The 228395-nt window shown below is 69.8% G+C and carries 209 protein-coding genes, 4 tRNA genes and 7 pseudogenes (2 of these 220 cut by a window edge); 99 read left to right on the top strand and 121 right to left on the bottom strand.

Annotated elements, in window-relative coordinates; all coding sequences use genetic code 11:
• The 9 genes from FIV43_RS04720 to uvrA form a co-directional block, all read right to left on the bottom strand.
• Window positions 1-944, bottom strand: partial view of a phosphoglycerate kinase gene (locus FIV43_RS04720; RefSeq protein WP_141013203.1) — the 5' portion only. The gene continues 262 nt to the left of window position 1, outside the view; only the first 944 of its 1206 coding nucleotides appear in the window; the start codon lies at window positions 942-944; its stop codon lies beyond the left edge, outside the window.
• An 88-nt stretch (window positions 945-1032) separates the two neighbouring features.
• Window positions 1033-2031: a type I glyceraldehyde-3-phosphate dehydrogenase gene (gene gap, locus FIV43_RS04715; RefSeq protein WP_141013202.1), complete on the bottom strand. Its 999-nt coding sequence runs from the start codon at window positions 2029-2031 to the stop codon at window positions 1033-1035.
• Between the two features lie 146 nt (window positions 2032-2177).
• Window positions 2178-3164, bottom strand: a complete 987-nt coding sequence (gene whiA / locus FIV43_RS04710) for a DNA-binding protein WhiA (RefSeq protein ID WP_141013201.1) — start codon at window positions 3162-3164, stop codon at window positions 2178-2180.
• Between the two features lie 95 nt (window positions 3165-3259).
• Window positions 3260-4261 (bottom strand): gluconeogenesis factor YvcK family protein, encoded by a 1002-nt coding sequence (locus tag FIV43_RS04705; RefSeq protein ID WP_141013200.1) that lies wholly within the window; start codon window positions 4259-4261, stop codon window positions 3260-3262.
• Window positions 4261-5088 (bottom strand): RNase adapter RapZ, encoded by an 828-nt coding sequence (gene rapZ, locus FIV43_RS04700; RefSeq protein ID WP_141015741.1) that lies wholly within the window; start codon window positions 5086-5088, stop codon window positions 4261-4263. The genes FIV43_RS04705 and rapZ overlap by 1 nt, the downstream gene beginning before the upstream one ends.
• A gap of 59 nt (window positions 5089-5147) precedes the next feature.
• Entirely contained in the window at window positions 5148-7169 is a 2022-nt protein-coding gene (uvrC, locus tag FIV43_RS04695) for an excinuclease ABC subunit UvrC (RefSeq protein WP_141013199.1), read from the bottom strand.
• 49 nt (window positions 7170-7218) lie between these two features.
• Complete coding sequence (locus tag FIV43_RS04690; RefSeq protein WP_141013198.1) at window positions 7219-7623, bottom strand: Rieske (2Fe-2S) protein; 405 nt, start codon at window positions 7621-7623, stop codon at window positions 7219-7221.
• Window positions 7620-8093, bottom strand: coding sequence for a Rieske (2Fe-2S) protein (locus tag FIV43_RS04685; RefSeq protein ID WP_141013197.1), 474 nt, complete (start codon window positions 8091-8093; stop codon window positions 7620-7622). The genes FIV43_RS04690 and FIV43_RS04685 overlap by 4 nt, the downstream gene beginning before the upstream one ends.
• A gap of 104 nt (window positions 8094-8197) precedes the next feature.
• Entirely contained in the window at window positions 8198-11206 is a 3009-nt protein-coding gene (gene uvrA, locus FIV43_RS04680) for an excinuclease ABC subunit UvrA (protein ID WP_141013196.1), read from the bottom strand.
• Window positions 11207-11431: 225 nt separating this feature from the next.
• Between uvrA and FIV43_RS04675 the strand changes: the two genes are divergently transcribed.
• Window positions 11432-12109 (top strand): MBL fold metallo-hydrolase, encoded by a 678-nt coding sequence (locus FIV43_RS04675; protein ID WP_141013195.1) that lies wholly within the window; start codon window positions 11432-11434, stop codon window positions 12107-12109.
• Window positions 12110-12131: 22 nt separating this feature from the next.
• Here FIV43_RS04675 and FIV43_RS04670 read toward each other — a convergent pair whose 3' ends face one another.
• The 3 genes from FIV43_RS04670 to FIV43_RS04660 all read right to left on the bottom strand — a co-directional run bounded on the left by FIV43_RS04670 (window position 12132) and on the right by FIV43_RS04660 (window position 14769).
• On the bottom strand, window positions 12132-13229 hold the full coding sequence (locus tag FIV43_RS04670) for a ferredoxin--NADP reductase (protein ID WP_141013194.1): 1098 nt from the start codon (window positions 13227-13229) through the stop codon (window positions 12132-12134).
• Window positions 13230-13318: 89 nt separating this feature from the next.
• A complete protein-coding gene (locus tag FIV43_RS04665; RefSeq protein ID WP_141013193.1) occupies window positions 13319-13621 on the bottom strand; it encodes a hypothetical protein in 303 nt (100 codons plus the stop codon).
• Window positions 13621-14769: a Rieske 2Fe-2S domain-containing protein gene (locus FIV43_RS04660; RefSeq protein WP_141013192.1), complete on the bottom strand. Its 1149-nt coding sequence runs from the start codon at window positions 14767-14769 to the stop codon at window positions 13621-13623. The genes FIV43_RS04665 and FIV43_RS04660 overlap by 1 nt, the downstream gene beginning before the upstream one ends.
• 60 nt (window positions 14770-14829) lie before the next feature.
• Here FIV43_RS04660 and FIV43_RS04655 point away from each other — a divergent pair, with 60 nt between their 5' ends.
• A complete protein-coding gene (locus tag FIV43_RS04655) occupies window positions 14830-16026 on the top strand; it encodes an acyl-CoA dehydrogenase family protein (protein WP_141013191.1) in 1197 nt (398 codons plus the stop codon).
• Between the two features lie 27 nt (window positions 16027-16053).
• Complete coding sequence (locus FIV43_RS04650) at window positions 16054-17106, top strand: acyl-CoA dehydrogenase family protein (protein ID WP_141013190.1); 1053 nt, start codon at window positions 16054-16056, stop codon at window positions 17104-17106.
• 68 nt (window positions 17107-17174) lie between these two features.
• On the opposite strand, the gene FIV43_RS04645 is transcribed toward FIV43_RS04650, so the two are convergent.
• Both FIV43_RS04645 and FIV43_RS04640 read right to left on the bottom strand, forming a co-directional pair.
• Entirely contained in the window at window positions 17175-18281 is a 1107-nt protein-coding gene (locus tag FIV43_RS04645; RefSeq protein ID WP_141013189.1) for an NAD(P)H-dependent flavin oxidoreductase, read from the bottom strand.
• 115 nt (window positions 18282-18396) lie between these two features.
• Window positions 18397-19926, bottom strand: coding sequence for an acyl-CoA synthetase (locus FIV43_RS04640; protein WP_231123690.1), 1530 nt, complete (start codon window positions 19924-19926; stop codon window positions 18397-18399).
• 46 nt (window positions 19927-19972) lie between these two features.
• Here FIV43_RS04640 and FIV43_RS23085 point away from each other — a divergent pair.
• A pseudogene (locus FIV43_RS23085) lies at window positions 19973-20359 on the top strand (enoyl-CoA hydratase-related protein); the annotation flags it as partial.
• Window positions 20360-20456: 97 nt separating this feature from the next.
• Window positions 20457-20771, top strand: coding sequence for an enoyl-CoA hydratase-related protein (locus tag FIV43_RS23080; protein ID WP_269204059.1), 315 nt, complete (start codon window positions 20457-20459; stop codon window positions 20769-20771).
• A 105-nt stretch (window positions 20772-20876) separates the two neighbouring features.
• On the opposite strand, the gene FIV43_RS21960 is transcribed toward FIV43_RS23080, so the two are convergent.
• The 6 genes from FIV43_RS21960 to FIV43_RS04610 form a co-directional block, all read right to left on the bottom strand.
• Entirely contained in the window at window positions 20877-21272 is a 396-nt protein-coding gene (locus FIV43_RS21960) for an AMP-binding enzyme (protein ID WP_331251044.1), read from the bottom strand.
• Window positions 21215-22357, bottom strand: coding sequence for an AMP-binding protein (locus FIV43_RS04630; protein WP_331251067.1), 1143 nt, complete (start codon window positions 22355-22357; stop codon window positions 21215-21217). The genes FIV43_RS21960 and FIV43_RS04630 overlap by 58 nt, the downstream gene beginning before the upstream one ends.
• Window positions 22358-22591: 234 nt before the next feature.
• A complete protein-coding gene (locus FIV43_RS04625) occupies window positions 22592-22981 on the bottom strand; it encodes a hypothetical protein (RefSeq protein ID WP_141013188.1) in 390 nt (129 codons plus the stop codon).
• Between the two features lie 71 nt (window positions 22982-23052).
• Window positions 23053-24558 (bottom strand): long-chain-fatty-acid--CoA ligase, encoded by a 1506-nt coding sequence (locus FIV43_RS04620; RefSeq protein WP_141013187.1) that lies wholly within the window; start codon window positions 24556-24558, stop codon window positions 23053-23055.
• A 90-nt stretch (window positions 24559-24648) separates the two neighbouring features.
• Window positions 24649-25380: a PucR family transcriptional regulator gene (locus tag FIV43_RS04615; RefSeq protein WP_141013186.1), complete on the bottom strand. Its 732-nt coding sequence runs from the start codon at window positions 25378-25380 to the stop codon at window positions 24649-24651.
• 77 nt (window positions 25381-25457) lie between these two features.
• On the bottom strand, window positions 25458-25901 hold the full coding sequence (locus FIV43_RS04610) for a hypothetical protein (RefSeq protein ID WP_141013185.1): 444 nt from the start codon (window positions 25899-25901) through the stop codon (window positions 25458-25460).
• A 191-nt stretch (window positions 25902-26092) separates the two neighbouring features.
• On the opposite strand from FIV43_RS04610, the gene FIV43_RS04605 reads away from it, so the two are divergent.
• Both FIV43_RS04605 and FIV43_RS04600 read left to right on the top strand, forming a co-directional pair.
• Window positions 26093-27676 carry a GMC family oxidoreductase gene (locus FIV43_RS04605; protein WP_141013184.1) on the top strand — a complete coding sequence of 528 codons (1584 nt, stop codon included), beginning with the start codon at window positions 26093-26095 and terminating at the stop codon, window positions 27674-27676.
• A complete protein-coding gene (locus FIV43_RS04600) occupies window positions 27673-29400 on the top strand; it encodes an aldehyde dehydrogenase family protein (RefSeq protein WP_141013183.1) in 1728 nt (575 codons plus the stop codon). The genes FIV43_RS04605 and FIV43_RS04600 overlap by 4 nt, the downstream gene beginning before the upstream one ends.
• A 64-nt stretch (window positions 29401-29464) precedes the next feature.
• Here FIV43_RS04600 and FIV43_RS04595 read toward each other — a convergent pair whose 3' ends face one another.
• The gene (locus FIV43_RS04595; protein WP_141013182.1) at window positions 29465-30508 is read right to left on the bottom strand and encodes an LLM class F420-dependent oxidoreductase; all 1044 of its coding nucleotides are present in this window, start codon (window positions 30506-30508) and stop codon (window positions 29465-29467) included.
• A 67-nt stretch (window positions 30509-30575) separates the two neighbouring features.
• On the opposite strand from FIV43_RS04595, the gene FIV43_RS04590 reads away from it, so the two are divergent.
• The 4 genes from FIV43_RS04590 to map all read left to right on the top strand — a co-directional run bounded on the left by FIV43_RS04590 (window position 30576) and on the right by map (window position 34672).
• The gene (locus tag FIV43_RS04590) at window positions 30576-31550 is read left to right on the top strand and encodes a Zn-ribbon domain-containing OB-fold protein (protein WP_141013181.1); all 975 of its coding nucleotides are present in this window, start codon (window positions 30576-30578) and stop codon (window positions 31548-31550) included.
• Window positions 31551-31571: 21 nt separating this feature from the next.
• Window positions 31572-32648, top strand: a complete 1077-nt coding sequence (locus tag FIV43_RS04585; RefSeq protein WP_141013180.1) for a thiolase domain-containing protein — start codon at window positions 31572-31574, stop codon at window positions 32646-32648.
• A complete protein-coding gene (locus FIV43_RS04580; RefSeq protein WP_141013179.1) occupies window positions 32648-33823 on the top strand; it encodes a thiolase domain-containing protein in 1176 nt (391 codons plus the stop codon). The genes FIV43_RS04585 and FIV43_RS04580 overlap by 1 nt, the downstream gene beginning before the upstream one ends.
• 81 nt (window positions 33824-33904) lie before the next feature.
• Entirely contained in the window at window positions 33905-34672 is a 768-nt protein-coding gene (map, locus tag FIV43_RS04575) for a type I methionyl aminopeptidase (RefSeq protein WP_141013178.1), read from the top strand.
• 31 nt (window positions 34673-34703) lie between these two features.
• Here the strand turns inward: map and FIV43_RS04570 are convergent, their stop codons facing one another.
• Window positions 34704-35942, bottom strand: a complete 1239-nt coding sequence (locus tag FIV43_RS04570) for an MFS transporter (RefSeq protein WP_196780979.1) — start codon at window positions 35940-35942, stop codon at window positions 34704-34706.
• A gap of 132 nt (window positions 35943-36074) precedes the next feature.
• Window positions 36075-37310 (bottom strand): cytochrome P450, encoded by a 1236-nt coding sequence (locus FIV43_RS04565; protein ID WP_141013177.1) that lies wholly within the window; start codon window positions 37308-37310, stop codon window positions 36075-36077.
• A gap of 166 nt (window positions 37311-37476) precedes the next feature.
• Between FIV43_RS04565 and FIV43_RS04560 the strand changes: the two genes are divergently transcribed.
• Window positions 37477-38640, top strand: coding sequence for a steroid 3-ketoacyl-CoA thiolase (locus FIV43_RS04560; protein WP_141013176.1), 1164 nt, complete (start codon window positions 37477-37479; stop codon window positions 38638-38640).
• A gap of 81 nt (window positions 38641-38721) precedes the next feature.
• Here FIV43_RS04560 and FIV43_RS04555 read toward each other — a convergent pair whose 3' ends face one another.
• The 3 genes from FIV43_RS04555 to FIV43_RS04545 all read right to left on the bottom strand — a co-directional run bounded on the left by FIV43_RS04555 (window position 38722) and on the right by FIV43_RS04545 (window position 41982).
• Window positions 38722-40200, bottom strand: a complete 1479-nt coding sequence (locus FIV43_RS04555; RefSeq protein ID WP_141013175.1) for an MFS transporter — start codon at window positions 40198-40200, stop codon at window positions 38722-38724.
• Window positions 40201-40327: 127 nt separating this feature from the next.
• Complete coding sequence (locus FIV43_RS04550; protein ID WP_141013174.1) at window positions 40328-41209, bottom strand: SDR family oxidoreductase; 882 nt, start codon at window positions 41207-41209, stop codon at window positions 40328-40330.
• Window positions 41206-41982 carry an SDR family oxidoreductase gene (locus FIV43_RS04545; RefSeq protein WP_141013173.1) on the bottom strand — a complete coding sequence of 259 codons (777 nt, stop codon included), beginning with the start codon at window positions 41980-41982 and terminating at the stop codon, window positions 41206-41208. Before FIV43_RS04545 ends, FIV43_RS04550 begins: the two co-directional genes overlap by 4 nt.
• Window positions 41983-42023: 41 nt before the next feature.
• On the opposite strand from FIV43_RS04545, the gene FIV43_RS04540 reads away from it, so the two are divergent.
• From FIV43_RS04540 to FIV43_RS04520, 5 genes are all read left to right on the top strand, one after another.
• A complete protein-coding gene (locus tag FIV43_RS04540; RefSeq protein ID WP_141013172.1) occupies window positions 42024-42800 on the top strand; it encodes an enoyl-CoA hydratase family protein in 777 nt (258 codons plus the stop codon).
• Window positions 42797-43693 carry a CoA transferase subunit A gene (locus tag FIV43_RS04535; protein WP_231123689.1) on the top strand — a complete coding sequence of 299 codons (897 nt, stop codon included), beginning with the start codon at window positions 42797-42799 and terminating at the stop codon, window positions 43691-43693. Before FIV43_RS04540 ends, FIV43_RS04535 begins: the two co-directional genes overlap by 4 nt.
• The gene (locus FIV43_RS04530) at window positions 43690-44463 is read left to right on the top strand and encodes a CoA-transferase subunit beta (protein WP_141013171.1); all 774 of its coding nucleotides are present in this window, start codon (window positions 43690-43692) and stop codon (window positions 44461-44463) included. The genes FIV43_RS04535 and FIV43_RS04530 overlap by 4 nt, the downstream gene beginning before the upstream one ends.
• Window positions 44460-45533 carry an NAD(P)H-dependent flavin oxidoreductase gene (locus FIV43_RS04525; RefSeq protein ID WP_141013170.1) on the top strand — a complete coding sequence of 358 codons (1074 nt, stop codon included), beginning with the start codon at window positions 44460-44462 and terminating at the stop codon, window positions 45531-45533. Before FIV43_RS04530 ends, FIV43_RS04525 begins: the two co-directional genes overlap by 4 nt.
• A 116-nt stretch (window positions 45534-45649) precedes the next feature.
• Entirely contained in the window at window positions 45650-46042 is a 393-nt protein-coding gene (locus tag FIV43_RS04520) for a hypothetical protein (protein ID WP_141013169.1), read from the top strand.
• Window positions 46043-46048: 6 nt separating this feature from the next.
• Here FIV43_RS04520 and FIV43_RS21365 read toward each other — a convergent pair whose 3' ends face one another.
• On the bottom strand, window positions 46049-47338 hold the full coding sequence (locus tag FIV43_RS21365) for a hypothetical protein (protein ID WP_196780978.1): 1290 nt from the start codon (window positions 47336-47338) through the stop codon (window positions 46049-46051).
• Between the two features lie 146 nt (window positions 47339-47484).
• On the opposite strand from FIV43_RS21365, the gene FIV43_RS04510 reads away from it, so the two are divergent.
• Both FIV43_RS04510 and FIV43_RS04505 read left to right on the top strand, forming a co-directional pair.
• On the top strand, window positions 47485-49368 hold the full coding sequence (locus FIV43_RS04510; protein ID WP_141013168.1) for a sensor histidine kinase: 1884 nt from the start codon (window positions 47485-47487) through the stop codon (window positions 49366-49368).
• Window positions 49365-50021 (top strand): response regulator, encoded by a 657-nt coding sequence (locus FIV43_RS04505; protein ID WP_141013167.1) that lies wholly within the window; start codon window positions 49365-49367, stop codon window positions 50019-50021. Before FIV43_RS04510 ends, FIV43_RS04505 begins: the two co-directional genes overlap by 4 nt.
• Window positions 50022-50098: 77 nt before the next feature.
• Here the strand turns inward: FIV43_RS04505 and FIV43_RS04500 are convergent, their stop codons facing one another.
• The 4 genes from FIV43_RS04500 to FIV43_RS04485 all read right to left on the bottom strand — a co-directional run bounded on the left by FIV43_RS04500 (window position 50099) and on the right by FIV43_RS04485 (window position 51725).
• Window positions 50099-51259, bottom strand: coding sequence for a hypothetical protein (locus FIV43_RS04500; RefSeq protein ID WP_141013166.1), 1161 nt, complete (start codon window positions 51257-51259; stop codon window positions 50099-50101).
• A gap of 147 nt (window positions 51260-51406) precedes the next feature.
• Window positions 51407-51481 (bottom strand) — tRNA-Val (locus tag FIV43_RS04495).
• Between the two features lie 19 nt (window positions 51482-51500).
• Window positions 51501-51574 (bottom strand) — tRNA-Cys (locus tag FIV43_RS04490).
• 78 nt (window positions 51575-51652) lie between these two features.
• Window positions 51653-51725 (bottom strand) — tRNA-Gly (locus FIV43_RS04485).
• Between the two features lie 291 nt (window positions 51726-52016).
• Here FIV43_RS04485 and FIV43_RS04480 point away from each other — a divergent pair.
• Window positions 52017-52679, top strand: a complete 663-nt coding sequence (locus FIV43_RS04480; RefSeq protein ID WP_141013165.1) for an HNH endonuclease family protein — start codon at window positions 52017-52019, stop codon at window positions 52677-52679.
• An 8-nt stretch (window positions 52680-52687) separates the two neighbouring features.
• Here the strand turns inward: FIV43_RS04480 and FIV43_RS23430 are convergent, their stop codons facing one another.
• A complete protein-coding gene (locus FIV43_RS23430) occupies window positions 52688-52924 on the bottom strand; it encodes a hypothetical protein (protein WP_231124003.1) in 237 nt (78 codons plus the stop codon).
• Here FIV43_RS23430 and FIV43_RS04475 point away from each other — a divergent pair.
• From FIV43_RS04475 to FIV43_RS04460, 4 genes and pseudogenes are all read left to right on the top strand, one after another.
• Window positions 52823-53682, top strand: a pseudogene (locus FIV43_RS04475) (aminotransferase class IV). The gene FIV43_RS23430 and the pseudogene FIV43_RS04475 overlap by 102 nt on opposite strands.
• Window positions 53662-53733 (top strand) — tRNA-Val (locus tag FIV43_RS04470). The pseudogene FIV43_RS04475 and the gene FIV43_RS04470 overlap by 21 nt, the downstream one beginning before the upstream one ends.
• 231 nt (window positions 53734-53964) lie before the next feature.
• Entirely contained in the window at window positions 53965-54279 is a 315-nt protein-coding gene (locus FIV43_RS04465; RefSeq protein WP_141013164.1) for a hypothetical protein, read from the top strand.
• Window positions 54280-54704: 425 nt separating this feature from the next.
• Window positions 54705-54971 carry a hypothetical protein gene (locus tag FIV43_RS04460; RefSeq protein WP_141013163.1) on the top strand — a complete coding sequence of 89 codons (267 nt, stop codon included), beginning with the start codon at window positions 54705-54707 and terminating at the stop codon, window positions 54969-54971.
• Between the two features lie 83 nt (window positions 54972-55054).
• On the opposite strand, the gene FIV43_RS04455 is transcribed toward FIV43_RS04460, so the two are convergent.
• The 10 genes from FIV43_RS04455 to cwsA all read right to left on the bottom strand — a co-directional run bounded on the left by FIV43_RS04455 (window position 55055) and on the right by cwsA (window position 62758).
• A complete protein-coding gene (locus FIV43_RS04455) occupies window positions 55055-55879 on the bottom strand; it encodes a hypothetical protein (RefSeq protein WP_141013162.1) in 825 nt (274 codons plus the stop codon).
• Window positions 55876-56109, bottom strand: a complete 234-nt coding sequence (locus FIV43_RS04450; RefSeq protein ID WP_141013161.1) for a hypothetical protein — start codon at window positions 56107-56109, stop codon at window positions 55876-55878. Before FIV43_RS04450 ends, FIV43_RS04455 begins: the two co-directional genes overlap by 4 nt.
• 67 nt (window positions 56110-56176) lie before the next feature.
• Window positions 56177-56458: a hypothetical protein gene (locus FIV43_RS04445; RefSeq protein ID WP_141013160.1), complete on the bottom strand. Its 282-nt coding sequence runs from the start codon at window positions 56456-56458 to the stop codon at window positions 56177-56179.
• 34 nt (window positions 56459-56492) lie between these two features.
• A complete protein-coding gene (locus FIV43_RS04440; RefSeq protein WP_141013159.1) occupies window positions 56493-58202 on the bottom strand; it encodes a tyrosine-type recombinase/integrase in 1710 nt (569 codons plus the stop codon).
• The gene (locus FIV43_RS04435; RefSeq protein ID WP_141013158.1) at window positions 58199-58402 is read right to left on the bottom strand and encodes a hypothetical protein; all 204 of its coding nucleotides are present in this window, start codon (window positions 58400-58402) and stop codon (window positions 58199-58201) included. The genes FIV43_RS04440 and FIV43_RS04435 overlap by 4 nt, the downstream gene beginning before the upstream one ends.
• Before the next feature lie 223 nt (window positions 58403-58625).
• Window positions 58626-58826, bottom strand: a complete 201-nt coding sequence (locus FIV43_RS04430) for a hypothetical protein (RefSeq protein ID WP_141013157.1) — start codon at window positions 58824-58826, stop codon at window positions 58626-58628.
• A 186-nt stretch (window positions 58827-59012) separates the two neighbouring features.
• A complete protein-coding gene (locus tag FIV43_RS04425) occupies window positions 59013-59825 on the bottom strand; it encodes a hypothetical protein (RefSeq protein WP_141013156.1) in 813 nt (270 codons plus the stop codon).
• Between the two features lie 154 nt (window positions 59826-59979).
• A complete protein-coding gene (locus FIV43_RS04420) occupies window positions 59980-60207 on the bottom strand; it encodes a helix-turn-helix domain-containing protein (RefSeq protein WP_141013155.1) in 228 nt (75 codons plus the stop codon).
• A gap of 690 nt (window positions 60208-60897) precedes the next feature.
• On the bottom strand, window positions 60898-62007 hold the full coding sequence (locus FIV43_RS04415; RefSeq protein WP_141013154.1) for a tyrosine-type recombinase/integrase: 1110 nt from the start codon (window positions 62005-62007) through the stop codon (window positions 60898-60900).
• Window positions 62008-62251: 244 nt separating this feature from the next.
• Entirely contained in the window at window positions 62252-62758 is a 507-nt protein-coding gene (cwsA, locus tag FIV43_RS04410) for a cell wall synthesis protein CwsA (protein ID WP_181407683.1), read from the bottom strand.
• A 130-nt stretch (window positions 62759-62888) separates the two neighbouring features.
• Here cwsA and trxA point away from each other — a divergent pair, with 130 nt between their 5' ends.
• Window positions 62889-63245 carry a thioredoxin gene (gene trxA / locus FIV43_RS04405; RefSeq protein WP_141013152.1) on the top strand — a complete coding sequence of 119 codons (357 nt, stop codon included), beginning with the start codon at window positions 62889-62891 and terminating at the stop codon, window positions 63243-63245.
• Window positions 63246-63271: 26 nt separating this feature from the next.
• Here trxA and FIV43_RS04400 read toward each other — a convergent pair whose 3' ends face one another.
• From FIV43_RS04400 to FIV43_RS04390, 3 genes are read right to left on the bottom strand one after another with little or no spacing between them, the layout of a single operon-like run.
• A complete protein-coding gene (locus FIV43_RS04400) occupies window positions 63272-64387 on the bottom strand; it encodes a potassium channel family protein (RefSeq protein WP_231123688.1) in 1116 nt (371 codons plus the stop codon).
• Window positions 64388-64397: 10 nt separating this feature from the next.
• On the bottom strand, window positions 64398-65408 hold the full coding sequence (locus tag FIV43_RS04395; RefSeq protein WP_231123687.1) for a YihY/virulence factor BrkB family protein: 1011 nt from the start codon (window positions 65406-65408) through the stop codon (window positions 64398-64400).
• Between the two features lie 26 nt (window positions 65409-65434).
• Entirely contained in the window at window positions 65435-66913 is a 1479-nt protein-coding gene (locus FIV43_RS04390; RefSeq protein ID WP_141013151.1) for a glycine hydroxymethyltransferase, read from the bottom strand.
• 371 nt (window positions 66914-67284) lie between these two features.
• Between FIV43_RS04390 and FIV43_RS04385 the strand changes: the two genes are divergently transcribed.
• From FIV43_RS04385 to FIV43_RS04375, 4 genes are read left to right on the top strand one after another with little or no spacing between them, the layout of a single operon-like run.
• Window positions 67285-69006, top strand: a complete 1722-nt coding sequence (locus FIV43_RS04385; RefSeq protein WP_141013150.1) for a nitrite/sulfite reductase — start codon at window positions 67285-67287, stop codon at window positions 69004-69006.
• 10 nt (window positions 69007-69016) lie between these two features.
• Window positions 69017-69190: a hypothetical protein gene (locus tag FIV43_RS20845; RefSeq protein WP_181407682.1), complete on the top strand. Its 174-nt coding sequence runs from the start codon at window positions 69017-69019 to the stop codon at window positions 69188-69190.
• Window positions 69190-69936, top strand: coding sequence for a phosphoadenylyl-sulfate reductase (locus FIV43_RS04380; protein ID WP_141013149.1), 747 nt, complete (start codon window positions 69190-69192; stop codon window positions 69934-69936). The genes FIV43_RS20845 and FIV43_RS04380 overlap by 1 nt, the downstream gene beginning before the upstream one ends.
• 22 nt (window positions 69937-69958) lie before the next feature.
• The gene (locus FIV43_RS04375; protein ID WP_141013148.1) at window positions 69959-70702 is read left to right on the top strand and encodes a sirohydrochlorin chelatase; all 744 of its coding nucleotides are present in this window, start codon (window positions 69959-69961) and stop codon (window positions 70700-70702) included.
• 52 nt (window positions 70703-70754) lie between these two features.
• On the opposite strand, the gene FIV43_RS04370 is transcribed toward FIV43_RS04375, so the two are convergent.
• A complete protein-coding gene (locus FIV43_RS04370; protein WP_141013147.1) occupies window positions 70755-71189 on the bottom strand; it encodes a DUF3037 domain-containing protein in 435 nt (144 codons plus the stop codon).
• Window positions 71186-71953: a HipA family kinase gene (locus FIV43_RS04365; protein ID WP_141013146.1), complete on the bottom strand. Its 768-nt coding sequence runs from the start codon at window positions 71951-71953 to the stop codon at window positions 71186-71188. Before FIV43_RS04365 ends, FIV43_RS04370 begins: the two co-directional genes overlap by 4 nt.
• 158 nt (window positions 71954-72111) lie before the next feature.
• Between FIV43_RS04365 and FIV43_RS04360 the strand changes: the two genes are divergently transcribed.
• Window positions 72112-72816 (top strand): hypothetical protein, encoded by a 705-nt coding sequence (locus FIV43_RS04360; RefSeq protein WP_141013145.1) that lies wholly within the window; start codon window positions 72112-72114, stop codon window positions 72814-72816.
• A 50-nt stretch (window positions 72817-72866) separates the two neighbouring features.
• Here the strand turns inward: FIV43_RS04360 and FIV43_RS04355 are convergent, their stop codons facing one another.
• The 13 genes and pseudogenes from FIV43_RS04355 to hutH form a co-directional block, all read right to left on the bottom strand.
• A complete protein-coding gene (locus FIV43_RS04355; RefSeq protein ID WP_196780977.1) occupies window positions 72867-73721 on the bottom strand; it encodes a polyphosphate kinase 2 family protein in 855 nt (284 codons plus the stop codon).
• A gap of 5 nt (window positions 73722-73726) precedes the next feature.
• Window positions 73727-74308 carry a GNAT family N-acetyltransferase gene (locus tag FIV43_RS04350; RefSeq protein ID WP_141013143.1) on the bottom strand — a complete coding sequence of 194 codons (582 nt, stop codon included), beginning with the start codon at window positions 74306-74308 and terminating at the stop codon, window positions 73727-73729.
• 4 nt (window positions 74309-74312) lie between these two features.
• The gene (locus FIV43_RS04345) at window positions 74313-74819 is read right to left on the bottom strand and encodes a phosphoribosyltransferase (RefSeq protein WP_141013142.1); all 507 of its coding nucleotides are present in this window, start codon (window positions 74817-74819) and stop codon (window positions 74313-74315) included.
• Entirely contained in the window at window positions 74809-75312 is a 504-nt protein-coding gene (locus FIV43_RS04340; RefSeq protein ID WP_231123686.1) for a regulatory protein RecX, read from the bottom strand. Before FIV43_RS04340 ends, FIV43_RS04345 begins: the two co-directional genes overlap by 11 nt.
• A gap of 71 nt (window positions 75313-75383) precedes the next feature.
• Window positions 75384-76427, bottom strand: coding sequence for a recombinase RecA (gene recA, locus FIV43_RS04335; protein WP_141013140.1), 1044 nt, complete (start codon window positions 76425-76427; stop codon window positions 75384-75386).
• A gap of 267 nt (window positions 76428-76694) precedes the next feature.
• Window positions 76695-78008: an MFS transporter gene (locus FIV43_RS04330; protein WP_231123685.1), complete on the bottom strand. Its 1314-nt coding sequence runs from the start codon at window positions 78006-78008 to the stop codon at window positions 76695-76697.
• 7 nt (window positions 78009-78015) lie between these two features.
• Window positions 78016-78210 carry a DUF3046 domain-containing protein gene (locus FIV43_RS04325; protein WP_141013139.1) on the bottom strand — a complete coding sequence of 65 codons (195 nt, stop codon included), beginning with the start codon at window positions 78208-78210 and terminating at the stop codon, window positions 78016-78018.
• Between the two features lie 21 nt (window positions 78211-78231).
• Window positions 78232-78780 (bottom strand): DinB family protein, encoded by a 549-nt coding sequence (locus FIV43_RS04320; RefSeq protein ID WP_141013138.1) that lies wholly within the window; start codon window positions 78778-78780, stop codon window positions 78232-78234.
• 128 nt (window positions 78781-78908) lie between these two features.
• A complete protein-coding gene (hutI, locus tag FIV43_RS04315; RefSeq protein ID WP_141013137.1) occupies window positions 78909-80093 on the bottom strand; it encodes an imidazolonepropionase in 1185 nt (394 codons plus the stop codon).
• The gene (locus FIV43_RS04310; RefSeq protein ID WP_196780976.1) at window positions 80090-81421 is read right to left on the bottom strand and encodes a formimidoylglutamate deiminase; all 1332 of its coding nucleotides are present in this window, start codon (window positions 81419-81421) and stop codon (window positions 80090-80092) included. The genes hutI and FIV43_RS04310 overlap by 4 nt, the downstream gene beginning before the upstream one ends.
• Window positions 81418-82644: an allantoate amidohydrolase gene (locus tag FIV43_RS04305; RefSeq protein WP_141013136.1), complete on the bottom strand. Its 1227-nt coding sequence runs from the start codon at window positions 82642-82644 to the stop codon at window positions 81418-81420. Before FIV43_RS04305 ends, FIV43_RS04310 begins: the two co-directional genes overlap by 4 nt.
• Window positions 82641-84311, bottom strand: coding sequence for a urocanate hydratase (hutU, locus tag FIV43_RS04300; protein WP_141013135.1), 1671 nt, complete (start codon window positions 84309-84311; stop codon window positions 82641-82643). The genes FIV43_RS04305 and hutU overlap by 4 nt, the downstream gene beginning before the upstream one ends.
• A pseudogene (gene hutH / locus FIV43_RS04295) lies at window positions 84308-85848 on the bottom strand (histidine ammonia-lyase). The gene hutU and the pseudogene hutH overlap by 4 nt, the downstream one beginning before the upstream one ends.
• A 104-nt stretch (window positions 85849-85952) precedes the next feature.
• Here hutH and FIV43_RS04290 point away from each other — a divergent pair.
• Complete coding sequence (locus tag FIV43_RS04290; protein ID WP_141013134.1) at window positions 85953-86732, top strand: IclR family transcriptional regulator; 780 nt, start codon at window positions 85953-85955, stop codon at window positions 86730-86732.
• Window positions 86733-86762: 30 nt separating this feature from the next.
• On the opposite strand, the gene FIV43_RS04285 is transcribed toward FIV43_RS04290, so the two are convergent.
• From FIV43_RS04285 to FIV43_RS04265, 5 genes are read right to left on the bottom strand one after another with little or no spacing between them, the layout of a single operon-like run.
• Entirely contained in the window at window positions 86763-87362 is a 600-nt protein-coding gene (locus tag FIV43_RS04285) for a DM13 domain-containing protein (protein WP_196780975.1), read from the bottom strand.
• Window positions 87363-87420: 58 nt separating this feature from the next.
• Complete coding sequence (locus tag FIV43_RS04280; RefSeq protein ID WP_231123684.1) at window positions 87421-88224, bottom strand: ABC transporter permease; 804 nt, start codon at window positions 88222-88224, stop codon at window positions 87421-87423.
• Window positions 88221-89027, bottom strand: a complete 807-nt coding sequence (locus FIV43_RS04275; protein WP_141013133.1) for an ABC transporter permease — start codon at window positions 89025-89027, stop codon at window positions 88221-88223. Before FIV43_RS04275 ends, FIV43_RS04280 begins: the two co-directional genes overlap by 4 nt.
• Window positions 89027-90016, bottom strand: coding sequence for an ABC transporter ATP-binding protein (locus FIV43_RS04270; protein ID WP_456237753.1), 990 nt, complete (start codon window positions 90014-90016; stop codon window positions 89027-89029). The genes FIV43_RS04275 and FIV43_RS04270 overlap by 1 nt, the downstream gene beginning before the upstream one ends.
• Window positions 90017-90025: 9 nt before the next feature.
• Entirely contained in the window at window positions 90026-91588 is a 1563-nt protein-coding gene (locus FIV43_RS04265; RefSeq protein WP_181407681.1) for an HsdM family class I SAM-dependent methyltransferase, read from the bottom strand.
• Window positions 91589-91659: 71 nt separating this feature from the next.
• Between FIV43_RS04265 and FIV43_RS23425 the strand changes: the two genes are divergently transcribed.
• The 9 genes and pseudogenes from FIV43_RS23425 (at window position 91660) to htpX (ending at window position 102687) form a co-directional block, all read left to right on the top strand.
• On the top strand, window positions 91660-93627 hold the full coding sequence (locus FIV43_RS23425; protein WP_141013131.1) for a nicotinate phosphoribosyltransferase: 1968 nt from the start codon (window positions 91660-91662) through the stop codon (window positions 93625-93627).
• Window positions 93624-94325 carry an NUDIX hydrolase gene (locus FIV43_RS04255; RefSeq protein ID WP_141013130.1) on the top strand — a complete coding sequence of 234 codons (702 nt, stop codon included), beginning with the start codon at window positions 93624-93626 and terminating at the stop codon, window positions 94323-94325. Before FIV43_RS23425 ends, FIV43_RS04255 begins: the two co-directional genes overlap by 4 nt.
• Window positions 94326-94403: 78 nt before the next feature.
• The gene (locus tag FIV43_RS04250) at window positions 94404-94796 is read left to right on the top strand and encodes an ArsR/SmtB family transcription factor (RefSeq protein ID WP_141013129.1); all 393 of its coding nucleotides are present in this window, start codon (window positions 94404-94406) and stop codon (window positions 94794-94796) included.
• Window positions 94793-95317 carry an SRPBCC family protein gene (locus tag FIV43_RS20830; protein WP_181407680.1) on the top strand — a complete coding sequence of 175 codons (525 nt, stop codon included), beginning with the start codon at window positions 94793-94795 and terminating at the stop codon, window positions 95315-95317. The genes FIV43_RS04250 and FIV43_RS20830 overlap by 4 nt, the downstream gene beginning before the upstream one ends.
• Window positions 95314-95877, top strand: a complete 564-nt coding sequence (locus FIV43_RS20825; protein ID WP_181407679.1) for a TIGR03086 family metal-binding protein — start codon at window positions 95314-95316, stop codon at window positions 95875-95877. Before FIV43_RS20830 ends, FIV43_RS20825 begins: the two co-directional genes overlap by 4 nt.
• Before the next feature lie 62 nt (window positions 95878-95939).
• Window positions 95940-96272 carry a TfoX/Sxy family protein gene (locus FIV43_RS04240; protein WP_141013128.1) on the top strand — a complete coding sequence of 111 codons (333 nt, stop codon included), beginning with the start codon at window positions 95940-95942 and terminating at the stop codon, window positions 96270-96272.
• A gap of 32 nt (window positions 96273-96304) precedes the next feature.
• Window positions 96305-100506 (top strand): annotated as a pseudogene (locus FIV43_RS04235) (ATP-dependent helicase); the annotation flags it as partial.
• 427 nt (window positions 100507-100933) lie between these two features.
• Window positions 100934-101761 carry a DNA-formamidopyrimidine glycosylase family protein gene (locus tag FIV43_RS04230; RefSeq protein WP_141013127.1) on the top strand — a complete coding sequence of 276 codons (828 nt, stop codon included), beginning with the start codon at window positions 100934-100936 and terminating at the stop codon, window positions 101759-101761.
• Between the two features lie 56 nt (window positions 101762-101817).
• Entirely contained in the window at window positions 101818-102687 is an 870-nt protein-coding gene (htpX, locus tag FIV43_RS04225; RefSeq protein ID WP_141013126.1) for a zinc metalloprotease HtpX, read from the top strand.
• 29 nt (window positions 102688-102716) lie between these two features.
• On the opposite strand, the gene FIV43_RS04220 is transcribed toward htpX, so the two are convergent.
• The 16 genes from FIV43_RS04220 to gcvT all read right to left on the bottom strand — a co-directional run bounded on the left by FIV43_RS04220 (window position 102717) and on the right by gcvT (window position 122925).
• Complete coding sequence (locus FIV43_RS04220) at window positions 102717-103025, bottom strand: helix-turn-helix domain-containing protein (protein WP_141013125.1); 309 nt, start codon at window positions 103023-103025, stop codon at window positions 102717-102719.
• A 221-nt stretch (window positions 103026-103246) separates the two neighbouring features.
• On the bottom strand, window positions 103247-106360 hold the full coding sequence (locus tag FIV43_RS04215) for an ExeM/NucH family extracellular endonuclease (RefSeq protein WP_141013124.1): 3114 nt from the start codon (window positions 106358-106360) through the stop codon (window positions 103247-103249).
• A gap of 131 nt (window positions 106361-106491) precedes the next feature.
• Window positions 106492-106965 (bottom strand): Ig-like domain repeat protein, encoded by a 474-nt coding sequence (locus FIV43_RS04210; RefSeq protein WP_141013123.1) that lies wholly within the window; start codon window positions 106963-106965, stop codon window positions 106492-106494.
• Window positions 106950-108770, bottom strand: coding sequence for a bifunctional metallophosphatase/5'-nucleotidase (locus tag FIV43_RS04205; protein ID WP_196780974.1), 1821 nt, complete (start codon window positions 108768-108770; stop codon window positions 106950-106952). The genes FIV43_RS04210 and FIV43_RS04205 overlap by 16 nt, the downstream gene beginning before the upstream one ends.
• Before the next feature lie 246 nt (window positions 108771-109016).
• Complete coding sequence (gene pgsA / locus FIV43_RS04200; RefSeq protein ID WP_141013121.1) at window positions 109017-109643, bottom strand: CDP-diacylglycerol--glycerol-3-phosphate 3-phosphatidyltransferase; 627 nt, start codon at window positions 109641-109643, stop codon at window positions 109017-109019.
• On the bottom strand, window positions 109640-111046 hold the full coding sequence (rimO, locus tag FIV43_RS04195; RefSeq protein WP_196781062.1) for a 30S ribosomal protein S12 methylthiotransferase RimO: 1407 nt from the start codon (window positions 111044-111046) through the stop codon (window positions 109640-109642). Before rimO ends, pgsA begins: the two co-directional genes overlap by 4 nt.
• Window positions 111047-111129: 83 nt before the next feature.
• Window positions 111130-112869, bottom strand: a complete 1740-nt coding sequence (locus tag FIV43_RS04190; protein ID WP_231123923.1) for a helix-turn-helix domain-containing protein — start codon at window positions 112867-112869, stop codon at window positions 111130-111132.
• A gap of 5 nt (window positions 112870-112874) precedes the next feature.
• Window positions 112875-115484: a DNA translocase FtsK gene (locus FIV43_RS04185; RefSeq protein ID WP_181407678.1), complete on the bottom strand. Its 2610-nt coding sequence runs from the start codon at window positions 115482-115484 to the stop codon at window positions 112875-112877.
• Window positions 115485-115684: 200 nt separating this feature from the next.
• Window positions 115685-117370: a ribonuclease J gene (locus tag FIV43_RS04180; protein WP_141013118.1), complete on the bottom strand. Its 1686-nt coding sequence runs from the start codon at window positions 117368-117370 to the stop codon at window positions 115685-115687.
• Entirely contained in the window at window positions 117367-118302 is a 936-nt protein-coding gene (gene dapA, locus FIV43_RS04175; RefSeq protein WP_141013117.1) for a 4-hydroxy-tetrahydrodipicolinate synthase, read from the bottom strand. The genes FIV43_RS04180 and dapA overlap by 4 nt, the downstream gene beginning before the upstream one ends.
• Before the next feature lie 71 nt (window positions 118303-118373).
• Window positions 118374-119312, bottom strand: coding sequence for an LLM class F420-dependent oxidoreductase (locus FIV43_RS04170; RefSeq protein WP_141013116.1), 939 nt, complete (start codon window positions 119310-119312; stop codon window positions 118374-118376).
• A 26-nt stretch (window positions 119313-119338) separates the two neighbouring features.
• Window positions 119339-119860, bottom strand: coding sequence for a dihydrofolate reductase (locus FIV43_RS04165; protein WP_141013115.1), 522 nt, complete (start codon window positions 119858-119860; stop codon window positions 119339-119341).
• Window positions 119857-120666 carry a thymidylate synthase gene (locus FIV43_RS04160; protein ID WP_141013114.1) on the bottom strand — a complete coding sequence of 270 codons (810 nt, stop codon included), beginning with the start codon at window positions 120664-120666 and terminating at the stop codon, window positions 119857-119859. The genes FIV43_RS04165 and FIV43_RS04160 overlap by 4 nt, the downstream gene beginning before the upstream one ends.
• Before the next feature lie 42 nt (window positions 120667-120708).
• Window positions 120709-121542, bottom strand: a complete 834-nt coding sequence (locus FIV43_RS04155) for a PhzF family phenazine biosynthesis protein (RefSeq protein ID WP_141013113.1) — start codon at window positions 121540-121542, stop codon at window positions 120709-120711.
• Window positions 121543-121558: 16 nt separating this feature from the next.
• Complete coding sequence (locus tag FIV43_RS04150; RefSeq protein WP_141013112.1) at window positions 121559-121831, bottom strand: hypothetical protein; 273 nt, start codon at window positions 121829-121831, stop codon at window positions 121559-121561.
• Window positions 121828-122925 (bottom strand): glycine cleavage system aminomethyltransferase GcvT, encoded by a 1098-nt coding sequence (gene gcvT, locus FIV43_RS04145; protein WP_141013111.1) that lies wholly within the window; start codon window positions 122923-122925, stop codon window positions 121828-121830. Before gcvT ends, FIV43_RS04150 begins: the two co-directional genes overlap by 4 nt.
• Between gcvT and FIV43_RS04140 the strand changes: the two are divergent.
• Window positions 122812-124526 (top strand): annotated as a pseudogene (locus FIV43_RS04140) (leucyl aminopeptidase). The gene gcvT and the pseudogene FIV43_RS04140 overlap by 114 nt on opposite strands.
• Here the strand turns inward: FIV43_RS04140 and FIV43_RS04135 are convergent.
• A complete protein-coding gene (locus tag FIV43_RS04135) occupies window positions 124504-124875 on the bottom strand; it encodes a hypothetical protein (RefSeq protein ID WP_141013110.1) in 372 nt (123 codons plus the stop codon). The pseudogene FIV43_RS04140 and the gene FIV43_RS04135 sit on opposite strands and share 23 nt — an antisense overlap.
• 118 nt (window positions 124876-124993) lie before the next feature.
• Between FIV43_RS04135 and lpdA the strand changes: the two genes are divergently transcribed.
• From lpdA to FIV43_RS04120, 3 genes and pseudogenes are all read left to right on the top strand, one after another.
• The gene (lpdA, locus tag FIV43_RS04130) at window positions 124994-126379 is read left to right on the top strand and encodes a dihydrolipoyl dehydrogenase (protein ID WP_141013109.1); all 1386 of its coding nucleotides are present in this window, start codon (window positions 124994-124996) and stop codon (window positions 126377-126379) included.
• A gap of 89 nt (window positions 126380-126468) precedes the next feature.
• Window positions 126469-128276: pseudogene (gene sucB / locus FIV43_RS04125) on the top strand (2-oxoglutarate dehydrogenase, E2 component, dihydrolipoamide succinyltransferase).
• A gap of 38 nt (window positions 128277-128314) precedes the next feature.
• Window positions 128315-129247, top strand: a complete 933-nt coding sequence (locus tag FIV43_RS04120; RefSeq protein ID WP_141013108.1) for a TIGR01777 family oxidoreductase — start codon at window positions 128315-128317, stop codon at window positions 129245-129247.
• On the opposite strand, the gene FIV43_RS04115 is transcribed toward FIV43_RS04120, so the two are convergent.
• A complete protein-coding gene (locus FIV43_RS04115) occupies window positions 129160-129798 on the bottom strand; it encodes a hypothetical protein (RefSeq protein ID WP_141013107.1) in 639 nt (212 codons plus the stop codon). The two genes, FIV43_RS04120 and FIV43_RS04115, sit on opposite strands and share 88 nt — an antisense overlap.
• A gap of 85 nt (window positions 129799-129883) precedes the next feature.
• On the opposite strand from FIV43_RS04115, the gene lipB reads away from it, so the two are divergent.
• The 5 genes from lipB (at window position 129884) to FIV43_RS04090 (ending at window position 134421) form a co-directional block, all read left to right on the top strand.
• On the top strand, window positions 129884-130600 hold the full coding sequence (lipB, locus tag FIV43_RS04110; RefSeq protein ID WP_231123683.1) for a lipoyl(octanoyl) transferase LipB: 717 nt from the start codon (window positions 129884-129886) through the stop codon (window positions 130598-130600).
• Between the two features lie 126 nt (window positions 130601-130726).
• Window positions 130727-131641 (top strand): ABC transporter ATP-binding protein, encoded by a 915-nt coding sequence (locus FIV43_RS04105; RefSeq protein WP_196780973.1) that lies wholly within the window; start codon window positions 130727-130729, stop codon window positions 131639-131641.
• Window positions 131638-132624: an ABC transporter permease subunit gene (locus tag FIV43_RS04100; RefSeq protein WP_141013104.1), complete on the top strand. Its 987-nt coding sequence runs from the start codon at window positions 131638-131640 to the stop codon at window positions 132622-132624. Before FIV43_RS04105 ends, FIV43_RS04100 begins: the two co-directional genes overlap by 4 nt.
• Before the next feature lie 67 nt (window positions 132625-132691).
• Complete coding sequence (gene lipA, locus FIV43_RS04095) at window positions 132692-133633, top strand: lipoyl synthase (RefSeq protein WP_141013103.1); 942 nt, start codon at window positions 132692-132694, stop codon at window positions 133631-133633.
• Window positions 133634-133740: 107 nt separating this feature from the next.
• Entirely contained in the window at window positions 133741-134421 is a 681-nt protein-coding gene (locus tag FIV43_RS04090) for a DUF4191 domain-containing protein (protein ID WP_231123682.1), read from the top strand.
• A gap of 27 nt (window positions 134422-134448) precedes the next feature.
• Here FIV43_RS04090 and FIV43_RS04085 read toward each other — a convergent pair whose 3' ends face one another.
• Together FIV43_RS04085 and FIV43_RS04080 are read right to left on the bottom strand one after the other, a co-directional pair.
• Window positions 134449-135768, bottom strand: coding sequence for an HNH endonuclease signature motif containing protein (locus FIV43_RS04085; RefSeq protein WP_141013101.1), 1320 nt, complete (start codon window positions 135766-135768; stop codon window positions 134449-134451).
• 50 nt (window positions 135769-135818) lie between these two features.
• Window positions 135819-136232, bottom strand: coding sequence for an RDD family protein (locus FIV43_RS04080; protein ID WP_141013100.1), 414 nt, complete (start codon window positions 136230-136232; stop codon window positions 135819-135821).
• A 246-nt stretch (window positions 136233-136478) separates the two neighbouring features.
• On the opposite strand from FIV43_RS04080, the gene glnA reads away from it, so the two are divergent.
• Together glnA and FIV43_RS04070 are read left to right on the top strand one after the other, a co-directional pair.
• Window positions 136479-137900 carry a type I glutamate--ammonia ligase gene (gene glnA / locus FIV43_RS04075; protein WP_141013099.1) on the top strand — a complete coding sequence of 474 codons (1422 nt, stop codon included), beginning with the start codon at window positions 136479-136481 and terminating at the stop codon, window positions 137898-137900.
• Window positions 137901-138069: 169 nt separating this feature from the next.
• Complete coding sequence (locus FIV43_RS04070; RefSeq protein ID WP_141013098.1) at window positions 138070-139074, top strand: DUF4192 domain-containing protein; 1005 nt, start codon at window positions 138070-138072, stop codon at window positions 139072-139074.
• Window positions 139075-139217: 143 nt separating this feature from the next.
• On the opposite strand, the gene FIV43_RS04065 is transcribed toward FIV43_RS04070, so the two are convergent.
• The 13 genes and pseudogenes from FIV43_RS04065 to FIV43_RS04005 form a co-directional block, all read right to left on the bottom strand.
• Window positions 139218-139988: a nuclease-related domain-containing protein gene (locus FIV43_RS04065; protein ID WP_231123681.1), complete on the bottom strand. Its 771-nt coding sequence runs from the start codon at window positions 139986-139988 to the stop codon at window positions 139218-139220.
• A gap of 187 nt (window positions 139989-140175) precedes the next feature.
• Window positions 140176-140535: a hypothetical protein gene (locus FIV43_RS04060; protein ID WP_141013096.1), complete on the bottom strand. Its 360-nt coding sequence runs from the start codon at window positions 140533-140535 to the stop codon at window positions 140176-140178.
• A 59-nt stretch (window positions 140536-140594) separates the two neighbouring features.
• Complete coding sequence (locus FIV43_RS04055) at window positions 140595-141104, bottom strand: hypothetical protein (RefSeq protein WP_141013095.1); 510 nt, start codon at window positions 141102-141104, stop codon at window positions 140595-140597.
• A gap of 228 nt (window positions 141105-141332) precedes the next feature.
• Window positions 141333-141692 carry a hypothetical protein gene (locus FIV43_RS04050; RefSeq protein WP_141013094.1) on the bottom strand — a complete coding sequence of 120 codons (360 nt, stop codon included), beginning with the start codon at window positions 141690-141692 and terminating at the stop codon, window positions 141333-141335.
• A gap of 177 nt (window positions 141693-141869) precedes the next feature.
• Window positions 141870-143150: a Shedu immune nuclease family protein gene (locus FIV43_RS04045; RefSeq protein ID WP_141013093.1), complete on the bottom strand. Its 1281-nt coding sequence runs from the start codon at window positions 143148-143150 to the stop codon at window positions 141870-141872.
• Window positions 143150-145297 (bottom strand): BREX system Lon protease-like protein BrxL, encoded by a 2148-nt coding sequence (gene brxL, locus FIV43_RS04040; protein WP_141013092.1) that lies wholly within the window; start codon window positions 145295-145297, stop codon window positions 143150-143152. The genes FIV43_RS04045 and brxL overlap by 1 nt, the downstream gene beginning before the upstream one ends.
• Window positions 145298-145309: 12 nt before the next feature.
• Window positions 145310-147802 (bottom strand): BREX-1 system phosphatase PglZ type A, encoded by a 2493-nt coding sequence (pglZ, locus tag FIV43_RS04035; protein WP_141013091.1) that lies wholly within the window; start codon window positions 147800-147802, stop codon window positions 145310-145312.
• On the bottom strand, window positions 147795-149096 hold the full coding sequence (locus FIV43_RS04030; RefSeq protein WP_141013090.1) for a BREX-1 system adenine-specific DNA-methyltransferase PglX: 1302 nt from the start codon (window positions 149094-149096) through the stop codon (window positions 147795-147797). The genes pglZ and FIV43_RS04030 overlap by 8 nt, the downstream gene beginning before the upstream one ends.
• 272 nt (window positions 149097-149368) lie before the next feature.
• Complete coding sequence (gene pglX, locus FIV43_RS04025) at window positions 149369-151258, bottom strand: BREX-1 system adenine-specific DNA-methyltransferase PglX (RefSeq protein ID WP_141013089.1); 1890 nt, start codon at window positions 151256-151258, stop codon at window positions 149369-149371.
• Window positions 151258-154727 (bottom strand): annotated as a pseudogene (gene brxC, locus FIV43_RS04020) (BREX system P-loop protein BrxC). Before brxC ends, pglX begins: the two are co-directional and overlap by 1 nt.
• Window positions 154728-154731: 4 nt before the next feature.
• A complete protein-coding gene (locus tag FIV43_RS04015; protein WP_231123680.1) occupies window positions 154732-155346 on the bottom strand; it encodes a DUF1788 domain-containing protein in 615 nt (204 codons plus the stop codon).
• The gene (locus FIV43_RS04010; RefSeq protein WP_141013088.1) at window positions 155343-155948 is read right to left on the bottom strand and encodes a DUF1819 family protein; all 606 of its coding nucleotides are present in this window, start codon (window positions 155946-155948) and stop codon (window positions 155343-155345) included. Before FIV43_RS04010 ends, FIV43_RS04015 begins: the two co-directional genes overlap by 4 nt.
• A 76-nt stretch (window positions 155949-156024) precedes the next feature.
• Window positions 156025-156225: a helix-turn-helix domain-containing protein gene (locus tag FIV43_RS04005; RefSeq protein WP_141013087.1), complete on the bottom strand. Its 201-nt coding sequence runs from the start codon at window positions 156223-156225 to the stop codon at window positions 156025-156027.
• A gap of 115 nt (window positions 156226-156340) precedes the next feature.
• Between FIV43_RS04005 and FIV43_RS04000 the strand changes: the two genes are divergently transcribed.
• Window positions 156341-157642, top strand: coding sequence for a DUF6884 domain-containing protein (locus tag FIV43_RS04000; protein ID WP_196780972.1), 1302 nt, complete (start codon window positions 156341-156343; stop codon window positions 157640-157642).
• On the opposite strand, the gene FIV43_RS03995 is transcribed toward FIV43_RS04000, so the two are convergent.
• From FIV43_RS03995 to mobF, 3 genes are all read right to left on the bottom strand, one after another.
• Window positions 157554-157904, bottom strand: coding sequence for a sulfate permease (locus FIV43_RS03995; protein ID WP_181407677.1), 351 nt, complete (start codon window positions 157902-157904; stop codon window positions 157554-157556). The two genes, FIV43_RS04000 and FIV43_RS03995, sit on opposite strands and share 89 nt — an antisense overlap.
• A gap of 111 nt (window positions 157905-158015) precedes the next feature.
• Complete coding sequence (locus FIV43_RS03990) at window positions 158016-160418, bottom strand: ATP-dependent DNA helicase (protein ID WP_196780971.1); 2403 nt, start codon at window positions 160416-160418, stop codon at window positions 158016-158018.
• A complete protein-coding gene (mobF, locus tag FIV43_RS21360) occupies window positions 160346-161539 on the bottom strand; it encodes a MobF family relaxase (protein WP_196780970.1) in 1194 nt (397 codons plus the stop codon). The genes FIV43_RS03990 and mobF overlap by 73 nt, the downstream gene beginning before the upstream one ends.
• A 366-nt stretch (window positions 161540-161905) precedes the next feature.
• Here mobF and FIV43_RS21945 point away from each other — a divergent pair, with 366 nt between their 5' ends.
• The 20 genes from FIV43_RS21945 (at window position 161906) to FIV43_RS03885 (ending at window position 179282) form a co-directional block, all read left to right on the top strand.
• A complete protein-coding gene (locus FIV43_RS21945; RefSeq protein ID WP_231123679.1) occupies window positions 161906-163474 on the top strand; it encodes a hypothetical protein in 1569 nt (522 codons plus the stop codon).
• A 121-nt stretch (window positions 163475-163595) separates the two neighbouring features.
• Entirely contained in the window at window positions 163596-164165 is a 570-nt protein-coding gene (locus FIV43_RS03975) for an SAF domain-containing protein (RefSeq protein WP_141013086.1), read from the top strand.
• A complete protein-coding gene (locus tag FIV43_RS03970) occupies window positions 164165-164932 on the top strand; it encodes a hypothetical protein (RefSeq protein ID WP_141013085.1) in 768 nt (255 codons plus the stop codon). The genes FIV43_RS03975 and FIV43_RS03970 overlap by 1 nt, the downstream gene beginning before the upstream one ends.
• 71 nt (window positions 164933-165003) lie before the next feature.
• Window positions 165004-166413, top strand: a complete 1410-nt coding sequence (locus tag FIV43_RS03965; RefSeq protein ID WP_231123678.1) for a CpaF family protein — start codon at window positions 165004-165006, stop codon at window positions 166411-166413.
• Window positions 166410-167270 (top strand): type II secretion system F family protein, encoded by an 861-nt coding sequence (locus tag FIV43_RS03960; RefSeq protein WP_141013083.1) that lies wholly within the window; start codon window positions 166410-166412, stop codon window positions 167268-167270. Before FIV43_RS03965 ends, FIV43_RS03960 begins: the two co-directional genes overlap by 4 nt.
• 538 nt (window positions 167271-167808) lie before the next feature.
• Window positions 167809-168171: a type II secretion system F family protein gene (locus tag FIV43_RS21940; protein ID WP_231123677.1), complete on the top strand. Its 363-nt coding sequence runs from the start codon at window positions 167809-167811 to the stop codon at window positions 168169-168171.
• 49 nt (window positions 168172-168220) lie between these two features.
• Window positions 168221-168421 (top strand): hypothetical protein, encoded by a 201-nt coding sequence (locus tag FIV43_RS03950; protein WP_141013082.1) that lies wholly within the window; start codon window positions 168221-168223, stop codon window positions 168419-168421.
• A gap of 7 nt (window positions 168422-168428) precedes the next feature.
• A complete protein-coding gene (locus FIV43_RS03945) occupies window positions 168429-168809 on the top strand; it encodes a TadE family protein (RefSeq protein WP_141013081.1) in 381 nt (126 codons plus the stop codon).
• Complete coding sequence (locus FIV43_RS03940; protein WP_231123676.1) at window positions 168806-169195, top strand: TadE/TadG family type IV pilus assembly protein; 390 nt, start codon at window positions 168806-168808, stop codon at window positions 169193-169195. Before FIV43_RS03945 ends, FIV43_RS03940 begins: the two co-directional genes overlap by 4 nt.
• Before the next feature lie 28 nt (window positions 169196-169223).
• The gene (locus tag FIV43_RS03935; RefSeq protein ID WP_231123675.1) at window positions 169224-169664 is read left to right on the top strand and encodes a pilus assembly protein TadG-related protein; all 441 of its coding nucleotides are present in this window, start codon (window positions 169224-169226) and stop codon (window positions 169662-169664) included.
• Window positions 169661-171775: a LysM peptidoglycan-binding domain-containing protein gene (locus FIV43_RS03930; RefSeq protein ID WP_141013080.1), complete on the top strand. Its 2115-nt coding sequence runs from the start codon at window positions 169661-169663 to the stop codon at window positions 171773-171775. Before FIV43_RS03935 ends, FIV43_RS03930 begins: the two co-directional genes overlap by 4 nt.
• Before the next feature lie 1036 nt (window positions 171776-172811).
• On the top strand, window positions 172812-173807 hold the full coding sequence (locus tag FIV43_RS03925) for a DUF4365 domain-containing protein (protein WP_141013079.1): 996 nt from the start codon (window positions 172812-172814) through the stop codon (window positions 173805-173807).
• A gap of 232 nt (window positions 173808-174039) precedes the next feature.
• Window positions 174040-174582, top strand: a complete 543-nt coding sequence (locus FIV43_RS23685) for a bifunctional DNA primase/polymerase (protein WP_181407676.1) — start codon at window positions 174040-174042, stop codon at window positions 174580-174582.
• Window positions 174471-174956 (top strand): hypothetical protein, encoded by a 486-nt coding sequence (locus FIV43_RS03915; protein ID WP_181407821.1) that lies wholly within the window; start codon window positions 174471-174473, stop codon window positions 174954-174956. The genes FIV43_RS23685 and FIV43_RS03915 overlap by 112 nt, the downstream gene beginning before the upstream one ends.
• Window positions 174953-175327: a hypothetical protein gene (locus FIV43_RS03910; RefSeq protein ID WP_141013076.1), complete on the top strand. Its 375-nt coding sequence runs from the start codon at window positions 174953-174955 to the stop codon at window positions 175325-175327. The genes FIV43_RS03915 and FIV43_RS03910 overlap by 4 nt, the downstream gene beginning before the upstream one ends.
• Window positions 175324-176175 (top strand): hypothetical protein, encoded by an 852-nt coding sequence (locus FIV43_RS03905; RefSeq protein ID WP_141013075.1) that lies wholly within the window; start codon window positions 175324-175326, stop codon window positions 176173-176175. Before FIV43_RS03910 ends, FIV43_RS03905 begins: the two co-directional genes overlap by 4 nt.
• A gap of 10 nt (window positions 176176-176185) precedes the next feature.
• Window positions 176186-177160: a ParB N-terminal domain-containing protein gene (locus tag FIV43_RS03900; protein WP_181407675.1), complete on the top strand. Its 975-nt coding sequence runs from the start codon at window positions 176186-176188 to the stop codon at window positions 177158-177160.
• 28 nt (window positions 177161-177188) lie between these two features.
• Window positions 177189-177872 (top strand): hypothetical protein, encoded by a 684-nt coding sequence (locus FIV43_RS03895; protein ID WP_141013073.1) that lies wholly within the window; start codon window positions 177189-177191, stop codon window positions 177870-177872.
• A 2-nt stretch (window positions 177873-177874) separates the two neighbouring features.
• Entirely contained in the window at window positions 177875-178981 is a 1107-nt protein-coding gene (locus tag FIV43_RS03890; RefSeq protein ID WP_141013072.1) for a C40 family peptidase, read from the top strand.
• A gap of 16 nt (window positions 178982-178997) precedes the next feature.
• Window positions 178998-179282, top strand: a complete 285-nt coding sequence (locus FIV43_RS03885) for a DUF6112 family protein (RefSeq protein WP_141013071.1) — start codon at window positions 178998-179000, stop codon at window positions 179280-179282.
• Window positions 179283-179584: 302 nt separating this feature from the next.
• Here the strand turns inward: FIV43_RS03885 and FIV43_RS03880 are convergent, their stop codons facing one another.
• Genes FIV43_RS03880 through FIV43_RS03865 form a run of 4 tightly spaced genes read right to left on the bottom strand, consistent with a single transcriptional unit; the run spans window position 179585 to window position 181704 of the window.
• Window positions 179585-180274 (bottom strand): DUF4230 domain-containing protein, encoded by a 690-nt coding sequence (locus tag FIV43_RS03880; protein ID WP_141013070.1) that lies wholly within the window; start codon window positions 180272-180274, stop codon window positions 179585-179587.
• Entirely contained in the window at window positions 180274-180474 is a 201-nt protein-coding gene (locus tag FIV43_RS03875; protein WP_141013069.1) for a Sec23/Sec24 zinc finger-containing protein, read from the bottom strand. The genes FIV43_RS03880 and FIV43_RS03875 overlap by 1 nt, the downstream gene beginning before the upstream one ends.
• Window positions 180471-180800, bottom strand: a complete 330-nt coding sequence (locus tag FIV43_RS03870) for a hypothetical protein (RefSeq protein ID WP_141013068.1) — start codon at window positions 180798-180800, stop codon at window positions 180471-180473. Before FIV43_RS03870 ends, FIV43_RS03875 begins: the two co-directional genes overlap by 4 nt.
• 58 nt (window positions 180801-180858) lie before the next feature.
• Window positions 180859-181704 carry an NYN domain-containing protein gene (locus FIV43_RS03865; protein WP_141013067.1) on the bottom strand — a complete coding sequence of 282 codons (846 nt, stop codon included), beginning with the start codon at window positions 181702-181704 and terminating at the stop codon, window positions 180859-180861.
• A 202-nt stretch (window positions 181705-181906) separates the two neighbouring features.
• Between FIV43_RS03865 and FIV43_RS03860 the strand changes: the two genes are divergently transcribed.
• The 5 genes from FIV43_RS03860 to FIV43_RS03840 all read left to right on the top strand — a co-directional run bounded on the left by FIV43_RS03860 (window position 181907) and on the right by FIV43_RS03840 (window position 191395).
• A complete protein-coding gene (locus FIV43_RS03860; RefSeq protein WP_141013066.1) occupies window positions 181907-187345 on the top strand; it encodes a hypothetical protein in 5439 nt (1812 codons plus the stop codon).
• An 81-nt stretch (window positions 187346-187426) separates the two neighbouring features.
• Window positions 187427-187744: a DUF6112 family protein gene (locus FIV43_RS03855; RefSeq protein ID WP_231123674.1), complete on the top strand. Its 318-nt coding sequence runs from the start codon at window positions 187427-187429 to the stop codon at window positions 187742-187744.
• A 153-nt stretch (window positions 187745-187897) separates the two neighbouring features.
• The gene (locus FIV43_RS03850) at window positions 187898-189109 is read left to right on the top strand and encodes a conjugal transfer protein TrbL (RefSeq protein WP_181407674.1); all 1212 of its coding nucleotides are present in this window, start codon (window positions 187898-187900) and stop codon (window positions 189107-189109) included.
• A 3-nt stretch (window positions 189110-189112) separates the two neighbouring features.
• Window positions 189113-190576, top strand: a complete 1464-nt coding sequence (locus FIV43_RS03845) for an SCO6880 family protein (RefSeq protein ID WP_141013065.1) — start codon at window positions 189113-189115, stop codon at window positions 190574-190576.
• A gap of 63 nt (window positions 190577-190639) precedes the next feature.
• Complete coding sequence (locus tag FIV43_RS03840) at window positions 190640-191395, top strand: hypothetical protein (RefSeq protein WP_141013064.1); 756 nt, start codon at window positions 190640-190642, stop codon at window positions 191393-191395.
• Window positions 191396-191417: 22 nt separating this feature from the next.
• Here FIV43_RS03840 and FIV43_RS03835 read toward each other — a convergent pair whose 3' ends face one another.
• Genes FIV43_RS03835 through FIV43_RS03825 form a run of 4 tightly spaced genes read right to left on the bottom strand, consistent with a single transcriptional unit; the run spans window position 191418 to window position 196164 of the window.
• The gene (locus FIV43_RS03835) at window positions 191418-192419 is read right to left on the bottom strand and encodes a DUF3800 domain-containing protein (protein WP_231123673.1); all 1002 of its coding nucleotides are present in this window, start codon (window positions 192417-192419) and stop codon (window positions 191418-191420) included.
• Entirely contained in the window at window positions 192395-192778 is a 384-nt protein-coding gene (locus FIV43_RS21935; RefSeq protein ID WP_231123672.1) for a hypothetical protein, read from the bottom strand. Before FIV43_RS21935 ends, FIV43_RS03835 begins: the two co-directional genes overlap by 25 nt.
• A gap of 20 nt (window positions 192779-192798) precedes the next feature.
• Window positions 192799-193290 (bottom strand): hypothetical protein, encoded by a 492-nt coding sequence (locus FIV43_RS03830; protein ID WP_141013062.1) that lies wholly within the window; start codon window positions 193288-193290, stop codon window positions 192799-192801.
• Between the two features lie 42 nt (window positions 193291-193332).
• Window positions 193333-196164 carry a UvrD-helicase domain-containing protein gene (locus FIV43_RS03825; RefSeq protein WP_141013061.1) on the bottom strand — a complete coding sequence of 944 codons (2832 nt, stop codon included), beginning with the start codon at window positions 196162-196164 and terminating at the stop codon, window positions 193333-193335.
• Window positions 196165-196208: 44 nt separating this feature from the next.
• On the opposite strand from FIV43_RS03825, the gene FIV43_RS03820 reads away from it, so the two are divergent.
• Together FIV43_RS03820 and FIV43_RS03815 are read left to right on the top strand one after the other, a co-directional pair.
• A complete protein-coding gene (locus FIV43_RS03820) occupies window positions 196209-196610 on the top strand; it encodes a hypothetical protein (RefSeq protein ID WP_141013060.1) in 402 nt (133 codons plus the stop codon).
• Window positions 196607-198094: an ATP-binding protein gene (locus tag FIV43_RS03815; protein ID WP_141013059.1), complete on the top strand. Its 1488-nt coding sequence runs from the start codon at window positions 196607-196609 to the stop codon at window positions 198092-198094. The genes FIV43_RS03820 and FIV43_RS03815 overlap by 4 nt, the downstream gene beginning before the upstream one ends.
• Before the next feature lie 6 nt (window positions 198095-198100).
• Here the strand turns inward: FIV43_RS03815 and FIV43_RS03810 are convergent, their stop codons facing one another.
• Complete coding sequence (locus FIV43_RS03810; protein WP_141013058.1) at window positions 198101-198586, bottom strand: hypothetical protein; 486 nt, start codon at window positions 198584-198586, stop codon at window positions 198101-198103.
• A gap of 29 nt (window positions 198587-198615) precedes the next feature.
• Between FIV43_RS03810 and FIV43_RS03805 the strand changes: the two genes are divergently transcribed.
• From FIV43_RS03805 to FIV43_RS03790, 4 genes are all read left to right on the top strand, one after another.
• The gene (locus FIV43_RS03805; protein ID WP_196780969.1) at window positions 198616-199737 is read left to right on the top strand and encodes an ArdC-like ssDNA-binding domain-containing protein; all 1122 of its coding nucleotides are present in this window, start codon (window positions 198616-198618) and stop codon (window positions 199735-199737) included.
• A complete protein-coding gene (locus tag FIV43_RS03800) occupies window positions 199734-200252 on the top strand; it encodes a hypothetical protein (protein WP_141013057.1) in 519 nt (172 codons plus the stop codon). Before FIV43_RS03805 ends, FIV43_RS03800 begins: the two co-directional genes overlap by 4 nt.
• 32 nt (window positions 200253-200284) lie before the next feature.
• Window positions 200285-202012, top strand: coding sequence for a TraM recognition domain-containing protein (locus tag FIV43_RS03795; RefSeq protein WP_141013056.1), 1728 nt, complete (start codon window positions 200285-200287; stop codon window positions 202010-202012).
• Window positions 202013-202086: 74 nt separating this feature from the next.
• Window positions 202087-202983 carry a class I SAM-dependent methyltransferase gene (locus FIV43_RS03790; RefSeq protein ID WP_141013055.1) on the top strand — a complete coding sequence of 299 codons (897 nt, stop codon included), beginning with the start codon at window positions 202087-202089 and terminating at the stop codon, window positions 202981-202983.
• Here the strand turns inward: FIV43_RS03790 and FIV43_RS03785 are convergent.
• Genes FIV43_RS03785 through FIV43_RS03775 form a run of 3 tightly spaced genes read right to left on the bottom strand, consistent with a single transcriptional unit; the run spans window position 202935 to window position 207036 of the window.
• Complete coding sequence (locus FIV43_RS03785) at window positions 202935-205274, bottom strand: DUF262 domain-containing protein (protein ID WP_141013054.1); 2340 nt, start codon at window positions 205272-205274, stop codon at window positions 202935-202937. The two genes, FIV43_RS03790 and FIV43_RS03785, sit on opposite strands and share 49 nt — an antisense overlap.
• Window positions 205271-206146 carry an HNH endonuclease family protein gene (locus FIV43_RS03780; protein ID WP_141013053.1) on the bottom strand — a complete coding sequence of 292 codons (876 nt, stop codon included), beginning with the start codon at window positions 206144-206146 and terminating at the stop codon, window positions 205271-205273. Before FIV43_RS03780 ends, FIV43_RS03785 begins: the two co-directional genes overlap by 4 nt.
• On the bottom strand, window positions 206122-207036 hold the full coding sequence (locus FIV43_RS03775; protein ID WP_141013052.1) for a DUF262 domain-containing protein: 915 nt from the start codon (window positions 207034-207036) through the stop codon (window positions 206122-206124). Before FIV43_RS03775 ends, FIV43_RS03780 begins: the two co-directional genes overlap by 25 nt.
• Before the next feature lie 170 nt (window positions 207037-207206).
• Between FIV43_RS03775 and FIV43_RS03770 the strand changes: the two genes are divergently transcribed.
• From FIV43_RS03770 to FIV43_RS03735, 8 genes are all read left to right on the top strand, one after another.
• Window positions 207207-207638: a single-stranded DNA-binding protein gene (locus FIV43_RS03770; RefSeq protein ID WP_141013051.1), complete on the top strand. Its 432-nt coding sequence runs from the start codon at window positions 207207-207209 to the stop codon at window positions 207636-207638.
• 13 nt (window positions 207639-207651) lie between these two features.
• Window positions 207652-208233 carry a hypothetical protein gene (locus tag FIV43_RS03765; protein ID WP_141013050.1) on the top strand — a complete coding sequence of 194 codons (582 nt, stop codon included), beginning with the start codon at window positions 207652-207654 and terminating at the stop codon, window positions 208231-208233.
• A gap of 123 nt (window positions 208234-208356) precedes the next feature.
• Window positions 208357-208653: a hypothetical protein gene (locus FIV43_RS03760; RefSeq protein ID WP_141013049.1), complete on the top strand. Its 297-nt coding sequence runs from the start codon at window positions 208357-208359 to the stop codon at window positions 208651-208653.
• Complete coding sequence (locus FIV43_RS03755; protein WP_141013048.1) at window positions 208653-209972, top strand: hypothetical protein; 1320 nt, start codon at window positions 208653-208655, stop codon at window positions 209970-209972. Before FIV43_RS03760 ends, FIV43_RS03755 begins: the two co-directional genes overlap by 1 nt.
• 52 nt (window positions 209973-210024) lie before the next feature.
• Window positions 210025-210213 (top strand): helix-turn-helix transcriptional regulator, encoded by a 189-nt coding sequence (locus FIV43_RS03750; RefSeq protein ID WP_141013047.1) that lies wholly within the window; start codon window positions 210025-210027, stop codon window positions 210211-210213.
• A gap of 130 nt (window positions 210214-210343) precedes the next feature.
• The gene (locus FIV43_RS03745; protein WP_231123671.1) at window positions 210344-211363 is read left to right on the top strand and encodes a tyrosine-type recombinase/integrase; all 1020 of its coding nucleotides are present in this window, start codon (window positions 210344-210346) and stop codon (window positions 211361-211363) included.
• A 154-nt stretch (window positions 211364-211517) separates the two neighbouring features.
• Window positions 211518-211799 carry a type II toxin-antitoxin system RelE/ParE family toxin gene (locus tag FIV43_RS03740; protein ID WP_141013045.1) on the top strand — a complete coding sequence of 94 codons (282 nt, stop codon included), beginning with the start codon at window positions 211518-211520 and terminating at the stop codon, window positions 211797-211799.
• A gap of 20 nt (window positions 211800-211819) precedes the next feature.
• Entirely contained in the window at window positions 211820-212125 is a 306-nt protein-coding gene (locus FIV43_RS03735) for a HigA family addiction module antitoxin (RefSeq protein WP_141013044.1), read from the top strand.
• A gap of 229 nt (window positions 212126-212354) precedes the next feature.
• Here the strand turns inward: FIV43_RS03735 and FIV43_RS03730 are convergent, their stop codons facing one another.
• Window positions 212355-214775 carry a PEP/pyruvate-binding domain-containing protein gene (locus FIV43_RS03730; RefSeq protein WP_141013043.1) on the bottom strand — a complete coding sequence of 807 codons (2421 nt, stop codon included), beginning with the start codon at window positions 214773-214775 and terminating at the stop codon, window positions 212355-212357.
• 195 nt (window positions 214776-214970) lie between these two features.
• Here FIV43_RS03730 and FIV43_RS03725 point away from each other — a divergent pair, with 195 nt between their 5' ends.
• Window positions 214971-215708: a DsbA family protein gene (locus FIV43_RS03725; RefSeq protein WP_141013042.1), complete on the top strand. Its 738-nt coding sequence runs from the start codon at window positions 214971-214973 to the stop codon at window positions 215706-215708.
• A gap of 22 nt (window positions 215709-215730) precedes the next feature.
• On the top strand, window positions 215731-216201 hold the full coding sequence (locus FIV43_RS03720; RefSeq protein ID WP_141013041.1) for an SRPBCC family protein: 471 nt from the start codon (window positions 215731-215733) through the stop codon (window positions 216199-216201).
• On the opposite strand, the gene FIV43_RS03715 is transcribed toward FIV43_RS03720, so the two are convergent.
• Complete coding sequence (locus FIV43_RS03715) at window positions 216179-217648, bottom strand: dihydrolipoyl dehydrogenase family protein (RefSeq protein WP_231123670.1); 1470 nt, start codon at window positions 217646-217648, stop codon at window positions 216179-216181. The genes FIV43_RS03720 and FIV43_RS03715 overlap by 23 nt on opposite strands.
• 48 nt (window positions 217649-217696) lie before the next feature.
• Between FIV43_RS03715 and FIV43_RS03710 the strand changes: the two genes are divergently transcribed.
• Together FIV43_RS03710 and FIV43_RS03705 are read left to right on the top strand one after the other, a co-directional pair.
• Window positions 217697-218311 carry a class I SAM-dependent methyltransferase gene (locus tag FIV43_RS03710; protein WP_141015723.1) on the top strand — a complete coding sequence of 205 codons (615 nt, stop codon included), beginning with the start codon at window positions 217697-217699 and terminating at the stop codon, window positions 218309-218311.
• On the top strand, window positions 218308-219033 hold the full coding sequence (locus tag FIV43_RS03705) for a prenyltransferase (protein ID WP_196780967.1): 726 nt from the start codon (window positions 218308-218310) through the stop codon (window positions 219031-219033). The genes FIV43_RS03710 and FIV43_RS03705 overlap by 4 nt, the downstream gene beginning before the upstream one ends.
• 208 nt (window positions 219034-219241) lie before the next feature.
• Here the strand turns inward: FIV43_RS03705 and FIV43_RS03700 are convergent, their stop codons facing one another.
• The 3 genes from FIV43_RS03700 to FIV43_RS03690 form a co-directional block, all read right to left on the bottom strand.
• On the bottom strand, window positions 219242-220684 hold the full coding sequence (locus FIV43_RS03700; protein ID WP_141013040.1) for a phytoene desaturase family protein: 1443 nt from the start codon (window positions 220682-220684) through the stop codon (window positions 219242-219244).
• Between the two features lie 100 nt (window positions 220685-220784).
• Complete coding sequence (locus tag FIV43_RS03695; protein WP_141013039.1) at window positions 220785-221621, bottom strand: SDR family NAD(P)-dependent oxidoreductase; 837 nt, start codon at window positions 221619-221621, stop codon at window positions 220785-220787.
• 85 nt (window positions 221622-221706) lie between these two features.
• On the bottom strand, window positions 221707-222381 hold the full coding sequence (locus FIV43_RS03690; protein ID WP_196780966.1) for an SDR family oxidoreductase: 675 nt from the start codon (window positions 222379-222381) through the stop codon (window positions 221707-221709).
• A 294-nt stretch (window positions 222382-222675) separates the two neighbouring features.
• Here FIV43_RS03690 and FIV43_RS23070 point away from each other — a divergent pair, with 294 nt between their 5' ends.
• Genes FIV43_RS23070 through FIV43_RS03675 form a run of 3 tightly spaced genes read left to right on the top strand, consistent with a single transcriptional unit; the run spans window position 222676 to window position 224782 of the window.
• Window positions 222676-222933: a nuclear transport factor 2 family protein gene (locus FIV43_RS23070; RefSeq protein WP_141013038.1), complete on the top strand. Its 258-nt coding sequence runs from the start codon at window positions 222676-222678 to the stop codon at window positions 222931-222933.
• On the top strand, window positions 222879-223151 hold the full coding sequence (locus tag FIV43_RS23065) for a nuclear transport factor 2 family protein (protein ID WP_141013037.1): 273 nt from the start codon (window positions 222879-222881) through the stop codon (window positions 223149-223151). The genes FIV43_RS23070 and FIV43_RS23065 overlap by 55 nt, the downstream gene beginning before the upstream one ends.
• Entirely contained in the window at window positions 223148-224782 is a 1635-nt protein-coding gene (locus tag FIV43_RS03675; protein ID WP_141013036.1) for an AMP-binding protein, read from the top strand. The genes FIV43_RS23065 and FIV43_RS03675 overlap by 4 nt, the downstream gene beginning before the upstream one ends.
• Window positions 224783-224871: 89 nt before the next feature.
• Here FIV43_RS03675 and FIV43_RS03670 read toward each other — a convergent pair whose 3' ends face one another.
• Complete coding sequence (locus tag FIV43_RS03670) at window positions 224872-225135, bottom strand: ferredoxin (protein WP_141013035.1); 264 nt, start codon at window positions 225133-225135, stop codon at window positions 224872-224874.
• A complete protein-coding gene (locus FIV43_RS03665) occupies window positions 225135-226250 on the bottom strand; it encodes a Rieske 2Fe-2S domain-containing protein (protein WP_141013034.1) in 1116 nt (371 codons plus the stop codon). The genes FIV43_RS03670 and FIV43_RS03665 overlap by 1 nt, the downstream gene beginning before the upstream one ends.
• A gap of 231 nt (window positions 226251-226481) precedes the next feature.
• On the opposite strand from FIV43_RS03665, the gene FIV43_RS03660 reads away from it, so the two are divergent.
• The gene (locus tag FIV43_RS03660; RefSeq protein ID WP_141013033.1) at window positions 226482-227228 is read left to right on the top strand and encodes an SDR family oxidoreductase; all 747 of its coding nucleotides are present in this window, start codon (window positions 226482-226484) and stop codon (window positions 227226-227228) included.
• A gap of 103 nt (window positions 227229-227331) precedes the next feature.
• Here FIV43_RS03660 and FIV43_RS03655 read toward each other — a convergent pair whose 3' ends face one another.
• Window positions 227332-228395, bottom strand: partial view of a PEP-utilizing enzyme gene (locus FIV43_RS03655; protein WP_141013032.1) — the end only. Its footprint extends 1351 nt past the window's final position; 1064 of the gene's 2415 nt are visible here — the last part of the coding sequence; its start codon lies beyond the right edge, outside the window — the gene reads right to left on this strand; its stop codon occupies window positions 227332-227334.

The following is a 228395-nucleotide window of genomic DNA, read 5'->3' as shown; positions in this document are numbered from 1 at the left end:
GAGAGGGCTGCCGCGAACGTCGCTCCGGACGCCGGCCCGATGTCCAGCCCGAGCGTGGTCTCGGGGATCGCGTCGGCGGCCACCACCCGGGCGGAGGCCTCGTCGCCGAACGAGTCGGCGACCACGATGTCACTGGGCAGCACGATCTCGACGCTCGAGGCCGCCGCCCGCGCCAGGTAGTCGCGACAGGTGGGGATCTGGTCCTCCTCGAGCAGGCTGCTGCCCACGCCGTGGCCCTGCGCGGCGAGGAACGTGAAGACCATCCCGCCGCCGATCAGCAGCTTGTCGGCCTTCTCCAGGAGGTTGTCGATCACGCCGAGCTTGTCGGAGACCTTCGAGCCGCCGAGCACCACCACATAGGGGCGTTCGGGGTCCACGGTCAGCCGCCGCAGCACGTCGACCTCGGCCGCCACCAGGCCGCCCATCGCGTGCGGGAGCCGCTGGGCGACGTCGTACACGCTCGCCTGCTTGCGGTGCACCACACCGAACCCGTCGGAGACGAAGGCGTCGGCGAGGGCGGCGAGCCGGTCCGCGAACTCGCCACGCTCGGCGTCGTCCTTGCTGGTCTCGCCGGGGTTGAACCGCACGTTCTCCAGTACGGCGACAGCCCCGTCCTCGAGCCCGGCGACGGTCTCCGTCGCGCTGGTCCCGACGGTGTCGCCGGCGAACGCCACCGGGGCCCCGAGCAGCTCACCCAGGCGGGCGGCGACGGGCTCCAGCGAGAACTCCGCGTCGGGCGCGCCCTTCGGACGCCCCAGGTGGGCGGTGACCACCACCCTCGCCCCCGCCTCGGCGAGCGCCCTGATGGTCGGCACGCTGGCCCGGATCCGGCCGTCGTCGGTGATCACCTTCGCGCCTGCGTCGCCCTCGAGCGGGACGTTGAGGTCGGAACGGACGAGAACGCGCTTGCCACTGACCTCGCCGAGGCCTGGATACTCCGCCATGGTGTGCGTGCTTCCTTCGCTGGGATGTGTGCTCGGGTGTGGGGTCGGGCGCCGGTCGGCGCCCGACCCCGTCACGGGTCGCAGCCTCTCAGAGGGAGGAGCCGACGTGCACCACCAGGTCCGCCAGGCGGTTGGAGTATCCCCACTCGTTGTCGTACCAGCCGGCCACCTTGACCTGGTTGCCGATCACCTTCGTCAGCGGTGCGTCGAAGATGCACGACGCCGGGTCGGTGACGATGTCGGAGGAGACGATCGGGTCGGTGGAGTAGCGCAGGATGCGGCCGTCGGCGGCCGCCTTCACCGCCTCGTTGACCTCCTCGACGCTGGTCTCGCGCGACGCCTCGAAGGAGAGGTCGGTGAGGGACCCGGTCGGCGTCGGCACGCGCAGTGCGTAGCCGTCGAGCTTGCCCTTGAGCTCGGGCAGTACCAGTCCGATCGCCTTCGCCGCACCGGTCGAGGTGGGCACGATGTTGAGGGCGGCGGCACGGGCGCGGCGCAGGTCCTTGTGGATGTTGTCCTGCAGGTTCTGGTCCGCCGTGTAGGCGTGCACCGTGGTCATCAGGCCCTTGACGATCCCGACGCTGTCGTTGAGCGCCTTCGCCATCGGCGCCAGGCAGTTGGTGGTGCACGACGCGTTGGAGATGACGGTGTGCGCCGCCGGGTCGTAGAGGTCGTCGTTGACGCCCATCACGACGGTCAGGTCGGGGTTGGTCGCGGGCGCGGAGACGATGACCTTCCTGGCGCCGGCCCCGTCGACGTGGGCACGGGCCTTCGCGGCGTCGGTGAAGAAGCCGGTCGACTCGATCACGACGTCGGCGCCCACCTCGCCCCACTTCAGGGCGGCCGGGTCGCGTTCGGCGAACGCATGGATCTTGTTGCCGCCGACGACGATCGCGTCCTCGGTGGCCGACACGTCGGTGTCGAGCCGGCCGAGGATGGTGTCGTAGGTCAGCAGGTGCGCGAGCGTCGCGTTGTCGGTCAGGTCGTTGACCGCGACGATCTCGATGTCGAGACCGCTGGCGCGGACTGCGCGGAAGAAGTTCCGGCCGATCCGGCCGAATCCGTTGATGCCTACTCGTACGGTCACAGGTGGGCTCCTCCGAGTTGAACAGGGTGATCTGGGTAACTCGACCCTAGCGTCCCCGGCCCTCGCCCCGGCGCTGGCGGCAGGAACGTCTCAGATCGTTCCAAAAACTCATGACCTGCGAGAACATCAGGTAACGGGCGCCCCGGTCAGGCGTCGCCGGCCAGCATCTCCGGGGTCAGGGACGCCTCGGTGTCCGGGATGCCCAGCTCCTCGGCCCGCTTGTCCGCCATCGCGAGCAGCCGGCGGATCCGGCCGGCGATGGCGTCCTTGGTGAGCACCGGCTCGTGGAGCTGCCCGAGCTCCTCCAGGGATGCCTGCTTATGCTCCAGCCGGAGGGAGCCGGCCATCTTCAGGTGGTCGGGGACCTCGTCGCCGAGGATCTCCATGGCGCGCTCGACGCGGGCACCCGCGGTCACCGCGGCCCGGGCCGATCGACGGAGGTTGGCGTCGTCGAAGTTCGCGAGACGGTTGGCGGTGGCACGCACCTCACGTCGCATCCGACGCTCCTCCCAGGCCATCAGCGTCTCGTGGGCGCCGAGCCGGGTGAGCAGCTGACCGATCGCGTCGCCGTCGCGGATCACCACCCGGTCCACGCCCCGTACCTCACGGGCCTTGGCCTGGATGCCCAAGCGGCGCGCGACGCCGACCAGCGCCAGCGCCGCCTCCGAGCCGGGGCAGGTGATCTCCATCGCCGAGGAACGACCGGGCTCGGTCAGCGAGCCGTGTGCCAGGAACGCGCCGCGCCACGCGGCCACCGCGTCGCAGGCGCCGCCGGAGACGACGGCCGGCGGCAGTCCGCGCACCGGTCGGCCGCGCTGGTCGAGCAGTCCGGTCTGCCGGGCGAGCGCCTCACCGTCCTTCACCACGCGGACGATGTAACGGCTCCCCTTCCGGATCCCGTTGCCCTGCACCATGACCACGTCGGAGCTCTGCCCGTAGATCTCGGCCACGTCCTTGCGCAGGCGCCGCGCGGCCGCACCGGTGTCCAGCTCGGCCTCCACGACGATCCGCCCGCCGACGATGTGCAGCCCCCCGGCGAACCGAAGGGTGGAGGCGACCTCCGACTTGCGGCAACACGCTTTGGTGACTCCGATCCCTGCGAGCTCCGCCTTCACCTGCGCCGTCATCGCCATGGGTCCGATCCTGCCACGGGAGTCAACGACCGCGGGCCCGGATGCCGCACAGAGACCGCCCGTCATGACCGGGGTCACCACGCGCGGGGCGGCGCTCAGTCGCCGCCGGGTGCGGAGCCCAGGATCCCCGCGTAGGCGGCCGCCAGCCGTTCCGGGTCGTGGCGCGGAGACCCGTCGTCCACGGCGACGTCCGCAACCACGAGGTGCGCCCCCAGGGTCCGCACCGCCTCCTCCAGGTCGGCGCGGTGCGCGGGTGAGTCCTCCATCGTGCTGCGGTCGGCCAGGACCGTGTGGATCGTCAGCTCGGGAGCGTGCTGCGCGAGGACCGCGAGGTGGTCGCTCGGCCCGAAGCCGCCGGTCTCGCCGATCTGCTCGGCGAGGTTGAGCACCACCACCACGCGGGCGTCGGTCTCGACCAGCGCCCGCGCCAGGTCCCGCACCTTCAGGTGCGGGAGCACGGAGGTGAACCAGGAGCCCGGACCCAGCACCACCCAGTCCGCGCCGCTGATGGCCTCGACCACCGCGGGCGGCACCTCGGGGTCCGGAGGGACCAGGGAGATCGACTCGATCACGCCCCCGGTCGTGGCCACCTCGACCTGCCCGCGCACCACCACCCGGGCCGACGGGTCGTCGGCCGCGACGCCGCTGACCTCGGCGGCGATGTCCATCGGGGTCACCGCCATCGGCAGCACCCTGCCCTTGGCGCCCAGCAGCCGTCCGACCCAGTCCAGTGCGTCGACGTGGTCCCCCAGCAGCTCCCAGAGCCCGACGATCAACAGGTTGCCGACGACGTGTCCGCGCATCTCCCCCTCGCCGGCGAACCGGTGCTGGAGGACCTTCGCCCAGGTGTCGCCCCACTCGTCGTCCCCGCACAGCGCGGCCAGGGCCATCCGCAGGTCGCCGGGCGGGAGCACCCCGAACTCGCCCCGGAGGCGACCGGAGGAGCCTCCGTTGTCCGCCACCGTCACCACCGCCGTGAGGTCGTCGACCGTGAGGTCGTCGACCAGCATCCGCAGGGCGCTCAGGCTGGCGTGCAGCCCGTGGCCGCCGCCCAGGGCCACCACCGACTGGGCCCGGTCGAGACCGCCGGTGCCCATCACTCGCGTCCGAGATCGCGGTGCACGGTGCGGACGGCGTAGCCCTGCTCCGCCAGACGCCGCGCGATCTCCTCGGTCATCGCCACGCTGCGGTGCTTCCCGCCGGTGCACCCGACCGCCACCCGCATGAACCGCTTCCCCTCGCGGAGGTAGCCGGCGGCGACCGTGGTGAGCACCGGCAGGTAGGCGTCGAGGAACTCCTCGGCGCCGGGCCGCGCCAGCACGTAGTCGGCGACGTCCTGGTCCTTGCCGGTGTGGCTGCGCAGGTCCGGGACCCAGTGCGGGTTGGGCAGGAAGCGCATGTCCGCGACGTAGTCGGCGTCCACCGGGATCCCGTACTTGAAGCCGAAGCTGATCACCATCACCCGCAGACGGGTGGCCTCGGCGGAGCCGAATCCCTCGGCGATCCGGTCGGTCAACTGGTGCACGTTCAGGTTGGAGGTGTCGATCACCAGGTCCGCGTCCGCGCGCACCTCGGCCATCACCACCCGTTCGCGCTGCAGCCCGTCGAGGAGCCGCCCACCCTCCTGGAGCGGGTGCGGGCGTCGTACCGCCTCCTGTCGGCGGACCAGCACCTCGTCGGTCGCGTCGAGGAAGACCAGGGACGCGTCACGCCCGGTGAATCCGTGGGCGAGCGTGCTCTTCAGGCCGTGGAAGAAGGAGCCGGACCGGACGTCCACGACGACCGCGATCGGCTGCAACGGGCCGAGGCTCTCGTCGACCAGGCGCACCACCTCGGGGACGAGGCTCGGCGGCAGGTTGTCCACGACGTAGTAGCCGAGGTCCTCCAGCTCCTTGGCGGCCGTGCTGCGCCCGGCGCCGGTCATCCCGGTCACCACGACCAGCTGGCCACGCCTGACGTCCTCGTCCCGCACCGTCGATCCGGTCACCGGCCACCTCGCTCCCCCGCGGTCCCGTCCTCGGGACCGTCGCCGACTTCGTCCACTGCGACACCAGTCTTGCGCGCCGCGGGTGCGTCCCCGACGGCGCCCTTGATCGCGGCGGCCGTGCGCGGGCCGATCCCGGGCACCTCCGCGACCTCCTCCACCGTGGCGGCCCGCAGCTTGCGCAGCGAGCCGAAGTGCCGGATCAGCGTCTTGCGCCGCACCTCGCCCAGCCCCGGTACGTCGTCCAGGAGGCTCTCCACCATCGACTTCGACCGGCGCGAGCGGTGGTGGGTGATCGCGAAGCGGTGGGCCTCGTCGCGCACCCGTTGCAGCAGGTAGAGCCCTTCGGAGGTGCGCGGCAGGATCACCGGGTCCTCCTCGCCGGGCAGCCAGACCTCCTCCAGCCGCTTCGCCAGCCCGCAGATCGGGATGTCGTCGATGCCGAGCTCGTCGAGCGCCCGCTGGGCGGCGGCCACCTGCGGAGCGCCACCGTCGACCACGACCAGTCCGGGGGCGTAGGCGAACTTGCGCGGCCGCCCGGTGTCGGGGTCGACCAGCATCGGTCCGCTCTCCGCGTCGCCGGGACCACCGGGACGCAGCTCGCTGCGGGCCTGCTCGTCGAGCAGGCGCCGGAACCGCCGAGTGATCACCTCGTGCATCGCCGCGACGTCGTCGGAACCCTCCTGGTCACGGATCACGAACCGTCGGTACTCGCCCTTGCGGGCCAGGCCGTCCTCGAAGACCACCATCGACGCCACGATCTCGCTGCCCTGGATGTGGGAGACGTCGTAGCACTCGATCCGCAGCGGCGCCTCCTCCAGCTCCAGTGCCTCGGCGATCTCGGCGAGCGCTCGGTTGCGGGTGGTCAGGTCGCTGGCGCGCTTGGTCTTGTGCAGAGCCAGCGCCTCGGCGGCGTTGCGCGCCACGGTCTCCTGCAGCGTGCGCTTGTCACCGCGCTGCGGGACCCGGATGTCCACCCGGCTGCCGCGCAGGTCGCCCAGCAGCGCCTCGAAGGTGGCCGCGTCGGCCGGCATCTGCGGCACCAGGATCTCCCGCGGTACGACGTCGCGCGCCTCCTCGCGCGCCACGCCGGCGTAGAGCTGGAGCAGGAAGTCCTCCACCAGCTCCGCGGTGCCCCCGTCGTCGGTGCGGTCGGCCACCCAACCGCGCTGGCCGCGGATCCGGCCGCCGCGGACGTGGAAGATCTGCACCGCCACCTCGAGCGGGTCCTCGGCGAGGGCGATCACGTCGGCGTCCGCGCCGTCGCCGAGCACCACTGCCTGCTTCTCCAGCGCCTTCTCCATGGCGCCGAGGTCGTCCCGCAGCCGCGCTGCCTTCTCGAAGTCGAGCGCGTCGGAGGCGGCGTACATCTCCGTCTCGATGCGGCGGGTGAACTGCTTGGTCCGACCGGCCATGAAGTCGCAGAAGTCGTCGACGATCGCCCGGTGCTCGTCGGCGGAGACCTGGCCGACGCAGGGGGCGGAGCACTTGTCGATGTAGCCGAGCAGGCAGGGCCGTCCGATCTGCGCCGACCGCTTGAAGACCCCGTTGGTGCACGAGCGCATCGGGAACACGCGGAGCAGGATGTCGACCGTCTCCCGGATCGCCCAGGCGTGGCTGTAGGGGCCGAAGTAGCGGGTGCCCTTGCGCTTGGCGCCGCGGCCCACCATCACCCGCGGGAACTCGTCGCCGACGGTCACCGCCAGCCACGGGTAGGACTTGTCGTCGCGGTACTTCACGTTGAACCGCGGGTCGTACTCCTTGATCCAGGAGTACTCCAACTGGAGGGCCTCGACCTCGGTCTTGACCACGGTCCATTCCACTGAGCTCGCCGTGGTGACCATGGAGGCCGTGCGCGGGTGCAGGTTGCCGAGGTCCTGGAAGTACGAGGAGAGCCGGGACCGCAGGTTCTTCGCCTTGCCGACGTAGATCACCCGGCGGTTCCGGTCCCGGAAGCGGTAGACGCCCGGCTGGGTCGGGATGGAGCCCGGTTCGGGCCGGTAGGTCAGCGGGGACGGCACGGCTTCACCCTACGGTCGGGCACCGACCCGGCTGGTGGGCCGGTGAGGCTCAAGCGGAGAGGATCCGGTCGCCGTCGACCTCGATGGCGACCTCGGCCAGCGCCTGGGTCGCCGGACCGCCGGTGACCTCGCCGGACGTCGCCGAGTAGGCGCTGCCGTGGTGGCTGCACCGGATCGTGTCGCCGTCGACGGACGTCACGGTGAGCCCCTGGTGGGTGCAGACCGCGGTGAACGCCTTGAACTCGCCGTCGGTGGGCTGGGTGAGCACCACCTTCTCCTCGGTGAGCACCACGCCGCCACCGACCGGGACCTCGTCCGTGGTGGCCAGCTCGGTGCCGGCCTCGACCTCCGGAGCCTCGGACTCCCCGCCACCGCAACCGGCCAGCGCGACGGCCACACCGAGGGCGCCCAGACCCTGGAAGACGATCCGGCGGGAGGCACGCACGTCCTTCACGAACGGACCACCTGACCGTCGACGACCTCGATCCCCACCTCGGCCAACGCCGACGGCGCCGGGCCGGAGGTCACCGCGCCGTCCGCGACCGCGAAGTGGCTGCCGTGGCAGGGGCAGACGATCTCTCCGTCCTCCACCGAGGTCACCAGGCACTGCGAGTGCGTGCACACCGCGGTGAACGCCTTGAACTCGCCGTCGGTGGGCTGGGTGACCACGATCTCCTCGGCGGAGACGACCACGCCCCCGCCGACCGGCACGTCGTCGACGGCGACCAGCCCGGACGCAGCGCCTCCGGAGGACCCGCCTTCCGCGGCGCCCGACGTCGGGGTGTTGCCGCCGTCCGGCGACGCGCTGACGGTGGTGGGTGCGTCCGGGTCGGCGCTCTCACCGCCGCAGGCCGCGAGCAGCGGCGCTCCGATGCCGGCGGCGGCCGCGCCCCCGAGTGCGTGTCGGCGGTTCAGGGTTGCCATGTCCACCAGGGTACGGATCGTTGCTGTGACCCGCCTGAGGACCTGTGCCGGGCGGCGCGGTTCCCCGGGTCGGCCGGGTCAGTCGGATCTGCCGGGCGGCCGGGTCAGGAGCTGGCTCCGGACCTGCGAGTCGTCGTCCGCCTTGCCGCGCTCTTCTTGGCGGGAGCCTTCGCAGCCGCCTTCTTCGCAGCCGCCTTCTTCGCACCCGGCCCACGCGCCGGCGCCGGCTCCGCCGCCGGTGCTCGCACCGCCTTCGACTGGACCGCCTCGCGCCCGTCCAACAGCGGGGCCAGGAACTGTCCGGTGAAGCTCTCCGGCACGCCGACGACGTCCTCGGGCGTGCCCTCGGCGACCACGGTGCCGCCGCGGGATCCGCCCTGGGGTCCCATGTCGACGATCCAGTCGGCGGTCTTGATCACGTCCAGGTTGTGCTCGATGACCAGCACGGAGTTGCCCTTGTCGACCAGGCTGGACAGCACGCCGAGGAGCTTGCGGATGTCCTCGAAGTGCAGACCGGTGGTCGGCTCGTCGAGCACGTAGACGGTACGCCCGGTCGAGCGCTTCTGGAGCTCGGCGGCGAGCTTCACCCGCTGTGCCTCTCCGCCGGAGAGCGTCGTCGCGGGCTGGCCGAGCCGCACGTACCCCAGCCCGACCTCCATCAGCGTGGTCATGTGCCGGGCGATGGCCGGCACCGCGGCGAAGAAGTCCACCGCCTCCTCGATCGGCATGTCGAGGACCTCGGCGATGGTCTTGCCCTTGTAGTGGACCTCCAGCGTCTCGCGGTTGTAGCGGGCGCCGTGGCAGACCTCGCACGGCACGTAGACGTCCGGCAGGAAGTTCATCTCGATCTTGATCGTGCCGTCACCGGAGCAGGCCTCGCAGCGCCCACCCTTGACGTTGAACGAGAACCGACCCTGCTGGTAGCCCCGCACCTTGGCCTCGGGGGTCTGCGCGAACAGCTTGCGCACGTGGTCGAAGACGCCGGTGTAGGTGGCCGGGTTGGAGCGAGGGGTCCGGCCGATCGGCGACTGGTCCACGTGGATCACCTTGTCCACGTGCTCGAGACCGGTGATCTTCTGGTGCCTGCCCGGGATGGTGCGGGCGTTGTAGATCTGCTTGGCCAGCGAGGTGTAGAGGATGTCGTTGACCAGCGTCGACTTGCCGGAGCCGGACACACCGGTGACCGCGACGAACATCCCCAGCGGGAACGAGACGTCGATGTTCTGCAGGTTGTGCTCGCGGGCGCCGTGCACCCGGAGCTCACGTCCGATCGTCCGCGGACGACGGATCGGCGGCACCGCGATCTCCCGGCGACCCGAGAGATACTGCCCGGTCATCGAGTCGGGGTGCGTGTAGAGATCCGCGACCGTGCCGGAGTGCACCACCTGACCGCCGTGCTCTCCGGCGCCGGGGCCGATGTCGACCACCCAGTCGGCGACCTTGATCGTGTCCTCGTCGTGCTCGACCACGATCAGCGTGTTGCCGAGGTCCTTGAGGCGGACCAGGGTCTCGATGAGCTTCTGGTTGTCCCGCTGGTGCAGGCCGATGGACGGCTCGTCCAGGACGTAGAGGACACCGACCAGGCCGGCCCCGATCTGGGTGGCCAGCCGGATCCGCTGGGCCTCGCCACCGGAGAGCGAGCCGGAGGGGCGGTCGAGCGAGAGGTAGTCGAGGCCGACGTCGAGGAGGAAGTTGAGCCGCTCCTGGATCTCCTTGAGCACCCGCTCGCCGATCTGGCGCTCGCGAGCGGAGAGATCGAGATCGTTGAGGTAGTCGGCCGCCTCGTTGATCGGCAGGGCGCAGACCTCGGCGATGTTCTTGCCGCCGTGGTCCCGGCTGCCGAGGGTCACCGCCATGGAGACCGGCTTGAGCCGGCTGCCGGCGCAGACGGGACACGGCACCTCGCGCATGAACCCCTCGAAGCGCTCCCGGCTGGTGTCGCTCTCGGCCTCACGGTGGCGCCGCTCCACGTAGGTCCGGACGCCCTCGAACTGGGCGTAGTAGGAGCGCTCCCGTCCGTAGCGGTTGCGGGTCACCACGTGGACCTTCGTCGGGTGGCCCTCCAGGATCGCCTTGCGCGCCCTGGCGGACAGGTCGGACCACGGGGTGTCGACGTCGAAGCCGAGCTCCTCGCCCAGCGCGATCAGCAGCTTGCCGAAGTAGTCGGCCACGTGCGCGTGGCTCCACGGCTGCAGTGCGCCCTCGGCCAGGGTCGCCGTCTCGTCGGGCACGACGAGCTCGGGGTCGACCTCCATCCGGGTGCCGAGTCCGGTGCAGGACGGACAGGCGCCGAAGGGAGAGTTGAAGGAGAACGAGCGCGGCTCGAGGTCGTCGGTCTCGATCGGGTGCTCGTTGGGGCACGCCATCTTCTCCGAGAACTTGAGCTCCTGGCCGGAGTCGACCAGGTCGAAGACGACCAGGCCGCCGGCCAGACCGAGCGCGGTCTCGACGGAGTCGGTGAGCCGGCGCTTGGCCGACTCCTTCACCGCGAGCCGGTCGACCACGACCTCGATCGTGTGCTTGAGCTTCTTGTCCAGGGTCGGTGGGTTGTCGAGGCCGTGCGTCTCGCCGTCCACCCGGGCCCGGGAGAACCCCTGGGTCTGCAACTGCCGGAACAGGTCGACGTACTCACCCTTGCGCCCGCGCACCACGGGAGCCAGCACCTGGAACCGGGTGCCCTCCTCGAGCGTCAGCATCCGGTCGACGATCTGCTGCGGGGTCTGCTGCTCGATCGGTGCGCCGCAGGTCGGGCAGTGCGGCCGGCCGGCGCGTGCGTAGAGCAGCCGCAGGTAGTCGTAGACCTCGGTGATGGTGCCGACGGTCGAGCGGGGGTTCTTGCTGGTCGACTTCTGGTCGATCGAGACCGCCGGGGAGAGACCCTCGATGAAGTCGACGTCGGGCTTGTCCATCTGCCCGAGGAACTGCCGCGCGTACGCCGAGAGCGACTCGACGTACCTGCGCTGGCCCTCGGCGAAGATGGTGTCGAACGCGAGGCTCGACTTCCCCGAGCCGGAGAGCCCGGTGAAGACGATCAGGGAGTCCCGCGGCAGGTCGATCGAGACGTCCTTGAGGTTGTGCTCGCGCGCGCCGCGGATGATCAACTGGTCGGTCACTACCGGTCCTCGGTCCTTTGCTCCGGTGGTCGAGCCTTCTCGCTCGGGTTCGAACAAGTGTTTGCCAGGGTACGGCGCGCGGACAACCCGCCACGCCGCCGACACCTTCTCACTCACCACCGACAACTACGGTTTCGCCGCCTGACTTCCCGCCACGTCCCCGTCGGCTCCCCTCCGTCGCCCCGCCCGTGGAAACACGCGTGGCGCAGTGGCAGGATCGTCCCCGTGAGCTATGTCGGAGATGTCACGGTCGGCGGGTCCCCCCAGGTGCGCGAGCTCGATGCGCTCACCATCACCAAGGTCGCGGTCGACGAGAAGATGTCCAACAACGCCTATCTGCTGCGGTGCCGGGAGACCGGTGCCCAGGCCCTGATCGACGCGGCGGACTCCCCCGAGACGCTGCTACCGCTGATCGGGGACGACGGGCTCGCCGCGGTGGTCACCACCCACCAGCACTGGGACCACCACCGCGCCCTCCCCGCGGTGGTCGAGGCCACCGGCGCGGCGGTGGTCGCCGGCGAGCCCGACGCCGACGCCATCACCGAGCAGACCGGGGTGCCGGTCACCGTCCGGGTGCGCGACGGCGACACCGTCGCGGTGGGCGCGGCCACGCTGCAGGTGATCCGGGTCACCGGCCACACCCCGGGCTCGATCGTCCTCGGGTACGACGACACCGCATCCGGCGGCACCTGGCACCTCTTCACCGGCGACTCCCTGTTCCCCGGCGGCGTCGGCAACACGTTCGGGGACGCGGCCGCGTTCCGGACGCTCGTCGACGACGTCGAGTCCAAGATCTTCGGCCGGTTCGGCGACGACACCTGGTTCTACCCAGGTCACGGCGACGACTCCCGGCTCGGCGACGAGCGGCCGCACCTCCCGGAGTGGCGCGAACGCGGCTGGTGACCGCGCCACCGGCACCGGCGGGTCAGCTGTAGCTGACCTTCACGGTGTCCGTGGTGGGGTGGGCCTGGCAACCGAGCCGGATGCCGTCCTCGAGGTCCTCGTCGTCGAGGACGTCGTTGTGGGTCATCTTCACGTCGCCCTCGATCAGGCGGATGGCGCACGCCGAGCACTCCCCCTCCCGGCACGAGTAGGGCGCCTTGACGCCCTTGCCCTCCAGGAAGTCGAGCATGGTCTGCTTCGGGTCCCAGTCGTCGTAGGCGAAGGTGTCGCCGTCGAGCTCGACCTCGAGCTTGACCGGCCCCGCGGCGAGGTCGGAGAAGACGTCCGCGGCGGCGCCGTCGTCGTCGGACTCGGCCGCCGCGATCTCCTCCTCGGCACGCTGCAACTCCTCGACGTCACCGAAGGGGTTGCCGCCGAGCGAGACGAACTTCTCCTGGTGCCGGCGGTCCCGCGGGAACTCCAGCTCCTTGAGCACGCCGGTCACCATCTTCATGAACGGCGCGGGGCCGCAGACGAAGGCGTCCGCGGCGAGGTGCTGGCCGGCGAAGGCCCTCATCTGCTCCGCGGTGGGGAGGCCCTGCACCGACTCCAGCCAGTGGATGACCTGCAGGCGCTCGGGGTTCTCGGCGGAGAGACGGGCCAGCTCGTCGGCGAAGATCACCGAGCGCTCGTCGCGGTTGGCGTAGAACACGACGATCCGGCCGGTGCCCTCGTCGAGCGCCGTCCGCACGATCGACATGATCGGCGTCACCCCGGAGCCGCCGGCGAAGAGCAGGAGCTCACGGTCCAGCGACGCCGGGCTGAAGATGCCCGACGGCGGCAGCACCCGCAGGGTGTCGCCGGTCTTGAGGTTGTCGCAGAGCCAGTTGGACGCGTAGCCCTCGGCGGTGCGCTTGACGGTGACGGTCAGCGGTCCCCCGTCGTGCGGGCTGCTGGAGAGCGAGTAGCAGCGGGCGGCGATGCCGGTCTGGTCACTCGGGATCGCGACAGTGAGGAACTGGCCCGGCTTGTAGTCGAACTTCTCCGCGGCGTCGGCCGGCTGGGCGAAGCTGATCGACCGCGCGTCCGCGGTCTCGTCGACGATGTCGACGACGTCCAGCACGAAGGACTCGATGTCCACGTTGTGTTCCTCTGCTTGCGGGTCGAAGGGTTGGTACGGCGGAGCGCGCCGCGGACGGCCTCCGCGGAGCCCGAGCGCGCCCGAGCGGCTCAGTAGCCGTCGTGGGCGCCGATCTCGACGTCTCCTGCGCGCACGGCGGCGTCGATGCTAGCCAGCATCCGGGGGCAGGGCCGGAAGCTGTCCCGACCATCGGAACTGCGCGCCCGGTGCGCCAGCTCGGGGCAGGCCTCCACCGCTGCGGCGGTCCACTGGATCGAGGTGTGGTGGTCGCTGTTCTTCTTGACGCCGACGGTCGCGAGGCAGTCCAGGCAGGAGACCTGGACCAGCCGCGCCGAGGTGTAGAGCCGCTGGTCCTCGACGGTGTCCTCGCTGGTCGGGACGAACGAGGCCATCAGTGCCCCGCCGGGACCCCGGCGGCCGCGTCCTGCTCGGCCTTCTTCGCCAGGTTGTCGGCGACCTCGGCCTGCCAGTACTCGTTGGCCTTGGTGGTGTCGACCTCGAACTCGAAGCGGTCGGTCATCTCCGGGTCGATGTCGTCGACGTCGACGTAGAACTGCTCGTACCAGCGGCGCAGCTGGTAGACCGGTCCGTCCTCCTCGCAGAGCAGCGGATTCTGCACGGGCACCTTGTTCTTCCAGATGTGCACGTCCTGGAGGAAGCCGCTGCCGAACATGTCGGCGTACTTCTTGGCGATGAAGTCGGCCGTCGCGTCGTCCATCCCCTCCGGCTTCTTCACGGTGATGCCGTAGTGCAGCGTGAACGAGTCCGGGCCGGTGGGCACGTGGCAGTTGATCAGCACGACCTCGGTGTTGAAGCCCTTGTAGTCGGTGTCCAGCCAGTTGATCATGTACGCCGGCCCGTAGTACCGCGCCTCGGACCGGAGGAACAGGTCGGAGTCGCCGTAGCCGCCGTCGGCCTTGTCGGGCCGGCCCTTCGACTCCATGAACTGGGTCGCCTCGGTGCCTTCGAAGACGTTGCGGAAGCTGGTCGGGAAGGCGAAGTGCACGTAGTAGAAGTGCGCCATGTCGACCACGTTGTCGATCAGCTCCCGGCAGTGGGAGCCGATGATCTCCTCGGTGTTCCACACCCAGTCGGTGTACTCACCCTCGGCCACGCCGGGCAGCTGCGGCGGGAGGATCTCCCGGTCGGCCTTGGAGCCCTGGACGTCGTGCCAGACCAGCAGCTGGTCGTTGACCACCGCGGTCTCGTAGCGCTGGGTGCGGGCACGCAGCGGGACCCGGCGCGCGTACGGGATCTCCTTGCACTTGCCGTCGCCTCCCCACCGCCAGTCGTGGAACGGGCAGGCGATCTCGTCGCCCTTGACCTCACCCTGGGTCAGGTCGCCACCCATGTGCCGGCAGTAGCCGTCGAGCACGTTGAGCTCGCCCTTGCTGTCCTGCCACACCACGAGCTTGGTGCCGAAGCCCTGGATCGCGTGCGGCTTGCCGTCGGCGAACGCCGATGCCAGCCCGAGGCAGTGCCAACCACGTGCGAACCGCTCGGGCGCGGTCCCCTGGTCCAACATCCGGGTGTCGCTCATGTAGAACACGTTATAGTTTTGCTCGCACGGAGACAAGCCACGGCTCAGGAGATCACTGACATGCACCTCGCACTGGAACCTCAGCAGATCGCGCTGCGGGAGGAGCTCCGCGCCTACTTCGCCGATCTGGTGACTCCCGAGATCCGAGCCGGGCTGGCCTCGGCCACCGGCGAGTTCGGTGAGGCCGGGGTCTACAAGAAGGTGATCGCCCAGATCGGCGCGGACGGTTGGCTCGGCATCGGGTGGCCCAAGGAGTACGGCGGTCAGGCCCGCTCGATGGTGGAGCAGCTGATCTTCACCGACGCCGCGGCGATCGCCGGGGTGCCGATCCCCTACCTTACCCTGAACACGGTCGGGCCCACGATCATGCGGTTCGGCAGCGACGAGCAGAAGGACCACTTCCTGCCGAAGATCCTCGCCGGCCAGCTGCACTTCTCGATCGGCTACTCCGAGCCCGGGTCCGGCACCGACCTCGCCTCGCTGAGGACCAGGGCGACCCTGGACGAGAGCGCCGGCGAGTGGGTGATCGACGGACAGAAGATGTGGACGTCGCTGATCCAGTACGCCGACTGGATCTGGATGGCCTGCCGGACCGAGCCCGAGGCACCCCGGCACAAGGGGCTGTCGATGATCCTGGTGCCGGCCGACGCCGAGGGGTTCTCCTACACGCCCGTGCACACCGTCGCCGGCGTGCACACCTCGGCGACGTACTACTCCGACGTGCGGGTGCCGGCCGACAACCTCGTCGGCGAGCGCGGTGGCGGCTGGGCCCTGATGACCAACCAGCTCAACCACGAGCGCGTCGCGCTGACCTCCGCCGCGCCGTTGCAGCACTCCCTCACCCTGGTCAAGGAGTGGGCCGCGCAGACCCGCAACCCCGACGGCGGTCGGGTGATCGACACCGAGTGGGTGCAGATCGCCCTGGGCCGCGCGCACGCCCGGATCGAAGCGCTCACCCTGGTCAACTGGAAGCTGGCCGCCGACGCCGACCACGGCGTCGCGCTGTCACCCGCCGAGGCGTCCGCCACCAAGATCTACGGCTCGGAGCTGGCGACCGAGGTCTACCGCAGCCTGATGGAGATCGTGGGTCCGCACGCGGGCGTGACCGCCGACTCCCCCGGCGCCGTCCTCGCCGGCCGTCTCGAGAGGTTCCACCGGTCGTCGCTGGTGATGACCTTCGGCGGCGGCACCAACGAGATCCAGCGCGACATCATCGGCTATGTGGGCCTGGGCCTGCCCGCCGCGAAGCGCGCCTGACCACCCACGTCACGACGGAGAAACCCGATGGACTTCCTCTTCACCCCCGAGCAGGACGAGGCCGCCGACCTGGCCGCCCGGATCCTGGCCGACCGGACCACCAACGACCGCCTGAAGCAGGTGGAGGCCGCGGGCGACCGGTTCGACCGGGCGCTCTGGGCCGATCTCAGCGACGCCGGTCTGCTCTCGCTGCACGTCCCCGAGCGACAGGGCGGCGCCGGGCTGGGCCTGATCGAGCTCGCCCGCGTCCTCGTCGAGGTCGGCAGGCGGGTCGCCCCCGTGCCGCTGGCCGTGCACGGCGCCTGCACCGCCCTGCTCGCCGGCACGGAGATCGAGCTCGGAGACCGGATCTTCACCGCGGCGGTCGCCGAGGAGCGCTCACACCTGCCCGGTACGCCGACGGTGCGGGCCGAGGCCGACGGTGCGCTGACCGGGGTGAAGACCCTGGTCCGGGCCGGGATGGTGGCCGAGGCGTTCCTGGTGACCGCGACCGGTCCGGACGGGCTCGGCGTGCACCTGGTGGACGCGGACGCGGACGGAGTGGAGCGCGTCGCGCAGAGGACCAGCGACGGCGACGTCGCCGCGCTGGTGACGTTCCGCGGGGCTCCCGCCCAGCGGGTCGGGGACGAGGCTGCGGCGGAACGGCTCGCCGAGCTCCTGATCACCTGCGCCGCCGCGGAGCAGCTCGGGGTCACCGAGGGCGCGCTCCGGCTCACCGCGGAGTACGCGAAGACCCGGGAGCAGTTCGGACGACCGATCGGCACCTTCCAGGCGGTCTCCCAGCGGCTGGCCGACGGCTTCATCGACGTCCTGGCCCAGCGGCTGACCCTGTGGCAGGCGGTGTGGCGCCTCGCGGAGGGCCTCCCCGCCGCCCAGGAGGCCGCCACCGCGAAGCTGTGGGCCGCCGACGCCGGGCACCGCTTGGCGCACACCACGGTGCATGTCCACGGCGGCGTCGGCATCGACCTCGACGGCGAGGCGCACCGCTACTTCACCGCCGGCAAGCGGTTCGAGTTCCTCTTCGGCGGCGCCACCGAGCAGGCCCTGGCCATCGGGCGCGGCTTCGCCGCCGCCGGCTGAGCGAGTACGACGAAGGCGCCGGCCACGTGGCCGGCGCCTTCGTCGTGCGGGGTCTCGGCGTACGCCGGTCAGAGACCCGCGATCGCGCTGAGGTTCTTCACGGTCGCCTCGAACTCCGCGACCAGGTCTCCCATCACCTCGGCGACTGGACGGACCTCGTTCATCCGGCCCACGATCTGTCCCACCGGCATCGAGATCACGTCCGGGTCGCCCGAGGCGTTGATCCGGTTGTGGGCGTCCGCGACGAGCAGGTTCTGCAGCGGCATCGGGAGCGGGGCCGGCGCACCCTCCTCCTCCCACGCCTGGGTCCACTTGGTCTTGAGCAACCGGGCCGGCTTGCCGGTGTAGACGCGGGTGCGGACGGTGTCGGAGGAGGTCGCCCGCAGGAACGCCGTCTCCCAGCCCTTGTTGGAGGCGAGGTTGCGGTACTCCTCGGTGCCGAGCCAGATCGACCCGGTCCACACTCCCTGGGCTCCCAGACCCAACGACGCGGCGATCTGCCGACCGGACCCGATCCCCCCGGCGCCGAGGACCGGCACGTGGGGGCCGACCGCGTCGACGATGTCGGGAGTGAGCACCATGCTGGCGATCTCCCCGGTGTGCCCACCGGCCTCGTAGCCCTGAGCGATGATGATGTCGACGCCGTTCGCCACGTGGCTCTGCGCGTGCTTGGGCGCACCGGCCAGGGCGGCCACCTTGAGGCCGGCGGCCTGGCACTCGGCGATCACGTCGTTCGGGGGCGTGCCCAGGGCGTTCGCGATCAGGACGGGCCGGTGCTGAAGGGCGACGTCCACGTGCGAGCGCGCCATCGAGTGCAGCCAGCCGAGCACTCCCTCGCGCCCCTCGCCCTCGGGCAGTGGCGGCACTCCGAGCTTGAGGAGGGTCTCGTCGACGAACCTCTTGTGGTCCTCGGGGATGTGGCTGGACAGGTCGGTGGAGGTGCCCTCGGTGGGGATCTTCATCGGCATCACCACGTCGACGCCGTACGGCTTGCCGTCGGTGTTCTCGTCCATCCAGTCGAGGGTCCGGTCGAGCTCGTCGGCGTCGTTGAATCGGACGCAGCCCAGGACCCCGAGTCCGCCGGCACGGGAGACCGCGGCGGCGACGTGCTCGGAGGGGGTGAACGCGAAGATCGGGTACTCGATGCCGAAGGCATCGCACAGGGGGGTGCGCATCAGGCGGAAGCTCCTGCTCCGTTCGAGAGGGTGGTGTGCGAGGCCAGGGCGAGCTCCTTGGCCTTGGGGTACTGCGCCTTGCCGGTGGCGTTGCGCGGGATCTGCTCGACCAGCGTCAGCGCGCGGGGCAGCTTGTAGCCCGACAGGTGGGAGCGCAGGAAGGTCCGCAGCCCCTCGAGTTCGACGGTGGCCCCTCGCGCGGCTGGATCACGGCGGCGACGGCCTGGCCGAACTTGTCGTCCGGGATGCCGACGACGAGTACGTCGTACACGTCGGGGTGGGCCTTGATCGCCATCTCGACCTCCTCGGGGTAGACCTTCTCCCCGCCGGTGTTGACGCAGTTGGACCCGCGGCCGAGCAGGGTGATCCGGTTCCCCTCCTCGATCCGGGCGAAGTCGCCGGGGATGGAGTAGCGCTCGCCGTCGATCGTGACGAAGGTCTTGGCGGACTTCTCGGGGTCCTTGTAGTAGCCGACCGGGACGAAGCCGGCCTTGGCGGTGCGTCCCACCTTGCCGACGTCGGCGACCGGGTCGAGGACCTTGTTGTCGTCGTCGATGACCACCGTGCCGTGCGATATCGAGACGACCGGGCCGTCGGTGGACAGCGCGCTGGCGTCCTGCAGGCCGGTCCCCTGGAAGCCGGTCTCGGACGAGCCGATCGAGTCGGTGAAGACGGCGTTCGGGAACGCCTTCATCCAGCGCTCCTTGACCGCCTTGGAGAAGATCGCGGCGCTGGAGGCGATCGCGAACAGGGTCTGCCCGTCGAAGCCGCCCTCCTCGTAGGCCTCGATCAGCGGGCGGGCCATCGCGTCACCGGTCATGAAGAGCATCTGCACGCCCTCGCGGTCCACGATCTCCCAGGTGCGCACGGGGTCGAACTTCGGCTCGAGGATCGTGTTCTGCCCCGCGAAGAGGTGCATCAGCAGGCTGGCCTGGGCGCCGCCGTGCATCAACGGGCTCAGCGGCAGGGTGACCAGGCCGGCGCCCTCGGCGGCGGCGCGGGACTGGGAGAACTCCTCCTGGAGCTCACCGGACATGAAGTCGACACCGCCGCCCAGGACGCGCCAGAAGTCCTCGTGGCGCCACATCACGCCCTTGGGGAAGCCGGTGGTGCCGCCGGTGTAGATGATGTGGATGTCGTCGGGGCTGCGCTCGCCGAAGTCGCGGGCGTCGCTGCGTCCCTCCATCGCGTCGTCGAGCAGGATTCCGCCGAAGCGGGAGACGTCGCTGGCGTCCCCGGGCTCGAGCGGGTCGGGCACCACGACGATCGTCTGCAGCCTGTCGTGCCGAGGGGCGACCTCGGCGACGAGGTCGGCGTAGACCCGGTCCATGACCAGGCCCTTCAGGTCGGCGTTGTCGAACAGGTAGTCCAGCTCGCCGGTGACGTAGCGGTAGTTCACGTTGATCGCCACGGCCCGCACCTTGAGCACGGCGAGCAGCGCGACCACGTGCTCGATGCTGTTCTTGGCGTAGAGCCCGACGTGGTCGCCCGCACCGATCCCCCGGTCCTGGAGGAAGTGGGCGAGCCTGTTCGAGGCCGACTCGAGGTCGGCGAAGGTGACGACGCGATCTCCGACCTGCACGGCAGGCTTGTCGGGCACGGCGTCGACGGCGTGTTCGAAAAGATCAGCGATGTTGAGGGCCACGAGGCGACACTAGAACACGTTTCACTTTCTCGCTAGTGTTCTTCGTATGAGCACCGCTGACGCCACCCCCGACTGCCTTGTCGAGCAGGACGGCCACAAGCTGATCGTGACGATGAACCGGCCCGAGCGACGCAACGCCCTGTCCGGCCCGATGATGCGGATCATGGAGGACGCCTGGGACCGGGTGAACCAGGATCCGGAGATCCGCGTGTGCATCCTCACCGGCGCCGGCGGCTTCTTCTGCGCCGGGATGGATCTCAAGACCGCGAACGAGAAGCCGCCGTCGGAGAGCTTCGAGGACGGCAGCTATGACCCGACCGTGATCAAGGGCCTGCTCAAGGGCTTCCGGCTGACCAAGCCGCTGATCGCGGCGGTCGAGGGGCCCGCGATCGCCGGCGGCACCGAGATCCTGCAGGGCACCGACATCCGCGTCGCCGGGGAGTCGGCGAAGTTCGGCGTCGCCGAGGCCCGGTGGAGCCTCTACCCGATGGGGGCTCGGCGGTGCGCCTCCCCGGCAGATCCCCTACACCGTGGCGGCGGAGCTGCTGCTGACCGGCCGCACGCTGCTCGCCCCGGAGGCCAAGGAACTGGGCCTGATCGGGCACGTCGTCCCCGACGGGCAGGCCCTCGCCAAGGCCCACGAGCTGGCCGACATGATCGCTGCGAACGGCCCGCTCGCGGTCCAGGCGATCCTTCGGACCATGCGCGACTCCGAGGGCAAGCACGAGGAGGAGTGCTGGGCGGACGACGCGAAGGTCGGCGCCGCGGTCTTCTCCTCCGCCGACGCCAAGGAGGGCCCCCGGGCGTTCCTGGAGAAGCGGGCACCCCAGTTCCAGGGGCGTTGAGCCTGGCTTCAGGTTGAGTCCGGGCGGCGCGCGTACGTCGCGCGCCGCCCGGATCCGAGCGGACCCGAGCGGACACAGGCGACCGGGCGCTCGGGCCACGCCTGCTCAGCCGACGCTGCGCTCCCCGGTCCAGTACTGCGCGCGCAGTGCCTTCTTGTCCGGCTTCCCGAGAGCGGTGAGCGGGAGGGCGTCGGCGACCTCGATCCGCTTGGGCACCTGGACGGAGCCCTTCTTCTCCTTGACGGCCTGCTTGATCTCCTCGGCCATCGTGGCGATCGACGCCTCGTCGCGGGCGACCCCGTCGCGCAGGACGACGACCGCGGTCACCAGCTCTCCGAACTTGTCGTCCGGGGTGCCGATGACGCCGACCTGGGCGACGGCCGGGTGGCCCGCGACCACGTCCTCGACCTCCCGCGGGAAGACGTTGAAGCCACCGGTGACGATCATGTCCTTGGTCCGGTCCACGATGTACCAGAAGCCGTCCTCGTCCTCGCGAGCCACGTCGCCGGTGTGCATCCATCCGTCCCGGAACGTGCTCGCCGTCTCGTCGGGAGCTGCCAGTACCCCCCGGCCAGCAGCGGCCCGGCGACGCAGATCTCGCCGGGCTCGCCGGGCTCGACCGGCCGGCCGTCCTCGCCGAGCAGCGCGGTGCGGAGGAAGGCCGCGGGCCGGCCACAGGAGCTGAGGCGGTGCTCGACGGGGCGGCCGTCGGCATCGACGTGGTCGGACGTCGGGAAGTAGGCGATCGCCATCGGCGCCTCGGACTGACCGTAGTACTGCGCGAAGATCGGCCCGAACCGCTCGATGGCCTCCTTGAGGCGCACCGGATTGATCGCCGACGCCCCGTAGTAGACCGTCTCCAGGGAGGAGAGGTCACGCGTGCGCGAGTCCGGGTGGTCCATCAGCGCGTAGAGCATCGACGGCACCAGCATCAGCGAGGTGATCCGCTCCTCCTCGACCACGCGGAGGACCTCGGCGGGATCGAAGCGAGCGGTGACGAACAGCGTGCCTCCCTTGATCACGACGGGCACGAAGAACGCCGCACCGGCATGGGACAGCGGGGTGCACATCAGGAACCGGGGCGCCTCGGGCCACTCCCACTCGGCCAGCTGGATGTGGGTCATCGTGTTCATCGCACGCGCGGTGCCGACCACCCCCTTGGGCCGCCCCGTCGTGCCTCCGGTGTAGGTGATCGACACGATGTGGTCGGGTGGCAGCACGCGGGCGGCGAGCGCCTGCGGCCGGTAGGTGGCGGCGGCCGCCACCAGGTCCGTGCCGCAGGCGGCGAGGGCGTCGGGGACCGGGCCGATGGTCAGCACCTGCTTCAACCCGGGACACTTGTCCAGGAGCTCCACGGCCCGGTCGGTGAAGTACGGGTCGACGATCAGGGCCGTGATGCCCGCATCGTTGATCACGTAGGCGTGGTCGTCGGCCGAGCCGAGCGGGTGCAGCGCGGTGCGCTGGAAGCCCTGGGTCTGGCCGGCACCGAGGATGAAGAGCACCTCGGGTCGGTTGGGCGCCAGCAGCGCGGTGGCGACTCCGGTGCCGGCCCCGAGCGCCTCGAAAGCCTGGACGTACTGGCTGATCCGCTCCCCACCTGACCGCCGGTGAGCGTCACGTCGCCGAGGTGGATCACGGGGCGGTCGCGGTGGCGCTTGAGCGCTGCCACCATCAGGTGGCCGTTGTGGGTGCCGGTGTACAGGGTGTCCATGCCCGGCAGACTAGAACGTGTTCTATTTGTCGGCAAGCGTCCGGGCGCACCCGATCGGCGCCGCACTGCTCGGTCCGGGGGCGCGTCGCGCCGTGACACCGGCGAGCTCTCAGCTGACCCGCCGGTCCTCGGTCGGCACGGCGAGCGGACGGACGCCGCCGAGGCGCTTGCGGTAGCGCACGTGGTCCGCCCGCTCCTCGAGCACCTGCCAGAGCGTGCGGTGAGCCGTCCAGGGCAACGGCTCGCTGCCGACGTACCACCGCTCGCCGAAGCTGATCCAGACCGGCGTCCACGCCGCGGCACAGTCCCATGCTCCGCGGTGTGCCTCGATCAGTCGGCGGCGGATCTGGAAGGCCTGTCGCGGGCCGTCGAGCGCGATCGGAGCGGTGGAGACCGGCCACACCCGCAGGTCCAGCTCCATCAGTGCGAGCTCGAGGTCGGGCAGCACCGCGGGATCGACCAGCACGGTGGCCACGTTCTCGTGCGGAGCCCGCCTCATGCGCCCGACCGTACCTGCCGGCACGGACACCGGCGAGGGTCTCGCCGGTGTCCGTGGAGAGCACGGTCGGCTCAGCCCTGGGAGGCGACCTCCGGGACGGCGATCTCCCGCTTCAGGATCTTGTTGGTCGCACCCTTGGGAAGCTCGTCGACGATCCAGACGTGGCGGGGGTACTTGTATGGCGCCACCCGATCGCGCACGAAGGCCCGGAGCTCGTCCACCGTCGCGGCGTCCGGGCCGACGAGAGCGATGGCCGCCCCGACCTCCTCGCCGAGATCGGGGTGGGCGATGCCGATCACCGCGGCCTCGCGGACCGCCGGGTGCTCGTAGAGCACCTCCTCGATCTCGCGGGGATAGACGTTGTAGCCGCCGCGGATCACCAGCTCCTTCAGACGGTCGACGACGAAGTAGAACCCCTCGTCGTCGCGGCGGGCCAGGTCGCCGGTCCGGAACCAGCCGTCGGCGCTGATCGCCTCGGCGGTCTCCTCGGGCATCCGCCAGTAGCCCTTCATGACGTTGTGCCCCCGGATCAGGATCTCGCCGATCTCGCCGGGCCCGACCTCGGCACCGTCGGCGCCCACCAGGCGCATCTCGACGCCGGGGATGGGCAGGCCGATCGAGCCCGGCTTGCGGTGCTCGCGCCGGTTGAAGGACGCCATCGGAGAGGTCTCGGAGAGCCCGTACCCCTCCAGCAGGGTGCACCCGAACTCGCGCTCGAACGCGTGCAGGATCTCGACCGGCAACGACGCGCCTCCGGAGACGCAGACACGGAGCGAGGAGGTGTCGGTGGAGGCCGCGCTCGGGTCGTGGAGGAGCGCGCCGTACATCGTCGGAACTCCGAGGAACATCGTGGCGCGGTGCTCGGCCATCGCCGCGAGCACCTGCGCCGGGTCGAAGCGACCGATGAGGACGAGCTCGGCTCCGCGAGCGATGGCGGAGTTCAGGGCGCACACCTGCCCGAACGCATGGAAGAGCGGCAGCGCACCGATCGCGACGTCGGCGTCGGTCATCTCGAACATCCCGGTGCCGATCTCCACGTTGCGACCGATGTTGCCGTGCGTGAGCTGGGCGCCCTTGGGCCGGCCGGTGGTCCCGGACGTGTAGAGGATCACGGCGGTGTCCGTGGCATCCCGGTCGGCGGCGGTCTCGTCTCCGGCGGCCTCGCTCAGGCCTGCCTCGAACTCACCGGGCACCACCGGGTGCAGCACCGTGCCCAGGCGCTCGGCCACCGGCGCGACGACGTCGCGGAGGTCGGCCAGCGCGTAGACCACGGACACCTCGGGGTCGCGCAGGTAGTGCTCGATCTCGCGCTCACGCAGCAGCGGGTTCATCGGCACCACCACCGCGCCGGCGCGCAGGACGCCGTAGTAGAGGACGGCGAACGCCGCGACGTTCGGCAACATGATCGCCACCCGGTCACCGGGCCCGACGCCCTGGCCGCGGAGGTCCGCGGCGACCCTGCCGGTGAGCTCGTCGAGCTCGGCGTAGGACAGTGATCCGGTGCTCGACCGGAGTGCGACCTTGGCGGGGTGGGCGGCGGCCGAGGCTGCGAGGAGACCGTAGAGATTCGCGTTCATGTGACGAAGGTCGCAGTCGCCGGCCGGGCCGCGCTCATGCGCTGGACCAAAACGTCGGCCCGGGTTCGGACTGCACGACAAAACACGGCATCAGGCCTGCGTGGAGGACTCCTCGGGCAGCCCGTGCAGGACGACGTGACGCAGGGCGAGCTCGAGGAGGGCCACCCGCTCGGCGAGCGGGTGGCCCAGGAGCTCCTCGGCCCGCGCCAGGCGGTAGCGGATGGTGTTCTTGTGCACGAACATCCGCTCCGCCGTGGCCTCCACGTTCAGGCCACCCTCCAGGTGGGCCAGCACCGTCTCCCGCACCAGGGCGACGTTGCGGTCGGGTGAGGCGAGGTCGCCGAGCTCCCGCCCGACCATCCGGTGCACCAGCTCCGGCGCATCGGCGACCAGGCAGAGGAGCTCGACGTCGGGGTAGGACAGCAGAGCGGGTGATCGACGTGCCGCGAGGCCCAACCGCTCCACCGCGCGGGCCTCCAGATGACTGGACCGGAAGCCCGCCAGTCCGCGGGCCGGCATCCCGACGGCCAGATGGGCGCCCGCCTCCGCCAGGACGGTGGCGACGTCCTCGATCCGTCCGGGATCCGGCCTGCGTGCGGTGGCTGCCCAGAGCCAGAGCTCGCGACTTCCCGCGACCAGGGTGAGCGGTGGCGGAGCGTCGAGCGCGCGGGCGAACGCTGCCGTCAGGTCACTCAGGGCGCTGCTCGTCGTCGTCGGGTCGTCGTTGTCGTCGAGCCACAGCACCGCGGCCGTCTGCCAGTGGGCGACCTGGTGCCCCAGGTCCCGCGAGATCCGGTCGATGTCTCCGCCGGCGCCGCCCAACAGCGTGCTGACCAGCTCCGAACGCTGCTGGACCGCGCCGGCGACCAGGCGCTGGCGTTCGTCGCCGTAGGTGTCGATCAGCGCCTCGACCGAGTCGTTGAGCCACTGCTCGCCCCGGCTCCAGAGGTAGGTGAGCAGCTCGTCGGGGCCGGGTCCTGCGGGCCGAGCGCCGCGGTGACCTCGGCGAAGTAGTCGAAGAGGACCTTGTGGGCCGAGCGGTACACCTTGAGCAGGACGCTCAGCTCCAACCCGCGGCGGGCCAGCGAACGGGCGAGATCGGCGGCCTGCGGCAGCGGGGTGAAGCTGTGCGCGGAGGTGAGGTTGGCGGCGAACACCCGCCACTGGGCACGGGTGCTGGCGTGCAGGTCGGCGACCAGCATCGGGTCCTGGGCGAGCTCGGGCATCTGCCCGGCGATGTGCTCGTCGATCCGGCGGGGCACCTCGTCGGAGATCGGCGGCACCACGGCCTCCTCGGCGTACCGCTCCAGCCACACCCGCATGGAAGCCACGCTCGCCGTCACCGCCGCATCCCTTCGCCCCACGCCCGCCTCCGGTTGGTCAGGCACACAATGGCGGAGCCCAGGTTTGGCTGCAACGCCAAGCGCCCGCGAGTCCCGCGTTGACACCGTACGAGGACCGACGTGACGACCGCCACAGTGGCGGCGGCCGCGCGATGACGACGCAAGGGTGAGACAAGGGTGAGGCGAGGGTGATGACTGACATGGCGACGTACGACTACATCGTGGTGGGCTCGGGGTCCGCGGGCTCCGTGGTGGCCGGCCGGCTCTCGGAGAACCCCGACAACAGGGTGCTCCTCATCGAGGCCGGCCCGCGCAAGACGGGGATGGAGGTGAAGGTGCCCGCCGCCTTCGCCAAGCAGTTCAAGACCGACCTGGACTGGGCCGTGATGACGGAGCCGGAGCCCGGCCTCGACGATCGCGTCCTCTACCACCCGCGCGCCCGCTACCTCGGCGGGTGCAGCGGCATGAACGCGATGATGTACGTCCGCGGCAGCCGTCACGACTACGACGACTGGGCCAAGGGCGGCGCGGTCGGCTGGTCGTACGACGAGGTGCTGCCGCTCTTCAAGGTCTCCGAGCGCAACTCGCGTGGCGCCAGCCAGTACCACGGCGCCGTCGGCCCGCTCTACATCGAGGACCAGCGCGATCGGAACCCGCTCTCGGACCGGATCGTCGCGGGCATGGTCGAGACCGGCATGCCCCGCAACGACGACTGCAACGGCGCCGACCAGCTCGGCGCGGGCAACCACCAGTCGACGCTGCGCCGGGGTCAGCGGTGGACGACCGCCGACGGCTACGTGCGGCCCGCGCTCAAGCGTGCCAACTTCACCCTGCTCTCCGACGCCCAGGTGCACCGGGTCTCGGTCGAGGGCGGCCGGGCCGTCGGCGTCGAGGTGGAGGTCGAGGGGAGGCTGCGGACGATCCGCGCCGACCGCGAGGTGATCCTGTCCGCCGGCGCCTTCAACACTCCGCAGCTGCTGATGCTCTCGGGGATCGGTCCGGCCGACCACCTCGCCGAGCACGGCATCGCCACGCTGCTGGACAACCCGAACGTCGGCGCCCACCTGATGGACCACCCGTTCTACACCGCGAACTTCGAGACCAGCGCGAAGGGCACGCTGGCCGAGGCGGAGTCCCCGATCCAGCTCGTGAAGTACCTCGCCGCGCGCAAGGGACTGCTGACCTCGCCGATCGCGGAGGTCACCGGCTTCCTCCGCACCCGACCCGACGAGGAGACGCCCGACATCCAGCTGGTCGGCGGGCCCGCGTACTTCTGGGACAACGGCTTCTCCACCCACGACAAGGCCGCCTACGTGATCGCCGCATCGCTGATCGGCTCGAAGAGCCGTGGGTCGGTCCGGCTGCGCAGCGCGGACCCGAAGGCCCAGGTCGCGGCGCGGTTCAACTACATGTCCGACCCGGCCGAGATGGACTCGATGGTCGCCGCGATCGAGCGGATCCGGGCGGTCGCCGACTCCGCTGCGCTCAAGCCGCTCACCACCCGCCACCTGCACCCGCCGGCCAGCGTCCGGACGCGGGCCGAGCTCGAGGCGGACATCCGGCGCAACATCGTGCACACCTACCACCCCTCGTGCACGGCCCGGATGGGCTCGGAGGCCGACGGCGTGGTCGACCACGAGCTGCGCGTCCACGGTGTGAGCGGGCTGCGCGTCGCGGACGCCTCGGTGTTCCCGACCGTCACGCACGGCAACACGCACGCGCCCAGCGTGCTGGTCGGCGAGAAGGCCGCCGCCATGATCGCTGCGGCCCGATGAGCACCGAGGCGGACGCCGCCACCAGCGCGGCGCTGGCGGCCGACCTGATCGTCGAACGACTCACCGCCGGTGAGACGAGGTGGGCGCGCACCCCGCTGGCCGAGCGGGCAGCGCTGCTGACCCGGTTCGTCGCGCTCGTCGACGAGTGTGCCGAGGACTGGGTCCGGATCGCGTGCGAGATCAAGGGCCTGCCCGCGGACTCACCGCTCGTCGGCGAGGAGTGGATGAGCGGCCCGTGGGCGACCGCGAGCTACGTGCAGGCCCTGCACCGCACCCTCACCGTCATGGCCGAGGGCGGCGACCCGCTCGCCGGGTTCGACGTACGCCGCATCGCCGGTGATCGGATCGCCGTCGACGTCCTGCCGTCCAACCCCTTCGAGTGGCTCCTGCTCAACGGCTTCACCGCGCAGGTCTGGATGCGCCCCGGCGTCGGGGAGGACGAGCTCGTGGCCGGCCAGGGTCTCGGTCAGCGCACCCCCGACGACACCGCGGGCGTGGCGGCCGTCCTGGGGGCGGGCAACATCACCTCGATCGTGCCCAGCGACCTCCTCTACGTGCTGTACGCCGACAACCGTGTCGCCGCGGTCAAGCTCAACCCGATCTCGGACCCGCTGGCCGAGGTGTACCGACGGATCTTCGCGCCGTTCATCGAGATCGGGGCCATCGAGATCGTCACCGGCGGCCTCGAGCTCGGCGCCGCACTGATCGAGCATCCGGACGTCGCGGCGGTGCACATGACCGGCAGTGAGGCCACCCACGATGCGATCGTCTGGGGTACCGGTGAGACCGCCCGCGCCAACCGCGCGGCCGGCACGCCCGCGCTGACCAAGCCGATCACCAGCGAGCTGGGCGGCGCGGCGCCGGTCGTCGTGGTGCCCGGGAAGTGGTCGAAGCGGGACCTGCGGTTCCAGGCCCAGCACATCGCGACCCAGCGGCTGCACAACGGCGGCAGCAACTGCATCGCGGCACAGGTGGTGGTGCTCAGCGCGGACTGGGAGCAGAAGGACGACTTCCTCCGCGAGCTCACGGAGGCCCTGGCTGCGGCTCCTGCGCGGCTGCCGTGGTATCCGGGAACCGTGGCGCGGGCCGACGATGCCCGCCGGGCGCACCCGCGGGCGGTCCCGGTCGGCGGCACCGCCGAGCGCACCCTGATCACCGGCCTGGACCCGGCGGATCCGACGGAGCCCGCCTTCCGCTCCGAGTTCTTCGGGCCGGTGCTCGGCGTCACCGAGATACCCGGCCGCGGGTCGGACTTCCTGGCGCGCGCGGTCGACTTCTGCAACGACCGGCTGCGCGGCACCCTGGGCGCCAACATCGTCCTTCACCCCCGTACCCGCCGGGCGTTGGGCGAGGGCTTCGAGGACCAGGTCGCCCGGCTGCGCTACGGCACGATCGGGATCAACGTGTGGACCGGGGTGGGCTACCTCACCGCGAACGCCACCTGGGGCGCCTTCCCGGGGCACCCGCTCGACGACATCCAGAGCGGTCGCGGCATCGTGCACAACGCGCTCCTGCTCGACGGCGTGGAGCGCACCGTCGTCCGAGGTCCCTTCCGGCCCTCGCCACGCTCGATCGTGCACGGCGAGTGGAGCCTGGCACCCAAACCACCGTGGTTCGTGGACAACCGCACCGCGACCACCACCGGTCGGCGCCTGACCCGGTTCGCCGCTCACCCCCGGTGGCGCGGCCTGCCGGCGATCTTCGCCTCCGCCCTGCGCGGCTGACCTGCGCGGTTCTTCGGGGAGCCCGGGTGTGCCGGGTGGGCGCGCCGCCCACCCGGCACGCGGCTCACCCCAGCGCCTCGGCCACCGACCGGACGTCGTCGGCGGTCCGGGCGCTCAACAGCAGCGTGGTCACGCCGGTCTCCTCCCACTGCGCGACCCGCTCCCGCACCTCGCCCGGGGTGCCGATGATGTGCAGGTCGTCGACGAGCTCGTCGGGGATCAGCGCGGTGGCCTCGTCCTTGCGGCCGGCCAGGTAGAGCTCCTGCACCTTCTCGGCGAGGTCGCCGTAGCCCATCCGCGCGAAGACCTGGGTGTGGAAGTTCTGCTCCTTGGCTCCCATCCCGCCCATGTAGAGAGAGGCGAAGGGCTTCATCGCGTCCAGCGCCTGCTGCTTCTGCTCGGCGTTCTCCACGATCTGCAGGTGGCAGGTGGCCGCGATCTCGAAGTCCTCACGGGTACGTCGTGCACCCGGGCGAGCGAAGCCCTCGTCGAGCCAGGGCTGGTACATCCCAGCGGACCGGGGCGTGTAGAAGATCGGTATCCAGCCGTCGGCGATCTCCGCGGTCTGAGCCACGTTCTTGGGTCCCTCCGCGCCGAGCCAGATCGGCAGGTCGGCGCGCAGCGGGTGCACGATCGGCTTGAGCGGCTTGCCGAGACCGACCGAGCGCGGGCCGGCGTAGGGCAGCGGATAGTGCTCGCCGTCGTTGGTGACCGGTGTCTCGCGGGCGAGCACCTGCCGGATGATCGAGACCGCCTCGCGGGTGCGCGCCAGCGGCTTGGAGAAGGGCTGGCCGTACCAGCCCTCGACCACCTGGGGACCGCTCACCCCCATCCCGAGGATCATCCGGCCGCCGGTGAGGTGGTCGAGCGTCAGTGCGTGCATCGCGATGGAGGTCGGGGTCCGACCCGACATCTGGACGATCGAGGTGCCCAGCCGCAGGGTCGAGGTCTCGCGGCCCCACCAGGCCAACGGGGTGAACGCGTCACTCCCCCAGGCCTCCGCGGTGAACAGCGCGTCCCACCCGGCCTCCTCCGCGGCGCGCACCAACTCCGCGACGCCGGTCGGCGGCTGCGCGCCCCAGTACCCCAGTTGCAGTCCGAGCTTCATCCGGTCTCCTTCGATCCCTGCTGCTGAATGCTTGTCGAGAATAGTAGAACGTGTTTCACTTTCGGGCATGAGTCGCACACTCTCGGCGCCGGTGACGGTCGCCTTCGACTACACCCGATCCGTCGGCCCGGTGCTCGGACGATTCCTCACCGGCCTGCGCGACGCAACGTTCGTGGGTGCTCGCACCAGCGACGGCCGCGTCGTCGTACCGCCTCCGGAGTTCGACCCGGTCTCCCACCGGCCGACCACCGACTTCGTCGACCTGCCCGACACCGGAACGGTCTCCTCGTGGACCTGGGTGAGCGAGCCGGTCGCCGGGCAGCCCTTCGACCGGCCGTTCGCCTTCGCCCTGGTCACCCTGGACGGGGCGGACGCGCCGATCCTGCACGCGGTCGACGTCAGCGCGCCCGATCAGATCACCACCGGGATGCGGGTGCGCGCCCGTTGGGCGGCCGAGCGCACCGGACTGATCACCGACGTCGTCTTCGAGCCGGCCGACGCCGCCGGGACAGCCGCCGGGACAGACGCCGAGCCAGGCGCCGCCGCGGCATCCTCCGCCGACCCGGTCAGCGGCATCGTCACGCCGGTCAGCCTCGACTACACCTACGCCGCCTCCCCCGAGGAGTCCGCCTTCTTCCGCGGCCTGGCGCAGGGACGGATCGTCGGCCAGCGGTGCCCGAGCTGCCAGAAGGTGTACGTGCCACCGCGTCCGGCCTGCCCCACCGACGGCGTGCCGACCGTCGAGGAGGTCGAGCTCTCCGACACCGGCACCGTCACCACGTTCTGCATCGTCAACGTGCCGTTCATGGGTCAGAAGATCAAGCCGCCCTACGTCTCCGCCTACATCCTGCTCGACGGCGCCGACATCGCCCTGCAGCACCTGATCCTCGACATCCCCGTCGACGAGGTGCGGATGGGACTGCGGGTCAAGGCCGCCTGGAAGCCCCGCGAGGAGTGGGGCACCACCATCGAGAACATCAGCCACTTCGCGCCGACCGGTGACCCGGACGCGGACTACGACACCTACAAGCACCACCTCTGAGCGGACCGGAAAGGTACTGACATGCGTGACGTCGCCGTCGTCGGGTTCGCCCAGCGACAGTTGCAGGACTACGACGGGTCCCCGCAGTGCGCGGAGATGCTCGTCCCCCTCTTCGCCGACTGCTACGAGCAGACCGGCTGGACCAAGAAGGACATCGGGTTCTGGTGCTCCGGCTCCTCGGACTACCTGGCCGGGCGGTCCTTCTCGTTCGTGAGCGCCATCGACGCCATCGGCGTGCTGCCGCCGGTGAACGAGTCCCACGTGGAGATGGACGCGGCCTGGGCGCTCTACGAGGCCTGGCTGAAGATCCAGACCGGCGAGGTCGACACCGCACTGGTGTTCGGCTTCGGCAAGGCGTCGGCGGGCGTGCTGCGCCGCACCCTGGCGCTGCAGCTGGATCCCTACACGATGACCCCGTTGTGGCCCGACACCGTCTCCATCGCCGCGCTGCAGGCGCGCCTCGGCCTGGACGCCGGGTTGTGGGACGAGGCCGCGATGGCCGAGGTGGTGAACCGCTCGCTGACCGACGCGGAGAAGAACGAGTTCGCGGTGCGCTCGGGCGGCTCCTCGGTGGAAGAGCTGCTCAAGCGACCGATGTTCGCCGACCCGCTGCGCAAGCACGACGCCGCGCCGGTGACCGACGGTGCGGCGGCGATCGTCCTCGCAGCCGGGGACCGGGCACGGGAGGTGCGCGACCGACCCGCCTGGATCACCGGCTTGTCCCACTTCACCGACGGGCTTCACCTGGGCACCCGTGACCTGACCCGCTCGGCCTCCGCCGGGCGCGCGGGTGCCGCGGCGGGCGCGTCCGCCGGCGGGCTCACCGACGTCGAGGTGGCCGAGCTGCACGCGCCGTTCAGCCACCAGGAGCTGATCCTGCGTGCCGAGCTCGGCCTCGGCACCGACGCCAGGATCAACCCCTCGGGAGGCGCACTGGGCGGCAACCCGATGTTCACCGGCGGAGGCATCCGGATCGGCGAGGCCGCTCGCCGGATCTGGGACGGCTCCGCCGACAAGACGCTCGGCCACGCGACCAGCGGTCCGGCCCTGCAGCAGAACCTGGTGTGCGTGATGTCGTCGGAAGGGGCGAGCAACTGATGGGCGCTGGATCGAACTCGAAGCGGCCTGCCGCGGTGATCGGCGTGGGCCAGACCCACCACCGCGCGAAGCGTGAGGACGTCTCGATGGCCGGGCTGTGCCGCGAGGCGATGGACCGGGCGCTGGCCGACGCCCAGATGACCCTGGACGAGGTCGACGCCATCGTGGTCGGCAAGGCACCGGACCTCTTCGAAGGGGTGATGATGCCCGAGCTGTACCTCGCCGAGGCCCTCGGCGCCGCCGGCAAGCCGCTGCTGCGGGTGCACACGGCCGGCTCGGTCGGTGGGTCCACCGCGATCGTGGCCAGCTCGCTGGTGCAGTCCGGCGTGCACAAGAAGGTGCTCACCGTCTCCTTCGAGAAGCAGTCGGAGTCGAACGCGATGTGGGCTCTGTCGGTGCCCGTGCCGTTCGTGATGCCGGTCCACGCCGGTGCCGGTGGCTACTTCGCGCCGCACGTGCGCTCCTACATCCGGCGCTCCGGGGCGCCGACGCACATCGGCGCGATCGTGGCCGCCAAGGACCGCACGAACGCGCTGAACAACCCCTACGCCCACCTGCGGGAGAAGAAGACCGTCGACGACGTCCTCGCCTCGCAGATGCTCTGGGACCCGATCCGCTACGAGGAGACCTGCCCGTCCTCCGACGGGGCCTGCGCGCTGGTGATCGCCGACGAGGACGTCGCCAGGTCCTCGCCCAACCCGGCCTGGATCCACGGCACGGTGATGCGCTCGGAGCCGACCACCGCCGCCGAGCGCGACCAGGTCAATCCCCAGGCCGGGCGCGACGCCGCCGCGGCCCTGTGGAAGCAGGCCGGGATCACCAACCCGATCGAGGAGATCGACGCTGCCGAGGTCTACGTGCCGTTCTCCTGGTTCGAGCCGATGTGGCTGGAGAACCTCGGCTTCGCCGGGGAGGGCGAGGGGTGGAAGCTGACCGAGTCGGGCGAGACCGCGATGGGCGGCCGGATCCCGTTCAACGCCTCCGGCGGCGTCCTCTCCTCCAACCCTATCGGCGCCTCGGGGATGCTGCGCTTCGGCGAGGCGGCGCTCCAGGTCCGCGGCGCGGCCGGGGACCACCAGGTCGACGGCGCCCGCCGCGCCCTCGGCCACGCGTACGGCGGCGGCTCGCAGTTCTTCGCGATGTGGGTCGTCGGGGCCGACAAGCCCAGCAACTGAGCGCAGGTGGTCGCCCCACCCCTCATCCGCGGCGCCGTCGCCGACTCCCACGAGTCGACGGCGGCGCCGTAGGCTGACCCCGTGATCGAACTGCGCACCCCGACCCAGATCGAGCAGATGCGTCCCGCCGGCCGCTTCGTCGCCTCCGTCATCACCGCACTTGCGGAGAAGGCGGCCGTCGGGGTGAACCTGCTCGAGCTCGACGAGCTCGCGCACCGGATGATCAAGGACGCGGGCGCCGAGTCCTGCTACATCGACTACCACCCGTCGTTCGGCGCCAGCCCGTTCGGCAAGGTGCTGTGCACCTCGGTCAACGACGCCGTGCTGCACGGCCTGCCGCACGACTACACGCTCGCCGACGGCGACCTGCTCTCGGTCGACTTCGCGGCCTCGATCGACGGCTGGGTCTCCGACTCCGCGCTGTCGGTCATCGTCGGGACGCCCGACCCCAAGGACCAGTGGTTGATCGACACCGCCCAGCAGGCGCTGGACGCGGGCATCGCCCAGGCCCGCGGCGGCAACCGCCTCGGGGACATCTCGGCCGCCATCGGCGACGTGGCACGGGGAGCCGACCTCGCCGTCAACCTGCAGTTCGGCGGCCACGGCGTGGGTCGCACCATGCACGGCGAGCCCCACGTGCCCAACGACGGTCGCGCCGGGCGCGGCCTGAAGCTGAAGCCCGGCCTGGTCATCGCGATCGAGCCGTGGTTCCTGCACACCACCGACGAGATCGTCTTCGACCCGGACGGCTGGACGATCCGCTCCGCCGACGGCTCCCGCGGCGCCCACGTCGAGCACACCATCGCGATCACCGACGGCGACCCGATCGTGCTCACCGCGCGGGGCTGACGCCCCGGACTCCCCCGGCTCCTCCGGGCCCTCAGCCGCGCGGGCGCGGTGAGCCGACCCCGGCCCAGGCCAACAGGGCGAGGGCGGCGACCTGCGTGGCGGCGACGACGCCGACCAGTGCCGTGAGGTGATCGGTGACCAGGGCACCGGCGACCAGCCCGCCCAGCACCGCGCCGACTCCCTGGGCGGCGGCGAAGACGCCGTACCCGGTGGCGCGGTGGTGCGTCGGCACCACGGCGGCGACCTGGGCCTTCACGGTCGAGTCGAGCAGCCCGGTGGCGACGCCCCACACCGCGACGCCGAGCAGCACCGGCGCGAGGGTGCCACCGAACGCCAGCGGCGGGACCATCGCCACCAGCACCGGTACGACGTACAGCACCGCCGCTCCGACCCGGTCGAACACGGCGCCGGTGACCAGCGCCGCCACCGCACCGGTGGCCATCGCCAGCGCGTAGACCAGCGGCGCGGCGGCGGCCGGGACGAGGTCGTCCTCGACGAACCGGTAGGAGATGATGCCGAACGTCATCAGGCCGCCCGTCGCGAGTGCGCACGCCGCGGAGAGTCGGTGGAAGCGCGCGGGCAGGTCGAGCCCGAGCCGGGCGGCCCACCCGGTCGCCGGGGCGCCGGTGATCTCATCGGCGGGGGCCCGCACCGTCGGCGCGGCCAGTGACGGGACCCGGCTGCCGAGCAGCGCCAACAACGCGAGTGCGACCACGCCCGGCACCAGCAGCACCGCGAACGAGGGCCAGAGCGCCCCGGTCAGTGCCGCGACCCCGGCGACCACCAGGGGCCCGGCGAAGGCGCCCACCTGGTCCAGGGCCTTGTGGATGCCGAACGCCCTGCCCAGGCCACCGTTCCCCGCGACTCCCGCGAGCAGGGCGGACTTGGCCGGGCTCCGGATCGCCTTGCCCGACCGCTCGAGCAGGATCAGTAGCGCGGCGAAGGCCAGTCCTGCGGCCCCGAGCGCCGGCGCGACCGCGAGCAGTGGCACGCAGACAGCGGTCAGGCCGTAGCCCAGCACCACCAGTCGCCACGGCCGGCCACTGCGGTCGGCCCAGGCGCCGGTGCCGAGCCGGAGCAGCAGCGCCACCGCCTCGCCGGCGCCGGTGATCAACCCGACGGCGAGTGCGGAGGCGCCGAGCGAGCCCAGGTAGGGCCCCGCCACCGACCGCATGCCCTCGTAGACCATGTCGGCCGAGAGGCTGACCAGTCCGAAGGTGACGATCGCGCGGCGCGGCGTCCAGGTCGCGACATCGGTCTTCGTGGTCACGTCAGGCGATCCTGCCAGCACGCGACGGCCGCCGCCGTCCCGATCGGTCGCCGGGCGGCGGCAGATCCCCGCCACGGACGAAGGGCCCGGCCCCCTCCCCGGGACCGGGCCCTCGCACGCCGGGACCTCAGGTCACTTGTAGGTGACCTGCATCTCCTTGATGGCGTTGAGCCAGCCCGAGCGGAGGCGCCGAGGCTCCCCGGCCAGGCTGATGTCGGGTGCGACGTCGGCGATCGCGTTGAAGATCAGGTTGATCTGCAGGCGGGCGAGGTTCGCGCCGATGCAGTAGTGCGCGCCGTGCCCGCCGAACGCCACGTGCGGGTTGGGGTCGCGCAGGATGTCGAACGTGAACGGGTCCTCGAAGACCTCCTCGTCGAAGTTCGCCGAGGCGTAGAACAGGCCGACCCGGTCCCCCTTCTTGATCGGGTGCCCGTCGAGCTCGGTGTCCTGCTTCGCGGTGCGCTGGAAGACGGTGACCGGCGTGGCCCACCGGACGATCTCGTCGACGGCCGTGTCCGGCCGCTCGGTGCGCCACAGCTCCCACTGGTCGGGGTTCTGCAGGAACGCGTGCATGCCGTGCGTGGTCGCGTTGCGGGTGGTCTCGTTGCCCGCCACCGTCAGCAGGATGACGAAGAAGCCGAACTCGTCGTTGGTGAGCGCACCGTGGTCGTCGTCCTGGCCGACGCTGATCAGCTTGGTGACGATGTCGTCCTGCGGGTTGGCACGCCGCTCGTTCGCGAGCTGGTCGAAGTAGCCCAGGATCTCCATCGACGCCAGCGCCGGGTCGGCGTCGATCTCCGGGTCGTCGTAGCCCATCATCTGGTTCGACCACTCGAAGAGCTTCTTGCGGTCGTCCTGGGGCACACCGAGGAAGTCCGCGATCGCCTGCAACGGCAGCTCCGCGGCGATGTCCTCGACGAAGTCACCGGAGCCCTTCGCGACCGCCGCCTCGACTATCTCGCGAGCCTTCGCCTCCAGGCTCTCCTTGAGCTTGGCGATCGCTCGCGGCGTGAACCCACGCGAGACGATGCCGCGCATCTTGGTGTGGCTGGGCGGGTCGTGGTGGATCAGCATCGCCCGCTGCAGCTCGACCTGGTCGCGGGTCATGTCCGGGGCGAACCGGATGATGACCCCGTTCTCGGCGGTCGACCAGTTGTCGTTGTCCTTGGAGACCTCGCGCACCTCCTGGTGCCGCGTGCAGGCCCAGTAGCCCTGGTCCAGGAAGCCGGCCCGGGCCTCCGGGACCTGCTCGACCCAGTGGATCGGCTCGGTACGACGCAGCGCCTTGAACTCGTCATGTGGCAGTGCCACGGCGTTGATGTCGGGATCGGTCGGGTCCCAGCCCTCCGGAAGCACCAGCTCGGTCACGCGCAGAAACCTTTCGTCACGGGCCGTCGTCGACCCTGTGGCAGGCGCCACATGGAACACGTTCTGCACGGAGACTACAGACAATCGGCAAAACAAGAAAGGGTTTCGTCGTCGAGTCACCGGGACGAACCAGAACGCGTTCTATTTTCGGTGCTACGTTGCCGACATGGGCACTCCAGTCATCGTCGAAGCAGTCCGTACCCCCCTCGGCAAGCGCAGGGGCCACCTGGCCGGCGTGCACCCGGCGAACCTGGTCGGATTCGTCCAGGCCGAGGTGCTGCGCCGGGCCGGCATCGACTCCGACCTGGTGGAGCAGGTCATCGGCGGCATCGTGACCCAGGCCGGCGAGCAGTCCAACGACACCATCCGCCGCGCCTGGCTGCATGCCGGGCTCGCCCAGCACACCGGCGGCACCACCCTGGACGCCCAGTGCGGCTCGGGCCAGCAGGCCACGCACCTGGTCAACGACCTGGTCGCGGCCGGCACCATCGAGGTCGGCGTGTCCTGCGGTGTCGAGGCGATGTCCCGCATCCCCCTGGGCGCCAACGTGCCGGCCGGGACGGGCGACCCACGGCCCGAGGACTGGACGATCGACATGCCCAACCAGTTCGAGGCCGCCGACCGGATCGCGAACAACCGCGGCCTCTCCCGCTCCGACCTGGAGGAGTTCGGCGCGGCATCCCAGGCGAAGGCGAAGGTCGCCGTCACCGAAGGCCGGTTCAAGCGTGAGATCGCGCCGTTCGAGGCTCCCGTCCTCGACGAGGAGGGGAAGCCCACCGGCGAGACCCGTGTCGTCGACACCGACCAGGGGCTGCGGGACACCACGCTCGACGGGCTGGCCAACCTCCGCCCCGTCCTCGAGGGCGGTCTGCACACGGCCGGCACGTCCTCGCAGATCTCCGACGGGGCCGCGGCCCTGCTGGTGATGGACGAGGAGAGGGCCAAGGCGCTGGGCCTGAAGCCCCGAGCCCGGATCCGCAGCCACTGCCTCGTGGGCTCGGACCCCTACTACCACCTCGACGGCCCGATCGACGCCACCCAGCGGATCCTCGACCGCACCGGGATGGCGATCAGCGACTTCGACATCTTCGAGGTCAACGAGGCCTTCGCCTCCGTCGTACTGTCCTGGGCCGGTCAGCACAACGTCGACCTGGACAAGGTCAACGTCAACGGCGGCGCGATCGCGCTCGGCCATCCGGTCGGCGCGACCGGCGTCCGACTGATCACCACCGCCCTGCACGAGCTCGAGCGCCGGGACGCCTCCACCGCCCTGATCTCGATGTGCGCCGGCGGCGCGATGGCGACCGGCACGGTCCTCGAACGGATCTGACCAGCGACGCTGACGGTAGGGGCCGACGGCATGCGCTGAGGGCCTCCCGGCGCGCCGGGAGGCCGCTGGTCGGGCCCGCCGTCAGCTCTCCCGCCGCGCGGCACGCCAGGACAGCACGGCGGCGGCGAGCGCCAGCGCCAGCAGCGCGGCCGACAGTCCCAGCGCGGCCCGCAGAGCCGTCCCGGGCTCGCTCTCGTCGAGCGCGAGGTGGTAGGCCGTCATCACCAGCGCCGCACCCACGGCGGCGCCGATCCGCTGCCCGGTCTGCAACGCGGCACCGGCCGCGCCGCCCATCCGGGTGGGGACCTCCGCCAGCGCGAGCGTCATGTTCGGCGAGACCACCGCGCCACCGCCCAGGCCCGCGAGCAGCAGGGACGCGCCGGCCAGCACCCACCCGCCGGCGCTGTCGGCGCGCGCCGCGGTCACCGAGAGGCACCCGATGCCCACCATCATCGTGACCAGCGCCAGCACCGTCATCAGTCGCCCCACCCGGTCCACGAACCGCCCGGCCAGAGGTGACGCGACCGCGGACCCGACGGCGAACGGGGTGAGCACCAGTCCGGTCTGCAGCGCGGAGAGGCCACGCCCGTCCTGCAGGTACACGCTCATCACGAGGAAGACACCGGTGAACCCGGTGAAGTACAGCGTCCCGACCGCGATCCCGCTGGCGTAGCCGGGCACTCGCCGCAGCAGGCCGACGTCGAGCAGCGGAGCTCCTCCGCGGCGCACCACACGTCGCTCCCACCACACGAACGCCGCGGCCGCCGCCGGGACCGCGGCCAGCAGCACGAGCGCACCCCGCTGGCCGGCCTCCAGTCGCACCACGGGCAGCAGCACCAGCAGGACCGTGATGCCGAGCAGGACGGCACCCCACAGGTCGAGCCGGGTGTCCACCTCGGCCTCCCGCTCCCGGCCCGGCACCAGCCGTGCGATCGGCACCAGCAGGACCAGCCCGATCGGCACGTTGACCAGGAAGATCCATCGCCATCCGTCGGCGGCGCCGAAGGCGGCGATGAGCACACCACCGAGCACGGGTCCGATCGCGGAGGAGACCGAGACCGTCAGTCCGAACAGCCCGAACGCGATCCCGCGCTCACGACCGCGGAACAGCGTCTGGATCAGCCCGGAGCTCTGCGGGGTCAGCAACCCGGCGGCGCATCCCTGGGCGAGCCGCGCGGCGACGACCGTCTCCACCGTCGGGGCGGAACCGGCGACGGCACTGGCCGCGACGAAGCCGACGAGTCCCACCACCATCAGCCGGCGCCGCCCGTACGCGTCACCCAGGCGACCGCCCGTCACCAGGGTCAGGCCGAAGGCGAGGGCGTAGCCCGACACCACCCACTGGATCTCGCCGGCCCCGGCGTCCAGCCCGGATCGCATCGACGGGATCGCGACGTTCACGATGGTGACGTCGAGCAGCACCATGAAGCCCACGGCCAGGGTGACGCCGAGGATCCGCCACCGCCGGGGGTCGGGAGCCCCCGGTCCGGTCGCGGCTGCTCCTGGCGCTCCCGCTGCACCCTCGGTCGGGGCGGCGTCGACGTGCGCCTGTTCCGACATCGCCCCACGCTCCTGTCCGTCTCGACGGTGGCCGAGGAGGGCACACCGGGGACGCCACCAGGCTAGGGCGTGTCTCCCAAGGGGGCGGGGCCCACCGGTCCGCCGAAGCACCGGCGGACCGGTGGGGTCACGCTCCGTACACGGGCTCCGGTGCGGGCGACCGGTCGAGCAGGTCGCGCAGCGCCGGGCCGACCTCGTCGGCCGCCCAGCGCTGACCGCGGTCGTTGCTGGCGGCGTGGCGCCACCCCGACTCGACGGTCAGCTGGGAGCCGTCGATCTCGATCACGCGCCCGGTGATGTCGCCGGCCTCCTCCGAGGCGAGCCAGGCGACGATCGGCGAGTTGTCCTCCGGCAGTGCCATGCCCGAGGTGTCGAAGGCACCCTCGGTCATCCGGGTCCTGGCGACCGGCGCGATCGCGTTCACGGTGACGCCGTACCGGCCCATCTCCTGGGCGGCGACGAGCGTGAGACCCGCGATGCCGGCCTTGGCCGCCGAGTAGGTCGCCTGCCCCACGGAGCCCTGCAGGCCCGCGCCGGAGGAGGTGTTGATCACCCGGGCGGCACGCTGACGCCCCGCCTTCGCCTCGGCACGCCAGTAGGCGCCGGCGTGCCGCAGCGGGGCGAAGTGACCCTTGAGGTGCACCCGGATCACCGAGTCCCACTCCTCCTCGGAGGTGTTGACCAGCATCCGGTCACGCACGAACCCGGCGTTGTTCACCAGGATGTCGAGGCCACCGAAGGCCTCGACGGCCAGCTGCACCATCGCCTCGGCGGCCTCGAAGTCCGCCACGTCGGCGCCGTTCACGACGGCCTCGCCGCCCATGTCACCGATCTCGGCGACCACGTCGTGCGCGGGGGTGTCCTGGGAGTCCTCCCCGGCCAGGGTCACGCCGTAGTCGTTGACGACGACCTTCGCGCCGTGCCGTGCCAGCTCCAGCGCGTGGGCACGACCGATGCCGCGTCCGGCACCGGTGACGATGGCGACGCGTCCTTCCAGCAACCTGCTCACTTGGTCTCCTCCGTTGTTGCGTTCTGGGCGATGTACAAGAAGATCGGCTGTTCGCCCCCGCCGTGGCAGGCGATGTGGGCACCGGAGACGTAGGAGGCCAGGTCGCTGCCGAGGAAGGCGGCCACCTGCCCGATCTCGCGCACCTGGGCCATCCGGCGCAGCGGGATCGTGGCCTCGATGGCGGCCACGGTCTCGTCGCCGCCGTAGTGGTCGGCGGTGTCCGCGGTGCGCACCAGGCCGACGTTGATCACGTTGACGCGGACCCGGGGACCCCACTCCTGGGCGAGCGACGTGGTCAGCGAGTCGACCCCGGCCTTCGCGGCGCCGTAGGCGGCCGTGCCCGGTGACGGTCGCAGGGCGGAGACCGAGGAGATGTTCACGATCGATCCTCCGCCGTCCTGGGTCTGCATCACCCGGTTGGCGGCCTGGCTGACCAGCAGCGTCGCGTCGAGGTTGAGGGCCACGATCTTGTCGTGGAAGCGGGGCGAGGCGTCGGCCGCCATCGCGTACGGCGCTCCCCCGGCGTTGTTGACCACCAGGTCGAGTCGTCCGTGGTCGGCGACGATCCCGTCGACGAGGGCGGCGACGGAGTCGGGCTCGCGGACGTCGCAGATCCGGTGGCCGGCGCCGGCCGGCGGCTCGGCCGGCGAGCGCCCGCAGGTGACCACCGTGGCGCCCGCCTCGAGCAGCACCTCGGTGACACCGCGGCCGATCCCGCGCGCACCGCCGGTGACGAGGGCGATCCGGCCGCTGAGGTCGATGGAGAGAGACATGCCGATACCCTACCAAGCAAATGCTTGGTAGGCTCCGCCGCATGACAATCAGCAGTGAACTGCGTGAGGACGGCATCCGCGTCATCACGATGAGCGCTCCCCCGGTCAACGCACTCACGGTCCAGGGCTGGTACGACGTCGCCGCCGCCCTCGACGAGGCGGGTGCCGACCTCGACACGAAGGTCGTGATCCTCCGCGCCGAGGGGAAGGGCTTCAACGCCGGCGTCGACATCAAGGAGATGCAGAACACCACCGGCTTCGACGCCCTACTGGGCGCCAACAAGGGTTGCTACGTGGCCTTCAAGGCGGTCTACGAGTGCGCGGTCCCGGTGATCGCGGCGGTCAACGGGTTCTGCGTGGGCGGTGGCGTGGGCCTGGTCGGCAATGCCGACGTGGTGGTCGCCAGCGACGACGCGTTCTTCGGCGTGCCCGAGGTCAACCAGGGAGCCCTGGGCGCGGCCACCCACATGGCGCGGCTGGTGCCGCAGCACATGATGCGCACCCTCTACTTCACCGCCCGCACGATCCCCGCCAAGGACCTGGTGCAGTTCGGCTCGGTGCTCGAGGTCGTCCCCCGCGACGAGCTGCTCGAGTCCGCGCTGCGGGTGGCTCGCGACATCGCGGCCAAGGACACCCGGGTGATCCGTGCGGCCAAGGAGGCGCTGAACGGGATCGACCCGGTCAACGTCAACAAGTCCTACCGCTGGGAGCAGGGCTTCACCTTCGAGCTGAACCTGATGGGCGTCAGCGACGAGCTGCGCGATGACTTCGCGGGCACCGACAAGAGCGAGACGAAGAGCAAGGAGAACGCGAAGTGAGCCGTCGACCACGGGACAAGACGATGTCGATCGACGAGGTGATCGGCAGCCTGGAGTCCGGGATGACCATCGGCATCGGGGGCTGGGGACCCCGGCGCAAGCCGATGGCCCTGGTCCGGGCGCTGTACAACTCCGACCTCACCGACCTGACCGTCGTCAGCTGGGGCGGCGCCGACGTCGGCCTCCTCGCGCGGGCCGGCAAGATCCGCAGGCTGGTCTACGCCTTCGTCTCCCTCGACTCGGTCCCGCTCGAGCCGAACTTCCAGCGGGCGCGCCAGGAGAAGTCCATCCCCGAGGTCGTCGAGCTCGACGAGGGGATGTTCCAGACCGGGCTGAAGGCTGCCGCCGAGCGGCTGCCGTTCCTGCCGATGCGGGCCGGGCTCGGCTCCGACGTGCTGGTCAACAACCCGTGGATCGAGACGGTCACCAGCCCGTACGCCGACGCCGACGGTGCCCACGAGGAACTCGTCGCGGTGCCGGCGCTGCGCCTGGACGCCGCCCTGGTCCACCTCAACCGCGCCGACGTGCACGGCAACGCCAGCTACCTCGGGCCCGACCCCTACTTCGACGACCTGTTCGCGATGGCGGCCGACCGGACCTACCTGAGTGTCGAGCAGATCACCGACACCGCCGGACTCACCGTCGACACCCCGGTCCAGCGCCTGCTGCTGAACCGGATGATGGTCACCGGCGTCGTGGAGACCCCGAACGGCGCGCACTTCACCAACTGCGTGCCCGACTACGAGCGCGACGAGCGGTTCCAGAAGGCCTACGCGAAGGCGGCCGGCGGCGATGACGCCGACTGGCAGGCGTTCCACGACCGGTTCCTGGCCGGTGACGAAGCGGCGTACCAGGACGCGGTGAAGGCGTTCAACGAGGAGGCGGACAAGTGAGCGACTACACCCGGGCCGACGTGTGCGCGGCCGCGATCGCAGACGCGTTCGCCGAGGACGGGGAGATCTTCGGCAGCCCGATGGGCCTGCTGCCGATGCTCGGCGTCCGCCTCGCCAAGCTGACCTCCAACCCCGACCTGGTGATCTCCGACGGGGAGTCGCTGTTCCTGGCCGGCGTGCCGCCGCTCTTCGCCAAGGCCGACGTCGTCGAGGGCTGGATCCCGTTCCGGAGGGTCTTCGACGTGGTCGCCTACGGCAAGCGACACGTGATGATGGGCGCCACCCAGGTCGACCGCCACGGCAACCAGAACATCTCGGCGATCGGCGACTTCGCCCAGCCGAAGCGGCAGCTGCTCGGCTCACGCGGCGCACCGGGCAACACGGTGAACAACCGGACCTCCTACTGGGTGCCGCGCCACTCCTCGCGGGTCTTCGTGGAGAGCGTCGACATCGTCTCCGGTGTCGGTCCGGCCCGGGCCGCGGCGGCCGGACCCGGTGCCGCCAAGTACAACGACATCCACCGGATCGTCTCCAACCTCGGCGTCTTCGACATGACCGGCGCCGAGCACACCATGCGGCTGCGCAGCGTGCACCCGGGTGTCACCGTGGACGAGGTCGTCGCCGCCACCGGGTTCGAGCTGGACATCCCGGCGCAGGTCGACACCACCCGGGAGCCCACCTTCGAGGAGCTCACCATCATCCGCGAGATGCTGGACCCCAAGGGGCTGCGGTTCCGCGAGGTGCCCGAGCCGGAGGAGGCGACGGCATGACGGTCGCCCCGCAGGCGCTGCGCACCCCGTTCACCGACCTGGTCGGGGTGCCCCACCCGATCGTCCAGACCGGGATGGGCTGGGTGTCCGGCCCGCGTCTGGTCTCCGGTACGGCGAACGCGGGCGGCCTCGGCATCCTGGCCTCGGCGACGATGACCTTCGCCGAGCTGGAGAAGGCGATCATCGAGGTCAAGAGCCGCACCGACGCACCGTTCGGGGTCAACATGCGTGCCGACGCCGCGGACGCCGCCGACCGCTGCCGGCTGTTGATCGACCATGACGTCAAGGTCGCCTCGTTCGCGCTGGCCCCCAAGCCAGAGCTGATCGCGACGCTGAAGGAGCACGACATCGTCGTGATGCCGTCGATCGGAGCGGCGAAGCACGCCAAGAAGGTGGCCTCCTGGGGCGCCGACGCGGTGATGGTGCAGGGCGGCGAGGGCGGCGGCCACACCGGACCGGTGCCGACCACCCTGCTGCTCCCGACGGTGCTGGACGCCGTCGACATCCCCGTGGTCGCGGCCGGCGGGTTCTTCGACGGACGCGGACTCGCGGCCGCGCTCTCCTACGGGGCTGCCGGCATCGGGATGGGCACCCGCTTCCTGCTGACCCGGGACAGCGCGGTGCCGGACGCGGTGAAGCAGCTCTACCTCGAGCGGGGCCTGACCGACACCGTGGTCACCGCGAAGGTGGACGGGATGCCGCACCGCATGCTCCGCACCGAGCTGGTCGAGGAACTGGAGGAGACCAGCGCGGTACGGCGGATGGGCCCCACCGCCAAGCGCACCCTCGCCTTCAAGCGGGAGTCCGGGATGTCCTGGGGCCAGCTGCTCAAGGACGGCCGGGAGATGCGCAAGCAGCAGGGGCGCACGCTGGGTCAGATGGCCCTGGCCGCCAACACCCCGATGATGCTCAAGGCGGGCCTGGTCGAGGGCGACACCTCGGCCGGCGTGCTGGCCAGCGGTCAGGTGGTCGGCGTGATCGACGACCTGCCCACCTGCGAGGAGCTGATCGGGCGGATCGTCGCCGACGCGGCGCAGGAGCTCCGACGCGCGTCGTCGTACGCGCTCTGAGGGTGGTGGCACGGGTCGCGGCGCTGGCGAGGGGCGCCGCGCCCTGTGCTCGATGCCACCCTCGACCGGGGTGGCATCGATGCCCGTCCCGGTCCTTGCGGGCGTAGCCTGGGCTCGTGACTGAGCGGTCGACCGGCAGCACCCCGCAGGCTCCACAGACCCCACCGACGTCGGCGCCCCGCCGTCGTCACCTGATGGACCCGAACGCCCCGCGCAAGAGGACCGACCCCGAGGACCTCGCCCGCTTGGAGAAGGTGCAGCGGCGCGTCCTCGCGGTGCTCGCGCTGACCACGGTGCTCCACCTCTCCGTCGGACTGATCATCGCCGCCGACCACGTCGACCCGGACCGTCTCGACGCCCAGCTCGGACTGATCGCGATCGGCACCGCCTTCGGCGTCGGCGGCATCGCCGCCACCCTCGCGCTGCTGCGCCGCCCGATGCTCTCCTGGTGGCTGGTCCTCGGGCTGCTGCCCGGCGTCGCCGGCGTCTGGTGGGTCTGCCTCTCCTGACCTCCGTCACCTGACCCGCACCGCGCGCGAGGTCGCCGCCTGGCTGCGGTAGCCGCTGCGGAGCGCGGTCACCCGGATGCTGATCCGGTCACCACGGTCACTGCGACGCAGCCGGTACGAACCCTTCGTCGCGCCCCGGATCGGCCGTCCGTTGCGCTGCCACTGATACCGGGTCGTGGCCGGCGAAGGCGCCCAGCGCCCAGGAGTGGCGTGGAGGACCCGGCCCACTCTTCCCACGCCGCGCAAGCGAGGGCGGTCGAGGAGGCGGAAGGCGCGCGGGTCGGCGACGTAGTCGGCCGGCGACCAGTCCGGCGAGGAGCCCCCCGGAAGAGCGAGGCGCGGCTGGATGGTGGTGCAGTCCCGCGGGTCCTCCTTGAGCCACACCCCGTCCGGCTCCTCCCAGGCCAGCGCGGCTGCACCGGGCGCCCAGGTCGGACCGGCCAGCCCGTCGAGGGTGGAGGTCATACAGTGAAGGACCGGCAGCGGCGGCGACCCCACCGACGCGCTTGCGCCGACCGAGTACCAGACGATGTGGGTGTCCGCCCCGTAGCCGCGGACGGCAGCGAGCATGCGGCCGTCCGGCGAGACCTCGGCATCCCCGAGATCGGTGGAGCGCTCCGGGCCGACGACGTCCTCGTCATCGAACCAGTGGAACTCGGGCGCCGCACCGACGGGGTCGAGCATCATCTGGGAGCCGTAGCCACCGTGCACCATCACCCTCCGGTTCCCCACCCACGAGGGCTGGGAGTGCAGGTTGGAACCATGCACGGTCGGTCCGGTCGGACGGGTGGCGGTGGTGATCCCGGTGACGCCCCGGAACCCACAGCCGGCGGTGGGATCGCAGTCGTGCCCGGCGTAGGTGTAGGCGACCTTCGAGCCGTCCGGCGAGACTGCGGCGTAGACGAGGAAGTCGTCCTGCAGGTGCCCGAGCGTGTCCGGCACCCCGGGCGGCCTGAAGGAGCCGAGCCGCTCACCACTTTGTCGCATCCGCACCAGGCGACCCGCGTGGATCGCCACGATGACGCCGTCGTCGTCCATCGACGGTGAGAGGTACGACGACCGCGGGGTGCCGTCATCGGACACCGCCCGCTGCCCCGTGCCGTCGCCGCGGGCGACCCAGACATCGCCTCCCTTCAGGTAGACGATCGTGCCCGCAGCTCCTCCGCTGACCTCCACCGCATCGGTGTCACCGGTGTCACCGGTGTCACCGGTGTCACCGGTGGCGGCCGTCAGCGGTGCGGCGGCGAGGACCGTTGCGAGCGCGATCGTCGCGAGCATGCGGAGTCGGGGCTGCATGCTTTCAGCGTCCCGTGACGTGCCTGGAGGGTGCGTCATCCTCGGGACCGACCCCCTCGTTCTGCCGGAGGACGGCATCGGCCGAATGAGGGAACAGTCGCCCGAAAAGCGCCGCGTGCCTCTCGGCGCGGCTCTACGCTGACCGCGTGAGCGAGAGCCGAGCGCTGCGGAGCCGGTGGCACGCCGCTGCCGCTGCCGCTGCCGCCGCGTGGTCGGCGACGTTCCTGCTCGGCCAGTGGCCCGCCGTCGCGCTCATCCCCTGCGGATTCGCAGCGGGGTGCTGGCTCCTGGGTCGCCACCCCGCCGGCGGTGCCCTGGTGGTGTGCGGGACGCAGGCGGCCGGCCTGCTCGCCGGTGTCGACCGCGACAACGCCTCCGGCCTGCTGCCCGCGCTGCTCGCTCTGGTGGTGGTCGGACAGCGCGTCCCGCTACGCGTCGCCGCTCCGCTGGTCGCGCTGTTCAACGGCATCATCCTCGCCACCGGTCTGTCACCGGTGCGCACCGCGGTCGGCGTGGCACTCTTCACGAGCACCTTTCTGGTGGCACGCCACCTCGGCGCTCGGCGACGCCGCGTCGACCTGGTGCGTCGTCGCGCACTGGCGTTGGAGCAGCAGGACGTCGGCGGGTTGTCAGCTCGAGTGCTGGCGTCCGAGCGGCGCCGCCTGATGGCCCGCAGCGCAACGGTGGTCGGCTACGCCGTCGAGGAGATGACCGACCGCATCCATTGCGGGCTGGCGACGCTCGATGCCGGATCGCTCGAGCAGGCGCGCCTCCGAGGCGAGGGCGCGGTACGCGAGCTGCGCGATCTGCTCACCCTCCTCCGGGCGCCGGTCGCTCCGGACGCGGAGCCGGGCCCCGAACGCCGGACCTCACGGGTCCCGTGGACCTGGGACCTCGCTCTCACCAGCGGGGCCTGCCTCCTCGGGCTGGTGGAGCTCACCCTGTCCGACGACGTCCACCTACGTCCGGCTTCCGCCGCACTCGGCGCGCTCGTGTGCGCCACCCTCGTCCTGCGCCGCTTCTCGGCGTCCCTGGCGGTCGCTGCGCTGACGATCGTCCTGATGACGGCGGCCCTCACCCACACCCCGATGGTGCAGGGCGTCGCCGAGATGGGCGCCCTCACGGTGACCGCCTGGATCGCGGTCCGGGCGGGAGTCCGCGAGACACTGCTCCTCCTCGCGCTCGCCGCGGCGGCCGTGGCGGCAGCGGGACAGCGATCGTTGGAGCATGCCGTGGTCGCGGCGGCGCTGGTGTTCCTGGTCGTGCTCGCGAGACTGGTGTGGCGTCAGCTCGTTCGCGACCACGAGCGGGAGGTCGGCCGCGTCCGCGCCTGGGAGGCCCAGCTCCACACGATGATGGCCCCACTCGTCGTCGAGGAACGCGCGCGTCTGGTGCGCGAGCTGCACGACGTCGCGAGCCACTCGCTCGGGGTGATGCTGCTCCAGCTGGGCGCCGCTGAGTCCACGCGGCAGCACGCTCCGGCGACCGCCCGAGCCGCGCTCGAGGCGGCCCTGGCCGTCGGCATCGATGCCCGCAGGGAGCTCGACGCGCTGATGGGGAGGTTGGAGCGCCGGCACCCCGGGCCCTTCGCCACGGAGGTCGCACAGCTGGTGGCCCGGGTGCAGGCGGGAGGCCTCGTCATCCGGGTCCACCGGCTCGACGACCTCGCTCCGAGCGACGCGGCGGACACGGCCTATCGCGTGATCCAGGAGGGCCTGACCAACGTCGTCAAGCACGCCCCCGACACGATCGCCGATCTGAGCGTCGAGCGCCGGGACGGCTCCGTGTCGATCGAGATCCGCAGCGGTGTCGCCACGCGCTCCCCCTCCGGGCCGGGGTCCCGGCTCGGCATCGCCGGACTGCGGGAACGGGTGGCGCGCCTCGGCGGCCACCTCGAGGCACGACCGGTCGCAACGGGCTTCCTCCTCGCGGCGCGGTGGCCGGTGGCGCGGACGAACGCATCGGAAGGCTCGGGTCGCCCTGCGCCGACGACGGGCGGCGACCGCCCGATCCCGGAGCCCGTCCGATGATCCGCGTCGTCCTCGCCGACGACCAGCACCTCATCCGCAGTGGCCTGCGGACGATCCTCGCCGTCGAGGGCGACATCGACGTGGTCGCCGAGGCCGAGAACGGACGTCAGGCCGCCGCCAGTGCACGTGCGGCACAGGCGGACGTCGTACTGATGGATGTCGAGATGCCGGGTACTGACGGCATCGAGGGCGTCCGGCTCACCCGCGCCGCGCGTCCGACAGCGAAGGTGGTCATGCTGACGATGTTCGACCTCGATGAGCATGTCTTCGGGGCCTTGCGAGCGGGCGCGAGCGGCTTCCTCCTCAAGACCGCGACGCCCCAGGAGATCATCCAGGCCGTGCGCTGCGTGCACGGCGGTGGCCAGCTGTTCGGACCGACGGTGACGCACCGCCTGATCGACACCTACCTGCGTCGCGCTCCGGCCACACCCGGCACGCCCGAGGCGCTGTCCACACTCACGGCGAGGGAGCTCGAGGTGTTCGGACATCTGGCCCGCGGGGCGAGCAACGCCGAGATCGCCGAGATGCTGTACCTCTCCGAGACGACCGTCAAGACCCATGTCGCGCGGATCCTGGCCAAGCTCGGGCTGCCGGACCGTGTCCATGCCGTCGTCCTCGCCTACGAGTGCGGGTGGGTCGTGCCGGGTGCCTGATCTCGTGCGATGGCTCGATCAGGCACCCGGCATCCCCCCACCCCACGACGCGGCCCGTCCCCCTTGTTCGCCGACGCTCACCGGACGCGTCGCGAAGCGGAGACCGCGGTGGCCTTCGGATGACCCGCCCTGGTGACGCTGACCTTCACGCTGAGGCGGTCTCCCCGGTCGGCCGGGCGCACGCGGTAGCCGCGCGACCGCGCCGAGCGGATCGGTCGACCGTCCCGCAGCCACTGGTAGCGGACGGAGGTGGGTGTCGGCGCCCACCTGCCCGGCGTGGCGCGCAGCATCCTGCCGGGACGCGCGGCGCCCTCCACACGCGGGCGGACGAGCATCCGCAACCCCGTCGACACGACCCACGTGTGCACGCTGGGCGTCCGATCGGCGTTGCCGTGGCGGTCGAGCGCGCGCACCGCGAAGGTGTACCGACCGTCCGCGAGCGCCTCGTACTTCTGGGGAGAGCGGCAGAGGGTCCAGACTGCGACCCGACCGGGGCCGACGAGCCGACACTCGTGCGTCGTGCCGCCGGCGAAGGAGAACGACGCCGCTCGGCCGTCGAGGTCTCCGACCGACATCGTGGTGTCGGGAGGTGTGGCGTCCAGCAGCCAGGTGTACGACGCGGGCGTGCGGTCGTACTCCCCCGCCAGGTCGACGGCGCGTACCTCGAACTGGTGCGTCCCGTCGGGAAGGTCAGCGAGGCGCACCGGGGTGGTGCAGGGCGCCCAGTCACCGAGCAGTCGGCCCGAATGACGCCGCCGGCACTCGAACGTGCCGCCCTCGCTCGAGGCGAACCCGAAGGTCGCCGTGCGCGCCGTCGTCGGCGCGACGATGTCGGAGAGGCTCGTCTCCGGCCAGACCGTGTCGACCCCGATGTTGAACCGTCGCGCCGCCGGCGTCGGATCCGCCGTACCGTCCCCGGCGCGCGCCCGGACCCTGAACTCGTAGACCCGGGGGGTGAGCTCGTCGTACTGGCGGGGGCTGACGCAAGCCGACCAAGCGCTCGCCTCCCCCGGCCCGGTCAGGCTGCACTCGAAGGTGGCACCGACCGATCCCGGCGCATCGAAGTTGAAGGTGGCCAGATGAGCCGTGTGGGACCAGGTGTAGGTGATCAGCCGGGTCTCCGGCGCCTCCGCGCCGCTGGCAGGCCGAGGCTGCACCAGCATCGGCAGGAGCGCCACCGAGCACCCGAGTGCCACCGCGACGGCGGTGCCGCGACGAGATCGCCACTTCAGCTCCATCCGAACTCCTCCATGACCCGTGTGGGGCGGAGTCAACCGCGTCGGAGGTCCGGATACATCGGCCGTGCGGAGTATCGGCCTCCTCCGTGAGGAGGGCGGGCGGAAATGCAATCCGCCCTCACCGGTTCGGGTGAGGGGCGGATCCGCTGGTGGGCGATACTGGGTTTGAACCAGTGACCTCTTCCGTGTCAAGGAAGCGCGCTACCGCTGCGCCAATCGCCCAAGTCTTGAGTTGTGGTGGTGGAGGTGGGTACGGGATTTGAACCCGTGTAGACGGATTTGCAGTCCGTTGCCTCGCCTCTCGGCCAACCCACCGTGCGAGCGTCAGGCCCTGGTCCCATCGTGCGATGGGACCAGGCTGACCGCTGGCCAGCCAGTGGTCTGACCTCTCCGAGCGGACGACGAGGCTCGAACTCGCGACCTCAACCTTGGCAAGGTTGCGCTCTACCAACTGAGCTACGTCCGCCTGACACTTCCCGGCCCCGTTTCCGGCGCCGTTCCCGTGCGAGAAAGAACATTAGCGGATCGCTCGGAGGGGGCCAAAACCGGGGTCCCTCCAGGGTGTCGCGGCCGTGCCCGGGCCCCGTCGACCGGGTGGTCGACCGGGTGGTCGGCGGTTGTGACGACTCGGTGAACAGTGCCGAACTCCCCGATGTGGGGCTCGCGCACGAGGCACCGGAGGCCGTAGGAAGGAGACAGCCACGCCGGGCATCCGGTCCGGCACCGACCAGCAGGAGCTCTCATGCTTCGTTCTCGGATGCTGTTCTCCACCACCCGCCTCCTGGCCGTCCTGTCGCTGCTCGCTGCCGGGCTGCTCGGCGTACCGGCTGCTCCGGCACAGGCCGCGACCTTCTCCGGCACCCTCGCCCAGGCCGTCGCCCAGATACCCACCGCGAGCGAGTCCAACAGCGGCTACGACCGCGACCTCTTCCCGCACTGGGTCGACGCCAACGGCGACTGCCAGAACACCCGCGCGGAGGTGCTGATCAGCGAGCGCGAGACCGACACCCCGCTGACCTACACCAGCGCGAGCAAGTGCACCGTGAAGAGCGGACGCTGGTACTCCTACTACGACGGCGTCTCCTGGACCGCAGCCTCCGACGTCGACATCGACCACATGGTCCCGCTCGCCGAGGCATGGGGCTCGGGTGCACGCTCCTGGACCACCGCGCGGCGCCAGGCCTACGCCAACGACCTCGGCGACCACCGCACGCTGGTCGGCGTCACCGACAACGTGAACCAGTCCAAGAGCGACCAGGACCCGGCCCAGTGGCTGCCCACCCGGTCGAGGTGCCGCTACGTGGCGGAGTGGGTCGCGGTGAAGGTCCGGTGGGGGCTGAGCGCCGACGCGAGCGAGAAAAGCGTGCTCAACAGCTATGCCGGCTCCTGCTCGAACACCGTCACGGTCACCATCTACTGATGCCTCGGTCAGCGCGCGGCCGTTGGCCCTAGGCTGACCGCGTGCGCGCCTGGATCAACGGAGACCTGCTGGCCGACCCGACGGCGGCCGCCGTGCCCCTCACCGACCACGGCTTCACCGTCGGCGACGGCGTCTTCGAGGCGGTGAAGGTGGTGCAGGACCGGCCGTTCGCCCTCGACCGGCACCTGGAGCGGCTGCAGCGGTCGGCGACCGGACTCGGGTTGCCCGCGGTCGACCTCGACCACGTCCGCGAGGGAGTGGCAGCAGTGCTCGACGGCCACCCCTGCCCCTGGGGCGCCTGCGGATCACCGTCACCGGAGGGAACGCGCCGCTGGGCTCGGGCCGGGGCGACGAGGCCTGCACGGTCGCCGTCGTGGCGGCGCCGATGGCTCCGATGCCGCCCACCACCGCGATCGTCACCGCACCCTGGCCACGCAACGAGCGCGGGGCGCTCGCCGGCCTCAAGACGACGTCGTACGCCGAGAACGTGATGGCGCTCGCCCGGGCCGCCGAGCGCGGCGCCAGCGAGTCGGTCTTCGCCAATCTCGCCGGCCACCTGTGCGAGGGCACCGGGACGAACGTCTTCTACGTCGTCGACGGCGAGCTGCGCACCCCGACCCTGGCCAGTGGATGCCTGGCCGGTGTCACCCGTGCCCTCGTCCTGGAGTGGTACGGCGGCCGCGAGGTCGATGAGCCCATCGAGGTCGCCCGCGGCGCCGACGAGGTCTTCCTGGTCTCCACCACGCGTGACGTCCAGGCCGTCGCGACGTGGGACGACCGCGAGCTGCCCGCCCCGGACCGGTCACCCGCGAGGCGGCCGAACGCTGGCGCGCGCGGGAGCCCGAGCTGCTCGGGCTCGACCGTTGAGCGCCGGCCAACGGCCCGGCTCGGCCCTCGCCCCACCCCGCACCGGTCCCGATGTGAACCCTGCTCGCGGTATGCGTTAGAGTCGCCTCCGCGCGGTCGACGACCGCGCGCTGTCGGGCGATTGGCGCAGTGGTAGCGCGCTTCGTTCACACCGAAGAGGTCACTGGTTCGAACCCAGTATCGCCCACCGACATAAGCGCAGGTCAGAGGCCGGATTCCCACCACGGAGTCCGGCCTCGTGCCCTGTACGTGCCCGATTCGCCCCGGCGCGTGCCCACTGATTGGGCACGCGGGGGCACGACGGCTCGACTGATTCACACGGTCTCCCGACCACGCTCGGACCGCAAGAGCCAGCCGGATCGGCCGGCCCCGCCGGTTGGGTGGAGCGCGGTCGGACCGCCGTGGTAGACCGTGGCCCATGGCGTCACCGGTCACCTCGATCAACGTTCGGCGCGATCGGCTCGAGGCGACGATCCGCGCCGACCTCATCGCGACGGGGCAAGCGCGCAGCACCCAAGGCGCAGACGTCGCTGCATGGCGGCGCGCTGCTCGGCGTGCTGCACGCTCTCTCGGCCGCCCCGTGCAGACCGTCCTGGTCGAGGACGGCGCAGCTGCAGCGGCGATGCTGCGGGACTGGCCGGCGTCGCCAGCCGAGCGGGCGCAGCACCAGGCCGCGATGCGCCGCGTGGTTGACCGCGCAGCCGCTGCGCAGCCGACGCACGATCCTGCCTGACGTCGACCAGGTCGCGCCGGCGGTGCAGCTCGACGCGCTGCAGCCGACGCGGCCCGCACGCCGCGGTGCAGCTCGACGCGGGCCCGCACGCCGCGGTGCAGCTCGACGCGGCCCCGCACGCCGCGGTGCGCCTCGACGTCGACCAGGCCGCCGCGGTGCAGCTCGAGGCGGCCCGCACGCCGCGGTGCAGCTCGAGGGGCGGTGAGTCGTCGGGGTGCGTCCCGCGTTGTCGTAGACGTTGGCGACGTCGCGTAGACATTGCCTACGGCCGTTATTCCGAACATCTGTTCGATTCCGTCCGGTTTCGGGGTTGGGGCCCGCGTCGGGAAGAAAAGGCAGGTCGGGGGCTGCCGCGACCCCGCGGCGGATCAGAAACCGGGGGCGTGTTGATGCGTTTCGCGGTGGAGGTCGGCGACGATGGCGCGGTGACGCGCGCGATGGGCGGGGACGTGGAGCCGGTGCTGCGGCTCGAGGACGGCGACCAGGTCGCCGCGATTCGGGCCGCGATCTTCCGGTCGGCGCGGGTGGCAGGCGTGGGCCCTGTGCGGGCCGACCTGGTCGCAGAGCATGCGGCTGCGCACCTGGTCGGGCAGCTCGCAGCGCGCGGGCTGGTACTGCGGGTGGAGTGGACGTCACCAGCAGCGCGTGACGCGGTGGTCAGGTCACGGCGTGCGTGGGACGTCGAGGGGTGAGGCGGGCGGGCAGACGCCTGAGCCACCGCGGGCCTGCCCGCCCTCGGTGCGGGACCACCACGGCCGCACCGGTCAGTGGGTGGTCAGGAGCGTAGGCCGGTGCGCTCGTGGATCCAGGTGCGGGCGAGGTCGAGACGTGCGCGGCCCTCGACCTCCTCGGCGGCGAGCCCCTCGACGGCGAGAGCCTCGAGGCGGCGGGCCTCGTGGGTGAGGACCCGGCTGCACGGCGCGCAGCACCGCGGGACGCGCAGCCCGTCCAGGTCGTGGCTGGCGGTGGTCGGGTCGAAGCGGCCGCAGACCTCGCACGTGTGCTGCGCCTCGAACCGGGCCTGCGCCTCGACCTCGCGCTGCGCCTGGTCCCGCCGGGTGCGGGCGTCAGCGAGGTTGACCGCGTGGCAGTAGAGCGCCACGTCGGCAGCGGAGTACTGCACGTCGGTGATCGCGGTGGTGCCCATCCCCCACTTGCGGATCATCACTCCGAGCTTCTTCGCGGGGTCCGCGTCGGGATCGTATTCGCGGCGCCGGCCGCGGGGAGTCGCGTACAAGGGCGAGGCGGTCCCGATGAAGTCGGGCATGCGGAGCCCGATCCGCTCGTCGGACATGTTGCCGAGCTGGGCGGTCTCCTCGGCGGCGAGCTGGTCGAACTCGCGGACCGCGATCCTGGTCGCGCACCACTTCTTGAAGTCGAAGCTGGTCGACCTCTCCAGGTCCTGGTCAGGGTCGACTCGGTAGTGCTCGCGTAGGTCACCGGGGACGTGGAACGGCGAGGCGGGGTCGTCGTAACCGGCGGGCAGGTCGGGGTTCGGTACTGGCGTCGTCGGGTCGGCGGCGGTCGTGGTGGTCGTGGTGGTCGTGTTGCCGGTGGCGTGCTTCTTGCTGGTGGCTCTGCTGGTGCCGAACATGCTCACTGTCGGGGTCCTCTCGGCTGGTCGGTGGCAGGGGTGGCCGCGGGTGGCGCGGGGTGGGTGCGGCTGGCGTCGGGGCGCGGGGGTGTTGCCGGTTGGCTGGTGGATGGTCGTCCGCGCTGAGCGCGCAGGCATGCCGACGTGGTGGTGGCGTAGCGGCGGACGGCGACGTAGGTCGCGGTGGCGATGGTCAGGGCGACCAGCGCAACGACCAGGGCGGCGTAGGCGACCATGTCCGGCGGCTCCTCGATTGTGTGGTGGCGCGGGCGGCGCGGCGGGATGGTCGGCGCCGGCCGGTGACTACCAGAGCTCGACGTCGGGTTCCGTGGGGCGGGCGGGTTCGCCAGCCCTGAGCCGGTCCGCGACCGCGGTGGACCAGGCTCGGTGCGCGGTCTGCTTGGCGATTCCGAGCCCATCGGCCAGCACGGTCCACGGCACGCCGTGGCTGCGGTGCCAGGCCAGCGTTTCAACGAACCGACGTTTGATGCTCGCCTCGACGCGACTGCGGTGCTCGACCAGGCCGCGCATGTCGGCGATTGCCTGGTCGTACCTGGTCGAAGGCATGGCGACCAGTGTGCCCACGGATGTGGACAGCGGCAGCGTTGTGCTGACGTTCTCATCCTGAGTCAGGCTCCTCCCGCGCAGCCGCTCTGCGCCTGGTCGAGGTCGGGCGCCTGGTCGACGTCGGGCGCCTGGTCGAGGTCGGGCGCCTGGTCGACGTCGGGCGCCTGGTCGACGTCGGGCGCCTGGTCGAGGTCGGGCGCCTGGTCGACGTCGGGCGCCTGGTCGAGGTCGGGCGCCTGGTCGAGGCGCTGCGGATCGGTGACCGGGGTGGGTGTGGGGTGGTGATGCCTGGGACGGGTGGCACGGCGCGGACGGCGGCCTCGAGCTGTGGGGTGGGGACCGCGACGTAGCGTGCGGTGACGGCGGGCGAGGCGTGGCCCAGCAGCTCCTGCACGGATCGGATGTCGTAGGCCGATGCGTAGGCCTGAGAGGCGAACCGGTGGCGCAGCTTGTGCAGCGATACGCCAGGGGGCAGCAGTCTGCTGACCGTGCGACCGATGTGCTCGGTGGTGAGGTGGCCGGCGCCGTCCTCGGTCGGGAACAGCCAGCCGCCGCGGATCCCGGTGTGGTCGAGGTAGGCGGCGAGCTCGTCCAGCAGGGCGGCGTGGGCGGGGACCAGGCGCTCGCGGCCGCCCTTGCCGACGATGTGCCACCCGGTCGGGGTGAGGTCCTCGACGCGGAGCGCGGCGATCTCGGCGCGGCGCAGCCCCTCGTAGGCGGCGAGCAGCAGGATCATGCGTTGCTTGGGCGAGGCGCGGTTCACTGCGTCGCGGATCGCGGTCTCGGTCGCGGGCCGTGGCACGCCGGAGGGCACCCGTACCGGGGGCAGGTCGGCGGCGGGATCGTCGGGCAGGTGGCCGGCCTGGTGTGCCCAGCCCAGCACAGCGCGCATGCTGGCGCGTACGGATCGGCGGGTGGCCGGTGCCAGGTGCTCGCGGGCCTGCCACTCGAGCAGGTCGTCCGGCTCGACGTCGAGGGGCGCTAGTCCGGTGGCGTGGGCCAGGTGCTCGCAGTGGTGGCGGCGCTGGCGGATGGTGCCGGGTCGCAGTCCTCGAGCGCGGGCCGCGACCTCGTAGCCGTCCAGCAGTTGCGCCCACGCCGCGGCCGCGGTGTGGCCGGCGACCTCGACCCGCGGCGCACCAGCGGCCGCCCACGCCTCGAGCACCTGGACCGGCAGTGCACCCGTGGCCGCGACGGACACGCCGCTGCGGCGCGCCCAGAGCCTGGCCGGGTGCTCGGCCGCGGACGCCGCGGTGCGGGCGTCCACGGGCACACCCGGCCTGTCCACGGGCCCGTCCTGCTCGACCGGACCACCCTCGGCGTTCTCGACACCGTGCGGTGAAGGCAGGTCGGGCACTGCGGCGGTGGGCAGCAGTTGGGAGGCGTAGACGCCTGCGGTTGGGTCGACCTCGACCAGGCCCGTGCGGGCTGCCCAGCCGAGCACGGCGGCGACCGATGCCCGGTGTGCCTTGCGGGTGCGGTATGACCACCCCGGGCGTGCCAGCCAGGCGCGGACCTCGTCCGCGGTCACCTCGCCAGGCGCCCGGTCGACCTGGCGGGCCAGGTCGCGGCAGTGCGAGACGTGCATGCCGACCGTGGACGCCTTGAGCCCGTCCCGTCCGGCCGCACCGCGGTAGGCCTCGAGCAACCGATCCCACGCCAGCACCTCCCCCGGCAGACCGGCCGCGACGGCGGCGCCCGCGACGGTGGGCGTGGTCGGGTGCTGCACGTCGACCAGGCGCAGCAGCGGCTGCGGGGTCACCGGTCGCCCTCCCCCGTGCCGTGGCGTGCAGCCAGGTGCTGGCGGCGCTCGCGGTTGAGCTGCACCTGATGCGTCGCCGCGCCTACGTACTCGTGCCCGCCGTACGGGTTGCGGCGGCAAGCGTCCTCGGTCTGACCGCAGACCGTGCAGTGGGTCGTGGCCTTCCACGCTGCGGGGTGCTCGCCGTAGTCCTCAGTCACCGCGCCGCCTCCCCGATCGGGAACGGCGGGCCCGGCTCGACGTCGTCGGGGTGGACCCGCTCGACGTGACCGTCCGGGAACCGACACCGCACCCCAGCACGAGCCACCGACACAATCCGCACCCGCTGACCGAACACGATCCCGACCCGCGCACCAGCGAACCGCGCACGCCAGGCCGATGCCGGCGCGTCGCCACCAGGACCGGCCTGGGCGCCTGCGGCCGTCACGAGGTGCCCCGTCGCAGCAGCGTGGGCACCCGCTCGAGGTACAGCGCGACCGTGCAGTGCTCGGCACACTGTCCGCAGTGATGCGCCAGCACACCGCGGGCCGCGGCCACGACGCCGCGCCGCGGCCGCCCGCACCAGCACCGCTCCTCGACCAGCGCCGCACCCAAGCGCCGCGACGACGGACGTCGGCGCCTCACCGCGTCGCTCGCTTCCGGCGGTCCGGTGGCGGCACCACACGCAGATGCCGCGGCCGAGGCGCGGCAGTCAAGCCAGCCGCGGACAGCGCTGCCGAGATGATCTGGTCGACCTCGGCCACCGCGTCGGGATCACCACGCACCTCGACCCGCACCGTCCGGCCTCCGGGCCGGTTCCCTGATCGGTTGTCAGCCACTGGACCCGCCTCTCACCACGCCGCCGAGGCCGGCTCTCGCTCTGGTGGCCGGCAGTTCCCAGTCTGTCGTTCTCGCCGAAGCGCTGAGGCCGACCGGCCGATAGGCGTGTCGATCGTCCGGGTGAACCTTGGAGCCTGCGAGACGGCAGCGGCGTTCGTCCGTCTGCCCGCACACCTCGCAGCGCGCCGATGGGTCGGGCGGCTCGGCGGCTCGTTCGGGAGGTTGGCAGTCGCGTAGGTCACGTAGGCGCTCGACTGCGAGGCCAGGCGTCGCGGACTCGGGCCAGCCGAGGTCGGCCAGGTGCTCGCGCAGATCGGGCACGGTCCAGCCCGCGGCCTCGAGCTCGGAGAGCACTTCGACCACTTTGGCAGTAGGCCTTGGTCGCACCCTTCTTGGCAGCGCGGAGAGGGCGGCTACCAGCGCGCAGTCGGCGGCAGCCCTGGATCTCTCGGCCGCTGTGGCGGTCGCTTGCGAGTGCGAGCCGGTACTACTACTGCTCTCCCTTACGAGGTTCTCCTTTTGGTGGTCACCCGTGACCACCCTCCCCTGGTCACCCGTGACCACCCTCCCCTGGTCAGCCGTGACCACCCCCTCGGTGTCACAGGTAAGGCTCTCGCGCCGCACCTCGTCCTGGTCGCGTAAACGCCAGACGTTCCCGGCCGAGGGCGCCTCGCCCTCCTTGGCCAACCGGGTCGACCCCGGGCCGGTGTAGACCTGATGAGCCTTCTCGATCCAGCCTTCGTCCTCGAGCCACTTCGCAGCCCGCTTGGCGGTGCTGATGGAGGTCTTCAAGTCGGCGGCCACTTGGCGCCACGTGCGAAACCACTCGTCGCGTCCGACGCTCTGACGCGCCACGAGAGCGTAGAGAGCTATCGCGACGCGCGGCGCCTCCCCGCTCGCCGGATTAGCTTGTCGGGGACCTTTCCGAACCACTGCGGCTCGGCGGTTACGACCGCCCTCACCGACCGGCCGCGCTGCTCGGGATCACCTCGGCCATGGCTTCCACTTCGTTCATGTCGACGCGGACGTGCTTGGCGCCGACGCGGTAGCCGGTGAGTCGGCCGTCAGCGATCCACTGGCGGACCGTGCGCGGGGTGACGTCGAAGTACTCGGCGGCGACCGTCAGGTTGCGGAGTCGCTTCTGCGGGGTCGCGGCGGTGGTGGGGCGCTGGTTCTTCGTTGCCATTGGGCAGCCTCCGTATGACCGGCCTGCCGGGGCCGATCGGCTGCACAAGGCTTGGGCGAGGTTCCCTAGTGCGTCCTCGGGCGAGGTGCATGGTTCGCGCTGACCGTGCCCGTTGAGGGCTGCAGCGTGAACCAATCGCCATGCGGTTGTGTGTGGGAACTGTAGACCACAGCAAACGACACCACCATGCCTCCCACGCTCGTCAGTCGGTGACGCTTCCGCTGGGCGGGGATGGGTCGTCGTGCAGCGACCGGTGCCGCGACCCCTCGCCTGCCTCGGCCTCCTCGAGCCAAGCGCGCCAGAGCCATGCGTCGGTTCTCCTGACCTCGACCCCGCACCCGATCGGGCCGCGGCTCGCGGTGCCCGCTCGCCCTGTGCAGGTGAACGACAGTGCGCGGACCAGCGCCAGGCGGGCGCGGAGCAGCGACTGCGTGCCGCGGTCGGGTGGGTCGTTGTCTGGCCAGGTGACGCCTAGACATGTCGCGGCGAGGTCACGAACCATGACGTCCTCGGGGACGTCTCTGAACCGGGGATCCTCGACCGCTCGCCATTCCCTCACCGTGCCGGTGCCGGCCGCGGCGATGTCGAGGACGTCGGCGCCGACTACGCGCCTGGCGGGGCCGGCGCCGGGACCACGGGTAACGCGGGCGAGGTTGCGACCGCAGCGTGGGCAGGTGAGCCAGAGGGTTCTCACTGTGGTGGGGTGCCCTGGGCGAGGCGGGATAGGGCTTCGGCGATCGCGGCGTCGCGGCCCTGGGCGGCGTGCTGGTAGCGCAGCGCAGCGCCGGGGGTGGAGTGGCCAAGCCTGCCCATGAGCTCGGCGAGGGTGGCGCCTGTCGAGGCGGCGAGGACCGCGCCGGTGTGGCGGAGGTCGTGGAATCGGAGGTCTGGGCGTCCGGCTTGTGCGCGTGCCGGGTAGTAGACGCGGTAGAGGCTCGCGGGGGCGAGGTGGCCACCTGACCGGGCGGGGAACAGTAGGCCGTCGCGGCCGGGTGCCGCGTGCTGCAGCAGGTGCTCGCGGACCAGCGGCAGCAGGTGTGGCGGGATGGACACGTCGCGGATGCCTGCGTCGGACTTCGGGGTGGTCACCAGGGTCTCCCCGTCCGCGCGCACGACGCCGCGGCGGATGCGCAGTACGCCCTTGCGGGTGTCGACGTCACCGCGGCGCAGTTCGGTGAGCTCACCGAACCGCAGGCCGCACCAGGCGGCGAGGAGCACCAGGAGCTGGTAGCGCTGCGGCATCGCGGTGACGATGTGCTCGAGCTCGCCCAGAGTGGCGGGCTCGACCTTGTGCACGCGCTTGGCGTTGCCCGCGCCGCGGATGTGGCACGGGTTGCGGCCGATGAGGTCGTCGCGCTCGGCCTGGCCAAGGATGGTGCGCAGCAGGCCGTAGGCGTGGGAGCGGAGGGTGGGGCGGTCCGTCGCGGTCACGGCGTGCCAGGCGCGCACGCTGTCCGGGGTGATCGTCTTGAGCGTCGTCGCGGCGAACGTCGGGAGGATCTGCTGGTCGAGGAGCTTGCGGTAGTGGGCGCGGGTGCGGGCCTTGAGCGTGCGGCCGGCGAGCCAGGCGTCTGCGTACTCGCCGAACGTCAGATCGGGTGCGGTCTGCTTGCTGGGCACCCAGACGTCACGCACGATGTCGGCCCGCACGGTGGCCAGCCAGGTCTCAGCGTCGCGGAGCGTGTCGAACGTGACCGGCGCCTTGCGGCGGATGCCGTCAGGGCCGGTGTAGCGCGCCTGGTAACGACCGGACGGCAGCTTCCTCGTGGTGCCGAACTTGGTCTTGCCGGTGCTGGCCATGCGGTCTCCGATCGGGTCGGGCACGCCCTTCGTGCCCTCAACGTGCCCAATCATAGGGCACGATGCTTCCGGATGCTTCCGGATGCTTCACTCGCCGGAACGGGTTATATGCGCAGGTCACGCCGGGTTTTTGCTGGCCAGCGGCCAGATCGGCCGACCAGTTGAAATCTGGTTCGAACCCAGTATCGCCCACCGACACGAAGGCCCCGGTCCTAGGACCGGGGCCTTCGTCGTTCGTGCGGAGTCAGGCTCCGGGCGGTTCGTTGGTGTCCCTCGGCTCCGGCGGCGGGACCGGGGCCGGGGCCGGGGCGGACTTCTTGCGGGTGGAGAGTGCGTAGGCCAGCGCCCCGCCCGCGGCGAGGGCGGCGAAGGCGAGCAGCACCTTGCGGCCCTTGCGGCTCTTCCTCGGCAGGTGGTCGGAGATGGTGTCCGGGAGCCGGTCCACGACGTCGTCGGGGATCCGTTCGGCCAGCCGCACAGCGGCCTCGTTGCTCTTCGCGGCCACCAGCCCGGCCAGCTGGGCGCCGCGCTCGGCGGCGACCTCGGCCATCACGGCACCGCGCTCCGCGGCGAGCCCCGCGAACTCGCCCCCGCGCTCGGCCGCGACCTCGGCGAAGTCAGCGCTGCGCTGCGCGGCGATGTCGGCGAGCGCGGCGCCGCGCTCGGCCGCGACCAGTGCGGCGGCCTCGACCTTCGGCGACGCGGTGTCGACCAGGTTCTTGATCTCGTCCTGTACGTCCGTCCGGGACATGAGGAGCCTCCTGAGGGAAGGGGGTTCGGTTGTCTCCACCCAACCACCACGGCCCAACCCACCGCACCCCCCGCACGGGTGGGCCGGGGCCCCGACGGGAATATCCCGCTCCCCGGTACGTTGCACCACCATGGCCACGACCGATCTGACCGCCGCCAACTTCGAGTCCACGGTCCTCGACAACGACATCGTCTTCGTCGACTTCTGGGCGTCGTGGTGCGGCCCCTGCCGCAACTTCGCCCCGATCTACCAGGCCGCCGCCGAGCAGCACGGCGACCTCGTCTTCGGCTCCGTCAACACCGAGGACGAACAGCAGCTCGCCGCCGCCGCGAAGGTGACCTCGATCCCCACGCTGATGGCGTTCAAGCAGGGAGCACTGGTCTTCTCCCAGGCCGGCGCATTGCCGGCGCCCGCGTTGGAGCAGGTCATCTCAGCGGTCCGCGAGTTCGACGTCGACGCCGCGAAGGCGGCGGCCAGCGAGGACTGAGCCCCGGCCGACCCAGCCCCGGCCGGTCAGTCCGGCTCGGAGGCCGAGTCCTCGTTGTGGGTGCCGGGCCGCGGTGCCCACGGCAGCTCCTTGGCCGGTCGTACGACGACCAGCCGGTCACCGCGCGCCAGCAGGGTGACCACCGGGTCGAAGTAGCGGTACACCTTCTCGTCCCGGACCACGGCGATCACCTGGTCCGGAAGTGACTGGGGCGGCCGGCCGACCTCGGAGACCAGCAGGTCCCGCTCCGCGACCTCGAGGCCCTCGCCGTAGGTGAGCAGGTCCTCCATCACCGAGCCGAGCTTCGGGGAGAGGGTGGACAGACCGAGCAGGCGTCCCACGGCGTCGGAGGACGTGATCACCGAGTCCGCACCCGACTGACGCATCAGGGGCGCGTTCTCGTGCTCACTGACGGAGGCGACGATCCAGGCGTCGGGGTTGAGCTGGCGCACGGTCAGCGCGGCCAGCACGTTGGTCGCGTCGTTGCCGGTGGTGATCACGATCTGGTCGGCATCGCGCACCCGGGCCTGGCGGAGCACCTCCCGCCGGGTGGCGTCGCCGGTCACCACCGCCAGCTGCTGCGCGTTCGCCTCGGACAGGGCCGCGGGGCTGGGGTCGACCACGACCACGTGGTCCCGGTCGAGGCCGTTGTTGACCAACGTGTCGATCGCGCTGCGGCCCTTGGTGCCGTAGCCGATCACCACGACGTGGTGGTCCATCTTCTTCCTCCAACGAGCGACTCGGAACTGCTCTCGTCCACGCTGGGCGAGCACCTCGAGCGTGGTACCGATCAAGAGGACCAGGAACGCGATCCTGGCCGGGGTGATCACGAACGCGTTGATCAGTCGCGCACCGTCGCTGACCGGCGCGATGTCGCCGTACCCGGTCGTGCTGAGGGTGACCGTCGTGTAGTAGAGCGCGTCGATCAGGCTGACGGTGCCGAACGGGTTCGCCTCGGTGGCATCGCCGGCGTCCCGATACCCCTCCCGGTCGAAGTAGACCAACAGCACCGTGCCGACCAGGATCGCCATCGCCGCCAGGAGTCGCCGGCCCAGCTCCCACCACGGGGATCGCACCGTCTCCGGCAGCGCGACCTTCCCCAGGGCGGCGCTGCCCTCGATCGGCTGGTGGACGTCCCTCACGGCGGCGAATCTAGTCCACGTCCGCCGCGGGGCGTCGGAGGAGGCGGTTCATCAGCTCGCGGCGCGCCCGCGTGGTGGTCTGCTGCGGGTAGACATGGTCGAAGGCGGCGTTGACCGCCGCGCCGATCAGCACGGCGAGGGCGACGACGTAGAGCCACAGCAGGACGGCGATCGGCGCGGCGAGCGGACCGTAGATCGAGCGGGAGTCGGCGGCGGTCACGGTCAGCACCCAGCGGAGCACGTAGGAGCCGATGATCCAGGCCACCAGCGAGAAGCAGGCGCCGGGCAGGTTGAAGCTCCAGTTGGTCCGGACCGGGACCGAGACGTGGTAGAGCGTGGCGAGGAAGCAGATGCAGACCACGATCACCGTGGGCCAGTAGAAGTGCATCAGGAACTCGGCCCGGTTGGGCAGCCACCGCCGCACCAGCTCGGGTCCGGCGATCAGCAGCGGGATCGAGACCGCCCCGGTGACCAGGGCCAGGATGTAGAGCACGAACGAGAGCGCCCGGGTCCGGACGATCCCCCGGTGGCCGCCCAGGCCGTGCATGATCGTGATGGTGTCGACGAAGACGTTGAGCGCACGCGACCCGGACCACAGCGCCAGCACGAAGCCGAGGGAGATGACGTCGAACCGGCCGCCGTCGAGGACCTCGTTCATGGTCGGCGTGATCACCCGGTTGACCGCACTCTCGGTCAGGAACGTCGAGGTCAGGTCGGTCACGGCCTGCTGCACGTCGGCGACCTGCGCCGCGGTGAACTGGTCGGAGACGTAGCCGACGGCGCCGGCGAGCGCGAAGATCAGCGGCGGCACCGAGAGCACGGCGAAGAAGGCGGCTTCGGCGGCCAGCCCGGTCACCCGGTAGCGCAGGCAGGCGCCGGCGGCGGTGACCACGATCCGCCACAGCTCGTGCAGGCGGCGGCGCCACCAGGGGCCGGTGGCCGGGTCCGCGCGCTCCGGAGACGACGACGCGACCACGGGGGGCTCCCCCGCGGTCGCGTCCTGCCGGTCGTCGTCCGGCACGCGCCCTGCGTCCGTCGGCCGCCCGCTCAGACCAGCTCGAGACCCGGGTAGAGCGGGTGCTTGTCCAGCATCTCGGCCGAGGCGGCGCGGGTCCGGTCCGCGACCCCGTCGGCCAGCTGGTACGACGCCTTGGACGGCGCCCCCGCCTTGGTGGTGCCCGGCGTGGTGGCCTTGAGCACCTCGACGATCAGCTCGGCGACCCGGTCGAACTCGTCGTGGCCGAAGCCGCGGGTGGTCAGCGCCGGCGTGCCGAGGCGGATGCCCGAGGTGTACCAGGCGCCGTTCGGGTCGGCCGGCACCGAGTTGCGGTTGGTGACCACGCCGGCGTCGAGCAGCGCCGACTCGGCCTGGCGACCGGTCAGCCCGAACGCGGAGACGTCGAGCAGCACCAGGTGGTTGTCGGTGCCGCCGGTGACCAGGTCCGCACCGCGGGAGAGGAACCCGTCGGCCAGGCTCTTGGCGTTGTCCGCGATCTGCTGTGCATAGCCGCTGAAGGAGGGCTGGCGCGCCTCGGCGAGCGCGACCGCCTTGGCGGCCATCACGTGCGAGAGCGGGCCGCCCAGCACCATCGGGCAGCCGCGGTCCACCGACGAGGCGTACTCCTCCTGCGCCAGCACCAGGCCGCCACGCGGGCCGCGCAGCGACTTGTGCGTGGTGGTGGTGACCACGTGGGCGTGGGGAACCGGGTCCTCCTCGCCGGTGAACACCTTGCCCGCGACCAGGCCGGCGAAGTGGGCCATGTCGACCATCAGGGTGGCGCCGACCTCGTCGGCGATCTCGCGCATCTTGGCGAAGTTCACCCGTCGCGGGTAGGCCGAGTAGCCCGCAACGAGCACCAGCGGCCTGAACTCCTTCGCCTTGGCGCGGACGGCGTCGTAGTCGAGCAACCCGGTCTCCGGGTCGGTGCCGTACTGCTGCTGGTGGAACATCTTGCCGCTGATGTTCGGACGGAACCCGTGGGTCAGGTGGCCCCCGGCGTCGAGGCTCATCCCGAGCAGCCGCTGGTTGCCCAGCTCCTGGCGCAGCGACTCCCAGTCCGCCTCGCTGAGCTCGTTCACGTTCTTCGCGCCGAACTTCTCCAGCCACGGACCCTCGACGCGGTGCGCCAGGATCGACCAGAAGGCGACCAGGTTGGCGTCGATGCCGGAGTGCGGCTGCGCGTAGGCGTACTCGGCACCGAAGAGCTCGCGGGCATGCTCGGCCGCCAGCGCCTCCACGGTGTCGACGTTCTGGCAGCCGGCGTAGAACCGGTGCCCGACGGTGCCCTCGGCGTACTTGTCGGAGAACCAGGTGCCCATGGTGAGCAGCACGGCCGGAGAGGCGTAGTTCTCCGAGGCGATCAGCTTCAGCGACGCGCGCTGGTCCGCGAGCTCCTGCCGGGTCGCCTCGGCGACGCGCGGCTCGACGCCGGCGATCACCTCCAGCGCCTGCTGGTAGGCGCTGGAGACCAGGCCCGCCTGCGCGGCGGGGGAATCAGACGGGGTCGCGGCGGCGTTCTCGCTCATGACAGACAGCGTAGTGGCGGCGAGTCCCATCGCCGTCCTTCACGATCCGAGCACCGTCCGACGCAGTGTGACCTCGGTCGCACCGCCCCCCGGGCCCACGCCGCGAAAGGCATTCGCATGTCTCACATCATGACACGAGGGTCCACAACATGAGATTCGACGTTGTGGCGACCCCGTCCGCAGGCTGAGACTTCTTGACATGGTCTCCGCTGCAACCCATGCGTTCCTCGTGGTACGTCGCCACGTGGACCTCGGGCGCACCCGCAGCATGATGTGTTGGCCCCGCTGATCCCCACCGCAGACCACTTCCACCCTCTGCGCGCCGTGGCACCGATGCGCGCACCAAGTCAGCGAAGGACCAGAACTCCCGCATGTCCGATCTGCGCTTCCAGGCCAAGAAGGCCCAGCTCACCGAGATCCCCCGCCCGCGTCGGGCCGAAGGCCAGTGGGCCCTGGGCTACACCGAGCCGCTGAACAAGAACGAGCAGTCCAAGAAGGACGACGACCCGCTCAACGTCCGCGACCGGATCCTCTACACCTACTCCAAGCGCGGGTTCGACTCGATCGACCCGGCCGACCTGCGCGGCCGCTTCCGCTGGATGGGCCTCTACACCCAGCGCAAGCCCGGCATCGACGGCGGCAAGACCGCGGCGCTGGACGAGGAGGAGCTCGACGACCGCTACTTCATGCTGCGGGTGCGCTCCGACGGCAAGCTGCTCTCGCCGGCCGCCGTCCGGGCCCTCGGCTCGATCGGCGTCGACTTCGCCCGCGACACCGCCGACGTCACCGACCGCGAGAACATCCAGTACCACTGGATCGAGATCGAGAACGTGCCCGCCATCTGGGAACGTCTCGACGAGGTCGGCCTGCACTCGATGGAGGCGTGCGGCGACTCGCCGCGCCCCTTCCTCGGCTCGCCGGTCGCCGGCGTCGCCGCGGACGAGATCATCGACGGCACCTCGGCCCTGGCCGAGATCGAGCGGCGCTACCTGAACAACCCGGAGTTCTCGAACTTCCCGCGGAAGTTCAAGACCGCCCTCACCGGACACCCGAGCATGGACGTCTCCCCCGAGACCAACGACGTCTCCTTCGTCGGCACCGTGCACCCCGAGCACGGCCCCGGCTTCGACGTCTGGGTCGGCGGCGGACTCTCCACCAACCCGATGCTCGCGCAGAAGCTCGGTGTGTGGGTCCCGCTGGACGCCGTGCCGGACGTGTGGGCCGGCGTCGCCGGAATCTTCCGCGACTACGGCTACCGACGGCTCCGCTCCCGCGCCCGGCTGAAGTTCCTGGTGGCCGACTGGGGCGTCGAGAAGTTCCGCGAGGTGTTGGAGAACGAGTACCTCGGCCGCCAGCTGGTCAGCCTCGACTCCCCCGCCGCCCCGGTCGGGTACCGCGACCACATCGGCGTCCACGAGCAGAAGGACGGCGACCGCTACATCGGCATCGCCCCCACCGCCGGCCGGGTGAGCGGCACCCTGCTGGTGCAGCTCGCCGACCTGATGGAGCAGTACGGCGTCACCGGGGCCCGCCTGACGCCGTACCAGAAGATCGTGCTGATCGGTGTCGCGCCGGAGACGGTCGAGGAGCTGCTCGACCGGCTCGACACGATCGGTCTCTCCGGGCGTCCCTCCGGATGGCGCCGCAACACGATGGCCTGCACCGGCATCGAGTTCTGCAAGCTCGCGATCGTCGACACCAAGGAGCGCGCCCGCAAGCTCGTCGACGAGCTGGAGCGGCGGTTCCCGGCGCTGGACACGCCGATCTCGATCAACGTCAACGGCTGCCCGAACGCCTGCGCCCGGACCCAGGTGGCCGACATCGGCCTCAAGGGCCAGCTGGTGATGGACGACGACGGCAACCAGGTCGAGGGGTTCCAGGTGCACCTCGGCGGCGCGACCGGGCTGCACGCCGCCTTCGGCCGCAAGCTGCGCGCCCACAAGATCACCAGCGCCGGGCTGGACGACTACGTCACCAACGTGGTCACCAACTTCCTGGCCGACCGCTCCGACGGCGAGACCTTCGCCGCCTGGGCCGCCCGCGCGGACGACGACCTGCTGCGCGGCGACAAGACCGTGGAGACGGTCGGATGAGGGGCCCGGCATGACCGCCGAGGGCAGCAACGCCCGGGCCGTCCCCTTCCACTGCCCGTTCTGCGGCGAGACCGACCTCTTCCCGGCCGAGAAGGGCTGGGAGTGCCGCGCGTGCCTGCGCGCTTTCACCGTGACCATGCTCGGCATGGTCCGACCCGACCGACCAGTGACGGGAGGTGCCTGATGACCGCACCGACCACCGCCCGTGCGCGCAGCGCACGTGGCACCGAGACCGCCGGACGCTCCCCGGAGGAGTTGCGTGAGCTCGTCTCCCACTGGGGTGCCGAGCTCGAGCTGGCCCCCGCAGAGGTGATCATCGAGTGGGCCGCCGCCACCTTCGGCGAGCGTTTCTGCGTGACCTCCTCGATGGGCGACGCCCTCTTGGCGCACCTCGCCGCGAAGGTGGTGCCCGGGATCGACGTCGTCTTCCTCGACACCGGCTACCACTTCGTCGAGACCATCGGCACCCGCGATGCCGTCGAGGCGACGATGGACGTCAACCTGATCACCCTCACCCCCGAGCAGACCGTGGCCGAGCAGGACGCGGAGTACGGCAAGGACCTGTTCCGGACGAACCCGGACCTGTGCTGCCAACTGCGGAAGGTCAAGCCGCTGGCAGCGTCGCTGGCCGGCTACGACGCATGGGCGACCGGGCTTCGCCGCGCCGAGACGCACAACCGTGTGATCGCGCCGGTGATCGGCTGGGACGCCAAGAAGGGCAAGGTCAAGGTCTCCCCGATCGCGCGATGGAGCGACGAGCAGGTCGAGCGCTACATCGCCGACAACGGAGTCCTGGTCAACCCCTTGGTCTACGACGGCTACCCGTCGATCGGTTGCGCGCCGTGCACCCGCCGTGTCGCCCCCGGGGACGATCCCCGCAGCGGACGGTGGGCCGGCACCAACAAGACCGAATGCGGCATTCACTCATGATTCACGAGAGGAGGAGCGTCCGATGACCGCTCCCGCCCTGGTGGCCCTCGCCCACGGCAGCCGCGACTCCCGTTCCGCTGCCACCATCTCCGCTCTCGTCGACGAGGCCAAGGCCCAGCGCCCCGACCTGCGCATCGAGAAGGCCTTCCTGGAGCTCTCCAAGCCCGGCTTCCAGACCGTCGTCGACAAGCTGGTCCGGGCCGGGTACGACGAGATCGTGGTCGTCCCGCTGCTGCTCGTCGAGGCGTTCCACGCGCGCGTCGACATCCCCGAGATGGTCGCGGAGGCGACCGCCCGTCACCCCGGCCTCAAGATCCGCACCACCGGTGTGCTCGGCCTGGAGTCGTGCTTCCTCGAGGTGCTCGACCAGCGGTTGCGGGCCGCCCTCTCGGAGAACCGGGTCCGCGAGCTGGACGCGCTGGTGCTGGCCGCGGCCGGCTCCTCCGACCCGCTCGCCAACCAGGCCGTCGCCCGCCTGGCCCGGGTGTGGGGCGCCCACCACAAGCTGCCGGTCTCGGCGGCCTACGCGACCAGCGCTCCCCCGGCCACGGGCGAGGCGGTGCGTGCCTTCCGCGCCGAGGGTCGCCGCCACATCGCCGTCGCGTCGCTGTTCCTGGCCCCGGGCACCCTGGTCGACCGCGCCGCCGAGCTGGCGGTCGAGGCCGGCGCCGTGGCGGTCTCCGAACCGCTCGGTGCGCACCCCGAGGTCGCCCGGATCCTGCTGGCCCGCTACGCGGTCGGCGCGGTCGAGCTCGTCCCGGTCTGATCCCCGGCCCGATCCCTGGTAGCCATCGCTCCCCGCGCGACTCGGGCGCCGGTCAGTCGACCAGGCGCTCGAGCAGGTGGGCCAGCGTCCCGGCCGGGTCGTCGGTGACCCCGCCGTGCACCGGCCCCGGCTGGAGCACGGTGCTGCGCGGAGCCTTCAGCAGACCGAACCGGGTCCCCGGCGTGTCCACCGCCTCACGCGTCCCGTACGCGGTGGCCCGCAGCGCCGCCGCGTAGGACGCGTGCGCCTCGCCGCGGCAGACCGCCTCCACCGCGGCCAGCGCACTGCGCAACCCGACCACGTCGAACCCCGGCGCGAGCGCCTCCACCCGCGCCGGGTCGACCCGGGACGCCGAGGCGAGGTAGTCGGCCTCGGGGCAGTACAGCACCACGCCGACGTTGAGGAACTCCTCGCGCTCGACGCGTGGCACGCAGCGCAGCACGACGTACTGGTAGGGCAGGCGGGTCGCGGGCGTCGTACCACTCACGCGGCACCGCCGGGGAGCCACTCGCGCGCGCCGTCGACCCGGGCGGCGAGGAACGCCACGTAGCGCTCCCGCACCGCTGCAGGGGTCTCCGCCTCCGGGACCGGCTCCAGGAACTCGTCGGGCACCTCGGCGAGGACCTCGGTCAGCACCGCCGGCTCGAGGAGACCGGCCAGTGCGGCGTCCTGCTCGCGCGCTTGCGCGGCGAACCGGGCGAAGACGTGCTCGGTGACGTCGTAGGGCTGCCGGGCGAACCGGGCGGGGTCGCCGGGGCCACCGGGCCAGGAGTAGTGGAAGTAGAGGGAGGCGCCGTGGTCGATGGCATAGAGCACGCCGCGCCAGACCAGCAGGTTCGGGTTGCGCCAGCTCCGGTCGACGTTGGCGGTCATCGCGTCGAGCCACAGCACCCGCCCCGCCAGCGAGGGGTCCGGCTCGACGCTGGAGTCGAACCCGAACGATCCCGGGAGGAAGTCGATGCCCAGGTTGATGCCGGCACTCGCGTTGAGCAGGTCCTGCACCTCCTCGTCGGCCTCGTAGCGCGCCAGTGACGGGTCCAGGTCGAGCAGCACCTGGTCCGGTGTGGGGATCTCCAGGCGCCGGGCGAGAGCGGCGACGACCAGCTCGGCGACCAGCACCTTCAGCCCCTGACCGGCACCCCGGAACTTGCAGACGTAGGTGCCCAGATCCTCGGCCTCGACGATGCCGGGCAGGCTGCCGCCCTCGCGGAGCGGAGTCACGTAGCGGGTGACGGCGACGGTGGGGACCACGGCGCACACTCTAGGCGTGCGACCTCCCGCGCCCGCCGGGTGGGACGCCCGCGGAGAGCCGGGCGTTACCCGATAGTTTACGCGCGGCGGAGCTCGGGCCCGACCACCCGGCTCCGCGATCGCGGCGCCTGACATCACGGGAAAGAAAGACCAACTCCATGCGTATGCGCCGACTCCTCGGCACCGCCCTCGCGGCGGCCGTCGCCACCGTCTCGCTGGGTGCCGTCAGCACCGCTCCGGCCTCCGCCGCCACCGGCTCCACCAAGATCGTGGGCTTCAGCTCGAAGAGCTGGCTCTACGGCTCCTCCTACAAGTCGCAGCCCGGACCTGCCGCCGCCGGTGACACGATCTACTTCTCGATCGACGTCGTCAGCACCACCCCGGGCGTCGACGACCCGTACTACGGCACGGTCAAGGTCGAGCGCAAGCTCGCCGGCCAGAGCACCTGGACCACCGTCGCCACGTCGACCTACTCCGGCCTCTCGGGCTCGACCAAGGCCGTGAAGAACGCGAGCTACCGCGCCGTGTACAGCGGCGGATCGAGCAGCTCGACCACCTGGACCGGGTCCTCGGCCACCAAGGCCGTCGCGGTCCAGCGCAAGATCAGCTACAAGGACGTCGGCGGCAACAAGGTCGTCCTGGCTGGCAAGGTCGCCCCGAAGTACAGCGGCAAGGTCACCATCCTGAAGAAGCAGGGGCGCTCCTACAAGCCTTGGCGGACCGTCCGCACCAACCGCAAGAGCGCCTTCCGGGTCGGTCTGCCGGCCCCGCGCAACGGGAAGTACTACTGGCAGATCAAGATCGCTGCCGGCGGCGGCTTCGCGACCAGCCAGTCCGAGAAGTTCTACACCTACTCCTACTGAGTCGGTGCGGCCCGAGCCTTCCACGGGTCGTCCGTGACGGGCCCGGCCGCTCACCCCTCGGTGAGCAGTCGGGTCCGTTCGCTCTCCACGTCGAAGTCCGCCTCCGGCCAGGTGAGGCCCATGCCCTGGAGCGCTCCGAGGAGCAGCTCGGCGACGGCGAGGTTCCGGTACCACTTGCGGTCGGCCGGGATCACGTGCCACGGAGCGTGGTCGGTGTTGGTGCGCTCGATCGCGATCTCGTACGCGCGCCGGTAGTCCGGCCACACCTCACGCTCGTCGATGTCGCCGGGGTTGAACTTCCAGTGCTTGTCGGGACGGTCCAAGCGCTCCAGCAAGCGCTGCTTCTGCTCGTCCCGACTGATGTGGAGCATGCACTTGACGATGGTCACCCCGCCGGCCGCCAGCATCTCCTCCCAGTCGTTGATCGCCGCGTAGCGCCGCTCGATCTCGGCAGCGGGCGCGAGTCGCCGCACCCGGCCGATCAGCACGTCCTCGTAGTGCGAGCGGTCGAAGACACCGATCTCCCCGGGGACGGGCAGCGCCCGGTCGACGCGCCACAGGAAGTCGTGGGCACGCTCCTCCTCGGTGGGCGCCTTGAACGAGGTGATCCGCACGCCTTGGGGATCGACCAGGCCGACGGTCGCGCGCAGGGTGCCGCCCTTGCCGGAGGTGTCCATCCCCTGCAGCACCAGCAGCAGCCGGCATGCACCACCCGTGCGCCCGTTCGCGAAGAGCTGCTCCTGCAGGTCGGCGAGCTCCGGGCCGAGCGCTTCCAGCGCGGACCGGCCCTCGGCCTTCCCGCCGTCGAAGGCGGGAGTGGTGTGCGTGGCGAGCGCGGTCAGGTCGACCGGACCCTGTGGCACCCGGAGCGCTGCGGCGAAGGCCGAGACGGTGTCGCTCGTCATGGGCGTCATCCAACCACCTCCGGCGCGCGCAGGTGCCCGACCAAGGTCACCGTGCCCCCGTCCGGGCGGGGCTGGTCGAACCACAGGCCCTCGACGAAGCCGACCCCCCGCAGCAGTCGCCGCGACGCTCGGTTGCGGTGATCGACGGCCGCGAAGTAGGCCGGGGCGTCGGGATGGTGCCAACGGGCCAGCCGGAACCACTCGGTGAGCATCAGCGCGCCGATGCCCCGGCCGCGCCAAGCCGGCTCGCCGATCCCGTAGTCGACGGCCACCGCGTCCGGCGGCGGCTGGTGCGCGCCGCCGTCGGGATGGTCGCGGATCCGGTAGTCCTGGACGAAACCGACCGAGCGGCCGTTCGCCTCCACCACCCACATCCTGATCGGACTGATCGGCTCGAGCCGCGGGCCGTACTCGGCCTCCACGTGCGCCAGGCTCAACGGCTCCCCCGACGGTCCGGGGAACCATCGGGCGACCTCGGCATCGAGCAACCAGCGCAGCAGGTGGGCGAGGTCACCGCGCTCCATCGGCCGCAGCAGCACCGTCGGCGTGCCCTCCGACGGCGCCGTCAGGTCGGTGCCGGCGGCCATGCGATCAGTGCGCGGCGCCGCCGCGCCGGTCGACCAGCGGCGGCGTCGCGGACCACGGGAAGTCGATCCACCGCTCGGTGCGTCGCCAGACGTACTCGGGCCGGATCACCGACCACGGCTTCTCGTAGATGACGGCGGTGCGCGCCTGCGCCACGTGGTCGGCGCAGAAGTCCCGCACCACCTCGAGCGTCTTGCCGGTGTCCGCGACGTCGTCGGCGATCAGCACGTTGAGGCCGGTCAGGTCGATCGCCGCCGGGGTCGGCGGGAGCATCATCGGCACGTCGAGGCGCTGGTCGACGCCGGTGTAGAACTCCACGTTCACCGCGGAGAGGTTCTTCACGTCAAGCGCGTAGCCCAGCCCCATCGCGAGGCCCAGACCGCCGCGCGCGATCGCGAGCACGATGTCGGGCTCGTAGCCGTCGTCGACGATCTGGTGGGCCAGGTCGCGCACCGCGGTGCCGAAGAGGTCGTAGGTCAGGATCTCGCGATCCGTGCCGCTCTCAGGAGTCACTCTGCCATTCTGAGGCACCGAGCTCCTGACGCACCACGGTGTAGACGATCCCGGCGGAGTAACCCTTGCGGGCGAGCATGCCGGTCAGCCGGCGTGCCGCCACCGTCTCGTCCACGTTGCGCAGCGAGCGCAGCTTCTTGCGGACCAGGAGGCGGGCGGACTCCTCCTCGTCGCCGGGGTCGACCTCGTCGAGGACCGTCTGCATCGTCTCGTTGTCGATGCCCTTGCGGCGCAACTCCTGGGCCAGGGCGGGTCGGGCCAGGCCCCGGGTCCGTCGGCGGCTGTCCACCCAGGAGCGAGCGAAGGCCTCGTCGTCGATCAGGCCGACCTCGGTGAACCGGTCGAGCAACGGCTCCGCCACGTCGTCGGGGACGTTGCGCCGGGCCAGTCGAGCGGCGAGCTCGTGACGGCTGCGCGCCTGCCCGGTCAACTGGTCGAGCAGGATCTTGCGCGCGACCGCCTCGTGGTCCGGCTCCGGGTCCTGCTCGGGCACGGGAGGCTGGTCGGACGCCGGGGCCCCCGGCGAGCCTAGGCCGCCGGAAGCACGCCGTCGCTGCGCCGACATCAGAAGCTGTCGACGCCGATCGGGTCGTCGGTGAGGTCGTCCTCGACGCTCGGCGTCACCCCGAGCTTCTCCAGGATCTTCTTCTCCAGCTCGTTGGCGAGGTCCGGGTTGTCCTTGAGGAACTTGCGGGCGTTCTCCTTGCCCTGACCGAGTTGGTCGCCCTCGTAGGTGTACCAAGCACCGGCCTTGCGAACCAGGCCGGCCTCCACGCCGACGTCGATCAGGCCGCCCTCGCGGCTGATGCCCTGGCCGTACATGATGTCGAACTCGGCCTGCTTGAACGGCGGCGCGACCTTGTTCTTGACGACCTTGACCCGGGTGCGGTTGCCGACCATGTCGGTCCCGTCCTTGAGGGTCTCGATCCGGCGCACGTCGAGCCGCACGGAGGAGTAGAACTTCAACGCCCGGCCACCGGTCGTGGTCTCCGGCGAACCGAACATGACGCCGATCTTCTCGCGCAGCTGGTTGATGAAGATCGCGGTGGTCTTGGACTGGCTGAGCGCACCGGTCATCTTGCGCAGCGCCTGGCTCATCAGGCGGGCCTGCAGGCCGACGTGGCTGTCACCCATCTCACCCTCGATCTCGGCCCGGGGCACCAGGGCGGCGACCGAGTCGATGACGATCAGGTCGAGCGCGCCCGAGCGGATCAGCATGTCCGCGATCTCCAGGGCCTGCTCGCCGGAGTCCGGCTGGGAGACCAGCAGGGCGTCGGTGTCGACGCCCAGCGCCTTCGCGTATTCCGGGTCGAGGGCGTGCTCGGCGTCGATGAACGCGACGATGCCGCCGGCCCGCTGGGCGTTGGCCACCGCGTGCAGCGCGACGGTCGTCTTACCGGAGGACTCCGGGCCGTAGATCTCGACCACACGGCCGCGGGGCAGGCCGCCGAGGCCGAGGGCGACGTCGAGCGCGATCGCGCCCGTGGGGATCACATCGAGCGGGGCACGGGCGTCGTCACCCAGCCGCATCACGGAGCCCTTGCCGTGAGCCTTCTCGATGTTGAGCAGCGCGGTGTCGAGCGCCTTCAGCCGGTCGTCAGCGGCCATGTCGGATCTCCTTGTGCTGGGGTGCTGCGTGGACGTGGAAGTCTTGGTGCGGTTCTTGCGGGTCATCTCGCGTTGGACGCTAGTCCTGTCCTCCGACAGATCGTGGTGACCGCCATGGACCTGTGGAGGGCACCGGCGCAAGCGCGTGTTGTCCCCAGGAAGCACGCTCGACTCGGCGCATCGCGGTAACGGTGTTTCGTTGTCGTCCCAACGATAGACGAACACCTGTTCGAAGCATGCACCTGGCGCGGCGTGTCGGATCCACGCTCACGCGAGGTCGAGGGACCGGGCCGACGTCGTACCGGCGCGGAGACCGGCGGCCACCACGCCGCCGGCGAGGACCAGGGCGAGGAGCGCGAGGGTCGGGTATCCGGCCAGGTCGACGACCAGACCGGCCAGCGCACCGGCGCCGGCCGCGGTCACCCCCATCACCAGGTCCGAGGTGCCCTGGACCGCCGTGCGCGCGTGCAGCGGCGCGTGCTCGGCGACCAGCGTGGACGCGGCGACCATCGCCAGCGACCAGCCCACGCCGAGCAGGAAGAGCCCGGCGGTGATCTGCCACGACATCCCGGCCGGTGCGGACGCACAGAGCAGCAGGGCGAGGATCAGGGTGCCACCGCCGCCGGCCAGCACGGGCTCGCGTCCGACCCGGTCGGCGAGCATGCCGACCAACGGCGAGAACGCGAACATGCCCAGCACGTGCACGCTGATCACCACACCGATCACCTCCAGGCCGGCGTGCCCGTGGTCCATGTGCAGCGGTGTCATCACCATCACCGCGATCATCGTGGCGTGCGCGAGGGCCAGGCCCGCGATCGCGTGGCCGAGCACCGGGCGGTCCGCGACCGCCGCCCGGGCACGCGTCCAGGAGGACCCGCCCGCGGGCGGCGCGGGGTCGTGGGCGGGGTCGTGGGCGGGGTCGTGCGCGGGATCCGCGGCGCGCTGCTGCGCGATCCGCAGCGGGTCGGGGCGCAGCGCGACCGAGACCACGATCGCCGCCACGGCCATCCCGATGGCGGCGATCAGGAAGGGACCGACCAGCTCGGGCAGATCGAGGGCGCGGGCGAACGCGCCGGCCGGTCCGGACAGGTTCGGGCCCGCGACGGCCCCCACGGTGGTCGCCCAGACCACGATCGAGAGGGAGCGCGCGCGATCGTGGTCACCGGCGAGATCGGTGGCCGCGTAGCGGGCGGCGTTGTTGGCCGACGTGGCCGCCCCCAGCAGCCCGGCACCCGCGATCAGCAGCAGCATGGAACCGACGGCGCCGGAGAGCACCGCCAACCCCGCTCCGGCCGCGCCGAGCAGGTAGCCGGTGGTGAGGCCGGTACGTCGTCCGCGCCGGTGCATCAGGCCGGCCAGGAGGAACGAGATCACGGCGGCGCCGAGGACCTGTGCGGTCTGGGCCAGGCCGGAGAGCGCCTCGGACCCGGAGAGGTCGCGGGCCAGCAGCGAGGCGGTGGCGACGCCGATGGTGATCCCGACCGCACCGACCGCTTGGGTGAGCACCAGCACCCGGACGGTACGACGCTGGATCCGCTCGATCTCCGCGTCGGGTGCCGCGGGTGCGGTGTGCCCGGTCACCGGGTCCTCATCGCTCGCTGGCCGGCAGGTCGAGGACCTCGTGCACGGCGCGCCACACCTGCTGGGGCGGCACGCCGGCGTCCAGCGCCTCCCGCACCGTGCGGTGGCCGAGCGACCCGATCACGAACTGCTCCGCCCAACTGCCCGCGTAGGCACCACCCAGGTGGTGGTCGAGACGCTCCCAGAGCTCCGTGTGCCGCACCTGCCCATCATCCCCGACGCGTCACGGCCGTGAGCACCGGGCGACGTCCCACCGGTGGTGCACCACGTCGTGCAGGTGGTAGGCGGCCAACGTGCCCAGGGTGAACCTGCTTCCGTTGCTCCGCACGCCCACCCGGGTCCACGCGTCGGCGGGCACCGCGTCGTAGGCGGCGGACACGTCGGCGGAGGCCGCCTGGAGTCCGGCGAGCACCGTCGCGGGCTCCTGGGCGTGGTAGCGCTCGGCGACCGCGGTCGCGTCCTGGTCCCAGTCGGCGAAGACCGCGCCGTCCTCGTCGAGGATCCGGCGGACCCGGCCGGCGAAGACGCGGTGGACGTCACGCACGTGGCAGCCGTACTCCGACGGCGACCAGGTGGTCGCGGCCGGTCGCCTGCGCGCGGTCGGCGCGGCGAGGGCGTGCCGCCAGTGGGGCAGCTCGGCCCGCAGCAGCCCGGCGACGTCGGTCGGCTCGATCCGGGAGGCGTCGAAGCCGCACTCGGGGCAGGCTCGCTCCAGGACCCAGGTCCAGTCCTTGGTGTCCGGGGTGATCACGGGGACGGCGTCGTCGTTCATCGCCGACCATCCTCGACCGCGACGGCGACCGAGCGTGAGGCCGAGGACGGACAGCGGTGCGCGATCCCCTGCCAACCCCTGCCATCCCCTGCCAAGCGCCCGCCATCCGCGGGCCCGGGGCTGCCGGCTCAGCCCGCGGACGCGACCGGACGTCCGCCGCGCCAGGTACGGGCCACCAGCGGCACTCCCGGGCGGTAGGCGAGGTGCACGTGGCTGGGGGCGTCCAGCAGCACCAGGTCGGCCGGGGCCCCCGGCACCACCCTGCCGAGGTCGGGCCGGTCGAGGGCGTCCGCGCCGCCGGCGGTCGCGGCACGGACCGCCTCCTCGGCGGTGAGCCCCAGGTCCCGCACCGCGACGGCGATGCAGAACGGCAGCGAGCTGGTGAAGCTCGACCCCGGGTTGCAGTCGCTGGCCAGGGCGACCCGCACGCCGGCATCGACCAGCCGCCGGGCGTCGGGGTAGGGCTGGCGGGTGGAGAAGTCCACACCGGGCAGCAGGGTCGCCACGGTGCCGGAGTCGGCGAGCGCGGTGACGTCGGCGTCGGTGAGGTGGGTGCAGTGGTCCACCGCGACCAGCCCGAGCTCGCAGGCCAGCGCGACGCCCGGCCCCGGTCCCAGCTGGTTGGCGTGCAGCCGGCCGCGCAGGCCGACCGCGGCGCCCGCCGCCAGCACGGCCCGGGCCTGGTCCGCGTCGAACGCGCCGGTCTCGCAGAACGCGTCGATCCAGCGCGCGTGCGGCCCTGCGGCCTCCAGCATCGGGCCGGTGACCAGGTCCAGGTAGGCGGCCGGGTCGTGCTCCAGCTCGGCCGGGACGACATGGGCGCCGAGGAACGTGGTCTCCTCGGTGACCTCCCGGGCCAGGCGCAGCGCCCGTGCCTCGTCGGTCACCGTCAGTCCGTAGCCGGACTTCACCTCGACCGTCGTCGTGCCCTGCCGTGCCATCTCCGCGACCAGGCGGTGCAGGTTGGCGCGCAGCTGGTCGTCGGTCGCGGCGCGGGTGGCGGCGACCGTCGAGCGGATGCCGCCGGCCGCATACCGCTCCCCCGCCATCCGGGCGCGGAACTCATCGGTGCGGTCGCCGGCGAACACCAGGTGGCTGTGGCTGTCCACGAACCCCGGGAGCACCGCGCGACCGGCGGCGTCGATCCGCTCGTCCGCCGCGGGCGCCCGGTCCGCGCTGCCGACCCAGACGATCGTGCCCGCCTCCCACACCACGGCGGCGTCCCGCTGCAGCGCGAGCGGGTCGCCCGGCGTCGTACGGGTGGGGTCGTTGGTGGTCAGCTCACCGATGCCGGTCAGCAGCGTCGCCGTCACGGTGCCTCCCCGTGGGTGGACAGGTCCTCCAGGACCTCGGCGAGCCGGCGACCCAGGTCGGCACGGTGGGCGTGGGCGACTCCGGGGTCGCCGCTGTCGTCGCCGAGCAGCACGCGACCCCGCGCCATCACCCGGACCACGTCGGCAGCGGTGGCGGCGAAGACGGCGGCGTGCTCGTCGGCACCGGCGCCGGCGGTGCGCGGGCTGCGCAGGTCGATCGTGACCAGGTCCGCGGGTGCACCGGCCGCGATCCGGCCGCCACCCAGCCCCAGCAGGTCCGCGGCGTGGAACCGACCGCGGACCAGCGACGCCAGCCGCTCGTCGGTCTCCACGGCACGGATCTCCTCGAACGCGTCGATCACGGCGTGGCTGTCGCTGCCGATACTCAGGCGAACCCCGGCGTCGGCGAGGCGGCGCGCCGGTCCGATCCCGTCACCGAGGTCGCGCTCGGTGGTCGGGCAGAGGCTCACCTCGGTGTCGCTCTCCGCCAGCAGTGCCACGTCCGCGGAGGTGAGATGGGTGGCGTGCACCGCAGTCGTGCGCGGCCCGAGCGCGCCGGTCCGGGCGAGCAGCTCGACCGGGGTCAGACCGTGCGCGGCGCGGCAGGCCCGGTTCTCCGCGGGCTGCTCGCTGACGTGTGCGTGCAGTGGTCGCCCCGTGCAGGCAGCGACGACGGTGCCCAGCTGCTCGCGGGGCACCGCGCGGACGGAGTGGATCGCGCCGCCGACCCGGTCCCCCTCGATCCGCCCCATCCGGGCCGCCCAGGCCTCGGCGTCGCCGTCGCTGAACCGGCGCTGGGCGGGAGTGAGCGGGCGGTCGATCCCACCGGCCAGGTAGCAGGCGTCCACCAGGGTGAGCTCGATACCGGCCTCGGCGGCGGCGGCGATCAGTGCGTGGCCCATCGCGTTCGGGTCGTCGTACGGGGTGCCGTCGGGCTGGTGGTGCAGGTAGTGGAACTCGGTCACCGCGGTGTAGCCCGCAGCCAGCATCTCGGCGTAGACCGCGACCGCGAGCCGGTGGTAGCCGTCGGGGTCGAGCCGGGCGGCGACGTCGTACATCTGCTCGCGCCAGGTCCAGAAGGTGCCGGGGCCGCGTTGGGCACGACCGCGCAGTGCCCGGTGGAAGGCGTGGCTGTGGGTGTTGCGGAAACCGGGCAGGGTGAGACCGGGGATCGCGGTGGTTGTCCCCTCGGCGCGCGGGTCCGCCGGCCCCGACCCGTCGGGGGTGACGGAGGCGATCAGGCCGTCCTCGACCACCACCCGCACGTCGGTGTGCACGGCGCCGTCGACCCACGCCCGCTCCAACAGGTACGACGCCGCGCCGGTCACTGCAGCAGCCCCGCCAACGTGTCGGCCAGTGCCTCCACCCCCGCCAGGCAGTCGGCCATCGGCGCGAACTCCTCGGGAGCGTGCGAGACACCGGTGGGGTTGCGGACGAACAGCATCGCGGACGGGATGCCCGCGGCCTGCAGGATGCCGGCGTCGTGGCCGGCCTGGGTGGGCAGCACCGGGATCCGTCGGGCGGTGCCGGGGTCCTCGCCGGCGACCAGCCCCACGACGCGCCGGGCCAGCGGCTCGTCGAAGGCGACCGCGTCGCTGACCGACTCGGCGGTGACCTCGACCCGGGTGCCGTCCCGGTCCGCCCGCGCCCGGGCCTGGGTCTCGATCGCGGCGACCATCGCCGCCAGCTCATCGGCGGAGTCCGCCCGAGCGTCCAGCCAGGCGCGGACCCGCCCGGGCACCGCGTTGGTGCCGTTCGGGGCCACCTCCACTCGTCCGAACGTGGCGCGCTGACCGGCCAGCCGCGCCTGCTTGTTGGCCGCGAGGGCGGTCATCGCATAGGTCAGCATCGGGTCGGCGCGGTCCTCCATCCGGGTGGTGCCGGCGTGGTCGGCGCGACCCTGCAGGTCGAACCGCCATCGCCCGTGCGGCCAGATCCCGGCGGCGACGCCGATCGGGGCGTCGTGGTCGACCAGGGCCCTGCCCTGCTCGACGTGCAGCTCGAGGTAGCAGCCGATCCCGGCGAGCCACGGCTCCGCCGGACCGCCGGGCAGCAGGTCGCCGAGCCGGACGCCGTCCCGGTCGGTGAGGTCCCGGACGTCGGTCCAGGCCGCGGCGCCGGCGGCAAGGCGCGACCCGAGGCACGCCCGGCCGAAGCGGGAGCCCTCCTCCTCCGCGAACGCGGCGATCGCCAGCGGACGCCGCGCACGGATTCCCCGCTCGCGGAGCAGGTCGACGGCACAGAAGGCGGAGGCGACGCCGAGCGGTCCGTCGTAGGCACCACCGTCGAGGACCGAGTCCAGGTGACTGCCGGTGAGCACGGCGGGCCGCGCCGGGTCCGCGTCGGCCGGCCGCCACCAGGCGACCAGGTTGCCGAAGGGGTCCTCGTCCAGCACCAGGCCGCGGTCGCGCGCCTGCTCGGCGAACCACCCCCGCAGCTCGGTCTCGGCGGCGGTCCAGGGCTGCCGGAAGTAGCCGCCGCTGCGCGCCGACCGGCCGACGGGGGCGAGCTCCGCCCACATCCGCTCGAAGTCGGGGCCGCCGGAGCTCATCGCGGCACCACCACGCCGCGCTCCTCGGCGACCGCGGCGGCCCGCGGGTAGCCGGCGTCGACGTGACGGATGACGCCCATCGCCGGGTCGTTGGTCAGCACGCGCCCGATCTTCTCAGCCGCCAGCGGGGTGCCGTCGGCGACGACCACCTGACCGGCGTGCAGCGAGCGACCGATCCCGACACCGCCGCCGTGGTGCAGGGAGACCCAGGTGGCCCCCGACGCGGTGTTCACCAGGGCGTTGAGCAGCGGCCAGTCCGCGATGGCGTCCGAGCCGTCGGCCATCGCCTCGGTCTCCCGGTAGGGCGAGGCCACCGAACCGCAGTCCAGGTGGTCGCGCCCGATCACCACCGGCGCACGGAGCTCGCCGGAGGCCACCATCTCGTTGAAGCGCAGCCCGGCCCGGTGCCGCTCGCCGTAGCCCAACCAGCAGATCCGGGCCGGCAGCCCCTGGTACTCCACCCGCTCGGCGGCCATGTCCAGCCACCGGTGCAGCCGCGCGTACGACGGATCGGCCTCCGCCGGGAACAGCTCACGCACCGCGCGGTCGGTCGCCGCGATGTCGGCCGGGTCGCCGGAGAGGGCCGCCCAGCGGAACGGCCCCTTCCCCTCGCAGAAGAGCGGCCGGATGTAGGCCGGCACGAACCCCGGGAAGTCGAAGGCGCGGTCGAAGCCGCCCTTGCGGGCCTCGTCGCGGATCGAGTTGCCGTAGTCGAAGACCTCCGCGCCCCGGTCGGCGAACCCGACCATCGCCCGCACGTGCGCGGCCATCGAGTCCCGGGCCAGCCGGGTGAACCCGTCCGGGTCGGCCTCGCGGCGCGCCCGCCACTCCTCGAACGGCACCCCGGCCGGCAGGTAGGCGAGCGGGTCGTGCGCCGAGGTCTGGTCGGTCACCACGTCGATCGGAGCGCCACGATCCAGCAGCGCCGGGACCAGCTCGGCAGCGTTGCCGAGCACCCCGATGGAGAGTCCGCGGCGCTCGTCCCGGGCGGCGACGGCCAGCTCGAGGGCATGGTCGAGCGACTCGGCCCGGACGTCGAGGTAGCGGGTCTGCAGCCGGCGCTCGATCCGCTGCGGGTCGCACTCGATGCAGATCGCGACGCCGTCGTTCATGGTCACGGCCAGCGGCTGCGCACCGCCCATCCCGCCCAGCCCGGCGGTCAGCGTGATGGTGCCCGCCAGTGTCCCGCCGAAGCACTTGTCGGCGACCGCGGCGAAGGTCAGGTGGGTGCCCTGGAGGATCCCCTGGGTGCCGATGTAGATCCACGAGCCCGCGGTCATCTGGCCGTACATGGTGAGCCCGAGGTCCTCGAGCCGACGGAACTCCTCCCAGTTCGCCCAGTCCCCGACCAGGTTGGAGTTGGCGATCAGCACCCGCGGGGCCCAGACGTGGGTGCGCAGCACGCCGACCGGCTTGCCGCTCTGCACCAGCAGGGTCTCGTCGTCGTGCAGGTCGGTCAGGGCGCGCACGATCGCGTCGTAGGCCTCCCACGACCTCGCTGCGCGCCCGGTGCCGCCGTAGACGACGAGCTCCGCGGGGTCCTCGGCCACGTCCGGGTCGAGGTTGTTCATCAGCATCCGCAGCGCGGCCTCGGTCTGCCAGCTCCGCGCGGTCAGCGTGGTGCCGGTGGCGGCGTGGATGGGGAGTCGGGGGTTCGTGGTGGTCACCGGAGGTCTCCGATCGCCGAGGCGGCCGCGGCGAGCACGGCGCCGCTGCTGACGAGGTCGACGCAGGTCTCGATGTCGGGGGCCAGGTGCCGGTCCGGCCCCGGCCCGGCGACGCCGCGCGAGCGCAGCAGGGCGACGACCGCCCCGGTGCCTGCGGCCGGCTCCAGCGGCGCCCGGAGGTCGAGGGCCCGGGCCGCGGTGAGCACCTCGATCGCCACCACCCGGGTCAGCCCGTCCACCGCCCGCCGAAGCTTGCGCGCCGCCGACCAGCCCATCGAGACGTGGTCCTCCTGCATCGCGCTGGAGGGGATCGAGTCGACGCTGGCCGGGACGGCGAGCCGCTTCAGCTCCGAGACCACCGCCGCCTGGGTGTACTGGGCGATCATCAGCCCGGAGTCGACCCCCGGGTCGTCAGCGAGGAACGGCGGCAGCCCGTGGCTGCGGGACCGGTCCAGGAACCGGTCGGTACGACGCTCGCTGATCGAGGCGACGTCGGCGACCGCGATCGCCAGGAAGTCGAGCACGTAGGCGACCGGAGCGCCGTGGAAGTTGCCGTTGGACTCGACCCGGCCGTCCACCACGACCGGATTGTCCACCGCACTGGCCAGCTCGCGTTCGGCCACCGCGGCAGCATGGTCCAGGGTGTCCCGCGCGGCGCCGTGGACCTGCGGCGAGCAGCGCAGCGAGTAGGCGTCCTGGACCCGGTTGCAGTCCGGGCCGCGGTGCGAGGCGACGACCCCGGAGTCGGCCAGCAGCGCGACCAGGTTGGCCGCGCTGGCCGCCTGCCCGGGGTGCGGCCGCAGCGCCTGCAGGTCGGCGGCGAAGACCCGGTCGGTGCCGAGCTGCCCCTCCACGCTCATCGCCGCGGCGACGTCCGCGGTGCGCAACAGCCGGTCCAGGTCGGCCAGGGCGAGCACCAGCATGCCGAGCATGCCGTCGGTGCCGTTGATCAGCGCCAGGCCCTCCTTGGCCGCCAGCACGACCGGCTCCAGCCCGACCGCGGCCAGGGCGTCGGCGGCGGGCACCCGCGCTCCCGCGGCGTCGCGCACCTCCCCCTCGCCGATCAGCGCCAGCGCGCAGTGGGCCAGCGGGGCGAGGTCCCCGAGCAGCCGAGCGAGCCGTACTCGTGGACCACCGGGGTGATGCCGTGGCTCAGCAGCGCCGCCAACAGCTCTGCGGTCTCGCGGCGGACACCGGTGTGTCCGGTGGCCAGGGTGGAGAGCCGCAGCAGCATCAGGCCGCGGACCACCTCGCGCTCGACCTCCGGGCCCGAGCCCGCCGCATGGGATCGGACCAGCGAGCGCTGCAACCGCGCACGCAGGTCCTCGGCGATGTGGCGGGTGGCCAGCGCGCCGAAGCCGGTGGAGATGCCGTAGGCGGGCGTCTCCCCCGCGGCGAGCTCCTCGACGACGGTGCGCGCACCGTCGATGGCGAGCAGGGCTTCGTCGGTGAGCCGGACGGGTGCGCCGTCGCGGGCGACGGCGAACAGGTCGGTACGGCTCACCGGGCCGGTGCCGACGGCGATGGGGGCGGTCATGGCTCCATCCAATGCCCGAACCCTCCCTGCGACCAGGGCCCATGAGACCCTGCTGTCTCGGATACGAGACACTTCGCCGGGGGCGGCGCGGACGGGAGGCGGGGATGACACCGGTGCCGGAGCGGTCCCAGGTGCCGGCGGCCACCCGGGCGCTGCGCGTGCTCCGCTTCCTGGCGGCGCAGCCGGGACCGGTCCCGGTCGAGCGCATCGCCCGCGCGACCGGACTGCCCCGGTCCTCGACGTACCACCTGCTGGCGGCGATGGTCGACGAGGGCTTTGTCGTGCACCTCCCCGACGAGCGCCGGTACGGCGTCGGCGTGGCCGCGTTCGAGGTCGGCTCCGGCTACGTGCGCCAGGAGCCGCTGCAGCGGATCGCCCGGCGTCCGCTGGCGATGCTGGTCGATGCCGTCGGGCAGTCGGCCCACCTCGCGGTGCTGCACGGCCGCGACGTGCTCTACGTGATCGAGGAGCGCGCACCCGGCCGGCCGCCGCTGGTCACCGACGTCGGGGTGCGGATGCCCTCGCACCTGACCGCCAGCGGCCGCGCCATCCTCGCGGCGCTGCCCGCCGCGCAGGTCCGGGCGCTCTACCCCGACCGAGCGGCGTTCACCGACCGGCACGGGCGGGGACCGGACGGACCGACCGCCCTGCGTCGCGTCCTCGTGGAGACCCGGACCCGCGGGCACGCCGAGGAGTCCGGCGAGGTCACGCCCGGCTTCGCCTCGGTGGCCGTGGCGGTGCGCGACCACAACGACCACCCGGTCGCCGCGATCGCGGTCACCTGGCGCGAGGCCGACGACCCCACCCCGGCCGAGGTCGCGAGCACGGTGGTCGCCGTGCGCCGCACCGCCGAGGCGGTCGGCGCCCGCGTCTCGGGGCGCTGAGCGGCGCGGGCGCGCTCAGGGCGACCCCGATCAGGCGATCGCGGCAGTGCCGAAGGCGACGTTGAACCGGTCGCACCAGATCACGACCGACGTCATCGCCGACAGGTCCGCGTCGTCCGGGATCGGATAGCGCTGGTCACCGCGGTTTCCCTTGAGCTCGCCGAGCCGCGCGTAGGCGCCGTCGTCGTAGATGCCCCACGAGTCCGAGCAGCCGGCGCAGTCGCCCCCGCTGGGGCGGTCGGTGACCCACACGTGCAGGTCCGGGCCGTTGGAGGTGTCCAGGCCCTCCAGCCAGAGCTGACGGTCGCCGTCGGCGCTGCGCACGATCCGCGCCCGGCCGGTGGTGCCGTGCTCGGCGTCGATGAAGTCGCCGGATGCGAGCTCGGTCCAGGCAGGCGCGGACCGCGTCGGCTCCGGGCTCTGCGCCTGCTCGGCGGCGTCGGTCGCGCCGTCGGACTCCCCGTCCCCGGCCAGACCGCTGTCGTCGGTGGCGACCACGTCGTCGGGCAGGTCCTCCTCCACCGTCTCGTCGACCACCAGCAGCCAGGGCTGGAAGAGCGCGAGCGCGACAGCGACGGCCACCACGACCACCGCCCCGGCACCGATCCCGATCACCCGTCGTCGCCCCACCGGACCTCCTCCGTCCTGCACATCCCGTCCCGCGCGTCGCCCGGCCGGCGTCCGCCGCTCAGGTGAGCAGCAGCGCGTCCAGCCGGCGCCGCACCAGCCACAACCCTGCCAGACCCATCGCGACCAGATACACCACCGAGACCGCCGAGGCCCAGGAGACCTCGCCGGTGGTGAGCTCGCGACAGAGCACCACGCCGCGGTAGAGCGGGGTGCACTCGACCAGCCAGCGCACCGGCTCCGGATAGGTGTCGATCGGGAAGAAGGTGGCCGAGAAGAGGAACAACGGGAGCTGGATCAAGGTGATCTTGTCGAAGTCCTGGAACGACTTCATCCAGGTCGTGGCGGCCATGCAGACCGCGCTGAAGGCGAAGCCCAGCAGCAGCACGGCCGGCAGCGCCAGCAGCGCCCACCAGGACTCGATCAGACCCATCGCGAGCATCACCAGCAGGAAGCCGGTGGCGTAGATCCCGCCCCGCAACTGCCCCCAGGCGATCTCCCCACGGGCGACGTCGGACGTGGTCATCGGTGTGGCGAGGATCTGGTCGTAGAGCTTGTTGAGCCGGAGCTTGAAGTAGACGTTGAACGTGGAGTCCATCAGTGCCCCGTTGAAGGCGGAGACCGCGAGCATCCCGGGGGCGACGAAGGTCGCGTAGTCGATCTCCCTCCCACCGAAGGAGAACGAGTCGACCAGGGCACCGACGCCGATGCCGATGGAGAGGAGGTAGAAGAACGGCTCGAGGAAGCCGGTCAAGAAGAGCGGCCAGGCGCGCCGGTAGGACATGTAGTTGCGCAGCAGCAGGAGACGAACGGCCTGCCAGGGACGCAGCGGCGGTGCCGCGGAGGCCGCCGCGGCGGCGCTCACGCGATCATCCGCTTCTGCAGCCCGGAGACCGACCAGCGCCAACCCAGCACGACCAGGGCCACCAGGACGCCGGCGTTGACCGCCGCCACCCACCAGGTCACGTGGTCCAGGGTGAGCATCCGGGAGAGGTTCACCCCGTGCCACAGTGGCGTCACCCGGGCCAGCCAGGCACCGGCCTCCCCGAGGTTGACGACCGGGAAGAAGGCACCGGAGAACAGGAACAGCGGGAAGACACCGACCCGGAACAGCACGCCGAAGCTCTCCTCCGAGCGGACCCGCGTGGCGTAGCCGTAGACGATCGCGGCGAAGGCGGTCCCGCAGAGCACCTGTGCGACGAACGCCAGGAACGGTGACCACCACGCCTCGAAGACCCCGAACGGAACCATCACCAGGTTGTAGAGACCGCAGGTGACGGCGAGGTGCAGCACCACCGACGACAGGTGCGCGCCCACCACGTGGCGAGGCTCGAGCGGGGTGGCCAGCATCGACTCGTAGACCCGCTGCCACTTGATCATGCCCATCACCGGGTAGGTCGTCTCGGAGACCGCGGTCTGCATCGCGTGCGCCGCGATCAGCCCCGGCACCACGAAGGCCAGGTACGACGTCGCGCCCTCCAGCACGTCCGGGTCGGCCTCGACGAACCCGCCGAGGAGCACCCCCATGGCGAGCACGTAGAGGAACGGCGAGAGGAACGAGGAGACGATCACGCCCCGCCAGGTCCGGCGCCACAGGGTGGCCCAGTAGTCGACCTGGCGGCCGATCCCCTCCCGCAGGCCGAGCGAGCCCGGCGTCGCGGCCGCCATCACTCGACCAGCGTCCGGCCGGTGAGGCGCAGGAAGACGTCCTCCAGCGTGGAGCGCCGGACCAGGGTGGCCAGCGGCACCAGACCGCGTGCGTGCACCTGCGCCACCACCTCCTCGCCGTCGGCGGCGTAGACGAGCAGCCGGTCCGGCAGCACCTCGACGCGGTCCCCGAGGTCGGCGATCTCCGCCTCCAGCGCCTGGTGCTCCCCCACCCCGAAGCGCAACTCGGCCACCTCGCGGGTGGAGTGCGCGCGGATCAGCTCCATCGGGGAGCCCTCCGCGACGATGACGCCCTTGTCCATCACCACCAGGCGGTCCGCGAGCTGCTCGACCTCGTCCATGTAGTGGCTGGTGATCACCAGGGTCACGCCGGCCTGCTTGAGCCGGTACAGCTGGTCCCAGAGCAGGTGGCGCGCCTGCGGGTCCAGCCCGGTGGTGGGCTCGTCGAGCAGCAGCAGGTCGGGACGGTTGATCAGGGAGCGGGCGATGGTCAGCCGACGCTTCATGCCACCGGAGAGCTCGTCGACCTGCGCGCCGGCCTTGTCGGTCAGCTTGGCGAACTCCAGCAGCTCGGCGACGCGCTCGCGGACCACCGCCTTCGGCAGCCCGAAGTAGCGCCCGTAGACGTAGAGGTTGTCGGCGACGTTGATCTCGTTGTCCAGGTTGTCCTCCTGCGGGCACACCCCGATCCGCGCACGGATCGCCGGCCCGTCCACGGCCGGGTCCATGCCCAGGATCCGGAGCTCACCGGCGGTGACCGGGGAGACCGAGGCGATCATCCGCATCGTGGAGGACTTGCCCGCCCCGTTGGGCCCGAGGAACCCGAACACCTCGCCGGGACGCACGTCGAGGTCGACCCCGCGGACCGCCTCGAACGAGCCGAAGGACTTGCGCAGGCCCCGGGCCCGGATCATCGACTCCGGCTCGGCGGGTGGTCCGGAGTCGTCGGGCGCCGGGAACGGCGCGGGTCCGGCCTCAGGGTGCGTCACCCCGTGATCCTAGGAGCCCGGGCCGCCAGGGTCCGAACGGTTATCGGTCCGAACGCCGACGGCGTTCCGCCGCAGGCGCCCGCTCCACCAGCCGCAGAGCTCCTGGTCCGCCCCGTGCGGGTCCAGCCCGTAGGCCGCGGTCATCAGCACCCCGACCTCCTCCAGGGCCTCGGCGTGCTGGAGGTCGTCCGCGCCGGCCGCGCGGGCCTGCTGCGCGCGTCGGGCCCCTCGGGCGGCCTCCCGCCAGGCGGCGCGCTCGGAGCGGCCGTCGCCGGGCAGCGGGAGCGCGGCCAACTGGGTGGCACTGACCTTGATCGACGCCGCCGTCAGACCGGTGCCCAGGTAGCGCGCCGCCGCGGCCGCCACCAGGGGTGGCGCCAGGGTCAGCGCGAGCAGCGGCCAGACGTCCTGCCCGTCGCGCGGCACCACGGTCAGCACCGGCACCGACGGCAGCAGCCCGCCTTCGGCGTCGGCGATCGCCTCGATCACCCTGCCCTGCCCGGCCACCAGTACTTTGGGCACCCGGCGGGCAGCCGCCCAGCGGGCCAGTGCCCGGTCGGGACCGGCGGACAGCGCGGCGACGTCGACCACCGGGGCGTCGTACCGGCGGCGGTCGAAGCGGGTCGGGAAGCCGCCCCAGCGCAGGTCGGCGGGGTCGATCAGGCCGGTGGTCACCAGTGGGGCCCAGCGGGCCGGGTCGCTCCGCCCCGGCGACTCGGCCACGTAGGGCCGCAGCCCGTAGTACTGGTCCCGGAAGTCCGCGGTGGTCACGGCCAGGTCACCGAGCGTCCCGGGGCCCCTCGGCAGGGTCACGGCCGGGATGCCGAAGGACGGCGCGGCGAGCGCGCCCCACTCGTCCGGGCCGATGGCCGCCGCGGCGCCGATCCGGACCACCGGCACGCAGGTCAGCACCGGGGTGTCGGCGAAGACCGGGGTGGGGCTGCACCAGAAGGCGGTGACCGCACCCCTGCCGGCGACGGCCGCCCGGACCGGTCCCGCGTCGCGGGCCGCGAGCACCGAGAGCGGCTGCACCAGCGCGACCGTGCCACCCGGCTGCACCAGGTCGAGGGCGGCGTGCAGGAAGGCGGCGCTGGTGTCGGTGTAGGCACCGAGGCCTCCGGTGCGCCCGGCGGTGCGTGCCCGCAGCTGTCCGAGGAACGGCGGGTTGCCGACCACCGCGTCGAAGTGTTCGCCGGCCCACTCGGCCAGTCCGTCGGCGACCCTGACCCGCGCCTCGATCTCGGCCGGGGGGACCTCCGGCGCGAGCGCCGCCAGCCGCAGCCGGGCGATGCGCACCGCCTCGGGGTCCAGGTCCGAGCCCCAGACCGCGCGCACGTCACCGAGTCGTCGTGCGGCAGCGACCAGGAAGTGGCCGGTGCCGCAGGCGGGGTCGAGCACCCGCGGAGCGTCCGCGCCGTCGGTCGACGCCGGCAGCGCGTGGTCCAGCACCCAGGCGACGAGCGCGGGTGGCGTGTAGAAGGCGCCGCGGGAGCGCCGCTCGACGGTGGCCGCGCGCAGGTCCGTCTCATAGGCCTCGGCGAGGGCCTCGGCCTCCTCGCGTGCGGCGGTCATGGCGGGCAGCCTATAGAGGAGCGCACCCCTCCGTGTTATAGTCATTCTGACTACAACGTGGAGGTGCTGCGATGGACCGGACCGGCCTGCTGACCGATCGCTACGAGCTGACGATGCTCGACTCCTGGGTCCGCGACGGCAGCGTCGACAACCCGGCGGTGTTCGAGGCGTTCGCCCGCCGACTGCCCGAGGGCCGCCGCTACGGCGTGCTCGCCGGACTCGGCCGGCTGCTGCCGATGATCACCGACTTCTCCTTCGGCGGGGCGGAGGTCGAATGGCTCGCCGCCCAGGGCGTGGTCGGCACGGAGACCGCCCGCTATCTGCGCGACTTCCGCTTCCGCGGCGACATCGACGGCTACCGGGAGGGCGACCTCTACTTCCCGGGCAGCCCGGTGCTCACGGTGCGCGGCACCCTCGGCGAGTGCGTGGTGCTGGAGACGCTGGTGCTCAGCGTGCTGAACCACGACACCGCGATCGCCAGTGCGGCGGCGCGCATGGCGGTCGCCGCCGGCGGCCGGCCGCTGATCGAGATGGGCAGTCGTCGTACCCACGAGCAGGCGGCGATCGCGACCGCGCGGGCTGCGTACCTGGCCGGGTTCGCCTCCACCAGCAACCTCGCCGCCGGGCGTCTGCACGGCGTGCCCACCGTCGGCACCGCCGCCCACGCCTTCACCCTCGCCCACCGCAGCGAGGCGGAGGCCTTCCGCAGCCAGGTCGAGGCGCTCGGCGCGGGCACCACGCTGCTCGTCGACACCTACGACACCACCGAGGGGATCCGGACCGCGGTGCGGGTCGCCGGCACCGGCCTCGGCGCGATCCGGATCGACTCCGGCGACCTGGCCGAGGAGTCGGTGCGGGCCCGCGCGCTGCTCGACGAACTGGGCGCCACCAGCACCCGGATCACCGTGACCAGCGACCTCGACGAGTTCGTGATCGCCGCGCTCGCCGACGCCCCGATCGACGGCTACGGCGTCGGCACCCGCGTGGCCACCGGGTCCGGACACCCGACCGCGAGCATGGTCTACAAGCTCGTCGCGGTCGCCGACGAGCCCGGCGGCACCCTGCGCCCGGTGGCGAAGAGGTCGGCGGCCAAGGCCTCGGTGGGCGGCGCCAAGCGCGCCTGGCGCCGGTACGACGCCGGCGTGCTCACCGCGGAGTGGTACACCGCCGACACCGCCGGGCCGCCGGAGGGCGCCACGCCCGCACAGGTGGCCCTGGTCCGGGCCGGCGAGGTGGTCCACGCCCCCGGCCTCGCCGAGGTCCGCGAGCACACCCGGGCCACCCTGGCCACCCTGCCGCCCGGTGAGCGCACAGTGGCGGCCGGCGACGCCTACCTCACCGTGACCGCGGACGCACCCGACCTGCACGCCCCACCCACCCAGCGGGAGGAGACCCCGATGAACCAGACCAATACCTCGACCACCCCGAGCACCCTCGACGGCACCGGCAGCACCGGGCCCCGGGCCGCCAGGGCCCTGCTGATCGTCGACGTCCAGAACGACTTCGTCGAGGGCGGCTCGCTCGGCGTCGACGGCGGCAACGACGTGGCCCGCCGGATCAGCGAGCACCTCGACGCACGCGCCGACGACTACCGCGTGGTCGCGGCGTCGCGGGACTGGCACCACGGCGAGGGCACCAACGGCGGACACTTCGCGGCCCCGGGCGAGGACCCCGACTTCGTGGAGACCTGGCCGGTGCACTGCGTGCAGGGCGAGGACGGGTCGCACTACGCCCCCGACCTGGTGACCGACGCGGTGACGCACCACGTGGTCAAGGGCATGGGCGAGCCGGCGTACTCGGCGTTCGAGGGGGTGAGCGAGGAGGGCCGCCGGCTCGCCGACATCCTGCGCGAAGCCGGCGTCGAGGAGGTCGACGTCACCGGGATCGCCACCGACTACTGCGTCCGGGCGACCGCCCTGGATGCCGTCAAGGAGGGCTTCACGGTCACCCTGCTCGACGGCCTGCATGCCGGAGTCGCCGCGGAGAGCTCGGCCGCCGCGTTGGCGGAGATGGAGGCAGCGGGGGTGCAGCGGCGATGACCGATCACCCTCCCTTCGCCGTGACCGTCGACCTGGCGGTCTTCACCATCCGCGACGGCGCACTCGCGGTCCTGCTGGTCCGACGCGGCGAGGACCCGTTCGCCGGATCCTGGGCCCTGCCCGGCGGGTTCGTCGAGCCGGACGAGGACGCCGAGCAGGCGGCCGCACGCGAGCTCGCCGAGGAGACCGGCGTGGCCGGGTTCGGCGGCCACCTGGAGCAGCTGAGGACCTACTCCGCCCCGGACCGCGACCCCCGGATGCGGGTGGTGTCGGTCGCCTACGTCGCGCTGGCACCGGACCTCCCCGACCCGCAGGCCGGCACCGACGCCGCCGACGCCCGCTGGTGGGCGGTCGACGACCTGCTCGGCACCGGGCCGGACACGCCCACCCTGGCCTTCGACCACCACCAGATCCTGCTGGACGCCCGGGAGCGGGTCCGGGCGAAGCTGGAGTACACGACGCTGGCGACGGAGTTCGTCGCCGAGCCCTTCACGCTGCCCGAGCTGCGCCGGGTGTACGCCGCGGTGTGGGGCACCCCGCCGGACCTCGGCAACTTCCGGCGCAAGGTGCTGGGCACCGACGGTTTCGTGGTGGCCACCGACGACCACGGCGGGGCGGGCGAGACCGGCGGGCGTCGGGCGCTGCTCTACCGCCGCGGCCCGGCCGACGCGATCCAGCCTCCGATGGCGCGGAGCTGAGGTTCCTCGCGGGACGATCATCGACCTTTCTCAACCCATCGGTTGACAAACCGCGCCCGCGGGCATTGAATCAACCACATGGTTGAACACGATGACCGCCTGTCCCGGGCCTTCGGCGCACTCGCCGATCCGACCCGGCGGGACCTGGTGGCGCGGCTGAGCACCGGAGACGCGACGGTCAGCGAGCTGGCCGCTCCCTACCAGGTCTCGCTCCAGGCGATCTCCAAGCACCTGAAGGTGCTGGAGGAGGCCGGGCTGGTGCGACGCAGCCGCGATGCGCAACGGCGCCCGGTGCACCTGGACGCCGAGGTGTTCGACCTGATGACGAAGTGGATCGACCGCTACCGCGGCCAGGCCGAGGAGCGCTACCAGCGGCTGGACACCGTGCTGGTCCGGATGCAGGGACACGACTCCCCCGCGCCCGGCGACGCCGACCCGGCCGACCCGACACACCGAGGAGCAGCAGGATGACCACCCCTTCCGACCAGACCACCGGCGGCACCCGGATCGAGGCCGATCCCGACCTGCCCACCATCCGGATGACCCGCGACTTCGACGCTCCGTGCGAGCTCCTCTGGCGCGCCCACGTGGAGCCCGACCTCGTCGCCCAGTGGATGGGCCCGCACTCGATCGGCATGGACATCGACGTGTGGGACATCCGCACCGGCGGCGCATACCGCTACACCGCCACCCGCGAGGGCGAGGACGTCGCCCACTTCTACGGCGCGGTGCACCGGGTCGACCAGCACCGCCGGATCGTGCAGACCTTCGGCTTCGAGGAGATGCCCGACGCGGTCAGCCTGGACACCCTGCTCTTCCACGAGCTCCCGGGCGGGCGCACCCGCCTCGAGGCGCTCTCGGTCGTCTACGACTTCGAGTCCCGCGCCGGGATGCTGGCCAGCGGGATGGAGGTCGGCGTGAACGAGGGCTACGACGCGCTCGACGCGCTGCTCGTCCAGATGCAGCGGGCGGGCGACGGGGCGGCCGGATGACCCCCGACGAGCCGGCCGCCGAGCACCGGGTGGTGGCCGGCCTCTTCGGCGAGCGGGTGGCCGGCGTCGGCGCTGCCGATGCGCCCGGCTGGTCCGCACCGGCCCCGGTCGAGGGCTGGACGGCGCGGGACGTCGTACGACACCTGGTGGAGTGGTTCCCGGGGCTGCTGTCGTCGGCCGGCATCAGCCTTCCGCCGGTCGACGTGGACGACGACCCGGTCGCGGCCTGGCGGCAGCGCTCGGCGGACGTCCAGGCGCTGCTCGACTCCCCCGATGTGCGGGGGCGGACCTTCGAGCACCCGCACATCCCGGCGATGCCGCTGGACCGGATGGTCTCCCGGTTCTACACCGCCGACGTCTTCCTGCACACCTGGGACCTGGCCCGCGCGACCGGGCAGGACGAGCGGCTCGACCCCGGACGCTGCGCCGTGATGCTGGCCGGGATGGAGCCGCTGGACGAGGTGCTGCGCGCCAGTGGGCAGTACGGGCCGAAGGTCGAGGTCCCCGCCGGAGCCGACGCGCAGACCCGGTTGCTCGGGTTCATCGGCCGGAACCCGTGACCACGCGCCCGCCGGAGGCAGCATCCGGCAGCGGTGTCGGCGCTCGGGCCTAGCCTCACCCCATGGCGTACGACGAGACGCTGGCCACCCGGGTCCGCGCGGCCCTGGACGGGTTGCCGATCGCCGGTGGACGGCTCGGGGCCGAGAAGGCGATGTTCGGCGGCCTCGCGTTCCTCCTCGACGGCTCGATGGCACTGGCGGTCAGCGGTCAGGGCGGGATCATGGTCAGGGTCGGCGCCGGTGCCGCTCGGGAGCTGGTGGCGAGCACCCCGGCCGAGCCGGTCGAGATGGGCACCCGGGTGATGGGCGGCTGGGTGCGGGTCGCGGCGGAGCACCTCACCCACGACGACGAGCTGAGCGCGTGGGTCGCGCGGGGCGTCGCGGCGCTCGACTGAACCCCGACCCGCCCGCACCGTGAGCCTGGGTCGTGCCGGGACGTGCTGCCGTGACGTGCTGCGGTCATGTCGGCGGTCTGGGTCAGACTGGTGACGTGCTCGCCGCTCCCGACCCCGCCGACCCCACCGACCCGCTCGCCGGGTTCGGTGCGGCCACCCGCACCTGGTTCCGGGCGGCGTTCGCCGAGCCGACCGCCGCCCAGGCCGGGGCGTGGGCGGCGATCGGACGCGGTCGGCACACCCTGGTCGTCGCGCCGACCGGCTCCGGCAAGACGCTCAGTGCCTTCCTGGCCGCCCTCGACCGTCTGCTGACCTCACCCCCTCCCGCCGAACGCCGGCAGCGGACCCGCGTGCTCTACGTCTCCCCGCTGAAGGCGCTCGCCGTGGACGTGGAGCGCAACCTGCGCGCCCCGCTGACCGGCATCCGGCAGACGGCGGCCCGGTTGGACCCGACCGGCGAGGGGCTGCGCGAGGTCGAGATCGGCGTGCGCTCGGGCGACACCCCGGCCAACGAGCGGCGGCGGCTGGGCACCCGACCGGGGGACATCCTGATCACCACGCCGGAGTCGCTCTTCCTGATGCTCACCTCGCAGGCCCGGGAGACCCTGGACGGGATCGACACCGTGATCGTCGACGAGGTCCACGCCGTCGCCGGGACGAAGCGCGGCGCCCACCTCGCCCTCAGCCTGGAGCGACTCGACGCCCGGCTGGCCAGCCCGGCCCAGCGCATCGGCCTCTCCGCCACCGTCCGTCCCACCGAGGAGGTCGCCCGCTTCCTCGGCGGCGCCGCTCCGGTCGAGATCGTCACCCCGCCCGCGCACAAGGAGTGGGACCTGCGGGTCGAGGTCCCGGTCGAGGACATGACCGACCTCCCCCGCACCGGCCCCGACGGCGGCGAGGCCGACGACCTCGACGCCGAGATCGGCGCCACCACCGCACCGAGCATCTGGCCGCACGTCGAGCAACGGGTGGCCGACCTGATCGACGGCTCGGCGTCGACGATCGTCTTCACCAACGGTCGTCGTACCGCCGAACGGCTCACCGCGAGGCTGAACGAGATCGCCGCCGAGGAGAGCGCCGCCGAGGTCGCCCCGCCCGCGCAGATCATGGCGCAGTCCGGTGCCGCGGCCGGCTCCGCGCCGCTGATGGCCCGCACCCACCACGGCTCGGTGTCCAAGGAGCAGCGCGCCCTGGTCGAGGACGACCTGAAGTCCGGTCGCCTGCCCGCGGTGGTCGCCACCAGCAGCCTCGAGCTCGGCATCGACATGGGGGCGGTGGACCAGGTCATCCAGATCGCGGCCCCGCCGAGCGTGGCCAGTGCGCTGCAGCGGGTCGGCCGCGCCGGGCACCAGGTCGGCGAGGTCTCCCGAGGCGTCTTCTTCCCCCAGCACCGCGGCGACCTGGTGCCGGCCGCGGTGTCGGTCAGCCGGATGCGGACCGGGGGGATCGAGGCGTTGCGGATTCCGGCGAACCCGCTGGACGTGTTGGCCCAGCACGTGGTCTCGACCGTCGCCCTGGAGGCCTGGACGGTCGAGGAGCTCTTCGCGACGGTGCGCCGCTCCGCTCCCTACGCGAACCTGCCGAGATCGGCGTTCGAGGCGGTGCTCGACCTGCTGGCCGGCCGCTATCCCAGCGACGAGTTCGCCGAGCTGCGGCCCCGGATCACCTGGGACCGGGTCACCGGCGAGCTCACCGGCCGACCCGGGGCCCAACGTCTCTCCGTCACCAGCGGCGGCACGATCCCCGACCGCGGCCTGTTCGGCGTCTTCCTCGCCGGCGAGGGCAGCAACCGCCGGGTGGGCGAGCTGGACGAGGAGATGGTGTACGAGAGCCGGGTCGGCGACGTCTTCGCCCTCGGTGCCACCTCCTGGCGGATCGAGGACATCACCCATGACCGGGTGATCGTGACCCCGGCCCCCGGCGTCCCCGCTCGGCTGCCCTTCTGGAAGGGCGACAATCCCGGCCGCCCCGCGGAGCTGGGTGCCGCGGTCGGCGCGTTCACCCGCGAGATCGGCGCGCTGCCGGAGGAGGACGCGCGAGCCCGGGTCCGGGCCGAGGGACTGGACGACTACGCCGCGGCGAACCTGGTCGGCTATCTGCGCGACCAGGCCGAGGCGACCCGCATCCTGCCGTGCGACACCGCGCTGCTCGTGGAGCGCTTCCGCGACGAGCTCGGCGACTGGCGCCTGGTGCTGCACTCGCCCTACGGGACCAGCGTGCACGCGCCGTGGGCGCTGGCGATCAACACCCGCCTGCGGGAGCGCTACGGCGTCGACGGCCAGGCGATGGCGGCCGACGACGGCATCGTGATCCGGATCCCCGACACCGACGCGGAGCCGCCCGGCGCCGACCTGGTGGTCTTCGAGCCCGACGAGATCGAGGACCTGGTCACCCGGGAGGTCGGCGGGTCGGCCCTGTTCGCGGCCCGGTTCCGCGAGTGCGCCGCCCGGGCGCTCCTGCTCCCCCGCCGCGACCCCGGGCGACGCTCCCCGCTGTGGCAGCAGCGACAGCGCGCGGCGTCGCTGCTCGAGGTGGCCAGCCGGTATCCGTCGTTCCCGATCCTGCTGGAGACGGTGCGCGAGTGCCTCAACGACGTCTACGACCTGCCGGGCCTGGTCGGGCTGCTGCAGCGGCTGGACCGCCGCGAGGTCAGCGTCGTCGACGTCGAGACGTCGCAACCCTCGCCGTTCGCCCGGACCCTGCTGTTCGGCTACGTGGCGCAGTACCTCTACGAGGGCGACTCCCCGATCGCCGAGCGGCGTGCGGCCGCTCTCACCCTGGACCAGGGACTGCTCGCCGAGCTGCTCGGCCGGGCCGAGCTGCGCGAGCTGCTGGACCCCGACGTCCTCGTCGAGGTGACTGCCGAGCTGCAGCGCACCGCTGCGGAGCGGCGCGCGCGCGACGCCGAGGGCGTGGTCGACCTGCTGCGGCTGGTCGGCCCACTCACCACGGCGGAGGTCGTCGAGCGCGCGGTGCCCGGGCTCGACGCGCCGAGCGTCCTCGCCGACCTCGAGCGCGCCCGGCGGGTGGTCGCGGTGCGGATGCCGTACGGCGAGGCGTGGGCCGTGATCGAGGACGTCGGGCGGCTCCGTGACGGACTGGGGGTGCCGGTGCCTCCGGGTGTCCCGGCGGCCTTCACCGAGCCGGTCGAGGATCCGCTGGCCGACCTCGTCGGACGCTACGCGCGCACGCACGGGCCGTTCACCGTCGCCGACCTCGGCGAACGGCTCGGGCTCGGCGTGGCGGTGGTGCGGCACACCCTCGGACGGCTCGAGGCGCAAGGACGGGTGCTCTCCGGAGAGTTCCTGCCCACGGCCGGTGCCGACACCACCGAGTGGTGCGATGCCGAGGTGCTGCGCCGGCTGCGCCGGCGCAGCCTGGCCCGGCTCCGGCACGAGATCGAGCCGGTCGAGCCGACCACGCTCGCTCGGTTCGCGATGTCCTGGCACGGGCTGACCACCACCCGCAACGCGCTGCGCGGGCTGGACGGGGTGCTCGCGGCGGTCGAGCAGCTGGCCGGCGCGCCGGTGCCCGCCTCCGCGCTGGAGTCACTGGTCCTCGCCGGCCGGGTCCGCGACTACGAGCCGGCGATGCTGGACGAGCTGACCGCGACCGGCGAGGTGCTCTGGGTGGGCCACGGTCCACTGTCCGGTGGCGACGGTTGGGTGTCGCTGCACCTGGCGGACCAGGCACCGCTCTCCCTCCCGCCGCCCCAGTCGGTGGAGGACCGGTTGACCGAGCGGGTGCTGGAGGTCCTCGCACCCGGCGGAGCCTGGTTCTTCCGCCAGGTGGCCGACCAGGTCGCGGCCGCGTGCCGCGCCGACGACGAGCAGCCGCCGACCGACGCCACGCTCAGCGACGCCCTCTGGTCGGCGGTCTGGAGCGGCCGGGTCACCAACGACACGTTGGCCCCGTTGCGGGCACTGACCCGGACCGGGCGCGCCGCCCACCGTGGTCGCGCCACGCCCTCGCGCCCCGCAAGGCTGACCCGCAGCGGGCCACCGCAGACCGCCGGCCGGTGGGCCCCGGTGCCCGCCGCCGACGAGGACCCCACCCGGCGCGCCCACGCCGTCGCGGAGCGGATGCTCGCGCGCCACGGCGTGGTCACCCGGGGCGCCGTGGTGGCCGAGGGGTGCCCGGCGGGTTCGCGGGGGTCTACCGGGTGCTCAGTGCGTTCGAGGAGTCCGGCCGCTGCCGCCGCGGCTACTTCGTCGACGGTCTCGGAGCAGCCCAGTTCGCCACCGCGGGCGCGGTCGACCGGCTGCGCAGCCACACCGCCGCCCCCGGCGACAAGCCGGTGGCGGTCGCGCTGGCAGCGACCGACCCGGCCAACCCCTACGGCGCGGCGTTGCCGTGGCCGGACCCGGTGGCCGACGGCGGGCACCGCCCCGGCCGCAAGGCAGGCGCGATCGTGGTGCTCGTCGACGGCGCACCGGCGCTGTACGTCGAGCGGGGCGGCCGCACGCTGCTCACCTGGAGCGAGGACCCCGACCTGCTCGGGCCGGCGACCGAGGCGCTCTCCGCCACGGTGCGGCGCGGCCACCTGGGCCGGTTGACCGTGGAGAAGGCCGACGGAGCGCCGTTGCTGGGCACCACCTCGGCCCTGCGGGACGCGCTGGCCGCGGCCGGATTCGTGGCGACTCCGCGGGGGCTGCGCCTCCGTGCCTGAGGGCGACACCGTGTTCCGCACCGCCGCGCTGCTGGAGCGCGCGCTGTCGGGCCGGATGCTGGAGCGTTCGGACCTGCGCGTCCCCCGGCACGCCACCGCCGACCTGGCCGGCGCGACGGTGGTGCGCACCGTGTCCCGGGGCAAGCACCTGCTGACCCGATTCGATCTGGACGGCGACCTGGTGACCCTGCACACCCACCTCAAGATGGAGGGCACCTGGCGGGTGCACCGTCCTGGTGACCGCTGGGAACGTCCGGGACACACCGCGCGGGTGGTGCTCCTCGCCGCACCGACCCCGGTCCGCGGCTCCGGACCGGTCGAGGCGGTGGGCTTCTCGCTCGGCGCCGTCGACCTGCTCCCGTCGGCCGACGAGTCGGAGGTGGTGGGCCACCTCGGGCCCGACCTCCTCGACCCGGACTGGGGGCCCGGGCACGCCGCGACGGCCGCCGCGCGGCTGCTGGCCCGCCCGGAGCGCCCGTTGCGCAGTGCCCTGCTCGACCAGTCCAACCTGGCCGGCATCGGCAACGTCTACGCCGCCGAGATCTGCTTCCTCACCCGCCTCCATCCCGAGGTCGCGGTGGGCGGGGTGGACGACATCCCCGCCGTCGTGGACCGGGCACGTCGGCTGCTGCTGCTCAACCGGGACCGGCCCCGGCGGGTGACGACCGCCGACCCGCGAGCACCGACCTGGGTCTACGGACGAGCGGGTCGGGCCTGCCGCCGTTGCGGGACACGGATCCGGTCCGCGGACAGCGGCGACGTACCCGGTCAGGAGCGAGTCAGCTACTGGTGCCCGTCCTGCCAGCCCGCCGCCGGGTGAGATGCGCGCCACGGTGCTGGCCGGAACCCCGTCACGGCGCGAGACGTTGACCCGGTATGCACCGCCACTTCAACGGCCTCAAGACCGCTGGACTGTTCGGCGCGATCTTCGCGCTGCTGCTCGCCGTGGGCGGCCTGATCGCCGCCTCGACCGGCAACGCCGCCTTCATCTGGATCTTCGCTCTGATCGGTGTCGCGACCACCGCCTACGGCTACTGGAACTCCGACAAGCTGGCGATCAAGGCCATGCACGCCTATCCGGTGACCGAGGCGCAGGCGCCGGCGATGCACCGGATCGTGCGTGAGCTCTCCACCACGGCGGGCCAGCCGATGCCGCGGCTCTACATCTCCCCGACCCAGGCCCCGAACGCATTCGCCACCGGACGCAACCCGCAGAACGCGGCGGTGTGCTGCACCGAGGGGATCTTGAACCTGCTCGACGAGCGCGAGCTGCGCGGCGTGCTCGGTCACGAGCTGATGCACGTCTACAACCGCGACATCCTGACCGGATCGGTCGCCGCGGCGGTGGCGGGCGTGATCTCCTCGGTCGCGCAGTTCCTCGCGTTCACCTCGATCTTCGGCGGCAACGACGAGAACCGGCCCAACCCGCTGGTCATGATCGCCACCGCCCTGCTCGCGCCGTTCGCCGCCGGCGTCATCCAGATGGCGATCAGCCGCACCCGCGAGTACGACGCGGACGAGGACGGCGCCCGTCTGACCGGTGACCCGATGGCGCTCGCCTCCGCCCTGCGGAAGCTGGAGTCCGGCACCGCTCGCGCACCGCTGGCGCCGACACCTCAGTTGCAGAACGCCTCGCACATGATGATCGCGAACCCGTTCCGCGCCCAGGACCTCTCGAAGATGTTCTCGACCCACCCTCCGATGGCCGAGCGGATCTCCCGCCTGGAGGCGATGGCCGGGCGCTGAGCCGGGCCCGTTTCCCGACCCTTCGGAGATCAGGCGGCTGAGGCGACGACCTCGCCCGCGTGCGGGCGGGCGGGGATCGCCGGCAGGTCGGCCGCGAGCGCGGCCTCGTCGAGTGCGACGGCGTCGGCGACGTCCCGCAGCACGTCCGAGAGCGGCATGTCGAGCGCCTCGCACAGCGAGGAGAGCAGCTCGGAGCTGGCCTCCTTCTGGCCCCGCTCGATCTCGGAGATGTAGCCGAGGCTGACACGGGCCACACCGGAGACCTCGCGCAGGGTGAGTCCCAGCTCAGCACGACGACCGCGCAGCACGTCGCCGAGGCGTTGGCGGAACAGCACCATCGCGGATCTCCTCTCCTCTGCGGCCACGCTACCCGCACTCCGGGGACGGTGGCACCGGCTTTCGTGGGTGCAACGCTACCGGAGGCCCGGATCTTCCGCGTCCGGTGTGTCGCGTGTCGGCCCCGGGGCCGCGCTGCCCCGACACGGGGCCCGGACCGGACGACGGCCGGTGGACCCGCGGGTCCACCGGCCGTCTCACCTCACCAGGTCCGCGGCGGGGGTCAGCGCCTGCCCTTGCGCTTGGCCTTGACCACCTTGACCGTCACCGTGTCCCGCGAGGCCTCCGTGGTCGCGTTGCCGAGGTAGCGGACCTGCACCACCTTCTTGCCGGCCGACCCGAACGGCTTGAGACGCACCGTCCCCGCGCCGTTCTTCAGCCGCACCCGGTAGACGTGCCCGGCCACCCGGACCTCGACCCGCCCGGCCGCGGCGGCGCCGTCGGCCCGCACCCTGACGTGCACCTTCACCCGGGTCTTGCCGGCGACGACCTTCTTCGGCGTCGTACGGGCCGAGGTGCGGGAGTCGGCGAGCGGCTCGGCCACCTCGCCGGGATCGATGCCGACGATCTCCGGGTTGTGGTCGGAGGCGGCGAACTGGTCGGCCGCGTAGAGCGGCGTGACGTTGTAGTTGAACCTGCTGTACTGGAAGGCCACCGACTCGTTGGCGTTGATCTCCCAGACGTCGGCACCGCTGACGTCGGCCAGCGCGGGTTCGTTGGCCAGCACGTGGTCCAGCGAGCCGGAGAGTCCCTGGTAGGAGTAGCTCCAGTCGCCCTCCTGGTCGGACTCGACGACCGAGTAGCCGGCGTCGTCGAGCACCATCATCGGGTCCTCGAACGTGTAGGAGTTGAAGTCGCCGGTCAGGAAGACCTTCTCGACGCCGGCGGCCGCGGTGAAGTCGGCCACGAAGTCGACGAGCGCACCGGCCTGCCGCACCCGGTCACCGTTGTAGCAGCTCTGACCGTCGCCCGCGTCCGCGTTGTCGCCGGAGGCGTCGGTGCAGCCCTTGGACTTGAAGTGGTTGACGACCACCGCGAACGAGTCGGAAGGCTCGCCGCCGACGGGCGCGAAGACCTGGGCCAGCGGCTCCCGGGCGTTCTCGAAGGCACTGGTGTCGAAGAGGATGTCCGACTCCCCGACCGGCGCCACCGTGGCCGGCTTGTAGATGTAGCCGCTCCGGATCACGTCCTGCTGAGCCACGTTCGCCGCCGTGGTCGCTTCGGCCGGCGACGGCACGTAGGCCCAGGTGGCGCTGCCGGCGTCCTCGTTCAGCGCCTCGACCAGGTCGGCGATCGCGTCGTCCCGGTCGGTCTCGCCGAGCAGCTTGATCGAGTTCTCCAGCTCCTCGAGCGTCACCACGTCGGCGCCGAGACCGTTGATCGCTGCGACGATCTTGTCCTGCTGGCGCTGCAGGCTGGCGTCGGTCGCGGCGCCCCGCGGGCCGTTGGGGCTGCACTGGTTGGCACCGATCCGATTGCCGTCCCGGTCCGTGTAGTAGGTGCAGCTGCCGCCGTTCGCGACGAAGTCCTCGGCCGTGGTGTTGAAGTAGTTGAGGACGTTGAAGGTCGCCAGCTTGACCTCTCCCCCGACGTCCTGCGGGGTCGCATTGTCCACCCGGGTGTCCTCGAAGACGGCGACATCGCTCCCCTCGTCGAGGACCGGCTCGGTCGGCTGGAAGCGCCAGACGTCGAAGTCGTAGTTCAGGATCACCGGCCCGGTCAGGGTGGCGCGCGCTCCGACGCGGACCGGGTTGTCCAGGGTGAGCCACGGAACCGAGTAGTCCTGCTGGGCCGAGCCGTTGCTGAGGTAGTTGATGCTGGTGCCGTCGTCCAGGACGACGCCCCGGGCAGCGTTGTCGGCCACCACCGCGTCGTACGCCGGTGAGGCGGGTGCGGCAACGTCGCTGGGCTGCAGCAGGGGGCTGTCGCCGGTCGCCAGGCCGACTTCGCCGTACTGGTTGGTCCCGTAGCTGTTGGTGACCGTGAAGTCGTCGGTCGGCGCCAGCAGCATGCCCTCCTGGGCCTCGCGGCCCGCCTCGGTCGTCGGGTAGGCGATCTCGAGGGGCGTCACCGGCTGCAGCGCCGTGTCCAGCGCGGTGACGACCGGGGCGATCAGGCGGGTGGTGCCGAAGTTCTCCTGCACCGTGCCGGCGACCTCCACCGATGCGCCGAGCTCGACGCTGGTCGGCACGTCGTTGCCGGTGGAGACGAAGATGCCGTCGGATGCAGCGGGGGTGGCGTCGGTGGTGCCACCGGTCCCGGCGGTCTGCAGGAAGAAGCCGTCTAGCCCGCCGTAGTTGGCCATGCCGGGCTCGGCGTCGTAGGGATCGGCATAGACGCCGGTCACGATGCCCTCGACGACGACGTCCTGGCCGGCCAGCGGCGACGACGCCCCGTTGCCCTGGACCTGGGCGATGGCGACCGCCTGCGGCGGACCCGACACCTCCACGTCGACGTCGACGCTCGAGGTCGCGCCCTCGGCGTCACCGACGGTGAAGGTCACGGTGGTCGTGCCGACGGCGGTCGGCGTGCCGCTGACCTCTCCGGCTGCGGAGAGGCTCAGCCCATTCGGCAGCGGCGTCGACGACCAGGTGTAGGGCGCCGTACCTCCGGTCGCCTCGAGCTGGACCGTGCCCATCGGCTCGTCGACGGTGAGGTCGAGGTCGGCCGGGTCGGTCGCGGTCAGCGTGTCGCTGACCGGCGGCTGGGTCTCGCCGGCCGCGTTGGTCGGGGTCGGCGCACCCTCGGCGAAGTCGTTCGCGTTCTGGTCGGTGTCTGCTCCGTCGGTGCGCGAGGCAGCGGTGGTCGCCGTCAGCTCGACCCCGGTTCTCGCCGTCTCGTAGGTCCCCGGCGTGGCTCCGTAGCCGACCGCGTCGAGCACCTCGCTGCTGCCGGCAAGGTCACCGGTGGTGCTGACGGCTGTGGTCGACCCGACGAGCAGGACGACGCCGTTGCTGCCACTCATCGCGATCCCGGCGCTGGCGTCCGGTGTCGGAAGCGCGCTGGTGCCGCCGGCGCCTGCCGCCTCCTGCACCAGGTAGTGGCCGCCTGGCGGGACCGAGCCGCTCAGGGGCGTGACCTGCGCAGACGTGCCGGTCGCGGACCGGTACTGCACGGAGTGACCCTCCACCGAGATCGGTGCGTCGGTCGGGTTGTAGAGCTCGATGAAGTCGTTGGTCCAGGTGGCACCGCCGTTGCCGCCACCGCCGTAGACCTCGCTGATCACGAGTCCGGTACCGGCCGGGTTGGCCTGAGCGGCCGGGGTGACGGCAGCCAGGCCGCCGATCGAGAGGGCGGCGACCGCGGCGGCCGCCAAGGAGTTCCTGCGCAGGTGCATGGGTTCTGTCTCCGGGTTCCGAGAGGAAGGGGCGGCCGCGACGGCCGAGGGGGCCGCCACCCGGGTGCGGCGTCACGAGGGACGCCGCACCCGGCGCAGCGGCGGGAGCGGGCGCTGGAGGCCCGCGGGTGCTACTTCTTCTTGTTCTTCTTCACGACCCGGAAGGACACCGAGTCCCGCGCCATCGTGGTGGCGTCGTCACCCAGGTAGGTCACCCGGAGGGTGGCCTTGCCGGGCTTCTTGAACCTCTTCAGGGTGAAGCGTGCGACGCCGTCCCGGAGCTTCTGGGTGTAGGTCTTGCCCGCCGCCTTGATCTGCACCTTGCCGTTGGCGAAGTCACCGGCCGAGCGGACCCGCACGGTGACGCCGGCCTTGGTCTTCTGGGCGATCACCTTCTTCGGCGTGACCCGGATCGAGGTGATCTTCGCGTCGGCCTTGGCCACTCGGACCGGGACCTGGACCTCGGTGCCGCTGGGCTCCGCGGTGGCCACCAGCGTCCACTCGCCGACCGCCGGGGCGACGAACTCGACCGGCGCGATGCCGTCGGTGACGTCGACCTCGCCGAGGTCGACCACCTGGCTGCCCTTGGTCAGCGAGAGCGACACCGTGGTGTTCTCCGGGAGCCGAGGGACGTCAGGTCGAGCGACTTGGCGTTGACCGGGAAGACCGGCGCGGTGGTGGCACCGACTCCGAGCTCGGCGCTGACCGTCGCACCCGGCGTGGTCGCGGTCGGGAAACCGCTGGTGAACACCTGCTGGCGGGCGAACTCCGGCGAGATCGGGGAGCTGTCGGCCAGGTAGCTGCGCCACATCTCCGCGTCCAGGAAGCCGGTGTCGACGTAGTCGCCCTCGGTGAACGCGGTGAAGTTGTCGCCGCCGGCCGCCAGGAAGGAGAACGTGGAGACCGCGTACTCGGCCGCGGGATCGAGCAGCTCACCGTCGATCGTCACCGACACGATCCGCGAGCCCTCGCTCCGGGTGGGGTCGGCCACGACGTGGACGTTGTCCGAGAGACCGAGCTGCAGGTAGGGACGGTCGGCCGCGGCCGGCTGCCACTGCTGCTCGAGGACGGCCTTCAGGTCCGCGCCGCTGAGGGTGACCACCGCGATGGTGTTGCTGAACGGCAGCACGGAGTTCGCCTCGGCGAAGGTGACCACGCCGTCGGTGTTCTGCGGGTTCGTGCTGGTGTCCCCCGCGTAGAGCAGCTCGGCGCGCAGGCCGCCGGGGTTGGTCAGCCCGAGGTCGACGTCGGCCACGTCGGACACTCCGTCCCGGAGCGCGTTCGCGACCAGACCGCCGATGGTGGACTCGCGGCTGCGGTCGTCGCGGCCGGTGGTCGGGTTCGGGCCGGCACCGGTGTAGACGCCGTTGACGTAGTCACCGCCGGAGAAGGCCGTGGTGATGTCGCCGGTGATGTCGGCGATCTTCTGGTTGCCGACCACGGCGGCATCGGCGAGCGCCTGGGTGACGATCTGGTCGACCTCGGCCACCCGCGGGTAGGTGGTGGTGTCGGCGGTCGCCACGCGGGCGACGTTCTGGCCGGTGTAGTCGACGACCTCACCGGTGTCGGGGTCGACGCTCAGCTCGATCTGACCGATGTTCTCGCCGTACGACCCGGTCTGCAGGATCGGACGGGTCCCGTCGGTGCCGGGGACCGGGGCGTCCCATGCGTACTGCTTGTGGGTGTGACCGGTGAAGATCGCGTCCACCTCGGGCGAGGTGTTCTCGACGATGTCGGCGAACTCGCCGCCCGCGTCCACCTCGTCCTCCAGGGTCGAGCCGTCCGGCGTGCCGGCCCCCGCACCCGCGTGGAACTCGGCGACGATCACGTCGGCCTCGCCGTTGGCCTCGTCGCCGTCCGAGAGCTGGGCCGCGACCCGGTTGGTGGCCTCGACCGCGTTGCCGAAGTCGAGGTCGGCCACACCGGCGGGCGACACCAGCGTCGGCGTCTCCTGGGTCACCGTGCCGATCACGCCGACGGTGAGACCGGCCACCTCGTAGGTCGCGTACTCGTCGAGGACCGGCGTCTGCGTGCCCTCCTCGTAGACGTTGGCCCCGAGGTAGCCCCAGTCCGCGGCGTCGGACACCCGACCGGTCAGGTCGTCGATCCCCTTGTCGAACTCGTGGTTGCCGACCGCCGAACCGGCGAGGTCGAGCGCGTTGAGCACATCGATCGTCGGCTGGTCCTGCTGATAGCTGGAGGCGAACAACGACGCGCCGATGTTGTCCCCGGCGGAGAGGAACAGCGTGTTGTCCTCACCGGCGCCGGCACGCAGCTGCTCCACCGTGGTGGCGAACTTCGTGGTGTTGGCGTCGATCCGACCGTGGAAGTCGTTGATGTTGAGGAGGTTGACCGTGACCGGGTCGGCCGCCGAGGCGGGGGCCGACCCGAGGATGGCGAGTGTGGGCACTGCGAGACCGAGCCCGAGAAGGCCGGCCCCCAGACGTGACGCGTTCTTCATGATGTGGCGGTGACTCCGAGTTCGTGACAGCGGATGGGATCCCGAGATCCCGTCGGTCACCGATCAGCGGCCGGCGGGAACCTGACCCTAGACCCGCCCCAGGGTGGCCCCGCAAGGGTCACGCCGGAACTCGGAGCAACAGTTTGATGACGAACACGGGTCGCCCGTATGTCCTGCGCTCCGGAAAAGACCTTCTCAGTCGGCGGCCGGTTCCCGAAGATCGTCCCGCTGCCGCCACACCTCGCGGAAGAAGTCGTACCCGCTCCACAGGGTCAGCGCGACCGCGACCGCGAGCAGTGCCTGGGCGAGGTAGAAGATCACCTCGCCGACGTCGGCGAGTCCTCCGGAGACCTGTCGCAGCGGCAGCACGAGGAGTCCGAGCGCCAGCGCCTGCACGGTGGTCTTCCACTTGCCGATCTGCGCGGCGGGGATCACCACCCGCTTCAGCACCGAGAGGCGCAACAGGGTCACCGACCACTCGCGGACCAGCACCACGATGGTCACCCACCACCAGATGTCGCCGACGATCGACAGGCCGATGAAAGCCATGCCGGTGATCGCCTTGTCCGCGATCGGGTCGGCGATCTTGCCGAAGTCGGTGACCAACCCGCGGGCGCGGGCGATGTCGCCGTCGATCTTGTCGGTGACCATCGCGACGAAGAAGATCGCCCAGGCGATGACGCGCGCGGTGACCGAGTCGCCACCGTCGTAGAGCAGCGCCCATCCGAAGAACGGCACCATGACGATCCGCAGCGTGGTGAGCGCGTTCGGGATGTTCCAGTTGCTCGGCGCGTCGTCCGCCGCCGGGGTGTTCTCCGTCATCGGTCTCCTTCCGCGCCCGCGGCGACGTGCGCACGGGCGATCAGGTCCACGCCGTCGGTGTCGACGACGACGGCGGCGACCAGGTCCCCGACCACGGCACCCGCGTCGAGCACCCGGGTGGTTCCGTCGACCTCGGGGCCCTGGTGCGCGGCACGTCCCTCGACCTCCCCCGGTACGCCGTCCTCGGGGTGGGCGTCCTCCACGAGCACCACGACCTCCTCGCCGATCCGCTCCGTGGCGCGTTGGGCGTTGAGCTCGGCGACGAGATCGTTGAGGTGGTTGACCCGCGCCGCGATCTCGTCCTCGTCCAGCTTGCCGTCGAACGACTCCGCCTCGGTGCCGTCCTCGTCGGAGTAGCCGAACACACCGGTGACGTCCATCCGGGCCGCGACCAGGAAGTCGCACAGCGTCGCGAACTCCTCCTCGGTCTCGCCAGGGAAGCCGACGATGACGTTGGACCGTACGCCGGCCCGCGGCGCCAGCGCCCGAGCCCGGTCCAGGAGCCCCAGGAAGCTCTCCGGGTCGCCGAAGCGGCGCATCCGTCGCAGCACCGTCGCGCTGGCGTGCTGGAAGGAGAGGTCGAAGTAGGGCGCCACGCCGGGGGTGGTCGCGATCGCCTCGATCAGGCCGGGACGGGTCTCGGCGGGCTGGAGGTAGGAGACCCGGACCCGCTCGATCCCGTCGATCGCGGTGAGCTCGGGCAGCAGCGTCTCCAGCAGCCGGAGGTCGCCGAGGTCCTTGCCGTAGGAGGTGGAGTTCTCCGAGACCAGGAACAGCTCCTTGACGCCCTCCCCGGCCAGCCACCGGGCCTCGTCGAGGACCTCGGAGGGTCGGCGGGAGACGAAGGAGCCGCGGAACATCGGGATCGCGCAGAAGGTGCACCGGCGGTCGCACCCGTTGGCGAGCTTCAGCGGCGCCATCGGGCCCGAGTCGAGCCGGGTGCGGGTGCCGGAGGCGCCCGCCACGGGCGCCTCGACGCCCTGCCGCTCCGCCGGTGAGATCGGCAGCAGCAGGCGGCGGTCGCGCGGGGTGTGCGGATGCGGACGCTCGCCGGCGACGATCGCCCGGAGCCGCCCGGCGATGTCGCCGTAGTCGTCGAAGCCCAGGACCGCGTCCGCCTCCGGGAGCGAGTCGGCGAGCTGCTCGCCGTACCGCTCGGCGAGGCAGCCCACGGCGACGACCGCCTGGGGGCGTCCGGTCTCCTTGAGGTCCGAGGCCGCCAGCAGGGTGTCGATCGAGTCCTTCTTGGCGGCGTCGACGAAGCCGCAGGTGTTGACCACCACGGTGTCGGCGTCCTCGGGGTCCTCGACCAGGGTGAACCCGTCGGCGGCCAGCCGCCCGGCGAGCTCCTCGGAGTCGACGTCGTTGCGGGCGCACCCGAGGGTGAGCATCGCGACGGACAAGGGCTGCGGTGTCGAGGCTGTCATGGTTAACGTGAAGTATGGCGCGCCGCGGGTCCGCGTGCCGAACTGGCGCGGCAGACGGATCAGGGCGCCACGAGGGTCTTGGTGGTCTCCTCGCCGGTCTTGCCCAGCGGCTTGGCGTCCGCGCCGTCCAACGAGTAGGTGACCGAGCCGTCGCTGCTGGTGATCCGGACCGGTGCGGGGAGGTCGAGCTCGGAGGACTGCCCGAAGGCGAGCTGCCCGTCGAACACCGTGTCGCCCCCACCGTCCCGGACCTGGACCTGGGCGCCGCCGCCGGCCGCGGTCAGCACCAGGGTCACGGTCTCGGCCTTCTGGTCGCTCCTGACGATGCCGCCGCTCTGGTTCAGCACGGGCGTGTCGCCCACCGGCTGCGGGTTGCTCATCAGCAGGCTGGCCAACGACCAGACCAGCACCGCGGCCATCACCGCGGCCACCATCACCGACCAGTTCCGGCCGCCGCGGGTGCCGCGGATCGATCCGCCGACCCCGGTCGCCAGCTCGGACTCGAAGACCCGTCGCGGGTCGACCGGCGCGTCGGCGTAGTTCTCGTCGTAGGTGACGATCAGGCCGGTGACGTCGACGCCAAGGACCCGCGCCAGCGTGCGCAGGTGGCCGCGGGCGTAGAAGTCGCCGCCGCAGGGCGCGAAGTCGTCGACCTCGATCGCCTCGATCACGTGCGGGCGGATCCGGGTGCGCTCGGAGAGCTGGTCGACGCTGAGACGCAGCCGCTCCCGGGCGGCCTTCACCTGCGGGCCGATCACCGGGTGACGCGCAGGCTGCACCGCCAGGTCCTCGAGCACCACCGTGGTGGTGTCCTCCGCGGGTGCGCCGGTCTCCCGCCCGGTCGCCCGTGGCTCGTGGGAGGAGGGGTACTCCACCCGGGCGGAGTAGACGGTCGGGCGCTGCGGGGCGACCACCGCGTCGACGTCCGGGCCGGTGGTCGGGGATGTGGTCGCGTCTGTGGTCGGGCCGTTGGTGGCGGGCGTCGGCGCGATGACCGGCGCGGTGGCCTCGTTCTGCTCCGGGCGCGGGTGGTCGTCGGTCACCGCCGGACGCTCCGCCGTCGGGTCGTTCTCGGACCACCCCGCGCCGCCGGCCGTCGGGCCGTCGTCGGTGTGGTCACCATGGTCGGTCTGGTCGGTCTGGTCGGTCTGGTCGGTCTGGTCGGGCCGGTCGGGGTCACCGGACTCGTCGGCGTGCTCGGCGTCCGGGCCGCCGGTGTCGCCCTCGTCGAGGCCGGGCACCACCTCGACCACGTCGGCACGGCCCGCGGCCAGCGCCGCCAGGGCGTCGCTGAGGGTCTGGTCGTCCGCGCCGACCACCCGCGTGGCCAGGGTCAGCGGAACGATCAGCTGGCGGTCGTCGTACCCGGCGACGAGCACGTGGCCGTCGCGGAAGAGCCCGCGTCGGGGCAGGTGCTCCAGGCAGTCCAGCTCCGACCAGGCGATGCCCTGCCAGGACGCGCCCTTGCGCACCCGGACGCCGTGCTCGTCCACGACGAGCAGCGGAGCCCGGGCGTCGAGGATGGCCGCGAGATGCACCAGGGCGACGATCAGGGTGACGCCCAGGGAGAGCCAGTCGAGTGTGCTGCCGCCGCCGAAGGCCCGGACCGCGAACGCGATCGCGAGCACCGCCGCGAGGCCGCCGGTGGTGGCGGCGAGGGCGACGTTGCGACGCACCTCGATCCGCGGCCCGGCGGCGTCACCGGTCTCGGGAGCATCCGAGGACCCGTCGTGCTCCGCCCCGGTCCGGCCGGTGTTCTCGTCGTTGGAGTGATCGGTGTCGGTGAACTCATCGGTCATGTCGTTCACGCCTCCCCCTGGATGGTCATCAGGACGGAATCGAGCTCGTCGGGCTTCACCAGGACATCGCGCGCCTTCGACCCCTCGCTGGGGCCGACCACGCCGCGACTCTCCATGATGTCCATGAGTCGGCCGGCCTTCGCGAAGCCGACCCGCAGCTTGCGCTGCAGCATCGAGGTCGAGCCGAACTGGGTGGAGACCACCAGCTCGATCGCCTGGACCACCAGGTCCAGGTCGTCCCCGATGTCGTCGTCGAGCACCTTCTTGCCGCCCGAGGGTGCCGTCACGTCCTCGCGGTACGTCGGCTCGAGCTGGCCCTTGCAGTGCTTGACGACCTGATGGATCTCCTTCTCGTCGACCCAGGACCCTTGGACCCGGATCGGCTTCGAGGCGCCCATCGGCAGGAAGAGGCCATCGCCCTGGCCGACCAGCTTCTCCGCGCCCGGCGTGTCCAGGATGACCCGGCTGTCGGCGAGGCTGGAGGTCGCGAAGGCGAGACGCGAGGGCACGTTGGCCTTGATCAGGCCGGTCACCACGTCGACCGACGGGCGCTGGGTGGCCAGCACCAGGTGGATGCCGGCCGCGCGCGCGAGCTGGGTGATCCGGACGATCGAGGACTCCACGTCGCGCGGTGCCACCATCATCAGGTCGGCGAGCTCGTCGACGATCACCAGCAGGTAGGGGTACGGCGTCAGCACCCGCTCGCTGCCCGCCGGCGCCTCGACCCGGCCGTCGCGGACCGCCTTGTTGAAGTCGTTGATGTGCCGGAAGCCGAAGTTGGCGAGGTCGTCGTACCGCATGTCCATCTCGCGGCAGACCCACTCCAGCGCCTCGGCGGCCTTCTTGGGGTTGGTGATGATCGGGGTGATCAGGTGCGGCACGCCCTCGTAGGCGTTCAGCTCGACGCGCTTCGGGTCGACCATGATCATCCGGACCTCGTCCGGCGTGGACCGCATCAGCACCGAGGTGATCATCGAGTTGATGAAGCTCGACTTGCCCGAGCCGGTCGCACCGGCCACGAGCAGGTGCGGCATCTTCGCCAGGTTCGCGACGACGAACCCGCCCTCCACGTCCTTGCCGAGGCCGGAGATCAGCGGGTGATGGTCGTTGCGGGCGACGTTGGAGCGCAGGACGTCGCCCAGCGAGACGATCTCCTTGTCGCTGTTGGGGATCTCCACGCCCACCGCGGACTTGCCGGGGATCGGGCTGAGGATCATCACGTCCGAGGTGGCCACCGCGTAGGCGATGTTCTTCTGGATGTTCGTGATCTTCTCGACCTTCACGCCGCTGCCGAGCTCGATCTCGTAGCGGGTGACCGTCGGCCCCCGGGTGTAGCCGGTGACCTGGGCGTCGACGTTGAACTCGTCGAGGACGCCCTGCAGCCGTCGCACCACCTCGTCGCTGGCCGCCGAGCGGGCCCGGTGCGGGTCGCCGGGCTTGAGCACGCCGGCGTCGGGGAGGGTGTAGACGATGTCGCCGGAGAGGGCGAGCTGCTCGACCCGCTGCGGCAGCGGGGAGTGCGGCGGCGGCTCGATCCCGCCGTCGGTGTCGGCCACCTTGTTCTCGGCGGTGTTGGTCTGGTCGGCGACCGCAGCCGCGCCGGCGGCGGCCGCGACATCGAGGGCGTCGGAGATCCCGGTGTCGGCCGGGATCGGCTCCTTGAGCTCCATCGACTCCTCGACCGCGGGGTCGACCTTCCGGGTGCGGCGCTTCTTCTTCGGCTCGGTCAGCACCGGGCTGTCGTAGGCCGGGTCGCCGGAGCGCTCGAAGGTGTCCTCGAGGTCGGGCCTGCGGGCGGCGCTGCGGTCGTCGTCGGGGTGGCCGAAGAGGTGGTGGGAGAGGTCGCGCAGACGGTCCGGCACCCGGTAGAGGGGCGTCGCGGTGATCACCAGGACGCCGAAGAAGGAGAGCAGCGCCAGCAGCGGCACCACCACGTACGGCGAGCGCAGCAGGTCGAGCAGCAGCGCGGAGACGACGTACCCGATGGCGCCGCCGCCGTCGCGCAGCGGCATGGTGTCGCCGTCGATCGGCTCGGGGCTGCCGTTGGCGATGTGGACGATGCCGAGGATGCCGAACGCGAGCGCGGTCCAACCGATCACCTGACGGCCCACCGGGCCGTTGTGGACCGGGTCGCGCATCACCCGCCAGCCGGCCAGCATCACCAGCAGCGGAACCAACCAGCCGATCTTGCCGACGCTCCCGGACACCACGGTGCGGACGAACTCCATGAAGCCGCCGGAGACCTGGAACCAGACGGCCGCGCCGACGATGACGGCGAGTCCGCACAACAGCAGCCCGACGCCGTCACGGCGCTGCTCGGGCTCGATCTCCTTGGCACCCCCGACGATCCCTCGCACCACGGCGCCGAGACCGTGGGCCACTCCCAGCCAGACCGCGGCGAGGCCGCGGAAGAGCGCGGTGAAGAACTGCGCAACCGGACCTGACCCGTTGCGCACCGCGCGCGGGGCAGGCCGCTTCGCCGTGCTCTTCTTGGCACGGGACTTGTTGCTCGTACTACGGGACCGCGAGCTGGGCGACTTCCGGGCGCTGGTGGAGCGGCTGGAGGACGTTGACCTGCTGCGCGACGCCGTCGGGGAAGACGTACGGGTCGCCATGCTCACAACCTACCCACAAGCCACTTGAGTCACAGCCACAACACGCGGAGGCTCAAGTGTGCGTCGAGGGTTGGTGGGTCTCGGGGTCGTGGCGGTGTGCGGGTTTCACCGGCCGACCGCCAAAACCCGCGCGACACGCCGGGGCGCATCGGCGTGTCGTGCGGGTTTCACCGGCTGACCGGTGAAACCCGCACCGCCACTCAGGCCTCGACGACCACCGGGATGATCATCGGCCGCCGCTTGTGGGCGTTGCTCACCCAACGGCCGATGGTGCGCCGCACGGTCTGCTGCAGCTGGTAGGTGTCGGTGTTGCCCTCGGAGAGCTGGAAGTTCACCGCGTCGATGATCGGCGCCTTGATCTGCTCGAAGTCCGAGTCGGCCCAGGCGTGGCCGCGGGCATGGATCTCCGGTCCGGCCGAGACCTTCCCCGCGACGGAGTCGATCACCACGATCACCGAGATGAAGCCCTCCTCGCCGAGGATCCGGCGGTCCTTCAGCTCGGACTCGGTGACGTCGCCGACCGACTGGCCATCGACGAAGACGTAGCCGCAGTCGACCTTGCCGACCACCGAGGCGACGCCGTCGACCAGGTCGACGACCACGCCGTCCTCGGCGTAGACCACGTTCTCCACGCCGGTCTGGCTGGCCAGCTCGCCGTTGGCGAGCATGTGCCGGACCTCGCCGTGGACCGGGAGGACGTTGCGCGGCTTGACGATGTTGTAGCAGTAGAGCAGCTCGCCGGCGCTGGCGTGACCGGAGACGTGGACCAGAGCGTTGCTCTTGTGCACCACACGGGCGCCGTGGCGGGCCAGGCCGTTGATCACCCGGTAGACCGCGTTCTCGTTGCCGGGGATCAGGCTGGAGGCGAGCACCACGGTGTCGCCCTCCTGCAGGTGGACGAAGTTGTGGTTGCGCTGGGCGATGCGCGCCAACGCACTCAACGGCTCGCCCTGGGACCCGGTGGAGATCAGCACCTGCTTCTCCGGCGGCAGGTCCGCGAGCTGCTTGGCGTCGACCATCACGCCCGGCGGGACCTTCAGGTAGCCGAGGTCGCGGGCGACGCCCATGTTGCGGACCATCGAGCGGCCGACGTAGGCGACCTTGCGCCCGTGGGCGGCCGCGGTGTCGAGGACCTGCTGCACCCGGTGCACGTGGGAGGCGAAGCAGGCGACGATGATCCGCTGGGCGGACTCGCGGAAGACCTGGTCCAGGACCGGGGTGATCTTCCGCTCGGCGGTGGTGAAGCCGGGCACCTCGGCATTGGTGGAGTCGGTCAGGAAGAGGTCCACGCCCTCCTCCCCCAGCCGGGCGAACGCGCGCAGGTCGGTGATCCGGCCGTCGAGCGGCAGCTGGTCCATCTTGAAGTCGCCGGTGTGCAGCACCATGCCCGCACCGGTGCGGATCGCGACCGCCAGCGCGTCCGGGATGGAGTGGTTGACCGCGACGAACTCGAGCTCGAAGGGCCCGAAGCTGATCCGGTCGCCCTCCTTGACCGTGTGGAACGGCGTCTGCTTGATCCGGTGCTCGCGGATCTTGGCGTTGACCAGGGCCAGGGTCAGCTCCGAGCCGACCAGCGGGATGTCCCGCCGCTCACGCAGCAGGTACGGCGTCGCCCCGATGTGATCCTCGTGGCCATGGGTCAGCACGAGCGCCTCGATGTCGTCGAGGCGGTCCCGGATCGGTCCGAAGTCGGGGAGGATCAGGTCGACACCGGGCTGGTGGTCGTCGGGGAACAGCACCCCGCAGTCGACGATCAGCAGGCGGCCGTCGTACTCGAAGACCGTCATGTTGCGGCCGACCTCGCCGAGGCCGCCGAGCGGGATCACCCGCAGGCCGCCGGCGGGCAGTGCCGGAGGTGCGCTCAGCTCGGGGTGCGGGTGGCTCATCGGAGCACCCCCGCCGCGGTCAGGCCGGCGCGCAGGTCGGCGAGCTCGGCGTCGTCCAGCTCGACCAACGGGGATCGGACCCGTCGACTCTCCAGCACCCCGGCGAGCTCGAGCGCCGCCTTGGCGGTGGTCGCCCCGTAGTTGGGGGCGCCCATGATCGCCTCGATCGCCGGCAGTATCCGGGCGAAGACGGCGCGGGCCCGGGTCGGGTCGGTCGCGAAGACGTCGTGCATCTCGCGCAGCTCGTTGCCGACCACGTGGCCGGCGACGGAGACGAAGCCGACCGCGCCGTGAGCGAGCCAGGCGAGGTTCAGCTCGTCGTCACCGGAGTAGACCGCGAGGCCGAGGTCCTGCAGCCGCAGCCCGCGGGCCAGGTCGCCGACCGCGTCTTTGACCGCCACCACCGGGTCCCACTGCGCCGCGACCTGGTAGGTCTCGTAGGCGATCTGGGTGCCGGTGCGGCCGGGCACGTCGTAGAGCATCACCGGGAGCTCGGCGGCCTCGACGACCTGCTGGAAGTGGTGCAGCACACCGCGCTGGCCCGGCTTGTTGTAGTACGGGGTGACCAGCAGCACGCCGTCGGCGCCGTTCTTCGCGGCCTGCCGGGCCAGGAAGAGCGAGGTGTTGGTGTCGTTGGTGCCGACGCCGGCCACCAGCCGGACCCGGTCGCCGACCGCGTCCCGGACGGCGGCGAGGATCTCGCCGTCCTCCTCCTTGGTGGTGGTGGCGGACTCGCCCGTGGTGCCGGAGACGACCAGGCCGTCGTGGCCGTTCTCGACCAGGTGCCGGGCGACCTTCTGCACCCCGTCCAGGTCGACGGAGCCGTCCGGGTGGAACGGCGTGACCATGGCGGTCAGCACGGTCCCGAACGGCGCTGACCGGCCGGTCCCGACGGACGCTGACCGATCGGTGCCGGAAGGTGCAGAAGTCATGCTCCCCAGGCTATCCGGTCCGGCGACCGGGACCGGCGTCGGCTCGCCTTGCCGCCGGTGGGCGCACCGGCTCACACGTGCGGCAGCACCTCCTCGGCCACCAGGCGCAGGTGGTCGAGGTCGGTGAGGTCGAGGGTCTGCAGGTAGATGCGCTGCGCGCCGAGGTCGCCGAAGCGCCCGATCTTGTCGATCACCTCGGCCGGGGTGCCGGCCAGGCCGTTCTCCCGGAGATCGGCGACGTCGCGCCCGATGGTCGCTGCCCGCCGGGCGAGCTCGGCCTCGTCCGCGCCGACGCAGAGCACCAGCGCGTTGGACCAGGTCATGGTCGCCGGGTCCCGCTCGATCCGCTCGCACGCCTCGCGGACGCGGCCGAACTGGAGGGCGGTAAACTCCTCGTCCACGAACGGCAGGTTGAACTCGTCGGCGTAGGCGGCAGCCAGGGCAGGGGTCTGCTTCCTGCCCCGCCCGCCGATCAGAACGGGCGGCCCGCCGCGACGCCCGACGGTCTGCGCCGGCTTCGGGAGCGCCGGCGAGTCGGCCAGCCGGTAGTGGGTGCCGTCGAAGTCGTAGGTCTCCCCCACCGGCGTCGACCAGAGCCCGGTGATCAGCTCGAGCTGCTCGCCGTAGCGCTCGAACCGCTCGGCGGTGCTGGGGAACGGGATGCCGTAGGCGGTGTGCTCGGTCTCGAACCACCCGGCGCCGATGCCCAGCTCGACCCGTCCGCCGCTCATCTGGTCCACCTGCGCGACCTGGATCGCGAGCACCCCGGGGTGCCGGAAGGTCGCGCTGGTCATCATCGTGCCGAGGCGGATCGTGCTGGTGTCCCGGGCCAGTCCGGCGAGGGTGGTCCAGGCGTCGGTGGAGCCGGGCAGCCCCTCCACCCCCATCGGCGAGTAGTGGTCGGAGCGGAAGAACGCTCCGAAGCCGAGCTCCTCGGCGGCCAGTGCCACCCGGAGGAGATCGTCGTAGGTGGCTCCCTGCTGGGGTTCGGTGAAGACGCGCAGCTCCATGTGCCCACCCTCTCAGGTGCCGCCCCTCAGGTGCCACCGCAGGCGAAGACCCGCTCCCACCAGACCACGGTGAAACGGTCGCGCCGGTCCCGTCGGACCTCCCGCCACCGCTTCGCGCTGAACGCCGGGTAATGGGTGTCGCCGTCGGGGGTGAGCGGGATCTCGGAGATGATCTGCTCGTCGGCGTACGGCATCGCGGTCTCGTAGACGTGCGCGCCACCGCCGACCATCACCTGCCGGTCGGCCGGTGCCGCGGAGAGCAGCTCGTCGGCGAGCGCCAGGGCCGCCGGTACGTCGGCGGCGACCCGCACCCCGTCGGCGGACCAGTCGCGGTCCCGGGTCAGCACGATGGTCTGGCGTCCCGGCAGCGGGCGGCCGATCCCCTCGTGCGTGGTGCGGCCCAGGATCAGGACGTGCCCCAGCGTGGTGTCCTTGAAGTGCTGGAAGTCCTCGGGGATGTGCCACGGGATGCCGCCGCCGGCACCGATCACGCCGTTCTCGGCGCGGGCCGCGACCATGGTCACCCGTCGGCCTGCGGGGGTGGTCATACGGCGATCGGCGCCTTGATCACGGGGTGCGGGTCATAGCCGGTCACGGCGATGTCCTCGAGCTCGAAGGCGTCGATCTCGGTGACGGCGGGGTTGAGCACCAGGCGCGGCAGCGCCCGGGGCTCCCGGGTGAGCTGCAGCCGGGCCTGCTCGAGGTGGTTGGTGTAGAGGTGGGCGTCGCCGAGCGTGTGCACGAAGTCCCCCACCGCCAGCCCGGTCACCTGGGCGACCATGTGGGTCAGCAGCGCGTAGGAGGCGATGTTGAACGGCACGCCCAGGAACACGTCGGCCGAGCGCTGGTAGAGCTGGCAGCTCAGTCGCCCACCACCGTCCGGGGTGGGCGCGACGTAGAACTGGAAGAGGCTGTGGCACGGCGGCAGCGCCATCTCGTCGACCTGGCTGGGGTTCCAGGCGGAGACGATGTGGCGGCGGCTGTCCGGGTTCGCCCGCAGCTGCGCGATCACCTGCGCGAGCTGGTCGATGTGACGCCCCTCGGGGGTGGGCCAGGAGCGCCACTGGGCGCCGTAGACCGGTCCGAGGTCCCCGTTCTCATCGGCCCACTCGTCCCAGATGGAGATGCCGCGCTCCTGCAGCCAGCGCACGTTGGTGTCGCCCCGCAGGAACCACAGCAGCTCCCCGAAGACCGACCGGGTGTGCACCTTCTTGGTGGTCACCAGCGGGAACCCGGCGGTGAGGTCGAAGCGCATCTGGTGCCCGAACACGCTGAGTGTTCCGGTGCCGGTGCGGTCGCTCTTCTCGACGCCCTCGTCGAGGATCCGCCGGACGAGATCGAGGTAGGCCTGCACGGACGTCAGCCTAGTCGCCGACCCGCGATCGAGACGTCCGGCTCACAGGTCGACCGTGCCGGCGATCGTGGAGCGGGTGGCACCACCGACCCAGATCACGCCGGCCTCGTCGGTCTCCACGTGCACCCGCCCGCGACGGCCCAGCACCGTCCCCTGCGCGGCGACGTACGACGCCGGCAACACGTCGCCGGCCAGCCACTGTGCGAGCGAGGCGTTGAGCGACCCGGTCACCGGGTCCTCGGCGACGCCCAGCGCCGGCTCGCAGAAGGCTCGGACCTCGACCGCGCACTCGGCCCCGGCGGGATGGGGGCCGACGACGCCGACCTTGACCGGCACCGCGGAGTGGTCCGGACGCAGCGCCAGCACGCGCGCGGCCGACTCCAGGCGGAGACCGACCCAGCCGGGGCCGTTGTCGACCCACGCCGCGTCGAGGACCTCCTCCGCCCCGAGCCCGAGCGCGGCGACCAGCTCGCCCAGCAGCGCCGGCTCGACCGGGCCGGAGCGCACCAGCGCGGGTGCGGCGAAGGCCAGCCGGCCGTCCGTGCGACGCAGCTGCACCAGGCCTGCGCCACACTGCTGCACGGGGGCCTCGCCCTGCGTCGTACCGCCGGCGGCGAGCCAGGCGTGCGCGGAGCCGAGGGTCGGATGCCCGGCGAACGGCAGCTCGCCGCCGGGCGTGAAGATCCGCAGCCGGTAGTCGGCGGCCGGGTCGGTCGGTGTCAGCAGGAAGGTGGTCTCGGACAGGTTCGTCCAGCGGGCGAACGCCGCCATCTGCTCGTCGGTCAGACCATCGGCGCCGTGCACCACGGCGACCGGGTTGCCGCGCAGCGGCTCGGTGGAGAAGACGTCCACCTGGGAGAAGGCGTGGCTGACCACGGCGTCGGCGAACCCGTCAGGCCGAGAGCGACATCGGACCGTAGACCTCGCGGTCGCCCTCGAGCAGGGTCACCGCGGCGACCCCTCCCTCGGCGAGCTCGGCCCAGGTCTCCCCGACCCAGGACTCCGCGTCCGCCTGGGTGGGGAACCGCTGGCCCCCGTGCGTCGCGGCCAGCTCGGCGGGGAGGGCGACCTCGTTCCCCTCGGCGTCCTCCAGGCGCCAGGTCCAGGGGCGCTCCTCGGAACCGGCGGCGGGGCGGAAGGTGGGCGGCTGGTCGGGCAGGTTCATGAGTCCCTCACGGAGGTGTCGACGAACGGGGGCTTGGTGATCGCGAAGACCTCGCGGCGGCCGCGCACATCGACCGCGACCTCGGCCTCGTCCGGCACGGTGGTGGCCACCAGCGCCAGCGCGATCCCCTTCTTCAGGGTGGGCGAGAAGGTGCCGGAGGTGATCTCGCCGAGCAGCACGTCGGGGGTCAGGCTGACCGCCATGTGCGGGCGCGGGATCGCGCGTCCCGTGGCGAGAAGTCCGACCAGCTTGCGACGCGCGCCGCGCTCCTTCTCGGCCACCACCACGTCGCGTCCCCAGAAAGCCGGCTTCTTCCAGCCGACCGCCCAGCCCAGCCGGGCCTCGTTCGGGGTCACCGCGACGCCGATGTCCTGACCGTGCAACGGGTAGCCCATCTCGGTCCGCAGCGTGTCCCGGGCGCCGAGCCCGCACGGGGTCAGTCCGAGTTCCGCACCGGCCTCCATCACCGCGTCCCAGACCGCGCCGGCGACCGCGCGCGGGGCAATCAGCTCGTAGCCGCGCTCGCCGGTGTAGCCGGTGCGGCACACGATCACCCGACTGCCGTCCACGTCGGCGTCGACGAAGGTCAGGTAGTCGTGTCCGACCGGCAGTCCGGCACCGCTGAGCACCGCGTCGCTGCCCGGGCCCTGGACGGCGATCACGGCGTGCTCGGCGTGCTCGTCGACCACGTCCACACCGTCCGGGGCGGCGGCCACCAGGCGCGCGTACACCTCGGCGTTGTTGGCCGCGTTCGGCATCAGCAGCACGTCGTCGTCGCTGCGGTAGTAGCTGAAGATGTCGTCGACGATCCCGCCGGTCTCCTCGTCCAGGCACAGCGTGTACTGCGCCCTCCCGGGCCCGATCCGGTCGAGGTCGTTGCTCAGCGTGGCGTTGACGAAGTCGCGAGCGCCGGGCCCGCGCACCACGATCTTGCCGAGGTGGGAGACGTCGAAGATCCCGACCCCGGTCCGCACCGCGGTGTGCTCGGCCACCACGCCCGCGTACTCCAGTGGCATCGTCCAGCCACCGAACTCGGCGAACTTGGCGCCCAGCGCTTCGTGTCGGTCGTGCAACGGGGAGCGGCGCAGGTCCATGCCACGAATCTATGCCATCGGCGGCCGGGACCCGGGTGGCCCCGTTGGCTCGCCGGTGGTGGATATCCTGCGGCGGTGACCTCGTTCGCCCTGCGCACCGCCAGTCCTGCCAAGACCCGTGCCGAGGCCGTCGTGGTCGGGGTCGTCCCCGGCCCGTCGCTGGCTCCCGGCGCCGAGGACGTCGCGGACGCCTACGGCCGCAAGCTGCGCGGCCTGCTCGCCACGTTGGAGGTGACCGGGAAGCCCGGCGAGATCGCGAAGGTCCCGACCAACGGCGTGCTCGGCTCCCCGCTGCTGGTCCTGGTCGGCCTCGGCGCCGACCCCACCCCGACGCGGTACGACGTGCGGCCGGCGCCGCCGCCCGCGCGGTCACCAACGCGGCGTCGGTCGCGCTCGCCCTGCCCGCGGACACCCCGGAGCTGGCAGCCGCGGTGCTCGAGGGCTATCACCTCGGCGGCTACACGTTCACCTCGTTCCGCTCCGCTCCTGCCGACAGCGCTGCCCCGGCCGAGCTGGTGCTCCTCTCCCCTGCCGCGCGACGCAAGGAGATCGTCGCCGCCGTCGAGGAGGCCCAGGTGCTCGCCGACGCGGTGGTGGCGGTGCGTGACTGGGTGAACACCCCGCCCGCCCACCTCACCCCGCCCACCTTCGCCGACGAGATCTCCGCGGCCGCCAAGGCCGTCAACAAGGAGCTGGCCAAGGGCGCGGCCAAGGTCGAGGTCACGGTGCTGGACGAGGAGCGGCTCTCCGCGCTCGGCTGCGGCGGCACCCTCGCCGTGGGAGGCGGGTCCGCCGCTGCTCCGCGGATCGTCGAGCTGCGCTACCAGCCGGCCGACGCCCGCGCCCACGTGGCGCTGGTCGGCAAGGGGATCACCTACGACTCCGGCGGCCTCAGCATCAAGCCGCCGAGCAGCATGACCACCATGAAGGAGGACATGGCGGGAGCGGCCGGGGTCGTCCAGGCCGTGCTGACCGCTGCGCGCCTCGGCCTGCCGGTCCGGGTCTCGGCGTTCGTCGGTCTCGCCGAGAACATGGTCAGCGGGACGTCGTACCGCCCCGGCGACGTGGTCACCATCTACGGCGGGACGACCGTGGAGATCGCGAACACCGACGCCGAGGGGCGCCTGGTGCTCGCCGACTGCCTGGTGCGGGCCACCGAGGTCGAGCCGGACGTGGTCCTCGACATGGCGACGCTGACCGGGCACATGGTGCTCGCCCTCGGCGAGAAGCTGGCCGGCGTGCTCGGCGACGACGAGATCGTGGCCGAGGTGCTGGCCGCGGCCGAGGCCGGGGGCGAGGAAGCCTGGCCGATGCCGATCCCGGAGTACATGGACTCCCGGATCCACTCCAGCACGATCGCGGACCTCTCGCAGCACGACTGGATCCGCTGGGGCGGCGGCCTCTTCGCGGCCGCGTTCCTCCGCGAGTTCACCGGTGGCCTGCCCTGGGCGCACCTCGACATCGCCGGCCCCACCTTCAACAAGGGCGGTCCGGCCGGCCACCTGACCTCCGGCGCGACCGGTTACGGGGTGATGACGCTGGTGGAGTTCCTGCGAGCCCGCGCCGAGGCCGCGGAGGCTACGGCCCCTGCTGCTTCCTGATCGCGCGCTGCCGGGAGTTGTAGTCGCGCATGCGCTGCGGCACCCCGACGACGGCCGCGTCGTAGGAGGGGATCTGGTGCCGGTTGCAGAACTGGTGGGCCCACTGCGCGCTGGGCACCCGGCGCCGGGTCCACTCGCCGTCGTGCGCCACCAGCAGCAGCGTCACCTCGCTGACAGCGGTGCGCGGCTCCACGAAACCCTCCACCCCACGGCGGGCGTCGAGCCACGTGCGCAGGTGCTCCTCGTCCGCGCGCTCGGCGCCACGCACCCGGGTCGAACCGGTCCGCGCCGCATCACGAACCGGACCACTCATCCGCGGCCGACGCCGGAACCGGTCGAACAATCCCATGGCCCAAGTGTGCCCGAGACCCACACATCCCGTGGGCAGGACCACCGACTCGGCTACCGATGAGTCACTTCGGCACGCCGGACGGGTCGTTGCCTGCGGTGCGGGCGAGGGTGCAAGGATGGGTCACGTGGTCGACGTTCTGATCCTCGGTGCGGGGTCCGGCGGCTATGCCTGCGCGCTCCGCGCCGCACAGCTCGGACTCTCCGTCCAACTCGTCGAGGCGAGCAAGGTCGGTGGCACCTGCCTGCACGTCGGGTGCATCCCGACCAAGGCGCTGCTGCACGCCGCCGAGATCGCCGACAGCGCGCGCGAGTCGGAGCAGTTCGGGGTGCGCGCCACCCTGGAGGGCATCGACGCCGCGGAGGTCGTGGACTACGCCGACTCGGTGGTCGCGCGGCTCTACAAGGGGCTGAGCGGGCTGATCAAGAGCCGCGGCATCGAGGTGGTCCAGGGACGCGGTCGCCTCACCGGTCCGCGCGAGGTCACCGTCGAGACCACTGACGGCGAGCGCGTGCTGAGCGCCGAGCACGTCGTGCTGGCCACCGGCTCCGAGCCCCGGCTGATCCCGAGTGTGCCCGTGGACGGTGAGCGGATCCTGACCTCGGAGCATGCCCTGCGCCTGGACCGGGTCCCCTCCTCGGCGATCGTCCTGGGCGGCGGCGTGATCGGTTGCGAGTTCGCCAGCGTCTGGCGCAGCTTCGGCGCAGAGGTCACCGTGGTCGAGGCGCTGCCGCGGCTGGTGGCCGGGGAGGACGAGGACTCCTCGAAGGCGCTCTCCCGGGCGTTCCGCAAGCGTGGCATCACGGCCCGCACCGGCTCGCCCGTCACCGGCGCGGTCGCCGACGAGAGCGGCGTGACGGTCACCCTCGAGGGCGGTGAGGAGCTGCGCGCCGACATCCTGCTGGTCGCCGTCGGCCGCGGACCGCGCACCGCCGGCCTGGGCTACGACGAGCAGGGCGTCGCGATGGAGCGCGGGTTCGTCACCGTCGACCCGCGGCTGCGCACCAGCGTCGAGAACGTCTGGGCGGTCGGCGACATCACCCCCGGGCTCCAGCTCGCGCACCGCGGGTTCGCCCACGGCATCTTCGTCGCCGAGGAGATCGCCGGGCTCGTCCCGGCGGTGATCGACGACCTCGGCGTCCCCCGGATCACCTACACCCGACCCGAGGTGGCCTCCGTCGGCCTGACCGAGGCCGCCGCCCGCGAGCTGCACGGCGACGCGGTGCAGACGCTCACCTACGACCTGGCCGGCAACGGACGCAGCCAGATCCTGAAGACCCAGGGCTTCGTCAAGCTGGTCCGGGCCGCCGACGGACCGGTCATCGGGCTGCACCTGGTCGGCGATCGGGTCGGCGAGCTCATCGGCGAGGCCCAGCTGATCTACGGCTGGGACGCCCACCCGGAGGACGTCGCTCCCCTGGTGCACGCCCACCCGACCCAGAACGAGGCTCTCGGCGAGGCGCATCTCGCGCTTGCCGGGAAGCCGCTCCACAATCACGGTTGACCGACCCCCGGTCGACCTGCACCACCCAGCACCACCATCTGTACGGCAAACATCCGTCCACGAAGTAGAGAAGCGAAGTCGAGGAATCCATGGCCACCGAAGTCCCTCTCCCGGCGCTCGGGGAGTCCGTCACCGAAGGCACCGTCACCCGCTGGCTCAAGCAGGTCGGCGACGAGGTCGCCGTCGACGAGCCGCTCCTCGAGGTCTCCACCGACAAGGTCGACACCGAGATCCCCTCGCCGGTGGCCGGCACCCTGCTCGAGATCAAGGCGTCCGAGGACGACACCGTCGAGGTCGGCGCCGTGCTCGCGGTGATCGGCGACTCCTCCGACGCCCCGTCCGGCGACGACGAGCCCGCCGAGGAGCCCCCGCGCAGGAGGCAGCCGACGAGGAGGCTCCCGAGGAGGAGGCGGCTCAGGAAGAGCCGGCCCAGGAGGAGCCCGCCGCCGAGCCGGCCCAGGAGTCGAGCCAGGAGTCGAGCCAGCAGTCAGGCGGCGGCGAGGGCACCTCCGTGACGCTTCCCGCACTGGGCGAGTCCGTCACCGAGGGCACCGTCACCCGCTGGCTCAAGCAGGTCGGCGACGAGGTCGCCGTCGACGAGCCCCTCCTCGAGGTCTCCACCGACAAGGTCGACACCGAGATCCCCTCGCCGGTGGCCGGCACCCTGCTCGAGATCAAGGCATCCGAGGACGAGACCGTCGAGGTCGGCGCCGAGCTCGCCGTGATCGGCAGCGGTCAGCCCGCCAAGTCCGAGACACCGGCCGAGCCGGAGAAGCCCGCCGAGCCGGAGAAGCCCGCCGAGCCGGAGAAGCCCGCCGAGCCCGAGAAGCCCGCCGAGCCCGAGAAGCCCGCCCAGCCGGAGAAGCCCGCCCAGCCGGAGAAGCCCGCCCAGCCGGAGAAGCCCGCCCAGCCGGAGAAGCCCGCCCAGCCGGAGAAGCCTGCCGAGAGCAAGCCTGCGTCGGGCGACGGTCCCGGTTACGTGACGCCGCTGGTGCGCAAGCTCGCGGCTCAGCACGGTGTCGACCTGGCGGCGGTGACCGGCACCGGCGTGGGCGGCCGGATCCGCAAGCAGGACGTCCTGGACGCCGCTGCCGCCCAGAAGGAGACGGCGGCCCCCGCCGCCGCGGCTCCGGCCGCGCCTGCGGCCGCGACGGCCGCTCCTGCGGTCTCCAGCACGCCGTCGCCGCTGCGCGGCCAGACCGTGAAGGTCAACCGGCTGCGCAAGATCATCGCCGAGCGGATGGTGGAGTCGCTGCAGACCTCGGCACAGCTCACCCAGGTCGTCGAGATCGACGTCACCAACGTGGCTCGGCTCCGCGCGGCCAAGAAGGACGAGTTCCTGGCGCGCGAGGGCGTCAAGCTCTCCTACCTGCCGTTCTTCGCCAAGGCCGCGATCGACGCGTTGAAGGCCCACCCGAGCCTGAACGCCACGATCGACACCGACAAGGGTGAGATCACCTACTACGACGTCGAGCACCTCGCGATCGCGGTCGACACCGAGAAGGGCCTGATCACCCCGGTGATCAAGCACGCCGGAGACCTCTCCATCTCGGGCCTGGCCAAGAAGATCGCCGACACCGCACAGCGCACCCGGACCAACAAGATCGGTCCGGACGAGCTGTCCGGCGGCACCTTCACGATCACCAACCTCGGCAGCGTCGGTGCGCTGTGGGACACCCCGATCATCAACCAGCCGCAGGTCGCGATCCTCGGTCCCGGCTCGGTGGTCAAGCGCCCCGTCGTGATCGACGACGCCGACCTCGGCGAGACCATCGCGGTGCGCCACATGGTCTACTTCGCGCTCACCTACGACCACCGCCTGGTCGACGGCGCGGACGCCGGACGCTTCCTCCAGGAGGTCAAGAAGCGCCTGGAGTCGGGCCAGTTCGAGGTCTGACCTGGAACGAGGAGCCGGCCGGTGGCAGCGTGGAGGGCATGACCCCCCTCCACGTCGTCCTGGCCGGCTCCTCCGGTTTTCTCGGTACCCACCTGCGTCACGAACTCGAGCGCCGCGGCCACCGGGTGACCGCGCTGGTCCGGCGCGAGCCCCGCAGCGACACCGAGTCCTCCTGGGACCCGGCGAACGGAGCCATCGACGCCGCCGTGATCGGCGACGCCGATGTGGTCGTCAACCTCGCCGGCTCCCCCACCCTGGGCAACCCGCACTCTGGTCGGTGGGCCCGCGAGCTCGAGGAGAGCCGGGTCTCCACGACCACGCTGCTGGCCGAGACCGTCGCGGCCGTGGCGACCCCACCGACCTTCCTCGCCGGCAACGGGATCAGCTGGTACGGCGACCACGGCGACGCCGACCTCACCGAGGACGCCGACACCCGGGGCCACGCGCTGCTCACCCGCGTGACCCGCGCCTGGGAGGCCGCGGCACGGCCGGCCGTCGCTGCCGGTGCTCGCGTCTGCGTGTTGCGCACCGCGCCCGTGATGGACCGTCGCAGCGCACCGCTGTCGCAGCTCAGGCTCCTCTTCCGTGCCGGACTGGGCGGCCGGTTGGGATCGGGCGAGCAGTACATGCCGATGATCAGCCTGCGCGACTGGGTCGGCGCGGTGGCGTTCCTCGCCGAGCACCCGATCGCCGCCGGCCGGTTCAACCTCTCCACCGAGCACGCCCCCACCAACCGTGAGTTCACCCGAGAGCTCGCTGCACAGCTGCACCGTCCGGCGATCGCGAGCGTGCCGTCGGTGGTGCTGAAGGCCGCGGCCGGACCGATGGCGCCGGAACTGCTCGGCTCGGTCCGCGCGGTGCCTGCCGCGCTGATGGAGGCCGGCTACCGGTTCGCCGACCCGGACGTCGAGTCGGTACTCGCCTCCGGGCTGGCCGGGCTCGACGCCGACTCCGTGCCCCTCTCGTCGTAGACCTCACGCAGACGCCACCGCCCGTCTCGCCGCTCGAAGCCCAGTCGCCGGCTGCTGCTCCGGTCCCGCGGCAGTGCGCGCCGTCCACCCCTGCCGACGGCGACCGCGCCGACGAGACGGTCGGTGACCACGAGCACGATCCGGCGCTCCGTGCGCTGCCAGAGCTCCACGGAGAGCACCTGCATCTCCATGCCCTGCACGGTCAGGCCGCGTCGGCGCCAGGCGCGCAGCATCGCCAGGTCCCGGGCGCCGGCGCGGGAGCCGGGGGCGTAGAGCGCTCGCAGCGCGGCGGTGGAGCCGCGGGCCCAGGCGCGGGACCGGGCGGCGTCCCAGTTGCGCAGCACCGCGAGCGACGCGACGGCGTCGCGGATCGCCAACCCGTCCACGGCCCGCGGAGCGATGCGGGCGTGCGGACCGCTCTGCGGGGGCGGTGGGGCACCGCCGCGGTCTCCCCCGCTGACCGCCACCACCAGGGACGCGGTGGCGAGCACGACCAGCAGGGTGACCGACACGGTCAGCAGCGCCGCGCGCCGCGGCCCCGAGAACTCCATGGCCCAGTCCTACGGCGTGCGGCCTCCGGGCGCATCCGCTCATCCACAGGTCGGCGCGCGTCCGCCGCCGAGTAGGGTCGATCGCGTGACGTCGCTGCAGTTCACCCAGCTCGGTTCGGTCGACTACCTCGCCGCGTGGGACCGGCAACGCGCGGTGCATGCCGAGGTCGATGCCGGCGGCCCCGGCCGGGTGCTGCTGCTCGAGCACCCCCCGGTCTTCACCGCCGGCAAGCGCACCGAACCGCACGAGAAGCCGCTGGACCCCGGCGGTGCCGATGTGATCGACGTGGACCGGGGCGGCAAGATCACCTTCCACGGCCCCGGGCAGCTGGTCGGCTACCCGATCGTGCGGCTGCCCGACCACGTCAAGGTGGTCGACTACGTCCGTCGCGTGGAGGAGGCGCTGATCGCCGTCTGCGCCGAGTTCGGGGTCGCCACCGCGCGGGTGCCGGGCCGCAGCGGCGTGTGGCTGCGCGCCGACGACCGAGGTCCCGAGCGCAAGATCGCAGCGTTGGGCATCCGGGTCCGTCGCGGCATCACCATGCACGGCTTCTCACTGAACTGCGACGTGGACCTGGACTGGTACGACCGGTTCGTGCCGTGCGGGATCTCCGACGCGGGGGTCACCTCGCTCAGCGCCGAGCTCGGCCGGGACGTCACCGTCGCCGACGCCATCGACCCGGTACGACGCCACTTCGGCGCGCTGCTCGCCTGGGCGCCGTACGAGCCGACCCCGGACTACGACCCGCGGCCCGACCCGGCGAAGCAGCCGCGGGTGCAGCTGATCCGTCCCGGCGTCTGATCCCGTCCGCGCCCGCGTGCGCGGGTGCGTCCGGCGTGTCCCGGACCCGGCGGGCGCCCCGCCGTGGTCAGATCGTCTGTCCTCATGGGGCGTGTGCCGCACGCCCGGACCGACGGAAGGCGCACGTTGAGCGAGCTGGTGATCGAGACGACCGGTCTCCGCAAGGAGTTCCACTCGCGCAAGGGCCGCCGGGTGGCCGTCCAGGGCCTCGACCTGGCGGTGCCGGCCGGTGGTGTCCATGGGTTCCTCGGACCGAACGGGTCGGGGAAGACGACGACCATCCGGATGCTGCTGGGACTGGCTCGGGCCAGCGGAGGCACGATGCGGCTCTTCGGCCAGGCGGTGCCCGAGCGGCTGCCCCAGGTGATCGACCGGGTCGGCGCCGTGGTGGAGTCGCCGAAGTTCTCGCCCAACCTGTCCGGACGCCGCAACCTGCAGCTCCTGGCCGGTGCGATCGGTGCCCCCGACGCCCAGGTCGACAGCGCGGTGGAGACGGTCGGCCTGACCGGGCGGGACCGGGACCGGTACAAGTCCTACTCGCTGGGGATGAAGCAGCGGCTCGCGATCGCCGCGACCCTGCTCAAGGCGCCCGACCTGCTCATTCTGGACGAGCCCACCAACGGCCTCGACCCGGCCGGGATCCGCGAGATCCGGGAGACCATCCGGGGCCTCGCCGCCGCCGGGGTCACCGTGCTGCTGAGCTCGCACATCCTCGCCGAGGTCCAGCAGGTGTGCACCTCGGCCACGATCATCGGCAACGGCCGGCTGCTCGCGTCCGGCACGGTCGAGGAGCTGCTGGCCTCCGCCGGCACCCATCGGGTGGTGGTCGCGGACCAGGCGGCGGCGAGAGCCGCGCTCGAGCGCGCCGGGCTAGCGGTGACGCCGGCCGAGGACGCCCTGCTGGTGGACACCGAGGACCCGACCACGATCAGCCGCACGCTGGGTGAGGCGGGAGTCTGGCTGGCCGAGCTCACACCGGTGCGTGCCGACCTGGAGTCCTTCTTCCTGCAGCTGACCCGCGGAGAGGAGCTCGGCGCATGAGCTCGTTCCTCCGGTTGCTGCGGGTCGAGCTGACCCGGCTCCGCTCCCGACGCGCCATCGTGGTCATCGTGGCGGCGATGCTGCTGGTGCCGCTGCTCATCGCGGGTGCCCAGGCGTGGAACACGAGGCCACCGAGCGAGTCGGAGCAGCAACGGGTCGCCCGCCTGATCGAGAAGGAGACGGACAGCCGGTGGGTGCAGCGCGACCTGCGCCAGTGCCTGAAGGACCCGACCAGCTGGGGCATCACCGAGGACGAGGACCCGCAGACCGCGTGCGAGCGCCAGGTGCTGCCCCGGGCCGAGTGGTACGGCACCCGGGCGACCCTCGACCTGGCCGAGGTGCGGGGTGAGGCCGGCTCCGCCGTGGCGGTGCTGCTGATGGCGCTGGCGCTGCTGGCCGGTGCCACGTTCATCGGGCACGACTGGTCCAGCGGGTCGGTGAGCAACCAGCTGCTCTTCTCGCCGCGCCGAGCCCCCGTCTGGGCGGCGAAGGCGACCGCCGTGGGCGCGGTCGCGGGGATCGTCGCGGCGATCGCCGGGTCGCTGTTCTGGCTGGCACTCGGCTGGGTCGCCTCGAGCCGGGACCTGGTCGTCGACGGGGTTCTGCTCGACGGCCTCCAGCAGGGTTGGCGGGGCGCCGGTCTCGCGGCAGCGGCGGCGGTGGCCGGCTACGCGCTGACCATGCTGCTGCGCAGCACCGTCGGCGCGCTCGGCGTACTGTTCGCGGTCGCGGTGGCCGGCGGAGTGACGATCGGTGTGCTCGGCATCGACGGTCGTTGGAACCCGGCGATCAACGTGGACGCGGTGCTCAGGAGCGGCACGACGTACTGGCAGGACCAGCCGTGCGGAGCCGATCAGGGTGGTGGGTTCTGCAGCGCCCAGGTCCCCCTCGACCTCAGCCACGGTCTGTGGTTCCTCGGGATCGGGCTGGTGGTGCTGGCTGCGGCGTCGATCTGGTCGTTCCAACGGCGCGACGTGCCGTGACCACGCCCCTACCGGTCGGTACGGCCTCGGCTGGGGTGGCGCACCGGCCACGAGTAGGGTGGAGCCCGTGAGTGCACCCGCTCCTGAAGGCCGCAAACTGCTCCGCCTCGAGGCCCGAAACGCGCAGACCCCGATCGAGCGCAAACCCGAGTGGATCAAGACCCGGGCGAAGATGGGTCCGCAGTACCAGGAGCTGCAGAACCTGGTGAAGTCCGAAGGGCTGCACACCGTCTGCCAAGAGGCCGGCTGCCCCAACATCTTCGAGTGCTGGGAGGACCGCGAGGCCACCTTCCTCATCGGTGGTGACCAGTGCACCCGACGCTGCGACTTCTGCCAGATCGACACCGGCAAGCCGCAGCCGCTGGACCGGGACGAGCCGCGTCGCGTGGCCGAGTCGGTGCAGCGGATGGACCTGCGCTACGCGACCATCACCGGCGTCGCCCGCGACGACCTCGTCGACGGTGGCGCCTGGCTGTACGCCGAGACCGTGAAGCAGATCCACGAGCTCAACCCGGACACCGGCGTGGAGAACCTGATCCCCGACTTCAACGGCGACCCCGGGCTGCTGCGCGAGGTCTTCGAGTCCCGGCCCGAGGTGCTGGCCCACAACGTGGAGACGGTCCCCCGGATCTTCAAGCGGATCCGGCCGGCGTTCCGCTACGAGCGGTCGCTGGACGTGCTGACCCAGGCCCGCGAGTTCGGTCTGGTCACCAAGTCCAACCTGATCCTCGGCATGGGCGAGACCCGCGAAGAGATCTCCCAGGCCATCCGGGACCTGTACGACGCCGGCTGCGAGCTGCTGACCATCACCCAGTACCTGCGTCCCAGCGTCCGTCACCACCCCGTCGAGCGGTGGGTCAAGCCGCAGGAGTTCGTCGAGCTCCGCGACGAGGCGATGGAGCTGGGTTACGCGGGTGTGATGTCCGGACCGCTGGTCCGTTCGTCGTACCGCGCCGGTCGGCTGTACCGTCAGGCGATGGATGCGCGCGCCGCCCGGGCGAGCGCCTGATCGTCCTACGTTCTCATCCGCGTCGCCACGACCGGATCCGCTGACCAAGGAAGCACCGCCCCACCGCAATGGCCGAGAAGCAGAACACCCCCATGGATCCGTCGACCATGAGTCGTCGTCGACAGATCATCGAGACGTTCAAGATGTCCAAGCAGGTCGACCCTGCGTTGGGCTGGTGGATGCTGGGGGCGTTCGTCGTCTTCGGCGCGATCGGGTTCGGGATCTTCTGGTTGCTGCCCGGCTCGGGCGTCCTCAAGCTGATCATGTCGATCATCGGCGCGCTGCTGATCGGCCTGCTCGGCACCATGATCGTGTTCAGCCGCCGTGCCCAGAAGGCGGCCTATGCCCGGCTGGACGGTCAGGTCGGCGGCGGCGCACGCGCGCTGACCATGCTGCGCCGCGGCTGGACGGTCGAGGAGGTCATCGCCTTCAACAAGCAGCAGGACATGGTGCACCGCGTGGTCGGTCCTCCGGGGATCGTGCTGGTCGGTGAGGGCAACGCCAGCCGGCTGAAGCCGTTGATGGCCGGCGAGCGGAAGAAGCACGAGCGGGTCGCCGCCGACTACCCGGTGCACGAGGTCGTCGTGGGCGACGGCGAGGGTCAGGTGCCGCTGCCCAAGCTGGTGCGTCACGTGCAGAAGCTGGGCCGCCAGGTGAAGCCCGCGGAGATGACCGAGCTGCTCAGCCGCCTGCGGGCGCTCGACGCCCAGCGGCCGAAGATCCCGCTGCCGAAGGGTCCGGTGCCGACCAGCATGAAGGGCATGCGCAACAACATGCGCGGTCGCTGACACGACCTGAACCGCTCAGCGTCTTCCTCAGCACCGTCGGCGACGGTGCAGGACCCACTCGGTCTCGGAGTGGCGGGCCAGGTCGAACCGTTCGTCATGGGCGGCGCGGTGATGGGCCCAGCACAACGGCAGCGCGTTGGCCAGGTCGGTCGCGCCGCCCGCGGACCAGGCGTGGGGGTGGTGGACCTCGGTCCACGCGAACGGCCGGTCACACGAGGCGATCGCGCACGAGTCGTGCACCAGGCCCAACGCCTGGCGCTGCTTCTCGCTGTGCAACCGCCGGGTCCGGCCGAGATCCAGCGGCACACCCGCGCCGCCCAGGACCGCGGGCACGATCCCGGCCCCGCAGGCCAACCGGCGCGCCTCCTCAGCAGGGAGGTCCGCACCCGTCGTGCTCGTCCCGACACCGGCCGCGCCAAGTTCCTCACGCAGGCTGGGCAGGTCGATGGTCGCCATCAGCGTGAACACCGACCGCGGCAGCCTGTCGGTGGGTAGGTGCTCGATCAGCTCGCAGAACGCCAGCCCGAGCTTGTCGCACCAGCCCAACCCCGAGGTCTCGGTCCCTGCCGAGGCGTCCGCGACCGGCCTGCCCGCCCGATCGTGGCCCACCCGCCGCGGCGCCGAGAGCGTCTCCAGCACCGTGCGCAGCACCTGACCGTGCAGCTCGGGCAGACAGAACCGGCCCGCATAGGTGCCGTCGCCGTTGTCGTGCAAGCTCATCCAGGTGTCGGTCACCCCACGAGCATGGTTGCGCCGCACGCTGCGCCGCAGATGCACCCTCGCGACATCAGCATCGAGCCGGTCGTAGGCCCGCCGCACCGCTCGGCGCAGCCCCGTCGGGGGCATCGGCGTCCCGGACCTCGTCGCCGCACCGGTCGCCTTGGCGAGCATCACCTGCTCCGCCTGGGCCAACAACGCCTCGGGTACCTCGTCAGCGGAGACCTCGAGACCGTCCACGATGACGCGCGCCTGCTCGACCCGGATCTCACCGGCCCCCAACGCCGCGGCGGTCGCGGCATAGCGCTCGCGCAGCAACCGCGCCAACCGAAGCCCGCCGCGCAACATCTCGCGACGTTCCCCGGTCAACCGTGACAGCCACGCGTCGGCACCCGTCTCGCCCGCGGCGGCAGCCACCCTCCGCTCCTCGGCCTCGGCAGCCAATCGCAGCTCGAACGCCTGCAACCGCGACCGCAGTTGGGCCGCGGCAGCGACCGCGTCCGCCAGCGCCTGCTCGTCAACCTGCTCGACCGCCGCGCCCACCACGCGGTCCAACGCCTCCCCCGCAGCCTCCAGACCGGCACGCACGCGAGACTCCGCGCTGGGCATCGCGAGCACGGCGGTGGACATACCCCGAGTCCATCAAGGCCCTCCGACACAAACCCGCCGAGCCCAACCCGTCAACGGGCAGCGACGAGGCTCCGGAACGTCTCGTTGGTCACGGTCACGGTGTCGGCGACCATGTCGTGCAGTCCGCGGCCGTTCGGCCGGAACACCAGCGGCGGGATGACCAGTGCCACCATCACCTGCCGGAGCAGCAGCTTCAGCGGGTTCAGCGGACGGACCCGGCCGTCGGTGGGCACCACCCGCAGGCCGGTGACAAGCTTCCCGAACGACCCGCCCACCAGCCAGGTCAGCAACGCCGACTCCAGCACGTAGACCACCAGCGTATACGCCGAGGCGACGGAGCCGGGTTCGGCGTACTCCTCCAGACCGACGAAGGCCACCACCGCCAGGGTCGAGACCGTCCAGTCGACGACCAGGGCGAGGATCCGGCGTCCCCAGGAGGCGGTGGGCAGTTCGGTGTCAGGCACGCGAACAGGTTAGGCGGCGCTGTCGCCGTACCGTCCCGGAGGGCCGCCGACAGCAGCCGAGGCCTGCTGGATCCGATATCTCGTCACCTTGTTACATTGGCGAAACAATTCAGTCATGGGTGGGAAACTGCTCGTTCGGTAGGTTCGGGCCAGCGGTACGGCGCAGTGGAGCGTCACTCCCCGCCGCGAACGATCACCTGGTCTGACTGGTGGCTGGCACCCGAGTAGCCAGCCAAGGAGGAACGAATGTTCAACAACAGCGAAGAACTGCTCAAGTTCATCGCCGATGAGGGTGTCGAGATGGTCGACGTCCGTTTCTGCGACCTGCCCGGCGTCATGCAGCACTTCACCGTCCCGGTGTCGTCCTTCGACCAGTCGGTCTTCGAGGACGGCCTCGGTTTCGACGGCTCCTCGATCCGTGGTTTCCAGGCGATCAACGAGTCGGACATGTCGCTCTTCCCCGACCCGACCACGGCGTACATCGACCCGTTCCGCAAGTCGAAGACGCTGAACGTCAACTTCTTCATCCACGACCCGATCACCGGTGAGCCCTACTCCCGCGACCCGCGCAACATCGCGAAGAAGGCGCTGGCGTACCTGGCGAGCACCGGCATCGCGGACACCGCGTTCTTCGCGCCCGAGGCCGAGTTCTACATCTTCGACAACGTCCGTTACTCGACCGACGTGAACGAGGGCTTCTACCACATCGACTCCGTCGAGGGCTGGTGGAACTCGGGCAAGGCCGACGAGGAGAACAAGGGTTACAAGACCCGGCTCAAGGGTGGTTACTTCCCCGTCGAGCCCTACGACCACTACAGCGACCTGCGCGCCGACATGGTCAAGAACCTCGAGGCCTGCGGCCTGCAGGTCGAGCGCGCGCACCACGAGGTCGGCACCGCCGGCCAGGCCGAGATCAACTACAAGTTCGACACGCTGCTGCGCGCCGCGGACGACGTGATGAAGTTCAAGTACCTCATCAAGAACACCGCGTGGGAGCAGGGCAAGTCGGTCACCTTCATGCCGAAGCCCATCTTCGGTGACAACGGCTCGGGCATGCACGTGCACCAGTCGCTGTGGAAGGACGGCTCGCCGCTCTTCTACGACGAGACCGGCTACGGCGGCCTCTCCGACATGGCCCGCTGGTACATCGGCGGCATCCTCAAGCACGCCCCGGCCGTGCTGGCGTTCACCAACCCGACGGTGAACTCCTACCACCGCCTGGTCCCCGGCTACGAGGCCCCGATCTCGCTGGTCTACTCCTCGCGCAACCGCTCCGCCTCGGTGCGCATCCCGATCACCGGCACCAACCCCAAGGCCAAGCGGGTCGAGACCCGGTTCCCCGACCCGTCGGCGAACCCCTACCTCGCCTTCTCCGCCCTGATGCTCGCCGGCCTCGACGGTGTCCAGAACAAGATCGAGCCGGCAGCGCCGATCGACAAGGACATCTACGAGCTCCCGCCGGACGAGATGGCCGAGATCGACCAGGTGCCGACCAGCCTCGGCGCCGTGCTCGACGCCCTGGAGGACGACCACGAGTTCCTCACCGCGGGCAACGTGTTCACCCCCGACCTGATCGAGACCTGGATCTCGTACAAGCGGGAGAACGAGATCGCCCCGGTGCAGCTGCGGCCGCACCCGCACGAGTTCGAGCTCTACTACGACATCTGATTTGAGGGTTTTCGCCCTCTGCCAGTAGTGGCCGAAAACGGCCCCTGACCTGGGAAAACGTCTTTCGGCGTCTTCCAGCGTCAGGGGCCGTTTTTCGTTGTTCTGCGGCCCCAGTGCGGCCCCAGACTCGGGCCGCCCAGCACTGGTCGAGGTGTCACACCTAGCGGGTATGACACTCTCCGTCCGCTCCCCCGACGAACTGATCGCCGTCATCCCGCACCTACTCGGCTTCAAGCCACAGGAGTCACTCGTCTTCCTGCCGATGAGTCCCGAGCTACCCGCGGCTCGCGTCGACCTGCCGACGACTCCCGGTGATCGCGAGGGCGTTTGGAGTTCCCTCCGCGACGCCTACAGCCGCCACGCACAGCCCGGCTCCAGCCTCGCCATCGCCTGCCTCACCGCGGACCGGGAGACGGCCACCGACGTCGGTCACGAGTTCGCAGCACGGTTCGACGCCATCGGTATCGACACCCGTGTGACGCTGTGGGCCGACGAGACCCGATGGGCCGACCTCGACAGCGGTGACATGGGCCTCCAGACCGAGGCCGCCCGGGAGCGTGTGGCGGCTGCGACCGTCCTCTCCGGCCGAGCCCAGCCGGCCGCCAACCGGGACTCACTCGCGTCGTCCCTCGTCGGCGACCGCGAGCCGGTCGCGCGCCTCCTACCCGAGACTCGCCAGGAGGCGCGCGAAAGCACCGCCAAGCTGGAGGGGAGCTGGGCGTTCGGCCGAATGGCACGGTTCCACCGTGACGGCGTGCGACTCTCGGACACCGACACGGCCCGCCTGCTCGTCGCCGTCGAATCCATCCCGACCCGGGACCGGCTCTGGCTTGACATGAACCGAGGCAACGCCGCTTCCCACGTCTCGCTCTGGACCGACATGACCCAGCGGGCACCCGACGAAGTCCGAGCCGCTCCCGCGTCTCTGCTCGGCTTCGCGAGCTGGCTCAGCGGCCACGGCGCCCTGGCGTGGTGCGCTCTCGACCAGGTGCCCCAGGACAAGCCCTACGCCCTCGCCAACCTCGTCGCCGCCGCAGTCCAGACGGGCATGCACCCACGCGAGTGGGAGGCAGCGAACCGTCCCTCCGAGCGCGGCCTGGAGAGCGCGGCCGATTTCATCGCCCGCCGGTCTGCTGCCCAGGCCGGGCCAGCGCAACCCGCGCCCGGATTCTGAGGAGGGCGCCGTGAATGTCACCTACCGACGAGGCTACCCGGTCAGCCGCCCCGAACGACTACTCGCATGGCTCTTGCGACGAAGTCCCACGATGCCGCCCATCGGTGCCCGGATCGACTTCGTGTCCGCCGAGCCTGTCGAAGTCACGCAGGCTTGAAGTGCGCTGCGAGGGTCCCGCGTACGGACGGCACGTTAACCGCACCCGCTGCCTCGACGAGCAATTTGGCGAGCCGCTTGGGCCAAAGCACCTGCACGCCACGGGTTGCGAAGGCTCCACCGATCAGCGGCCAGTCAGCTTCAACGAAGCAGAGTGAGCCGATGACAGGGATGTCGCCGACAACCTCGCGCACCAGGTCGACTTGCTTGAGGACGCCGTCGACCAGCTTCGTGCAGTCGCGCCGACCGACCAGGACCTTCTCGACCTTCGGCCGAAGGATGCCGCCGTCGATCTTCAACTCCAGGCGACCCTTGTACCGCTTCGCGTCGATCACCCAGATGCCGGCGGTCGTGACTGCGATGTGGTCGATGTTGGCCTTCGATCCGGGGATGCGGCGGTCATGCAGCACTGCGATTGACTCCGACACCAGTGAGTCGAGTCGCGCGCCGAGGCGCTCCTCGCCGACTGCGCCCGTTGCCCACGCCTTCGTGCTCTGCTTCTCGTCGGAGAGCGCAACGGCGATGCCGCCGAGCTTCCCCCACTTCTGACGCAGTCGCTCCTCGTCCTTGGCCTTGCGCCGCTCGTACTCACGCCGGGCTGACGAACCTGCAGCACCGACATCCACACCGCAATCAGTGAGCTCAGGTGCTTCAGAGGAGATCCGCGCTGCTGGCGAAAGTCCCGAACCAGCCGGGGCAGTCGGCGAACACTCGGTGCACCGGACGGTCTTGGTCGACCGCTCGTAGACGGCTTCCACCTTCGCCGGGAGGTCCGTGCCGCAGACTCGGCAGACCCCTGCGTAGCGGAGTCTCATCCGCCTGTCTGTGGGCTCAGCCCAATCGCCCTCGGTCACACGTGCCCCGCGTCCCAATCAATCTCGCGTCGAGAGCGACGCATCGCAAGTCGTGTTGCGCACGGCTGGCAACGCTGCAATCCCATCGGGCCTAGACAGCTGCATCGGAACTCAAGAAGATCGCGATCAACTCGGCTGGCATGGACCGCTCGTAGTCGCCCCCTCCCGCGCCGAGGACGAGCAGGGCGTCGCCACGGATCGAACCGCCGAACATCCCGACCCCGGCCATCTGGAACAGCTGCGTCGCGCGCCAGTTGACCATCTCCTCGTCGAGCGTCGCATACCGCGAATTGACGTAGCAGACCAGGTCCAGGCCCTCGATCGAGAGGTAACCACCCTCGACGGGGCCACCTTGGACATAGGGGTAGTAGCTCATCGCATTTCGCTCGTTGACGACGACCTCCGCGACCGGTCGCTCATCGTGCGGGATGTGTAGTGCCTTGATACTCATGGTCTGGTCCTTCTTGTTTGCGGTGGTGAGTTCGTGGGGGTCAGGTGGGAGGCCAGCTACTAGATCAGGACCCGCTTTCCTCGATATGAGGGGTCGACGATCACTCGGTAGAGAGGGACCTCATGTCGTTGCACCGCTTGAATGGCGGTGACCAACGCTGCACGCGCCCCAGGAACCTTCCCAAGCGTGTCCCGCGCTTCAATAGAGGGCGCGGCGAGCCAGAGCCGGTGCGCCGATGCCCCCACCAAACGGAGCGCCCCGACGGCCTCACGCGCGGCCGGCGGGGTCGCTGGGATCCGATCTCGCAGCCTGCCCGCGAGGGCGGCGTAGGCCGGGAGCGACGGATCCCCGGGCGCGTAGATGTCGAGATCCGTGGTCTTGTCTCGACGAATGACTTTCGGCTTCGGATCGAAGTCCCATGCCACGTCCGTGATGACGCCGCCACTCACTCTCTCGGCTCGCGTTCGCAGGAAGTCGCCGAGGGAGCCCGCGAATGGATCGCCCGTGCCGAAGTCGTAGGGCGTGACGACGACGAGCGTCGATCCAGCGCGCCGAAGCACGACGTCCAAGGCAGAATCGTGGAGGTCACTCGCGGCAAGTGCAGCGGAACCGACCACCTCTCCCAGCCACAGGCGACGAAGGCGAACAGCGACAGCTGGGGCTTCGAGAGGACGTGGCACGGACTATTCCTATCGGTCAACGCCGACAGTTTCCGCGGATACCGCCCAAAATCGACCGACGGAGCTGCCTGATGAACTGTCGAATCCGGCTGCGCGAGGCATCCGGCAGGGGCCGACCTAGTCGGACCAGCCGGGATACTCCGGCTCGCAGGACATCAGTGCGGGGCCGAAGCCGTCGCCCTCGTCGCCGATGGGGTACGCATTCATGCACTCCATCAGGTTCCCGGTGCGCCTGGCCTCGCTCAGCGAGTGCACCTCGCACTCAAGGTAGACGTGCTCGGCATCTGAAGCACTGATCGCATCCGCCGGAAGGCTGCAGGTGTGACAGAAAACCGTCACGCCACCGTCGTAGTCGTCGCCCACCATCAGGTAGTGGTCGCAGGGTACGGCGATGCGGCGCTTCGCCTCCGAGTAGGAGAGGCCTTCTCGCTGCATCAGGTCACGGATCACGTTCTTGGCAGCGGCGTTCTTGGTCATGGCATTGCTTCCCGGATCGACCCCGCGTCTCGACCCTGGTGTATTGGGAAGAGCGATAGACCAGTGCGATCCGGTGGACCTTGTCCTCGGCGCCGGAGGCCACGCGGGGGCCGATCGGCTCGGAGACGGGCAAGCGCTGGGTTGCCACTGCCCACAAGCATACGGCATCCCCCAGCCCTACCACGGGTCGTTCGTCGACCCCCAAGGATCGTCCGAGGCCCGCTCTGCTTGGACCTGGTCGCTGTCGGCCGCAGCCGCCGCGGCATCCACATGCCACTCGGCCCGGGCGACGAGTTCGTCGAATGTGATGATCTCGGGTTCGTGGAGGTTCCGCCTGAAGATCTCGAAGCTCCGCACCTTGTCGGGGATCGGCCCACCGCTGTCGCCGGCCAGCTGGGCCAACGAACCGATGATCACGTAGGAGCGCGGCTGGAGGAGAAACGTCCCGGTACTGAGCAACTCGCCGTTGTCCGCCTGGTCCTGGATGTAGTCACCGAGCTCACGGCTCGCGAGGTGGACGGTCTGCTGGACTTGGACAACCGCGCCGCTGACCTCCTTCGACGGGCTCCAAGCGCCAGAGCGGTACTCCTCACCGAGGAGCGTTGTCTGGTGATGCTTGATCTCTGCGAACGCGAGCGATCGCACGATGCCTGCCGTTCGCAGCAACGCATCAGCACGCTTGCCAACACCCTTGATGCTCCTCCCGACGACCGTCTGTTCAAGCTGCCCTGCCTCCCACGAGGTGAAGAGCTGACCACCAAGGCCGATTCCGAGCACCCACGGGTTCTCTTCAAGCAGCTTCTGCCAAGCCTTCTCCGGGCCTCCTGCTGCGGCGCGTGCTGCAGCGAAGGCGTCGTCGTCCTCCAGCCAAAGTCGCATCGTTGCAGCGACCACGCGCCGATGTTGCAGCGCGACAACATCGCTCGCGTCGGCATCGCTCTCGATCAAAGCGCGGAAACGCTCGGGGTCGTTGGCGTACACGCTGGCGATCGCAGCGGGGTCGGCGAACACATCACGGAGGAGCTGGTCATCCACGACGACCGTGCTTTCGCCTTCAATCGGGATCGAGTCCAGCGCCCGCAGCATGTCGATGAGGCGCGTCGCCTGGTCGCGGTCGAGTTCAAGGACGGGCTCCAGCCTGGTCATGTCGCCCGAAGTCGGGACCTTCTGGATACGGAGCTTCCGCACAGCACCTGCTTCGCGGGCCACCTGCAACTCAAGTTGCTTGCGTCCTCCCGGAGTTGTGAACACCACGTCGTTCGTCCATTCCCACTCGTCGTCGTCCTCGGTCACTACCTCATCGAAGACCCGATGGACATACCTGGCCGGCTGCCCTTGATCGCGGCCGAACTGCATCGTGAAGCTGCGGCTGGCGTACGTCCGAGTCGTGTAACGACCTTCGGCATAGGTGACCTCTGTAGGTTCGGGCAGGTCACCAAATGGACCGAAGACACTCATCAGGCGCCCTGACTCTCCTTGATGTACGTGACACCGAAGGCGACGACCTGACGGAACTCCTGGCGCCGCGCGCCCATGTCGTACTGGCTCCCCGAGCCCTTCTGGAAAATGTCGAGCCCGCGCCCGAGCAGGATCTTCCATCCGTTGTCGGTGGTGATCGAGCGGTCGTGGATGGTCTCGTCCCACTCGACGTTGAACTTGATGCCGAACGAGGCCGCACCGTCCTGGATGTCCTTGAGCATGAGGAGATGCTGCTGCTGGAAGTCGCCTTTGTCTTCCTTTGTGACGAGCTTGACGGCGACCTCGTCGGCCGGATCCTTGACCGAGGCGACCAGCGCGAGCAGGTCGACCAGGTTGCGTCCTTGGTGAGGCAGACGGATGTAGGGGTCGACGATCCTGATGTCGGTAGCTCCGCGCAGGTACGGCAGCAGCAGGCTCTCATAGGAGACGCCACGCTGGTTCTCCTGGAAGTCCCGGTGCCCCTCGAACAACGGCTCGGACTTCGGCGCTGCGTCGACCGCCGATCCTGTCGACGCTGCCTCGACGGCGGAGCCGTCCTCCGTCGCCATGTCGCTACCGGTACTGCCGCTCCGGTGGTTGTAGTAGGCCGGGTACTCGTCCTCCTCAAGGGTCGTGACGGCGCGCCAGTCGCCGGCCTTGTCGGCGTACCCGAACTTGACCTCCACCATCGTGGAGTCAATTCGCAGGATCTGGTCCTTGACGCGCTTGCGGCCTTCGACGGCGAATCGGAGGATCTCCTCGATCTGATCCTTCGTCGCCTCGCCGTGGGGGTAGATGATCTTCATGAGGCCGGAGAAGGTCTTGTGGATGCCGTCACGGTCGCGGGTGGAGATGTCCGAGCCGAGTGTGAAGTGCTGCTGGTAGCGGTCGGAGTAGTCGGCGTCGCGCATCGACTTGAGGACTTCGGCGATGTAGTCGACAACGAACCCGTAGCCGTCGGAGAACATTTCGCTGCGGATCGTGTCGACTTCCCAGCCGGGGATGTAGAAGTGCAGACGATCGAGGTACGCCGAGTCGTGGTAGCTCTCCGGGAGTTCGTCGAACAGATCCGAGTGCTTGAGCATGTACGGCACGTTGTGCGACGTGTTGCCAACGAAGACCATCGACGCCTCTGCGCCCAAGGTTTCGACGCCGCGGCTGAAAGACTTGTTCGCCATGTAGTTCTTCATGATGTCGACAAGCGCCTTGTCGGTGCGCTTCTTCTTGCCGGCGAACTCGTCGAAGGCGACGACGTCCCAGTAGCCGACGAGTCCGATGCGGCCGTTGGAGTTGTTGACGAAGAGCTTGGGGACGGTGACCTCACCGCCGGAGATCAGCATGCCGTGGGGTGAGAACTCCGAGAAGATGTGCGACTTTCCGGTGCCCTTGGGGCCAAGCTCGACGAGGTTGTAGTTGCGCTCGACGAACGGGATGAGCCGCACGAGCTGGATGAGCTTGGCGCGGCGTCCGAACAGTTCCGGGTTGAAGCCGATGGACTGGATCAGCAGGTCGATCCACTCGTCAGTGCTGAACTCCCGGCGCGAGCTGACGTACCCATCGAAGTCAAAATTGGAGAGCTGGATCGGCTTGATCGAGCCGAGAATCCACGGAACGACGCGAGCGTTGTCGCTGTGCTGGTACTCGATGTCACAGATGCACCACACTCCACCGACAAGCAGCTTTGGGTGAGCCTTGATGGTCGCGGGCGACACGAGAACCTGCTTGATGCCGAGGTTGGCGAATTCCGCCTCGTACGTGTCGTCCTTCTCGTTGAGCTGGACCTGCACCTTGTCGATGACGCGGTAGCGGCCCTTCTCACGAATGTTCGACTTGATCAGCTCGGCCTGGTTTCGGTGGACGTAGTGGTCCGCGAGGATCTTGCGAACGCTCTCGATGCCGGACTGGATCGTCGCCTCGTCGTCTGAAGCGGCGTACTGGCCCAGGAGGTACTCCAGGACGAACGAGGGCACGATGGCGTTGCCTTTGACGGCCTTGACCAAGTCCTTGCGTACGACTGCGCCGCCGAAGACGTCGTTGATCTTCTGATCGAGGGCGGACTTCGCAGGCGGACCCGCATGAGCTGGCGCGTCATCGACGCCGTCGGGGAAATCGTCGACGGCCTCGGCGAGGTCGGTTTGTCCGGTCATCGCAGCAACCTCCTAGAAGTCGAAGTCCGTCGTGAACGAACGCTTGATGGTGTAGTTGCCCTTCGAGAACGACTTCCACTGTGTCGTGTTCGGGATGGGCTCTTCGAGACGCAGCTCGACCGGGCGGTTGTTGAAGTCGTCGGCGTCCTGGGTCAGGTACAGGGTCGTCGACTGGTATCGCTGGCGCTGATCCTCGGCCGCGCTGTCGAAGGTGAGGATCGGCTGGTCAGAGATCAGCGTGTCACCGACGTACAGGCCGAGGCGGACCTTGCGCGGTTGGATCTTGTCCGCCACCGGCTCCCGCTGAAGCAGCTTGACGGCAAGCTGTCCAGTGGTGATCTTGTCGGTCTCAGGCATGAGGTCGACGTTGACGCGGCGGACGTCGCTCTTGCGCTTCTTGTTGACCGTCACCACGGGGACGACGATCTCCTGGAGCGATGCGCCGCCGTGGACGTAGCGCGTACCGGCGCCCGGCAGTGGGATGCGGTGGATCGACTTCGGAATCTGGATGTCGATGTCACCAGCGAGACCTACCTGGGCTGACGTGAACGTCATGAACGAAGGGGAAGGCTTCAGCGCCCGGCCCAACACGTAGCGACGATTGACCTTCGTCACTGCGTCACCCTGAGGTGACTCCGAGACGTAGTAGGACTTCTCCAGCGGGATGTCCTGGTAGAGGAACCCGTGATCGGCAGTGAGCAGGATGTTGGTGGCGTTGGCGTTCGTCCACTTCTTCACAAGAAGCAGCAACTCCCGGAGGGTCTCCTCCGCAGCCTCGAAGACGGTCCGCTCGGTCGGCGCCTTGTCTCCGGCCGCATCGATGCGATCGTGGTAGACGTAGAAGATCTGGTGCTGCTTATAGAGCTCACGCAGCTCGTCGCCAGGCATCGCGAGTACATCGGCAGCAGCGATCGCGTGACCCTTGACCGCTTGGAGGACCTTGTCACGGTTCGCGGTGCCGTTCGTCGGCTTCCCGTCCGCAAGCACCGGCAGGGCATTCGGATCGAGCTCCAGACTCGACTGCGGAAGCAGTGACGCCATGCCAAGTTGGGTGTAGCTCGGCAGCGATCCCAGCACTGCCGAAAGCTCCGCATCGAAGCGGTCCTCGCTGCGGATCATGGACGCAAGTTCGTCAGCGACCTCGTACCGCATACCGTCGGAGATGATCACGACCGCCTTGGTTCGTCCATCCTTCACGACAGGTTCGACGTAGCGCTCGAAGAACTTGGCCTGTGGCGCCAGAGCCGCCGACTTCCACTCGCCAGTGGGCTCCATTGCTTGCTGCCAGCACCCGCCGAATTCGTACAGGTACTTGTTGGCGTACTGCTTGTCGACCTCGGCCTTGAGCGATTCGAGGGGCTTCTGGAAGTCGGCGGTCTGGTAGGCGTGGGTGAACCATCGGTACTGCTGGTCGATTCGGAACCAGCCGGACTGGTACTTCTCAAGCCCAAGATCGGCCGAAGCAATCGCGCTCGGCAGAGCGGCAATCGCAGCGAGCAGCTCCGACGCGCTCTGGATGGCGGCGTACAACTTGGCGTACTTGGCCTTCCACAGGCTCTCCTGGCGCTGACGCACTACGTCGGCAACCTCACGCGGCGTCACCGACTGAGCGGCGACGGCGGCAGCGAGGTCGACAATCACCTTGCGGTCGATCTCCTCGAAAATCGTGACCTTGGCCAAGTCGCGATAGCCGCGGTGCTCGATCTTGGACTTAACGTCGAGCTCTTCGGCGGCCCGCGACGCGAGCGCCGTCATCATCTCTTGGCTGCGGACGTCGTAGCGGAGGCTGTTGAAGTCGCTGCGGACGTTGCGGAACTCGTCGGGCGTGGCTGACGCGAAGTCTTCGATGGCCCGGCTGAACATCCACAGGATGAAGTCGTCCATCGTTGGGGCCTTGCTCGGGTACTTGTAGATGCCGGCGAGCCCCTCCCAGAAGAACTCGTCGAGTCCAAAGCTGACCAGATCGTCGAACTTGCCAGTCTTGCCTGCGGCGTTCTCGGCGAGGAGTTCCCGAGTGATGTCTGTCAGCTTGTTTCCGGGTGCCTTCACGAGCACCTGGCACATCTTGGCGCGGAGGCGGGTGGCGTCGTCCCCGTCGCTCAGGAGCTTCTCAAGAGCCTGCTTCCGGCTGTTCGCAGCGAAGAACTTCTGGTGCTGCTCGATGACCGGAGCGAAGGCCGGGTCGTTGAGTCCGAGTTCCTGCTGGAGCATGGACGTCTTGTCCGCCGTGAAGACGCCATAGGCGAGTTCCAGGTCAAGCAGCCAGTTCCCGGTGCCGCGTGCGACTTCGCCCGAGCGGTACACCAGGTGCTTGGTGACGTGGTCGGCGAGAAGGGTGCACTTCACGTCGAACTCGTTGTCCTGCACGCGGACCACCGTCACGTCGTCAAGATCGAGCGCGTCGAGCTCAGCGTCGTACTCCCCGGCGGGGTCATGCCAGAACACAATGCGCTTGGAAGCGAGCCGACTCTGTAGGGCGTCTCGGACGGAGTTCAGGTCAGTCACCGGAAGCCTCCAAGCCGGTGATCTTCTTCAGCACCGTACCGAACTTCGGGTAGTTCGCCTTGACTCCGTCGTCGAGGTCGATGACGACATTCTCAGATGCCTTCGGGTAGAGCGTGTCGTGCTCGTACTCGTTCAGCTCGACGAGGATCTTGCGCAGCCGATCGGCTTCCTTCGCGTTGCCAGCGCGCTCTGCCTGCTGGAGGGACGATTCCAGCTTCGTGACGTACTCCCGCAGGTAGGTCAATACCGTCGAGACCGTCGACGGCGTGTAGCGGTGCATGTAGATCAGGGCGTTGAACGATCCCTTGGGGCTCGAGAAGAGCCAGTAGATCGGGCGCTTCTTGTACCGCTGGACGTGGTCGTCGTAGAACTTGGACCTGCCGGCACGGGTGATGAAGTAGTCCCGGAGGTTCTTCACGCCAAGCGACGAGGTAACGAACTCGAGATTCTCCTCGAAGTGCCGGTCACCAAACGCAGTCCGCAGGAACTGGCGGACTAGCCCCACGATGTCGTCCTCGAACCAATCGCCGTCGACGATTGGGACGACGTTGTCCGTGTCAGGCGGGAAGGACGGCGACGGAACCTTAGAGAGGTAGTCCTGCAACGTCGCTCCACGATCAGCGAGGATCAGCCCCGGCGCATCAGGACTGTAGCGACCAAACGCACAGCCGACCGCATACGAAACCAGATCCCTGACTGTGTCGGCTCGAAGGGCGGCTTCCGCCTCAGCAGGAGTCTTGCTTGCGTCGCGGTATCGGTACGAAGGGTTGAATGTGAGAGTTACCGCCTCAGGGCTCACCTCTGCGCGAACGAGCTCTTCGTCCAAGCCATACGCATCAATAACAGCGCGATTCAGACTCTCCTCAAGCTTGGTCACCTCCTCTACTGCATGACCCCATCGACGCCGCGCGCGGCTATACGCCTCCGACAATGTTCCGTCCCCAGAGGAACCATCGAGCAGTGGGTTGACACCGAACGAGTCGGACGTCTCGCAGGAATTCCAGTCCGCCCGCGCATACTCAACAAGATCTTCGACACAGCTCGTGCTGACCCGCGCGCGTTCCAACACTGGCACGCGAAGAATGTCACCGACGTTCAATGTCATCGAGGGGTTCAGGACCCACAAGATCTGCTGGGCGGCTGTTGAATTCAGAACACCGAGAGCGCGGATTAGCCGTTCACGATCGTCTCCCTCCACAAAGACCGTCGGCGCAAGCGAGCTGTACTCCTGGTCCTGTTCCTTGATCCGGAAAGAGTTCGTGCTGGACGTGATCTTCGAGGCAGTGATGCCCATCCGGTACCAATAGCGATCGTTGTGGAGTCCGCCATGCGATGCGTACTCCGAACGCGCAGCGTCGTCCCACCGAACGACCCGGAACCTATTCCCGTACCACCGGCGAAACTCGCCCCCATGCGACAGGTGTCGCCACCCACTCCCAATGCTGGAATGAGAGACCTCCCACACGTACCGCACATACCGGACATCGTTGTGGGTCTTGAGGCGTCCGCCTGACACGAACTCAGTGTCGAGTAGTCGTTCTGAAAACGCGCTCACCAGAACGTCGCTCAACCAGTAGGCGATGGGTGCCGACGGGATTCTTTCAAACTCCGCCGGAGTCGCTTCGAACCAGCCGTCCTGTCTTGACCGTCCAGATGTAGCCCCAGGAATTGCTTGCGCTTTGCCTCCACGCCAGGCAGCGACGTGCGAACGAAAACCGACCGAACCTGCGGGTTGGAGATCGGCGTAGCGCCGAGCACGTATGCTGTATTTGCGCCGAACTTAGAGGGCAAATTTCCTGAATCTCGAATGTGAACCAGACTCTTGATTGCCGCGGTTTTAAGCAAGTTGTGTCGCAGATCTTCAAACGACTTGATGGATAGCCATGTGTCGCCAGTGACCATCGCAACTACTCCGCCGGGCAGGGTGAGATCCAGGCCGCGCCTGACGAAACAAGCGTAAAGATCTTGTTTGTATTCGAGGTACTCGGACTTGACAAATTCCGTGAGCGCCCTCCCCATGTTTCCACTGCCCATATACGGCGGATTCGCGACAACGACCGCGTACCGCCGAAGCAGGTACTCCGCCTGAGCGAGCACGCGCCGCGCCCACTCGAGAGCGTCTGCCCTGAAGATGTCGCCTCGATCAGTCAACGTGTCCAGGTGCCTACCCAGACGCGCGACCAACGCCGCGTCGGGCTGGATTAGCGCGCCGATAGTGTCGGCTTCGGCAAATTGGTTCCAGACTGCCTCTTCCGCGTGCCGTTCTCCGTCCTTGGTGATCAGATAGGTCAACTCGTCGGGGCTGAATGTGATCGGGTCGGGTACACAGATGTTCGGCTCAACTGTGTCCTTGAGGAACAGCCTTCTTTTTGCCGCCGCTTTCATAGTGAGCGCGAAGGCTGCGAGGGCTCCCGCGCGGGGGTCGATTTCGGTGCCGTAGAGATTGTTGGCGAGGATCAGGCCAGGAATCTCGGACGGCGCGTACCCCTCTTCCTCGTAGATCGCGTAGAGGAGGTCGAAGGCGTAGGTGAGCATGTGTCCCGAGCCGCAGGCCGGGTCGATGACCTTGAGCTCCTCCGGTTTGCTGATCTTGAGGAAGTCGGTCTCTTCGTCGACCGGGGCGATGTAGTAGTCCATCTGGCGTGCGAGACCCGAAGATGGGCGGTTGAGCATCCAGAGACGCCCGAGGGAGTTCTCGACGAGGTAGCGAACGATCCAGTGCGGGGTGAAGAGCTGGGTGGCTGCGGGGATCTCGTCGGCGCCGGCCTTCTTGTTCTTCTTGAACCCGGCGAAGACTTCGTCCTTCCGCTCCGAGATGTAGAACTGGTAAAGCCAGCCGATGACTTCGACGTCCTCGCAAACGTCTTCGGTGAGTACTGAGACCGACCGGCTGAGGACGGAGTCTTCGGCGAGCAGGTTGGCCGGAATGAGCAGCTCTGTGTAGTCGCCCTCCCGCTCGAACATGAACGGCATGGCCCTGTTCCAGAAACGGCAGTAGTCCGCAAGGAGCAGCGCGTACGCCTCGGCCTGGGCGTCGACGCCGGGGCGCGGCTGACGAGTGCCGTTTAGCAGCCCTGTGACCGTGGTGCCGTTGGTCCCCTTGACCACGTCGGTGTCGAGCTGGCCACGCTTGGCTGCGGCGAGCACCTCGGGCTGGCCGACTTGATCGGTCGCAGGCGAGACGACACCGATCGCGGTGTAGCCGTTGGCGTCCATGAACCGCAGCGCGACGACGCGGTTGAACCAGGTGTACGCGACCTTGTCGGCGACATGGGCCTTCCCTTTGTCGCCTCCGCCGGCTCCGGCGATGGCCCGCTCCAGCGCGGTCACGGCCTTGGGCTGCTCCACACGCTCGGGCGAGCCCTGGGCGAGCACGGCGGTGATCCGCGCGCCCACTTCGCGGATCAGTTCGGTGCGAGCCGCGGTGGCAAACGACTTCAGCGGTGCGGTTTCCATCAGAGCGTGATTCGCTTTCCGTCGTTTAGGGTCTCGACGAGTACTGCTCGCAGTGCGGTCAGATAGTGGTTCATATCCGTCGCGTTTTCGATGAAGGCTGGCCCAGTGGGCACCTTGATGGTGCTGAGGGCGACCGATGGCTTCACCGGCTCCGATGGGTTCGCGGACTCTGCGAGTTCGTCGACAAGAGCGGGATAGATCGTCGAGACAAAGTGCGCACCGGTCTGTTCCATCACCGCAACGAGTCGCTCACCGTCCAGGCTCGCGAACACGATGTCGATGCGGCCGGTGACCGACTTCTGCGCCTCCGCGGTTGCTCCGATGAAGATCGGTTCCTCGAGCAGGCTCGCCAACTTGTTCTCGATCCCACTCCTCACTGCGGCACGGCTCTCGCTCACCTTGCTCTCGATCAGGCCGCGGAGCGTATCCACAGCCGCCTTGAGCTGGTTCATCTTGTTACCGCGGAAGGCATTCGGGTCCGCAAGCAGCGCCTCAACGGTGTCAGTGCTGCCGGCGGGGAGATAGCCGAGGTTGCCAGCGTTGGCCTTCAGGAGGGCATCCGCCTCATCGAAGATCTTGGCCTGCTGGCCGTTGAGGAAGGACTTGATCGGATCGACCATGTCCTCCTTGGCCTCGAGCAGCTCGTCGGCCTTGTCGAAGTCGCTGAGGTACCAGTCGATGGGCTTGCCGACGACCTGGTCGAGCAGGCTGACGACGCCCGAGAGTTGGCCGACGAACGGATAGCGGCTACTGCTCACGAGGGCGTTGAGCTCGTCGCGCTTGGCCGCAAGCTTGTCCTTACCGAAGCGGGCCAGCTCGGTCGAGTCGCTCGGCACGGCGCCCTCGTCGAAGAAGTCAGTGCAGAACGTCTTGAACTTGGCGACCTTCGTGGCGTCGTACGCCTTCTGCGGCGCGACGACGGTGTGCTGCTGTTTGCCGGTGTTACGGATGATGGATGCGGCCTCGGTCCGCACAACCGGGTTCGCGTCGACCGCGAGCGCGACCTTTCCGTGACCGACCAACCAACCGAGCACGACCTCGATGGAGCCGAGGTCCCACCCGTAGGGCTTGGACTCGAACCGGTCCACGATCTTCTTGACGGTGACCTGCTCTCCAAGCTTGGTCTGGGAGATGATCCACGACTCCATCTCGGTGCCAGGCGAGCTGAGCGCGCTCAGCGATCCCGCGCTGAACAGGCCCTGGTCATTCTGGACCGCCGCCGCGACCTGCTGCTCCGGGTAGACCTTTCCTCCGAGCAGGCCGAGGTTCGTGTAGGTCCGGTTGACGAGCTCTTGGAATCCGTCGCTCACGCGCGTGACGGCATCCTGAGAGCCAGAGGTGATCTTCGCGGCGTTGATGATCAGTTGCGCCTTGCCGACGGCCTGGCGGAGGCGCTCGATGAGCTCCTTCTCGCGCTCGGCGTTGAGCACCTGCTTGGACTGGAGGATCGCTTGGGTCGAAGGCAAGGCACCTGAGTTGGTGCGCTGCTTGGTGTACTTCTCCGTCTTAAGCAGCAAACGCAAGTCCGCGAGCAGCCGCTTGTCGCGACCAAGGAAGACGCGTAGCTCGTCCTTGCCCATGCTCTGAGCGGCGATCTCGGTGTCGGTGTAGTTCGTCTCGGGCGTGATGAAGTGGACGGTCAGCTCGCGCTGATTGCCCTGGACGATGTCGTCGAGCTTGTAGCCGAACGGGAAGTCCTGGCCGTTCTTGGCGTACTTGAGCTTGTTCGTCTTGAGGATGTCGGAGGAGAGGTACTTGAAGAGCTTGTTTGAGACCTCGGACGAGTCGACGTCGACTGACTTGATCTCTTTCTCGATCTCCTGTTCCTCGTTCGTCAGGTATTCGTAGACGTTGCCATTGCGCTGGACGTACGACTGCGTCTCCAGCAAGTTGAGCGCCTCCTGCACCTGCTTGCCGAGCGCGTTGAGGTCGAGACCGAAACGGTCGTAGACGAGCACCGTGAGGTTGCGGGGGTGGCCTTGAACGTGTCGACGTACTTGACCAGGAACAGCGCCTTCAGCAGGCGGTTGGCGAGGATCGTGACATCGGATCCCGGATCGGGGAGGTGCTTCTCGGCCTGGAGGATGGCACTCTGAGCTGCGGACTTCAGCGCCGCGCTGATCCCGGCGAACATCTGGTCAAACGTGGCCAGGAAGCCGACCTGCTCCGCGCCGATGCGCTTGGCGACCTCCTGAACGACACCGAGCATGGACCGCTCACCGACCGAGCTGTTCTTGCCCTCAAACATGTTGTGGTCCGACAGTCCCTCGATGGCGGCTTGGAACATCGGGATCTGGTAGGTCACGAACGGGTAGGTGCTGATGAAGCGTCCGCCGTCGACGTAGTTTCGGTAGGTCTTCGCACCGTCGACGAAGTCGAAGATGGTCTTGAAGTTGGCACCCTCCTTGACGTGGATGGCCATGAGCTCGGCTGCACCTGCGTCGTTCTTCTCAAGGAGGCGCTTGCTGATGACCTCCTCCACGTCCTGGCTGGTGAGCTTCACCTTTGCGCTGAACCGTGCCTGGATCTTGGAGAAGTCGTTCCCCTGCTGCCTGGTCCGGTCGCCGATGACCTTGTCCATGTCCTCCTGGGAGGTGACAAAGACCCACGACTGTCCCTTGCATTTCGTGTTGAGGGACTCGGCGATCGTCTGAAGGTTGAGCATGAGCTTCACGTCGTCGGCGATGAACTGGCCGACCTCGTCGACGAAGAAGTTGAGCCGGAAGCCGGGCTCCTGCTTGTCGATCCACACCTTCACGGACGTGGCGAAGTCTTCGATGGAGACGGCGTACGACTTCTGGTACTGGGCGATGATTCCGGGGTTGGCCTCCCCGTTGACGTCGGCGAATGCCTTGTCGATGTTGTGGCCTTCGAGCGCCGTCTGCTCTCGTCCCTGCGCCCAGTCGATCCCGGCGTGCTTCACGAACGCGGCCTTGAACGCGTCGTACTGGCCGCGCTTGTCGAGATCCTCCTCGAAGCGCGCGACGGCTCCGTCGTTGCCGTAGTAGCCGCGGCTCTCGTCGAATACCTTGACGAAGACCTTGAGTAGCGCGTCCGTCTGATCCTTGGCGATCAGCGTGGCCTTCTGGTCGATGTTGAAGAGCAGGCTCTTCGCCGGGATGGCGGCGGCCTTCTTTAGTGAGGCGATGAGCATCGCGTCATCGGTCTTGCCCAGGAAGCTCTCGCTCACCTCATCGCGCGGGAACGCCTGACCCTCAACGTCGCCGAGGAGGTGGGCGAGCATCTTCAGGAGGTGTGACTTACCGGAGCCGAAGAAGCCGGAGATCCACACGCCATTGGCGTTCGTGTAGTTGGTGTACTCCTCCAGCAACGGGGCCACACCCTTGGCCGCGTCGTTCGTGAAGACGTACTCCTCGACCTCGATGCCAAGGTGGTCGACGTCGTCGGCCTTGACGACACCCTCGATCGAGCGGGTGACGTCCTTGAGGAAGATCTCGTTGAGTTTCATCGGGTCATGCTTCCTGGTCGAGGATGCGCTTCGCGCGGTAGAAGGAGTCGTCCTTGAGCTGCCCAAACAGAACAAGTGATGATCCCTGCGTCGCCGACACTTCGTAGCGTCCTGGGAAGAACATCAGCATCGGCTTGTCAGAGACGACGGTTTGCAGGTTGTTGAGAACGGTGTGGGAGCGCACGAACGGGAACACCTCGCCGATGCCGGTGAGGAAGAGGATCTGGAACGACTCCGCTTCGATGCGTGCCTTGATGGCCGGCGCCAGATGAATCTGAGGGTCCAGCATGTTCTGGAGCATCTTGAGGAAGTCGGTCTTGTCCATCGTCGGCTCGGCCGCCAACACGCGATCCCAGACGTTGCGTTCCTTGAGGAGATCGACGCACAGGTCGTACAGGTTGATCTCGAAGACCTTGATGCCCAGGTCGGTGTCGAGCTTGGTCTTGATGCGCTTCTTTGCTTGGGCGACGTCGAGCGCCCAAGCCGGGTCGTAGTCGTAGATGAAGTGGGCGACCTCGTTGCCCAAGCCCTCCATCTTCAGAAAGCGCTCGCTGCTGAGCACCTTGAACAGGTGGTCCTCCTGCTGAGTCAGCGTCGTCCTTGGCTGCACGGCTCTCACGCCACTCTCGTTGGGAAGAATCGGATGTCGCTCGGCGTGCGCTGGTCCAGGCACTCTGCGACGCGGGAAGACAGGAGGGCAGGCTCGATGTGGCCCTGCTTGGTCAGCAGACCTGCCTCGACCATCATCTTGAACAAGACCTGCCGGAGCTTCTGGTACGACGAGCCGGTGACGTCGTCCAGTTCGTCGTGCCACATGGCCTTGGCGCGGTAGAACGAGTCGTAGTCCTCGTACGAGACCGTGCCCGCAAGCGTGAGAAACCGCTCGCGGAGCACCTCGTCGGCGAACTCGCCGATCAAGGCGTACTTCCGACAGGCGGCCGTCCACATCAAGTGACCCCGCTCGGTCGACGTCCCTTCAGCGACGATCTCAAGCTCCTCGTCCGACAGGAGTTGTAGGCGGGGCACGAGCGCGCCGAGCGTGCGTGTGTTGGACCTGGCAACCCGGGTGCCAAGGAGGTTCTCCGTCTGGGCGAGTGCACGTGTGGCCTTCCAGTCGCGCTCGCGCAGGTAGATCGGGGCGACCACTGCCGCCTCGTTGGTGAGCAAGGTGCCGCTCGTGAACGACAGGGCGTAGCGGTCGGTTCGCGGAGTACCCGTCATCGTGTGCACCTCCCCTTAGCTGGAACAAAGTCGATCAGGATATATCTGAGCCGTCCGACAAGACAGCCCCGGTCGGTCATGCAGGCGGACCCGCCTCCTCGGTAACTGCGGCGCCCCCGCTCCGGACCCACGCGTCGACTTCGCTCGCTTGGAACTTCCAGAGGCGGCCGACCTTGTGGGCCGGCATGGCCTTGTCAGAGATCCAGGCATAGACGGTGTCCTTCGTGACGCCCAGGTGGGCGGCGATGTCGTCTGCGGACAGCCAGGGTTCGGACATGCGACGTGGCCTTCCCAGTTCAGCGAGACCGGTTTTAGCAGGGTATGACCGATCCTAATCCAGGTTGTTACCGGTTTGCTGGGGTTCTGTCGCGCAAGTCCGACAGACTTGGGCCATGGCCACATGGGGTCCACTGCGCGCGCTGCTCGCCGACGTCGACGAGTCGGTGACCCTCGCCTGGGACAAGCTGGACGCATTGGTCGGCGGCCTGCCCCGATCCGCGTATGAGCACAACGCGTTCTGGAAGGGCACCCGTTCCGGTTGGCCCGGCTTCACCACCGCATCGGTCAAGGTCGGCGAGTCCGTGACCTTCGTTCGCCGTACAACGACGGCGACGGCCATCTCACCGCGCGACCCCGTGCCTGTGACCGCAGCCTCGGACTCAGAGGCGGACGTGATTCTCGTGGGGTGCGTCAAGAAGAAGCGGGAAGTCCCGGCGCCCGCCAAGGACCTCTACGTGTCGGCGCTCTTCCGGAAGGAACGCGCCTATGCAGAGGAATCCGGCGCGCCGTGGTTCGTCCTATCAGCAGAACACGGGTTGGTTGATCCTGAAGCAGTCCTGGAGCCGTATGACCTGAACCTGTCGAAGACATCCCGTGACTACCGTCGGTCCTGGGGCAGGACCGTGGTCGACCAACTCCGGGGGGTCGCCGGACCTTTCGGTGGCAAGACGATCGAGCTCCATGCGGGCTCGGCGTACGCAGAGGCAATCCGTGGCTTGCTGTCGGCGGAAGGTGCCACTGTCATCGAGCCGCTGGCCGGACTAACGATGGGGGCTCGGCTCGCTTGGTACGGAGCGAGCGGCACGCCAGAGTCGTTCGGATCTCCCCGGCCGGTTCCCGAGGCAAATGTTGCCGACCTGCTCGATCGGCTGACACGCACAGACGACGCGATCACCCCTGCCACGTTCCTGGCAGGGGCGGGGAACGGGCTGCGCTCCCCCGGGCTCTACAGCTGGTGGGTCGACGACGAGGGCGCCGCTGACCTGAGTCGCGGACTCGACCAACCCGTCACACCCGGACTGATCTACGCCGGGCTCGCTGGCGCCACCCGATCGCGCAGCGGCCGGAGGTCCAAGAACACGCTCTGGGGCCGAATCAAATCCATGCACCTCGGCGGACGTCACGAGTTCTCGACCTTCAGGCTCAGTCTTGGGTCGATCCTCGCGGAGGCACGAGGTGAGGTCGACATCGACGAGGGCGCCCTGACTGAGTGGATGCACGAGCATCTGCGCCTCGTGGCTGTCCCTGTCGTGGACGCGGACACGCTCGGTGACGTGGAGACGGCCGTCCTCACCGAGTTGGATCCCCCGTTGAACCTCGACAAGGTTAAGCGGACTCCGCTGCGAGTGCGGCTGTCCGCGTTGAGGAAGGCGCACGGTCGCCGAGGGCGTTCCGCAGCATCAGCGGAAGGCTGAGCACGGCCATCCAGGCGAACTTCATCGCGTTCCAGAAGAAGAGAAGCACCAGCACGTTGAGCCAGCCAAGGCCGGGGCGAGCGGCTCCTTGGATCGTGAGCGCCGTCAGGCCGAGGTAGGCGGGCGTGGCGACGAGGGCGACGGGGAGCGCCCACTTCAGGCCGCGCGGGCCCCGCAACCAGTCGACTGCGCGGTTGGTGGGCATGTAGAAGCGGAGGTAGCCGCGGATCGCGGCGCTGAGGTGCCAGAGTGCGGTGAGCATGACGGTCTCTTTCGGTCGGGATCACCTCCTCCCTATGCCTGACATCCGACAGGACGGGCGCACCATCGCCCACCCTGGGGATAACCCGGCCGGAACTGCCGCTGTGTAGCGCTACGCCAGCGCCCGTCCCTGCCGTTCGACAGCCCTGCGCCCGTCCTGGGCGTTGGCGGCTTCCTCGGAGATCCTCCGGGCACGGCGGATCGCCTGCTCAGCACGGGCGGCATCGAGCTTCTGCGCGACGTTCTTCGGCTCCCCGAGCACCCTCCGCCCGTCCACGTCGTACCGGTGGCGGTACGCGGCGACCGTCCTGACTTCGTAGAGCCAACGACGTCGGGCGAACTCGGTCATAGGCACGGCGCCGAGCCGCTTCAGCCACGGCTCCTTGCATTCGACGGCCTCCTCGGCGAGCGTCATCGCCCGTCCTTCCATGAGATCCGTGAGTTGACCGAGCACCTTGGCCATCGGTTCGCTCATCGGGCCGCCGGCGACCGGGATCAGGCCGACGACCAGTTTCGGGGACGGGCGATGCTTGCCGTGCTTCGGTTGGGCCGCCTTCTGGAGTCGGCTGATGATTACAGCGCCTTCGTCCTCGGCGTCATCGAGCGACCGGCGCCTGACCAGCTTCGGCAGGAGCCTGTCGACGTCGTGGTGGTCGGACTCGGCCCTGCGAAGCGCAGCGGTGAGCGGGCCGAACGACTCCGACGCCAACACCTGCTCGACCTGGGCATCGCTCAAGCCGCTGTTCCTGATCGTCCGCACCCACCGATCGCGCTGGGCAACCGCGCCGATCGTTTCGTACTCCGCCGCGAGCTGAGCGATGGATGTCCAGCGCTCCTGCTCGGCGGCGATCATCTGGTGCGCGGACAGTTCGCCGCCAATGTGCTGGAGGACGCCGTACAGCACGGTGTGGGCGTTGACCTCGTCGCCCTCGGGTGGGGCGTGGCCCTCGTCGGGCTTGTCGAGGGCGACGTAGGCGATGTTGGAGTCGCGGCCGCGGGTCATGGAGACGTAGAAGTTCTCGCGGGTCGTCGAGCCGGTGACCACGACGTGTGAGGTGTCGACTGTCAATCCCTGGGCTCGGTGGGCGGTGACGGCATAGCCGAGGTCGACGTGCTCGGCGACGTACGCCGCGGGAAGCGTGACGGTGCCACCGAAGTCGACGCCGAGGCGCTGGACCTGCGTCGAGCCATCCTTGTGGACTCGGGTGACGGTCCAGCGGTCGCCGTTGCGGACCCACCCGCCGCGCAGCGTGTGGAGGTGGCGGTCGTTCTTCCTGGTGATGATCAGGTCACCCTCGGACGCCTGGGTGCCGTCGGCGAGGTTGACCTCGACGTCTCCCACCGGGTTGCCGACGATGCGATCGGCACGAGCCCGTCTGTTCAGGTACTTCACCGTCTCGCTCGCCTCCGCTACCAGGAGCGAGGTGCGCCCCTCCCCCACGTCGGAGGCCCACGCGAGGTAGGCGGCGTCCACCATCTCGTCGGTCGTGCCCTGGTGGACCCGGTCGCGCGCGAGGTAGGTGCCGATCACCTCCGCCCGTCCATGCCGCAGGTCGAGCGAAGCGGTCTTCTCCCAGTCGTAGGTGAACCGGTGGACCTCGGTCAGCTCGGGAGTGTCAGGACGGGCGGAGACCAGCAGGCTGAAAGCCCCTCCTGCGTCGACCGACTGGAGTTGCGCCCAGTCGCCGACAAGCAGGACCTTCGCGCCCGCGTCGACCGCGAGGGCGGTGAGCCGGTCGAGGGTGAGCGTGCCGGCGAGGGTGGCTTCGTCGAGGATGACGAGTTGGCCCTCGCGGAACTGCGCCCGGCCGCGGTCGTGCTCGTCGAGCCACTTGGCGGTGTTCTCGCAGGCGATGCCCAAGTCCTCGGCGAGCACCTGGGCGGCGACGGCGCTCGGGGCGAGGCCGACGACGCTGCCCTTGCCGTGGGCCTTGGTCCAGGCGGTCTTGAGTGCGTGCATCGCGGTGGTCTTGCCTGCACCGGCCGGGCCGACCAGGACGTCGACCTGACGCCCGGACACGGCGATGCCCGCCAGCGCCTCGGACTGCTCGACAGACAGCAGGTGTTCTTTGCGCGTCACCCGCTCGATCACGTCGAGGCCGACCTCCGGGGCCGTCATGTCCTCCGATCTCTTGAGGAGTCGGTCCTCGGCGGCCAGCAGCGTCTCGGAAGTAAACACGACCGAGTGCCGCGGCCGGAAGCGGCTAGTGCCGTCGGCCCGCCGGAAGGTCTCCGGGACTGCGACCAGTTCCGGTGGGGTGATGGTGAGCGACTCCCGCTTGGCGGCCTCGACGATCATCCCGACGACGGCCTCGCGGTCCTCGGCGCTGGCGAAGCGCCAGCCCATCGTCTGCCGGGAGGCCTCGGCCCAGAGGTTCCAGTGCCGCCAGGTCGACCGCTTCTCCTCGACTGCCCCGACCACGGAGACGGCGACCTCGCCGATCACATCGAGCGGTACGTCGTCGGCCCGGAGGGTGGACGGGCGATGGGACGGGCGGTGACCTGCTTCGCCCACTCGACTGCGCCCGCCCCCAGTGTCTTCTCCGCCCGCCCTCGCCATTCGGTGGTCAGGTCGAACAAGGAGTGGATCTCCTTCTCAGGGCGTGTGGCGAGCGTGGCTTTCGCGCGCAGTTGGATGATCCGGGCTGGGGATGGGCGGCGCCCGGTGCGCTCAATGTGCTCGGCGATGAGCCGGTCCTTCTCCTTGTCGATGTGGCTTGACCTGCTCGAGAACTCACGGATGAGGGCCTCCGGGACCGGCTCGAGTTCCCAGGCCGGGTTGCGCTCGCTTCCCCGGTCACGTTGTTCCCACTCGATCCCGAACAAGCGGGTCATACGGTCGGCGAGCACGGCGTTGTAGTGCTCGGAGATCGGTACGTTTGCCTCGTACATCGGAGTCCCGTCCAGGCTTCGCCAACGGCCGTCCTCGGTCGTCTTGACCTTGCTGGAGATGACGACGTGCGTGTGGAGTTGGGGGTCGCCCAGCCGGGAGTCCCAGTGCTCGTAGGCCGTGGCAGCGACGCCGATGACGTCGGCTTGCATCACCGCACCGTCACCGGCTGCAACGCCTCTCCTGGTCGCGACGATTTCGCGCTCCATGAAGTCAAGGACCTCGGCAACGGCGTCGTGGTGGGCTTGGACAATGAGGGCCTGGGTGCCGGCGTCGGCAACGCCCCAGAGCGCAGAGACGGATTTCGGGACACTGAACGTGAAGTCGTACCCAGCAACCCCGGCGGAGGGCTTCCTCGCCTCCTCGCCCCTGATCTGCCTGACCGCAGCGTCGCGTTGCTCCTCAGTCAAACGGGGACTCAGGACGGCCACTCGGGCGGCGACGCGCTCATCAACCGGAGGGAACGTCGGGAAGGCCCTGCCGAGCTTCTCGCCGGTGACGGGGTCGAGGCCTGCGCCGATCAGAAGCTGGAGCTGCTGCGAGGTTACGACGTCGTCGCGCTTGATCTCGCCACTCCCGAAGGCGTGAAGGGCGGAGCCCATCCACCGCCCGGGCGGAGTGCCCTCGTCGGTGTAATACCTGGTGACCGGATTCGGGTCGCCCACGTTGGCATCGCCGCGCACGACGCTCTTGAGCAGGTAGTCGTAGCCCCGGCCGGCGTAGATCTTTCTCATCGAGACGGTCATGGCCGCGAACCTCCTCGTCGTGAAGGTGTGCGGAAGGATTCACAGCCCGCGATTCGACCCGGGTTGTCCACAGGCCCCGGGCCACGGAGCCCGCCTCGCTCTGCATGACGTGTATGTCGAGAAGAGCGCAGCGGACCGCGAGGACGGGCGGAGGGTCGAGGAAGCGCGACGACCGCCGGGGCGGCACACCTGCGTCAGCAGAGCGGCTCTCGGCCGCAGGGAGTGAGGACGCAACGTGAAAACCAGATCGGTTCAGGATCAAGGATCTGTCGTACGATGCGAATGCGACGACCTAGTCGGCCCGCCGTCCGGGCGCCGTACGCGTCCTTCTCGGGGTGTTCTCGCGAAGGCGACCAGGACTCGGCCATGACGAACGCACGACGCTTCTCGCTCCTGGCGACCGCTGCTGCGGTGGCGATCGCAGTGGGAGGTTGTGCCTCCGACGGCAATGATCCGGAGGCGACCCCGACCCCCACCTCGAGTTCGAGCTCGCCCGCCCCGACCACCACTTCCCCGACGCCGCAGTCCGACAGCGATATCGCATCAGAGGCGGCGTCGGCGCTTGTCACGAAGTACTACGACACCGTGGACCGGCTTGGACAGCAGCCGAGCGAATCACTCGGCGCGCTCTCTACGGTCGCGACCGGAGTGCAGCTGTCTGCCCAGCAGACCGCCTTGAAGAGTCAGCGCGAGGCCAACCAGAAGCAGGTCGGCGACACCAAGATCGCGAAGCTCGACGTCCAGTCGGTCAACCTCGACAACTCCGATCCGAAGGCGGGCAAGGTTCCCACGGTCCAGATCGATGTTTGCTGGGACGTCAGCCGGGTTGACGTGGTCGATGCGACCGGCAAGTCCATCGTCAGCAGCAGCCGCCCCGACACCGGCTGGACCCGTCTTACCGTCGCCAACTACCACTACGCCGCCAACCCGACCGGGGCTGGCGGGTGGCCACCGGTCAAGACCTCAAGAAGGACCCATGCGACGCCTCGTGATCCGGATCGTCGCGATCCTGATCACCGCCGGCGGAATCGTCGCCGGGGCCCGATCCCCGCGCAGGCGGACACGGTTTGCCAGCAGACCAACCCGACTACTGGCGAGTGTCTGATCTGGGTCGAGGTACCCGGAAATCCGTCGGACCCGGGCAACGACGGCGGTGACGGCCCGACGGACACCGGCACGGGCTCTGCCTGCTACTGGGACGGCACAGACCAAGGGATCTCGAAGCCACCGCCCGGTCCGGTCCCCTGCTCAAACGAGGCGGGCTACTGGTCGAACGCCTACAACTGCTACATCGCGGCGGTCGATCCCCAACCGCCGGCAGGCGACACGAGTTGGCAGGGCCACGAGCCCGGGGATGGCGCGGTCTACAACTGCTACCAACCTCAGACCGACCTACTGATTCTGGTGTGGGCAGCCGATCCACCGCCGAACTCCGGCACTGGCCCAACGCCGCGCGAGGTCGCTCAGCTGGCGATCGAGCAGATGGCGTTGCGGGCCATCGACATCGGCATCACACCTGAGCCAGGTAAGGACAGCATCGGGATCGTCGGCATGCCGGTCTGGCTCTGGGTCGCGACGCCGAACGAGCACACCTGGGGACCGATCACCGAGTCCGCGACGGCCGGAGGCATCACCGTCACGGCGACGGCAATGGTCCGCCAGGTCACCTGGGGCATGGGCGACGGCACCGACGTCGTGTGCACGACCGCCGGCACGCCGTACAAGGCGGCGTACGGCGACAAGTCGTCCCCGGACTGCGGTCACACCTATGAGAAGTCCAGCTCGTCGCAGTCGGACGGGAAGTACACCGTGACCGCCACGTCGGACTGGGTCATCACCTGGGAAGGCGCCGGACAGACAGGAACCATCCTGCTGAACGGCCTCACACGGACGACCGCGATCTCGGTCGGGGAAGCGCAGGTGCTCGTGCAGTAGCGGGCGCGGAGAGGCAGTGAGTATGAGTACAGCCACCGGAGTCGACGGGACTCTCAACACGCAGGGTCCGGCCGCGACACCGCTCGCCCCGCCGCCGAAGCTGCGCCGCCGTCCTGCCCTCGTGGCGGCCGCGATCGGCGCCGTCTGTATCGGCGCCCTGCTCGCTGGCTGGGCCTGGACAGCGACCACGAACACCCAAGAGGTCCTCGTCGCGCGGCACAGCATCGAGCGCGGATCAGTGATCGAGGCAGACGACCTCGCCCGCGTGCGGCTCAGCGCCGACCCGGCTCTCAAGCCGGTCACCGGCTCGGAGCTCGACCAGGTCGTCGGCCAACGCGCTGCCGTGGACATCGCCGAGGGCGGGATGCTGACCCCCGGATCGTTCACCGACACGGTCGTCCCAGGCGAGGGAGAATCTGTGGTGGGCGTGGCACTGACGCCGGCGCAGGCGCCCGGCCTCGACCTTCAGTACGGCGACAAGGTCCGCGTCGTGGCAACCCCGGCACAGGGCGACGAGCTTCCCGCCGGCGCACCGCTCACCAGCGACGCGACGGTCGTCGGCGCACACATCTCCGACGAGACCGGCCAGACCGTGGTCGACCTCCTCGTCGCGAAGACCGACGCCGCCGTGCTCGCCACCCGCATTGCAACAGGCAACATCGCCCTTATCTTGGACTCCCGGGAGCGCTGATGGCCGTCGTCACCCTCTCTTCTGCTTCCGGGTCCCCCGGCGTGACCACCACGGCACTGGGCCTCGCATTGTTGTGGCCACGCCCCGTGCTGCTGATCGAGGCCGATCCGACCGGCGGCTCGAACCTGCTTGCGGGCTACTTCCGCGGCACGCGCGAGTACGACGCGGGACTGATCGAGCTGGCGCTCACCGCCAGCGACCTCGGCGAGGCCCTTGCGGACGTCGCCCAATCCCTCGACGACACGACCGTCTCTTTCGTCGCCGGGACCCGATCGCACACCCAGGCCGGTGCACTGAGGGATCTGTGGGAGCCGCTCGCCAACGCGCTCGGCGACCTTGAGTCCACGGGGCAGGACGTCATCGTGGACGCCGGCCGCCTCGGCCTCCACGGCTCCCCGCAACCGCTGCTCGACGCCGCCGACCTTGCCTTACTCGTCAGCGGCACAACGCTGCCCAACCTGTCGGCCCTGCGGTCCTGGGCCGAGGCATTCCAGCGCCCGGCACTGGACTGGCACCAGTCGGGCATCGTGCTGGTCGGCGAGGGACAGCCCTACAACGCGCGCGACGTCGCCGCAGCCGTCAGCCTGTCCGTCGTCGCGTCGCTTCCCGAGGATCCCGAGACGGCCGCGGTGTTCTCTCGAGGGGCGCAGCCGTCCAAGCGTCACGAGACCAGTCCCCTCATCCGCGGCCTCAACTCAGCTATCGCCTCGATCCACTCGACGATCGCCCGCCGTCGTACCGAGCTCCTCGAAGGGGCCCGATCATGACCACGGAACGCTCTGAGGATCTCAAGACTCCGCTCGCGAGACTGCCGCTCTTCGTCCAGACAGTTCCGCCCGTGGGCGAACTGAACGGTGTCAGCCGACCGGTGGGGACCGTGGCACACCTGACGGCCGTGGGCACCACATCTCTCGGCAGCACCGTCGACTGGTCGCTGGTCTCGGCGTTGCGGGCGCAGGCATCCGAGCAGCTGAGTCAGGCGGTCGCGGCCGACCGTGGTCGCCTGAACAAGATCGCCCAGGAGGAGCTGGGACGCACGATCGTGCTCGACCTGATCGAGGGCACCGTCTCCGACCGGGTGAACGCCGGAATGACGACTCTGCCCGGGTCCGAGCAGGACGCGTTGGCCCGAGCCGTGTTCGATTCGTTGTTCCGGCTCGGCCGGCTCCAGCCGTTGGTCGACGACGACCGGGTCGAGAACATCATCATCACCGGCCACGACAACGTCCTGCTCGAACTCGTTGACGGCAGCCTGGTCGACGGGCCGCCGGTGGCTGACTCCGATGAGGAGCTGATCGACTTCCTGGTCTTCATTGCCTCACGCTCTGAGGTCAATGCCCGCGGGTTCTCCGAAGCGCAACCGCGCCTTCACCTGCGGCTCGACGGTGGCTCGCGTCTGGCGGCGGCAGCGTGGGTGACCCCTCGTCCGTCTGTGGTCATCAGGCGGCACCGGCTCATGGAGATCACTCTCGATGATCTTGTCACCCGGCAGATGCTCACCCCTGTCGCTGCGTCGTTCCTCCGGGCGGCGGTGCGGGCGCGTAAGTCGATCGTGGTCTCCGGCTCTCAGGGTGCCGGGAAGACGACTTTGGTCCGGGCGTTGTGCGCCGAGATCGACCCGTTGGAGGCCATCGGCACCTTCGAGACCGAGTACGAGCTGCACCTGCACGAGCTTGGTCGGCACCGGATTGTGCACCCGTGGGAAGCCCGTCCCGGCTCGGGCGAGCGCGGGGTCGACGGCCGGATGGCAGGTGAGTTCACGCTCGATGACGCCTTGGTCGATTCCTTCCGCTTCAACCTCGCGCGCCAGATCGTCGGGGAGGTCCGGGGCAAGGAGGTCTGGGCGATGATCAAGGCGATGGAGTCCGGCACCGGCTCGATCTCCACGACCCACGCCTCCGACGCGGTCGCGGCGATCCGCAAGCTGGTGACCTGCGCGATGGAGGCCGGGCCGCACGTCACCCACGGGTTGGCCACCAGCAAGCTCGCGTCAACCGTCGACGTGATCGTCCATCTCGACATGCGTACGCTCACCGAGGGCGGACGCCCGACCCGACGACGCAGGGTCGCCGAGATCATCGCCCTGGACCCGGGCGAACGCGAGACCGGGTACGCCACCACGCACGTGTTCTCCCCCGGCCCCGACGGCACCGCCGTACCGTCGGTGCTCCCCGACGCCTACCGCGCACTCACTGGGTACGGATTCGACCTCAACACCTACCTGGCCCAGCAGGAGGTGCGTCCGTGATCGTTCTCGTCCCAGCTCTGTCCGGCGCCCTGGTCGTGGGCGGCCTAATCGCGCTCGTGGTCGGGCTGCGCCCCTCCCCCGTCGTCGAGCGCCCCACCCGCCCACACCGAGTCCGGAAACTCTCCAAGCAGGCCCGCATGCTGCTCCTCGCCGGGGTCGCCGCAGGTGTCGTGGCGTTCCTGGTCACCGGGTGGGTGCTCGCCATGGCCGTCGTGCCGGTGGCTTTCGCGGGACTCCCGGTCCTGCTGTCCTCGTCCTCGGCCGCGCAGCGGATCGAACGGTTGGAGGCGATGGAGGAATGGACCCGATCGTTGTCCGGGGTCCTCACCGTCGGGGTTGGCCTGGAGCAAGCCTTGGTCGCCACGCTCCGCTCGACCCCGGCCGCGATCTCCCCCGAGGTCACCCGCCTGGTGGCACGTCTGCGTGCCCGCTGGAACACCGAGGATGCGCTGCGCGCGTTCGCCGACGAGCTCGACGACTCCACGGGTGACCTGGTCGCCGCGAACCTGATCCTGGGTGCTCGCAGGAGGGGCGCAGGGCTGGCCAGCGTGCTCGAAGGACTGGCGGAATCGGTCGCCGCCGACGTGCGCGCCCGGCGTCATGTCGCGGCCGACCGCGCCAAGCCACGGGCCACCGCCCGGTGGGTGACCATAATCAGCGTCGGAGTGCTGGTGGTCCTCGCGGTGTCGGGAACCTACGTCGAGCCGTACCAGAGCCCACTGGGCCAGGTCATCCTCATCGCACTGTTGGCGATGTACGTCGCGACGCTCGTCTGGATGAAGCGAATGGCGATAGGACGGGCGATGCCCAGGTTCCTATCGCCCGTCCCAGCCACGCCCAGGGAGGACGCAGCATGACCACCGGACTCCAGCTCGCCCTGCTCGCCGGCGCACTCCTTGGTCTCGGCCTCGTTCTGCTGGTGGCTCGGCTCCTGCCGGCCGAGCCGGACCTCGCCGAAGCGCTGAGCCGCCTCACGCCCACCCGAGCGCGGTCCAGCAGCATCGGGCCCGTTACGACCGCCACGGGCAAGGAACGGATTGGGGTCTGGGCGATCCGGGTGCTGCCGCCGGCAATGTGGGTCAGGACCCCCACCCGGGAGCTGGCGCTGTTGCGGATCCCGCTCGCGCGGTATTACGGCGACAAGATCGTGATGGCGCTCATGGGCCTGGTCATCCCGCCGCTGCTCGCGTTCTTCTTCGCGACCATCGGTCTCGGCTTCCCTGTGGCGGTCCCGGCCATCGCCTCGCTCGGACTCGCGGTGGTGATGTTCTTCCTACCCAACTACAACGCCGTCGACGACGCCCGGAAGGCACGGCTCGAGTTCGCCCGAGCGCTGGGGCCTACATCGACCTGGTTGCCCTGGAGCGCAACAACGGCTCGGGTGTACGCCAAGCCATGGAGTCGGCCGCCGAGGTCGGTGACTCGTGGGTCTTCACCCGACTCTCCGAGGAGCTCACGCGCTCCCGCTGGTCCGGCCAACCACCCTGGGACGCCCTGCACGCGCTGGCCGACGAACTGGGGCTACCGGAGCTCGACGACTTCGCCGACATCATGCGGCTCTCGGGAGAAGAGGGCGCCTCGGTCTACACCAACCTGCGTGCCCGCTCGGCCGCGATGCGCACCGCGATGCTCAACGACGAGATCGCCGAAGCCAACGCGGTCGGTGAGCGCATGACCATCCCCGGCTCGCTGCTCGGGGTCATCTTCATGGCGCTCCTGGTCGCCCCGTCCGTGCTGCGGATGTTCAGCAACACCTAACAACCACCACCCCTACGAAAGGGAACCCATCGAGGAAAGGGAAACACCTATGAACCGACTGCTCGCACTTCTGCTGAGGCTGCATCTCAGTGCCGACGACTGGGCCGACGCGCGCCTGCGTCCCCGCGACGAGCGTGGCTCGGTCACGACCGAGCATGTGCTCTGGGCGGTGGCGGTCATCGCCATCGTCGGCATCGTGGTCGCCGCTCTGAAGGCGTACGTGTCCAGCCAGGCCGGCAACATCAAGTAGCCGGCCCATGCGCACGAGGGACGAACGCGGCTCGGCCACGATCGAGCTGGTCATCCTGCTGCCCGCCCTGTTCGCGGTGATGTTCCTGGGGATGCAGGCCGCGTTGTTCTACCACGCCCGGACGGTGGCCATCGCTGCCGCGACCGAGGGCGCCAAGGCTGCGGGCGGCGAGGCCGGTAAGGAGACGGACGGCGTTTCGGCTGCCAACGCCTTCATCGACGAGGCCGGCGGTGACGACGTGCTGAAAGGCGCGAGCTCGACCGCCAACCGGAGCGCCACCACGGTCACCGTGACCGTCACCGGACACAGCCTCAGCGTGATCCCGGGCTGGAATCCGGTCATCGTCCAGTCCGCGTCGTTACCGGTCGAGAGGCTGACCGCGCCGTGACGACATGGTCGAGGAAGCAGGACGAGCGGGGATCGGCGGCGATCGAGGCCGTCGTCGGCGTACCCGCGTTCGTGTTGTTCGTCGGGTTGATCATCTTCGGCGGGCGCACCGCTACCACTCACGCGGCAGTCGAGGCCGCTGCCGCCGACGCTGCCCGCACTGCCTCAATCGCCCGCTCCAGCTCCGAGGCGAAACAGGAAGCGGTCGCTGCCGCAGAGGCGAGCCTGGCCAACCAAGACATCCACTGCCTGAACGTGCAGGTGGTCGTGGACGTCGGGACTTCAGCAAGCCCGTCGGAACGGCCGGCTCGGTCACGGCAACCGTCGAATGCCTCCTCGACCTGGCTGACCTGTCGGTGCCGGGGGTGCCGGGAAGTCGCATGGTGAAGGCCGCGAGCACCTCCCCGCTGGACACATGGAGGGAACGCGGATGAGGCGCCGTCCTCGCGATGAGCGCGGCTCCATCAGCATCTGGCTGGCGGTGTCCGCGTTGGTGATGATGATGCTGGTCGGGCTCGCGGTCGACCTGGGCGGCCAGGTCCACGCCAAACAACGAGCACACGACATCGCGGCCGAGGCAGCCCGGACCGGCGGCGAACAGGTTCAGGCCGCACCCGCCATCCAAGGCGACTACGTCGCGGTGAACCCGATCGCCGCACGACATGCAGCCGAGGACTACCTCGCGGCAACTGGTGTCTCCGGGACCGTGACCATCAGCGGCGGCGACACGATCACGGTCCACGTGACCGACACCTACCGGCCGAAGTTCCTCAGCTTCATCGGCATCGGCGACCTGAGCGTCAGTAGCCAAGCCTCGGCACGATTGATCCGAAGCCTCGGAGGCAACGAACGATGACTCAACCCACCCTTGGCCAGCGGCTGCGAGGTCTCGCCGCCACGCTCGTCATCCTGCTTCTCGTCGCCGGCGTGCCCTTCCTGCTCGTCGCCATCGGCGCCGCACCGTGGAACGCCGACCCCGGTGAACTCGGCACCCTGCTCTCCAGCCCCGACGACGGCACCCTCGCCATGACGGTCATCGCCGCGGTGGCCTGGATCGCATGGATCGTGGTCGCCGCCGCAGTGGTGCTCGAAGTCATCTCCCGGGTCCGCGGACTACCGGCTCCGTCACTTCCCGGTCTCGGTGGGCCGCAACGGGCGGCCGGTCAGCTCGTCGCCGTCGCTGCTCTGCTCTTCGTCGCCGCACCGACCATCGTTGCGGCCTTCCCAACCGCGCCCGCCCCCGCCGCGGCGGCTGCGCCGGTCTTGGACGACAAGCCTGCTCCCGCGGTGGTTTCGGCTGCGCCCGTCCTCCCCCGGGCTGCGCCCGTCCTGACTCAGACACCGACCAAGCACACCTCGACCACCGAGTACACGGTCAAGCGCGGCGACAGCCTGTGGAAGATCGCCGAACGGCTGCTCGGCGACGGCACCCGGTTCCCGGAGATCGTCGAGCTAAACCAGTCCGTGCTCAACGGGCGACCCGACTTCATCCTCGCCGGCACCGTGCTGAAGGTGCCCCACGACGTCGCCGAGCCCGTGCCGGTTCGTCTGGCGGACATGTACGTCGTCCAGCCAGGAGACACCCTGTCCGAGATCGCCGAGGCCGAGCTCGGCAACCCGCTGCGCTACCCCGAGCTCTTCGAAGCCTCGCGGGCCACCGTGCAGCCCGACGGCGCGCGACTGACCGATCCCGACCTGATCCGGCCGGGCTGGCAGATCACCATCCCAGGGCAGGCCAAGCACAAGGCCGAGGTCCCCACGAAGCCTCCGGTCGTCGTCGATCCGCCAGCGCACGAACCGCCCGGCGACACGCCGTCCGAGGAGCCGACATCAGAGCCGACCGCCACCGCAGATCCACAGCCCGAACAGACCGCCGCCTCTCACAGCGCAGAAGACGAAGTCGAGTCGTCCTCCCCCGGATGGCTGCTACCTGGGCTGACCGGCGGTGGCGCAGCGCTGGCCGCGCTTGTCCTGCTCACCGTCCGCGCCCACCGCAACACCCAACTCCGCTACCGCCGACCCGGACAGACCATCGCCCCTCCTCCACCCGAGCTCCGAGCGGTCGAGAAGACAGCCTTCGTCTCCGGCGCTCCGCTGACCACCACCATCGGAGATCTCGACCGGGCACTGCGGCACCTCGCCGGCGAATGCGCCGACTCCGGCACCGCGTTGCCCCAAGTCGTCACCGCGACGCTCACCAAAGGCACCGTGACCCTCCATCTGGGCGCAGATGCCGACCTCCCCGAACCGTGGACGGGCACAGACACCGAGTGGTCTCTCGACCTCTGCGAAGCGCTGCCGGATCGAGGTGACGTCCTGCCGCCCTATCCGCTGCTCGTCACCGTCGGCCAGAACGACGACGGCCTCCAGCTGGTGAACCTGGAACACCTCGGCGTCGTGACGCTCGCCGGCGACCCGGAGCGCACAAGGGCACTCGCCCGCCACCTCGCCGCCGAACTGGCACTCAACCCATGGTCGACCATCGTCGAAGTCGACGTCATCGGCCTCGGGGAAGAACTCGCCGAGCTCGAGACCCTCCGGATGCGCCACCAGTCAGACGGGGAGCAGGTGCTGCCAGCTATCGTCCATGACCTCGCCGCATCGTTGGAGAACGGATGGGGCGACCCAGACCCCTACCGCGTAGTCATCACGACCGGCGACGGGTCGTCCGAACTCGCACCGCTCCTCGTCTCACCCTCGTCCCGAATCGGGACAGCGTTGGTGTCACTGGCTGCACCCCTCCCTGGATCCACGATCTTCGACATCGACCACACCGGCCTCCTGTGCGCTCCTGTCCTCGCCCTCAAGGTCGAGTGCGCCGGGCTCACCAGCGAGGAGGCGAAGGCGTGCGCCGCCATCGTCGACCTCACCCGCGAGAGCGAGCCCGTGGAGGTCCCGCCCTTCGAGCAGGCCGCCGACGGCTGGCGAGCCTTCGCCGACCAAGCGGGGCACTGCGCGAAGAGCTGACCGACGTACGCGACGAAGGCCCGGCCGGCGAAGACTCACTCCTACCCGAGCCGGCCGAGCAGTACGTCGAGGCGGGAGCGACCACCGTCGAGGACGTCGAGCGTCTCGCCCCGGTCGTCCCAGAGCAGGTTCGCCAAGCCGTTGAGGAAGCCGACCCCACGCTTGACGATGACGTCGCCGACTGGTTCAACGCCGAGGTCGAGCGGCCCCGGCTCATCCTGCTCGGCGAGGTCAACGCGGAGGCGTTCGGCGAGGTCAAACCCGTGATTCTCAAGCGCCGTCCGTATTTCGTCGAGATCCTGGCGTACCTCGCCTTGCACCCCAAAGGCGCGACCGCCAGCGACGTTGCGGACGTCTTCGGCATCGCCGCGTCGAGAGCAAGGACGGATGTCAGCTCGCTGCGGGACTGGCTCGGGACGAATCCACGCACCAACCGTCCGCACCTCCCCGCCGCGAACGAATCGCCGACCTACCTGGAGTCGGGCGTGAAGACGTACCAAGTCCAGGACGTGCTGGTCGATCTCGACTTGTTCAGACGCCTCCGAGCCCGTGGCCAGGCTCGCGGCGCCGCGGGCATCGACGCCTTGAAGACCGCGATCTCTTTAGTCCATGGCCTGCCGTTCAGCCTGCTGCGCGAGAAAGGTTGGAGCTGGCTGCTCGACACCGAGCGGGTCCACGAGACCATCGGGTGCGCGATCGTCGATACCGCCCACATCCTCGTCCTCGACGCTCTCGCCAAGGGAGATCTCGACCTCGCCCGCGAAGTCGCCGAGACCGCCTGCGAAGCCGCACCATACGACGACATCTGCCGACTCGACTTGATCAAAGTCGCCGCCGCCGAGGGACACGGCCAAGCAGTCGAGAGGATGCTCGCCGACGACGTCTTCAACCGCACCGACGACCACCTGCCACCCATCGGTGTTCCCAAGCGGACCGGAGACGTCGTTGGCAAGGAGGGTTGGGGACAGCGCCGCAATAGGGTTTGACCGCCCGTGTCATATGAGTTGGCGCGGGACCACTCGGACAGACTTGGCCTATGAGCGACTTGCCGCGGGTGACGGAGACCGACTTCACCGAGATGAAGGGCGTCGATCACGTCGCGATGACGGCAACGCGGGCGAGGTGTATCTGGCGCCCCACCCCGCTGCGCGACGTCGGAATCGACGGAACGATCGAATACGTCACCCCCGAGGGGCTCACGCCTGGCCGACTGATCGCGGTGCAGGTCAAGGCCGGCGAGTCACGCTTCAAGGATGCCAAAGTTGAGTGGGTGCCTTTCTACCCCGAGAAGAAGCACCGCACGTACTGGATGGAGTACCCGTTACCAGTCATCTTGGTGCTGCACCACCCTGTGACCGGCGAGACGATCTGGGTAGACGCTCGCGAATCACTTCGTGCTAGTCCAGACATTGCGGCTATCAAGGTGCCCCGCAACCAAGTCTTCGACGGCGAGGGCGTCCTTGATGCGTTGGCGATGAGCGGCCCGTTGCCCACCGGACAGTTCGACGTTCAGGCTGTCCTGGCTGAGATGGCTCAGCCGGAACCACGAGCTCAAAACCTCTGCTATCTCTACCTGTTCGCTCAGGGGATGACTGACATCGCGACGTCACTCTATGTGTCGGTAGAAGTTGTCACCGAGATCCTCGATGTCGTCTCCGCAGAGTGGGATCCGCCGAGATGGAGCCTCGGCGAGGATGAGTTCGGCTTTCTGGACCGATATCTGGACTTCCTGGTCCAGCACGACCTAGCACGGATCGACTACTCGGCGTGGCGTCAGGCGCGCGAACGGGAGCTGGTCGGCAAGCTCTTCGCACCGCTTACCCCGAAGGGCAAGGCAGTCCGCGACGCGATCATCGCGATTGATGATTCCTTGCCGACCCGTACCGATCCAGACTCGCGGGCAATCGTCGAGCGGTTCGTCCAGATGATATTCAACCCGACAGGACTCGACGAGGTCTCGCTTCGTCAAGAGCGAATCGAACTCGTGCGTAAGAATCTCGCAGCGACGGACGACGCCATCGCGACGGAGTAGGCAACGCGCACTCCGTGGCAGCTTGCGCACGCAGAGCAGGCGCCCCTCCGCGGGACACTCGTGGCACAACACACTCTCCGAGATTTGTCGATTCTGAGAGGGCAGAGCAGCTACCCGGCCCGTGACCTGCGAAAACATCGGCTAGCGCCCTCCGCCCGTCCTGCGCCCGTCCTCGGAGGGGCGCTCTCAGGAGGGGCGTGTTTTGGTGCGCGGGCTGAGGACAGTCGAGTGCATGAACAACGTGCACAAGCCGGCGGCCACAAGAGCCCGGTGGAGCCCGCAGCTCCTGAACGACCTCGCCAGAGCGCCGGACCTCGCGACCGCGGCCGCGCACCTCGGGGCCAGTGCCGTTCCGGTCTTCCCGTGCGTTCCCGGCGGCAAACGCCCGCTCACCCCTCACGGCTTCCAGGACGCCAGTACTGACCTCAGCGTGATCAACTCCTGGTGGCGGCACCAGCCCGACGCGAACATCGGCGTCCCGACCGGGACGGCCGGCGGAATCGATGTGGTCGACGTCGATGTGCACGACACGCATTCCGGGTACGCCGCCTTCGAGCATGCCCGCCGTGCCGGGTTCGTCGAGGGGTGGGCCTGGATGGTGCGGACTCCGTCCGGCGGTCTCCACGCCTACTTCCTCCGCACCGACCATCGCCAGCAGCGCTCGTGGCAAGTACCCGGCAAGCACATCGACTTCCGCGGGACGGCGGCTACATCATCGTGCCGCCCTCCCAGGTCACCAGCGAGGACGGCGTCAGTCGCAGCTACCAGCAGATAGCGGTCGCGGAGAATCGCCGCCCCGGACCGGTCGACGCCGCCGGCCTGCGTGGCTTCCTCGATCCGCCCCGGCCGATGCGCCCGCCGCCAGACCTCCCCGCCAACGGAGCCCGCCCCGACAAGCTGGCCGCCTGGGTCGCCTCACGACCGGAGGGTGCCCGCAACGGCGGCCTCTTCTGGGCGGCCTGCCGCATGGCCGAGGAAGGCCACGACCTGAGCACCACGACGTCAGTCCTCGGCGAGGCGGCGTTCGCCGCGGGCCTGCCGGAGCGAGAGGCGATGTCCACGATCCGGTCGGCATACCGGATCGCGAGGCGGCTCGGCACGGTGACAGAGCCGCGCCCTACGAACGCGGTTGAGGCGGTGGCGCTGTGAACGCGCCGGACCTCTACGAGCGTCGCCTCGACCGCACGCTTCCCGAACCCGCTCCGACGCCCGAACCCGACACGGCAGTGGAAGCTCTGGCCGTCCACCGCGATCCCTCCGTGCCGACCGTGGAGGCCAGGCAGGACCCTAACCGCGCTCAGCCGAGTGTGGCGTGGGTCCGGCCCAGCGAAGTGCCGACCTTGCTCGGCTCCAAGGTCGTGCGCCGCGGCATTGATCTCCAGGCCGAGCTGACCCGCCGCGCTCGACGTACCCCCGGCGCCGCCGTCGCGAACGCGTCGCGCCGCGTCACTCGCACCTCGATCGCTCGACCCGACCCGGCGAGCCCCACCATCACCGACCAGGAAGGACTCGGGCTATGAACCTGCCCGCCTATGCAACCGCCGAGGGGCTGCGGCTTCTCCTGCTCGACCTCGCCTACGCCGGACCGGGCGCGTGGCAGACCAGTCCGGAAGCCGCCGAGCTGATGACCTACACGATGGACAAGTACGCCGGCCTGGCCCACAAGTACGGAACGGAGCCCACCAACGCCGCTGCGGCCGCCTTCGAGGTGATGCGGATGCGCTCCACCCGCGTTGCCGAAGACCCGTGGGCGGTCGTCACGCACGCCGTCGAGCTGACGCTCATCTACGAATCGCGCGCCGAGGGCCTGCTCTGCTCGTCCGGGCAGGCACGCAAGACCGCCGGCCTCGAGTACCACGACGCCGAGAGGTTCGCGGATCGCGAATCGGAGATCGCGGACTATCACCCTGCGTTCCACTTCTTCGCCACGATGGCCGACCCGTACGCACCCGCCCCGAAGGACACACCGGACGGTGAGCCGACCAATGCGTTCTTCGCTCTCGACACCGTCGTGGAGTATTTCGTCGACCTCGGTTGGCCGCCCGCCAGTGCGCGGCTCGCGATGGAGTACATCGCCGCTCGACTCAGTCGCTGCGGCAAGCCCGAGATCGCCTACAAGTCGCTGCTCCGAGAAGGCGACGGCCCGGGCTTGCTAGACATTGAGCAAGACGCGTGGATCGACGTGCTCCGCGCCGTACTCGGTGACTCACACCCTGACTTCGAGGGCACTACGCGAAGCCACGGACTCCTCAAACAAGCAGCAATGGGCTTTCCCGTCACCGAGCTCTTCGACGATCGCGGACTCGTCCACATCGTCGAGGCGGCAGCACCGGACTTCGACACCGAGCCAGGTGAGAGCTATGTCTGAACGCGGTCACATGGAGCTCGACCGCTCGGTCGGGTCCATCGTCGTGGGCGAACGTCACCGCCGAGACCCGGGCGACCTCACGCCGCTCATGGATTCGCTGAAGCGCGTCGGATTGCTCCAGCCCGTCACCATCACCCCCGACGGCTACCTCATCTGCGGCTACCGCCGCCTCCAAGCGGCCAAGAAGCTCGGCTGGCACACCTTGCGGGTGTGGGTGCGGTCCGGGATCAGCGACGAGCTGACCCGGCTCCTCGCAGAGCGGGACGAGAACACGACGCACAAGCCGCTCGCCGCTGATGAGGCAGCGAAGCTCTACGCCGAACTGCGAGTGCTGATCGACGAGGACGCCCAGCGGCGTATGAGGGCCACGCAGTTCGGGTCCAGAACCGACGAAACCGCAGGTCAGCCCGGCCCCGCTGATTCAGCGGGGCCGGAGACGTGTGGCCTCGGAGACGCCCGCCGGCGGGCTGCCGAAATGGTCACAGGCAAGGCGTCGTACGCCCGTCTGGAGCAGATCCTGGCGATGGAGCGCGTGGCGGCCGACCGCGACCTCCCGCAGCACGTCCGGAAGGTCGCCGACGTCGAACTGGCGGCGATCCGCAACGGCGGTCCGGTCGATCCTGGCTACCAACGCGCGATGGCCGCCAAGAGCATCGCCGCGATGATGGCTCCTGGCGCCGAGGACGAGCTCAACGAGGAAGCCGAGAAGGCCCTCCAGCAAGCCAAGGAGGACCGGCGCCGCCGCATCCAAGAGAACAAGCGGCGGCGGGAGGAAGAGGCCGCCAACCGCAAGCGCTCCACGCGCTCCTTCAACCTCAAGTGGGCCGAGATGGACGGCTGGTCCAAGAAGTACGACGTCGAGCAGATCGCCCACGAGATCAAGCCCGACGACTGGGCACTCTTCCTCCGCGTCATCGACGAGACCAAGTCGTTCGCCGACGCGGTCGCCCTCGCGCGCGAGTCCGGCGACACACCTGAGTCGTGACCACACCGACTCACCGAAGGCCCCACCGATGCTCTACTCGAGAACTCCCGACGACCTCCGCCAGCGTCGTCTGATCGTCGCAGGCATCACGACGGCGCTGCTTCTGATCGCGGTCGTTACGTACGCGGTCCTCGTCCACCAGGGCCACCACGCGCCGAGCCCGTCCCGACCCGAAACCCAGTCCGACTCCGTCGAGCCAGCACCCGTCGAGGAAGCCACTCGTGCCACCCGGCTCCCGGCGCTGCGGCCGACGTCAGACCCGGAGTCCTTCGCGCGCCAGGTCGCCGAGGCGCTCTTCGCGTGGGACACCGCAACCCTCGTCGGACGTGACGACCACATCGAGCAGCTCATCAGGCTCGGTGACCCGACCGGCGAGTCCACGGTCGGGCTCCTGGCTGATCTCGGCAACTACCTTCCGACACGGGACGCCTGGGTCGAGCTGACGAAGTACGCAACCCGCCAGTGGCTCTCCCTCGACACGGTCTCGATCCCCACCAAGTGGGCCGAAGCCCAGGCACAAGCCGGCGACGCACTCCTGCCCGGAACGACCGCCTACACGATCCACGGCACCCGGCACCGCACCGGCGTATGGGCAGGTGAACCGGTCAGCTCCGAGCACGCCGTCGCCTTCACTGTCTTCATCGTGTGCGGCCCGTCGTACCCGAAGTGCCACCTTCTCCGGATCTCCGAGCTCGACAACCCGCTGGACTGACCATGGGCAAGCTCGTCGCCGCCGCGCTGGTCGCCGTCCTCCTCGGGCCAGCGAGCATGCTGCTCGGACTCGGCGCCCTCATGAACCCAGCCGCACAAGCCTCCTGTCTCCCGTCGAGTCCCGTGGTCGAACAGACCCCCGACCACCTCAGTGCGACCCGGACCGACGGAATCACGGTCACCCTCGGCCAAGCACAGCTCACCCGCGCCGCCACCATCGTCAGCGTTGGATCGGGCACCAAGGACGTCGGCCGCGACGGCATCGTCATCGCGCTCATGGCCGCCCTGACCGAGTCGAGCCTGCGGATGCTCTCCAACACCAGCGCCTACCCCGCCTCGGCCAGCTACCCCAACGATGGCGACGGCGGCGACCACGACTCTCTCGGCCTGTTCCAGATGCGGCCGAGCACCGGCTGGGGCAGCGTCGCTGACCTCATGGACGCCGAGTACCAGGCCCAGGCGTTCTTCGGCGGCCCCAGCGGACCCAACCACGGCTCGCCCCGCGGCCTTCTCGACATCCCCGACTGGAAGCTGCTGCCCAAGGGCTCCGCCGCTCAGGCTGTCGAGGTCTCCGCCTTCCCCGACAGGTACGCCGCCTACGAGCCGGTCGCGGCAGCGATCGTCGACTCGCTGGCGACCGGCACTGCTTCGGGCTCCTGCGGAGACGACGAGGACGCCGGCGTACCCCTGGCGTCGGGGTTCGCCGGCGCGTTGATCGCCGCAGCGAAGACGCAGCTCGGGAAGCCCTACGTGTGGGGCGGCGGCACCTACACCGGACCCTCCGGAGTCGGCTCAGACGGCCGCGGACCAGGGTTCGACTGCTCCGGCCTCGTCATGTACGCCGCCTACCAGGCATCCGACGGCAAGCTCCGGCTCCCGCACTACTCCGGCGCTCAGCTCACCTTCGGCCGTCCAGTCGGCTGGGACGACAAGCAGCCCGGCGACCTCATCTTCTTCACCCACCCCGGATCGTCCGCGCCACATCACGTCGCGATCTACGTCGGGGACGGCAAGATCCTCCAGGCACCGCACACCGGCGACAACGTGCGGTTCGGCACCGTCTCGGAGTTCGCCGGCGAGACCATGACTCTGCGGCGGCTGGGTGCGTGAGAGACACCTGCTGACTATGACCAGTAACGTGCTCCCACTCGTCGGCCCGGACTTCGGGGCGGTCGGTGGCTCCAGCCAGCTCCGCTCGATCGTCGGCGCGCTGCTTACCTACGGCCTCATCATCTCTGCGCTCATGGTGATCGTGTGCGCAGCCAGCTGGGCGATCAGCTCGTCGAATGGGAGCTGGCAGACCGCTAGCAAAGCCAAAACCGGCCTCCTCGTCGCTCTCGGCGGAGCGGTCCTCACCGGCGGCGCACTCGCCTGGGCGAACTGGCTGCTCGACGTCGGGGCGACCTTATGACCGATGAGCAGCTTGCCTTCGAGATCGAGGGATCCTCCGTGAGACTCCCATCAAGGCCGCACCGGAATGGCACGGTGCTCCGCGGCACTCATAGCGGGGTCGTAACTCGCGGGGGCAGTCAACTCTCGGTTGAACGCTTTGTCGACACGAAGACGTCTCGTGCTCACGGGCGTTGTGTTGCCGTCCTCAACCCCGCCGCATCTCACGCACGAAGACCCAGATGAGCCAGAGCCCTCCGGTCACGACGATGAGAACCGCGTCGAATGCAAAGTGAACGACTCCATAGTTGCGGGCCATGATCTTCACTCCTCGTTCGATGCCGTGCTGGCGGCTGACGTGTCGACGGCGGTGGTATCAAATGTGACGGTGACGTTCTCGTAGCCGAGCGCGTTGAGGAACCCTTCGAGCATCGACTGCGTGTTCTCCTCGGCTCTCTCTGCGAGCTCCGTCGCCTGGGCGGCGTCGCCGATCTTCTGCTCGGCGCTGCGCATGACCTCAAGTTGGAAGTCCGGGTCGTCGTCCCCGAGCCAGTAGTCCTTGAGCCGGTCGAACCACCCCTGGTCGTCCATGACGAAGTGACCACTGGCGAGGTGAAGGTCGGCGGCGGCGAGTTTCGGTGCGGGCAGAGCGATCTGAACTGTCGTCTTGTCCGGACCTACCTTCACCGCATCCTCACCAAGGGTCGCGAGGTCCACGTAGACATCGACGCTGCCCGTGCCGACGAAGATTGCGTGGCGACCTGACAGCCAGTCCGGCACATGCTGTACGTCGTCCTCCAGGTCCACGACCACCTCGAAGTTTCCTTGGGCGGCGTGGTACTCGCTGAGCTTCTGGATCGACTTCAGCAGCGGCGGTTGCGAGTTGTCGATGCGCTGGTGACTGAACGGGGCGGGGATGTGAATCCCAAGGGCCTTGGCCGCCACAAGGAGAGCTACTCCTAGGCCCAGGATCGCCAGTGGGGTCAAGAGCCGCCCGATGAGCTTGGTGAACATTAGGATCTCCCGAGCTTGGACGGATCGAACTTGGCCAAGAACTCCCAGGGGTCGAAGATGGCGCCCTCGGAGATGGGGTTGTCGTGGCCACACTCGGCGCACTCCCAGACCTCGTTGTTGTCGTCGAAGCCAGGCTGCTCGCCCAGGTCGGCGTCACACTCGTCGCAGTACCAGTCGACGTCGGGGAACCGCGCGCTCACTGGATGTCCCCCTCGTGGCCAGGCTCGTCACCGGAGGGTGGTGTCTCTTCTTCGGCGGGAGCGTCGGCCGCACTCCCACCGACAGCCCTGAGTTTCGCCTTCGCTGCTTCCGCGCGGGCTGCACGCTCCGTCTTCCACTCCTGGTAGGAACGTGTGCCGCAGCGTGCCGCCACTAGGACGAGCGCTCCGCCCCCCGCGCCGATTGCGAGCAGGAACGGTGCCGCGCCAGCCACAGCATTGCCTTCGATGTCCGCGATCAGGTTGTCGACCCCGCCCGCGCGCTTGGCCTCCGTCACGATGTCCTGATACTTGCCCAGGTTTCCCATCAGTTCGTTCCTCTCTCTCGTGTATGCGCTTTGGCGGCAACCGCTGCCGTCATGCGTGTCATGCCGCCACCGCAGCGGTCGACGTGGAGCCGGCGAGGCTCGCCTTCAGCAGGTTGAGTCGGCGGAGGTTCTCGCGCCGCTTCGGGCGGACCTTGAGCCGGACGAGCGTGTGCACGTCCGCGGCGGCCGCCAGCTCTCGCGAAAGCATTGAGCGCCGCTCGGGTGTCTCGGCCGTCACGACCTGGACACTCAGACCGAAGGCCTTGGCACGGTGGGCGAGGTCCGCGAAGGCGTGGTCGCCACTCACGATGACGAGTTCGTCGTAGTGACGGGCGACCTGGTGGAGATCGACCGCACCGAGGAGTGCGCGGTCAGCGCCGTCCGGTGCGTTGGCACCCGTCACCCACCTCACGTTCGCGCCGGTGATGGTGGTGCGGTAGCGCTCGGCGACACCGCGGCTGGCGCCCACCACAACGTGGTCGTGCGGAGCGATCCCGGGAGCCTGACCCTTGAGAATGTCCCAGAAGGTCGCCACCTCCTCGCACGTTGCCTTCGCGCCGCGAGTCGGGTTCTCAATGTCGACCAGGAAGTAGCGGCGCTTGCGCGTCGAGAGTGACTCCGTGAACGCAACAGCCGGGACCGATGCCGGCACGGCACCCTCAGTGGCGGGCGTGGTGGCCTGACGGGTCTCGACGTGCCAACCGCGGCACTCGGGGCAGGCGAACATGCTCGACTCACGACCCTGTTGCCCGGAGGTGAACGCCTTCGCTGCGTCACGGGCTTGGTGGCGGTCCCGGAACCGCGCCAGGCCGGTCCCCGCGCACTTGGGGAGCGTGTGCTTGCGGTGCCTATTGCCGCGGCCCGTACGAGTATTGGCGTTGAAGTTGATGCTCACTGTGTTCATCGGCGTATCTCTCTCAGTAGAGCCCCATCTGGGCTGGTGACGCCAAGAGTTCGCCGAGGCATTCGAGGCATCAACGGAGCGCAATGCCGTGCGATGCCACGCGATGCCACAGACCCGCTATCGAGACCCCCAAGTACGCCGACGGTCGCCTCCCTGCGTGGCGCCGGTGCGGGTGACCTGGTGCCGACGTCATAATCAGGACATGGCAGACGGCGACGAACTCAAGGTCAACGCCGCGCTCCTAAGGGCACTCGACCTCGATCCTGACGAGGGCGGAGAGCCTTCGCTAACCCTGATCTTGGCCGCCTGTATCCAACAACTGGCCGTCGAGTGCGGCCTGGTTGAGCGGGAGGACGACAGGTTCAGTTGGGTGGCGCACGCCATCCCGGGCGAGCCTCTACGGGTGCTGACCGACGTCATCTGCGACACCGACTCAGAACTGACCGACGACGTCGTGCGTGATTGGCTTTACGACGGACTCCTGGGAATCTCCGAGGACTCGGTCGCGCGCAAGTCTCTGAACAAGTCCAGCGCTGTCTCTCGGGACGAGGTGCTGGCGTTCTCGCAGGTCTACTGGAACCTGGAGGCCGATGGGCGCCGCACCGAGCTACCCATCCGATCGGGCCAGAAACTGGCGAACGGCCTGATGGCTCGGATCAAGGACCCGAACGCGGACATAGACCTCGCCTGCCTGGACCTGAAGAACCGAGCCGCGCCAGCCGGATTCCCGAAAGGAGGTGGGGCCTACTACGCCCGAGGCGCACGCATCGCGGTGCTCATTGCAGACAGAGTCACCCGAAACAACTGGACGCCGCCCGACGGACAGGCACGGCTCCGCTCCACCCAAACAGGTCGTGGAGCCGAGTGGTCAATCGTCTGGCCGACTCGCGAGCATGTGGATACACACCGTCCTTCCCGCAACGATGTCGCACCCGTGACGCCTGCCGGCCTCACATCCCGGGCGCGAGCTCGCCATGTAGTCGACAGTCTTGAGCAGGATATGCGTTATGCCATCGAACGATTCGTTCCCGATGAGCTCTCGCCGACAGAGATCTTCGGGCCCCTGTACGACAAGCTGATGGCGCGACGGGCCAGCGTCGACGCACCAGACGCCGAGGCGCTGACCGCGTACTTGCATCCCCAGGAATCCCGCGACGTCCTTCTCCGCCACGTCGATGCGTTGCCGCCCGATCTCGTGGAATCGCTTCGGTCGGCGGTCACGTCGTTCGACGATTTCATTCCTGTGAGGAACCGCATCGTTCGCGGACGACCGCTTCAGCCGGACGATCTCGACGAGACCGAAGCCTTCGTCGAGCGCTTCCGATCTCCTCAGTTTCCACTAACGACCGCCGCGCTGCAGCAGCTTGCGACCGATGCCGGGTGGCAGCCGAAAGCTCGCGCAGGATCCGGGCCCCTGGACCTGGTGCTAAACAACCTGCCCGAGGCTGACTTCGATGAGACGGGCCTCCTTGGTCGCGAGCAACTGGTCACCGAGGTCGTCGCGATGGTCAAACGACGCCGATACCCGATCATGCTCCGGGGCGAAGGGGGCATCGGCAAGACAGCGCTCGCACTGGAGGTCGCTTACAGGCTCCTCGACGATCCCGAATCTCCGTTCGACGCAATCCTCTGGACATCACTGAAGACAGAGCAACTCACGACCGCGGGCATCCGAGACCTCTCCAACGCTCTGCGTGACGTAGCCGGCGTTGCCACTGCTATTGGAACAGCTGTGGATCGCACATTCCGAGGTGGCATCGAGGAACTCGGCGCTGCTATTGGGGAAATGAAGACCCTTATTGTCGTCGATAACCTCGAAACCCTTCACGGCGACGAGTTCTTCGCTCTCGATGACGCACTCAGTGACCGCGACGTGACCTTCCTCTTGACGAGCAGGGTTGGGACGGGCGACCGCACACAGACGCGGGATGTCGGACCATTGGACGAGGCCAGCGCCACCCAGCTGTTTCGCAACTTCGCTCGCAGCAGCGGTTCCTATGACCTGTCTGAATGGACCGCCGAGAAGATCTCCACCACGCTGCGTGACCTCCGCTACTCACCGCTCGCGATTCGCTGGTACATCCTGAGCGTCGCGGCCGGGAAGCCGGTATCCGATCCGCTTCGCAATCAGGATGAGCTGCTGAGATTCTGCGTCGGCAACGTCGTCGAGGCCCTCGGAGACGAGGAGACACTCCTACTCCAGGTGCTCCGCGTGGTTGATCGCCCGATCTCATTCGATGAACTTGCCGTGATCTCCGAGATCGACATTGATGCTCTACGACGCGGCGCACAACGCTTGACTCAACGGTCGCTGCTGGTTCGTACCCAAGCCCCAAACGGCGACGACTCCGAACTCCTGAGCCTCTCATCCACGGCAAGGAGCTTCCTGCCGCCCGTGCCGGAGTCCGGCGTACTGGAGGACGTGTACAGACGGGAGAGGGAGTACAACCAGGACCGCGCTCTCGAGGCTCAGTGGATCGCCGATCGCGGTAGGTACTTCGATCCGAACCTCATCTTCGAACGCTCTACGAGCGATGGCCCGGTTGCACATCTGCTCCACCGCGCGTTGCGCGAGAGCAAGACAGGCAATCCGACCGCCGCGGCCGCGACGCTCGACCGCGCGCGAGCCATCAACCCTGGATACTTCGAGGTTGATCGCGTAGAGGCGTTCTTCGCGAGCACCAGCGGGAGAACGGTGGCAGCTACAGCTCTCTTTCGATCTGCGCTGAGCAAGTGCGAGAGCGAGGAAGAGCGTTGCTGGGTGGGCTACTTCTACTCCGCCCATCTTGCGCGCGCCGTCCGCGACATCCCTGCAGCTATCGACATTGCCGAAGCGACGCACAACTACTTCACGACGTACGACACGGCACATCATCTCGGCAACTTCTACTTCTGGAACAACCAATTCACCCAGGGCAAGCAACTGATCGAGTGGGCCCTTGAGCATGCACCAACCGCCGAGTTCAAACGGAAGGCAACGACGTCGCTCGTGAAGTGCCTCCAACAGTGGAGCGATGCTGACCTGGCCAACAATTCTCCCGCCGACGCGCTAGCGAACGCACTTCGTGCCGTGAGCGTTGGCCTCGAACTTCACGACTCCGGCTCAACCGACGACAAACTGGTTCGGGCTGTTAACGGAGCCCTCGTGAGCGCCCTGAAGGCAGCGCGTAGGGCAGCCGAGCTCTCGCCCGAGGACGAGCGAGCGCTAGCCCACGCCGTCACCAGAGCGAACGATGACACCCGACTGCGCCAAAACGATTCCTGGGGCTTCGTCGAGTTCACCCTGGCCACGCTCACTCCGGAGATGCGAGAGAAGGTGGCGCCGGGCGTCAGCGTGGCGCACGTTGATTTCGCACCTAGGGAGCGGCTTCGCGGAACCGTCGTCAACGTCCGCCAGAAGTACGGCTTCATCGCCCATCCACACTTTCCCGAAAACATCTTCTTCCAGGCAGGCTGGCTGCAGCCCCCAACAGAGATGGCGGATCTGTCGGCAGGGTCACCGGTCCACTTCACCCCTTCAAGGAACGACAAAGGCCAAGATCAAGCACGCAACGTCATGCTCGTAGAGCAAGACGTCGAGGGCGTTCCAGCCGACCGGCCATCCCGCCAGCCAAGATCCGCGTCACCTCAGGTCGAGGACGATGAGACGCTCACGGCGGTCGTCGATGACGTCCGCCGGATCTTTGGCGAATTCACGCGGCCGGCAAAGCTCCTGGAGGTATCCACTCTTCTCGCCCGCGCGCTCGGCGACGATGCGAAGCAGGCTCGGGACAAGTTCAGGTCCTTCAAGGCCTTCCTTGAATACGCCGTTCCGAGCGCACAGATCGTGACCGATCCCCGGCACGGACGGGTGGTCCTCCCCGAGGGCGTTCCCCCCGACCAGCCCCTCCCCGATACCTGGTTCTCAACACCGCTGATCGACGACGACCCGGAGCTCACAGCGACCGTCGCCAACGAGGCACTCCGGATCATCAGCGAACTCTCGCGGCCGGCGAAACTCCCGGAGGTCTCCGCGCTCCTGACCCGCTCACTGGGCGATGAAGCCAAGAGAACCTGGACCAAGTACAAGACCTTCGAAGCGTTCCTTGCCTATGCCGTTCCGAGCGCTCAGATCCTCCCGGATCCCCGGCACGGACGGGTGGTCCTCCCCGAGGGCGTTTCCCCCGACCAGCCCCTCCCCGATACCTGGTTCTCAACACCGCTGATCGACGACAATCCGGAGCTCACAGCGACCGTCGCCAACGAGGCCCGCCGGATCATCAGCGAACTCTCGCGGCCGGCGAAACTCCCGGAGGTCTCCGCGCTCCTGACCCGCTCACTGGGCGAGGACGCCAAACGCACCTGGACCAAGCACAAGGGCTTCGACGCTTTCCTTGAATACGCCGTTCCGAGCGCTCAGATCGTGACAGATCCACTGCACGGGCGGGTGATACTCCCCGAGGGAACTCGCCCTGACCAGCAACTCACCGACACCTTGTTCGCAGGCCCGCTGATCGACGACGACCCGGAGCTCACAGCGACCGTCGCCAACGAGGCACGCCGGATCATCAGCGAACTCTCGCGGCCGGCGAAACTCCCGGAGGTCTCCGCGCTCCTGACCCGCTCACTGGGCGATGAAGCCAAGAGAACCTGGACCAAGTACAAGACCTTCGAAGCGTTCCTTGCCTATGCCGTTCCGAGCGCTCAGATCCTCCCGGATCCCCGGCACGGACGGGTGGTCCTCCCCGAGGGCGTTCCCCCCGACCAGCCCCTCCCCGATACCTGGTTCTCAACACCGCTGATCGACGACAATCCGGAGCTCACAGCGACCGTCGCCAACGAGGCACGCCGGATCATCAGCGAACTCTCGCGGCCGGCGAAACTCCCGGAGGTCTCCGCGCTCCTGACCCGCTCACTGGGCGAGGACGCCAAACGCACCTGGACCAAGCACAAGGGCTTCGACGCTTTCCTTGAATACGCCGTTCCGAGCGCTCAGATCGTGACAGATCCACTGCACGGGCGGGTGATACTCCCCGAGGGAACTCGCCCTGACCAGCAACTCACCGACACCTTGTTCGCAGGCCCGCTGATCGACGACGACCCGGAGCTCACAGCGACCGTCGCCAACGAGGCACGCCGGATCATCAGCGAACTCTCGCGGCCGGCGAAACTCCCGGAGGTCTCCGCGCTCCTGACCCGCTCACTGGGCGATGAAGCCAAGAGAACCTGGACCAAGTACAAGACCTTCGAAGCGTTCCTTGCCTATGCCGTTCCGAGCGCTCAGATCCTCCCGGATCCCCGGCACGGACGGGTGGTCCTCCCCGAGGGCGTTCCCCCCGACCAGCCCCTCCCCGATACCTGGTTCTCAACACCGCTGATCGACGACAATCCGGAGCTCACAGCGACCGTCGCCAACGAGGCACGCCGGATCATCAGCGAACTCTCGCGGCCGGCAACGCTCCCGGAGGTATCCACTGGCCTAATCAAGGCGCTCGGCCCTGATGCCAAGCAGGCCTGGGCCAAGTACAAGACGTTCAAGGTTTTCCTTGCGAACGCCGTCCCGAGCGCCCAGATCGTGCCGGATCCTCGGCACGGATTTGTGATCATTCCTGAGGCGGTTGCAGCCGACAACTCACACTCTGATCCGTCTTCGAACGGCTGACTTGCTCCGGGCCAGCCGTGGCTGCCAGTGCTTGCGATGAACACCTGAGCGAGTGAACCATCCGCTCACTCAGGAGGAATCGTGATCCACCTCGGTCTACCCACCACGATCGTGGCCCTGCTGCCGCAGGACATCAACATCGGCCCGAACTCCAACGGCCTGCCCGGCATCAGCCAGCTCAAGAGCATCGTCGGCGCCTCCATGACCGTCGGTCTCATTCTCGCGGTGCTCGGCCTCATCGTCTCCGCGGTCGTATGGGCGCTGGGCGCGAACTCGTCCAACCCTCACCTCGCCGGACGCGGCAAGTTCGGCGTCCTCGTGGGCTTGGGTGCGGCGATCGTGACGGGGGCTTCGGTGGCGCTGGTCAACTTCTTCTGGAACGTCGGCCAGTCGGTCTGAGGCCCGCGGCCAAGCGAGGACACGACGATGGTTGACGTCTGCGGAGTACCGGTCATCTCCAGCGTGTGCGACGTCGCGGGAGACGCCGCCGGCTCACTAGTCGCGGCACCCTTCGATTGGCTCGCCCAGGGCATGGGCCACGCAGCCGGGTGGATGTTCGAGGCGGTTTGGACGGTCTTCGACTCGACCACGATGGTCGACGTCACCAGCGGCCAGTACACGAAGGTCTACAACATCCTCTTCGGCGTCGCCGTCTTCGTCATGCTCGGCTTCTTCATGCTCCAGGTCATCGGCGGCATGATCCGACGAGAACCCGCTGCACTCTCGCGCGCGGCCCTCGGTTTGGCGAAGTCGGTCCTTGGCTCCTTCGTCGCTCTCGCACTCCTCGCCACGGCGCTGGAGGTCACCGACCAGCTCTGCATCGGCATCGTCAATGCAGCCGGGACCAACATGGAGCAGATGGGCGACCGCATCGCCCTGCTCACCACCGGGCTGGTCGGGCTCAACATCGCCGCCCCCGGCGCGGGTGCGGTCATCACGATGTTCATCGCGGGCCTCGCCATCGGTGCGGCGGCGATCGTGTGGATCAGTCTGCTGATCCGCAAGGCGCTCCTGCTCATCGCGATCGTCTTCGCTCCGATCGCTCTGGCCGGGTCGAGCTGGGACCACACACGTGGCTGGGTGAGCAAGTGGGCGTCGTTCGTGATCGCCCTGATCTTGTCGAAGGTCGTCCTGGTGGTGATCTTCCTGCTCGCGATCGCCCAGGTCTCCGCGCCCATCGACAGCGACATCCAATCGGTGAGTGAACCGATCGCCGGCGTCGTACTGATGCTCATGGCGGGGTTCGCTCCCTACATGACCTACAAGGCCATCAGCTTCATGGGATTCGACATGTACCACGCGATGTCAGCCGAGCAGGAAGGCAAGTCCGCTCTCAACCGGCCCCTACCGATCCCGATGAACCGCACCCCAGGCTCCCAGCCCAGCAAGGTCCTCAACGGCGGCTCCTCACAGAGCTCAGGCGGCGGCTCAACGACTCCGCCTACGGCACCGGCAGGCTCGGGACCGTCGACCGGAAGCCTCGGCGCCGCATCACCGGCAGGCGGCAGCGCGGGCCCGGCTAGTGGCTCAGCTGGAGGTGGCGCTGGTGCGGGCGGCGGCGCCGCTGCGGGTGGAGTCGCCGCAGGCCTCGTCGTCGCGAAGGAGGCCGCCGCCGCAGGAGTGCGCACCGGGAAGGCCGTCGGTGGCGCAGTCTCTCAGCAGACTGATGCGGCCCAGCAAACGCCGGTATCGACCTCCGGTGCGCCCCTCCCCCAGCACGTGCCGGACTCGGTTCCCTCCCAACCACGCGGCACGAGGCGCTGACCCATGAGCAACTCGACAACAGCGAACGATCACGCGCTCGCCGCAGTGAAGTTCTCCCGCCTGACCCGCCGAGGGGTGCTCCTGGGACTCTCGGGGTCTCAGCTGGTCGTCGTCGGCATCGGCGCGGTCACGCTCGTGTTCGCCTTGTACTTCGACGGCGGACCATCCCTGATCTATGCCGTCCCAATGCTGCTGGCCTGTTCGGCCCTGGCGTTCATCGGAGTCGGCGGTCGCAAGCTCATCGAGTGGCTGCCCATCGTGAGCCGATGGGTCTGGCGATCCACCGGTGGGCAACTGCTGTTCCGCCGCCACATCGTCAAGCCCCGCCCTGCGGGAACCCTCTCACTGCCTGGCGACGCAGCGCGCCTGCGACAGTGGTTCGACCCGGAGAGCGGCGCGGTCATGGTCCACGACCCCCACACCGCGACCCTGACCGCGATCGTCGGGGTCACGCATCCCGCTTTCATCCTGCTCGATCCCACCGAGCAACAGCGCCGCGTCACGAGCTGGGGCCGAGTGCTCGCCACCGCCTGCCGCTCTGGTCGCATCGCCTCGTTGCAGGTGATGGAGCGGACCCTGCCTGACTCCGGCAAGGGCCTGGCGGACTGGTGGTCGCAGCACGGCCACCGCGACGACTCCTGGACCTCGACGACGTACGACGAGCTCATCGACCGCGCCGGCCCCGCCGGTGAGCGTCATGCCAGCACCGTCTCGATCTCACTCGACATGAAGGCCGCCGGTCGGGCGATCCGCGCTGCCGGGGGCGGCAACCGCGGAGCCGCCGCCCTACTGCGCCAAGAGATGTCCACGATGACTGCCGCACTACGGGCCGCCGACCTCGCGCCGGCAGGATGGCTGGACCCCGGCGACCTCGCCGTCATCCTGCGCTCGGCCTACGACCCCGTCGTCGCGGGTGCTCTCGAGCGCCACGGCGAACTGGGCCGCGACCTCGCAACCGCCGGTCCGGTCGCCGTCACCGAGACCTGGTCGAGCGTGCGCTCCGACTCCGCGCACCACTGCGTGCTCTGGATCAGCGAGTGGCCGCGATCCCTCGTCTACCCCGGCTTCCTCGCGCCGGTACTCCTCTCCTCGGGCGTGCGCCGCACCTTCACGCTCCTTTACACGCCCATGCACACCGACCAAGCCGCTCGAGACATCCGCAAGAAGAAGACCGAGTACATCTCCGACGCCGCCCAGCGTCAGCGAATCGGACAGATCGAGGACGCCCAACAGTCGGCCGAGTACAACGACGTCCTCCAGCAGGAAGCCGACCTCACCGCCGGCCACGGCATCCTCCGCACCACCGGGCTCATCGCCGTCAGCGCCCAAGACCCCGACGAGCTCGAGCGTGCTGTAGCCGATATCGAGCAGGCCGCGATCCAGGCTTCGTGCGAAACCCGGCGGCTCTGGGGTCAGCAGGCACAAGCGTTCTCGGCTGGAGCCCTGCCTTTGTGCCGTGCAATCTGAGAGGGCAGGTCGCGCCCCTATTGCGGGTACAACTGCCCGATAGCGCGGCTAACATCTTGAAATGTGTCGAACACTTCCACCCTCACGTGCATTTCACGTGATGGCGTATGGCACGGCACCTGCCAGTGCGGCTGGAGTTTGACGTCCAGGCGCTCGGGTCATTCGGGGAGCAGCGCGCTCGCCTATGTCGAGGCGCACGGCCGCACTCACCTACGGACCAAGCATCACGCATCCAGCCCTCTCCGTCGATCGCGAGGACGCACGGTCACGCTCTCCGCGATCAACGAGCGTCTGCTCAACAAGGCCGAACGCGAGCGCTATGCGGAACTGACAACCGCAGTCAGCGCACGTACCTCCGGATCTGGCACCAAGCCACCGATGCGTTCGACTTTCAGAGACCACCCGACGTCAATCGCGCTGTTTGTACTTTGGGTCCCGGTGCTGGCCGGCGCATTCGCCTTGGCGATGAACGAGGACAAGACACCGGAGCCACACCCGGACCCCTTCCTCTGGCTCATGCTGGCGGTGCTGCTTGGTGGGTGGATCCCTGCGGCAATGGTGATGGCACGCGAACTTGATGACTGGCGCCGAAACAGCGTTGCGTCGTACCTGGACGGCATTGGTTTCAGCGACCGCGCCGCGTCCCCTGTCACGTCGTCGGATGACGACAATGACTACTACAAGTCCAAGCGACAGCTCGATCACGAGTGGTACGGCGATCACTCCGAACTCAACTGGCGTGACCGCGAACAGGCTCAGGCGTGGGGCATGGACGCCGACACCTATGTGAGCAATTGGCTCGAGCACGACAAGGACTGAATAGCTTCAGGCGGTCAGCGGCTCACGGAAGGAACCTCTGCTTGAGGTCAGCCCATCCGATCCCGGCCATCTGCTCCAGCGTCGCCTTCGGCACGTTCACATCCCATGAGTAGAACTCGTGATGGAGCATCACGAGGTCCCCGCACACAGCCCGCTCATCTGCATCAAGGCGCTCACCGCGCCTGAGCTTCGTGAACACTGTGCGCACAAAGCCGACCAACAGGTCGGCAAGTTGGATGAAGGGCTCTTCCTTCGAGTCGCCGAGTCTCAAGCTGTCGACGGTGGGCATGCTGAAATAGCGAAGCGCGCCGTTGATGACCACGGAGTCACGGCCGTCGGACTCGCGGAACATGCCGCGAACCAGCCCGAGCAGCTCGTCGAACCGAACGATGTTGTCGTGGACGATCTCGATACCCACGCCGCGGGGACGAAGAAACTGCTCCAGCTGGTTCATAAGTGCGAACATCGAGTGCCCAAGCGTGGTCCGCATCCACACATCCGCGCCGAACTCACGCCCCATGTCGGCGAGCGACTCCGGGCCGAGGTGTCGGAGCATTTCCGCGCGTGCAGGTCCGCTGCTCTCTTGAATGAGATCTGCGAACTGCAACGCGAGTTTCTCGATCTGCGCGGGCCCGGGTTCGACCCCCGCGCGGAGCATGTCCGCGAACATGGATAGAAGGTCTGGAGCCAGCAAGAAGCCTTCTGCAAGGTTCTTCTTGACGTCGTATGCCGACGTGAACTCCGTCGGGAGACAAGGGTTGTACTCGGGATCGAAGAACGTCTCCACTGCTTTAGCTGCGAGGATGTAGTTCTTGTCCATCACCTGGAAGAACGGCACAGCCGCGTTGGCGAGCAGGGTCTGGAAGATGTCCCTGAACGCCGCTGAGCCGTTGTCTCGCTTCGCCAACTGCTGCCACTTCAACTCTGGGGCGTTCAGACGGTAGCGCTCCCGGAAAGCAGCTACTGCGGCAAGTAGTGCGTCTTGATTGGATGAAGGAATCAGCCAGCCGCCGTGGACGAACACCGGCTGGTCAGGGTCACCCCAGTGGACGCCGGTGTTTCCGCTCTCATCGCAGTAGAACGTGGCTCGGGTCTCGCCCCGGCTACCGACGGCGGAACGAGAACGGACCTGGGCCGCTCGCTTGGCCGGATTGCCTGACCTCCCCACAACGAAAGCGTAGATCTACAGGGGTAGCCCAGCTGCATGAAGATGCTGCGGAGTCGCTTCTTGGGGCCTACCGCCGTGATGACTTGGCCGTTGCAATCCACCACCTCGATGACCATGTTGAAGCCCTTCGCCGCAACCCGCGCGGAGGCGATGTCGTCCTTGAAGATCTCGGCGAATCCGGAGAAGTTCCGGCCCATGAAGTGCAGCGCCAGCACGCCCTCGGCCGGGTAGTGATTCAGGACCCATGTCCCCTCGGCCTTCGTGGTGGATCGCGAACTCCGGAACGCGTCCCAACCTCCTTCGAAGAATCCCCCGCGGTGCCAATCAGGGCTGTCGGGTCTGAGTCCAGTGCGGGCTCGTAGCGGATGCCCCTGGCAAAGGTGTCTGGGCTGTCCGTCGGCCGACTCGTCGAGTCGTCGTCGTCATCGGCGATCGTGGTGCCGTGGAGACGGCCGCCTGGCCCGACATCGCTGGCGACGTGCTGTCCGACGTACTCATAGAAGCGACGGACCATGCCGCAGTCGTCCATCGAGTGTCCTGCCTTGAGCCAGCGACCTGCTGCCTCCGCGCCAGCGACTTGGCTGGCGAGCGTCGCGAGTTCCGGAGTGATTTCATCGCCGGTGTCGCCGAGATTCGACGCCGCGGCAAAGATCTCTGCGGCGACCACGCCCTCATCGGGCAGCATCGACGTCATTTGCGCCCGCTCGCGGTCCTCACGCTTGGACATAGACATCTCCTGAGTTCCTTTTCGACTTTGCGACGCTCACGTTCACGATGCGATCCGCCGCTTCGACGTGCATGCAGGGAATCGGTTGCAGGCCAGGAACGGTCCGTACTTGCCCTGCCGCAAGACCATGAGCCCCTTGCCGCAGACTGGGCAGGGATCGGGCGCCTGGCCGGACGGAACGTCGCGGAGCAACGTGACAACGCCGTCGCCCAGCAGTTCGGTGACGAACTCAGACTCGCGCCCGTTCCTGGCGATGAGGAGGACCGTCTCTCGCGCCCGCGTGAGCGCGACATAGAAGAGTCGCCGCTCCTCGGCGTGGGGAAACTCGTCGCCTTCTGGGAGCGCGAGTCGCAACAACGGGTCATCTTCTTTGATGCTGGGAAACGCGCCTCGGCTCAGTCCGGGGATGATGACGTGATCTGCTTCGAGACCCTTCGAAGAGTGCACGGTCTGGAACGAAACGTCGATGCCTGGATAGCGCGTGCGTGGCAGGAGCTCCTGTTCGTACCGATAGCGTCCGAGGACCTTGACTGTCTTGGGCGATCCGTCCGCCGCGACGGCTGCGAGCTCGCGTAGCCGTTCGTCGATTGCGCTCGTGACCCCTGCATCGCTGTCGACGAGCGCAAGCGTCAAAGGTGCTGTCAAGGACTGCTCCGAGCGCACCCGCTTCTTCAACTGGCTGGGGTTCTTCATGACAAAGTCGCCCGCCAAGGTGCTGAGCTGCTGGGAATTGCGGAAGGTTCGTTCAAGACGCAAGACGTGCCCGCGACCGAAGGTGGCTTCAAAACGCGTCATGGCCGAGATGTCTGAGCCCGCGAATCGGTAGATCGATTGCCAGTCATCTCCCACTGCAAACAGGAAGTGACCCGGCCGACTAACCAGCGCCTGCACTAGTCGCGCGCGCGAGTGGCTGGCGTCTTGGAACTCGTCGACGAGGACAACCCGATACGGTGACGTCCACCTGCCGGCTTCGACGAGGTCCGTGGCGCGGTTCAGCATGTCCTCGAAGTCGACCTCGTTGGCTTCCTGCAGGCGGCGGTCCCACTCGCGACGGACTTCGTCGAAGAGGTTAAGGAACAGTGTCTCGCGGAGGTCGGGTGCTCCGTTGCGTCCCTTTGCCACCCGGGCACGAAGATCGCTGTCGCCGAGCCGGTTGCTCTTCGCATGCGCCAAGAAAGTTCGGAAGAGGCTGCACATTTCCCGGTCGGTCAGAAGCGGCGTACCAGGGACCGCTCGGTCGGGGTCGAAGTCCGGTTCAATCCCGCTTGCACGCAGTTGTCGCTCGAGGCTTTCGAACAGGCTGCCGTTGGCGAGGTCTCGTGCTGCAGTCTCGATCAACACCGTGCCATTGGCGGCGTGCAGGCCCTTCTTCCAAGCACTGGACTGGAGGTAGCCCTCGAAGCCCGGTGGCTCGGGTTGGCCCGACACCAGCGCCCAGTGCTCGTGATAGACGCCAGCGGCGGGATAGAAGAAGTCGGGCCGGTATTGCGAGTGCTGCGCGTCAGCAACGTTGACTTCGTATGGACGCTCGTAGTCGAACTCAACGCCCGACTTGATGAGCCAGTTCGCGATCGCGCGCTCGCCGGCGCTCTTCATCACTTCAAGGTTGAGGTCTCTGTATCCGCTCCGCCGCTTCTGTGGATCCCAGGCATCAGGTTCAGGTTCCGCGTCGCCCGTCATCGGTACGCCGAGCACGTTCTGAAACAGCGACCAACTGGCCGCGAACTCTGCAGACGAACGTCTCAGCGCGCGTACGACGTCTGCGAGCAGTGGAACTCCGTTGTCCGTATCCAAGCCCGCTGCAAGCCGAGGCTTCGCTCCGGTTGCTTCTCCGATGACCTTCAGGCCGAAGGCGTGGAAGGTCGTTGCGCGCAGGCCGTCAGTCGAGATGTTGGCGTTCGCTAGCCGCTGCTCGCATCGGTCGCCAAGCTCTGCACCTGCTGACTTGTTGAAGGCGAGCAACAGAATCTCGTCAGCGTTCGCAAGGCCCTTTCGGATTGTCCATCCGGCCTTCGCAACCATCGTGGACGTCTTGCCTGAGCCGGCGGATGCGATGAGTTGCACTCGATTGTCGAAGCAGATCACTGCCCGAGCCTGCTCCTCGGTCAGGGGCGTCTTCTCGATCCGATCGAAGAAGGCTCGTTCGTCGATCAGCTCGACGTCCACGAGTGCGTCGTTCTGCGCTGCGACCTGGGCTCGGACGGACCAAGCTCCGTCGAGGGTCTGCAATGCCGGTCGCTGCGCCAGGTCGGCGCGACCCTCCAATAGGCGGCGTTGGGCCGCGCTGAGCGGGTACCTCGCGCGCACTCGGGCGAGCTGAGACTCCCACTCGACAATGAACTCTTCCGGGAGCCAATGCCGGCTGGCCCAGCTCTCGCCAGCCGCGGCGTGATATCCGGTCCACCAACCGAGCAGCGCGTCCAGAACCGGCTGCAGGTCGAGCGCTTCCTCGTACTCCTTGACCTGGCTTGCAACGCACAACTGGTACTCCGACAGGGCTCGCTTCGAAAGGCCCGGGAGTGGAGTATGAATGCCGAGTTCGGGTGCTGACATCCGTGCCCAGATTGATCCGGTTTCGAAGGTCAGCTTCTGATGTTCCGCGACGTGCACGGTCGAGAGTCCCGTGGGCGTCATGACGCTGATGTGCTGGTCAACGACTCCGATCGTCCAGTAGGGCGCGCGGCCGAGATGCCGCGCCCAGAACGACGGGGACCACGAGTTCGCCTGCCGCCCGCCGATCACGCCCCATCGCCTTCCTTCGACCTGTCGGCAAGACTGCAATCCGCCGATCACCTGAAGACTTGCAGAACCGTCCGACAGATGTGGCGAAACCCGCTCAGGCCGCCCTCCACGTTGACCTTCGCCGCGGCGCATCGGGCTCACCTACTTCGTGACCCATCCCTTACGAGGAGAGCCTGATGCCGACGTTCGAGAACCCGGCGGCTGACGCCGACGAAGTACAGACCGCGCTTCGCGCGTTTGCGCACGCGACACGCTCAATCGATGACCCGCGCGAGATCTACTCGGTCCTTGGCTCGCTCACCTCGGCCGTCGCGTCGCTGAGTCAGTCGCTCCATCAGATTGCGCAGTACCACGATGGACGTCACCGCGATGCGCAGTGGGCGCCGACTGGCTCGCCGAAGGCTCGCTCGGCCGCCTATCGAGTCTCATGGGACCTCCACCGAGCTGGCGAGATGCTCCGGCAGGTCGGCGTCGTCATCGGGAACGCGCACGAGGCGGAGGCGATGCTCACCTACGACCGCGAGTTCCCAGCGCCACAGGTGCACGGCTCCGCGGTCGACCGTGGGCTGTCGCTATGAAGGACTCCGACGAGAGCCGTCTGCACAGTGCGGTACTCGTGTCGCCTCGTCGTGAGCGCCGGAGTGACCGGCGCGCGCGGAAGGCGGCAGCGAAGTCGCGGCTCGCTGAGGACCGCGACTCGCGCAGAACGCTCGAGAAGGCGAAGTCCGACGAACTGGCGGCCGAGCGCCGCGCGACCGTCGTGTTGCCCAAGGCTGGCGAGCATGGTGCCGCCGCCCTGCGTACGCCGGGCCGGCTTCGGTTGCCCCGTCATCAGGACACGTCCGCCACGTTGGCCGGCGCGTACCCGTTCCTCGCTGAGGGCGGCCTCGGCAGTGACGGGGTGTTCGTCGGGCAGGACCTGTACTCAGGCAGCTCCTTCGTCTACGACCCATGGGTGCTCTACGCCCGCGGACTGATCACCGCGCCCAACCTGGTCCTCGCGGGGATCGTCGGGGCCGGCAAGTCGGCGTTGGCGAAGAGCCTCTACACCCGCTCGATCCCGTTCGGCCGCCGTGTCTACGTTCCTGGCGATCCCAAGGGCGAACACACCGCCGTCGCCGAAGCCGTCGGCGGCAGAGCCATCGCACTCGGGCACGGGATGCCGAACCGACTCAACCCGCTCGACGAGGGCCACCGGCCCGCCGGGCTCGATGACATCCAGTGGGCTGCGCAGGTCACCTGCCGCCGCCGCGACCTTGTCGGTGCGCTGGCCGAGACGGTCCTCGACCGCCGGCTTACGCCGTTGGAGCACACGGCCATCGACGTCGCCCTCGCGGACACGGTCCGCTCGACCGACGTACCGGTGCTTCCAATGGTGGTCGACCGGCTGCTCGCACCCGATGGCGCGACGGATACGGATGGTCGACTGGCCGAGGACGGCCGCCTGGCTGGTCACGCGTTGCGCCGCCTCGTCGCCGGCGACCTCGCCGGGCTCTTCGACGGCCCCAGCACGGTCCGCTTCGATCCGACGTTGCCGATGATCTCCCTTGACTTGTCCAGGGTGACCGAGAACGCGACGCTCATCTCTGTGTTGATGACCTGCGCGTCGGCGTGGATGGAATCGGCACTCCTCGACCCCGACGGCGGACAACGGTGGGTCGTGTACGACGAAGCGTGGCGGCTGATGTCCCATCCGGCGCTACTGCGGCGCATGGACGCGCACTGGCGGCTGGCCCGGCACTACGGGATCGCGAACATGCTGATCTTCCACAAGCTCTCCGACCTCGACAACGTCGGTGACCAGGGCTCTGCCATGCGCGCGCTCGCCTCGTCGTTGCTAGCGAATGCGGAGACCCGGGTGGTCTACCGGCAAGAGTCCGACCAGCTCGGCACGACGGCTGCTGCGCTTGGGCTAACCGGCACAGAACAGTCGCTTCTCCCGACGCTCGGCACCGGACAGGGCCTGTGGCGGGTCAAGCACAGGTCGTTCGTTGTCCAGCATCAGCTCCACCCTGCCGAGCTGGAACTTTTCGACACAACGGGCCGGATGAACCCGGCCTGATCCCAATCAGCGCCGCTTGCCCGTGCCGAAACTGCCTGGTGCACGGAACTCCATCGCGTCCCGCCTCACTTTCGGCTTGGGCTTGTAGGACCTCTCGCTCATCAGGCACCGTTCGCCCTTCTTCGTGAGGTGTTTCGCGATCGTGGTGACGCCCTCGAATCGGGTCATCACCACGAAGGCGTGGCACTTCGGACAGTAGTCCTGGGTTGACTTCGACTTTGGGCGCTTCTTCTTGCCCTTCAGCCCCGGGGTGGCTCGACGCGCCTTTCCAGTCGAGTTCTTGGACGGCGCGGTCGACTGACCCGGCATCGGTACGGGGGGCTGAGCTGAATCGCGGGGCGGAAAGATCTCTCGGATCCGCGCGATTAGTTCAGCGCGGTCAACATTCCAGCCGCGTGCTATCACCGCGTCGGCTAGCCCGCTCACGGAGATAGTGCCGTGCTGGCGACGAACTAACCGGATCGCTTCGTCGACGGTTGGCGGCAGGGGCACGAGTTCATGATGGCATCGGCCTCCGACACGTGCGGCCGAATCCATCACCTGCGACAACGCCGGGACACCTGCCCTCCGAGAAGGGAGGGCAATCGATGAGAGTCCGAACGCGAGACCTCGCCGCTCGCGAGGAAAAGCTCGAAGCGCTCCAGCAGAAACTCACCGATTCCGTCGGTGCGCTCGTGAGCGGCGAGGACTGGAAGCGTGCGCTGATGTTCGCGGCAAAGTTCCGCGGACGCAGCTTCGGGAACACGATGCTGATCGCCGTCCAGCACTACGCCGCCTTCCAAGAAGGTCGGGTGCCCGACCCGATGCCAACCTACGTCGCCGGCTTCCGCCAGTGGCAAAGTCTCAACCGCGCGGTGATGAAGGGACAGTCCGGCTACGAGATCCTCGCACCCGTCACGGCACGGTTCGCCACCCGAACCCCTGCAGAGCCCGAGTCGTGGAGGCGTCTGGCCCGAGGCGAGAAGCCGAGCCCCGGGGAGGCAGTCCGGTCGAAGCTGGTCGGCCTCAAGCCCGCTCACGTCTGGGACGTCTCCCAGACCGACGGCGAACCGATCCCCGAGCCGCCTCGGCCGACGCTGCTGCAAGGCCAGGCTCCCGAGGGCCTGTGGGATGGACTGGCCGATCAGATCACTGCCCGCGGCTTCGAGCTGCGACTGGTCTCGGATGCGAGAGCGATAGGTGGCGCCAACGGACTGACCGACTACCTGACCCGCGAGGTCTCGGTACGTATGGACATGGACGACGCCGCCCAGGTCAAGACGCTCGCGCACGAACTGGGGCACGTCATGCTCCACGGCCCCGACAACGCCGACGCGTCCATGCATCGCGGGAACGCCGAGGTCGAGGCCGAGGCTGTCGCACTGATGGTCGGCGCGGCGCACGCTCTGGCCACCGACGACTACACGATCCCGTACGTCGCGTCGTGGGCATCGAGCGTCCCCGGTAAGACACCGATCGAGGTCGTGCAGTCCACGGCCGAGCGTGTTCGCGGGGCGGCGGTCTCGATCCTCGAGCAGCTCGACACCCCGCAGGTCGGTGACGGAAACCCGCCCGGACTCGACCGGGCGGCTCTCTCCGCTGGCCGCCGCTCAGCTCCTGAGCAGAGGGTCGCTCAGCGGCAGGTGGAGACGATCGGGATATGAGCTTGATCAACGCCGCCGCGCCGTACCGCCGCGACGACCGGCAGACCTTCCGAGTCCCGGTCGTGATGCCACTGGTGGAGGTCGATGTCGATGACCACGGCTACCTGACCGTGACACTGGACCGTGAGCCCTACTCCGCAGACCGGTCCCTGACCCGCACCGATCTCAAGCGTGTGGTCGATGACATTGCCGCCGACCTCGATAAGCCGGTGCGCGTCGAGGTCCGAGAGGCCGACCAGTCGAGCTTCACCGACATCGTGACGCCCGGACGCCCGCAAGTGCAGGTGGTCGCGCCTGCACGTAAGGCCACTTCGTCGGTCGGCGAGGTGGCAGGCGACGGGTTCCTGCCCAATGAAGAGATCGCCGTCGCCGTCGTTGTCGCGCATCAGGTCGCCAACACCGACGGCACAGCCCGACTCCGCCTACCCCCGGCGCTCCTCGAAGCCCACCCCGGACTCGTGGTGTTGATGGGCAAGAAGTCCGGCACCGTCATGGTCAGCGGCGGCGCCGCGTGAACCCACGCGGCCAGGGCGTCGACGACGACCTGATGAACCTCGGGCTCATCCTGATCGCGGCCGTCGGTGTCCTCGCCGCCGTCCTGCGCCTCGCAGGGTCAGCGGCTGCCTGGATATCCGGGGTCGCGCAGCCGACCGGTGGATGGGAAGCGGGATTCCGCGTCCTCGCCGATCCCACCAACCCGGGTTCCGCACTCGGCTCGGATGGCCTCGCGGCTTGGGTCTACTGGCTGGCTCTGGCCGTCTTTCTCACCACAGTCCTTGCCCTCGCGGTAGTGGTGTGGCGTCGCATTGGCTCGATGAGGCACGCGTCGTCCCATGATCCGCGCCACCTTGCCAGCGTCGCGACCGGGCGCGACGTCCGCGCTGTGGCATCGCGCAAGGCGCTGCTCGCTCGCGGTCGGACTCTCCGACCGTCGCTCGACAAGCCGGCTCCGTCCGAGGTCGGCTACCTGCTCGGCCGCTCACGAGGACACGACGTGTGGGCCTCGGTCGAGGACTCGATCCTTGTGCTTGGACCGCCTCGGTCTGGCAAGGGCCTGCACGTCGTCATCAACGCGATCCTCGACGCGCCCGGCGCTGTCATCACAACTGCCACCCGGCCGGACAACATCGCGGCCACGCTCACCGCCCGCCGAGCTCGGGGACCGGTCGCAGTGTTCGATCCCCAGCGGCTCGCCGAGGGCCTGCCTGCCGGGCTGCGGTGGTCACCCGTCCGCGGATGCGAAGACCCACTCACCGCCATGATCCGAGCCACCGGACTCGCCTCGGCTACCGGCCTGTCGACCGGCGGTGTGGAGTCCGGAGGCTTCTGGGAAGGCAAGACCCGCACCGCGCTCCAGGCGCTGCTACACGCCGCCGCCCTCGACCAGCGGTCACCGCGCGAGCTGTTCGGCTGGACCCTGTCCCCGTCGGCGGCGGCCGACGCGGTCGCGATCCTGTCCAGCAGCCCGAAGGCCGCGCCGGGCTGGTCCGACTCGCTGGAGTCGATGATCCACGCCGACCCCCGCACCCGCGATTCCATCTGGATGGGCGTCTCCCTCGCGCTCTCGTGTCTCGCCGACCCCCGCGTGCTCGACGCTGTCTCACCGGGAGTCGGCGAGCAGTTCGACCCCGTCGACTTCCTCACCAACAACGGCACCCTGTACCTGCTCGCGACCGGAGCCGGCGCCGGCGCATCCTGGTCTCTGGTCGCAGCTTTCATCGAAGACCTCATCGAGACCGCACGCCACCTCGCCGCCGCCTCCCCCGGCGCCCGCCTCGACCCACCCTTGCTGTTGGCCCTCGACGAGATCGGCAACCTCTCGCCTCTCCCCTCTCTACCCGTTCTCATGGCTGAGGGTGGCGGAACGGGGATCACGACCATGCCCGTGCTCCAGTCGCTGTCTCAGGCCCGCGACAAGTGGGGCGATCACGCCGCCGGCGCGATCTGGGACGCCAGCATCGTCAAACTCATCCTCGGCGGCACCTCCTCGGCCAAGGACCTCCAAGATCTCTCCGCCCTGATCGGCGAACGCGACGAGAAGACCGACACCGTATCCGTCGGCGACTACGGCTCCCGATCGCTCCAACGCTCGGTACGCCGAGTGCCGGTGATGCCGCCAGAGGTCACCCGCACCCTGCCCTTCGGCACCGCTCTCGTACTGCTCCGCAGCGCCCCGCCGTTGGTCACCGACCTGCGCCCTTGGACCGCCCGTCGGGAGGCCCCGACGCTTCGTGCTGATCGTGCGTCCGTCGAGGCATCCCTACGACGCCGCTGATCCAGCGTGTTCTGTCGGAGGTGCCGTGCATGCTGACTCCCTGAGACCGCACGCACGTCACTAGGGGAAGACACATGACGGAGGGCCGGATCACCGAGCATGACCTCGAGTGGTGGCTGGAGTTCGCAGCCACGCGCGAGTGGACGTTTGCCAGAACCTACGCGGAGACGGCGCCGCATCACTACGTCGTCGAGGGACGCACCCCCGGCGTGACCCATCAGGACATGGTTCGAGCTGCACGCGTGATCCACACGTTCGGCCAACCGGGCAAGTACTACTCGATGACGAAGATCTATCTGGTCAGCCCGAACGGGAAGTACCGCTGGTGGACCGAGGACAACCACTTCACCGACACCACACTGGTCAACCGTGCGACCACCGAGTTTTCCTACGGCATCCAAAACGCCCCGTCCACTTCAAGCGGAGAATGGACGGCCTTCGACGAAGTAGCCACGACCTGGGACGTCGACCACCCGGCGCGCGAAGGCGAAGTCGAGTTCCGAGGAGCAATGCTCGCCACGGCGCGGGGCAGCTACCCGCCTCACGTCCTCGACCTCGGCTGCGGTACTGGCCGGGTGCTGGACCTCGGGCTTGTGACCCCGGATCGATATGCCGGAGTCGACTCCAGCCAGGCCATGCTCAACATGCTGGTACGCAAGCACCCGAGGGTCGCCGCAATCTACCCAATGAGCGTGATCCACGCCTTAGACTCCGGGCGATTCACCGACGGGCAGTTCGACTGGGTGTTCATCGACTCGACTGTGCGACTCACCGACACCCAGCGAACGCAGGTCGATCGGATTGCACGGCTGGCCGTCATAGACGTTCGTGACCAAGCGTGGGATCTCAGGGATGTCCGCAGGGCGACGTCCGAGCGCTTGATCGCAGTGAGTAGTCAGATGCGGGCGGCGTCCAGTGAGCCTCAGAGCCCGGCCGTCGCCAAGGCGCTCACGACTTGCACACAGAGCTGAATCCGGTCCTCGGCGTCTACTTGACGACCATCGATCGGCTTCTGACGAATGCGAACTCGAAGATGCTGGTCGAGGTCAAGGTCGAACGCGCCCTCCTGAGTTAGGGCTTTCCGGGCTTGCTCCACTGCTTCGCCGTCTCCATCGTCCGGGACGAGTTGGTAGCCATCCTCCTCGCAGCGGATTTCAAGGCGAGACTTCTTGAGCGTGAGCCCTCGCTCGTATCCGCGGTACCAACTTGGCTCCTCCGCGACGTCGGTGAGCCGCCCCTCAACCCACGACGCGCGCAGCAGTGCATCACTGAAGTAGGCGATGTAGCTGCTGCCGTGGAGTATCCGGAGGTGACGGTAGCCAAAGCCTCCCCTGGCCCGGTCGTACGTCCCGTTGTAGTAGCCGTCCCCTTTGGAGCTCCGTGCGCCGGCGTAGCGCACGAGGTAGTAGCGCCAGTCATAGAAGCTCCGGGACTCGCGATCCGCGAGCCACTGCAACCGGATCGCGTCCAATGCTTCCCTCACACTGGGTGCGCTCGCCGTTGTGAGCCGTTCAGCGACGTCGTCCAGGAGTGAAGCGAGGGGCCGTCCGACGTTTTCGAGGCTGCTTCGGGAGCCAGTTGTCAGCAGGTCCGTCCACGAATCGTCCTTCTGGGAGCTTCCGAGTTGGCGGCGCTGACCCTCCCAACCGACGTCGCGAGAGTAGTCACCCTTGGTGAGCAGAGCAGCGCCGAAGATGTCACGGAGCTCACCTCGACTGACCTCGGCGAAGGCATTGGCGCGCGCCCGGATCGCCGCGGCATCGAGGTCGAACACCATGATGCGGCCGCGGACCAGCGGGTCGTCCTCGAGCCGGTGAACGGCGTCCTTGAGCCCCGGGTGGTCCTCTAGGAACGCCCACTTGAGTGCCTCGTCGGAAACCCAGTCACCGCGGAAGCCTTCGAGGTCGTCGAGAGACCCGCCGAGAACGAGCTTCTCGGTGGAGGCTACGTAGCTCGACATGTACCGGTCGCGGTCGAGGAAGGCTGCAGTCAAATTCCGCAGCGACCGCAGCCGTTGAGCCACTTCATCTGACGTGACTGAATCGCCAGCCTGCCGGCTGAGCAGTACCCCGAACAGGAGCAGGGTCTCTTGGACTGAGAAATCGGTCCCGTAGCCGGAGATGCACGCACCGAACAGGTCGGGAGTTGCCGAGAAGAGTGGGATCGGACCACGACCGGTGCCGCCTGCTCTGAACAGAGCGCCAAGTTCTGTGCCCGGGTCTGTGTCGACCCAGGTATCGAACGCGTGGAAGAAGAAGTCACGGTTCCGCGCTGCATGCTCGTTCCCCGCATCGGCGAAGGCAAGTCGTGCGCGCTCCTCGATCGGCCAGAGACGATTCGCTGACTTGTCGTGCCACTTCCGATCCGGTGCGCCGTCACGCCATTCGCTGATCTCGATGATGAAGGTCAAGTACCGCTCGAACTCGTCGTCGGTCTTGAAGTCCCCGTCAGACCGCTTCTCGTACTCCCAGAGAGTGTCTGCCCAGGAGCCGTCCATGCTGTCAACCAGGTGTCGGTGTCGGTCTGGATCCACTGCTTTGATGATGCTCTCGAAGTCAGCCTTGAAGACCTCGAACGTGGTCAGCGGCTTGCCGCGCGAGTTCATCTTTATGTACAGGTCCTCGCCGTGGTCCAAGTCGACGACCGGGAGAAACAGGAACCAGATCGCGCTGTCCCTTTCCTCGTCGGGACGTGCGGCGAGTCGATCCCACACGTCGGTGAAGTCGATCGAGTCATGGTCGAGCCGGTCGTGGATCGCGTCGAGCATGACCAGCATCGAGGAGATGGTCGGGTCCTGCCGCCACGGGAACACGTACCACGGTTGATCGGTGATCCAGTCCAGCGGAGATGCTGGCCCGCCTGGGTAGGCGTTCTCGGCGAGAGTTCGTGTGAAGTCGCGCGCGGTCGGTCGGGTCGCGTAGGAAAAGCACAGCCATCGCGCCGCCGGGTCGAGCGTGCCTGCACGAGAAGCGACATACCAATGGAGCAGGAAGAGCGTGGTGAGGCGCTGCTGGCCGTCGAGGGGTTGCAAAACACCGTGCTGGATATCCCCGTAGACGAAGTCGAGGCCAAGGTTGCTGTCCGTTGTGGCCGCCTGGACGATCTTGTCCAGGAAGCGGTCGCGGAGGGCCGTCGTCTCCTCGTCGTCACGACCCTGGGCGAAGTCGCGCTGGATGACTGGGATCTCGATCTCCCTGATCGGCGGACGGTCCCCCGCCGGCTCGTCGAACAGTCCGAGGAACGTTGTCCGATAGCCCTTCACGCTTGAGCCCCCACGGCGAGAGTGTCATCACGAAGCAGGAATGGCTTCACCTTGTCGATCAACTTGGCGTAGTAGGCGTCCTGGTCCTGTGGCCCCCAGAGCGAGAGTTGTTGGTCGGCGCTGGCTGTGTAGTACTTCAGGAACACGTTGCGGGTGCACGGCAGGAGGTAGGCCCCGGCCTCATCGAGGGCGATGACTTGTTCGCGCTTCAGCGCGAAGACCGCATTGTTCAGCTTGCTGTTGAGGTCTCGTTGGAGGAGCGCGAGATTGCCCAGGCCGTGCAGATCACCGTCGGCAAGGTCAGCGCCGGGGGCACTGAACAAGCTGAGAACGCTGCGGAAGATTTCTTCGAACCCCGCGTCGTCCGTCTTCCCTTCGGCGAGTTCCAGGTGGGCGTTAATCCGCTCCAGCAGCCCGTCGACTGCAGACTTCTTGCCCGCGCCCCAGTCAGTCTCCTGGATCTTCTTCCGGTGAGCCCGGAGCCAGTCACGACGCTCGGTCTCCTTGCCGAACGCTTCTGGGTTCTGGGCATGGATGTGCTCCAGTGACCAAGTGTCGACGTAGGCGTGGAACGAGAACCGGCTGCCCTTGTCCTTGCTGGTTAGCACCGTCTCCACGTTCATGAGGAGCAGAACGTTGGTGCACTTGGCATTGTCCTTGCCGTACCGGAGGTTAGAGATGTCGTCGCTCGTGAGGTTGAGTCGCTGCTGCGTGCGACGGATGAGGTCCCTACGGAAGGACGAATGGGACCGGGTACAAGCAGCATCGATGAGGTCCTGGATCGAGTCGCCGACTTGGACGAGGTAGCCGATTCGGTGATAGAGGTCCCGGTCGCGAAACCAGCCGGTCAGAAGTCCGTGACGCTCAACCACGTCGCGCCAAAACTCGGCTGCCCCCTCGTCGCGATGTCCTCCTGAACCTTCCCGAAGGTCCAGTACCGCGGCCGCTCTCGCATCCCGGCGTGGGGAGTCATGCTCTCGAAGAGGAAGTCGATATGCGTCGGTTTGCGGGTCGTCGAGCGGGTCAGGAAGGCCCAGAACTCCTCGTCACGGAGGTCCCGTTCGAACGCATCCCACTGCGCGGCGATCTCCTGTTGGCGACCCATCTTGCCGTCGGCCGCGCCGCTGTGGGAGAGGACCAGTGCCTTGATGAGCTCGGAGTCCGTCAGCGGAATTCGGTCACGGTTAAGGCGCGTGAAGAGCTCGTTGGGATCTGTACCCTCGGGCGCTTCGTACCAGATCACCCGCACCCACTTCGAGAGCGCTGAGTGGAGGTCGATGGCCGCCTGGCCCGCACTTTGCTGTTCGCCGAACCACTCAACAATCGCTTCGTAGGCCCGGGCGATGTGGTGGAAGTCGATGTTGTCGTCGCGGCGATCGGGATCGAGCGTGTCCAGGTAGTCCCGGCTGTCTTCCCGGGTCTCATAGGTGAGCCAGTAGTCCAACTTGGCGTCGGAGAACTTCGTCGCAACGTACTTGGTGATCAGGAACAGGGTAGTCAGGCGCTGCTGGCCATCGACCAGCTCCCAAGTTCCGTCGGCCCGCTTGAGAACGACGATGGGTTGCAGGTAGTAGTCCGTGGGCAGTGCCCGGCGCTTCTCGGCGTTGCGCGCGTGAGCCTTGATGTCGTCAAGGAGCTGGCGCACCTCAGCTCGACCCCACCGGTAGCCGCGTTGGTAGGCGGCCACGAAGAACTCGCCCGCTACAAACGGCTCGTCTTCCTCGCCCCTCATGACAAGACGAGGCTCCAGAGTCGCCTCCATCCGAACCCGTCCTCTCGCCGTGGGCCATCCGTCAACCAGCTACGAAACCAACGGTAGTAGGCAGCTCCGCCATCCGGCGGCAACTCGAGGCGCCGCTCCCAACCGAACAAGCACACCTGACTCCTGGGAGCGGTTGCCATCCGGGCGCCGCCCGAGGTCAGGAGTCAGCGATGACGATTCCCACTCAGATGAGCCTGCAGGGGTTCGTTGCGACCGCGCCGGAGCTCACCTTCACCGGCAAGGGGCACGCGAGGTTCTACTGTCGGGTCGGCATCGAGCAGCACCGCAAGGAGGTCGACGGTTCGTTCACCAGGCTCGACCCGGTCTACTGCGACCTGGTGCTGTTCGACCGTGCGGCCGAACGGGCCTACCCGCGGTTCAAGCCGGGTGACCAGGTCGTCGCCTCGGGCTACGTCCATGAGTACGAGCAGGAGCGTCCAGGCGGGCCGAGCGAGATCCGCGAGCAGTTCGTCGCCCGCCGTATCGGCCATGACTGTGCCCGCACCCGCTACGTCGTGGATCGCACGCCGTCCAGGCAGCCCGAGCCACCGACGAACGAGTTGACTGTGGTCAACGAGCCAGCACCCGCCGTCGGCATCTGACCGCGACCTCGTCATGACGACCCGTGTCGACGCCAGCCACAACGCGCAGCTGGACGACAGCGTGGACAGCGTCGAGTCGGAGCACGGCGATCCCGACGACCGCTTCGGGTCCGCCGACTTCGACGACGACCGGCCGTTGCGCCCGATCAACTGGAACCTGCTGACAGCTGACGAGGCGATGGCCGAGTGGACCGACCTCGACGCCTGGGTCGACTGGCTGCGGTTGAGCTACGGGCTGCCGCCCACGGTGGTGCCGCCGTACTGGCATCGCCACGACGAGCTGGTCTGGGAACTATCGGCCCTGCACACGCATTGGCTCAACGCCTACGACTCCGAGGGGACGCCGTCGGGTCCGATCGGGTGGCATCGCGACTTCGCCGAGGCCCGCAATCGGCTGCGTGAATGGGTCTCCACCGCGGGATGCCGACTCGACCGGGACCGGCCCACGAGGCAGACGACCTGGCCCGGCGAAGCCCCACGGGACAGCGGTGGCGAGGTCGAGATTCTCGACCGCTACGCCGACTTCCTCCTCTTCGTCCATGAGGACGTCGCCGCCCGGCGACGCATCGAGGAACAAGTCCGCGCGGCCTCCTAGCGGTGCACAGCACCGACAACTCCCGCGTTGTCCACAGCCGCCGCAACGCGACACCCGCGTCCCCGGCCTCGCGATTCACGGTGAAACGCACGCCGCCGACCACGCGACCCGAAAGGAACCTCCATGCTCCTCGCCCACGCGGTCACCCTCGGCCAGGCCCGCTCCTACGTTGCCGCGCTGGCCGACGCTGCCCTCACCCCCGACGCGTCGATCGAGTACGACCGCGTGTTGCTCCAGATCGACTTCGTCCACGGCGACTACATCCCCGGCATCAGCCCGGTCCCGGTCACCGACCGCGACGTGCTCTTCGAGGTCGCCGAGTCAGCCATCGAAGACCTCAGCCGGCACGGCATCGACTCCCTGACTGTCGAGCTCGTCCTCGACATGCTGTGGGCCGCCCGAGAGCTGGATGCGCCCTGATGTACGGCGAGACCAGTGGCATGCTCCGCGACGCCCTCGGTGAGTTGCTGCGTCAGCACCGCATCCAGCAGCGCATCGGCGGCGCCGGCATCCACACCGTCCCGGTGACGACCACGGTCGAGGAACGCGAGGTGATCGGCCGGCAGGTCGCCCGCTACCGGTACGGCGTACTCGTGTGGTGCCACCAAGCCATGCAGGCTGCCAACCCACGCATCGGTCTCGACGGAAGCACCGGCCGCGCCCGCGGCCCGGCCGAGGAGCTGCGCTACCGCCTTGAACGCAACCTCCGCGACAGTGATGTGGACCTACCCACCCTCGACGAGCTGGTCACACCGCAACCATTCGACTTGGTCGAATCCTGGCGCCAGGCAGCCCGCGCCTGCGCGCTCGGCGAGCACGACTTCGCCCACGGAGTCGGCTACGGCCGACTCTCCGAGGCCCAATGCCTGACGGTCATCAAGGACGCCGCCGACGTCGTGCGCGGGCTGGTCAGCCTCGACCGGCGCTACGCCAACATCCCCGACTGGCAATCGCTGACAGAGCCCGGTCGACTCGGACGCGCGGCGGCCACCTGTGCAACCTGGGCCGGATACGGCGAACCCGACTACACCGTCGACCGACGCGGCTGGCGGCCAGCGCCCGCACTCATCGAGGGCCCGGGCCTGCCTGGCATCACCGGAGTCCTCCAAGCCCAGCACAACCTGCTCATCCACCTCAGCCACTTCCCCACCGCCCAGAACCTGCGCCTCGTCCTCGACTCCCAACGCAACATCTCCCGGGAAGCTGCTCGACGACTCGCAATGATCGACCCTGTTCTCGCCGAACGATGGCAGCAGCGCGGGGAGACCTACGGCCGTCTCGTCCGAGGGGCACGTGACCTCGGCGGCGTGTTCGGCATCGGTGGAGCCGCCGCCGGACAGGGAGCGGTCGCAGTCACGCGCATGGCCAAGCTCGATGACGCCGGTCTCTCCGACGCCCATCAGGTTCGCCGGCTCCAACGCGTCAGCGCGGGCATCGACGAGCGAGTCTGCAACCTCGTGGAGTACGGCGCCGCCCATCGTCTCTACTTCCACCGCGTCAACCTCCCCCGCCTGGACCTCGACGCCGGCGAGCTCGTCCACCCGAGCCGTCAGGAGTTCGTCCCCATCACCGCGGCGGTGCAGGGCGAGCTCCTGGCGATCGTGCGCAGCGACCTGCGGCCCACACCTATCCAACGCAAGCCGCCGAAAGGTGCCGCAAGAAACCGCCTCGACTTCGAGGCCGCGCTGCACCACCGGCCACCACCGCGAGGAGCGAGCCCGGATGTCCCGTCGATCTGAACCCGCCGCCACCCGCCACCACGCACCCGGCGATCTCAACCAAGGAGGCACCATGGAGAAGCTCTTGTCGGTCGAGGACGTGGCCGACTTCCTCGGCGTTCCCGTCAACACGCTCTACCAGTGGCGTCACAAGGGCACTGGTCCGACCGCGTTCCGCGTCGGCCGCTTCCTGCGCTACGACCCGGCGGAGGTGCGCGCCTGGCTCACCACCAACGCAGAGGTGACTCATGGCGCACGTTGAACGGCGCGAACGCCGCACCGCGGACGGCACCCTCCTGAAGACCTACCGCGTCCGTTGGCGCGGCCCGGACGGCAAGGAGCGGAACAAGACCTTCCAGAAGAAGGTCGAGGCGGACCGGTTCTGCGCCGTCGTGTCCGCGGACCTGGTCAAGGGCCAATACGTCGATCCCGACGCGGGCAAGATCCCCTTCGAGACCTACGCTCGCAAGTGGATCGACGCGCAGACCTTCGAGGAGACCACCCGCGAAGCGGTCGGGCTGCGGCTGCGGCTGCACGCCTTCCCGATTCTGGGTGACCGCTACTTGTCCGAGATCCAACCCTCGACCATCCAGAGCTGGTTGCGCACGCTCGCTGACCTCGCGCCGACCTACCGCAAGGTGGTGTTCGCCAACGTGTCCACCGTCTTCACCGCAGCGGTCGACGACGAGCTCATCCCGAAGAACCCATGCAAGGCCCCGTCGGTACGCAAGCCACGATCCGACCCGAGGAAGCTTGTCCCCTGGACGAGCAAGCGGGTCTTGGCGGTACGTGACGCGTTGCCAGACCGCTATCAGATCGTGGTGTGGCTCGGCGCCGGCCTCGGGTTGCGGCAGGGCGAGATCTTCGGCCTCTCCCCCGACGACATCGACTTCGACGCCAGCGAGGTGCACGTCCGACGTCAGGTCAAGCTCTTCTCCAGCAACCGCCAGGTCTTCGGTCTGCCCAAGGGCCGCAAGACCCGCAAGGTGCCACTGCCTGACGCGGTCGCCGATGCAATCACCGCCTACATGACAGCGCATCCGCCCGTTGAGGTGACTCGGCCGTGGATGACGCTCGACGGGAAGCCGACGACAGTCTCGCTGCTGCTGACGACTCGGGAGAAGGGAGCGATGAATCGCAACTACTTCAACACCTATCTGTGGCGTCCTGCGTTGGAGCGAGCTGGTGTCCCCGATCTGCGGGAGAACGGATGCCACGCGCTGCGCCACTTCTTCGCCAGCACGGCGCTACATGAGGGCGAGACCATCAAGGCGGTCAGCGAGTATCTCGGTCACGCCGACCCGGGCTTCACCCTGCGGACCTACACGCATCTGATGGAGGGCAGCTCGGAGCGCACCAGGCGTGCGATCGACACCGCCTTCCTCGGCGAGGACGAGGAAGGCGACGAATGAGCTGCGCTCGACAACGGTCTTGCCCGAGATTGGAGACAACCGTTGTCGCGTTCCGGCCGGCGTTGACGGCCTCGGGCCACTTCCAGAGGCAATCTGACGGTCCGATCCAATACTTACGCTTGTCGTTAGTATCGCGGCACGTTAGGGTTGTGTCGTGATCCGGTCCTTCAAGAACACGGACACCGAGAAGGTCTGGAACCGCGAACATGTCCGAGCCTTTGGACCCGAGCTCCAACGGGCCGCGCAGAAGAAGCTCCGGCTCCTCAACGCGGCCTCTGAACTAAACAGCCTGCGGGTGCCTCCCGGCAACCGTCTGGAGAAGCTGGTCGGCGACCGTGCCGGTCAGCACTCCATCCGCATCAACGATCAATACCGAATCTGCTTCGTCTGGACCGACAACGGCGCAGACGACGTCGAGATCACCGACTACCACTGACCAATGAGAGGAGACCGATCATGACGGCGACGTCGAAGGCACACGACCCGATCACCCCGGGCGAGGTCCTGCTGACCGAGTTCCTGGAGCCGCTGGGCATCAGCCAGTACCGCCTCGCCCAGGCCACCGGTCTCCCCCAGACCCGGATCAGTCAGATCGTGCGGGGCCAGCGCGCCATCACCACCGACACCGCACTGCGCCTGTCCAAGGCACTCGGCGTCGACGACCGGTTCTGGATCAACATCCAGACCGACTACGACCTGGAGGTCGAGCGCGACCTGCACGCCGACGACCTGGCCAAAGTCACCGCCCTGGTCGCGATCTGAACTCGGCCACGTGCGGCCCCACGGAGGCCCCAGCGGCAGCTGAACCCGCGTTTGCGCAGGTCAGCACGGGTGCGTAGATCACTACTACGACATCTGAGTCGTGAACTGATCGGATTAGTCACATTCGATCGCCGATGGCCCCGGGACTCCCCCGGGGCCATCGTCATGTCGCAGGCGACCTCACTCGCGGCCCACTTGCAGACCGGAGGCCTCGACTCCCATCCCCCGACTAGGCGTCCACGGCTGCGTTCAGCAACGTCACGCTGCCGGAGTCGCCGTCGAGCCTGACCCTGTCGCCCGTCTTCAGGAAGACGGTGGCCTGACGAGCATTGACGACACACGGGAGCCCGTACTCGCGGGCGATGACGGCCCCGTGGGAGACCGAACTGCCCAAGTCCGTCACCAAGCCACCGATCAGGCTGAAGTAGGGGGTCCAGCCGATGTCGGTGATCGGTGTCACCAGGATCTCGCCGGGAGCCAGCTCGGCGGCCTCCGTCAACGTGTGGGCGACGCGCACGACACCCTCGACGACGCCCCGAGAAGCCGGCCGGCCGTGGAGAACTCCGTCGGCCACCTCCAGGACCTGGGGCTCCAGCGGCTGGGGAAGCCCGACGGAGATCTCGGGGAACTCCAGACGCTGCTGATATTCCAGGGCGATGCGCCGTGCCAGTGCCTGCTCGACGGCAGCCGGCGCCGGTTGACCCTTGCAGGCACGGAGCTCCCCGACGGTGAAGAAGTACACCAGGTCGGCGTCGGGGAGGATTCCTTCGCTGGCGAGCTGCTCACCCAGGTGCCGGAAGGCGATCTGGAATCGGTGGGCGACGTCGACGAGGAGCGACTTGGTGTGCTCGCGGCGCCGAATGGCGTTGTGGGCCTTGGGGAGGACCCAGCGCAGGCCCCGGCTCAGCGATGCCGTGTCGACGACCTCGGTCCTGATGTCACGGCGTCCCCCGGTGAGCAGTCGCGCGTGCACGGCGGCCTGCATGCTCTGCACCAACGGCGTCGGGTCGTCGCCCCACGATGGGTCCCGCACGCACAGCTCCCGGTAGCCACGGTGTCCATGACGGTGCAGGAACTGATCGAGGCCGGCCGCCAAGGACTCCTCGGTTCGCAACCAACCCAGCGCCTGCTCGGGGGTTCGACCGACGAAGGCGGCGTGAGCATCGGGGTGGGCGGCGACGAGGTTGATCAGCTCGTCGAGCTCCTCGAGCATCACGGCGCTCTCCACACCGCTGGCGCCGGCCAGGAGCCGAACCGCCTCCGCCTGCTCAGCGACGGTGCTGGCGTTGGCCGACCCCGAGACCATGTTCTCCACGATGGCGCTGTAGAAGCCCGAGAGAGCCGAGGACTGGATGTGGACAGCCATGCTCCGGTCGAAGAACGTCAGCTTTCCTGCGAGGTCGCGCCACGTCGTCGCCGCGTCCGGGCCTGGCTGGAGGACGAACGAGGCCACCTCCTTGTCGAACCCCTCGACAACGCTGGGCGCCTTGAAGCAGTAGCGCAGCAGCTTGCCGGTGTTGAACAGCCGGCGAGGAAACGGCATCGGGGTGGGGTCCTCGAGCTCTGGCACCACGCGGCCGCAGATGGTCTGGGCGGTCTGGTCGGCGTCCGAGCCGAGCGTCCCGGCGGCCATCGTCAGGTTGCCGGTCAGGTTGAGGAACAGGTGGCCGTACGCCGAGGCCGTGACCTGCCAGACCGGGTCGATCTCCTGTCGGGCTCCGACACTGACCTGCATGTGCTGCAGTCCGTAGTCGATTCCCCACCCGGTGAACGACATCGTCAGTGGGCACACCGCGCCCGGCATCATCTCGCTGACGTTGCTGATGGTCAGGACGTCATCACGCCCCGGCAGCACGGAGTCGAACTCGTTGAGATCGGCCGGCAGAGTGGTGATGGGACGCGCCTGCAGCCAGTACAGGGCACCGGAGCGATCGATGGCCCACTCCAGGTCGAGAGGGTGGCCCTCGTGGGCGGCGGCCCTGCGGGCCTGCTCCGCGATCTGGGCGATCTGGGTGTCGCTGAGCACCGCCGCGTCGCCGACGAGGTCCCGGCGCACGACCACTCCGTCGAGCCCTACGGAGTACGAGTCCGGGGTGGCCTCGCCACTCACGAGAGCTTCGCCGAGCCCGGCCACCGCGTCGATCACCAGCAGGTCGCGGCGAGCACTCACCGGGTCGGCCGTGAAGACCACGCCCGCCGCCAGCGCGTCCACCATCCGCTGTACAACGACGTTCATCCGCGCCCCGGCGGCTCCGAGAACGTCGACCTGGTAGCTCCGGGCACGCTCGGTCGACGCCGACGCCACGCACAGGTCGATCGCCCGACGAAGCTCGTCCGCCCCTGAGACGTTCAGCACCGTCTCGTACTGCCCGGCGAAGGAGGCCTCGGCACCGTCCTCGCCTTGTGCAGACGAGCGGACAGCCACTGCGTGAGCACCCAACGCCCGGTGGCGGTCGTCGAGATCAGCCGGATAGTCGCCGACGCCGGCGTCACGAATCACGAAGGCCGGCGGGACCGGCAGGCCCATCGCGACGAGACGCGCCAGCCCGAAGGCCTTGCCGCCGACCGATGCATCCTCGATCTCCTCCAGGTCGAGAGCCACCGCGCCCGCAGACTCGTTCGACCGTGCTGCTGTGCGTTCCGCAGTCATCGTCACCCCTCCGGTCCACCACCGACTCGACGTCGGATTCGCGAACGCTACCGCTTGCGGCGTGGGTGCGACCGTGGAATGTCAGCCGGGGAGCGACCAGCGCTCCGACGAGAAGCGCGCAAGCGGCGGGTCGGACCAGCGGCAGACCCGCGGGTACGGCCGATCGACACTGGACCTGCGACCTACGGTGGTCGCATGGATGCCGACATCAACGTCTACTTCGACCCGGTCTGCCCGTTCTGCTGGATGACGAGCAAGTGGGTGAGGATGGTGCAGGACCAGCGCGACCTCACCGTCGACTGGCGGTTCATCTCCCTCCGCCAGGTCAACAGTGAGGTCGACTACGACACGCAGTTCCCACCCGAGTACGAGGCCGGCCACACGGCCGGGCTACGACTCCTCCGCGTGGCCGCTCGGGCCCGCGCCGAGCACGGACGTCAGGCCATGGACCCCCTGCACCACGCGTTCGGCACCGCCATCTTCGACACCCCGCCCGACCCGGACGGCCCGGGCAGCGAGCAGGCCCTGCGCGAGCGACGAGGCACCCGCGAGTTCGTGGAGCCGATCCTGGCCCACGCCGGACTGCCGCTCGAACTGGCCGACGCCCTCGACGACGAGAGCTGGGACGCCGAGATCCGCCGAGAGACCGACGAGGCGCTGTCTCTGACGGGCAAGGATGTCGGCACACCGATCATCCACTTCGAGCCGCCCGAGGGAGTCGCCTTCTTCGGCCCGGTGATCAGTCGGCTCCCCTCGCCGGAGCAGGCTGCAGAGCTCTGGGACCACGTCACCGGACTCGCCCGCTTCCCCGGCTTCGCCGAGCTCAAGCGCAGCCTCCGTGAGCTCCCCCAGCTCGCCGCGCTCGGCGTGGACACCGACACGATCGGGCAGCAGGAGGACTGGCACGGCGGTAGCCGCCGTCAGAAGAGGTGACCGATCTGGAAGGGTGGCGGCCATGACCGACATCCGCAGCCACCAGGAGTCCATCACCGTCCAGGCGACCCCCGAGGACCTCTACGCCCTGGTCTCCGACATCACCCGCACCGGTGAGTGGAGCCCGGTGTGCACGGCGTGCTGGTGGGACGACGACGCCGAGGCTGGGCACGTCGGGGCCTGGTTCACCGGGCACAACGAGCTCCCCGGGCGCACCTGGGAGACCCGCTCGGAGGTCGTCACCGCCGAACCCGGACGGGAGTTCGCCTGGAAGGTCGGCGGCCGGCTGGTCCGATGGGGCTTCACGCTCGACCCGGCCGAGGCGGGCATGACGACCCTCACCGAGAGCTGGGAGTTCCTCCCCGACGGCATCGCGTTCTTCGAGGAGAAGTTCGGCGACGACGCTCCTGCGCAGATCGCCGACCGCACCCAGCAAGCCCTGGACGGCATCCCGCGCACGCTCGCCGCGATCAAGCGGATCGCCGAGTCGTGACCGACCCCCGGTCCAGCCACCGGCGGCGCAGCCCGACCGCGACACCGATGGCGCGTTGCGTGGTCGGTCCGGCGAGCCGGCGTCGTACCTCGTCGATGACGGCGTTCCAGGGTCCGTCGTTGTAGGTGGGGTACGCATGAGGGGTCGTCGCCATCCGCAGCACCGAGGTGCGCTGGCGCACCGCGGTCCCCAGCTCGCCGAGCGTCTCCCCCGCTCGGGGCCCGACCACGGTGGCGCCGGCGAGGCGGCCCCGCCGATCGACCACGAGCCGGGTGACCCCGGTGTCATCTCCCTCAGCGACCGCACGGTCGAGCTCGGTGTGCTGCCATTCGAGGAGGCGGTGACGGGGTCCGCAACTGCCCGTGGGTACGCCGACCGCGGCGAGCTCCGGCTGGGTGAAGGTGACGCGGGGGTTGAGGTCATCGATGCGGCGCCGCAGCCCGAGTAGTGCGTTCGTCGAGGCCAGGCCGGCGTGCAGGCCCGCCACATGGCTGAACCGGGGGAACCCCGTGACGTCGCCGGCCGCCCAGACCGTGGGGTTGGAGGTGCGCAGCGACCGGTCCACGACGGGCGATCCGTCCCGATCGGTGCGGACCCCCAACGCGTCCAGACCGAGGCCGTGGGTGCGCGGGGTGCGCCCGGCGGCGACGAAGACCCGGTCGAAGTCGATCTCGCGACCGTCGTCGAGCACCAGGACACCGCTCCCGGGCGCCTGGCCCGTCGTCGCCCGTACCGCCACTGCCGAGTGGCCGGTCAGGACCAGCACGCCGTCGTCCTCGAGCGCGCGCTGGACCAAGACGGCGGCTGCCGGGTCCTCTCGCGCCAGGAGACGTGGTCCAGTCTCGACGAGCGTGACCGTGCTTCCGAGGCGCGCCATCGCCTGGCCGATCTCGCATCCGGTGCTACCCGCCCCGATCACTGCCAGTCGCCCAGGCAGCGCATGCAGGTCCCACAAGGTCTCGTTGGTCAGCGGCTCCACGTCCGCCAGACCGGGCATTCGCGGCAGCAAGGGCTCCGACCCGGTGGCGATCAGGGCCTGCCGGAAGCGGACCTCGACACCGTCGACGTCGGCGGTCCCGGGCCCGGTGAAGCGCAGGGTGCCGGCCAGCACCCGGACCCCCGCCTGCTCGAGCGCCTCCGGGGAGTCCACGGGGGCGATCCGGGTGACCGATCGCCGCACGTGCGCCATGACGGCGCCGAAGTCGACGCTCACCTCGCCGACGGAGACGCCGTAGGTGCCGGCGCGTCGAGCCTGGGCGGCCTGACCTGCGGCGGCGATCAGCGCCTTGGACGGAACACATCCGGTCCACAGGCACTCGCCCCCGGTACGGTCCTGCTCGACGAGCAGCACGTCCGCGCCCAGTCCGGCAGCGGTCTGTGCGCCGACCAGGCCGGCTGCTCCCCCGCCGACGACGAGCAGATCCCACACCGGTGGACGCCGGTTCACGATCCCGCCCTTCCCAGGTGTCGGCGAGGATGGCGGCTGGAGGTGACGATGGAACGGTACGGCGGCCTCGTGGCGCGCGGGTACGACCTGCTCTCAGGGGAGCCGCTGTACGGCGTGGGCCGACGGCTGGCCGTGACCGCGCTCGGGCTCCGCCCGGGCGAGCGGGTCCTCGACATCGGCTGCGGCACCGGGCTGAACCTGCCGTTGCTGGCCGACGCGGTGGGCCCCGACGGGGCCGTGGTCGGCCTCGACCGCAGCGGCGCGATGCTCGCGGCTGCGCGGACCAAGATGTCCGGGCGACCGTCAGTGCACCTGGTGGAGGGGGACGCCGCGGACCCGGCGACGGTGGTGACCGCCGCGGAGAACGGGAGCTTCGACGCTGTCATCTGCACCTACACACTCTCGCTCATGCCCGATGTGAAGGCAGCCTGGGACGCCATCGGCGATGTCCTGCGCCCTGGGGCGCGCGTCGCCGTCGTCGACATGGCACGTCCCACCGGCCGCTGGGCGTGGGCCTCGCCCGTGGCCCGGCTGGCCTGCAGGCTCGGTGGCGCCGACATCGACGCCCACCCCTGGGAGACGGTCGAGCGCGACCTCACCTCGGTCCGGTCCTGGAGCCGTTTCGGTGGGCACGTGCAGGTGCGGGTGGGTGTCCGGCGATGAGCTCCTCAGCGTCGTCGATGCGGTCGCCGGCAGCGCTGCGCGCGGCGATCCGACTCAGCCGTCCCGACCAGGTGCTCCTCATCCTCGTCGTCTACGCCGTCGGCTGCGCTGCCGGCGCCCACCTCTCGGGCGAGGTGCCCGCAACCGGGGATGCGCTGCTGGTCGGACTGACCCTCGGGTTCGTGGCCGTGAGCGTCCATGCGGCCAATGAGTACGCCGACGTCGAGACCGACGCCCTGACCGTCCGCACCCGGTTCTCCGGAGGCAGCGGCGCGCTGCTGGATCACGGACTGCCGGCCGCGCTCGCCGCACGCGTCGCCCAGATCTCCGGCGTTGCGGCCATCGCCACACTCGGCGCCGGATGGCTGTCGGGGCGGATCCCCGGCACCGTCGCCGCGCTGCTCGTCCTCTGTCTTGTCGCCGGCTGGGCCTACTCGGTCGGACCCTGGCCGTTCTCGAGGCACGGGTGGGGCGAGGTGGTCAACGCACTGCTCGGTGGCCTGCTCCTGCCGACGATCGGCGCCCTGATGGCGGCGGCATCGCTCGCCGCAGCGCTCCTGGCGTTCCTGCCCTTCACCCTCCTGGTCTTCGTCAACCTGCTGGAGACCCAGTGGGCAGATCGCACTGCGGACCGCGCCGCCGGCAAGCACACGCTCGCCTCGCGCCTGTCCCCCGTGCGCTTCGACTGCTCGGCGGCGCCACGGCGACCGCCGCGTACCTGATCGCCCTGCTCAGCCAACCTCCGCAGGTCGCCCTCGCCGGGCTGGTCGCGGCCCCCGTCTCGGCGTACGGCGTAGCGAGGCTCGGGCGCGCGGCGCCCGGCCCCTCGGTCATCGCGATGATCGTCTTCCTGCTGGCCCAAGGCGCTGCCTGGCTGGTCTGACCAGCTCCCGTGGCGTGGGTCGGGCGATCCGGCGCTGTCGCCCGTGGTCACTGCGACCAGGAGCTGCGGAGGGCACGCAGCGCCGCGGTCGCGGCATGGAAGCCGGCCATGCCGTGCACGCCGCCGCCGGGCGGTGTGGCCGAGGAGCACAGGTAGACGCCCTCCACGCCGGTGGCATAGGGATCGGGCCAGGTCCGGGGACGGCGGAGGATCTGCCGCGCGTCGTTGGCACCGGCACCGATGTCCCCGCCGACGTAGTTGGCGTTGTAGGCCGCCCACCCGGGTGCGGTCGTGCTGTTGACTCCGACGATCCGCTCCCGGAAGCCGGGCGCGAATCGCTCGATCTGCGCGGTGATCTGCTCGATCGCGTCGCCGGGATAGCCGTGCGGCACGTGGGCGTAGGCATAGATCGGGTTGATGCCTGCGGCCGAGCGGGACGGGTCGACCAGGTACTGCTGGCCGATCAACACGAACGGCCGCTCGGGCATCTCGCCACGTACGGTGGCGGCCTCGGCGCGGACGATCTCGGCGGCCGATCCACCCAGGTGCAGGGTGCCGGCGCGGCGGCACTCCGCGTTGGTCCACGGGATGCCGCCCTCGATCGCGAAGTCGACCTTCGCCGCGGCCGGTCCGTAGCGGTAGCGGTGGTAGGCGTGCCGCACCCTGCGGGGCAACCGGTCCCCCAGGATCGATGCCGCCGCGCCGGGGGTGGTGTCGAGCATGACCAGGTCGGGCTGTCCCCCGACGAGCTCGCCCAGCTGGTCGTAGGGGTCGATCCGCACGCCGCTCACCACCTCGCCGCCGGCCTCGTGGAGCACCGCGAGCAGCGCCCGGGTGATCGACTCGGTGCCGCCCTCGGCCACGGGCCAGCCGACCGCATGGGCGGCGCCGGCGAGCAGGAGGCCCACCGAGCTGGACAGCGGGCCGGTGAGGGACCCGAACTTGTGGGCGGCGACCCCGGTGAACAGTGCCTTGGCGGGCTCGTCGGCGAAGCGTCGTACTGACCAGGTGGCCGGTTGCAGTGCCTCCATCCCGAAGCGGCCCAGGGTGATCGGGTGGCGTGGCAGGTGCGTCACCGGCTGGAGGACCTCGGTGATCAGGTCGTCGAAGTTCCGCACGATCGGTGAGAAGAGCCGCCGCCACCGCTCCCCGTCGACACCGAGGCTCGCCGCGGTGACCGCGAGCTCCCGCGCGGCCAGGCCGGCTCGGCCGTCGTCGAGCGGATGGGCGAGGTCGATCTCGGGCCACAGCCACCTCAGGCCGTGCTTCTCCAGCTCGAGCGAGGTGAGGTACGGCGACGCGACCCCGGTCGGATGGAAGGCCGCGCAGACGTCGTGGAGGACGCCGGGCACGGTCAGCTCGGCGGTCCGGGTGCCGCCGCCGGGGCGCTCGTACGCCTCGACCACGGTCACGTCGAGGCCGGCTCGGGCCAGACGGATCGCGGCGCAGAGACCGTTGGGCCCGCTGCCCACCACGACGGCACTGGTCACGACACGACGGTAGTCGCGCACGTCCCTGGTGCGACGCCGGTCCCCTCACGGCGCGGCGCCGCCCTTCGCTGAAGGGCGACGCCGCGTGGCGGTGCAGGTCTCAGCCGAGCGCCGGCAGCTCGGGCGCTGCCTTCTCGGTGAGCATCGCGGAGCGACGGGTCACGAACTCGTCGAACTGCTCCTCGTGGGGCAGCAGCCAGAAGTCGCCGGCGAGAATCCCGTCGAACACGGTCTTGGCCACCGAGGCAGGTGTCAGCCCTTCGCTGGACAGTGATCCGAGCAACCAGTTCCGCATCCCCTCGGGCCCCGCGGGCTCATCGCCCCCGTCGATCGACGCGTCCGCGAAGATGTGGGTGTCGACGGATCCGGGGAGCAGCGCCGACACCTGGATCTGCGGGTACCGGGCCTGGCACTCCAGGCTCAGGCACTCCGTCAGCGCGAGAGTGGCGTGCTTGGAGGCATGGTAGGCAGCGTTCATCGGCCCACTCGTCACTGACGCGACCGAGCCCGTGTTGACCACGTAGGACCTCTGCGCCGCCGCGCCCATCCGCGGTACGAAAGCGCGGATGCCGTGGAAGACGCCATCGGTGTTGATCCGCATCATCCGCGACCAGGACTCCGGGGTCAGGTCCCACACGTAGCCGAGGGTCTCGATCCCCGCGTTGTTGACCAGCAGGCCGACCTCGCCGAACTCGGCGTACGCGGCCTCCGCGAGCGCCTCGACGGCCGCCGCGTCGGTCACGTCGGTGACGACACCGATCGCCCGGGCGCCGGCTCCCCGGCACTCCTCCACCGCTTCGGCCAGGCGGGAGGGTTCGATGTCGGCCAGCACCACGTTCATGCCCACCTGGGCCGCGTGCAGCGCGATCCCTCGCCCGATCCCGCTGCCCGCGCCGGTGACGACGGCCGTGCGTCCGGCGAGCTCCTCCACAGTCATCCTGTCCCTCCTCGTTCTCGCTGCGCGGGGCGCTCTGCCTCGCGCGACACTGCTCGCCCGGCGACTCGTCTCGCCGGGAGCGACCTCATCCCAGGAGCGCCTGGGCGAACTCGGGACCGAGCAGCGCGACCGGAGCGATGCCCGCGGTCCAGGCACCGTCGACGGCGATCTCCGCGCCCGTGGTGTAGGTCGCCTCGTCGCTGACCAGGTAGGTGATCGCGCCGCTGACCTCCTCGGCCCGGGCGACTCGTCCGATCGGCGCCGGCGGGTAGTTGCCCTCGCCCTCGACCAGGCCCGCACTGTCGGCGCTCATCGGCGTGAACACCATGCCCGGGTGAACCGAGTTGACCCGGACCTTGTGCTTGGCCAGCTCGAGCGCCGCGACGCGGGTGATGCCGCGCATCCCCCACTTCGAGGCGGCGTACCCCGACGTGAGCGGGATGCCCATCAGCCCGCCGGAGGAGGAGACGTTCACGATCGAACCGCCGCCCTGCGCCTTCATCGTGGGGATCACGGCCTGCATCCCGTGGAACGGGCCGGTCAGGTTCACGGCGAGCACGCGCTCGAAGTCCGCCGCGGAATCGGTGCCCACCGGCTGGGCGTTCATGCCGGCGTTGTTGACCAGGCCGTCGATCCGCCCGTGGGCCCCGAGCACCGTGTTCACCACCTCGTCCCAGCTCTCCCGGACGGCGGCGTCGTGGGGGTGGTAGGTCGCACGGTCCGAGCCCAGCTCGGAGAGCGCCTTCTCGCCCCTCTCCACGTCCCGACCGGTGATCGCGACGGTGGCCCCTCCTCCAGCATGTGCCGGGCCGAAGCCAGGCCGATCCCGGAGGTTCCTCCGGTGATGATCACGGTCTTGCCGGCCAGTCTGCTCATGTCTCTCCTCGATGGTGCGCCGCTTGTCTGGGCTCGGTCACTGTGAGACCTGCACCACACCCCGGGCACCGTTGTCCCGCTGAGTGGGCTCGGGCCGGCGAGGCGGACCACGGCCCACCGGTCCCACTCGGCAGGACCATCGGTCCCGCCCGCCCCGCGGCGCGGCACGGTGACCGTCATGCCACCCCCGCAGTCCCTCTCCCCCGAGGACCGGCTCGACATCGCCGGACTCGCCCACGCCTACGCCGCCGGCGTCGACGACCGCTCCCCCGACACGGTCGCCGATCTCTTCACCGCCGACGGCGTGCTGGTCACCGCCCCACACCCCGACCGCGGAGGCCCCCGACGCCCCACGAGGGACGTGACGCCGTGCGCGCGGCGATGTCCCAGGTCTCGCGGCTCCACCTCACCGAGCACGCGATCGTCGGCGCGGTGATCGCGCCGGGTCCGGGTCCGGACCGGGCGACGGGGCGGATCGCCTGCTTGGCCCACCACCTGCGCGCCCCGGTGGAAGGGACCAGCGCGGATGAGATCTGGCACATCGTCTACCGCGACCGCTACGTCCGAGCTGCGCAGGGGTGGCGCATCGAGCACCGCGAGATGGAGCTGCGGTTCCGGACCACCGCCTCGGCCCTGGTCGCCGACGAGTCATGAGCACCACCAGCACGATCCCCGCCACGATCCCTGTCACGATCCCCGCCGCGCTGCGGCGGGCTTCGTCGACCGCCGGCCATGCACTCGCCGTCGCGGACGCCGAGCGACGCCTCACCTGGCGCGAGCTCCACCAGGAGGTGCAGCTGACCGCGCGTGCGCTGGTCGCTCTCGGCCTCGGCCGCGGGGATCGACTCGCGCTCTGGGCACCGAACTCGTGGCAGTGGGTCGTCTGCTCGCTGGCGACGACCTACGTCGGCGCCACCCTGGTGCCCCTGAACAGCCGCTACACCGGGCACGAGGTCGTCGACGTGGTACGACGCACCCGCGCGCGCATCGTGGTGCTGGCCGACGGGTTCCTCGGGCGCGATCAGCTCGGGGAACTGCGCTCGGCCGCCGCGACGGACCTCGAGGACGACGGGTCCGAGGGCGCACGGGCACTGGCCGGTTGCCCTGAGACGGTCGCGGTGGTCACCATCGGGTCCCAGCAGCCCGGTGCTGTCAGCTTCTCCGCCATCGCGGAGGTCGCCGCCCCCGTCGACCCCGAACGCGTCGAGACGATGGCCGACGCGGTCGGCGCCGACGACGTCGCCGACATCCTGTTCACCTCGGGCACCACGGGCCGGAGCAAGGGCGCGTGCTCGGCGCACCGGCAGACGCTCGCCGCCGCGGAGGCATGGGCGACCGAGGGCCGGGTCAGCGGTACGGACCGCTACTTCGTGATCAACCCGATGTTCCACGCCTTCGGCTACAAGGCGGGCCTGCTGACCTGCGTGCTGCGCACCGCCGCGATCGTCACCCGGCCGCTCTTCGACCTCGACGAGGCGACGGGGTTGCTCCGCGACGAGGGCATCAGCGTGATCGCGGCCGCCCCGCCGGTCTTCCAGGACCTGCTGGACTCCCCCGACCGTCCCGCGCACGCACGGCTGCGACTGGCGGTCACCGGGGCGACCCTGGTGCCGACCGTCCTGATCGAGCGGATCCAGCAGGAACTCGACTGCCCGTTGGTGCTGACCGCCTACGGCCTCACCGAGGCCGTCGTCGCGACGATGTGCCGGGCCGGCGACGCGCCCGACGTGATCGCCCGCACCGTGGGCCGCGCGGTCTGCGGATTCGAGGTCCGCATCGCCGGAACCGCCGGAGCCGGAACCACCGGAGCCGGGGGCGCCGCGACGGGGGTCACCGGCGAGGTGCTGCTCCGGGGCCCCAACGTGATGCTCGGCTATCTGGACGATCCAGAGGCCACCGCGGCCGCGATCGACGAGGACGGCTGGTTCCACACCGGCGACGTGGGCAGCCTGGACGACACCGGCTACCTGACCATCACCGACCGGCTCAAGGACGTGGTCATCGTCGGTGGCTTCAACGTCTACCCGGCCGAGATCGAGCAGGTGCTCTCGCGCCTGCCCGGCGTGCGCGAGGTGGCGGCGGTGGGCGCCCCGGACCCCCGGCTGGGCGAGGTCGTCCGGGCTCTCGTCGTACGGCAGCCGGGGTCGGCGCTGGCCGCGGCCGACGTGACGACCTACTGCCGGGAGCGCCTGGCGAACTTCAAGGTGCCGCGCGCGATCGAGTTCGTCGACGCGCTGCCGCGCAACGCCGCCGGCAAGGTCCTGCGCCGCTCACTGCGGAGCTGACCCACCGCGCACCTGCGGCGCAGACGCAAGAGCCGCCCCGGGCCTCGACGGCCCGGGGCGGCTCGTGCGTCTGTCGGTTCGGTACGGGATCAGATACCGGCGTCGACCACCAGGACCAGGCCGCCGACCACCGCGTCCGCGACGGAGTCGCGCATCCGCTCGCACCCCGGGAACTCCCCGCGCGAGCTGCAGCCGGTGCTCCAGTGGGTGCACCGCGCCGAGGCGTCCTCGTCCCACTGGACGCTGGTCTGGTGCAGGCTGCTCTTGCGGATCCGCACGCAGGCGCCGCACGTCGTGCAGGAGACCGGTTGCATCGGGGCGTCCGCCAGCCGGTTGTCCTCGGGGACGGCCATCAGGCGTCCTGGCTCTCCAGAGCGGCGGCCCGGCGCGCGAGGTTCACCTCGATCTCCCGCTGCCAGGCCTCGACCGGCTTGGTGGTGTCCAGCTCGAACTCGAAGCGGTCGGTCATCTCCGGCTCCAGGTCGGCGACGTCGGTGTAGAACTGGTCGTACCACCGCCGCAACTGGTAGACCGGCCCGTCCTCCTCGCACAGCAGCGGGTTGTCGATCCGGGTCTTGTTGCGCCAGATCGCCACATCCTGCTCGAAGCCGATCCGGGTGGTCTGGACCATCTTCTGCGCCAGGACCTCGGGGTCCTCGTCGTCGGCGACCTCCGGCCGCTGCAGGCTGATCCCGTACATCAGCATGAACGAGTTCTCGTCGATCGGGTAGTGGCAGTTGATCAGCACCGTGCGGACGTCGTCGAGCGACTCATAGTGGTAGATCAGGTCGTCGATCATGAACGACGGGCCGTGGTAGGTGGCGATCGAGGTGTTCCCGGTGCGCTTCGGCCCACCGATGGCCTTCTCCGCCGGCCGGAGGTCCTCACGGCTGACGCCGCGCTGGATCTGCGCCGCGGTGTGGCCCTCGAAGGTGTTCTTGAAGTACGTCGGGAAGGCGTGGTGCACGTAGAAGAAGTGCGCCATGTCGACCAGGTTGTCGATGATCTCGCGGCAGTTGGTGTCCACCCGGGTCTCGTACCAGGCCCAGTCGGTCCATCCCTCGGTGTCCGGTCCTCCGTCGATACGGGGGATGGCCTGCTCGGCGATCGGCGGGTTGCCCTCGGGGTCGTTCCAGACGAACAGCATCCCGTCCTGGCACATCGCCGGCCATGCCTGCGTCCGCGCCCGCAGCGGCACGCGCCGGGCATACGGGATCTGCTTGCAGCGACCGTCACCGCCCCACCGCCAGTCGTGGAACGGGCAGGCGATCTCGTCGCCCTTCACCTCGCCCTGGGAGAGGTCGCCGCCCATGTGGCGGCAGTAGGCGTCGAGGATCTTGAGGTCGCCCTTGGAGTCGGAGAAGACCACCAGCTTCTTGCCGAACGCGTTGACCGTGTGCGGCTTGCCGTCCCGGTACTTCTTCTCCAGGCCCAGGCAGTGCCATCCGCGGGCGAACCGTGTGGGCACCCCCCGGACTCGATGGTGCGGACCTCATCGGATGTGGCGGTCATTGGGCTCTTCACCTCTCGGGTCGTGTCGGAGCGTGCCAGCACTCGGACGCTAGGTGGCCCACTCACCGTCGAACACGTCCGTCCCGTTGATCAGGACGAGGCCCGGGAAGCCCTCCCCCGGGCAGTACCCATGAGGTCGGCGCCGACCGATCAGCGCCGTTTCGTACACCACAGGGAGGGACTCAAGATGAACGACCCAGCAGGCAGCGCAGTGTCCGGCACCGTGATCGTGACCGGCGGGGCCCGCGGCATCGGCGCAGCGTGCGTACGTCGCCTGGTCGCCGACGGCGCTTCGGTCGTGATCGGCGATCTCCTGGCCGACGAGGGCCGTGCCCTGGCCGACGAGCTCGGCGAGGCCGCCGCCTTCACCACGCTGGACGTCACCTCCGAGGCTTCCTGGCGGGACGCGGTGGCGTTCGCCGAGACGACGTACGGCGGGCCGGTGACGGGTCTGGTCAACAACGCCGGGGTGGTCCACGTCGACGCGATCGACGAGCTGGACGAGCAGGACTTCCGTCGCGTCATCGACGTCAACCAGGTGGGCGTCTTCCTCGGCATGAAGGCCGTCATCCCCGGGATGAAGGCTGCCGGCACCGGCTCGATCGTCAACATCTCCTCCGTCGGCGGCATCATCGCCTTCTCGAACATCCTCGGCTACGTCGCCTCCAAGTGGGCGGTGCGCGGGATGACCAAGACCGCGGCCCAGGAGCTGGGCCCGCACGGAGTGCGCTGCAACTCGGTGCACCCCGGGGTGATCGCCACCGAGATGACCGCCGACTCGGACCGCTCCCACGGGATGGCGGACAAGGCGTGCATCCCGCGCGAGGGCAAGCCCCAGGAGATCGCGGCGATGGTGCGCTTCCTGCTCTCGGAGGAGTCCTCCTACGCCACCGGCGCGGAGTTCGTCGTCGACGGCGGCTACCTGACCTACTGACCCGCTGGCCGCGACCCGGTCGAGCACGCCAGCACGCAGCAGCGGCCGGTCACCCGAGGGTGGCCGGCCGCTGCTGCGTGGCGGAGACGATGAGCCCGCCGGTTCAGGAGGCGGCGACCGCCTCCGCCGCGCCCCGGTCCTCCGAGGCGTCGGCCAACAGCGTGACCGTGCCGGCAGCGCCGTCGACCCGGACCCACTGCCCGTCCTCGAGCCGCGAGGAGGCGACCTTGGCGTCGACCACGCACGGCACACCGAACTCGCGGGCCACGATCGCGGCGTGCGAGGCGACGCCGCCGATGTCGGTGACCACGGCTGCGGCGTAGCTGAACATCGCGGTGTGCCCGACGTCGGTCACCGAGGCGACCAGGATGTCGTCGGGCTCGATGTCGTCGTCCGGGCCACGCAGCACCTTGACCCGGCCCTCGACGACACCGGGGAAGATCCCGAGGCCCGTCAGCTCACCACCGACCTCGAGGATCTCCTCGTCCGGGGCCGGCGCCCAGGTCCCGACCACGACGTCGGGCATCCGGATGGTGGCGAGCCGGACCCGCTCCTCGCGCCGGCGCGCGACCCGCTCCGCCGCGTCGGCCGGGCACGCGAAGGTCTCCTCGACGGTCAGGAAGAAGACGTCCTCGGGCTCGGCGACGACACCCCGGGCGACCAGGCGCTTGCCCTGCTCGCGCAGGGCGAGGCGGAGCGCGTGGGTGAACCGCACCACGGCGTCCCGGGACCGCTCGCGAGCCAGGGTGGATCCGACGACCGCGTGACCGCTGGGCGTGGTGGGCGGCGTCGGGACGGCCCGCTCCTCGGCCGGACGCTGGGCGGCCCCGGCGGCCGCGGCCAGCAGCAGGGACGGCCGGTCGCTGAACGAGGGGTTCACCAGCTCGCACTCCCCGGGGCCGCGGTGACCCATCACGGCCAGCTGGGCGTCGAGACGTCGCGCGAACTCGGGCGACGCCGCGCACAGCTCGGCCACGGCCCCCTCCTTGGCCAGGACGATCAGGTCGTCGTGACCGCGCAGCACGTCGGCGAGATCCTCCACGGCGAGCATGGTGCGCGCGGAGTCGAGCTGGGTGACGTCGATCGCGACGTGCTCGGCTCCCTCCACGGCGTAGTGCATCGCGGCCGCGGCCCCGGCGAGCATGACGCCGACCGAGGAGACGGACC

This window comes from Nocardioides sambongensis (assembly GCF_006494815.1).
Lineage (GTDB): Bacteria > Actinomycetota > Actinomycetes > Propionibacteriales > Nocardioidaceae > Nocardioides > Nocardioides sambongensis.
This window is presented reverse-complemented; position numbering and strand designations above follow the sequence as displayed.

Coding starts and splice junctions, on each gene's coding strand:
- whiA (WP_141013201.1), bottom strand. CDS start 3,164: ATGGCGATGACGGCGCAGGTGAAGGCGGAGCTCGCAGGGATCGGAGTC.
- FIV43_RS04705 (WP_141013200.1), bottom strand. CDS start 4,261: ATGGGCACCGGCGGTCTCGACCGGGCCCAGTCGGTGGTGGCCCTGGGC.
- rapZ (WP_141015741.1), bottom strand. CDS start 5,088: ATGACCGGCGCCGGGCGCAGCACGGCCGCCAAGGAGCTGGAGGACCTC.
- FIV43_RS04685 (WP_141013197.1), bottom strand. CDS start 8,093: ATGGCAACCCTGAACCGCCGACACGCACTCGGGGGCGCGGCCGCCGCC.
- FIV43_RS04665 (WP_141013193.1), bottom strand. CDS start 13,621: ATGGCCTCGTTCGTCCCGACCAGCGAGGACACCGTCGAGGACCAGCGG.
- FIV43_RS04660 (WP_141013192.1), bottom strand. CDS start 14,769: ATGAGCGACACCCGGATGTTGGACCAGGGGACCGCGCCCGAGCGGTTC.
- FIV43_RS04655 (WP_141013191.1), top strand. CDS start 14,830: ATGCACCTCGCACTGGAACCTCAGCAGATCGCGCTGCGGGAGGAGCTC.
- FIV43_RS04650 (WP_141013190.1), top strand. CDS start 16,054: ATGGACTTCCTCTTCACCCCCGAGCAGGACGAGGCCGCCGACCTGGCC.
- FIV43_RS04645 (WP_141013189.1), bottom strand. CDS start 18,281: ATGCGCACCCCCCTGTGCGATGCCTTCGGCATCGAGTACCCGATCTTC.
- FIV43_RS04625 (WP_141013188.1), bottom strand. CDS start 22,981: ATGAGGCGGGCTCCGCACGAGAACGTGGCCACCGTGCTGGTCGATCCC.
- FIV43_RS04620 (WP_141013187.1), bottom strand. CDS start 24,558: ATGAACGCGAATCTCTACGGTCTCCTCGCAGCCTCGGCCGCCGCCCAC.
- FIV43_RS04605 (WP_141013184.1), top strand. CDS start 26,093: ATGACTGACATGGCGACGTACGACTACATCGTGGTGGGCTCGGGGTCC.
- FIV43_RS04600 (WP_141013183.1), top strand. CDS start 27,673: ATGAGCACCGAGGCGGACGCCGCCACCAGCGCGGCGCTGGCGGCCGAC.
- FIV43_RS04595 (WP_141013182.1), bottom strand. CDS start 30,508: ATGAAGCTCGGACTGCAACTGGGGTACTGGGGCGCGCAGCCGCCGACC.
- FIV43_RS04590 (WP_141013181.1), top strand. CDS start 30,576: ATGAGTCGCACACTCTCGGCGCCGGTGACGGTCGCCTTCGACTACACC.
- FIV43_RS04585 (WP_141013180.1), top strand. CDS start 31,572: ATGCGTGACGTCGCCGTCGTCGGGTTCGCCCAGCGACAGTTGCAGGAC.
- FIV43_RS04580 (WP_141013179.1), top strand. CDS start 32,648: ATGGGCGCTGGATCGAACTCGAAGCGGCCTGCCGCGGTGATCGGCGTG.
- FIV43_RS04560 (WP_141013176.1), top strand. CDS start 37,477: ATGGGCACTCCAGTCATCGTCGAAGCAGTCCGTACCCCCCTCGGCAAG.
- FIV43_RS04555 (WP_141013175.1), bottom strand. CDS start 40,200: ATGTCGGAACAGGCGCACGTCGACGCCGCCCCGACCGAGGGTGCAGCG.
- FIV43_RS04545 (WP_141013173.1), bottom strand. CDS start 41,982: ATGTCTCTCTCCATCGACCTCAGCGGCCGGATCGCCCTCGTCACCGGC.
- FIV43_RS04540 (WP_141013172.1), top strand. CDS start 42,024: ATGACAATCAGCAGTGAACTGCGTGAGGACGGCATCCGCGTCATCACG.
- FIV43_RS04525 (WP_141013170.1), top strand. CDS start 44,460: ATGACGGTCGCCCCGCAGGCGCTGCGCACCCCGTTCACCGACCTGGTC.
- FIV43_RS21365 (WP_196780978.1), bottom strand. CDS start 47,338: ATGCAGCCCCGACTCCGCATGCTCGCGACGATCGCGCTCGCAACGGTC.
- FIV43_RS04505 (WP_141013167.1), top strand. CDS start 49,365: ATGATCCGCGTCGTCCTCGCCGACGACCAGCACCTCATCCGCAGTGGC.
- FIV43_RS04500 (WP_141013166.1), bottom strand. CDS start 51,259: ATGGAGCTGAAGTGGCGATCTCGTCGCGGCACCGCCGTCGCGGTGGCA.
- FIV43_RS04480 (WP_141013165.1), top strand. CDS start 52,017: ATGCTGTTCTCCACCACCCGCCTCCTGGCCGTCCTGTCGCTGCTCGCT.
- FIV43_RS04465 (WP_141013164.1), top strand. CDS start 53,965: ATGGCGTCACCGGTCACCTCGATCAACGTTCGGCGCGATCGGCTCGAG.
- FIV43_RS04450 (WP_141013161.1), bottom strand. CDS start 56,109: ATGGTCGCCTACGCCGCCCTGGTCGTTGCGCTGGTCGCCCTGACCATC.
- FIV43_RS04420 (WP_141013155.1), bottom strand. CDS start 60,207: ATGGCAACGAAGAACCAGCGCCCCACCACCGCCGCGACCCCGCAGAAG.
- FIV43_RS04415 (WP_141013154.1), bottom strand. CDS start 62,007: ATGGCCAGCACCGGCAAGACCAAGTTCGGCACCACGAGGAAGCTGCCG.
- cwsA (WP_181407683.1), bottom strand. CDS start 62,758: ATGTCCCGGACGGACGTACAGGACGAGATCAAGAACCTGGTCGACACC.
- trxA (WP_141013152.1), top strand. CDS start 62,889: ATGGCCACGACCGATCTGACCGCCGCCAACTTCGAGTCCACGGTCCTC.
- FIV43_RS04390 (WP_141013151.1), bottom strand. CDS start 66,913: ATGAGCGAGAACGCCGCCGCGACCCCGTCTGATTCCCCCGCCGCGCAG.
- FIV43_RS04385 (WP_141013150.1), top strand. CDS start 67,285: ATGTCCGATCTGCGCTTCCAGGCCAAGAAGGCCCAGCTCACCGAGATC.
- FIV43_RS20845 (WP_181407682.1), top strand. CDS start 69,017: ATGACCGCCGAGGGCAGCAACGCCCGGGCCGTCCCCTTCCACTGCCCG.
- FIV43_RS04380 (WP_141013149.1), top strand. CDS start 69,190: ATGACCGCACCGACCACCGCCCGTGCGCGCAGCGCACGTGGCACCGAG.
- FIV43_RS04375 (WP_141013148.1), top strand. CDS start 69,959: ATGACCGCTCCCGCCCTGGTGGCCCTCGCCCACGGCAGCCGCGACTCC.
- FIV43_RS04360 (WP_141013145.1), top strand. CDS start 72,112: ATGCGTATGCGCCGACTCCTCGGCACCGCCCTCGCGGCGGCCGTCGCC.
- FIV43_RS04355 (WP_196780977.1), bottom strand. CDS start 73,721: ATGACGAGCGACACCGTCTCGGCCTTCGCCGCAGCGCTCCGGGTGCCA.
- FIV43_RS04350 (WP_141013143.1), bottom strand. CDS start 74,308: ATGGCCGCCGGCACCGACCTGACGGCGCCGTCGGAGGGCACGCCGACG.
- recA (WP_141013140.1), bottom strand. CDS start 76,427: ATGGCCGCTGACGACCGGCTGAAGGCGCTCGACACCGCGCTGCTCAAC.
- FIV43_RS04320 (WP_141013138.1), bottom strand. CDS start 78,780: ATGAACGACGACGCCGTCCCCGTGATCACCCCGGACACCAAGGACTGG.
- FIV43_RS04305 (WP_141013136.1), bottom strand. CDS start 82,644: ATGAGCTCCGGCGGCCCCGACTTCGAGCGGATGTGGGCGGAGCTCGCC.
- FIV43_RS04290 (WP_141013134.1), top strand. CDS start 85,953: ATGACACCGGTGCCGGAGCGGTCCCAGGTGCCGGCGGCCACCCGGGCG.
- FIV43_RS04275 (WP_141013133.1), bottom strand. CDS start 89,027: ATGGCGGCCGCGACGCCGGGCTCGCTCGGCCTGCGGGAGGGGATCGGC.
- FIV43_RS04265 (WP_181407681.1), bottom strand. CDS start 91,588: ATGACCGCCGCACGCGAGGAGGCCGAGGCCCTCGCCGAGGCCTATGAG.
- FIV43_RS23425 (WP_141013131.1), top strand. CDS start 91,660: ATGGACCGGACCGGCCTGCTGACCGATCGCTACGAGCTGACGATGCTC.
- FIV43_RS04255 (WP_141013130.1), top strand. CDS start 93,624: ATGACCGATCACCCTCCCTTCGCCGTGACCGTCGACCTGGCGGTCTTC.
- FIV43_RS04250 (WP_141013129.1), top strand. CDS start 94,404: ATGGTTGAACACGATGACCGCCTGTCCCGGGCCTTCGGCGCACTCGCC.
- FIV43_RS20830 (WP_181407680.1), top strand. CDS start 94,793: ATGACCACCCCTTCCGACCAGACCACCGGCGGCACCCGGATCGAGGCC.
- FIV43_RS20825 (WP_181407679.1), top strand. CDS start 95,314: ATGACCCCCGACGAGCCGGCCGCCGAGCACCGGGTGGTGGCCGGCCTC.
- FIV43_RS04240 (WP_141013128.1), top strand. CDS start 95,940: ATGGCGTACGACGAGACGCTGGCCACCCGGGTCCGCGCGGCCCTGGAC.
- htpX (WP_141013126.1), top strand. CDS start 101,818: ATGCACCGCCACTTCAACGGCCTCAAGACCGCTGGACTGTTCGGCGCG.
- FIV43_RS04220 (WP_141013125.1), bottom strand. CDS start 103,025: ATGGTGCTGTTCCGCCAACGCCTCGGCGACGTGCTGCGCGGTCGTCGT.
- FIV43_RS04215 (WP_141013124.1), bottom strand. CDS start 106,360: ATGCACCTGCGCAGGAACTCCTTGGCGGCCGCCGCGGTCGCCGCCCTC.
- pgsA (WP_141013121.1), bottom strand. CDS start 109,643: ATGACGGAGAACACCCCGGCGGCGGACGACGCGCCGAGCAACTGGAAC.
- FIV43_RS04190 (WP_231123923.1), bottom strand. CDS start 112,869: ATGACCGATGAGTTCACCGACACCGATCACTCCAACGACGAGAACACC.
- FIV43_RS04185 (WP_181407678.1), bottom strand. CDS start 115,484: ATGGCGACCCGTACGTCTTCCCCGACGGCGTCGCGCAGCAGGTCAACG.
- FIV43_RS04180 (WP_141013118.1), bottom strand. CDS start 117,370: ATGAGCCACCCGCACCCCGAGCTGAGCGCACCTCCGGCACTGCCCGCC.
- dapA (WP_141013117.1), bottom strand. CDS start 118,302: ATGACTTCTGCACCTTCCGGCACCGATCGGTCAGCGTCCGTCGGGACC.
- FIV43_RS04170 (WP_141013116.1), bottom strand. CDS start 119,312: ATGGAGCTGCGCGTCTTCACCGAACCCCAGCAGGGAGCCACCTACGAC.
- FIV43_RS04165 (WP_141013115.1), bottom strand. CDS start 119,860: ATGACCACCCCCGCAGGCCGACGGGTGACCATGGTCGCGGCCCGCGCC.
- FIV43_RS04150 (WP_141013112.1), bottom strand. CDS start 121,831: ATGAACCTGCCCGACCAGCCGCCCACCTTCCGCCCCGCCGCCGGTTCC.
- gcvT (WP_141013111.1), bottom strand. CDS start 122,925: ATGGACCTGCGCCGCTCCCCGTTGCACGACCGACACGAAGCGCTGGGC.
- FIV43_RS04135 (WP_141013110.1), bottom strand. CDS start 124,875: ATGGGATTGTTCGACCGGTTCCGGCGTCGGCCGCGGATGAGTGGTCCG.
- lpdA (WP_141013109.1), top strand. CDS start 124,994: ATGGGTCACGTGGTCGACGTTCTGATCCTCGGTGCGGGGTCCGGCGGC.
- FIV43_RS04120 (WP_141013108.1), top strand. CDS start 128,315: ATGACCCCCCTCCACGTCGTCCTGGCCGGCTCCTCCGGTTTTCTCGGT.
- FIV43_RS04115 (WP_141013107.1), bottom strand. CDS start 129,798: ATGGAGTTCTCGGGGCCGCGGCGCGCGGCGCTGCTGACCGTGTCGGTC.
- FIV43_RS04100 (WP_141013104.1), top strand. CDS start 131,638: ATGAGCTCGTTCCTCCGGTTGCTGCGGGTCGAGCTGACCCGGCTCCGC.
- FIV43_RS04090 (WP_231123682.1), top strand. CDS start 133,741: ATGAGTCGTCGTCGACAGATCATCGAGACGTTCAAGATGTCCAAGCAG.
- FIV43_RS04085 (WP_141013101.1), bottom strand. CDS start 135,768: ATGTCCACCGCCGTGCTCGCGATGCCCAGCGCGGAGTCTCGCGTGCGT.
- glnA (WP_141013099.1), top strand. CDS start 136,479: ATGTTCAACAACAGCGAAGAACTGCTCAAGTTCATCGCCGATGAGGGT.
- FIV43_RS04070 (WP_141013098.1), top strand. CDS start 138,070: ATGACACTCTCCGTCCGCTCCCCCGACGAACTGATCGCCGTCATCCCG.
- FIV43_RS04060 (WP_141013096.1), bottom strand. CDS start 140,535: ATGAGTATCAAGGCACTACACATCCCGCACGATGAGCGACCGGTCGCG.
- FIV43_RS04050 (WP_141013094.1), bottom strand. CDS start 141,692: ATGACCAAGAACGCCGCTGCCAAGAACGTGATCCGTGACCTGATGCAG.
- FIV43_RS04045 (WP_141013093.1), bottom strand. CDS start 143,150: ATGAGTGTCTTCGGTCCATTTGGTGACCTGCCCGAACCTACAGAGGTC.
- brxL (WP_141013092.1), bottom strand. CDS start 145,297: ATGACCGGACAAACCGACCTCGCCGAGGCCGTCGACGATTTCCCCGAC.
- FIV43_RS04030 (WP_141013090.1), bottom strand. CDS start 149,096: ATGGGCATCACTGCCTCGAAGATCACGTCCAGCACGAACTCTTTCCGG.
- pglX (WP_141013089.1), bottom strand. CDS start 151,258: ATGGAAACCGCACCGCTGAAGTCGTTTGCCACCGCGGCTCGCACCGAA.
- FIV43_RS04010 (WP_141013088.1), bottom strand. CDS start 155,948: ATGACGGGTACTCCGCGAACCGACCGCTACGCCCTGTCGTTCACGAGC.
- FIV43_RS04005 (WP_141013087.1), bottom strand. CDS start 156,225: ATGTCCGAACCCTGGCTGTCCGCAGACGACATCGCCGCCCACCTGGGC.
- FIV43_RS04000 (WP_196780972.1), top strand. CDS start 156,341: ATGGCCACATGGGGTCCACTGCGCGCGCTGCTCGCCGACGTCGACGAG.
- FIV43_RS03995 (WP_181407677.1), bottom strand. CDS start 157,904: ATGCTCACCGCACTCTGGCACCTCAGCGCCGCGATCCGCGGCTACCTC.
- mobF (WP_196780970.1), bottom strand. CDS start 161,539: ATGACCGTCTCGATGAGAAAGATCTACGCCGGCCGGGGCTACGACTAC.
- FIV43_RS21945 (WP_231123679.1), top strand. CDS start 161,906: ATGACGAACGCACGACGCTTCTCGCTCCTGGCGACCGCTGCTGCGGTG.
- FIV43_RS03970 (WP_141013085.1), top strand. CDS start 164,165: ATGGCCGTCGTCACCCTCTCTTCTGCTTCCGGGTCCCCCGGCGTGACC.
- FIV43_RS21940 (WP_231123677.1), top strand. CDS start 167,809: ATGGAGTCGGCCGCCGAGGTCGGTGACTCGTGGGTCTTCACCCGACTC.
- FIV43_RS03950 (WP_141013082.1), top strand. CDS start 168,221: ATGAACCGACTGCTCGCACTTCTGCTGAGGCTGCATCTCAGTGCCGAC.
- FIV43_RS03945 (WP_141013081.1), top strand. CDS start 168,429: ATGCGCACGAGGGACGAACGCGGCTCGGCCACGATCGAGCTGGTCATC.
- FIV43_RS03935 (WP_231123675.1), top strand. CDS start 169,224: ATGGAGGGAACGCGGATGAGGCGCCGTCCTCGCGATGAGCGCGGCTCC.
- FIV43_RS03930 (WP_141013080.1), top strand. CDS start 169,661: ATGACTCAACCCACCCTTGGCCAGCGGCTGCGAGGTCTCGCCGCCACG.
- FIV43_RS03925 (WP_141013079.1), top strand. CDS start 172,812: ATGAGCGACTTGCCGCGGGTGACGGAGACCGACTTCACCGAGATGAAG.
- FIV43_RS23685 (WP_181407676.1), top strand. CDS start 174,040: ATGAACAACGTGCACAAGCCGGCGGCCACAAGAGCCCGGTGGAGCCCG.
- FIV43_RS03905 (WP_141013075.1), top strand. CDS start 175,324: ATGAACCTGCCCGCCTATGCAACCGCCGAGGGGCTGCGGCTTCTCCTG.
- FIV43_RS03900 (WP_181407675.1), top strand. CDS start 176,186: ATGGAGCTCGACCGCTCGGTCGGGTCCATCGTCGTGGGCGAACGTCAC.
- FIV43_RS03895 (WP_141013073.1), top strand. CDS start 177,189: ATGCTCTACTCGAGAACTCCCGACGACCTCCGCCAGCGTCGTCTGATC.
- FIV43_RS03890 (WP_141013072.1), top strand. CDS start 177,875: ATGGGCAAGCTCGTCGCCGCCGCGCTGGTCGCCGTCCTCCTCGGGCCA.
- FIV43_RS03885 (WP_141013071.1), top strand. CDS start 178,998: ATGACCAGTAACGTGCTCCCACTCGTCGGCCCGGACTTCGGGGCGGTC.
- FIV43_RS03880 (WP_141013070.1), bottom strand. CDS start 180,274: ATGTTCACCAAGCTCATCGGGCGGCTCTTGACCCCACTGGCGATCCTG.
- FIV43_RS03870 (WP_141013068.1), bottom strand. CDS start 180,800: ATGGGAAACCTGGGCAAGTATCAGGACATCGTGACGGAGGCCAAGCGC.
- FIV43_RS03865 (WP_141013067.1), bottom strand. CDS start 181,704: ATGAACACAGTGAGCATCAACTTCAACGCCAATACTCGTACGGGCCGC.
- FIV43_RS03860 (WP_141013066.1), top strand. CDS start 181,907: ATGGCAGACGGCGACGAACTCAAGGTCAACGCCGCGCTCCTAAGGGCA.
- FIV43_RS03850 (WP_181407674.1), top strand. CDS start 187,898: ATGTTCGAGGCGGTTTGGACGGTCTTCGACTCGACCACGATGGTCGAC.
- FIV43_RS03845 (WP_141013065.1), top strand. CDS start 189,113: ATGAGCAACTCGACAACAGCGAACGATCACGCGCTCGCCGCAGTGAAG.
- FIV43_RS03830 (WP_141013062.1), bottom strand. CDS start 193,290: ATGTCCAAGCGTGAGGACCGCGAGCGGGCGCAAATGACGTCGATGCTG.
- FIV43_RS03825 (WP_141013061.1), bottom strand. CDS start 196,164: ATGCGCCGCGGCGAAGGTCAACGTGGAGGGCGGCCTGAGCGGGTTTCG.
- FIV43_RS03820 (WP_141013060.1), top strand. CDS start 196,209: ATGCCGACGTTCGAGAACCCGGCGGCTGACGCCGACGAAGTACAGACC.
- FIV43_RS03815 (WP_141013059.1), top strand. CDS start 196,607: ATGAAGGACTCCGACGAGAGCCGTCTGCACAGTGCGGTACTCGTGTCG.
- FIV43_RS03800 (WP_141013057.1), top strand. CDS start 199,734: ATGAGCTTGATCAACGCCGCCGCGCCGTACCGCCGCGACGACCGGCAG.
- FIV43_RS03795 (WP_141013056.1), top strand. CDS start 200,285: ATGAACCTCGGGCTCATCCTGATCGCGGCCGTCGGTGTCCTCGCCGCC.
- FIV43_RS03790 (WP_141013055.1), top strand. CDS start 202,087: ATGACGGAGGGCCGGATCACCGAGCATGACCTCGAGTGGTGGCTGGAG.
- FIV43_RS03775 (WP_141013052.1), bottom strand. CDS start 207,036: ATGGAGGCGACTCTGGAGCCTCGTCTTGTCATGAGGGGCGAGGAAGAC.
- FIV43_RS03770 (WP_141013051.1), top strand. CDS start 207,207: ATGACGATTCCCACTCAGATGAGCCTGCAGGGGTTCGTTGCGACCGCG.
- FIV43_RS03765 (WP_141013050.1), top strand. CDS start 207,652: ATGACGACCCGTGTCGACGCCAGCCACAACGCGCAGCTGGACGACAGC.
- FIV43_RS03760 (WP_141013049.1), top strand. CDS start 208,357: ATGCTCCTCGCCCACGCGGTCACCCTCGGCCAGGCCCGCTCCTACGTT.
- FIV43_RS03755 (WP_141013048.1), top strand. CDS start 208,653: ATGTACGGCGAGACCAGTGGCATGCTCCGCGACGCCCTCGGTGAGTTG.
- FIV43_RS03750 (WP_141013047.1), top strand. CDS start 210,025: ATGGAGAAGCTCTTGTCGGTCGAGGACGTGGCCGACTTCCTCGGCGTT.
- FIV43_RS03735 (WP_141013044.1), top strand. CDS start 211,820: ATGACGGCGACGTCGAAGGCACACGACCCGATCACCCCGGGCGAGGTC.
- FIV43_RS03730 (WP_141013043.1), bottom strand. CDS start 214,775: ATGACTGCGGAACGCACAGCAGCACGGTCGAACGAGTCTGCGGGCGCG.
- FIV43_RS03725 (WP_141013042.1), top strand. CDS start 214,971: ATGGATGCCGACATCAACGTCTACTTCGACCCGGTCTGCCCGTTCTGC.
- FIV43_RS03720 (WP_141013041.1), top strand. CDS start 215,731: ATGACCGACATCCGCAGCCACCAGGAGTCCATCACCGTCCAGGCGACC.
- FIV43_RS03710 (WP_141015723.1), top strand. CDS start 217,697: ATGGAACGGTACGGCGGCCTCGTGGCGCGCGGGTACGACCTGCTCTCA.
- FIV43_RS03705 (WP_196780967.1), top strand. CDS start 218,308: ATGAGCTCCTCAGCGTCGTCGATGCGGTCGCCGGCAGCGCTGCGCGCG.
- FIV43_RS03695 (WP_141013039.1), bottom strand. CDS start 221,621: ATGACTGTGGAGGAGCTCGCCGGACGCACGGCCGTCGTCACCGGCGCG.
- FIV43_RS23070 (WP_141013038.1), top strand. CDS start 222,676: ATGCCACCCCCGCAGTCCCTCTCCCCCGAGGACCGGCTCGACATCGCC.
- FIV43_RS23065 (WP_141013037.1), top strand. CDS start 222,879: ATGTCCCAGGTCTCGCGGCTCCACCTCACCGAGCACGCGATCGTCGGC.
- FIV43_RS03675 (WP_141013036.1), top strand. CDS start 223,148: ATGAGCACCACCAGCACGATCCCCGCCACGATCCCTGTCACGATCCCC.
- FIV43_RS03670 (WP_141013035.1), bottom strand. CDS start 225,135: ATGGCCGTCCCCGAGGACAACCGGCTGGCGGACGCCCCGATGCAACCG.
- FIV43_RS03660 (WP_141013033.1), top strand. CDS start 226,482: ATGAACGACCCAGCAGGCAGCGCAGTGTCCGGCACCGTGATCGTGACC.